The 229,968-nt window shown below is 45.3% G+C and carries 238 protein-coding genes, 1 tRNA gene, 2 pseudogenes and 1 riboswitch (2 of these 242 running past the window's edge); of the genes and pseudogenes, 164 read left to right on the forward strand and 77 right to left on the reverse strand.

Annotated elements, in window-relative coordinates:
* From G7092_RS01715 to G7092_RS01755, 9 genes are all read right to left on the reverse strand, one after another.
* Positions 1-64, reverse strand: partial view of a type II secretion system F family protein gene (locus G7092_RS01715; RefSeq protein WP_166085578.1) — the 5' portion only. Its footprint begins 1,091 nt before the window's first position; only the first 64 of its 1,155 coding nucleotides appear in the window; the start codon lies at positions 62-64; its stop codon lies beyond the left edge, outside the window.
* Positions 51-557 (reverse strand): hypothetical protein, encoded by a 507-nt coding sequence (locus G7092_RS01720; protein WP_166085580.1) that lies wholly within the window; start codon positions 555-557, stop codon positions 51-53. The genes G7092_RS01715 and G7092_RS01720 overlap by 14 nt, the downstream gene beginning before the upstream one ends.
* Complete coding sequence (locus tag G7092_RS01725) at positions 544-918, reverse strand: hypothetical protein (protein ID WP_166085582.1); 375 nt, start codon at positions 916-918, stop codon at positions 544-546. The genes G7092_RS01720 and G7092_RS01725 overlap by 14 nt, the downstream gene beginning before the upstream one ends.
* Positions 900-2,168, reverse strand: coding sequence for a hypothetical protein (locus G7092_RS01730; RefSeq protein WP_166085584.1), 1,269 nt, complete (start codon positions 2,166-2,168; stop codon positions 900-902). The genes G7092_RS01725 and G7092_RS01730 overlap by 19 nt, the downstream gene beginning before the upstream one ends.
* A 14-nt stretch (positions 2,169-2,182) precedes the next feature.
* Complete coding sequence (locus G7092_RS01735; RefSeq protein WP_166085586.1) at positions 2,183-2,782, reverse strand: toxin-antitoxin system YwqK family antitoxin; 600 nt, start codon at positions 2,780-2,782, stop codon at positions 2,183-2,185.
* Positions 2,783-2,786: 4 nt separating this feature from the next.
* Entirely contained in the window at positions 2,787-3,275 is a 489-nt protein-coding gene (locus G7092_RS01740) for a hypothetical protein (protein WP_166085588.1), read from the reverse strand.
* A 1-nt stretch (position 3,276) separates the two neighbouring features.
* Positions 3,277-4,236, reverse strand: coding sequence for a fibronectin type III domain-containing protein (locus G7092_RS01745; protein WP_166085590.1), 960 nt, complete (start codon positions 4,234-4,236; stop codon positions 3,277-3,279).
* Between the two features lie 548 nt (positions 4,237-4,784).
* Entirely contained in the window at positions 4,785-5,939 is a 1,155-nt protein-coding gene (locus G7092_RS01750; protein WP_166085592.1) for an RteC domain-containing protein, read from the reverse strand.
* 1,016 nt (positions 5,940-6,955) lie between these two features.
* Entirely contained in the window at positions 6,956-7,291 is a 336-nt protein-coding gene (locus tag G7092_RS01755) for a hypothetical protein (protein WP_166085594.1), read from the reverse strand.
* Between the two features lie 452 nt (positions 7,292-7,743).
* Between G7092_RS01755 and G7092_RS01760 the strand changes: the two genes are divergently transcribed.
* The 7 genes from G7092_RS01760 to G7092_RS01790 all read left to right on the forward strand — a co-directional run bounded on the left by G7092_RS01760 (position 7,744) and on the right by G7092_RS01790 (position 18,302).
* Positions 7,744-8,391, forward strand: a complete 648-nt coding sequence (locus tag G7092_RS01760; RefSeq protein ID WP_166085596.1) for an RNA polymerase sigma factor — start codon at positions 7,744-7,746, stop codon at positions 8,389-8,391.
* Positions 8,378-8,935, forward strand: coding sequence for a hypothetical protein (locus G7092_RS01765; RefSeq protein ID WP_166085598.1), 558 nt, complete (start codon positions 8,378-8,380; stop codon positions 8,933-8,935). Before G7092_RS01760 ends, G7092_RS01765 begins: the two co-directional genes overlap by 14 nt.
* Positions 8,936-9,080: 145 nt before the next feature.
* The gene (locus G7092_RS01770; protein WP_166085600.1) at positions 9,081-10,430 is read left to right on the forward strand and encodes a hypothetical protein; all 1,350 of its coding nucleotides are present in this window, start codon (positions 9,081-9,083) and stop codon (positions 10,428-10,430) included.
* Between the two features lie 150 nt (positions 10,431-10,580).
* The gene (locus G7092_RS01775; protein WP_166085602.1) at positions 10,581-11,636 is read left to right on the forward strand and encodes a FecR family protein; all 1,056 of its coding nucleotides are present in this window, start codon (positions 10,581-10,583) and stop codon (positions 11,634-11,636) included.
* A gap of 314 nt (positions 11,637-11,950) precedes the next feature.
* The gene (locus tag G7092_RS01780; RefSeq protein ID WP_166085604.1) at positions 11,951-15,352 is read left to right on the forward strand and encodes a SusC/RagA family TonB-linked outer membrane protein; all 3,402 of its coding nucleotides are present in this window, start codon (positions 11,951-11,953) and stop codon (positions 15,350-15,352) included.
* Positions 15,353-15,379: 27 nt separating this feature from the next.
* Complete coding sequence (locus G7092_RS01785) at positions 15,380-16,762, forward strand: RagB/SusD family nutrient uptake outer membrane protein (RefSeq protein ID WP_166085606.1); 1,383 nt, start codon at positions 15,380-15,382, stop codon at positions 16,760-16,762.
* A gap of 19 nt (positions 16,763-16,781) precedes the next feature.
* Positions 16,782-18,302, forward strand: a complete 1,521-nt coding sequence (locus G7092_RS01790; protein WP_166085608.1) for a TlpA family protein disulfide reductase — start codon at positions 16,782-16,784, stop codon at positions 18,300-18,302.
* 43 nt (positions 18,303-18,345) lie between these two features.
* Here G7092_RS01790 and G7092_RS01795 read toward each other — a convergent pair whose 3' ends face one another.
* The 4 genes from G7092_RS01795 to G7092_RS01810 all read right to left on the reverse strand — a co-directional run bounded on the left by G7092_RS01795 (position 18,346) and on the right by G7092_RS01810 (position 21,153).
* Positions 18,346-18,702, reverse strand: coding sequence for a hypothetical protein (locus tag G7092_RS01795; protein WP_166085610.1), 357 nt, complete (start codon positions 18,700-18,702; stop codon positions 18,346-18,348).
* Positions 18,699-19,175, reverse strand: a complete 477-nt coding sequence (locus G7092_RS01800) for a MauE/DoxX family redox-associated membrane protein (protein ID WP_166085612.1) — start codon at positions 19,173-19,175, stop codon at positions 18,699-18,701. The genes G7092_RS01795 and G7092_RS01800 overlap by 4 nt, the downstream gene beginning before the upstream one ends.
* 268 nt (positions 19,176-19,443) lie before the next feature.
* Complete coding sequence (locus G7092_RS01805) at positions 19,444-20,133, reverse strand: Crp/Fnr family transcriptional regulator (protein ID WP_166085614.1); 690 nt, start codon at positions 20,131-20,133, stop codon at positions 19,444-19,446.
* An 84-nt stretch (positions 20,134-20,217) separates the two neighbouring features.
* Positions 20,218-21,153 carry a response regulator transcription factor gene (locus G7092_RS01810; protein ID WP_166085616.1) on the reverse strand — a complete coding sequence of 312 codons (936 nt, stop codon included), beginning with the start codon at positions 21,151-21,153 and terminating at the stop codon, positions 20,218-20,220.
* Between the two features lie 593 nt (positions 21,154-21,746).
* Between G7092_RS01810 and G7092_RS01815 the strand changes: the two genes are divergently transcribed.
* Positions 21,747-24,581, forward strand: a complete 2,835-nt coding sequence (locus tag G7092_RS01815) for a lantibiotic dehydratase (RefSeq protein WP_166085618.1) — start codon at positions 21,747-21,749, stop codon at positions 24,579-24,581.
* Here the strand turns inward: G7092_RS01815 and G7092_RS01820 are convergent.
* Entirely contained in the window at positions 24,541-25,497 is a 957-nt protein-coding gene (locus G7092_RS01820) for a sensor histidine kinase (RefSeq protein WP_166085620.1), read from the reverse strand. The genes G7092_RS01815 and G7092_RS01820 overlap by 41 nt on opposite strands.
* A 234-nt stretch (positions 25,498-25,731) precedes the next feature.
* Between G7092_RS01820 and G7092_RS01825 the strand changes: the two genes are divergently transcribed.
* Complete coding sequence (locus G7092_RS01825) at positions 25,732-25,893, forward strand: hypothetical protein (RefSeq protein WP_166085622.1); 162 nt, start codon at positions 25,732-25,734, stop codon at positions 25,891-25,893.
* Positions 25,894-25,919: 26 nt separating this feature from the next.
* Here G7092_RS01825 and G7092_RS01830 read toward each other — a convergent pair whose 3' ends face one another.
* On the reverse strand, positions 25,920-26,663 hold the full coding sequence (locus tag G7092_RS01830) for a LytR/AlgR family response regulator transcription factor (RefSeq protein WP_166085625.1): 744 nt from the start codon (positions 26,661-26,663) through the stop codon (positions 25,920-25,922).
* 484 nt (positions 26,664-27,147) lie between these two features.
* Here G7092_RS01830 and G7092_RS01835 point away from each other — a divergent pair, with 484 nt between their 5' ends.
* Entirely contained in the window at positions 27,148-27,897 is a 750-nt protein-coding gene (locus G7092_RS01835) for a LytR/AlgR family response regulator transcription factor (protein ID WP_166085628.1), read from the forward strand.
* A gap of 33 nt (positions 27,898-27,930) precedes the next feature.
* Here G7092_RS01835 and G7092_RS01840 read toward each other — a convergent pair whose 3' ends face one another.
* Together G7092_RS01840 and G7092_RS01845 are read right to left on the reverse strand one after the other, a co-directional pair.
* On the reverse strand, positions 27,931-28,938 hold the full coding sequence (locus tag G7092_RS01840; RefSeq protein WP_166085630.1) for an ATP-binding protein: 1,008 nt from the start codon (positions 28,936-28,938) through the stop codon (positions 27,931-27,933).
* A gap of 378 nt (positions 28,939-29,316) precedes the next feature.
* Entirely contained in the window at positions 29,317-29,568 is a 252-nt protein-coding gene (locus tag G7092_RS01845) for a helix-turn-helix domain-containing protein (RefSeq protein WP_166085632.1), read from the reverse strand.
* 108 nt (positions 29,569-29,676) lie between these two features.
* Here G7092_RS01845 and G7092_RS01850 point away from each other — a divergent pair, with 108 nt between their 5' ends.
* Positions 29,677-29,913 (forward strand): hypothetical protein, encoded by a 237-nt coding sequence (locus G7092_RS01850; protein ID WP_166085634.1) that lies wholly within the window; start codon positions 29,677-29,679, stop codon positions 29,911-29,913.
* A 342-nt stretch (positions 29,914-30,255) separates the two neighbouring features.
* On the opposite strand, the gene G7092_RS01855 is transcribed toward G7092_RS01850, so the two are convergent.
* A complete protein-coding gene (locus tag G7092_RS01855; protein ID WP_166085637.1) occupies positions 30,256-30,618 on the reverse strand; it encodes a LytR/AlgR family response regulator transcription factor in 363 nt (120 codons plus the stop codon).
* A 322-nt stretch (positions 30,619-30,940) separates the two neighbouring features.
* Positions 30,941-31,492: a hypothetical protein gene (locus tag G7092_RS01860; protein ID WP_166085639.1), complete on the reverse strand. Its 552-nt coding sequence runs from the start codon at positions 31,490-31,492 to the stop codon at positions 30,941-30,943.
* Between the two features lie 416 nt (positions 31,493-31,908).
* On the opposite strand from G7092_RS01860, the gene G7092_RS01865 reads away from it, so the two are divergent.
* The 26 genes from G7092_RS01865 to G7092_RS01990 all read left to right on the forward strand — a co-directional run bounded on the left by G7092_RS01865 (position 31,909) and on the right by G7092_RS01990 (position 56,715).
* Positions 31,909-32,166 carry a hypothetical protein gene (locus G7092_RS01865; protein WP_166085641.1) on the forward strand — a complete coding sequence of 86 codons (258 nt, stop codon included), beginning with the start codon at positions 31,909-31,911 and terminating at the stop codon, positions 32,164-32,166.
* Positions 32,167-32,361: 195 nt separating this feature from the next.
* A complete protein-coding gene (locus tag G7092_RS01870) occupies positions 32,362-32,637 on the forward strand; it encodes a hypothetical protein (RefSeq protein WP_166085643.1) in 276 nt (91 codons plus the stop codon).
* A gap of 10 nt (positions 32,638-32,647) precedes the next feature.
* Positions 32,648-33,604: a DUF8464 domain-containing protein gene (locus tag G7092_RS01875; RefSeq protein WP_166085645.1), complete on the forward strand. Its 957-nt coding sequence runs from the start codon at positions 32,648-32,650 to the stop codon at positions 33,602-33,604.
* A gap of 174 nt (positions 33,605-33,778) precedes the next feature.
* Positions 33,779-34,183 (forward strand): plasmid mobilization relaxosome protein MobC, encoded by a 405-nt coding sequence (gene mobC / locus G7092_RS01880; protein ID WP_166085647.1) that lies wholly within the window; start codon positions 33,779-33,781, stop codon positions 34,181-34,183.
* 329 nt (positions 34,184-34,512) lie between these two features.
* Positions 34,513-35,625: a relaxase/mobilization nuclease domain-containing protein gene (locus tag G7092_RS01885; protein WP_166085649.1), complete on the forward strand. Its 1,113-nt coding sequence runs from the start codon at positions 34,513-34,515 to the stop codon at positions 35,623-35,625.
* Positions 35,626-35,642: 17 nt separating this feature from the next.
* Positions 35,643-36,287: a ParA family protein gene (locus G7092_RS01890; RefSeq protein WP_166085651.1), complete on the forward strand. Its 645-nt coding sequence runs from the start codon at positions 35,643-35,645 to the stop codon at positions 36,285-36,287.
* A 4-nt stretch (positions 36,288-36,291) separates the two neighbouring features.
* Positions 36,292-36,627 carry a hypothetical protein gene (locus G7092_RS01895; protein WP_166085653.1) on the forward strand — a complete coding sequence of 112 codons (336 nt, stop codon included), beginning with the start codon at positions 36,292-36,294 and terminating at the stop codon, positions 36,625-36,627.
* On the forward strand, positions 36,624-36,932 hold the full coding sequence (locus G7092_RS01900; protein WP_166085655.1) for a hypothetical protein: 309 nt from the start codon (positions 36,624-36,626) through the stop codon (positions 36,930-36,932). Before G7092_RS01895 ends, G7092_RS01900 begins: the two co-directional genes overlap by 4 nt.
* Entirely contained in the window at positions 36,932-37,219 is a 288-nt protein-coding gene (locus tag G7092_RS01905; protein ID WP_166085656.1) for a DUF4134 domain-containing protein, read from the forward strand. Before G7092_RS01900 ends, G7092_RS01905 begins: the two co-directional genes overlap by 1 nt.
* 71 nt (positions 37,220-37,290) lie before the next feature.
* A complete protein-coding gene (locus G7092_RS01910; RefSeq protein WP_166085658.1) occupies positions 37,291-37,599 on the forward strand; it encodes a DUF4134 domain-containing protein in 309 nt (102 codons plus the stop codon).
* Positions 37,596-37,889, forward strand: a complete 294-nt coding sequence (locus tag G7092_RS01915; protein WP_166085660.1) for a plasmid transfer protein — start codon at positions 37,596-37,598, stop codon at positions 37,887-37,889. Before G7092_RS01910 ends, G7092_RS01915 begins: the two co-directional genes overlap by 4 nt.
* Positions 37,870-40,323 (forward strand): TraG family conjugative transposon ATPase, encoded by a 2,454-nt coding sequence (locus tag G7092_RS01920; protein WP_166085662.1) that lies wholly within the window; start codon positions 37,870-37,872, stop codon positions 40,321-40,323. The genes G7092_RS01915 and G7092_RS01920 overlap by 20 nt, the downstream gene beginning before the upstream one ends.
* On the forward strand, positions 40,320-40,985 hold the full coding sequence (locus G7092_RS01925; RefSeq protein ID WP_166085664.1) for a hypothetical protein: 666 nt from the start codon (positions 40,320-40,322) through the stop codon (positions 40,983-40,985). Before G7092_RS01920 ends, G7092_RS01925 begins: the two co-directional genes overlap by 4 nt.
* A gap of 109 nt (positions 40,986-41,094) precedes the next feature.
* Complete coding sequence (locus tag G7092_RS01930; protein ID WP_166085666.1) at positions 41,095-41,766, forward strand: hypothetical protein; 672 nt, start codon at positions 41,095-41,097, stop codon at positions 41,764-41,766.
* Positions 41,763-42,425: a hypothetical protein gene (locus tag G7092_RS01935; protein ID WP_166085668.1), complete on the forward strand. Its 663-nt coding sequence runs from the start codon at positions 41,763-41,765 to the stop codon at positions 42,423-42,425. The genes G7092_RS01930 and G7092_RS01935 overlap by 4 nt, the downstream gene beginning before the upstream one ends.
* Positions 42,422-43,201 carry a hypothetical protein gene (locus G7092_RS01940; RefSeq protein ID WP_166085670.1) on the forward strand — a complete coding sequence of 260 codons (780 nt, stop codon included), beginning with the start codon at positions 42,422-42,424 and terminating at the stop codon, positions 43,199-43,201. The genes G7092_RS01935 and G7092_RS01940 overlap by 4 nt, the downstream gene beginning before the upstream one ends.
* Positions 43,201-44,346, forward strand: a complete 1,146-nt coding sequence (locus G7092_RS01945; protein WP_166085672.1) for a TraJ family protein — start codon at positions 43,201-43,203, stop codon at positions 44,344-44,346. Before G7092_RS01940 ends, G7092_RS01945 begins: the two co-directional genes overlap by 1 nt.
* A 14-nt stretch (positions 44,347-44,360) precedes the next feature.
* On the forward strand, positions 44,361-44,975 hold the full coding sequence (traK, locus tag G7092_RS01950) for a conjugative transposon protein TraK (RefSeq protein WP_166085674.1): 615 nt from the start codon (positions 44,361-44,363) through the stop codon (positions 44,973-44,975).
* Complete coding sequence (locus G7092_RS01955) at positions 44,953-45,396, forward strand: hypothetical protein (RefSeq protein ID WP_166085676.1); 444 nt, start codon at positions 44,953-44,955, stop codon at positions 45,394-45,396. The genes traK and G7092_RS01955 overlap by 23 nt, the downstream gene beginning before the upstream one ends.
* 3 nt (positions 45,397-45,399) lie before the next feature.
* Positions 45,400-46,572 (forward strand): conjugative transposon protein TraM, encoded by a 1,173-nt coding sequence (gene traM / locus G7092_RS01960; RefSeq protein ID WP_166085678.1) that lies wholly within the window; start codon positions 45,400-45,402, stop codon positions 46,570-46,572.
* Between the two features lies 1 nt (position 46,573).
* Positions 46,574-47,395, forward strand: a complete 822-nt coding sequence (locus tag G7092_RS01965) for a DUF4138 domain-containing protein (protein ID WP_235953757.1) — start codon at positions 46,574-46,576, stop codon at positions 47,393-47,395.
* A 20-nt stretch (positions 47,396-47,415) separates the two neighbouring features.
* Positions 47,416-47,790: a hypothetical protein gene (locus tag G7092_RS01970; protein WP_166085682.1), complete on the forward strand. Its 375-nt coding sequence runs from the start codon at positions 47,416-47,418 to the stop codon at positions 47,788-47,790.
* A 43-nt stretch (positions 47,791-47,833) separates the two neighbouring features.
* Positions 47,834-53,305: a helicase-like domain-containing protein gene (locus G7092_RS01975; protein WP_317169998.1), complete on the forward strand. Its 5,472-nt coding sequence runs from the start codon at positions 47,834-47,836 to the stop codon at positions 53,303-53,305.
* A 128-nt stretch (positions 53,306-53,433) separates the two neighbouring features.
* Positions 53,434-54,162 carry a DUF4099 domain-containing protein gene (locus G7092_RS01980; protein WP_166085686.1) on the forward strand — a complete coding sequence of 243 codons (729 nt, stop codon included), beginning with the start codon at positions 53,434-53,436 and terminating at the stop codon, positions 54,160-54,162.
* A 94-nt stretch (positions 54,163-54,256) separates the two neighbouring features.
* Positions 54,257-56,275, forward strand: a complete 2,019-nt coding sequence (locus tag G7092_RS01985) for a type IV secretion system DNA-binding domain-containing protein (protein WP_166085688.1) — start codon at positions 54,257-54,259, stop codon at positions 56,273-56,275.
* Positions 56,272-56,715 carry a hypothetical protein gene (locus G7092_RS01990; RefSeq protein WP_166085690.1) on the forward strand — a complete coding sequence of 148 codons (444 nt, stop codon included), beginning with the start codon at positions 56,272-56,274 and terminating at the stop codon, positions 56,713-56,715. The genes G7092_RS01985 and G7092_RS01990 overlap by 4 nt, the downstream gene beginning before the upstream one ends.
* A 34-nt stretch (positions 56,716-56,749) precedes the next feature.
* Here the strand turns inward: G7092_RS01990 and G7092_RS30580 are convergent, their stop codons facing one another.
* Positions 56,750-56,962: a hypothetical protein gene (locus G7092_RS30580; protein WP_235953759.1), complete on the reverse strand. Its 213-nt coding sequence runs from the start codon at positions 56,960-56,962 to the stop codon at positions 56,750-56,752.
* Here G7092_RS30580 and G7092_RS30940 point away from each other — a divergent pair.
* The 10 genes from G7092_RS30940 (at position 56,867) to mgtA (ending at position 66,378) form a co-directional block, all read left to right on the forward strand.
* Positions 56,867-57,142 (forward strand): M23 family metallopeptidase, encoded by a 276-nt coding sequence (locus tag G7092_RS30940; protein WP_369074285.1) that lies wholly within the window; start codon positions 56,867-56,869, stop codon positions 57,140-57,142. The two genes, G7092_RS30580 and G7092_RS30940, sit on opposite strands and share 96 nt — an antisense overlap.
* Positions 57,139-57,966, forward strand: coding sequence for a DNA-methyltransferase (locus G7092_RS02000; RefSeq protein ID WP_202985196.1), 828 nt, complete (start codon positions 57,139-57,141; stop codon positions 57,964-57,966). The genes G7092_RS30940 and G7092_RS02000 overlap by 4 nt, the downstream gene beginning before the upstream one ends.
* Entirely contained in the window at positions 57,963-59,276 is a 1,314-nt protein-coding gene (locus G7092_RS02005; RefSeq protein WP_166085695.1) for an ArdC-like ssDNA-binding domain-containing protein, read from the forward strand. The genes G7092_RS02000 and G7092_RS02005 overlap by 4 nt, the downstream gene beginning before the upstream one ends.
* Positions 59,273-60,064 (forward strand): DUF4099 domain-containing protein, encoded by a 792-nt coding sequence (locus G7092_RS02010; RefSeq protein WP_166085697.1) that lies wholly within the window; start codon positions 59,273-59,275, stop codon positions 60,062-60,064. Before G7092_RS02005 ends, G7092_RS02010 begins: the two co-directional genes overlap by 4 nt.
* A complete protein-coding gene (locus tag G7092_RS02015; RefSeq protein WP_166085699.1) occupies positions 60,064-60,639 on the forward strand; it encodes a hypothetical protein in 576 nt (191 codons plus the stop codon). Before G7092_RS02010 ends, G7092_RS02015 begins: the two co-directional genes overlap by 1 nt.
* Positions 60,636-61,103 (forward strand): PH domain-containing protein, encoded by a 468-nt coding sequence (locus tag G7092_RS02020; protein ID WP_166085701.1) that lies wholly within the window; start codon positions 60,636-60,638, stop codon positions 61,101-61,103. Before G7092_RS02015 ends, G7092_RS02020 begins: the two co-directional genes overlap by 4 nt.
* Positions 61,100-61,549 (forward strand): PH domain-containing protein, encoded by a 450-nt coding sequence (locus tag G7092_RS02025; protein ID WP_166085703.1) that lies wholly within the window; start codon positions 61,100-61,102, stop codon positions 61,547-61,549. The genes G7092_RS02020 and G7092_RS02025 overlap by 4 nt, the downstream gene beginning before the upstream one ends.
* 1 nt (position 61,550) lies before the next feature.
* Entirely contained in the window at positions 61,551-62,267 is a 717-nt protein-coding gene (locus G7092_RS02030) for a hypothetical protein (protein ID WP_166085705.1), read from the forward strand.
* 10 nt (positions 62,268-62,277) lie between these two features.
* Entirely contained in the window at positions 62,278-63,144 is an 867-nt protein-coding gene (locus G7092_RS02035) for a hypothetical protein (RefSeq protein WP_166085707.1), read from the forward strand.
* Positions 63,145-63,828: 684 nt separating this feature from the next.
* Complete coding sequence (gene mgtA, locus G7092_RS02040; RefSeq protein ID WP_166085709.1) at positions 63,829-66,378, forward strand: magnesium-translocating P-type ATPase; 2,550 nt, start codon at positions 63,829-63,831, stop codon at positions 66,376-66,378.
* Positions 66,379-66,433: 55 nt separating this feature from the next.
* On the opposite strand, the gene G7092_RS02045 is transcribed toward mgtA, so the two are convergent.
* On the reverse strand, positions 66,434-66,985 hold the full coding sequence (locus G7092_RS02045; RefSeq protein WP_166085711.1) for a low affinity iron permease family protein: 552 nt from the start codon (positions 66,983-66,985) through the stop codon (positions 66,434-66,436).
* Between the two features lie 140 nt (positions 66,986-67,125).
* Here G7092_RS02045 and G7092_RS02050 point away from each other — a divergent pair, with 140 nt between their 5' ends.
* Positions 67,126-67,716, forward strand: coding sequence for a hypothetical protein (locus tag G7092_RS02050; RefSeq protein ID WP_166085713.1), 591 nt, complete (start codon positions 67,126-67,128; stop codon positions 67,714-67,716).
* A 285-nt stretch (positions 67,717-68,001) separates the two neighbouring features.
* On the opposite strand, the gene G7092_RS02055 is transcribed toward G7092_RS02050, so the two are convergent.
* The 8 genes from G7092_RS02055 to G7092_RS02090 form a co-directional block, all read right to left on the reverse strand.
* Positions 68,002-68,313: a hypothetical protein gene (locus G7092_RS02055; protein ID WP_166085715.1), complete on the reverse strand. Its 312-nt coding sequence runs from the start codon at positions 68,311-68,313 to the stop codon at positions 68,002-68,004.
* Positions 68,314-68,434: 121 nt separating this feature from the next.
* Positions 68,435-69,091, reverse strand: coding sequence for a DUF6790 family protein (locus G7092_RS02060; RefSeq protein WP_166085717.1), 657 nt, complete (start codon positions 69,089-69,091; stop codon positions 68,435-68,437).
* Between the two features lie 921 nt (positions 69,092-70,012).
* Complete coding sequence (locus G7092_RS02065; RefSeq protein ID WP_166085719.1) at positions 70,013-71,194, reverse strand: PepSY-associated TM helix domain-containing protein; 1,182 nt, start codon at positions 71,192-71,194, stop codon at positions 70,013-70,015.
* Positions 71,194-73,545 (reverse strand): TonB-dependent receptor, encoded by a 2,352-nt coding sequence (locus G7092_RS02070; RefSeq protein ID WP_166085721.1) that lies wholly within the window; start codon positions 73,543-73,545, stop codon positions 71,194-71,196. Before G7092_RS02070 ends, G7092_RS02065 begins: the two co-directional genes overlap by 1 nt.
* 265 nt (positions 73,546-73,810) lie before the next feature.
* The gene (locus tag G7092_RS02075; protein WP_235953760.1) at positions 73,811-74,452 is read right to left on the reverse strand and encodes a type 1 glutamine amidotransferase domain-containing protein; all 642 of its coding nucleotides are present in this window, start codon (positions 74,450-74,452) and stop codon (positions 73,811-73,813) included.
* A gap of 69 nt (positions 74,453-74,521) precedes the next feature.
* Positions 74,522-74,866 (reverse strand): helix-turn-helix domain-containing protein, encoded by a 345-nt coding sequence (locus G7092_RS02080; protein WP_166085725.1) that lies wholly within the window; start codon positions 74,864-74,866, stop codon positions 74,522-74,524.
* 90 nt (positions 74,867-74,956) lie between these two features.
* Positions 74,957-75,223: a hypothetical protein gene (locus tag G7092_RS02085; RefSeq protein ID WP_166085727.1), complete on the reverse strand. Its 267-nt coding sequence runs from the start codon at positions 75,221-75,223 to the stop codon at positions 74,957-74,959.
* Positions 75,224-75,801: 578 nt separating this feature from the next.
* Positions 75,802-78,174 carry a phosphoketolase family protein gene (locus G7092_RS02090; RefSeq protein ID WP_166085730.1) on the reverse strand — a complete coding sequence of 791 codons (2,373 nt, stop codon included), beginning with the start codon at positions 78,172-78,174 and terminating at the stop codon, positions 75,802-75,804.
* A 132-nt stretch (positions 78,175-78,306) separates the two neighbouring features.
* Between G7092_RS02090 and G7092_RS02095 the strand changes: the two genes are divergently transcribed.
* The 4 genes from G7092_RS02095 (at position 78,307) to G7092_RS02110 (ending at position 82,872) form a co-directional block, all read left to right on the forward strand.
* Positions 78,307-78,699 (forward strand): hypothetical protein, encoded by a 393-nt coding sequence (locus G7092_RS02095; RefSeq protein ID WP_166085732.1) that lies wholly within the window; start codon positions 78,307-78,309, stop codon positions 78,697-78,699.
* Between the two features lie 82 nt (positions 78,700-78,781).
* Positions 78,782-80,878, forward strand: coding sequence for a phosphate acetyltransferase (pta, locus tag G7092_RS02100; RefSeq protein WP_166085734.1), 2,097 nt, complete (start codon positions 78,782-78,784; stop codon positions 80,876-80,878).
* 12 nt (positions 80,879-80,890) lie between these two features.
* Positions 80,891-82,105, forward strand: coding sequence for an acetate/propionate family kinase (locus G7092_RS02105; protein ID WP_166085736.1), 1,215 nt, complete (start codon positions 80,891-80,893; stop codon positions 82,103-82,105).
* Between the two features lie 41 nt (positions 82,106-82,146).
* Complete coding sequence (locus G7092_RS02110; protein WP_202985197.1) at positions 82,147-82,872, forward strand: LOG family protein; 726 nt, start codon at positions 82,147-82,149, stop codon at positions 82,870-82,872.
* A 4-nt stretch (positions 82,873-82,876) separates the two neighbouring features.
* Here G7092_RS02110 and G7092_RS02115 read toward each other — a convergent pair whose 3' ends face one another.
* The gene (locus G7092_RS02115; protein ID WP_166085738.1) at positions 82,877-83,191 is read right to left on the reverse strand and encodes a hypothetical protein; all 315 of its coding nucleotides are present in this window, start codon (positions 83,189-83,191) and stop codon (positions 82,877-82,879) included.
* 137 nt (positions 83,192-83,328) lie between these two features.
* Here G7092_RS02115 and G7092_RS02120 point away from each other — a divergent pair, with 137 nt between their 5' ends.
* Positions 83,329-84,144 carry a universal stress protein gene (locus G7092_RS02120; RefSeq protein WP_166085741.1) on the forward strand — a complete coding sequence of 272 codons (816 nt, stop codon included), beginning with the start codon at positions 83,329-83,331 and terminating at the stop codon, positions 84,142-84,144.
* Between the two features lie 56 nt (positions 84,145-84,200).
* Here G7092_RS02120 and mgtE read toward each other — a convergent pair whose 3' ends face one another.
* Positions 84,201-85,589 carry a magnesium transporter gene (mgtE, locus tag G7092_RS02125; protein ID WP_166085742.1) on the reverse strand — a complete coding sequence of 463 codons (1,389 nt, stop codon included), beginning with the start codon at positions 85,587-85,589 and terminating at the stop codon, positions 84,201-84,203.
* A 418-nt stretch (positions 85,590-86,007) separates the two neighbouring features.
* A complete protein-coding gene (locus G7092_RS02130; protein ID WP_166085744.1) occupies positions 86,008-86,970 on the reverse strand; it encodes a helix-turn-helix transcriptional regulator in 963 nt (320 codons plus the stop codon).
* 69 nt (positions 86,971-87,039) lie between these two features.
* Between G7092_RS02130 and G7092_RS02135 the strand changes: the two genes are divergently transcribed.
* From G7092_RS02135 to G7092_RS02185, 11 genes are all read left to right on the forward strand, one after another.
* Positions 87,040-88,188: an FAD-dependent oxidoreductase gene (locus G7092_RS02135; RefSeq protein ID WP_166085746.1), complete on the forward strand. Its 1,149-nt coding sequence runs from the start codon at positions 87,040-87,042 to the stop codon at positions 88,186-88,188.
* Positions 88,189-88,542: 354 nt separating this feature from the next.
* Positions 88,543-89,166: a YceI family protein gene (locus G7092_RS02140; protein WP_166085748.1), complete on the forward strand. Its 624-nt coding sequence runs from the start codon at positions 88,543-88,545 to the stop codon at positions 89,164-89,166.
* An 11-nt stretch (positions 89,167-89,177) separates the two neighbouring features.
* Positions 89,178-90,557: a hypothetical protein gene (locus G7092_RS02145; RefSeq protein ID WP_166085750.1), complete on the forward strand. Its 1,380-nt coding sequence runs from the start codon at positions 89,178-89,180 to the stop codon at positions 90,555-90,557.
* Positions 90,558-90,621: 64 nt separating this feature from the next.
* Positions 90,622-91,029 (forward strand): hypothetical protein, encoded by a 408-nt coding sequence (locus G7092_RS02150; protein ID WP_166085753.1) that lies wholly within the window; start codon positions 90,622-90,624, stop codon positions 91,027-91,029.
* Positions 91,030-91,043: 14 nt separating this feature from the next.
* Complete coding sequence (locus G7092_RS02155; protein WP_166085755.1) at positions 91,044-91,670, forward strand: YceI family protein; 627 nt, start codon at positions 91,044-91,046, stop codon at positions 91,668-91,670.
* A gap of 112 nt (positions 91,671-91,782) precedes the next feature.
* The gene (locus G7092_RS02160) at positions 91,783-92,217 is read left to right on the forward strand and encodes an RrF2 family transcriptional regulator (RefSeq protein WP_166085757.1); all 435 of its coding nucleotides are present in this window, start codon (positions 91,783-91,785) and stop codon (positions 92,215-92,217) included.
* Between the two features lie 50 nt (positions 92,218-92,267).
* Entirely contained in the window at positions 92,268-93,533 is a 1,266-nt protein-coding gene (locus tag G7092_RS02165; RefSeq protein WP_166085759.1) for a hypothetical protein, read from the forward strand.
* A 12-nt stretch (positions 93,534-93,545) separates the two neighbouring features.
* The gene (gene ric / locus G7092_RS02170; RefSeq protein ID WP_166085761.1) at positions 93,546-94,505 is read left to right on the forward strand and encodes an iron-sulfur cluster repair di-iron protein; all 960 of its coding nucleotides are present in this window, start codon (positions 93,546-93,548) and stop codon (positions 94,503-94,505) included.
* A 47-nt stretch (positions 94,506-94,552) separates the two neighbouring features.
* Complete coding sequence (locus G7092_RS02175) at positions 94,553-95,344, forward strand: DUF2249 domain-containing protein (RefSeq protein WP_166085763.1); 792 nt, start codon at positions 94,553-94,555, stop codon at positions 95,342-95,344.
* Entirely contained in the window at positions 95,344-96,597 is a 1,254-nt protein-coding gene (locus tag G7092_RS02180) for a hypothetical protein (RefSeq protein ID WP_166085765.1), read from the forward strand. The genes G7092_RS02175 and G7092_RS02180 overlap by 1 nt, the downstream gene beginning before the upstream one ends.
* Positions 96,594-96,926 carry a metal-sulfur cluster assembly factor gene (locus tag G7092_RS02185; RefSeq protein WP_202985198.1) on the forward strand — a complete coding sequence of 111 codons (333 nt, stop codon included), beginning with the start codon at positions 96,594-96,596 and terminating at the stop codon, positions 96,924-96,926. The genes G7092_RS02180 and G7092_RS02185 overlap by 4 nt, the downstream gene beginning before the upstream one ends.
* Positions 96,927-96,983: 57 nt before the next feature.
* Here the strand turns inward: G7092_RS02185 and G7092_RS02190 are convergent, their stop codons facing one another.
* The 8 genes from G7092_RS02190 to G7092_RS02225 all read right to left on the reverse strand — a co-directional run bounded on the left by G7092_RS02190 (position 96,984) and on the right by G7092_RS02225 (position 105,923).
* A complete protein-coding gene (locus tag G7092_RS02190) occupies positions 96,984-99,524 on the reverse strand; it encodes an adenosylcobalamin-dependent ribonucleoside-diphosphate reductase (RefSeq protein WP_166085768.1) in 2,541 nt (846 codons plus the stop codon).
* A 108-nt stretch (positions 99,525-99,632) separates the two neighbouring features.
* Entirely contained in the window at positions 99,633-100,400 is a 768-nt protein-coding gene (locus G7092_RS02195; RefSeq protein ID WP_166085770.1) for an ABC transporter permease, read from the reverse strand.
* Positions 100,397-101,125, reverse strand: a complete 729-nt coding sequence (locus tag G7092_RS02200) for an ABC transporter ATP-binding protein (RefSeq protein ID WP_166085772.1) — start codon at positions 101,123-101,125, stop codon at positions 100,397-100,399. Before G7092_RS02200 ends, G7092_RS02195 begins: the two co-directional genes overlap by 4 nt.
* Positions 101,122-102,360, reverse strand: coding sequence for a nitrous oxide reductase family maturation protein NosD (gene nosD / locus G7092_RS02205; RefSeq protein WP_166085774.1), 1,239 nt, complete (start codon positions 102,358-102,360; stop codon positions 101,122-101,124). Before nosD ends, G7092_RS02200 begins: the two co-directional genes overlap by 4 nt.
* Positions 102,360-102,785, reverse strand: coding sequence for a nitrous oxide reductase accessory protein NosL (locus G7092_RS02210; protein ID WP_166085777.1), 426 nt, complete (start codon positions 102,783-102,785; stop codon positions 102,360-102,362). Before G7092_RS02210 ends, nosD begins: the two co-directional genes overlap by 1 nt.
* The gene (locus G7092_RS02215) at positions 102,782-103,360 is read right to left on the reverse strand and encodes a hypothetical protein (protein WP_166085779.1); all 579 of its coding nucleotides are present in this window, start codon (positions 103,358-103,360) and stop codon (positions 102,782-102,784) included. Before G7092_RS02215 ends, G7092_RS02210 begins: the two co-directional genes overlap by 4 nt.
* A 58-nt stretch (positions 103,361-103,418) precedes the next feature.
* A complete protein-coding gene (gene nosZ / locus G7092_RS02220; RefSeq protein ID WP_166085781.1) occupies positions 103,419-105,389 on the reverse strand; it encodes a Sec-dependent nitrous-oxide reductase in 1,971 nt (656 codons plus the stop codon).
* Between the two features lie 30 nt (positions 105,390-105,419).
* On the reverse strand, positions 105,420-105,923 hold the full coding sequence (locus G7092_RS02225) for a c-type cytochrome (RefSeq protein ID WP_235953761.1): 504 nt from the start codon (positions 105,921-105,923) through the stop codon (positions 105,420-105,422).
* Between the two features lie 262 nt (positions 105,924-106,185).
* Here G7092_RS02225 and G7092_RS02230 point away from each other — a divergent pair, with 262 nt between their 5' ends.
* The 4 genes from G7092_RS02230 (at position 106,186) to G7092_RS02245 (ending at position 110,387) form a co-directional block, all read left to right on the forward strand.
* Entirely contained in the window at positions 106,186-106,650 is a 465-nt protein-coding gene (locus G7092_RS02230) for a hypothetical protein (protein WP_166085783.1), read from the forward strand.
* A 935-nt stretch (positions 106,651-107,585) separates the two neighbouring features.
* The gene (locus G7092_RS02235) at positions 107,586-108,443 is read left to right on the forward strand and encodes an efflux RND transporter periplasmic adaptor subunit (protein WP_369074286.1); all 858 of its coding nucleotides are present in this window, start codon (positions 107,586-107,588) and stop codon (positions 108,441-108,443) included.
* Positions 108,440-109,699: an ABC transporter permease gene (locus tag G7092_RS02240; protein WP_166085787.1), complete on the forward strand. Its 1,260-nt coding sequence runs from the start codon at positions 108,440-108,442 to the stop codon at positions 109,697-109,699. Before G7092_RS02235 ends, G7092_RS02240 begins: the two co-directional genes overlap by 4 nt.
* 1 nt (position 109,700) lies before the next feature.
* Entirely contained in the window at positions 109,701-110,387 is a 687-nt protein-coding gene (locus G7092_RS02245) for an ABC transporter ATP-binding protein (RefSeq protein ID WP_166085789.1), read from the forward strand.
* On the opposite strand, the gene G7092_RS02250 is transcribed toward G7092_RS02245, so the two are convergent.
* Positions 110,379-111,248 (reverse strand): universal stress protein, encoded by an 870-nt coding sequence (locus tag G7092_RS02250; RefSeq protein WP_166085790.1) that lies wholly within the window; start codon positions 111,246-111,248, stop codon positions 110,379-110,381. The two genes, G7092_RS02245 and G7092_RS02250, sit on opposite strands and share 9 nt — an antisense overlap.
* 164 nt (positions 111,249-111,412) lie before the next feature.
* On the opposite strand from G7092_RS02250, the gene G7092_RS02255 reads away from it, so the two are divergent.
* Positions 111,413-112,285: a universal stress protein gene (locus G7092_RS02255; RefSeq protein WP_166085792.1), complete on the forward strand. Its 873-nt coding sequence runs from the start codon at positions 111,413-111,415 to the stop codon at positions 112,283-112,285.
* 58 nt (positions 112,286-112,343) lie between these two features.
* On the opposite strand, the gene G7092_RS02260 is transcribed toward G7092_RS02255, so the two are convergent.
* Entirely contained in the window at positions 112,344-113,228 is an 885-nt protein-coding gene (locus G7092_RS02260) for a universal stress protein (RefSeq protein ID WP_166085794.1), read from the reverse strand.
* A 163-nt stretch (positions 113,229-113,391) separates the two neighbouring features.
* Between G7092_RS02260 and G7092_RS02265 the strand changes: the two genes are divergently transcribed.
* Together G7092_RS02265 and G7092_RS02270 are read left to right on the forward strand one after the other, a co-directional pair.
* Positions 113,392-113,844, forward strand: coding sequence for a pyridoxamine 5'-phosphate oxidase family protein (locus G7092_RS02265; protein ID WP_166085796.1), 453 nt, complete (start codon positions 113,392-113,394; stop codon positions 113,842-113,844).
* A 27-nt stretch (positions 113,845-113,871) separates the two neighbouring features.
* A complete protein-coding gene (locus G7092_RS02270; protein ID WP_166085798.1) occupies positions 113,872-114,945 on the forward strand; it encodes a COX15/CtaA family protein in 1,074 nt (357 codons plus the stop codon).
* A 704-nt stretch (positions 114,946-115,649) separates the two neighbouring features.
* On the opposite strand, the gene queD is transcribed toward G7092_RS02270, so the two are convergent.
* Positions 115,650-116,096, reverse strand: a complete 447-nt coding sequence (queD, locus tag G7092_RS02275) for a 6-carboxytetrahydropterin synthase QueD (RefSeq protein WP_235953762.1) — start codon at positions 116,094-116,096, stop codon at positions 115,650-115,652.
* 146 nt (positions 116,097-116,242) lie between these two features.
* On the opposite strand from queD, the gene G7092_RS02280 reads away from it, so the two are divergent.
* Genes G7092_RS02280 through G7092_RS02290 form a run of 3 tightly spaced genes read left to right on the forward strand, consistent with a single transcriptional unit; the run spans position 116,243 to position 118,409 of the window.
* Positions 116,243-117,106 carry a universal stress protein gene (locus tag G7092_RS02280; protein ID WP_166085800.1) on the forward strand — a complete coding sequence of 288 codons (864 nt, stop codon included), beginning with the start codon at positions 116,243-116,245 and terminating at the stop codon, positions 117,104-117,106.
* 22 nt (positions 117,107-117,128) lie between these two features.
* Positions 117,129-117,554 (forward strand): hypothetical protein, encoded by a 426-nt coding sequence (locus G7092_RS02285; protein ID WP_166085802.1) that lies wholly within the window; start codon positions 117,129-117,131, stop codon positions 117,552-117,554.
* A 3-nt stretch (positions 117,555-117,557) separates the two neighbouring features.
* Entirely contained in the window at positions 117,558-118,409 is an 852-nt protein-coding gene (locus tag G7092_RS02290) for a universal stress protein (RefSeq protein ID WP_166085804.1), read from the forward strand.
* A gap of 61 nt (positions 118,410-118,470) precedes the next feature.
* Here G7092_RS02290 and G7092_RS02295 read toward each other — a convergent pair whose 3' ends face one another.
* Together G7092_RS02295 and G7092_RS02300 are read right to left on the reverse strand one after the other, a co-directional pair.
* Positions 118,471-120,252 (reverse strand): hypothetical protein, encoded by a 1,782-nt coding sequence (locus tag G7092_RS02295; protein ID WP_166085807.1) that lies wholly within the window; start codon positions 120,250-120,252, stop codon positions 118,471-118,473.
* Positions 120,253-120,269: 17 nt separating this feature from the next.
* Positions 120,270-121,256 carry a DUF542 domain-containing protein gene (locus tag G7092_RS02300; protein ID WP_166085809.1) on the reverse strand — a complete coding sequence of 329 codons (987 nt, stop codon included), beginning with the start codon at positions 121,254-121,256 and terminating at the stop codon, positions 120,270-120,272.
* Positions 121,257-121,607: 351 nt separating this feature from the next.
* Here G7092_RS02300 and G7092_RS02305 point away from each other — a divergent pair, with 351 nt between their 5' ends.
* The 12 genes from G7092_RS02305 (at position 121,608) to hemH (ending at position 133,251) form a co-directional block, all read left to right on the forward strand.
* Entirely contained in the window at positions 121,608-123,998 is a 2,391-nt protein-coding gene (locus tag G7092_RS02305) for a heavy metal translocating P-type ATPase (protein WP_235953763.1), read from the forward strand.
* Positions 123,995-124,156 (forward strand): cbb3-type cytochrome oxidase assembly protein CcoS, encoded by a 162-nt coding sequence (gene ccoS / locus G7092_RS02310; RefSeq protein WP_166085813.1) that lies wholly within the window; start codon positions 123,995-123,997, stop codon positions 124,154-124,156. Before G7092_RS02305 ends, ccoS begins: the two co-directional genes overlap by 4 nt.
* Before the next feature lie 85 nt (positions 124,157-124,241).
* On the forward strand, positions 124,242-126,371 hold the full coding sequence (gene ccoN / locus G7092_RS02315; RefSeq protein WP_166085815.1) for a cytochrome-c oxidase, cbb3-type subunit I: 2,130 nt from the start codon (positions 124,242-124,244) through the stop codon (positions 126,369-126,371).
* A 4-nt stretch (positions 126,372-126,375) separates the two neighbouring features.
* Positions 126,376-126,567 carry a hypothetical protein gene (locus G7092_RS02320; protein ID WP_166085817.1) on the forward strand — a complete coding sequence of 64 codons (192 nt, stop codon included), beginning with the start codon at positions 126,376-126,378 and terminating at the stop codon, positions 126,565-126,567.
* Positions 126,564-127,478: a cbb3-type cytochrome c oxidase N-terminal domain-containing protein gene (locus tag G7092_RS02325; protein WP_166085818.1), complete on the forward strand. Its 915-nt coding sequence runs from the start codon at positions 126,564-126,566 to the stop codon at positions 127,476-127,478. Before G7092_RS02320 ends, G7092_RS02325 begins: the two co-directional genes overlap by 4 nt.
* Positions 127,479-127,485: 7 nt before the next feature.
* On the forward strand, positions 127,486-128,856 hold the full coding sequence (gene ccoG / locus G7092_RS02330; protein ID WP_317169981.1) for a cytochrome c oxidase accessory protein CcoG: 1,371 nt from the start codon (positions 127,486-127,488) through the stop codon (positions 128,854-128,856).
* Positions 128,857-128,859: 3 nt separating this feature from the next.
* Positions 128,860-129,282, forward strand: coding sequence for a FixH family protein (locus G7092_RS02335; protein ID WP_166085820.1), 423 nt, complete (start codon positions 128,860-128,862; stop codon positions 129,280-129,282).
* Positions 129,279-129,968, forward strand: a complete 690-nt coding sequence (locus G7092_RS02340) for a sulfite exporter TauE/SafE family protein (protein WP_166085821.1) — start codon at positions 129,279-129,281, stop codon at positions 129,966-129,968. Before G7092_RS02335 ends, G7092_RS02340 begins: the two co-directional genes overlap by 4 nt.
* Positions 129,969-129,990: 22 nt before the next feature.
* A complete protein-coding gene (locus G7092_RS02345) occupies positions 129,991-130,731 on the forward strand; it encodes a YoaK family protein (RefSeq protein ID WP_166085822.1) in 741 nt (246 codons plus the stop codon).
* 82 nt (positions 130,732-130,813) lie between these two features.
* A complete protein-coding gene (locus G7092_RS02350) occupies positions 130,814-131,158 on the forward strand; it encodes a hypothetical protein (RefSeq protein WP_166085823.1) in 345 nt (114 codons plus the stop codon).
* 12 nt (positions 131,159-131,170) lie between these two features.
* Complete coding sequence (gene adhP, locus G7092_RS02355; protein ID WP_166085825.1) at positions 131,171-132,205, forward strand: alcohol dehydrogenase AdhP; 1,035 nt, start codon at positions 131,171-131,173, stop codon at positions 132,203-132,205.
* An 11-nt stretch (positions 132,206-132,216) separates the two neighbouring features.
* Positions 132,217-133,251, forward strand: coding sequence for a ferrochelatase (hemH, locus tag G7092_RS02360; RefSeq protein WP_202985199.1), 1,035 nt, complete (start codon positions 132,217-132,219; stop codon positions 133,249-133,251).
* 10 nt (positions 133,252-133,261) lie between these two features.
* On the opposite strand, the gene hemN is transcribed toward hemH, so the two are convergent.
* The 4 genes from hemN to G7092_RS02380 all read right to left on the reverse strand — a co-directional run bounded on the left by hemN (position 133,262) and on the right by G7092_RS02380 (position 137,989).
* A complete protein-coding gene (hemN, locus tag G7092_RS02365; RefSeq protein ID WP_166085826.1) occupies positions 133,262-134,629 on the reverse strand; it encodes an oxygen-independent coproporphyrinogen III oxidase in 1,368 nt (455 codons plus the stop codon).
* A gap of 2 nt (positions 134,630-134,631) precedes the next feature.
* Positions 134,632-135,672, reverse strand: a complete 1,041-nt coding sequence (locus tag G7092_RS02370) for a 2-hydroxyacid dehydrogenase (RefSeq protein ID WP_166085827.1) — start codon at positions 135,670-135,672, stop codon at positions 134,632-134,634.
* Positions 135,673-135,752: 80 nt separating this feature from the next.
* On the reverse strand, positions 135,753-136,805 hold the full coding sequence (locus G7092_RS02375) for a response regulator (protein WP_166085828.1): 1,053 nt from the start codon (positions 136,803-136,805) through the stop codon (positions 135,753-135,755).
* On the reverse strand, positions 136,802-137,989 hold the full coding sequence (locus tag G7092_RS02380; RefSeq protein WP_166085829.1) for a PAS domain-containing sensor histidine kinase: 1,188 nt from the start codon (positions 137,987-137,989) through the stop codon (positions 136,802-136,804). The genes G7092_RS02375 and G7092_RS02380 overlap by 4 nt, the downstream gene beginning before the upstream one ends.
* Before the next feature lie 226 nt (positions 137,990-138,215).
* Between G7092_RS02380 and G7092_RS02385 the strand changes: the two genes are divergently transcribed.
* The 5 genes from G7092_RS02385 to G7092_RS02405 all read left to right on the forward strand — a co-directional run bounded on the left by G7092_RS02385 (position 138,216) and on the right by G7092_RS02405 (position 144,287).
* Positions 138,216-139,043, forward strand: a complete 828-nt coding sequence (locus G7092_RS02385) for a hypothetical protein (RefSeq protein ID WP_166085830.1) — start codon at positions 138,216-138,218, stop codon at positions 139,041-139,043.
* A gap of 396 nt (positions 139,044-139,439) precedes the next feature.
* Positions 139,440-139,856 carry a hypothetical protein gene (locus G7092_RS02390; protein ID WP_166085831.1) on the forward strand — a complete coding sequence of 139 codons (417 nt, stop codon included), beginning with the start codon at positions 139,440-139,442 and terminating at the stop codon, positions 139,854-139,856.
* A gap of 163 nt (positions 139,857-140,019) precedes the next feature.
* Entirely contained in the window at positions 140,020-141,459 is a 1,440-nt protein-coding gene (locus G7092_RS02395) for a L,D-transpeptidase family protein (protein WP_166085832.1), read from the forward strand.
* Positions 141,460-141,475: 16 nt separating this feature from the next.
* On the forward strand, positions 141,476-141,865 hold the full coding sequence (locus G7092_RS02400; protein ID WP_235953764.1) for a hypothetical protein: 390 nt from the start codon (positions 141,476-141,478) through the stop codon (positions 141,863-141,865).
* A gap of 88 nt (positions 141,866-141,953) precedes the next feature.
* Positions 141,954-144,287: a TonB-dependent receptor gene (locus tag G7092_RS02405; RefSeq protein WP_166085833.1), complete on the forward strand. Its 2,334-nt coding sequence runs from the start codon at positions 141,954-141,956 to the stop codon at positions 144,285-144,287.
* Between the two features lie 376 nt (positions 144,288-144,663).
* Here G7092_RS02405 and G7092_RS02410 read toward each other — a convergent pair whose 3' ends face one another.
* Entirely contained in the window at positions 144,664-145,995 is a 1,332-nt protein-coding gene (locus G7092_RS02410; RefSeq protein ID WP_166085834.1) for a L,D-transpeptidase scaffold domain-containing protein, read from the reverse strand.
* A gap of 170 nt (positions 145,996-146,165) precedes the next feature.
* Between G7092_RS02410 and G7092_RS02415 the strand changes: the two genes are divergently transcribed.
* Positions 146,166-146,546 carry a hypothetical protein gene (locus tag G7092_RS02415; protein WP_166085835.1) on the forward strand — a complete coding sequence of 127 codons (381 nt, stop codon included), beginning with the start codon at positions 146,166-146,168 and terminating at the stop codon, positions 146,544-146,546.
* Entirely contained in the window at positions 146,537-147,976 is a 1,440-nt protein-coding gene (locus tag G7092_RS02420; protein ID WP_202985200.1) for an MBL fold metallo-hydrolase RNA specificity domain-containing protein, read from the forward strand. The genes G7092_RS02415 and G7092_RS02420 overlap by 10 nt, the downstream gene beginning before the upstream one ends.
* A gap of 274 nt (positions 147,977-148,250) precedes the next feature.
* Here the strand turns inward: G7092_RS02420 and G7092_RS02425 are convergent, their stop codons facing one another.
* On the reverse strand, positions 148,251-148,517 hold the full coding sequence (locus tag G7092_RS02425) for a hypothetical protein (protein ID WP_166085836.1): 267 nt from the start codon (positions 148,515-148,517) through the stop codon (positions 148,251-148,253).
* A gap of 532 nt (positions 148,518-149,049) precedes the next feature.
* Between G7092_RS02425 and G7092_RS02430 the strand changes: the two genes are divergently transcribed.
* The 4 genes from G7092_RS02430 to G7092_RS02445 all read left to right on the forward strand — a co-directional run bounded on the left by G7092_RS02430 (position 149,050) and on the right by G7092_RS02445 (position 151,988).
* Positions 149,050-149,430: a hypothetical protein gene (locus tag G7092_RS02430; protein ID WP_166085837.1), complete on the forward strand. Its 381-nt coding sequence runs from the start codon at positions 149,050-149,052 to the stop codon at positions 149,428-149,430.
* A gap of 24 nt (positions 149,431-149,454) precedes the next feature.
* Positions 149,455-150,369 (forward strand): AraC family transcriptional regulator, encoded by a 915-nt coding sequence (locus G7092_RS02435; RefSeq protein WP_166085838.1) that lies wholly within the window; start codon positions 149,455-149,457, stop codon positions 150,367-150,369.
* Positions 150,370-150,565: 196 nt separating this feature from the next.
* The gene (locus tag G7092_RS02440) at positions 150,566-151,411 is read left to right on the forward strand and encodes a universal stress protein (RefSeq protein WP_166085839.1); all 846 of its coding nucleotides are present in this window, start codon (positions 150,566-150,568) and stop codon (positions 151,409-151,411) included.
* A gap of 61 nt (positions 151,412-151,472) precedes the next feature.
* Positions 151,473-151,988, forward strand: coding sequence for a response regulator (locus tag G7092_RS02445; protein WP_166085840.1), 516 nt, complete (start codon positions 151,473-151,475; stop codon positions 151,986-151,988).
* Here the strand turns inward: G7092_RS02445 and G7092_RS02450 are convergent.
* The gene (locus G7092_RS02450) at positions 151,942-153,072 is read right to left on the reverse strand and encodes a sensor histidine kinase (RefSeq protein ID WP_166085841.1); all 1,131 of its coding nucleotides are present in this window, start codon (positions 153,070-153,072) and stop codon (positions 151,942-151,944) included. The genes G7092_RS02445 and G7092_RS02450 overlap by 47 nt on opposite strands.
* Before the next feature lie 207 nt (positions 153,073-153,279).
* On the opposite strand from G7092_RS02450, the gene G7092_RS02455 reads away from it, so the two are divergent.
* Positions 153,280-153,732, forward strand: coding sequence for a pyridoxamine 5'-phosphate oxidase family protein (locus G7092_RS02455; protein ID WP_166085842.1), 453 nt, complete (start codon positions 153,280-153,282; stop codon positions 153,730-153,732).
* 105 nt (positions 153,733-153,837) lie between these two features.
* On the opposite strand, the pseudogene G7092_RS02460 reads toward G7092_RS02455, so the two are convergent.
* The 3 genes and pseudogenes from G7092_RS02460 to G7092_RS02470 all read right to left on the reverse strand — a co-directional run.
* Positions 153,838-154,272: pseudogene (locus tag G7092_RS02460) on the reverse strand (YciE/YciF ferroxidase family protein); the annotation flags it as partial.
* A 208-nt stretch (positions 154,273-154,480) separates the two neighbouring features.
* The gene (locus tag G7092_RS02465; protein ID WP_166085843.1) at positions 154,481-155,230 is read right to left on the reverse strand and encodes a sensor histidine kinase; all 750 of its coding nucleotides are present in this window, start codon (positions 155,228-155,230) and stop codon (positions 154,481-154,483) included.
* Positions 155,227-157,119, reverse strand: coding sequence for a PAS domain-containing protein (locus G7092_RS02470; RefSeq protein WP_166085844.1), 1,893 nt, complete (start codon positions 157,117-157,119; stop codon positions 155,227-155,229). Before G7092_RS02470 ends, G7092_RS02465 begins: the two co-directional genes overlap by 4 nt.
* A gap of 164 nt (positions 157,120-157,283) precedes the next feature.
* Between G7092_RS02470 and G7092_RS02475 the strand changes: the two genes are divergently transcribed.
* The 15 genes from G7092_RS02475 to G7092_RS02545 all read left to right on the forward strand — a co-directional run bounded on the left by G7092_RS02475 (position 157,284) and on the right by G7092_RS02545 (position 166,603).
* Positions 157,284-157,661 (forward strand): response regulator, encoded by a 378-nt coding sequence (locus tag G7092_RS02475; RefSeq protein ID WP_166085845.1) that lies wholly within the window; start codon positions 157,284-157,286, stop codon positions 157,659-157,661.
* Positions 157,662-158,238: 577 nt separating this feature from the next.
* Positions 158,239-158,676 carry an RrF2 family transcriptional regulator gene (locus G7092_RS02480; RefSeq protein ID WP_202985201.1) on the forward strand — a complete coding sequence of 146 codons (438 nt, stop codon included), beginning with the start codon at positions 158,239-158,241 and terminating at the stop codon, positions 158,674-158,676.
* A 42-nt stretch (positions 158,677-158,718) separates the two neighbouring features.
* Positions 158,719-160,866, forward strand: coding sequence for a cbb3-type cytochrome c oxidase subunit I (locus G7092_RS02485; protein WP_166085847.1), 2,148 nt, complete (start codon positions 158,719-158,721; stop codon positions 160,864-160,866).
* 3 nt (positions 160,867-160,869) lie between these two features.
* Positions 160,870-161,892, forward strand: coding sequence for a cytochrome c (locus G7092_RS02490; protein ID WP_166085849.1), 1,023 nt, complete (start codon positions 160,870-160,872; stop codon positions 161,890-161,892).
* 4 nt (positions 161,893-161,896) lie between these two features.
* The gene (locus tag G7092_RS02495; protein ID WP_202985202.1) at positions 161,897-162,175 is read left to right on the forward strand and encodes a hypothetical protein; all 279 of its coding nucleotides are present in this window, start codon (positions 161,897-161,899) and stop codon (positions 162,173-162,175) included.
* 3 nt (positions 162,176-162,178) lie between these two features.
* The gene (locus G7092_RS02500; RefSeq protein WP_166085850.1) at positions 162,179-162,592 is read left to right on the forward strand and encodes a cytochrome C; all 414 of its coding nucleotides are present in this window, start codon (positions 162,179-162,181) and stop codon (positions 162,590-162,592) included.
* On the forward strand, positions 162,589-162,975 hold the full coding sequence (locus G7092_RS02505) for a group III truncated hemoglobin (RefSeq protein ID WP_166085852.1): 387 nt from the start codon (positions 162,589-162,591) through the stop codon (positions 162,973-162,975). The genes G7092_RS02500 and G7092_RS02505 overlap by 4 nt, the downstream gene beginning before the upstream one ends.
* A 2-nt stretch (positions 162,976-162,977) precedes the next feature.
* The gene (locus G7092_RS02510) at positions 162,978-163,349 is read left to right on the forward strand and encodes a group III truncated hemoglobin (RefSeq protein ID WP_166085854.1); all 372 of its coding nucleotides are present in this window, start codon (positions 162,978-162,980) and stop codon (positions 163,347-163,349) included.
* A 2-nt stretch (positions 163,350-163,351) separates the two neighbouring features.
* Positions 163,352-163,834 (forward strand): hypothetical protein, encoded by a 483-nt coding sequence (locus G7092_RS02515; RefSeq protein WP_166085856.1) that lies wholly within the window; start codon positions 163,352-163,354, stop codon positions 163,832-163,834.
* Positions 163,821-164,096, forward strand: a complete 276-nt coding sequence (locus tag G7092_RS02520; RefSeq protein ID WP_166085858.1) for a cupin domain-containing protein — start codon at positions 163,821-163,823, stop codon at positions 164,094-164,096. Before G7092_RS02515 ends, G7092_RS02520 begins: the two co-directional genes overlap by 14 nt.
* A gap of 11 nt (positions 164,097-164,107) precedes the next feature.
* The gene (locus G7092_RS02525; RefSeq protein WP_166085861.1) at positions 164,108-164,602 is read left to right on the forward strand and encodes a hemerythrin domain-containing protein; all 495 of its coding nucleotides are present in this window, start codon (positions 164,108-164,110) and stop codon (positions 164,600-164,602) included.
* A complete protein-coding gene (locus tag G7092_RS02530; RefSeq protein ID WP_166085863.1) occupies positions 164,599-164,937 on the forward strand; it encodes a 2Fe-2S iron-sulfur cluster-binding family protein in 339 nt (112 codons plus the stop codon). The genes G7092_RS02525 and G7092_RS02530 overlap by 4 nt, the downstream gene beginning before the upstream one ends.
* 10 nt (positions 164,938-164,947) lie before the next feature.
* Entirely contained in the window at positions 164,948-165,244 is a 297-nt protein-coding gene (locus G7092_RS02535) for a cupin domain-containing protein (RefSeq protein WP_166085865.1), read from the forward strand.
* Between the two features lie 17 nt (positions 165,245-165,261).
* Entirely contained in the window at positions 165,262-166,284 is a 1,023-nt protein-coding gene (locus G7092_RS02540; RefSeq protein ID WP_166085867.1) for an NAD(P)/FAD-dependent oxidoreductase, read from the forward strand.
* Positions 166,265-166,603 (forward strand): 2Fe-2S iron-sulfur cluster-binding protein, encoded by a 339-nt coding sequence (locus tag G7092_RS02545; protein ID WP_166085869.1) that lies wholly within the window; start codon positions 166,265-166,267, stop codon positions 166,601-166,603. The genes G7092_RS02540 and G7092_RS02545 overlap by 20 nt, the downstream gene beginning before the upstream one ends.
* A 56-nt stretch (positions 166,604-166,659) precedes the next feature.
* On the opposite strand, the gene G7092_RS02550 is transcribed toward G7092_RS02545, so the two are convergent.
* The 4 genes from G7092_RS02550 to G7092_RS02565 form a co-directional block, all read right to left on the reverse strand.
* Positions 166,660-166,971 carry a phosphoribosylpyrophosphate synthetase gene (locus G7092_RS02550; protein WP_202985203.1) on the reverse strand — a complete coding sequence of 104 codons (312 nt, stop codon included), beginning with the start codon at positions 166,969-166,971 and terminating at the stop codon, positions 166,660-166,662.
* A gap of 227 nt (positions 166,972-167,198) precedes the next feature.
* Entirely contained in the window at positions 167,199-169,481 is a 2,283-nt protein-coding gene (locus tag G7092_RS02555; RefSeq protein WP_166085871.1) for a nitric-oxide reductase large subunit, read from the reverse strand.
* A gap of 707 nt (positions 169,482-170,188) precedes the next feature.
* On the reverse strand, positions 170,189-170,407 hold the full coding sequence (locus G7092_RS02560; RefSeq protein ID WP_166085873.1) for a hypothetical protein: 219 nt from the start codon (positions 170,405-170,407) through the stop codon (positions 170,189-170,191).
* A 28-nt stretch (positions 170,408-170,435) separates the two neighbouring features.
* The gene (locus G7092_RS02565; protein WP_166085875.1) at positions 170,436-171,728 is read right to left on the reverse strand and encodes an NRAMP family divalent metal transporter; all 1,293 of its coding nucleotides are present in this window, start codon (positions 171,726-171,728) and stop codon (positions 170,436-170,438) included.
* A gap of 933 nt (positions 171,729-172,661) precedes the next feature.
* Here G7092_RS02565 and G7092_RS02570 point away from each other — a divergent pair.
* The 16 genes from G7092_RS02570 to G7092_RS02645 all read left to right on the forward strand — a co-directional run bounded on the left by G7092_RS02570 (position 172,662) and on the right by G7092_RS02645 (position 185,593).
* Positions 172,662-173,096, forward strand: coding sequence for a hypothetical protein (locus G7092_RS02570; protein ID WP_166085877.1), 435 nt, complete (start codon positions 172,662-172,664; stop codon positions 173,094-173,096).
* A gap of 15 nt (positions 173,097-173,111) precedes the next feature.
* On the forward strand, positions 173,112-173,486 hold the full coding sequence (locus G7092_RS02575) for a penicillin-binding protein (protein ID WP_166085879.1): 375 nt from the start codon (positions 173,112-173,114) through the stop codon (positions 173,484-173,486).
* Positions 173,461-174,045 (forward strand): hypothetical protein, encoded by a 585-nt coding sequence (locus tag G7092_RS02580; RefSeq protein ID WP_166085881.1) that lies wholly within the window; start codon positions 173,461-173,463, stop codon positions 174,043-174,045. The genes G7092_RS02575 and G7092_RS02580 overlap by 26 nt, the downstream gene beginning before the upstream one ends.
* A gap of 11 nt (positions 174,046-174,056) precedes the next feature.
* Positions 174,057-174,638 carry a PRTRC system protein E gene (locus G7092_RS02585; RefSeq protein ID WP_166085883.1) on the forward strand — a complete coding sequence of 194 codons (582 nt, stop codon included), beginning with the start codon at positions 174,057-174,059 and terminating at the stop codon, positions 174,636-174,638.
* 11 nt (positions 174,639-174,649) lie between these two features.
* Complete coding sequence (locus G7092_RS02590; protein ID WP_112653863.1) at positions 174,650-174,868, forward strand: PRTRC system protein C; 219 nt, start codon at positions 174,650-174,652, stop codon at positions 174,866-174,868.
* Positions 174,869-174,932: 64 nt separating this feature from the next.
* Positions 174,933-176,039 (forward strand): hypothetical protein, encoded by a 1,107-nt coding sequence (locus tag G7092_RS02595; RefSeq protein WP_166085885.1) that lies wholly within the window; start codon positions 174,933-174,935, stop codon positions 176,037-176,039.
* Positions 176,020-176,748 carry a PRTRC system protein B gene (locus G7092_RS02600; RefSeq protein ID WP_166085887.1) on the forward strand — a complete coding sequence of 243 codons (729 nt, stop codon included), beginning with the start codon at positions 176,020-176,022 and terminating at the stop codon, positions 176,746-176,748. Before G7092_RS02595 ends, G7092_RS02600 begins: the two co-directional genes overlap by 20 nt.
* The gene (locus tag G7092_RS02605; protein ID WP_166085890.1) at positions 176,745-177,638 is read left to right on the forward strand and encodes a PRTRC system ThiF family protein; all 894 of its coding nucleotides are present in this window, start codon (positions 176,745-176,747) and stop codon (positions 177,636-177,638) included. The genes G7092_RS02600 and G7092_RS02605 overlap by 4 nt, the downstream gene beginning before the upstream one ends.
* A 1-nt stretch (position 177,639) precedes the next feature.
* Positions 177,640-177,828: a hypothetical protein gene (locus tag G7092_RS02610; protein WP_166085892.1), complete on the forward strand. Its 189-nt coding sequence runs from the start codon at positions 177,640-177,642 to the stop codon at positions 177,826-177,828.
* Positions 177,825-178,010 carry a hypothetical protein gene (locus G7092_RS02615; protein ID WP_166085895.1) on the forward strand — a complete coding sequence of 62 codons (186 nt, stop codon included), beginning with the start codon at positions 177,825-177,827 and terminating at the stop codon, positions 178,008-178,010. Before G7092_RS02610 ends, G7092_RS02615 begins: the two co-directional genes overlap by 4 nt.
* A 37-nt stretch (positions 178,011-178,047) precedes the next feature.
* The gene (locus tag G7092_RS02620) at positions 178,048-179,184 is read left to right on the forward strand and encodes a hypothetical protein (protein ID WP_166085897.1); all 1,137 of its coding nucleotides are present in this window, start codon (positions 178,048-178,050) and stop codon (positions 179,182-179,184) included.
* Between the two features lie 217 nt (positions 179,185-179,401).
* Positions 179,402-180,742, forward strand: a complete 1,341-nt coding sequence (locus tag G7092_RS02625; RefSeq protein ID WP_166085899.1) for a TolC family protein — start codon at positions 179,402-179,404, stop codon at positions 180,740-180,742.
* Positions 180,743-180,753: 11 nt separating this feature from the next.
* On the forward strand, positions 180,754-181,851 hold the full coding sequence (locus G7092_RS02630) for an efflux RND transporter periplasmic adaptor subunit (RefSeq protein ID WP_166085901.1): 1,098 nt from the start codon (positions 180,754-180,756) through the stop codon (positions 181,849-181,851).
* A 23-nt stretch (positions 181,852-181,874) separates the two neighbouring features.
* Positions 181,875-185,081 (forward strand): efflux RND transporter permease subunit, encoded by a 3,207-nt coding sequence (locus G7092_RS02635; RefSeq protein WP_166085903.1) that lies wholly within the window; start codon positions 181,875-181,877, stop codon positions 185,079-185,081.
* A gap of 4 nt (positions 185,082-185,085) precedes the next feature.
* Positions 185,086-185,391: a hypothetical protein gene (locus G7092_RS02640; RefSeq protein ID WP_166085905.1), complete on the forward strand. Its 306-nt coding sequence runs from the start codon at positions 185,086-185,088 to the stop codon at positions 185,389-185,391.
* Positions 185,392-185,407: 16 nt separating this feature from the next.
* Positions 185,408-185,593, forward strand: a complete 186-nt coding sequence (locus G7092_RS02645) for a YgaP family membrane protein (protein WP_166085907.1) — start codon at positions 185,408-185,410, stop codon at positions 185,591-185,593.
* A gap of 11 nt (positions 185,594-185,604) precedes the next feature.
* Here G7092_RS02645 and G7092_RS02650 read toward each other — a convergent pair whose 3' ends face one another.
* Together G7092_RS02650 and G7092_RS02655 are read right to left on the reverse strand one after the other, a co-directional pair.
* Positions 185,605-186,240 (reverse strand): Crp/Fnr family transcriptional regulator, encoded by a 636-nt coding sequence (locus tag G7092_RS02650; protein ID WP_166085909.1) that lies wholly within the window; start codon positions 186,238-186,240, stop codon positions 185,605-185,607.
* A gap of 59 nt (positions 186,241-186,299) precedes the next feature.
* Positions 186,300-186,491: a hypothetical protein gene (locus G7092_RS02655; protein WP_166085912.1), complete on the reverse strand. Its 192-nt coding sequence runs from the start codon at positions 186,489-186,491 to the stop codon at positions 186,300-186,302.
* 229 nt (positions 186,492-186,720) lie between these two features.
* Between G7092_RS02655 and G7092_RS02660 the strand changes: the two genes are divergently transcribed.
* The 10 genes from G7092_RS02660 to G7092_RS02705 all read left to right on the forward strand — a co-directional run bounded on the left by G7092_RS02660 (position 186,721) and on the right by G7092_RS02705 (position 193,701).
* Positions 186,721-187,179 carry a hypothetical protein gene (locus G7092_RS02660; RefSeq protein WP_166085914.1) on the forward strand — a complete coding sequence of 153 codons (459 nt, stop codon included), beginning with the start codon at positions 186,721-186,723 and terminating at the stop codon, positions 187,177-187,179.
* 69 nt (positions 187,180-187,248) lie between these two features.
* Positions 187,249-187,314: riboswitch (Fluoride riboswitch) on the forward strand.
* Between the two features lie 41 nt (positions 187,315-187,355).
* Complete coding sequence (locus tag G7092_RS30870; protein ID WP_166085916.1) at positions 187,356-188,096, forward strand: phosphatase PAP2 family protein; 741 nt, start codon at positions 187,356-187,358, stop codon at positions 188,094-188,096.
* Entirely contained in the window at positions 188,093-188,833 is a 741-nt protein-coding gene (locus G7092_RS02670; RefSeq protein WP_166085917.1) for a metallophosphoesterase family protein, read from the forward strand. The genes G7092_RS30870 and G7092_RS02670 overlap by 4 nt, the downstream gene beginning before the upstream one ends.
* Before the next feature lie 3 nt (positions 188,834-188,836).
* Positions 188,837-189,262 carry a hypothetical protein gene (locus G7092_RS02675; RefSeq protein ID WP_166085919.1) on the forward strand — a complete coding sequence of 142 codons (426 nt, stop codon included), beginning with the start codon at positions 188,837-188,839 and terminating at the stop codon, positions 189,260-189,262.
* Between the two features lie 3 nt (positions 189,263-189,265).
* Positions 189,266-190,543 carry a phosphopyruvate hydratase gene (gene eno, locus G7092_RS02680; protein ID WP_166085921.1) on the forward strand — a complete coding sequence of 426 codons (1,278 nt, stop codon included), beginning with the start codon at positions 189,266-189,268 and terminating at the stop codon, positions 190,541-190,543.
* On the forward strand, positions 190,540-191,100 hold the full coding sequence (locus G7092_RS02685) for an inorganic diphosphatase (protein WP_166085923.1): 561 nt from the start codon (positions 190,540-190,542) through the stop codon (positions 191,098-191,100). The genes eno and G7092_RS02685 overlap by 4 nt, the downstream gene beginning before the upstream one ends.
* The gene (locus tag G7092_RS02690; protein WP_166085925.1) at positions 191,097-192,512 is read left to right on the forward strand and encodes a voltage-gated chloride channel family protein; all 1,416 of its coding nucleotides are present in this window, start codon (positions 191,097-191,099) and stop codon (positions 192,510-192,512) included. The genes G7092_RS02685 and G7092_RS02690 overlap by 4 nt, the downstream gene beginning before the upstream one ends.
* Positions 192,505-192,876, forward strand: coding sequence for a DUF190 domain-containing protein (locus G7092_RS02695; RefSeq protein ID WP_166085927.1), 372 nt, complete (start codon positions 192,505-192,507; stop codon positions 192,874-192,876). The genes G7092_RS02690 and G7092_RS02695 overlap by 8 nt, the downstream gene beginning before the upstream one ends.
* Positions 192,877-192,878: 2 nt before the next feature.
* Positions 192,879-193,253 carry a fluoride efflux transporter CrcB gene (gene crcB / locus G7092_RS02700; RefSeq protein WP_166085929.1) on the forward strand — a complete coding sequence of 125 codons (375 nt, stop codon included), beginning with the start codon at positions 192,879-192,881 and terminating at the stop codon, positions 193,251-193,253.
* 10 nt (positions 193,254-193,263) lie between these two features.
* Positions 193,264-193,701 carry a universal stress protein gene (locus tag G7092_RS02705; protein ID WP_166085931.1) on the forward strand — a complete coding sequence of 146 codons (438 nt, stop codon included), beginning with the start codon at positions 193,264-193,266 and terminating at the stop codon, positions 193,699-193,701.
* 199 nt (positions 193,702-193,900) lie between these two features.
* Here G7092_RS02705 and G7092_RS02710 read toward each other — a convergent pair whose 3' ends face one another.
* Complete coding sequence (locus G7092_RS02710) at positions 193,901-194,467, reverse strand: RNA polymerase sigma factor (RefSeq protein ID WP_235953765.1); 567 nt, start codon at positions 194,465-194,467, stop codon at positions 193,901-193,903.
* Positions 194,468-194,643: 176 nt separating this feature from the next.
* Here G7092_RS02710 and G7092_RS02715 point away from each other — a divergent pair, with 176 nt between their 5' ends.
* Complete coding sequence (locus tag G7092_RS02715; RefSeq protein ID WP_166085933.1) at positions 194,644-194,928, forward strand: hypothetical protein; 285 nt, start codon at positions 194,644-194,646, stop codon at positions 194,926-194,928.
* Between the two features lie 92 nt (positions 194,929-195,020).
* Here the strand turns inward: G7092_RS02715 and G7092_RS02720 are convergent, their stop codons facing one another.
* The 5 genes from G7092_RS02720 to G7092_RS30500 form a co-directional block, all read right to left on the reverse strand.
* On the reverse strand, positions 195,021-195,827 hold the full coding sequence (locus tag G7092_RS02720; protein WP_166085935.1) for a hypothetical protein: 807 nt from the start codon (positions 195,825-195,827) through the stop codon (positions 195,021-195,023).
* 40 nt (positions 195,828-195,867) lie between these two features.
* On the reverse strand, positions 195,868-196,068 hold the full coding sequence (locus G7092_RS02725; protein ID WP_166085937.1) for a hypothetical protein: 201 nt from the start codon (positions 196,066-196,068) through the stop codon (positions 195,868-195,870).
* A 128-nt stretch (positions 196,069-196,196) separates the two neighbouring features.
* Complete coding sequence (locus tag G7092_RS02730) at positions 196,197-196,547, reverse strand: helix-turn-helix domain-containing protein (RefSeq protein WP_166085939.1); 351 nt, start codon at positions 196,545-196,547, stop codon at positions 196,197-196,199.
* Positions 196,548-196,647: 100 nt separating this feature from the next.
* Positions 196,648-196,839 carry a hypothetical protein gene (locus G7092_RS30495; RefSeq protein ID WP_202985204.1) on the reverse strand — a complete coding sequence of 64 codons (192 nt, stop codon included), beginning with the start codon at positions 196,837-196,839 and terminating at the stop codon, positions 196,648-196,650.
* Between the two features lie 42 nt (positions 196,840-196,881).
* Positions 196,882-197,049 carry a virulence RhuM family protein gene (locus G7092_RS30500; protein ID WP_202985205.1) on the reverse strand — a complete coding sequence of 56 codons (168 nt, stop codon included), beginning with the start codon at positions 197,047-197,049 and terminating at the stop codon, positions 196,882-196,884.
* A gap of 656 nt (positions 197,050-197,705) precedes the next feature.
* On the opposite strand from G7092_RS30500, the gene G7092_RS02740 reads away from it, so the two are divergent.
* Genes G7092_RS02740 through G7092_RS02750 form a run of 3 tightly spaced genes read left to right on the forward strand, consistent with a single transcriptional unit; the run spans position 197,706 to position 200,020 of the window.
* Complete coding sequence (locus tag G7092_RS02740) at positions 197,706-198,317, forward strand: hypothetical protein (RefSeq protein WP_166085941.1); 612 nt, start codon at positions 197,706-197,708, stop codon at positions 198,315-198,317.
* Between the two features lie 18 nt (positions 198,318-198,335).
* Positions 198,336-199,532 (forward strand): DUF2252 domain-containing protein, encoded by a 1,197-nt coding sequence (locus G7092_RS02745; protein WP_166085943.1) that lies wholly within the window; start codon positions 198,336-198,338, stop codon positions 199,530-199,532.
* 2 nt (positions 199,533-199,534) lie between these two features.
* Positions 199,535-200,020 carry a DUF421 domain-containing protein gene (locus G7092_RS02750; RefSeq protein ID WP_166085945.1) on the forward strand — a complete coding sequence of 162 codons (486 nt, stop codon included), beginning with the start codon at positions 199,535-199,537 and terminating at the stop codon, positions 200,018-200,020.
* Between the two features lie 70 nt (positions 200,021-200,090).
* Here the strand turns inward: G7092_RS02750 and G7092_RS02755 are convergent.
* From G7092_RS02755 to G7092_RS02775, 5 genes and pseudogenes are all read right to left on the reverse strand, one after another.
* A pseudogene (locus tag G7092_RS02755) lies at positions 200,091-200,969 on the reverse strand (glycoside hydrolase family 130 protein).
* 235 nt (positions 200,970-201,204) lie between these two features.
* Entirely contained in the window at positions 201,205-201,741 is a 537-nt protein-coding gene (locus G7092_RS02760; protein WP_166085948.1) for a YciE/YciF ferroxidase family protein, read from the reverse strand.
* A 38-nt stretch (positions 201,742-201,779) separates the two neighbouring features.
* Positions 201,780-202,655 (reverse strand): SDR family oxidoreductase, encoded by an 876-nt coding sequence (locus tag G7092_RS02765; RefSeq protein WP_166085950.1) that lies wholly within the window; start codon positions 202,653-202,655, stop codon positions 201,780-201,782.
* A gap of 2 nt (positions 202,656-202,657) precedes the next feature.
* Positions 202,658-202,837 (reverse strand): DUF6496 domain-containing protein, encoded by a 180-nt coding sequence (locus G7092_RS02770; protein ID WP_166085952.1) that lies wholly within the window; start codon positions 202,835-202,837, stop codon positions 202,658-202,660.
* A 20-nt stretch (positions 202,838-202,857) separates the two neighbouring features.
* Complete coding sequence (locus G7092_RS02775) at positions 202,858-203,703, reverse strand: SDR family oxidoreductase (protein WP_166085954.1); 846 nt, start codon at positions 203,701-203,703, stop codon at positions 202,858-202,860.
* Positions 203,704-203,842: 139 nt separating this feature from the next.
* On the opposite strand from G7092_RS02775, the gene G7092_RS02780 reads away from it, so the two are divergent.
* Positions 203,843-204,505, forward strand: coding sequence for a flavodoxin family protein (locus G7092_RS02780; RefSeq protein WP_166085956.1), 663 nt, complete (start codon positions 203,843-203,845; stop codon positions 204,503-204,505).
* Here the strand turns inward: G7092_RS02780 and G7092_RS02785 are convergent.
* Positions 204,502-204,882 carry a TraR/DksA family transcriptional regulator gene (locus G7092_RS02785; RefSeq protein WP_166085958.1) on the reverse strand — a complete coding sequence of 127 codons (381 nt, stop codon included), beginning with the start codon at positions 204,880-204,882 and terminating at the stop codon, positions 204,502-204,504. The genes G7092_RS02780 and G7092_RS02785 overlap by 4 nt on opposite strands.
* An 88-nt stretch (positions 204,883-204,970) precedes the next feature.
* Between G7092_RS02785 and G7092_RS02790 the strand changes: the two genes are divergently transcribed.
* From G7092_RS02790 to G7092_RS02825, 8 genes are all read left to right on the forward strand, one after another.
* Positions 204,971-205,507 carry a pyridoxamine 5'-phosphate oxidase family protein gene (locus G7092_RS02790; RefSeq protein ID WP_166085960.1) on the forward strand — a complete coding sequence of 179 codons (537 nt, stop codon included), beginning with the start codon at positions 204,971-204,973 and terminating at the stop codon, positions 205,505-205,507.
* Positions 205,504-207,174 carry an FAD/NAD(P)-binding protein gene (locus tag G7092_RS02795; RefSeq protein ID WP_166085962.1) on the forward strand — a complete coding sequence of 557 codons (1,671 nt, stop codon included), beginning with the start codon at positions 205,504-205,506 and terminating at the stop codon, positions 207,172-207,174. Before G7092_RS02790 ends, G7092_RS02795 begins: the two co-directional genes overlap by 4 nt.
* 22 nt (positions 207,175-207,196) lie before the next feature.
* Positions 207,197-207,652 carry a ferritin-like domain-containing protein gene (locus G7092_RS02800; RefSeq protein ID WP_166085964.1) on the forward strand — a complete coding sequence of 152 codons (456 nt, stop codon included), beginning with the start codon at positions 207,197-207,199 and terminating at the stop codon, positions 207,650-207,652.
* A gap of 59 nt (positions 207,653-207,711) precedes the next feature.
* Positions 207,712-208,293: a DUF1543 domain-containing protein gene (locus tag G7092_RS02805; RefSeq protein WP_166085967.1), complete on the forward strand. Its 582-nt coding sequence runs from the start codon at positions 207,712-207,714 to the stop codon at positions 208,291-208,293.
* 25 nt (positions 208,294-208,318) lie between these two features.
* Positions 208,319-208,513 (forward strand): DUF2188 domain-containing protein, encoded by a 195-nt coding sequence (locus G7092_RS02810; protein ID WP_166085969.1) that lies wholly within the window; start codon positions 208,319-208,321, stop codon positions 208,511-208,513.
* Positions 208,510-209,253 carry a DUF72 domain-containing protein gene (locus G7092_RS02815; RefSeq protein WP_166085971.1) on the forward strand — a complete coding sequence of 248 codons (744 nt, stop codon included), beginning with the start codon at positions 208,510-208,512 and terminating at the stop codon, positions 209,251-209,253. The genes G7092_RS02810 and G7092_RS02815 overlap by 4 nt, the downstream gene beginning before the upstream one ends.
* 49 nt (positions 209,254-209,302) lie before the next feature.
* Positions 209,303-209,494 carry a hypothetical protein gene (locus tag G7092_RS02820; RefSeq protein ID WP_166085973.1) on the forward strand — a complete coding sequence of 64 codons (192 nt, stop codon included), beginning with the start codon at positions 209,303-209,305 and terminating at the stop codon, positions 209,492-209,494.
* A gap of 190 nt (positions 209,495-209,684) precedes the next feature.
* On the forward strand, positions 209,685-209,858 hold the full coding sequence (locus tag G7092_RS02825) for a BF3379 family histone-like protein (protein WP_166085975.1): 174 nt from the start codon (positions 209,685-209,687) through the stop codon (positions 209,856-209,858).
* Positions 209,859-210,247: 389 nt separating this feature from the next.
* Here the strand turns inward: G7092_RS02825 and G7092_RS02830 are convergent, their stop codons facing one another.
* From G7092_RS02830 to G7092_RS02840, 3 genes are all read right to left on the reverse strand, one after another.
* Positions 210,248-210,691 (reverse strand): DUF6934 family protein, encoded by a 444-nt coding sequence (locus G7092_RS02830; protein WP_166085977.1) that lies wholly within the window; start codon positions 210,689-210,691, stop codon positions 210,248-210,250.
* Positions 210,692-210,821: 130 nt separating this feature from the next.
* Positions 210,822-212,165, reverse strand: coding sequence for a site-specific integrase (locus G7092_RS02835; protein WP_166085980.1), 1,344 nt, complete (start codon positions 212,163-212,165; stop codon positions 210,822-210,824).
* Positions 212,166-212,361: 196 nt separating this feature from the next.
* Positions 212,362-212,435: transfer RNA gene (locus G7092_RS02840), tRNA-Ile, on the reverse strand.
* Positions 212,436-212,681: 246 nt separating this feature from the next.
* On the opposite strand from G7092_RS02840, the gene G7092_RS02845 reads away from it, so the two are divergent.
* Positions 212,682-213,311, forward strand: coding sequence for an HAD family hydrolase (locus tag G7092_RS02845; protein ID WP_166085982.1), 630 nt, complete (start codon positions 212,682-212,684; stop codon positions 213,309-213,311).
* Between the two features lie 29 nt (positions 213,312-213,340).
* On the opposite strand, the gene G7092_RS02850 is transcribed toward G7092_RS02845, so the two are convergent.
* A complete protein-coding gene (locus G7092_RS02850; protein WP_166085984.1) occupies positions 213,341-214,216 on the reverse strand; it encodes a nucleoside phosphorylase in 876 nt (291 codons plus the stop codon).
* Positions 214,217-214,455: 239 nt separating this feature from the next.
* Between G7092_RS02850 and G7092_RS02855 the strand changes: the two genes are divergently transcribed.
* The 11 genes from G7092_RS02855 to G7092_RS02905 form a co-directional block, all read left to right on the forward strand.
* Positions 214,456-215,547, forward strand: a complete 1,092-nt coding sequence (locus G7092_RS02855; protein ID WP_166085986.1) for a phosphatidylinositol-specific phospholipase C1-like protein — start codon at positions 214,456-214,458, stop codon at positions 215,545-215,547.
* 119 nt (positions 215,548-215,666) lie between these two features.
* A complete protein-coding gene (locus G7092_RS02860) occupies positions 215,667-216,278 on the forward strand; it encodes a GDSL-type esterase/lipase family protein (RefSeq protein WP_166085988.1) in 612 nt (203 codons plus the stop codon).
* A gap of 32 nt (positions 216,279-216,310) precedes the next feature.
* Positions 216,311-217,039: an esterase family protein gene (locus tag G7092_RS02865; RefSeq protein WP_166085990.1), complete on the forward strand. Its 729-nt coding sequence runs from the start codon at positions 216,311-216,313 to the stop codon at positions 217,037-217,039.
* Between the two features lie 178 nt (positions 217,040-217,217).
* On the forward strand, positions 217,218-217,757 hold the full coding sequence (locus tag G7092_RS02870) for an RNA polymerase sigma-70 factor (RefSeq protein ID WP_166085992.1): 540 nt from the start codon (positions 217,218-217,220) through the stop codon (positions 217,755-217,757).
* Positions 217,758-217,877: 120 nt separating this feature from the next.
* Positions 217,878-218,939 carry a FecR family protein gene (locus tag G7092_RS02875; RefSeq protein ID WP_166085994.1) on the forward strand — a complete coding sequence of 354 codons (1,062 nt, stop codon included), beginning with the start codon at positions 217,878-217,880 and terminating at the stop codon, positions 218,937-218,939.
* A gap of 185 nt (positions 218,940-219,124) precedes the next feature.
* Positions 219,125-222,493 carry a TonB-dependent receptor gene (locus tag G7092_RS02880; RefSeq protein WP_166085997.1) on the forward strand — a complete coding sequence of 1,123 codons (3,369 nt, stop codon included), beginning with the start codon at positions 219,125-219,127 and terminating at the stop codon, positions 222,491-222,493.
* 4 nt (positions 222,494-222,497) lie between these two features.
* The gene (locus tag G7092_RS02885) at positions 222,498-223,973 is read left to right on the forward strand and encodes a RagB/SusD family nutrient uptake outer membrane protein (protein ID WP_166085999.1); all 1,476 of its coding nucleotides are present in this window, start codon (positions 222,498-222,500) and stop codon (positions 223,971-223,973) included.
* Positions 223,974-224,109: 136 nt separating this feature from the next.
* Positions 224,110-226,314 carry an alpha-N-acetylglucosaminidase gene (locus G7092_RS02890; protein WP_166086000.1) on the forward strand — a complete coding sequence of 735 codons (2,205 nt, stop codon included), beginning with the start codon at positions 224,110-224,112 and terminating at the stop codon, positions 226,312-226,314.
* Positions 226,314-227,957 carry a beta-galactosidase gene (locus G7092_RS02895; RefSeq protein ID WP_166086002.1) on the forward strand — a complete coding sequence of 548 codons (1,644 nt, stop codon included), beginning with the start codon at positions 226,314-226,316 and terminating at the stop codon, positions 227,955-227,957. Before G7092_RS02890 ends, G7092_RS02895 begins: the two co-directional genes overlap by 1 nt.
* Positions 227,958-228,039: 82 nt before the next feature.
* The gene (locus tag G7092_RS02900) at positions 228,040-229,263 is read left to right on the forward strand and encodes a hypothetical protein (protein WP_166086004.1); all 1,224 of its coding nucleotides are present in this window, start codon (positions 228,040-228,042) and stop codon (positions 229,261-229,263) included.
* Positions 229,264-229,275: 12 nt separating this feature from the next.
* On the forward strand, positions 229,276-229,968 hold the 5' portion of the coding sequence (locus G7092_RS02905) for an acyltransferase family protein (protein WP_166086007.1). Its footprint extends 435 nt past the window's final position; only the first 693 of its 1,128 coding nucleotides appear in the window; the start codon lies at positions 229,276-229,278; its stop codon lies beyond the right edge, outside the window.

The raw sequence follows: 229,968 nt of genomic DNA on the forward strand, positions 1-229,968 counted from the left end.
TCTTTTGGGGAGTGGGTGGTGTTGCTTTCTTCTTTTCGTACCGGCTAAGGTCAATTGTTGGCATCGATATTTTCTTGAAAAAGATTCACTGAACTGTATTGTTTGTGGTAATGATACGGAATTTTTTCGTTTTGTAAGATGATCTTCCATTCCATGTCATCCAACAGGTTTGGCTTATCTGTTGTGGAGAGGTCATTCAATGGTTGACTCTCAAAAGTCGTATTCATGGTTTCCGTTTGTATTTTAAAGGTATCGATGATGCCTTGTGTTCTCGTCACCAGATCGGGTCCGAATTCATAGATAATATCAGCGCTGTCTGTTTTAAACAGGATTCTTTGTTTATCTCTCAAAATAGCTGATGCTTTATAAAAATCTTTTTTTAAAAGCTTATCTAACTGGACAATCGTGGATATATCCTTGTTTTTATTGGTAAAACCGATATAGGATTTGCTGATAATAGTATAAGCTGTGTATGTTATACTAATTACAATGGCTGCCAACAGCATAGTAATGGTAATTTCCATAATCGTGAATGCTTTAAGTTTAGTTTGAGACATGATCCTTAACGATTATTTGTTGTACTTGTGCCACTTGTTCCTGGTTATCATCAAAAATTGTTAGTGTTAGTTCGGTAAGTTTAGGTTCATTTTCAACTGGTTTAAGTTGTTGTTCAATGCGAAATCCATCGACCTGACTTGATCCGCTTTTATCCTCGTTGATTGAGGTGCCCTGCAATAAGACTTCCTGTAATATAGCCTGTGCCCGTAGTTTTTTGACAGAAAGGGAGAGTTTGGTTACGTTAGTAAAGATCATCATGGCAGTGCCAAATACCAGGATAATAATAACCATGGAAACCACTACCTCCAGGATCGTTGAAGCTGTAAGCTTGCCGTGTATTTTTATTTTACCTCTAGCCATTGCAATATTTTTTTCTGTTGACCAGAGACTGGCGTAAGGTCGCTTGTTAAATAATATCGCGAAAGCGCAGCCGAGTTAATGGTGATATTAATAAGATAATTTTCGTAGGTCGTAATTTCACTTTTATAAAGGAAACGGGAGGTCATGACATTTCCCGCTATGCTGGTACCGGCTTTTAGGGATAGTGTACCCTGTGCATAAATTTGTCCGGCAACAATTGTGTTTTTACCCAGAATAATGTCTGGAGGTAAAGTGTTTTTTGCTTTTTCATAAGTAAAAATAACACCCGTGAACTGCGTGTTTTCACCTAAGCTGATTTTTTCCGGGAAACCAACAATGGCTGTTGTATCGCGTAAAATACCTAAACAAGAAGGGTAAGTGAACTTACAATTACGTTCAACACCGATAGAATCTTTGGCATAAAACTGCCCATTCCCATGAAACCCTTCTTTAACAACAATAGCTCTGGCAAATATGATTACATGATGTAAGTGAGCGCTGCTATCAATGGTAAGCGTTGTATCGGAATTTATGACTATGTTCCCGGTCAAATTGATGTTTTGCAAAGAGGTTACCTGTTTTCCTAAACTAATGATCGTAGAGGATTGTCGAAACGAGCGGTCAATAGATTGTTTCTTTAACAGCATATTGTTATGTACCGGCAACGGCTTGCCAAACCGTCGGAGAGTCTGTAATCGTGTAGAGACAAGTGGTGGAAGTTTTTTTTCGCTGTTATGTTGCTTGCCCTTGACTAATTCTTTATCACCTGTGTATGACTGATTATCTACATAGGCAGTTTTAATACCAGCCTTTGGAATATACACATCACCGCTTATAGCAGTTTTTCCACTAAGGGAAAGGGGACGGTCCTCATCGATCAGGTAGAGCGCTGCCCACTTACTGGAGTCGATGGCGTTGGCTATACTGAAAACTTTATAGATGGTGTCATTTTGAGCAAAGGCTTTCACAACACCAATGTCAAATATACCCCATGCTGATCTTTGGAGGGAAACGGAATCTGAATTTTCTTCTGCGAAAAGGCTAATATGGCGTTCTATCCGGTAGGAACTGTCGGTACTGGTCAATAATATATTGATACCGGAGTTTATGTTGTTTTGCAAACGGTCCGATCTGAACTTGGCCTGGTAGGAAGACTGATAAAAATAAGCAGCGGCAATCAATGCAGAACATAAAACGCCGATTACAAGGGCAATTATAATTACAATATATAATGCAGAGGCTTTAAGCATAAATATACCGGAGATCAGGAAGCAGGTTTTGCCTGTGAAGGTGTCTTCTTTTTGAAAATATTGATCCGCTTGAGGAAAGTACCTGATTTTGGAGGTATTATTTTGCCTTTTTTATAGCGAATGGTTTTGGCAGAGTCCGTTCCTGCGTTGAACGAAATAGGGCCATCTAACTGGTTGTGAATATATCTGCCAGATTGAATGACTTTGCCATTTGCATTATAAATATTAAACGGCCCCGACCAGCTACCATTTTCCCAGGTAAATAACCGAATCAGTTTACCGGCTTTATCCCAGTCTTTCCATACCCCGTTTTTTAAACCCTTTTCAAAGGTACCTTGTGTTTTCAGGTTTTTATTGATATAATATTCTTCATAGCTACCGTTTAAAAGCTGGCCGCTGAAACCTCCCTGCAGCAGATGAATACTGCCAGTCCCATACCAGTAATAGGTCAGTTCAGGATTAACATTGGGCATCGATGTCACAGGTAAAATCTCGGCCCGTATCATTTTGTCAGTATCATTGAGTCTGATCTGATGAATACCATAATCCGGCATTTTTTGAGCTAATAAGATACCTGGGCTACAGATCAGTAATAAAGTAAATAACTGTTTCATAAAGTTATCGGTTTGGCTTTATAAATTTGGTTTGACCATGATAGCTGATTTTGATCGAATCGCGCAGGTTTTTAAGTAGTTTTAACTGTTCGGTACTTTCACCCTCGGTCATCATCACTTCTTTTCCGTTGATATGTATAATAGCTATTAGTTTTTTTGAACCTGGATTCTGGATATACCCCATGTAGTTGATCGCAGTCCAATTTATTCCAGGTGTAATGGCAACTGGTATACTTCGCGGAACATTTTTTTTTGTACTGACCATTGTTGTGTCTTTGATTGGAACTATGCCAAAAGGATCACGATAATTAGATTGCAAATGGCTGGTATCTTTTGGTATAGCATAGTCATCATAAGGTTCTTTAATCTTCGTTACTGAGGTAGTTAAAGGTTCAGGACTATCCCCAACGGCTACAAAAATACGATAAATGACCATCCCCCAAACAATCAATACCAGCAAACCTAATAAGTAGATGAATTTTTTGTTTTTCATTTTACTGCAAAACAAAACTCCTTAAATCACTGGACTGGCCCTCGTTGCCTGCCGCATTGATCGCGCTCACTTTCCAAAAGATGCGTTCACCTGAGCTGCCCGCATTAAAACTAAAGCTGGTTGTATTTACTATTACTGGAAAGGTATTGTTATAAGGTGTATTGGAATCACTCTTGTAAACGCTTAGCTTATATTTAACCGCGGAAGTGACAGTATTCCAGGTTAAACTAACCGGTTGGCTTATTGTTGCATTGTTTTGAGGCTGATTTAGCGTAACCACAGCCGGACGCGTATTATCATAAGTGATTAGGTAAATGGTTGACCATTTAGATTGTTCTGTATCGTTTTCTGCACGTACCCGCCACTGATAAACCTGATTCTTGGGAAAAGTGAACGCGAATTGTTGTCCTGGTATTATCTGATCTTTGACCACGGTACTTTCATTCGCGAAATTATTAGAGTCTATCTGGATGTGATATTTAGTAGCGTTATACAAAGAACCCCACTTGAACGTAACAGCGGCCTGGTTGGTTAGAGTATTGTTAGCCGGAGCGGACAGCATGATTGTTTGACCTGTTAAGGAAGACGCTAATACAGTGAAGTCTAAAGGTGCAGAATAATTTGTTTGTGAACTTCCGTTCTCAGCTCTTACACGCCATTCATAGTTTCCGGGATTCATAGTCAGTGAAAACTTGGTACCTTTAACAAGAGTATCGATGACTAGGCCTCCGATGGAATCGAATGTCGGAGTAACTACTTGTAGGTGGTATGATAAAGCATCTTCCACCTCATTCCACCAAAAGTTGATGGTATAGCTAGTACTTTGATATTGATTGGCAGGCGCGTTTAGTTGAACCTGTCTTTTGTTGATGGATGGTTCAATAAATTCCTTACAGGAGGAAAGTAGGTTGATCGCGAATACGGTGATCAGTAAAGGAAAAAATAAGGATTTAAGTTTCATCTGCGCTCTTAGTACATTAGCCTTTAAAATTATATATTATAAACTGAATTTGGGTATTGTTTTTGCAATTATCAATGGGCGATCAGACGGGGAGTTATTACATGGAAAGTTTATGCAAGGTTATTTGCTCGCAATAGCTCTATTCTTGTATGGATCCTTGTAAAGGCATTATCGGCCTTAATTATTAGCTTTTTTCTTTAAACCGGTATTATTAATGTATTGATAAACAAAGATGATTGTAAAAAAAGAACCCTCTAAATCAGTGATTTAAAGGGTTCTGTTATAGAAAAATTCTACTTTGTGCGCCCACCTGGGCTCGAACCAGGGACCAAAAGATTATGAGTCTTCTACTAATCAATTTTAAGCAACTGGTAATCAGCTGCTTTGCAGCGATCTTTTTTGTACTAACAATTATTTATCAATTATTTACAAGAAAAGTCGCAAGCCACAATTTATAAGAACGAATAACGGTGATTTTTATAATTGAAGCTTATTCAAATATAAGCAGTACTACTGGATAACTAAAATGAAAAATCTAAATATTAAACTCAAGTGGGTGAATAGGCATCCCCTTCTTCCACGTAATTTAAAAATTCTTCAACGAGGGTATCCAAGAACTTTGATGGCCGCGTTGACTTTCGCATTTTGATTTCTGCAAATCGATGCGAATAACGGGATAAGCTTATACCGAACGTATCTTCAAACCAATTTGCCAATTCGCTGATCATTACTTTACTGCCTCTGGTACGCATATAAACATAAAGTGCATAAGCCAGTTCAACTAGGTCCGATTTGTCGCCTGGCCATTTGGTTTTTAGTTTTTTACCAGGTTTTTGTAATGGAGGATTCGTTTCACCCGCTAATTCTTTTAAGTAGTTTAATCGTTTTCCGCGACGTTGCAACCATTTCAGTTCTGACTTTAAATAATTTTTTAATTGCGTCGCTAACGCAGAATTGTCCAGACACAAACCACAACTATCCCGTAATCCGAGATTTTCAATATGACGCTGCCTTTCCATTAGATATAATTCATTATTAGCTAAATCTGTTAAGCTATTGCCAATAGGCTTGCTGTAATAGCTTATTAAGTATTCTGAAAAACCGGGGTGATTAAAATTAACGGAGATGAGATAGTCAATTAATGGTTGTTCCGTGGGCAACTGTTTGTATTTTTTAAGCCAGAGGACCAAGTCTGAAAGCAATTCCTCGGCGTTATTCGAAAAAATACCTTTTTGGTTAGTGTCTTTGATCGCATCAATAATCACTGTAGATATACTTGGTGGTACGGCCAAATTATGGAAGATTTCCTTGATTTGTTTTTGCAAACCTGCTATATTAATTTTGATCAACATTCGCTTATAATTACTTGGGTAGCAGCCATAAGCAAGTAAGCGTTCCAGGCGATCCAGTAACAAATGCAGCTCAACTCTTCGATGTCTCCTATACTGCTCATAAATACGATTACTGAGCCCGCTAAATGCTTTTAAGATAGATGCTTGTTCATTTTCAGAAATCAGAAGGTGAATTTCAATTTGGCTTAGCAATTTATCCCAAGAATTTAACATAGTTACTGGAATGGTACCTCCGACCAATGATGATATTATTTCCCATTGTGTAAATAACTGTTTTATCAAATTAATCATAAGTAAAAGTTGTTTGTTAAAAATCAGCTTCTGAAGAGCGGTCAATAGCTTTTCGCCCATGTTTAAGAAGTGCAAAACTAAAAGTCGATATATGATTGATATATAATCAAATCAGGTATTCTTGATCATTAAATTGTGTGAAATTCCATGACAGAAAGTTCATAATCTACCAAATCAGTCTGCTTTTAATGTTAAGAGTCTAAATTTGCCATATCATACTGCGCTGAAGCTCGGCTAGCATTCTAAGGCTTACCGTATTATGGGGCTTTACAAACTATATACCTTGTCAAAGAAAAATCAACAAATTTTACTTTGAAGCAATCCATTGCCGAAATGGTGATTAATATTCAAGTCCGCGATTTTCTTCGTAGAGGATTTACTGCTGATAATATGATAAGACCGCAAAGGCAAGAATGAGGGTTTGATGAGGTAGAAATATCTGCATATTCGTGCTGAAAAAAGCAGATACCAGAAGCTAAAGTATTTGTAGAAAACTATCTTATATTATAAATGAAATTTAAAAAGAAAGAGTGTAATAGTCCGATATTGTAAATAATTTGAATTAAGTCGTATAAAGGAAGAATATTACTGAAAAGATAATAGTCTTAAAGGATGATTGCTTTATAAATCTCACACCGACCGCAGACGCTATATTAAATCAGCAGCTATTTGAAAGATTTGCGATGTTACTTTTTAAAAGTCAAAAATTATGAAAGTAAGTTTTACGGAACAGTAGTATCGTAACTATTAGGTAAGTTGATTCACTTAATATTCTCAATTTGATGATCGGTTAGCCACTTAAGAAAAGCTTCTTTGTCTTTGGGGGAAAAATGGATAATAGTTTTATCCTTTAAAAGGATTGTAATGACCGTAGAAGATGGTATATATTTGCTCAATAAAGTAATATCGTAATCAAAATCGGGAAAGGTCTGAGATAAAGGCATGAGCAAATAAAAACGTAAATATATTTCATCTTGAAATATTTACGTTGTTCATTTTGTTCAGTAAATTTAAAGGGTTAGCAAAAAAATAATTGAACATTAAATAAGGTGGTAAAAATTGAGCGAAAAAATTCTTTAGGTTTTTTTGCTATAATATTTAATTCTATTCTTATTAACCCTCTCCAATTCCGTACGCATTAACTGTTTCTTTATAACCTTCATTATATAACTTTCATCAACATCCAGTACAATTGAAATCCTGATAATTTCAGAAGGAGTAAATTTTTCAGGATGAAATAATTTCGAACCATACCGACCTTGATTGATTCCAGTTAATGCCGCTATTTTTGTTGAACTTAATTTTTCCAAATCACTCATTTTTTCAATTTTTCCGTTCTCAAAAGCAGCCTTTATTAACGCTAAATCTTTATCTTTTTGTTGTGCTTTAAACTTAGCATTATCTTCTTCCATAGTATTAAAGACCAATTTCGGAAGAATTAATATTTAGGTCTTTTTTTAATTACATATATGTAATTAAAAAATTACTCATGTGTAAATTATTTTTATTAGATTTACCTTTACATAACATATAATTAGAAAAGGTAAATGATTTAAATATTTTTGCAGCACCATATTAGACGGAATTAAGGTGCTCACCAAGAGCCTCGCAACCACACGAACGTAGGAAATTCAACGGAAGCATAGAGGACAAGTGAGCGCCTGGTAATACACCTGTAATTTATTACAGGCTACCAGGCCTACTTGCGATTTAGCTTCCCAGTATTGCCTTCGGGCAATAGAGACAGGTGCTTTCGAGCGCTTCGCCTCACCGATCCTACGCGGTCTGTCGTGTGTTAATCAATAGTAGCCTGGCCCCTTTTGGGGGTTAGTTGCATTGTCGAGGTTATTCAATCCCTACGACAATGAGTAATGATTATCACAAATCAAGTAATGAAGTAAACTTATCTTTCCTACTTCATCAGCTCCAACAGGGCAGCGAACTTGCTTTTTCTAAAATTTACGACCATTTCAGTAAACCGCTATACCGCAACATTTTATTCTTAGTTAAAGACGAAGAAATTGCTCAAGAACTTTTACAAGAGCTTTTCTTAACAATATGGATAAAACGCGAACAAATTGATCCTGACAAGAAAATTTCAGCTTTTTTATATAAGACAGCAAACTGGTTAGTATTAAAACACTTTAGAAAGATTGCCCAGGATAAACGCCTAATCAATCATTTGATAATTACTACTGTAGACCATGTAACCCCTACAGAAGATATTATAATTGACAAGGAAATTCATGACCTGTTAGCTCGTGCGATTGAAAACCTGCCCCCACAACGAAAAAAGGTTTTTAAGCTCTGTAAATTTGAAGGCAAAAGTTATCAGGAAGCCGGCGAACTCTTAGGCATCTCAACAGAAACAATCCGAAATCAAATTGTAGCCGCTAATAAGTCTGTAAAAGAATTTTTTCTCTTACACAATGATGTAGCCATACTGTTTATTACCTGCTCCATATCCTTAATACATATTCAAAATTACTTTTTCAATTATGGTAACTGCTGAACAAAGGCTAAGTTTTATTGACGAAGATTTGCAAATTGCGTTAATCTTTCTCAATGATTTTTTTTCAGCGGGCATACCGAAAGAGCATCGGAAGGATTTAAAAATATGGCGCCATTTCGTTATTAACGAAAAGCAATATACAGGCCGGCATGGGGCCGCCCATGTCCTTGCCGTTTATGAGGAGACTTTGCAGTTAGTAGAAGCCGCTGATCATTTACTGAAATATCGTGAACTTTTATCATTATACGTTTTAAGCGATAAAAATCGGATCGAGCAGGAAAAAATTGATTTGGAATATTTCCCAAGAGATCTTCCAAGCAAACAACTTTTAAACCCTTTAAAGACAATAAAAAAGTTTTTTAAGGAACTAACATTAGAGCAATATAAAGATATACTTCATGAATGGCTGCATGTTGCATTGTCTAATAAAGCCGCAACTGAAACCCTTACTGCCAAAGACGTTATTGATGTTTATGAAAATCTGCAAAAGTTGTATTCCGCTACTTGGCTTATCAATCGGAGAGTTTTGTCAATAAAATTTTAAAAGACCCTAATTTTAGTATCCAAAGAAATTTCCAGATGTCTCCGCCACTAAATCGGGGAAATGGCGGCTATGGTACAAATAGTAAACTCAATACGGTTTTACCTTAACAGATTGGCAGCAGGAAAGAAATCGCTAAATTCACGGCATGAGCAAAAAAATCCTTATCTTATTATTTTTCCTGGTTTCTCAGTTGGTATATGCGCAGCAAAAAACCATCGACAGCCTCACCCGTATTTATCGCTCTGCCACGGCAGACACACTTAAAATACAGTATGCTTATCGCGTGGCAGCCGTGGTTAAAGATCTTAGTGTTGCCTCGCGTTTTATCGAGGAGGGGCTGAGACTGGCACAACAAATCCATAACCCCTACTATATCAGCTATGGTCAGCTTTATAGGAGTGTGATTTATCAGAGTCAAGGGAACTACCCGCTGGCAATCAAAAATGCTTTTTTCTGCTTAAAAAATGCACAGGAGACCGGTAATCCATACCTGATCCTGACAGCATATGACAACATCGGTGGTATTTATGATGACCAGAAAGATCAGCAAAAAGCTATTTATTATACGCAACAATCTATTAACTGGATCAGGAAGATAAACAATAAACATAAGCTGGCGAGTGCTTATTACTATATGTCCTATTATTATGATAAGTTGGGCCAACCCCGGCAGGCGTTGGTTTACGACCAACGCGCCAACGAACTGGCTGGACAGTTAAATGATGAAACCTTAAAAGGACAGGTTTATGTGGGCATGGGACATACTTACCTGTTGCTGAAACAACCCGAGATAGGTTTGCCATTTATTTATAAGGCTTTGGCGCTACTCAAAATGCGCAATCTCGCCGTTGTTACGGATGCATATACTTTCCTGTCTGATTATTATATAGCTGCTGGCCCGCGAGATTCGGCGATCAGGTATTCCGAAAAACAATTGGAGATTTGCAAAAGCATTCCTTATGAGAACGGTGTGATGGAGGCAGCTAACAAGCTGGCTAAACAATATGACGGCTATGATCAGAAAAAAGCGACTTATTATTATAGGACGGCGCTGGAACTTAACCAAAAACTCTTCGATTCTGAAAAGACCCGTGCTTTTGAGAACCTGGTTGCAGCTGACGAGCAGGAGCGCCGGGAGCAGGCCGAAAAACAACGCGAAGCGGAACAGGAGCGGAAAGAAGATCTACAGCTGATCGCTATTGCGATATTCATTCCAATATTCATTCTTTTGATCTTCCGTTTACGCCGCACGAGGCTTCACCGCCGGGTTATTGATTTCCTGGGCGTTCTTTCTCTATTATTAGTGTTTGAGTTTATTACCCTGCTCATTCATCCCTTCATAGAACGTCTGACGGGTCACAGGCCTGTATTTGAGCTGCTGATTTTAGTTGGCCTGGCGAGTGTATTGGTGCCCGCACATCATGAATTGACCCACCGGCTGAAGGCGCGGCTGGCTGTGCCTCCTATTCCCAAATTAAAGGAACAGAAGGGCTAAACCAACAGCGTTGCATATTAGAAAAATGACAACTTATCAAAAGTCTAAAACATTCTCATAAAAAAGAAAATTAACAGATTTTACAAGAAAAATAAAATTCGAATAGCCCCTTTTGGGCACTAACGGTTATTGTTGGGAAATTACCCAACAGTGAAAGATCGGACTTATATTGAAACCCTTTTCCGCAAACACCTCGATTTTCAGTGTACATCTGCTGAAATCAAAGAACTTTTTAAGTTAATCAGTAAGCAAGAGAACGAAGAACTTTTCAATGATTTAATTGCTGATGAACTGACAAAAGATATGCCTGAACCGATGTTGCCGAAATCGGAGGATAGAGCAATCGACAAGGTAAAATCAGTTTTATTAAGTGAAATTCGGGCACAAATCCCTGATACTAAACCGGTAAAATCCCCCTATAAAATTCCTAATACCTGGCTGAAGATCGCCGCCGTATGGTTGTTCATTGGTTCAGCAACCATATTTATGTTATTCAGGCATTTCACTAACAGAAATGAAAATCAAATTATCCCACAAATCCAACAGTTAGCAACTCAAAAAGGTCAACGAAAATTAATCCAATTATTCGATGGCACCAAGATATGGCTTAGTCCGTCCGGCAGTTTAAGATATGCAGATCAGTTAATAAATAATTATCGAGAAGTTTGGCTGGACGGCGAAGCCTTTTTTGAAGTTGCTAAAGACAAAACCCATCCATTTATCATCCACAGTGGACGGATGCAGACACAAGTTGTCGGTACTTCTTTTAATATCAAATCTTTTAGCAAGCAGAATATTTATAATGTTACCGTAGTCACTGGCATTGTCAAGGTTTCCATGTTGTCGCCGCAAAAGGAAAAGCTGTCAGAGGTTATCTTAAAGCCGAAACAACAGGCCATCTACAATAACACGCAAGGAACATTAACCGATAAAACAGTAGCAACGATTGAGCCTGTAATAAAAAAAAGGAATGGCATCCTAAGTTATGACGGCACGCCAGTGCCGGATGTCATTGCGGACTTTGAGCATTATTATAATCAGTCCATAGAATTAGAAAACAAGTCAGCAACCTGTCTTTGCTATGGCGAATTTGACACAACGAAGCCGATAGAGATTGTATTACGCCAACTGGCCGAAGCTATAGGCGCTACTATTAAACAAACAGATAAAGGATATTTTATAAAGGGGGGATGTAGTGACAGATAGCATAAGAATAAGATAATTAAGGAATGCTGTTTCAGGTAGTCAATTAATCAAATTTTAACGAACACACTTAACTGCAAAAAAATGAAAAATTGCTTTACGGGGATGGTATTGCCCTTTTTGTGGCTTATTCGACAGTCACCACCGCTAATCGGCCTATCAGGATTACGTATCATATTCTCACTTAACCCAATTATTTAAACATTATGCTCCGATATTTACGCTCCAGATTAAGATACAAGTCATTTGTATTAACCCTTGCCACAACGTGCTTTTTAAACTGCGCGCTGGCAACCGAAACAGCGCGGTCACAAGACTTGAATAAGCGCATTACCATTGACATTGAAAAGAAAACATTAAAAGAGACGCTCGACCAAATTTCTAAACAAGCGCACATAGGAATAATATATAGTAATGCCAAAGGCATTCTAAAAAATCCTGTAACTATTCATGCAAAAGATCAGCCAGTCAGTAAAGTGCTGACTGATCTGTTAGCGCCACTCACACTGACTTACGAAATTATAGGCGACCAAATCGTTGTAAAATTCGATAATACAAACTCCAGGCAGCCCACGCAAGAGCAAGGTCAAAAACAGGGATTTCCAATAAAGGGCAAAGTTACCGATGGTAATGGATCACCCTTGCCTGGGGCCACGATAAAAATTAAAGATGGGCCAGCTTTGGCAACAACGGATAGTAAAGGCGAATTTGAAATTAATAACGTTGCTGACAGTACAATTTTACAAGTTTCATTTGTCGGGTATTTGACCAAAGAAATTACAGTAACAAATTCAAACTATTTAATAATTGCGCTTGATAGTGGCAGCAATCAGCTTAATGAAGTATCGATAGTATCAACCGGCTATCAGACTATTCCTAAAGAAAGGGCGACTGGTAGTTTTGTTCAAATTGACAACAGTCTTATAAATCGTTCAGTTTCTACTAATATTTTAGACCGACTAAATGGTGTTACAAGTGGATTAACGTTTAATAACAACAATGCACATCAGTTTCAGCAAGCTACCATTGAAATACGCGGGCGAGCAACTTTATTTTCCAATCCCAACCCATTGGTAATAATAGATAATTTCCCCTACGATGGTGATTTAAATAACATCAACCCAAATGACATCGAAAATATTACCATTTTAAAAGATGCGGCGGCAGCATCCGCATGGGGCTCTCGAAGTGGTAACGGTGTAATAGTAATAACTACAAAAAAAGGACGGTTAAATTTAGCTCCGACCGTTAGTGTTACAGCAAATACTACCATTGGCGCAAAACCTAATCTTTACTATAGACCCCAACTAAGTTCAGCTGAATATATCGGGGTCGAGCAATTTCTTTTTAATAAAGGTGCCTATAATAATACAATCAATAATGGTTACGGCGCGCTGTCTCCCGCCGTAGAAATTTTCGTTGCAAGGCGAAACGGAACTATTTCGATTGCAGACTCGCTCTCTCAAATAAATACTCTAAAAAGCTACGATGTAAGACAGCAATTACTTAAATATTTCTACAGGCCGAGTGTAAATCAGCAATATCAAGCAAGTATCAGTGGCGGTAGCGCTTCGCAGAAGTATTTTGTATCAGCGGGGTATGATAATGACCTTAGCAATTCGGTTGGAAGTGCTTATGATAGAGTAACATTAAACGCCAGTAATACCTACTATTTTTTAAAAAACAAGCTTGAACTATTTTCCAATTTAATTTACACGGGAAGTAAAACCAAATCCGGTACTACTTTTCAACCATCCTATCCTTACACCCAAATAGCTGATGCTAATGGCAATCCTCTGCCCGTGGCAAACACGCTCCGGCTTTCTTATGCATCTACCGCAGGTAACGGCCAGCTTCTTAACTGGTTGTATCGGCCTCTTGATGAATTAAATAACGGTTACAGCACGGGCATTACTAACCAAACAGATTATCGAATAAATGTTTCGTTAACTTACAAGATACTAAAAGGCTTAAAGGCTTCCGCACTATATAGTTATGAAAAAGGAATTACTGAGAATAACACTGTAAATGAACTACAATCTTATTACACCCGGAACCTGATAAATACCTTTACACAAATTGATCCCGTTACTGGCACTGTAACTTATCCAATACCATTAGGGGGAATCTTAAATAATAGCCAAACAGATATCAGTTCGAATGACGGTCGTTTTCAGTTAAACTATGAAAATGTTTGGGGTAAACACGCTTTAAATGTTGTTGCTGGTACTGAGATTGATAATTATAACTCCATCAATAATACTTACGCCTTCTATGGATACAATCCCGAAACTGGGACAAATCTTAATTCTGCAATAAATTTTACGGGAATTTATAATAATTTCTATAATAGAACAACTGTACAAATAAATCCTAACACTTCTCAATTAGGTGCTGTTAACAGGTTCTTTTCTGAATATTTTAACGGCTCTTATATTTATGATGATAGGTATATAGTTTCATTAAGCGCACGGCGCGATGAGTCGAATCTCTTTGGGGTTTCGGAAAATCAAAAAGGTGTGCCATTATGGAGTGCTGGAATAGCTTGGGTTGCCAACAAGGAAAGTTTTTATAAAATTGACTGGCTGCCTCAATTAAAAATTCGAGCTACCTATGGATATACCGGCAACGTAAATACCAGTGTATCTGCTTATTTAACGGCTATGAGTGGTACTCAAACGCTGCCTTATAATCAAACCTATAACTTGATCGTCAATCCTCCAAATCCATCCTTACGCTGGGAAAAGGATCAAAACTTTAATATCGGGGTAGATTTTGGCATTAAGGATGACAGGCTTAATGGCAGTATAGATGTTTGGCGGAAGAATGGCATGGACCTGATTGGAAATAGTCCAATAGCGCCGCAAACCGGCATTACTCTTTATACTGGAAATTCAGCCAATACAGTAACGAAGGGAATAGATGTGCAATTAAATAGCATTAACCTTAATGGCGCATTTAAATGGTTTACAACCCTGTTATATAATCAGGTTCAAAACCGCGTGACAAATTATAAGGTAAGCAACGGTAGTAATCTAAATGTTGTTTCATCAAATTACAATAACCCGCTTCAAGGTTATCCATACTATTCCATTTTTAGCTTTAAATATGCCGGACTGAATGCATTAGGCAATCCACAAGGCTATTTAAATGGTCAGATCAGTACGAGTTACTCTGGAATTATGAATTCCACAAATCGTAATGAACTTGTCTATAACGGCCCAGCGACACCAACTTCATTCGGGAGCCTGCTTAACACCTTTAAGTATAATGGGTTTGACCTATCATTTAATATCATGTATAAGTTGGGCTACTATTTTAGGAGAAATTCTTTAAATAATAGTTCGCTTTATAATGCAGCCGGAGGCGTGAGCAGTTACCAGCAATCTGATTACGAAAACCGATGGCAAAAACCAGGGGACGAATTAACCACAAATGTCCCGGCTTTGATTTATCCTGCAAATACTTCCCGAACAAATTTATATACCTATTCCAATGTGTTGGTAGAAAAGGGAGATAACATTCGTTTACAGGACATTCGATTAGGTTATACGGTAAAAAGTAATCCTCGCCTGCCTTTCAAAAATCTGAATTTTTTTGTCTATATGAACAATATAGGTATTCTTTGGAGGGCAAATAAATACCATATCGACCCGGATTATCCTACCGGCTTTCCAATTCCCCGGACTATCGCTTTTGGTGTAAAGGCGGATCTATAATTAAGTGCTTACCATAACAAAACGGAAATGAAAAATTTAAAACAATGCATATACATCATAGGGTTATTCGCTCTTTGTTCTTGTAATAAAACTGAGTTCCTGGATAAAAAACCGGCTTCAAATATTCTAACCCCTACTTCCCTAACCGATTTTCAAGGACTCCTCGATAATACCACCGTCTTTAACTTGACAGGAGGGCTTGATCAACTTTCATCTGACGATATTAGCGTTTCAGACAATGACTGGCCAAATGGCATACCTACAGAAAGAAATGCATATATATGGGCAAAGGACATTTATGGAGGTGATGTTAATATTTCAGATTGGAACACATTATACCAGCAAGTTTTCTATGCCAATAATGTATTAGATGGACTCTCTAAATCAGACAGCTTAGCAACCTCACAAGCACAATATATAAAGGGGCAGGCTTTATTTGACCGGGCATTTGCCTTTTATGACCTCACCCGTACTTTTTGTAAGGCTTATGATGCGTCAAGCGCAAGCACTGATTTAGGTATTCCGCTAAAACTTAAATCGGGGATTGACAATATCCAACAAAGGTCAACCCTTCAGCAAAGCTTTGACCAGATTTTTAGTGACTTAACCATAGCAACCAGTTTATTGCCCGCAATACGCCCATCCACAAATTTAAACCGTCCTTCAAAAATTGCAGCCTATGCTCTTTTAGCACGCATCTATCTTGACATGCGGAACTATCAGCAAGCTGAGGCAAACGCAGATCAGGCATTGAATTTATATAGCACACTCATTGATTATAATACAGTAGATACTACAACCGATAATCCGTTTACCCCAACGAACAATAATGAACTAATTTACAGTACCGCTCAGGTCAACAGATACGGCGATTTCCCAACGACTGCTAACTTTTCGTTAGGAAGAATACCTTCTACTTACATTAATTTATATAAATCGGATGATCTGCGACTTTCTATTTATTTCGGAAAGTTTTCTGATGGCACCTATTATAGAAAGGTTGGCTATTATGGGTTGGGATATTATCCATTTACTGGTTTTGCAACGGATGAATTATATCTAATAAAAGCAGAGTGCCTGGCAAGAGATGGACAAACGAGTGCTGCAATGGATAAGCTAAATCAATTGTTGGTTAAACGGCATAATAAAGCAACGCCTTTTATACCCTTAAGGGCGTCTTCAGCAGCTGACGCTTTATCTACAATATTGACTGAACGTAGTAAAGAATTGATTTGGCGTGGAGTGCGATGGTATGACTTAAAACGATTTAATAAAGAAGGAGCAAATATTACTTTAACCCGTGTTCTTAACGGCACAACCTATAGTTTACCACCTAATGATAATCGTTGGGTAATGCCTATTCCGAGCGATGAGATCGCTTTGAGCGGTATCCAACAAAATCCAAGATAATTCAAATTTAAATAATCCAATGAAAATACTTTATAGATACTTTCTAATAATTGGGATAATTATTAGCTATATAACTTTTACCGTTAATAGTGCGCTTGCACGAAAAAAAAATCATAATTTATTCACTGTTGTAGATGTTATTGTTGAAGCTCCCATCATGATTAACAATGATTCACTTGAATTTAACATGAGTATAAATGATATTAATACTGCTTCTAAAATAGAGACAGACTATTATACATTTAAGATAACGGGCCACAAGACCAGGCTTATTATCCCATTGTCAACTTTTTTAAATTATGGAAGGATTTCCTTAATGGACAATAGATTAGAGGCATTGCGGGATATTAACCACGCCAATAATTTATTTATTTTTCAATCGGGAGATACCGTCGAATTACACTTAACAAACAAAAAAAATCAGGCCTATTTCTTAGGAAAAGACGCTGACAAGTATAATTGCATGTATCGTATCGGCAATAATAATCATCCTAATAACATCAAAAAATTTAATCTGTTCCTAAAAGATAAAAATTACGAAAGCGCATACAATTACTGTAAATATCAAAGAGACTCCTTATATAATGTGCAATTAAATATTTTAGATAATTATAAAACAAAACTAAGCACTAAAGTATTTCAGTTGATCAAAATTGATTGTTGGAGTCAGAATAATCAACGTGTTATTGATCAATGCTCTGTACCTTTTATGATTGAAGGCCAAGCTGATTTTCGTGATGCCGCAAAGAAAATATTTTTTAAATATTATTCAAGCTATAATACTTCTCCATCTGATAATGACTCTTTATTGCTAAAATCTTATAACTATTGCGATTTTTTAATTGCCAAAGAAGTAGCATTTGCTCGGCTTTCTAAGACAGAAAACCCCAAAAACGATGATGTTAATTTTAAAAAGATTAATGACGAAATAAACTCACATTATAGAGTAGGGATAATTAAAGATAAAATTAAGCTTTTAGCCTTTTTAAATATTGACAGATCCAAACAGGGTGACTTTATTAACTGTATCGACGAAGCAATAGATGAGGCAAAAGTTGGACGCATCCAATTTGCCCTATCGCAAATTAAGAATGCTAACGAATTAGGGGCAAATGCATATCCCTTCAAATTTCCTGATAAAGATGGTAAGGAAATTTCATTAAATAATTTCAAGGGTAAATTAATTATAATCGATTTTTGGTTCACTGGTTGTCATGGATGTCTCGGTATGGCAGAAGCTTTGAAACCCATTATAGAATCTTACAAATCCAATCCTCATATAGCATTTGTATCAATAAGTATTGACAGAGACAAAAATTTATGGATAAAAAGTTTAAAAGAAGAAATGTACAGTAGTAAATATGAAATAAATTTATTAGAAGGGATGAATGGTCACTCTTCTTTTGTTAAAAATTATAACATAGACTCATATCCAACATTGCTAATAATTTCAAAACAAGGAAAAATAATTACTACCAGTCCTCCAGATCCACGGACTGATAAAACTTCTTTCATCGATTTTTTAACCCAACACTTGTAAAAAAAGCTTAGGTTATAAATTTATAACCTAAGCTTTTTTATATTTAATATAAGGCTGCGCTTGATCCTGATGCCGGACTTAACCAACCATTTGAAACATAATCGTCAATATCGTCGGCCGAATAGGAGGATTGATCCGGTATATTAGCCTTGCCGGTTGTTGTTACAGAATAAGCGCACTGCCTGGTTGCGGTGCTGTGACACATCCCTGTATTTACAGCGCTCTGTTCGGTAAAATTATCTAAGGTCGGTTGAACAATAAAATTGTCAACTATCAATCCGGCCTTTAAAGCCTTTGATACTCTAACGTAATTATTACTTTTTGCGCTTGTGAATGCGCTAAAACCGATTGCCATTGCACCTACCAATAGGCCAAAGGCGATTTTTTTAAAATTTTTCATTTCCTTTTAATTTTTGAAGTTTTATATAAATGCATTAGCCAGAGAGCAAATATTGCTAATCCTATGAATGCAAGATTGAACCATATATGCTGGCCCCAGCTTAATTTTTCGATGGCACCCCCACAGTGACATGGTAAGTCTTTCTCCCAAGTCATCGCGCTGATGATATAGATCGTAAACGACGACATCGCTGCAATAAAGCCATAAAGTCCGGCTTTGGCAGTTCGCGGGATTAATAACAACAAAGCGACTAAAATCTCAACAACCGGAACGGCAAAAGAAATGAATACAGCGAAACCACTGATGAGGTGTACTCTTGTCAGGCCCGCGAGGAAACGGGCATGATCGACTATTTTGGCGTAAGCGGTATAAAGGAATAACGCCATGCATAACCAGCAAATGGCAGTTATTATTTTTTCCTTCGTCGATGTCGGAACCTGAAATTTTGTATCGTTTGTAATGATGCTTTCCATAACTGTAAATATTGGGCCATCTGTCTAATTCGTAACTTTAGTTACAGGCGGGTACATAACCTGCCGATGATTTGAAAACTCTTTGTCACTAAATGATCCTTTCTTTTTTGTATTACCGTTTTCAGGTAAGCGGTTAAGTATTTAATTCAGGGTTATCGGGGTTTGTAACTAAGAGTTAAAGTTACACGCACCTGTTGTGAATACCACTACACCTATGTGGCGAAATGATTTAACATAGGTTATTCAGAAAGTTAACACAGGTTAAGCCCTAAACGGAGAACCCGTTTTTTGGATAGCCTTTTGCCTTGATCAGACGGCTGAGCGACTGCGGAGCGATGTCGATATAAGAGGCAATAATTCTTTTGGTGATCTTTAATTCTATTTTCGGATAATGTTTCAAAACCTGTTGGTACCGTTCCCATGCGGATAAACTAACCAGGTCGTGGCTTCTTTTGGCAAAATGAGCACTGTAGTAAGAAGTCATACGGAAGGTGAATGCCTCCGCATAGGGAAATGATTGATAGAGGTCGTCCAACTGTTGACGGGAGATAAAAAGCAGGCTGCTTCCCGCCATTACTTCTATATTAATGCCGGATGGCATTTTCTCAAAAAAACCGGATGGATCGGTAACGATGGAAAGCTCATCCCAAAGGATTACCGTACGCTCCTGACCCGTCTCCCTATCATAATAGTAACCTCTCGCAAAACCCTTCTCTAAAAAATAAATATACAGAGCCTCTTGTCCCTCGCTAAGTAAAAGTTGATTGCGCTGATGATAACTATGTCCGATAACACTATCCAGATATGCCATTAATCTCTGACGTTCATCCTGGTCTGATAATGCCGCCGGCAGATTTTTTACATTAAATAAATGTTTATATAATTCCTCTGCTGCCATGGTCCTGATCTTAAATCCAATACTTACTACCGCTATCGCGATGGCTAAATTTGTGGTCAAAATTAGTTTGGATATTGAATGCTGTAAATGCTCAGATCGGGTATTTATTCTTATTAAATAGTATTAGTTTTCATGACAAACCGTTTAAGTTACCGAACTGTGGTGACTCTGCAATTTGTAAATCAATGCTGCTCGATTTTTTACAGCTGCTTTGCGATAGGCATTTTGAATATGCTTTTTAACCGTGTTTTCTGAAATAGACATCAGATCAGCGATCTCTTTATTACTCCGCCCCTTGTATAAATGTTGAATGATCAGGATCTCCATTTTGGTAAGATCAAAATGTAAGCAGTTAGCCTGAAATAGATATGGATTTGTTTCTCCAATTGTGATCGCGTTTTCCTCCAGATATTCCAACATAGCACGCTTTGCAGATTGATAAAAGAATATAATCGTAATAACAAAGAAACCCAAATTGGCGCATAAGCTTTGTACAACCTGCCCAACTTCCAGCCAGGCAAATACGGTCATAGGTACCCAAGGCAAGATGGCGCAGTAGACACTTATCTCTTCTAAATAAAAATGATCATTTCTATTCTGCCGATACCGGATCCTGATTGCACGGAAAATGACCCAAAGTAATACGAGGGAATAAGCGAAAGGCAAAATAACACCGTAACTGACGTCTTTTTTAAGTTCGCCGTTGATAGTGTACATAATAACAAAGAATAGCATATAAGGTAATATCAAAAACAGCGGCACTCCATAAAGAACATGCTTCCGCAAGACTGTAAGATCAAATTCCTTGTAAAAATAAAACGGGAAATAGGATATAATGATAAACGTGGTACCATAAGCGATCATATTCTGGGTTTTAACCGGTAAAGCGATATTGGGATCAGGAAAAAGTCCGTTGGTTACATTATACAGTAACAGTAAAAGCAACAACATAATATACCATCCCCTGTGCCTGTCGCGTAAACGGTAAAAATATCTCGCCATCTGCCAGATAAACATGCAAAACTCCAGTAAGATGAAGCTGAAAGTCACAATATGTATTTGTGTTCCTCGGATAAGCATAGGCCTATATAATTAAACTGGTTCAAGTTATTAGGAACAAAATATTCCCGAAATTTCACTGCGCTTCCGCCACTCAATTTCCCCACTAACAGAATTAACATGCTGATCCGTCTAAACTTTTAACGTTTATTCCTGATCAGCCGACCAGCTTTAATTATTTGAGTAGATGTAAAAAATATCCGCGGCAGCCTGCTGCTCATCGTATCATAACACAATAGCTCACCTTATTTGGTGCGTGTTAATCTGCAATTTCACATAGGTTAATCAAGCCGCTCTAAATTAATCATAGTTTAAGCCAACTTTCTTTACTCCGGATGGGAATATCGCCCGAATTTCCCCCTTTCCGTACCGAAAAAAAAGGGCTGTGACATGCTTCTGACAAATTCTTATTTGAGCGCCGACAATTTTTTTGAAAAATCAGTCAATAATTTTAATCAATAGATAAATTATTCCCATGACTAAATGAAATCAATTTAATCCTGTAAACCTTCTTTTCTATCCTGAAAATTAACCGATCTATAAAATTTCGAAAGTAGAAAAACAAATGCATCATTTCTTTGAGCCTGATAAATTAAGAATTAAGCAGTTAGCTAATGAAAAATCCGATTAAATTAAGTTTGCTAAGCTATGCACTCTGCAGGAGCCCGGCATTTAGCTCCCAGGATGAATTAGGGGAAAAATGGAATGAGTTGAAAAAAATGATCAGGCTTACTTCACCTTCGTTTTACAAATTGATAAAAGATTACGACAAGAACGATCTTAAGGCTCTAAGCAGCAAGATGGGTTTTACGGTTTGGAAGTATTTTAATCGCACGAAATTCAGACCTACGCCATTTGGGAAATTTGCAGCCATTTCTCTGGTCCCAGTCTCTGCATCACCAGGACTGCCAATTGTGTTAGCAAAGAACTTGTCTGTACATCATTTCATTGACTGGCAGGCAATTACTGAACTTACGATTGATCGTACAACACAGGCCGTTAATGCCCAATGGTTCATTTCCAATTCAACCGTTTATACGGTTGCCCAAAGCATTCGGTACATCCGCGTTAAGGATGGTTTTTTCGAGTTAGCATCGGTTTCGCATTTTGATGAATTAGTAGTGTTACTGGATACTTGCCGGACAAAAACATCACGCATGATCATTTATGAGAAAATGGCCATTGCCTTTAATATGTCAGCGCACCAGGTTACCTCGCTGCTTGCGCAAATGCTCTCGCTTCAACTTTTATTTACAGAAGATACGGTTAATATTACAGGACAAGACTATTTTCAAAGAACAGGTATTCGTGGTAAAAGCGGGTTTTGCTCGTACATGATAACCGAAAGAAAGTGGTTGTCAGGAGCATTAGACGCTCAGGCTATGCGCGAACTACCCCAGGCTCTAAACTTTCTGTCTAAATATTTGCCAGATATCGAAAACAAAGACTTAACTAATTTTCGCATAGCCTTCTTAAAAAAATTTGAAAATACAGTAGTGCCTTTAATGACCGCGTTAGATTCAGAGATTGGCATTGGATATGCAAGCCTCGGTGAGCAACAAGCGGATTTTCAAATAAAGGAAATCTTAAAGGATCTAAGGGGCGATGACAAAGATGAACAACATATTTTGTATTCCGGATTAAACCGCTTTCTGATAGCCCAATTGATGAAAGGCGGCACGATTAGACTGGATGAGTATAAAAATGAAGCCGAATTATCCGCATTGCCTTTGCCTAACACGTTGAGTATTTTATTACGTTTTTGGAAAAACCAGCCTATTATTGAAAACGCGGGCGGTTGCACTGCGAACGCTTTGTTGGGCAGGTTTACGATAGCCAATGAAAAACTTGAACATTTCGGCAGAGAGATAGCAGAAATCGAAATAAATGCAAACCCCGAAATCCTGTTTTTTGATGTGGCGTATCAACTCGAAAAGAAGGTTGACAACGTAAACCGACGAAAACAGTTATATGCATATGAATTGCCGTTAATGAGTTGGTCATGCAGCGAAGAGCCATTGTCTGTAGACGACATCTACGTTACGGTCCGCGGTTCCGAGATTATTCTCTGGTCGAAAAAATACCATAAGAGAATGATGCCACGAGTGCCTTCAGCCTATAACTACACACGTTCCGATCTTTCCATATTCAGGTTTCTTTGTGACCTGCAACATCATCAAATCAAGTCAGATCTGAATATGAAATTGTCATATATTTTTCCAGGTCTTAATCACTATCCCCGCGTTTGCTATAAAAATATAATCATTGCGCCCGCAAGTTGGAAACTTCCGGCTGAACTTTTGCATTCCATGGATTCAGAAACCGAGGTGACACGTCGGGTGAAATTAATAGAGTGGTTGCAAGGGTTGGCAATAAACTTTCCTTTTACATCTGGTAATCATGACCAGATTCTCACTTTCGATCCCGCTGATTCTACTGATATGGATGCATTCGTATCTTATTGCCTTCAATCTAAGGATCAGTCTATTTATATTTCTGAGGCATTAATTTCGGACTATGATTTACAAATAGCTGATGAACACAAAAAGCATATCGCGCAATTTATTGTCAGCTATAAACATGACCACCCTATATATAATCCCTTTAAAGTAAATATTCCAGAAAACAGGTCAGACGCGGCTCAATTCTTTTCTCCGGGCGGGAAATGGTTATATTTTGAAATATACTGTCATCCGGCTCGGTCGAATGAAATACTGATCAGCAGGCTGAACTTATTATTGGCTGAAATTAAACAACAGCTTTGCAAATGGTTCTTTGTCAGATATGATGAGCCGAAGCCTCACTTGCGAGTGAGACTGCAGTTGAAAGATATTTCAGAAGGTTATGACATTATGGGTAAACTACGGCTTTTGCTCGAACCTTATCTTATAAGTGGTTTGGTTTCTGATATCCAGGTTAAGACATATTTTCAGGAAACTTTACGGTATGGTCGTGAGCGGATCAGTGTTGTGGAAAATCTGTTTTTTAAGGATAGCAAATATGTACTTAGGCTATTGGCAAAAAACAAAAGCACAGATGAGCTTTATCTATTAACACTGGTATTGATGAATAATGTCATTAAAGCAACTTTTGAAGACTTTACCGAACAGCTCAAATTTGTTAAAACAATGGCCGATAGTTACGGGACCGAGCTGAAACTGTGTGCGGCGAATTTTAAGTTGCTAAATCAGCGGTTTGAGGCACTTAAGCGCATGTTACATACGGCCGATATACAAGTGCCCAGTGAAATTTATCGCGCATATCACAAATTGTTAGGCAAAACAAGCGGCATTACGGACAAGCAAAATTTATTGGCAGACATATTTCATATGCATGTTAATCGCCTCTTTATATCGAATCAACGCACGCATGAAGGTTTTTTATACCAATTTTTAGGTAAACTACTGGTTAGCCAACACTCGCAACCAGCTTCGGTAGCGGAATGTTAAGCTGTAAATAGAAGTGATTGGTCGAGTCCACGCGGTAGTCAAAGACGAGATCTGCACCGTAGGAAAACCTTAATCTCTGTTCGATATTTTTCAGCCCTGTATGTGAACCTGTTTCTGCTGAATTTGTGGAAACCAGGTTGTAAGTATTGATATAAAAAAAATCTTCGTCCAGATAGATATTGATAACAGCCTCATCGGCGGAGACATTGAGGTTGCCGTGCTTAAATATATTTTCAACTAACGTTAATAAAACTAAAGGGATCAACCGGATCTTTTTGATCTTTTCGTCATAATTTAATCTGAAACAAAGGTTATGGTTTCTTCTCATTTGGTTTAAATAGATTAAATTTTCAGCTTGTTCTATTTCGTCACCCAGATAAATATAGTCCCCCATTTTATCTGAGTCAACCGCATACCTCATCATCTCTGTTAACACGATCACCGCGTCGGCCGCAATCGGTGACGAATCATCAATGCTGTGATAAATAAAATCAAGCGTGTTAAAAAGAAAATGTGGATTAATCTGCGCTTTCAAAAATGCGTTTTGCGCTTTAGTCAGCTCCTGTTCCGCTTTCTGACTATTTATGATATCATTTAAATGTTGTTTTTCCAGTTCATTTGTCTTTATTTTTTCCTTCGAATAAGTGATCAGGTAATAATAACCAGTAGAAAAGCCCAGAAAATAACCACCTCGGTACAGCATACTAAATACATAGACCCAGGAAAGGTGAAAACTTGTTTCAGAATGCACCACACCATTGAGGATTAATAATTTGTCTATGCAGAAAGATATTACAACGAAGCCGGCAATTTCAAGAATGACAAGAGGAATGCGCCAAACTATATATTTTTTTAAACGTAAAGCCCAGGGAAAAAAAAGTTCAGCGTGGATATAAAATAAAATGATAGCGGCCAAATAATGTAATAAATAACTTAGCGGATGACCAAAAACTCCGGATATATAGCCTATCAAGACAGATTCATAAAAAATGAATATCGTCCATACGAGCAGATGTACCCTATATTGTTTAAACCATTTTTGAAAATTCTTATTCATGTAAACTCTTTTTTTTAAATAGAAATCTTACCGTTCTATATAATATCATTTGTTACGGATCATTTTCGTCCTAAGTTTCCCGAAAAAAAAATCATGAAACACAAAAATTTCAAAATCAAAGACAGTACGCTTTTTGTGTACAGAGGCAATGCCGGTTCAAAACCTACAGGGGGAACTGACGTGCCGACCGATCCCACAACAACAATGATCACCATAACCAAAACGGGGATGCTTCATGGTGGACGTTCGAATTAAAAGGGGTTGAATAAAGGCGGGCGAAACTAAGTCTTTCGCCCTGCCTTTATCAATCTTTCAGTCAAAAATGCTGAAAAATCTTTACGATAATACTCTCCAACCGTTATTTGTAGCCCCGTAACCATTTTAATCGTATTGCCATCTATGGATTCGATGTGTCTTTTCCCGATAATGAAGCTCCGCTGGAACTGTACGAAAAACTGCAAATGCCTCAGCGTTTTTGAGATTTCAGATAAAGACATGTAAGTAAGTATCTTCTTGCTTAAAGTATGTATCTGCACATAATTTAACTTGCTCTCAACGGCTACGACATCCGAGTAATTGATCTTGACTATTTTTAAATGCTCATCTTTATTTTTCACGAAAAAGAAATCGTCAGGAGATATTGACAAGTCTTTGGGACTCTCATTCGCTGGAAATATCCTGGCAAGTGTGCCGACAAATTTTGATATGGTATAAGGCTTCAACAAATAAGCATCGGCTTCAACTTCAAAGGCTTCATATCCGTACTGCTTATAAGCCGTAGAAAAAATTAATTTTCTCGTTTTTTTTCTGATCTCCCTCGATAAATCTATGCCGGTGATACTAGGCATGTTAATGTCTAACAATATCAAATCGACCATATCTCCATTGATGATTTCTTTCAATGCCTCTAACGGGTCCGTATAAGATTTTATAAGATAAAGATTAGGCATAGAATTAATATAATTGGTCAGCCAATTAATCGCAAAGGGTTCGTCGTCTACAACGATACAAGCATGTTTTTTCATGGTAAATAAATTATTTATTTTGATAGATAATGGTGAAGAACAGCAATCGAATCGGGCTCGATATTGTAATATGAAATTCAATAGTTTTTGACTCTTAAAAAGGGCTCGAAAAATGAGCTAGCGTCAAATTTGCTTAATAAAAGAAAATCCACCTGTTTATGGAGAAAAATAACCTCTTCAGCTAAGAAATAGGGATCTAAACTTTTTTACGATTAATTTTAAAGATTGGGTAATTTTAAGGGTAATATAAAAGTCAATTACTTTTGTATGCTTTGCTGTGGCGTATTCGATGTAGATCACAACTTGATGATTAGTTCGTAAAGGTTCAGGATTGGTGAATTGATAGAAAACAATACATTCATTCATTGGAAACTTATTGTAACTATGTGGAGATATGATCAGTTAATCATAATAATTACTTCTTAGTCAGCTAGACCTAATTAGAAAACCAACTCTTCATTTCACTAATTGTAAAACGAGACGTATGTTAAACTGTGTGATAATTGACGACGAGCAATTTTCAATAGATGCGATTAAAAAATATATAGATTTGATCCCACGTTTATATGTAGTGGCGATATATACTGATCCAGGAACGGCATTAGAACAGATAAGTGCTGAAAACAATATCCATATGCTGTTTATGGATATTAATATGCCTAATATATCGGGACTGGAATTAGCACATGCATTAAGATCAAAAACTCAAAAATTAGTTTTTACCACTGCTCATTCAAAATATGCATTTGAAGCATTCGAGACCGATGCAGATGCTTATTTGTTAAAACCTTTCACCTTTGCGAAATTTTCGACGATGGTGAATCGGTTGTTTCCCGCAGATACAAAAGTTACCGACTATTATCGCGAACAAAAGATAGAGGATAATTACTTCTTAGTGAAAAACAAAGAAGAAGATCTCCGCATCGTGAAAGTTTTATACAAAGATGTAATCGCTTTTGAAAGTGCGCACAACTATATCAGGATCCATCTGGCGGATAACAAAATATTGACGGCCTATCTTACAATCAAAGACATTCTGCAACTACTCGATTCTCGTGAAGGATTCAAGCAGTTTCACCGCGCTTTTATTATTTCTACAAATTGCATTAATTATATAGAAGGCAATACGATCAAAATGACCAATAACCTAACGTTTACAGTTGGCGAGAGTTATAGGGATAATTTCATTACGTATTTGTCCAGTAAGTTATTTAAAACTTCACGGAAAAAATAATTAACCTTTCTCTGGAATTTTTCCAAACCGTCATTAGAGGCTGATATAAAATTTTGTGCCTTTGTTTTCTGTCGATTTAAAACAGATATGGCCTCCATGTTGCTCAATACATTGTTTGCAGAAGCACAGGCCGAGGCCAATCGACGGTTCTCCGTTTGTCCCCGGCCGACCAGCAGTCGTGAATCTTTTAAAAATTTCTGGCTGATATTTATTGGGGATACCAATTCCCGCATCGGCAATCTTTAAAATGATTTGGTTACCTTCTACTTTAGTACTAACCTTAATAGTAGATGATGGATAAGAAAACTTAATTGCATTACTAATTACGTTTTGCACTGCTCTTTTAACCTGAATGCGGTCAATGTCTTTTGTTACATGTTCTTTGCAAAAATCGGTCTTGATAACGATGTTCTTTAAGAGGCTTAAGCCTTTTTGCTCCGAAACGCAGCGCCCGTAAAACGCGTTCATTTCAGTTGGCTCTTTTACTAACGGCCGATTATTATCAATTTCCATATATAATAGGTCGTCTAGAATATCCATTGCATGTTTACAGGAAGAACCACATAATTCAATCAATTCGAGGTTATCATTGTCAGTAACGGAAGCATTGAGCAATTGAATCAGATTGGTCAAGTTGCTGATCGGATTTCTAAGATCATGGATTACCTTTTGGTAATCTTGCTCGCTTTCTGTTAATGCCTGGGCAAAACGGCCAGTAATGGTCATAAGGGAAATCACACCGATAAATTTTTGATCATCATAGACGGGCAAGAAGTCGTAACCTTTATCCTGCATAATCTTAAACACCTCGAAAATGGTTTGCTCAGGAGATAACCGTGGTTTATTGATGTCGCAATCGATCAGGTTTCTGCTTTCTGGATGGGAATACAAGTCTTTAAGAGTCACGATCCCGGTGGTATGCAGTTCTTCATCTATTACGGCAATGTAGTTCACATTATTAAGGTATTTCAATACATCACGGGTATCGTCTAAAACAGAAGTAGCGGAAACGTTTCGGTCTATTAATGTGTTTATCTTCATGGGATAAGGTTGAGCTATCGGCCGGAGAGTAATTTTAAATGGAGCACAGCATATATATTATCATAATAGTCAAGGCTTCCTAATTTACAAAAGATGGCGTAGAACTTACCCATCCATTTAGAGGTACTGGTATACCCGCGCACGAAACAAGCAAGCCTACGCCAAAGCATAGGCGTTATTGCTTTGTTCCTCGTGCGCAAAAATTACCAGTTTTCTAAACGAGTTGAGCTAAACGCTATATCTTTAATAAATATTTTATACAGATACCATCCCTTGGATCGTATCATATACAAACAAAAGTAAAAATTTAGTTGATATTATTTGGCGGAGCCAACAGTAATAGCAATATCTGTCGGTAGATTCGTACTCTTTTACAGTTTAATGATTATCAGTCAATTCGAAGCCTGGAAAATCTATCAAATCTTTCGGAGCGAGTTGAAGTGCTTTGGCAAGTTCCCTGAGCGTCAGGATGGTAATATTGATCTTTCCGCTTTCGATTTTTTGAATATCACTGTAGTCAATATTGCAAAGAAGAGCCATCTTTCGATAAGTAAGTTTTTTAGCGAGCCTTAACGTTTTAAGATGTTTTCCAAATACAATGAGTGTTTCTTTATCGAAATCTTTGATCATTACGGGACAGCAAATGAACAGGGAAGATGTAATAATAATCAGGCAATGATGTTGGTGAATAACCCAACAACCTGTAGATTTGGTGATAGCAAGCCTTTAGTTAAAGACATGGAAAGATTTGAATCAAAATTAGAGCGGACGATAAACGAAATATTTGGTGAGGAACCATTTAATGCTGTTGACGAGCAGTTGTTTAAATGGCTGATGTTTTCCATGATTGGAAACGGCCGGCATATTCGCAACCTTGACAGTTTGAACTACACTTTATTCAAAGAAAAATTGAATATTTTGCTCGATGCAGTATATGAATGGCAGGTTGATGAGTTACAACGCATCGATCGCTAGACTTAAACGTCAATGGCGTCAACGTGATCAGTTAAATATTAAATTGAAAACCTGGCATGTTAGTAAGAGTTGAAATTCCTTTTGCAATGACCTCGTAACTTACCGAGTGCTTCACGCATTGTTTGGAATTCATGATTATTTCAATCCAGGAATCATACCATAATAAGGATCATAGGGCCCAGCAACTAAATGTTGGGATATTCACCAACTTTTTTAAGTAAACATTGGGATATTTAATATTAAAAAGTAGATTTGCTCATTCTTAGCGGATACCCTATCCGCTAATTGTGATAAGGTTTAGGTAAAAGCTTCCCGCAGCAAGTGTTGGGGGGCTTTTTTTTTCTATACTTTCGACTTGACAGCGGCTTTACATGCCTGTAAAAGCCTTTCACATGGATATGGTTTTGGAAGTATTGCAGTAAGTTTCATTCCAAAAGCCTTGATTTTGGATTCAAACTCAGCAGAAATTATGATGACTTGGACATTTCCCGGTATCTCCTTTATAAACTCCGGAGCGTTTATTTGTCCCATATGGAAATCAAGAAATATCAAATCTATTTTACCGGACTGTAGTAAGGCCCGCGCATCGAAGGGGTTAGTAAATGTTCCTAGAAGTTTTACAGACGGAATATTTCGGCAACATTCTTTCAAAAATTTATTACAGTGTTCCTCATCATCTATGCCTATGCAATTTAATACCGTCATTACAATAACTCCTTTATCAAATTTAGCATTCCTTTTATTAAAGCGCAACACGGTAAAGACAGCCACTAATCCATGCTGACCATTTCTTAACTGGCTTTCTGAAACAGGTACTTTCAGTAAAGCGACAAAACGGATGATTTAAATTATGAGCTGACATCTAGAGCTATAAACCTAAAACAGGGGAAATTAAAATTTATTGAACGATAGAGACGAATCAGTTATCATATGATGTTCAAGCTATAGCTGACTTATAATATATTATTACCGGAACGTCGATCGAGCTAAATTTCGAAATAAATAGCAGACATAATGCTCATGACCGCTATTTCACTTTCATTCGCGAATAGTCGTAGGCATTTCTTTTATCTAAACGGGCCAGTTCATCGTAATAGTTGTTGGCCAGCATTTTATAATAATCGTATCGTTTTTTCCGATCGGCCATTTGTTGTGCATTGAAACGCCATGTTTCGATTGGCGCATACCTGTTCGTTAATTCTTTGCATATCTGAGCCCTTAGTACCTTCAGTCCGAAATTTTGCATTTTTAAACTGTCTGCCTTGTCGGCCATTTTTTTTGCTTGCAGTAACTTATTGGTCGCATTACTATTCGTAGACAGGTCTGGATTAAAAACGAATGTATTAAACTGTACATATAACAAGGCCCGGTAAAATAAACTGGTCGTATCGTTTGGATGCTGCACCAAGTTTCTATCGAGGCTATCAGTAACACCTTGAAAGTCCTTTTCTTTAGGCCGGTGCATCGGGTCATTGACAAAGATCTGCCCGTTTGTAACTTTTACTACTATCTGGCCCCAAACGGAACCTACTGTTGTCAGCAACAAAATTAATAAGGGATAAAATACAGTCTTATTCATCTTGAATAAATTTTATTAATGAATTTATTATTAGTTGGCACTCTGCTTTAAAGCGCTAACATTTCAAACTTCATCTATACTTCTTTAACAAAAGCAATCTCCTTCATTTAAATCTATTAAACGATAAAATTGCAAAAATGATTGTGAGTAATTTCAATTTATTGGTCGCCATAGTCATTTTCATTAAAAACTTATTTCTCAACTTATTATTGCTCACTGTAATTGGTTCAAGTAATCTACTTAATCCATTCGTGCCCCCCCGGGTTGATTTGGTTTTCCATAAACACTGCACTGTCTTACCTCGTTAGTTATCAACCCTTAACTCGAACCTTAAAAAAAATCGTTAGTGCCCCCTGTAGTGCCTCTTGAAAGAAAAATTCGACGTCCGGCAACCTTTGTCTTGTCATCCTCAGGCTATGAAACCAAACGAACTGATCGGATTATTTACAGCGGCTGCGGTCGCCGGTGCCAGTGAAGTACTGGCGACGGAACGCCTCCTACCTGAAACGATCAGCAAGTCGGAAGCCTACCGGCGCTATGGCCGCACTTGTGTGGACCGTTGGATTGCCGAAGGCCTCATCATCCCTGACGGAAAGACGCTTAGCCGCGCTGCCTTGGAAGCTGTAAGTGCTTCCAGCAACCGGCTGACCTATCTGCCTGTGGCAGAAAGGTAACGGACGTTATTTGACATGTGGGGACGAAACATTATCCGCCGGAAAAGCGGAAATCGGGCGAAGGTGAGCGTAAAGCCGCAATATGCTGAAAGCGCCCGGGCAGGCTGAGAGGCCCGTATTGTAGAATATGACGTGAGTATGTCCCGAATTGTCTTGAAGGGGGCCCAAGTGGCCCCCTTTTTTATTGCATCAAATATGGAAAATCTATTGAGCGCCCAGCAACTTCGAACCATTGTCCGGGAAGCCGCGGAGCTTGGGGCCATCATCGCACTCGTCAGAACCGGTAAAATACCACCTTACCTGAAAAAACGTGAAGCGTACCGCCGCTTTGGAAAATGTTATATCGAGCGGTTGCTGGCAAAAGGCGAGCTAACAATCCGGAGCGACGGTAATCATTCAGCCGCCTGGCGAATTGACCGCATAGAGATAGAGGCCATTGCCAGAGGCCTGGAAATCTGGCGCCAACTATAATTTAAATTTTATGGAAATGACAATGAACCCTGCGGTCATTCGGGAACAGGTATCTATTACCGGCCTGCTGGCGCGACTTGGATACCAGCCCGCGCATAACTCCGGGCGAGAGATCTTGTACAGCAACGTGCTACATCATGACGGCAAAAAGCCGTCACTCTGCGTAAACGATAGCCTTGGCGTCTGGTATGACCACGGCACCGGGAAAGGCGGTAATGTGATCGATTTCGGTTTAGCCTTCTGGCCGGAGCTCGAGATCAGGGATGTTTGCGGGAAACTTCACGAAATTATGGAGCAGGCTCTACCTGCCGTTTCCCTATTAAAGCCATCCCGGCGTAAACGGCATAAAACATTGATCCAACCCTATTACCGCGTAGATAAGGTTTGTGAGCTTGGCAGAACCCCATCAATCCGTCTGTTTCTGGAAAAACGCGGGATATGGGAAGCAGCACAGGGTATTTTAAAGGAGATACATTATCATAGTGTGCATGCTAAACTACAGCCCAGGCAGTTTTCCGCCGCCGGACATCGCAATGAAGCCGGGAGCTGGCAGGTTCGCAATAAATATTTTAAAGGTTGCCTGGGCAATAAAGGGCTTACTTTTTTTCCGGGAGATAGCCGAAGGTTATGTGTATTCAAAGATATTTTCGATTATCTAAGCTGGAAACATGATCACCCTGAAGCGCCGGATAGTATTTTAATGATCAACAGTTACAGTTTGCTGCCTGCTGCGATCAAAATGGCGATGCGGTATCCAAACCTGAATGTTTATTTTGATCATACACCGGATGGACACGAATCTTTACGCCGCTTTATTACCGAGTTGCCGTATGCCACCGACGGGACACCTGCTTTTCACGGGCACCATGATTACAGCGAAAAACGCCGTACCGAGGCACGAACAGCATTCGAAGCAAAAAAAGCCAACAACCTGTTTAAAAAAATTCAGGTTCCTTTTGAGCGCTAAGCGCCTGAAAACTCCAAAAAGTTCCGTTTTACTAAGGCAGGGGCCTTCTTGTTTTTTACCCTGCAAGATGTCTTTTTGTCCGACGGAAACCCCTTCGGGTTTTCCAGTCTACCAAAAAGAATCTTGCCCGGCTGATGCCGGGGGAAGAAATTTCGCAACTCAATTTCTTTGTTTATGACCAGGAACAAAGGCGGCAGGCCGCCGTCGGGCAAGGACAAGCGATCCTTTAAGATCGATGTCCGGTTTACGGAAGCGGAATACCGCCAGGTAGAGCAATTAGAAAAAGAACTGGGCCTAAAAAAGACCGATGTCGTCAGGCGGAAGCTATTAAATGAAGGGAAGGGCCTTACAGTAAACACCGCTGAATTAATGAAACGGCTGGATGCTATCAGCCTGGAATTATCAAGGAGTGGGAACAATATCAATCAGTTGGCACGGTACGCAAATCGCCTGCAAAAACGCAGCCTTTTATCACCTCCGGTCATTGATGAATATCTGCGGCTACTCCGGCACCATGACAATAAACAAATGGAACTTGCCCTGCTTTTCCGAAAACTCATCAGGGCGTTGATCCCATGATCGGCTGTAATATCGTTCTGCTGTTCCAGAGCTATGTGGCAATACTGCAATAGCGATATATTGATCTGTTGTACTTCGTTACTTTGCTCTATTGTTTCATAATTAGTATGTTATTCCGATACCCAATTATATGGCTATTTGGTTCTTTTGTTAGCAAGTTAGCCTGTTATATCGTTTTAATGATATGAAGCTACTTTGATCAGTTATTACAATGCTCTTTGTTCTCTTGCTTCTTCGTTACATCGTTACTCAATTAGGATGTTACAACGATATCCGGTTATTCAAATCTATAGAGATTCAATTCTGCTGTTATATGGTTGCGTTATGCTATGATCGTTAAAATCTTTCGGGCCGGTGCCACCTTTAAGGCGATAACCTATAATTTCGATAAAATTGCCAAAGGCCAGGCGACTTTAATGAAGGTTTCAGGATTCGGAGCTTTACGGCATTTGCATGAAGTACGGCCTGAAGATTACCGCAATTACCTCGAAGTCCTGTCGGGGCTCAACCGCAATGTACGGCTGCCTCAATTTCATGCCATGATCTCAGCGCCTGACCATGCCATTGATAACGATAAGCTGGCAAAACTTGCCGGACAATGGTTGGACCGGATGGGCTATAAAGATCAGCCTTATATTTTAGTTCATCACCGGGATACGGATCAATCCCATGTGCACATGGTCAGTACACGCGTTGACCGCGCCGGAAAGAAGATAGACAGTGCATTTGAATACCGCAGGGCCGTCAACCAACTAAACCATTTGCTGCAAAAAGACGAAGCACACCAGGCACAGTTGGATGCAGGAAAGGCCTTGCAATACCAGTGTTCCACAAAAGCACAAGTGCTGCTTTTAATGGAAGGCATGGGTTATCAGGTCCGCGAGAAAGATGGTGAATTGCTGGTCTATAAATTCGGACGGCAGCTTTTTGCGATAAATGAAAAACGCGTAGATGAATGCCTTGCGGCATTCGTCCCTGATAAATCACAGGCCATTCGCTGGAAAGCGATATTTGATAAGTACCGGGCTTTCTACAATGCCGTTCCGGAACGATCAATTGTCAGCCTTTCAGGCGGAAGAACTTCTCCGACCGGCCCGTTCCGATCCGACCTTTCTGATTTCCTGAGAAAGGAATTCGGTATCGAGTTGGTCTTTCACGCGTCGGGCAATAAACCTCCTTACGGTTATACCGTCATTGATCACCTGCAGCAGCGGGTGTTTAAAGGCAGTGAGATCATGAAGCTGGCGGTATTGGTCGGACCAGATTCCGCAGTTTTAAAACATGGCATACCTGAGAGTCAGACAGTGGAAACAGCAGGCCATAGCGCAAAAAACACCCAACTCACTTATTTCCGTCCGTATCTGGCTAACGACATTGATGATCAGCAGATACACGGGCCGCGCAGGCGCAGGCAGAAAAAAGCGCGTACTAACACCCGTTAACATTTAATCTTAATTTCATGAACATTCTAATCGGCAACCAGAAAGGCGGGTGCGGAAAGAGCACGATCGCACTTTTGCTTGCGAACTTCTTGACATTGGTCAAACACCAGAAGGTCACTCTTATCGACATGGATTATCAACAATCCATTGCTCAAAAGTTTGAAAAAGCGAAAGTGCTGGAAAATAAACCGCCATACGATGTCGTGGCAGCTCAACTGGCCCATTATCCTGTATTGCAAAGCGCCATCATGCAAACTCCAAATGAAGCGGTCATCATCGACCTTCCGGGTAAACTGGATGATGACGGACTATTGCCGGTTTTCGGATCGGCGGATCTGTTGATCTGTCCGTTCTCCTATGATGAATTTAGCTTCGATTCCACGGTTTTATTTGCTATCGTGCTGCGCAAGCTCAATCCTGAGATCCCGATCATTTTCATACCCAACAGAGTAAAAGCTAATGTCCGCTATGAGACAATGCAGGAGGTGAACAAACAGCTATCTAAATTGGGTGATCTGGCGCCATTGATCCCGGACAGAATAGACTTTCAGCGCGTCACCACCTTCATGACGCCGCTGCCTGTTCTTCCGGTCATTATCCCGGTCTTTGACCAGATCTATCACACAATAGAGCAAAAACTGTCTGTAAACGGCAATGGCTAATGCGATGACAAAGATCACCACACTGGCTGATGAGATACGCAACCGTATCGCGCAGCCGCAAGCCGAAAAGGCAGAACAGGCCAAGGCAGCAAAAGCAATGAAAACCCATGCGGAAGAAGCTCAAATTCTACAGCTGATCAGGGCCTATGATAACTCAAACCACAAGAGCCTCGTCCATGTACGGTTTGATGAAAAAACTGCGAGAACCCTGAATCATTTTAAAATGGCAACCGGGATCGATGTCACCCGCCTGGTGGCCTTCGCCGTTAAACAGCTATTCGAGGGAAACCCCGAACTCAAAGCGATCATAAAACAATTTATTCAAAACATGACCTTATGACCTGGATCAAATTTATCTCCTGGTTAGCCGCGCTGTATGCATTCTATTACTTATTGAACATTGCATGGGACCTCATGCGCAGAAAACAAACGGGTTTAAAAGAACCTGCTCCCGAACTGCACTTTGAAGAAACCATAGCGCCATTGCAGGTAGCTTCTGAAGCGCAAGAAGAAAAAAAAACAGTGCCTTCTTCAAAAGATAAAGGCGATGTTGCGACCTCCGCTCTTGGCGGGGTCAGGGTAAAAGACCTGTTTCAGCTTGCCAAGTTAGAGCTGATCGCCTACAACCAGTCGGTGACCTTCTAATGAAGAAGCTGCTGATCTTGTTCCTGTTGATGCCTTCCGCTGCCATTTGCCAGCCGGGTATTAACGAAATGCAGGAAGCCCGTTCAGACCTTACGCAGTCTTTTTTTTCGGCCCGTGATCTGTCACTTGTGTTAGCCGCTATTCTTGGCATCATTGGTGCCGTGCGCATTTATCACAACTTACAAATGGGCCGCGAACGCTTCACGGCTGAAGTGGCTGCCTGGTTCTTTTCCGCCTTGTTTATGGTTTTACTCGGCGCATTCTGTCAGGCCGTTTTCGGCATCTAAAACCAGCCATTTCCAAGTTAGCCGCATGAAATCATTAAGTCGGCTTCAAAAAATTCTTTTATGCTTTTTTCATGCTTAAAAACATCCGGCGCAAGCTGGCTTGGGTACTGGCGTTTATCGTCAGCCCAATTTTCGTATTTGCCCAAAGCGGCGTCAATGGCCTTAATGCCGCAACCTCCAACCTGAAAACCTACGTGGACCCGGTTACTGACATCACCTTGGTGATCGGCGGTATCGTCGGCATTGTCGGCGGTATCCGCGTGTACTCGAAGTGGAATTCGGGCGACCAGGACATTAACAAGGAGTTAATGGGATGGGGAGGTTCGTGTCTCTTTTTAGTGCTTTCCTCACTGATCATCAAAGCCTTTTTCGGTTTATGACAGCACGGAAATTTACAGTTTATAAGGGGCTCTCGCGGCCCCTTATTTACAAGGGTTTCCGGGGTAAATTTATTTACTGGGGTATCGGAGCAGTGCTTTCGGGTCTTGTTCTGGGCTCCGTCACGATGGCGGTCATCAATATGTGGCTTGGAACGGTCGTATTGATCGGCTGTATCGTAGGCGGCCTCGTCTACATCGCCTCGCGCCAGAAAAAGGGCTTGTACAATAAGACCCGGCAAAAAGGCATCTTCATCGTTACCCCCTCAATTTATGAACGCCCGGAAGTTTGAAACGCCGTACATCGGTGTGGATGCCGGTGACGACTTCGATATCCTGTATGGCGCAAGCGGCGAATTTTCGGTGGTCATTGCCATGAAAAACCCCGTTATTCAGCATTCGGCAGCAGCAGGAGATTACGACGAGTTTCATAACCTGCTGACCGGTATTATCAAAATTCTCGGCGACGGCTATTTGCTGCAAAAGCAGGATATTTTACACAAAGATCCGTTCAACCCGCCGCCTGCGGCAGAATACCTGCAACAAAAGTTTAATGCACATTTTGCAGGACGGGCAGCATTACGGATCGACACCTACCTGACCATCACCAGGCTGGTTAAAAAAGGGCGTTTTTATGTATACGACCCCAAACAGATAAGGGATTTCCGCACAGTTGTTCACAAGGTTTGCGATGTACTGAAAGCCGCCAAATGTGATCCGGTACTATTAGAGGAAGCGGCGATCAGCAATCTCGTTCGCCGCGTGCTGGCCATGCGATTTGGCAGTGCGCCATTTTCCCTTAACAATTTTAAGCCTACGGATACCGAAATATTAATGGGTGACCGGTCGATACGTTGCATTTCCCTGGTAAACAGCGAAAACGTGGATATGCCTTCGGAGATCGGAACGTTTACCGAACTTAACGAAAATGAGGCCGTACGCGGCTTTCCGGTTGATTTACTTTCGTTCCTGCATAAGGTTCCGGCATTTGAAGCGATCCTCTATAACCAGGTAATCGAAATTCCTGCACAGCAGGCATTACTTACCAAATTGGAAGTTAAGCGCAAGCGTCATTCCGGTATTCCTGACCCCGCGAACCTGCTTTGCGTAGAGGATATCGATCAATTGCTCAAAGACGTTGCACGGAATGGACAGTTGCTTGTCAATGTGCATTACAGCATCATCCTGACTGCATCCGCAACAGATATACAGCGATCAGTGAATTTCATTGAAAGCGCCTTGTTTCAGCTGGCCATCATCCCCAACCAGAACGCCTATAACCAATTAGAGTTATTCCGGGCCGCGATGCCAGGAAATGGTGTCGAACTGCGTAATTACGATTGGTTCCTGACGACAAGCGACGCCGCGCTTTGCCTTTTTTTCAAGGAGCGGCCGATGGAAGACGAACCCTCATCCTTCCGCATCAGGCTAACCGACCGCAAAGGCATCCCGGTGGCTATCGACCCTGCCGACCTTCCCATGCGCACGGGACGCATTAATAACAGGAATAAGTTCGTATTAGGGCCCAGCGGTTCAGGTAAGTCTTTTTTTATGAATTCGTTAGTAGAGCAATATCTGCTGTTTAACGTCGATGTGGTGATCGTTGATGTAGGCCATTCCTACTCAGGGCTATGCGCTTATTACGGTGGTAAATATATTACCTGGTCAGATGAGCGCCCAATAACGATGAATCCTTTCCTGATCACCGAAGATGAGTACAGCCTGGAAAAAAAGGATAACCTGGTTACCCTGATCGCGCTGCTCTGGAAAGGCGCCGGCGGATCGGTATCAACGATCGAACGAGACGTGTTGACGGCTACAGTAAGCGGATATTACGCGATCGCATTTAGCGAAGCATCAGCGATCGATCTTTCCTTCAATAGCTTTTATGAGTTCGCTCTTAATAAGATACCCGAGATCAAAAGCGAGGAACGTATTCCCTTCGACCTTGATGAGTTTCGTTATGTGCTCAAAAAGTTTTACCATGGCGGAGAATATGAAAGCATCCTGAACGAAGCCGGTGATCAATCCCTGCTTAACGAGCCGTTCATCGTATATGAAATTGACGCTTTACAGGATAATGCCGTATTACTACCCATAGTTACGCTCATCATTATGGATGTCTTTATCCAAAAGATGCGTAACCGTAAAAATCAGCGGAAAGTACTGATTCTCGAAGAAGCCTGGCGAGCCCTGATGTCGCCGATCATGAGTTCTTTTTTATTGTACCTGAACAAAACCGTCCGCAAATTCTGGGGAGAGGTAATTGAAGTGACACAGGAGCTTTCAGATATTATCAGCAACCCGGTTGTTAAAGACAGTATCATAAACAACTCCGACACGGTAATCCTGCTTGACCAACGTAAATTCAGGGATAATTATGGCGAGATCGGGAAAGTGCTTTCTATTTCCCCGACCGAACAACGGAAGATTTTCACCATCAACCAACTGGATAACCGGGATAACCGTGCGCGGTTTAACGAGGTTTACATCCGCCGGGGTTCAGTCGGCGAGGTTTACGGCGTTGAAGTGAGCCGGCATCAATATTATGTATATACAACGGAAAAACCTGAAAAGAATGCGGTTCAGATTTACTTTCACCATTACGGCTCCTATCCGGCCGCACTGGACGCTTTCCTTTCAGACCTGGATAACTCCGGCATATCTCCTGGTGACTTTATTCAAAAGATCAATCTTTACAATAAACCATTAACGCTTATAACATGAAAACATTAGTGCTCTTCATATCCGGCCTTTTACTTTCTGCGGCATCTTATGCGCAGGAACTGGTCGTTGACCCTGTGACATCCGGCGCCATGCTGGCAAACAGCGCTATCATTAACAGTCAGTTGAACAATACCAATAATAAATTAACGGCGATACAGACCGCACAGCTTGCCGTCAGCGGGCAATTGGTTATTGTCAATAACTTGCAGAACAAGATCTATAAAGGCTTGTCTGAAGTAGCATCCGTGATCAATAACCTGTATTCCATTAAAGATATCGCTGAAACCGGCTCCGATATTGTCAGCGACGTTGAAAAGGCAATACAGACCGCACGCAGCAACCCCGTCCTGCTCTTGTTTGCCCAGCAGGGGGCGCAGGATTTTGAAAAACGTGCCGTAGGCCTTGCAACCGATGTGTCTGCCTATGTATTGCGTGGCGGCAGCGATAATCTCATGGACAGCTCCGAACGCGGAAAACTGCTTAACCACATTGTTACCGAAATGCACGCGCTACGCGGCCTCGCCTACGGGATGCAGCGCGCCATGTACTGGGCCCAGATGCGCGGCATTTGGGCATCAATCAATCCATGGTCAACGTGGCAGAGTGAAGATGTGCGTATTGCCAACTCCGTGATCAGTGAAGCGAAATACTTGCATCGCTGAACAATACCGGGTATTACCCGAAGGCCTATGTATAAGTGTCTTGAGCAGGCAGGCCCGGCAAGGCTGGGACCAATATGGCGACCAGCCCACATTCTCTAACCCTTAATTCATGACCATCAAATATTTGCTGTTAACAGCTTTTTGCCTTTCGACATCGGTGCTATCTTACGGCCAGGGAAAGGTACTCGACATCCCGGAACTTTTACAACTGGTTTCCTATTCCAAATCGGAACATACGCTCCAAACCAACGCTCGGGATAAACAGACAACGGTCACCTCGACAGAAACGGCCAATAAAACTATGCTCGGTAAGATCAAGGATATGTACCGGACGCTGCAAACCCGGTACTCTACCCTTGGTACGGCGATCAGCGCCGCTAACGTCGGCATAGAGGCTGAACCGATGGTCAATAGTATCATCAGTTCGCAATCGCAACTTTATCAGCTGGCTCAAAAAAATCCCGCGATCATCGCTTTGGCCTACCAGACCGAAATCGATTTTGCCGAACAATCTCAGATGCTCATCCGCTACCTGGCAGGTCTGATCATTTCAATCGGGGACGTCAATCAAATGAAATCGTCCGACCGCAAGCTGCTTTTTGATTATGTGATCAGCGAACTTAGCAAGATACAAGACATGAGCAACCGCCTGGTGCGTAATGTACAGTTTGGCACGCTGGCTTCGCTTTTGCATCACCTGAATCCTTTTGACGATTTTGTCTATGAAGATCAGCACATGATCAGCAACATTCTGACCAATGCCAAATATTTAAAGCGATGAAAGCTTTTCTGCTATTGGCTTTCGGCTTTTTATACTCGGTCGCGATGGCGCAGGAAATGGTTATTGACCCGCAGCACTTGTTGGTTGTCCAGGAAAATCAAGCCGTCCGGATGGCCGCCGAAGGCACTCATCAGGATTATCTTAAAAAGATAAACGACAACGTAAATACCATTAACGCCAACGAATCGTCGGTGGTTGCAGCACAAACCCTTATTTACAATGCCCTGGCGAACGTAAACTCCGTCTTAAAGGATGGCCTCATGGCCAAACAAATTGCCCGTACAACTACAGACATCATCTATTACCTAAACGAAAGCATGATGCTGGCTAAAGATGATCCCCTGCTTTTATTGGTAACCGTAAAAATTCAGAACGAGTTCGGGCCGAAAGCTACCGCCATGGTGAGCGATATATCCGGTTTTATCCTCAAATCAGATGGAAATGTCCTTGCCGATTATAACGGCCGCGACCAGTTGCTGCGCAGGGTCGTCCAGCAGTTGCAGATACTGGATGGCATGGCTTATGGTACCTGGAAAGCGATGTATTGGGCCAAAGAGCGCGGGGTATTGAAAACCTTGAACCCCTTCGCCAGCTATATTAACAAAGATCGCGCTTTTGCCGCGCAGATCATTCAAAACGCAAAATTTTTAAACAAATGAAATTTATCCTATTAATGATCCTTACCCCGCTGTTCGCCCTGCGCGCCTGCGCGCAAAGGGTGGTCAGTGATGAAAGTGTTCGCTACCAGGAGGAACGCATGGTGTACCTGCAATGGGACCAGAATAAGTTCACCCCAAAAGCGGGCTTCCTCAGCCTGAACCCTTATTACTGGCTGACCTGGGGGCTGTTTGAGCCGAACTACCATAAGACCGACCTGCGACCTTTATCAGCTACAGGGCCACAAACGCAACGTCTGGCACTCGTCGGCACGATGAATTCGGTAGACAACAGCTATAAATTAAATTCTGATACCATCAGGAATACCGCCTTAACTTCCATTACGGAACAATCCGGGCTGTTATCCGATGCCGACCCCCTTTGGCTGTTGTACTACCGCCAGGAACTGGCGCCCGTTCTCAATTATTCCGATGAAACGATACTGGCGCCATTACCCTCACAGGTCAGGACAGCGGTCATTTCAGAAGGGTTGCTCCCATGGTACGAGAATGAACTGGCCATGTTGAAAGAGCGCATTAACGCAGCCCGAACAACGGATATGGATCGGGGATCGCGCATTATGGCCTATTACCGCTACCTGAAAGAGTACCGGACACTGGCAGCAACATGGGCAACACGCGTTGCAACTGCGCAGAAAAATATCCGCATGGTTAGCCAGCAGGCTAAAGTCAAGAGCATGCCCGTAATTACAACGGACTGGACGCCGGACACCGATGTGCAACTGGCCAAAAAAGTATTGGCAGAAAGACAGTACTGATGAAAAAGAAATTATTATTAATGATTATCCTATGCGTAATTAGCGTTAGCTGCTTCGCGCAGGATACCACTTATGGAAAGTCCCTGGAATTTCTCCAGGGGGACGGCGTTTATGAGTCGGGAATGATGACATTCCTGACCGGCCTGAAAGATTCGATATGGGCGAACTTTGACTTGTTCATTACCGATGCCAAAGCGCTGGCCGCCATTTTTATGATTATATTTTTTGCGGTTAAAAGTTACGAAATGATGGCCGGAGATAAGAAATTAGAGGTAATGCCCCTTTTAAGGCCCTTTGGCCTGGCTATGGTCATTCTCTGGTGGGGCGGGTTTGCCAGAATGGTCGCCTTTCCTACCGACTTAGTGGCCAATGAAACTCAGCAGATGTTCGCTTCGGAACAGGATAATGTCAACCAGCTCCGGTTTCAACGCGCAGATTTGATGAAGCAGGTAGCAGATTCGCTGTATACCTTCCAGGCCCAAACTGAAGTGGCAGCTAAAGAGTCGGATACATGGTATGGTAAAGCCTGGGATGCAGTCACATCGACCGTTAAGGAAGGTATTTCAACCGTTGTCGCCCCATTGATGGAACTCAAAGCCCGTCTTCAGATAAGCATTCAATTATTAATGACGCAGATTTTAGAACTGGCGGGTATCTGGATATTGAGAATCGCCACGTACATCATATTCATGATCCAGATTATCTATTCGAGCGTCCTGATCATTCTCGGGCCATTTGCGGTCGCGGTCAGTATTCTGCCCGCATTCCGGGATAGCTTTTCAACCTGGGTGGCCAGGTTCGTTTCCGTGAACCTCTATACCGGAATTGCCTACCTGATCATGTATCTCTGCGCTTTGATGCAGAAATATGCGCTGTCTTCAGAGATCAGCAAGTACCAGGAGCTGCTTCGTCCGGGAGCAAGCGGCCTGATGTCTAAATTCGCGGTATTCGCAGGAAACGGCGTGCTTTCTTTCGGCGAAGTTATCGTAGTCTTTTTTATCGGTGCCGTTTGTATGTTCACGGTGCCATCGATCTCAACCTGGATCATTTCCACGTCAGGGATCAGCTCAGCTTCTTCAGCATTTGGCCGCAACGCCTCGATGGTGGTGATGGCCGCCCGGAAGGCCGGCGGCGCCATGCTGTAAAATCAAAACTTTTCATGCTTATTAAAAATATCGAAGCCAAGATACGGCTTGCGACTGTCGTTGCTTTGGGCAGCCTCATCTGCTCCGTGGTCATCAGCGGCATCGTATCCATTTTCGCATTCAAGCAGGTAGCCAATGCACGTCAAAGTGTGTACATACTGGACAATAATGTGCCCATATTAGCGAAGCAGACGGATATGCAGGTGAACAGGCCTGCGGAATACAGGGCGCACGTTGACCTTTTCCATTCCCTGTTTTTTTCACTGACGCCCGATGACAAGTACATCGAATACCAGCTAAAAAAGGCGATGTACCTGATCGACGAATCCGGCGCCCGCGAGTATGACGACCTGAAGGAAAAAGGGTTTTTTACCTCTATACTGTCCTCCAGTTCGGTATTGACGCTGCAAACCGACTCTATCGTACTGGATATGCCAAGGCACTATTTCCGGTATTATGGTAAACTGAAGATCGACCGGCGCAGCTCCACGCTGACCCGCTCCCTGGTCACCGAAGGCTACCTGAAGGATATTCCGCGTAGCGACAATAACCCGCACGGTGTGCTGATCACCGGCTGGAAAACCCTTGAAAATAAAGACCTTTCCGATGTTCAAAAGAATTCATTCTAACAGAGATCCCGGTGAAACATTATGGAAATCGCTGCGCCAGGAATTCGGCAGCTATTTTGAACAGGCAGGAACAAGCTTCGGCCACTTCTGCGCGAACCATCCGAAGACCATTTTTGGCAGTATGGTTGCATTGCTGATACTTTCGGTAGCCTTGTCTTTCACGGTATTTCACCATCCCGCCCAGGGGCCGCGTTCAGGTTCGGCTGCACCTCACCACAACGCGAACCCGGTTAAAAGCCCGCATCCGCTGGATGACGGCTTTTCCCGGATACTGGAAACAGGTTCCGCTTTAAAACAGACCCTTGGGCTGAAACAGGAAGTAGAAGCCATCCTTGCCAAAGGCAAAATATCACCTGCGGACAGTCTGCGGCTTGAACGGGATTTGGATTCCCTGGCCGCTATTCAACATCAAATTCATTAATTTATGCAAATCAATTTTAAACAGCCGCGCTACATCGTGCCGTTGATATTGCTACCCTTTTTATGCCTGTTCTTTTATGTATTTCATGGAAAGGCGAAAGAAAAAGGGTCGGTAAACCAGCCGGCAGCTATTCAAGGCAATGTGGGCGACGTTTCGGCACACGTTAAAAAAAGTGCCCTCTCCGATAAGCTGGACGCTTTCCGGAACACCTATAAGGAAAGCGACGGCCTGACGGCAGTGTCGCCGGTCACCAATGACGAAACCGCCGGAACCAAGTTGTCAGCGGGTTATTCCGATAAACAGCGCATGCAACTGGATTCCATTGACCGCGCTATGAAAGCCCGTTTCAGTTCCGGCATGACTGCGCCTCCCGCCAAACAGGGAGCCTCCGTTCAAGACAGGCAGGTAACCGCTGCCTTAAATGCGCTGGCTGCACAACGAAAAGCAAAAACAGCTCCTGCAAGTTATGCTGGCAGCAACGCTGCCGAACGGGAAAAAGACCCTATGGCGGTCTTTAAGCAGCAGATGGCCTATGTGGACAGCATGCAAAAAGCAAATGACCCTGCGCTCAGATCGGAACGGGAAAAACAACAGGCCAAAGTTAAAGCACTTGCCGGACAGCCCGTGGCCCTGGAAGTACGCAAAGCGCCTGAAGGCAGCGGTGATTTCAATACCATCAAGCCGGATGAACACAGTGAGCTGATCTCCGCTATCATCGATGAGGATGTAACCGCTTATGCCGGATCGCGTATCCGGTTGCGCTTAATGGAAGATATCTGGGCAGGGAAAAACCTGATCCCTAAAGGAAGTATGCTTTATGGTCTTGTCAACGGGTTTACCCAGCAAAGGGTAACCTTTGTGATCAATTCCGTGCTGTCAGCCGGTCAGATACTGCCGGTAAAACTCTCTGTGTATGACCAGGATGGGATTTTAGGGCTGTACGTTCCTGCATCTGCATTCCGTGACTTCACAAAAGACCTGAGTGGTAATACCATGCAGGGCGTAAGTATAGAATCCGGCAGCGCCGGAAACCAACTGCTTATGAGTTCTATGGATAAGATATTTCAATCCACTTCTTCAGCCATTGCGGGCGCTATCCGCAAGAACAAGGCGAAGATCAAATACGGTACTTATGTGTACCTGGTCGATCCGCAAACCATTCAAAATAACCGTTAACATGAAAAAATATTTGTTATTGCTTGCCGTCATTATCACGGCAGCAGGGCAAGGCTTTGCCCAGCTCAAAAAACGCGACCTGCCGGTCGTTTATCTGCCCGGAAACGTATCTGTCCACTTTGTTTCACCCGAGCCGATCCGCTTTGTGGATATTTCCGTAAAGGCTATTTCCGGTGACCTTCCGGTGCCGAACATCCTGCGCATACATACGCACGATTCTATCACGCGCTTTAACGACGCCGTTGTTACGATCACCGGTGAAAAGTTTATTGCACAGTATCGCATCGTTCCCTGCCAGGACGATCATGATGGGACGGTACAGACTGAAATAGCCGTTGAGCCGTCAGATTGCCGGCCTTTGGATAATCCCGATATAGGCCTTTCACAACCCGAACTGAAAGCCAACGCCCTGCGCTTATTGTCGATGAGGCCGGACGATCCCGCCGAAAAGGTAAAAGCATTTGATCTTCTGGGTTTTCTTTATCATATCTATACGCTTGACGATTATATTTTCCTGGACATCGGATTTCGAAACAAAACACGGTTGCCCTATACGATCGACCAGTTACACTTTAGTATCGAGGATAAAAAAGTAACAAAGGCCAGCACCGTACAATCGGTCGAGGTCAAACCCTTTTTTGTGCTACAGGATATTCCTGCGTTCAATAAATACTACCGTAACATTTTTGTATTCAAAAAACTGACATTTCCGGGGAACAAGGTTTTTTGTATCGGCCTCAGTGAAAAACAGTTGTCAGGACGTACCCTGACCCTGAAAGCTGATTATAAGGACCTGCTTCACGCCGACGTCTTTCCAAGATAGGCGGGCCTAATCCTAAAATTATGGCAGAACCTACATTTCGCCTGGCAGCCGCGCTGGCGCGGCTTGACCCTGCCTTTTATATCCGTCTGCAGGAAGAAAATGCTGTTGCAGCATATTTGGCGGATTTTGACAGCATAGACAGCCTTGCTGAAACCTTGCCCTTATCTCCGTTCGATTTTCTCGAAGATGTTTTGGAAGCGGATTTTCATGGACACTGGCTCCGCTTTCATGAAGCCGGAACTATCCGCTATGAATTGCTCAATATCTGCGCGGCCTGTGAAATTACCCTAAAGGAATTCGGCTGGCATGAGGCAGACGACAGCCGTTTATTGCGCTACGCGGTGATCACCGCCATAGACGATTATTTACAGGAAGGAGGCGGCGATGGCTTATAATGCACGTGAGAAACTGGCCGCCAATATTGCCGCATTGCGCATCGTGTTAGATTGGGATGGTAAACGAAGCCTGAGCAATGCCGAAATTGATTCATTAAAAGCGTATTCCGGCTTCGGCGGGCTGAAAGCCGTGCTCTACCCGGCCGGTGAACGCGGCGAGTGGGTAAAAATGAACGCTTCTGAAGCCGACCTGCGGCTTTACCCACAGGTAATGGAACTGCATACCTTACTGAAAGATAAGTTAAGCAGCTACGGTTATAAGCGGGCACTTGATGACTTGCAGGATAGCTCTTTGACCGCTTACTATACGCCGGACCTTGTACCGAGGGCGATCTATACCGCCCTCGGTGACCGGGGCCTGTTACCCAAACGCCTTTATGAGCCAAGCGCCGGAGCGGGAATATTCGTTACCGAAGCGGCACGCCTGTTACCCGAACTACAAAATATCGCGGCGGTTGAAAAGGACTCCCTCACCGGAAAAGTGCTTTCGGCCATCTGTTCATCGCTTGCCGTACCGATTGACGTTCAGGTAAAGGGATTAGAAGAAACGCCTGCCGATGAAAAAGGCCGTTTCGACCTGATCGCTTCCAATATCCCGTTCGGCAATATATCTGTTTTCGATCCGGCATTTCGTAACGACAGCATCAGTGACCGTATCCATAACTATTTTTTTGCCAAGGGATTAGACAAGATCGGGCACGGCGGACTGCTGGCCTATCTGACTACGGATGCTTTTCTGAATACGCCGGGTAATGCCATGGCACGCAAATACCTGTTTACGCAGGCAGACTTTGTCAGCCTGCTGATCCTACCGGACAACCTGATGAAAGATCATGCGAACGTGGAAGCGCCAACGCACCTGTTACTGGTGCAAAAGAATGACCACAAGGACAGCTTTTCCGAAGCAGAGGAATTGTTATTATCCACCGTTGAGCAGAGTAGTGAAAATGGCATTTACCCTTTAAACGCCTATGTTCATCGTCACCAGGAGCTGATCATGGCCGACGAAATTGCTGAGGGCACCAATCAATATGGCAAGCCTGCGCGGGTCATCTGGCATAACGGGGATATGGAAGCGCTGTTTCCCGCTATGGTCGAACAACTGGCCAACGATATAGACGCCCGTTTTGATAAGGTACGGTTTGAAACGTTGCAACAGCAATTTGGCTTTGAAAAAGGTGAGCTGAAACAGCGCAATGAAGCGGTAAAAACAGAAACCAAAAAATTCACGTTCCTGGATGTCCCGGTACCTAAAGAAACCAATGTTGTCGCCCAGCTTGGCCTTTTTGATACCGCACCGCAGCCGGCAGGGAAAGCCCAGGCGTATTTATCGGACACCGACGAGGCGACAGTAGTTCCTTCCTCTGCGCGTATCATCAGCACGATCCGAACTACCGACCGGCCGGAACATGATACAGTGGTCTTATTGACGGCCCGTGCAAGATCAACCGGCCGTTATCTCTACAAGCAGTATTCCAATGCGGCAGAGGTAAAAGTGTCTGCCAAATGGCTGACCGGAACGGTCCTGCCGGATGAACTTAAAATACTGTCCGCGAAACTAAAGGGTTTTGGCTACGATTACCTTTATGAAGGCGACCGCAGCCTGGAACCTGCCTTTGGCCTCGTGCCTGAAAAGCCAAAAGGGTTTCGCAACCTCAAACCTTTTTATGTTAAGGATACGCTTGTTGTACATGGCGACAAGGCCGGCCTGATCGGTGCACCGGGAGAAACGGAAGCTGAATTTTTTCCCTTCGAGGAACAGGATCAGCGTGCATTTTATAAAGCCTATATCCTTGTACGCGATGCTTACATCGAACTGTTTAATACCGAATCACAAACGCTTACGGAACAGCCACGGCTGCGCGCAGCACTGACTGAGCATTACCAGGCTTTTACCGAAACCTACGGGGACCTGAACCGGACGTTTAACCGGTCAAGGATATTGAATGACCCGGCGTTCGGCTTCAGCACACTTTATTCACTGGAAAAACGCGAGGCCGACCGTTTTGTAAAAGCGGATATCCTGAATGGGCCCGTCTTTCCGCGACAGGAAGCCTTAAAAACAGACGACCCCGCTGAAGCGCTGGCCCGCTGCCTGAATGACAAAGGCTTCGTTGACCTCGGTTATATCTCCGGCGTAACGGGTCTTACCGAACAGGAAGTGATATCGGGACTTGAAAAACAGATCTTGTATAATCCTGCTGTTCAGGCATGGGAAACCACTGACCGTTACTTATCCGGCAACGTGGTTCAAAAACTGGCCGAAGCGGAAACTGCGCTGAAGGAAAATTCCGACCATTTGCAGATCGCGCGCAGCCTTGCAGCCATACAGCGGGCGCAGCCCGAAGCCATTCCCTTTGAATTATTGGAACTGGACTTCAACCTGGGTGAGCGGTGGATACCGGTAGATTATTACCAGCGTTTTGCAACCAAACTGTTTGGATTGAAAACCGAGGTCGAGTATTTCCCTTCGCTCGATACCTTCAAAGTCGGATATTCAGGAGGTAACGCCATCACTGACGGCGAGTTTTCAATCATGCCGAGGTCCGGGCAGAAAATGAAAGGGCATACCCTTTTGGAACATGCCCTTGAAAATACGAACCCTACGTTTAGCTATAAGGTAACGCGCGATGGCGAAGAGGTCAGGTTACCCGACAATGAAGCTATCCAGGCTGCGCATGAAAAGATAGAGATCATACGCGAGCGTTTTGTTGACTGGCTGAAGGAGCTGCCGGCCGAGGAAAAGCTCTTTTTGGAGAAGCAGTATAATAACATATTTAACTGCTATGCACTACGGGAATATGACGGCAGCCACCTCAATTTTCCTGGCCTTGACCTGAAAGCGGTCGGCGTACCGGCCTTATACGATTCCCAGCGTAACGCGGCCTGGCGCATTATCCAGAACAGGGGCGCCCTTATCGATCATGAAGTGGGCCTGGGAAAGACGCTCACCATGATCGTTGCCGCTATCGAGATGAAGCGTTTGGGCATTGTTTCCAAGCCGTCCATCCTGGCGCTGAAAGCCAATGTGATCCAGATCGCAGATACGTTCCGACGCGCGTACCCGAACGCAAAGATACTGGCGCCGAACGAGGATGATTTTTCGCCGGGCAAAAGACAACGGCTTTTTCTTCAGATCAAGAACAATAATTGGGACTGTGTGATCATGACGCATGAACAATTTGGGAAGATCCCGCAGGACCCTGAGATCCAGCGTGAGATATTACAGGATGAACTGGATAATGTGGCACGCGACCTGGCGACCCTGGAATTATTGGGCGCCGAGATCACCCGTAAGATGTTGAAAGGGTTACGGGTAAGACAGGCGAACCTACAGGCTGCGCTTGCGCAGTCGGTATTCGAAATTGAAAACAGGCAGGACGCCGGTATCTGTTTTCAGGACATGGGCATAGACCACTTATTTGTGGATGAAAGCCATAAATTCAAGAACCTCACCTTTACCACCCGGCATAACCGCGTAGCGGGGTTGGGCAATCCGCAAGGTAGCCAGCGGGCGCTCAACATGCTTTTTGCTGTCCGCTCACTGCAAAAGAAGTTCGATGCCGACCTCTGCGTCACGTTCTTATCCGGCACACCGATCTCTAACAGCTTAACGGAGATGTACCTCATCTTTAAGTACCTGCGGCCAAAGGAACTGGAGCGCCAGCGTATCGAGAACTTTGATGGCTGGGCGGCGGTCTACGCCCGTAAAACGGTAGACTTTGAATTTTCCGTCACCAACGAGATCATTCAAAAGGAAAGGTTCCGTCACTTTGTTAAAGTTCCTGAACTGGCGCTTTTTTATAATGAGATCACCGACTATAAAACCGCCGACCAGATCAACCTGGACAGGCCGGAGCTCGATGAGCAGTTGGTAAACATCAAACCTACGCCGGAACAGGAAGATTTCATTCAGCGACTGATGGAATTTGCCGAAACCGGCGATGCCTCGCTGATCGGCCGTGAACCGCTTAGCGACGATGAAGACAAGGCACGGATGCTGATCGCGACGAATTACGCCAAAAAAATGGCGACCGATATGCGCCTGATCGATGCGGAATCCTATAGCGACCATCCCGATAATAAGGTCAACACCTGTGCGCGCAAGGTGGATGAGTTCTATCGCCTGAGCAATGAATACAGGGGTACCCAACTGGTTTTCTGTGATATTGGTACGCCAAAAAGTGATGAATTTGATATTTATAATGCACTGAAGGAAAAGCTGGTACGGGATTTTAACATCCCGCCGAACCAGATCTCCTTTATTCATGACTGGCCGGAAAAGAAACGCCCGGAGATGTTTCGTATGATGAATAGCGGTTACATCCGGGTGATGATCGGCAGCACGGAAAAATTGGGAACCGGCACCAATATCCAGGAACGGGGCGTAGCTATGCACGACCTGGATATACCATGGCGGCCATCCGATCTCGACCAGCGCGGCGGACGTTTCAGCCGGAAAGGTAACTGGCTGGCAAAAGAACACTTTGATAACAAGGTCCCCCGCTTTATTTATGCGACCGAGAAATCACTGGATAACTACAAGTTCAACCTGCTTCAAAACAAACAGCGCTTTATCAGCCAGATCAAGAACAGCCAGTTAAGCGTACGTTCAATTGACGAAGGCGCTATGGATGAGCAGAGTGGTATGAGTTTTCCGGAATATATAGCCATCCTTTCCGGTGACACCTCGTTGCTTGATAAAACCCGCATCGACAAGAAGGTCGCTGTACTGGAAGGTTCGCGGTCAGCGCACTATAAAGAAGTGTCAAGGGCACGTATCCGCCTGGAAAATGTGGAGGTTGAGCGCGCCAAAATTGCCGTTACCTTAGATAAGCTGGCGCTCGATGAAGCTGATTATAAAGCCCTGCTTACCTATGACGATGAAGGTACCAAACGCAATCCTATCCAGATCACCGGTTTGGCTTCGGCAGACGCCGACGAGATCGGTAAGTATATTATTGATCAGTACCGGAACTGGAAACCGGGAAAAGGCGAATCCGAAGATAAGCAGATCGGTACTTTATACGGTTTTGACCTGTATATCCGCCAGCAGCGGGAAGGCATTGAAACCAATGGATTAATGGAATATAAATATTCCAACTCCCTGTATGCGGAGGGTCCAAAATCCGGCATCAAATACCTTTACAATGGGGGCTTGCCAAACGTGGACAATGCCAAACTTGCGGCACGGTATTTTATCAGCGCCATTGATCGTGTAGTAGCGTTGAAAGAAAAATATGAGAAAGAGGTTGCAGTACTGGATAAAGAAGTACCTGTTTTAAAAGGCATTATGGAGCGAGTGTTTGATAAGGAGCAGGAACTGGCAGACCTGAAAGCTGAAGCTGCCAGGCTACAGGAAAAAATCGCGGGGACTCTTCGCGACAGCCAGATGAAAATAGTAGAACATGATCAGGAAGAGGTTGAGGATATTGATGAAGACAATGTGTTGTCCTTAAACAGTGAAGAGGACACAGCGGAAAAACCAGACTTCCGAAAAGCTGTAGGCAGGTAGAGCTGTTGAATTATTCACATTCAATATCACCCAGGCATGTTTTTAAACCGCATACAAGCGGTTCTCTTACCAAAAATTCCATTCTTATGCGTAATTCTTTTGCGCTCTATGAATTAAGCGGCTCCGAAATGAGATCCCTTGGATTGTATGATCAATACGGCGATCTAACGATCGAACCGGAGGACCTGGAAGTATTGCTTTCCGGCCGCCGAACCTCCCTGATGCGTTTGCACGATCTCACATCCCATGGCATGAATATCGCACAAATGGACGCTAAATTATCATTGCACCGGGATGGAGACGGCCAGGCATTGATTCGTGTTCATCCCGTTTATCACAAACCGAAGCTGCCATTTGCAGGAGAAGATGATAGCATACAGGCCCTCTTGGATGGCAAACAATTGCATGTCCGTTACATGATGGCAACTGCTGTAGCGCCACCCGATGTGTCTAAGCAATTCGAGTATATCCTTGAATATGATGCCGAAACCCGTGAATTTATTTCTTATGCACCCGAAGATGTAGCAATCCCGGACCGTATCAACGGATTTGAACTAAGTTCCGCACAAAGGGCAGATTTCAGCCGGGCGATACCCCTAACTTTACCGGACGGAACCAGCCTGGTTTATAAAGCCACGGATAGCAACGGGTTATCGGCAAACCGGTCGTCTATTATTCTCTTTAAAGATACGGACGATGGTAAGCGTTATGAGTTGCTTGATGGCGTCAGGCCCATGCAAACTGCGCAAATCGCTGAGGAAAGCCAGGCTTTTCAGAAGGAATTTGACGCCATGAATGCAGAGATCCAACCCTCATTTGGTGAAACAGTAAAGATTTCAGGAAGAAAAGGGCGCTAAATCATTTCGGCATTCCTAAGCCGTCTTACCTGCCATTAAATCAATAATGCAGAAGAACGGCTGCCCTCATTTACAGCCGGTAAACCAAGTACTTATGGAAGAAACACGCGAACAGCAGAAGCTTCACGGCTTCCTGCAATGTCTGATCTATGTGATGGTCGCTCTTGAAGCGGCCATTTTCATTTATATCCGGGCGCCGATATGGGGAATTTTTCACCACGCGCTGTACCGGATCAGCCTGCTGCCTTTTTATCAAAACCTTGTTTTCAGCAAACTGGCCACTTTAGCCCTGATCTGCCTGGTCAGCATCGGTACTGTTGCCAAAAAAGAAGTCGATCTCGAACCCAAAAAACATATCGTTTACCCGCTCGTATTAGGGCTGCTGTTATTTTTCGGCAGCCTTTTTTGTTACGGGCGGGACGGTCCTTTGGCATTTGCTTACACCCGCTGGTGGGATCTGATCTATATGATCCTGTCGGCCGGCGGCGCTTTACTGACGAGTATCGCCATGGACAATATTTCCAAGCTGATACGCTCCGGTTTAGGTAAAGATGTCTGGAATGTAGAAGGCGAAAGTTTCCAGCAACCGGAAAAGCTGGAAGCAACGGATTATTCGGTGAACATCCCGATGCTGTTCTATTACAAGCGTAAAGTGCGCAGCGGCTGGATAAACCTGACCAACCCGTTCAGGGCAACGCTTTTGATCGGTACCCCAGGTTCGGGAAAGAGCTTCTCGATCGTGAATCCATTTATCCGGCAACTGACTGCCAAGGGGTTTTGCCTGGCGTTATACGATTTCAAGTTTCCCGACCTCGGTCAGATCGCCTATTATCACTACCTGCTTGCCAGGCAGCAAGGCAAACTGAAAGACTATGACTTCCATGTGGTAAACCTCAACGAGGTAGAAAAAAGCCGGCGCATTAATCCCTGGAAAAAAGAGTATATCCGTACACTGGCTGATGCCGGTGAAACTGCCGAAGCATTGGTAGAAGCCATGAAAAAAGGCGACAAATCGGGCGGTTCAGACCAGTTCTTTACCCAGTCCGCCATTAACTTTCTTTCTGCCTGTATCTATTTTATGAGCCGCTATGAGGAGGGTAAATATTCATCCTTCCCGCATGTCCTTGCCCTGCTAAACCGCAGCTATGAGGAAATATTTCAAACCTTGTTCAAGCAGGCAGAACTGGCCTCGCTGCTATCGCCTTTCGTTTCGGCATTTAAGAACAAGGCATTTGATCAGTTAGAGGGCCAGGTCGGCACATTGAAGATCTTTTTATCGCGGCTGGCCACGAAAGAGACGTATTGGGTTTTTTCCGGGGATGACTTCGACCTGAAGATATCGGATAAGGCGCATCCGGCTATGCTGGTTCTGGCCAACGACCCGGCGACGCAAAATATTAATTCCGCCTGTTATTCGGTCATTATCAACCGGCTGACCAAACTGATCAACAGCAAAGGGAACAAACCCTCGGCGCTGATTATCGACGAGTTGCCGACACTTTTCGTGCATAAGATTGAAAACCTGATTGCCACAGCCCGTTCCAATAAGGTTGCTGTACTGATGGGTTTACAGGAATTGCCGCAGTTTCAGCAGCAATATGGGAAGGAAACCGCTGCGACCATTACCTCGGTAACAGGTAATGTATTATCAGGCGCGGTTCGGAGCAAGGATACACTCGACTGGCTGGAAAAACTATTAGGACGTAATAAGCAAATCAGCGAAGGACTTTCCATCGACCGGAACAAAACTTCGACTTCCCTAAACGAAAAACTGGAAACACTTGTACCGGCGGGAAAGATTGCTACGCTGAATGCCGGCGAACTCGTCGGGGTGATCGCCGCTGATGTCAAAGAAAAATACACCGGCGATTATGAAACCTCATCGATCAATTGCCGGGTAAACCTCGACCTCGATGAACTTAAAAAAGAAGAAGCAGGCTACAGGCCGCTCCCCGTTTATTATGATTTTGGTGATCACAAAGAAGCAGTATTGACCGACAATTTCAAAAGGATCAACCGTGAGATCGCCCATATCATCCAAAAACACCAGCCGCCAAAAGTGAATACGCCAAAGGCTACGATGAAAGAGCAATTAAAAAATAACAGAAAATGAATCAAACAGATGACCTGACCGGTACCCTTGTACTGGTCCATCCTGAACTAACCGAAGACCCGGTTAACAAACAGGGCCAAATGGGCATGATCATGTTTGCGGAAACCGAAAAGGATGATATCTATGTCACCTTTGGCAAGAATGAGCGTGCTCTTTATAGCAGCGATGCCCTGCTTGTTTTCAAAAATCCAAATGCTATCTATAAGGAGGTCATGGCCAACACCAAAGAGATAGCAATTCCCGATCTGAAGGCTATGTACCGGATCGGAATGCTCCTTGAAAACGGAACCAGCAAAGGCGCTAAGGAAGCTATGCAGCTTGCCGTTGATAACCCCGGCATTCTGAACAAGGCGATGGAAACCTTGCAAAGTAAACTTAGCCTGGATATCGGAAATTCCGCTGAGCAGGAACAAACGAATGCACACAGTTATGGCCGTTAGACTCTGGGGGATTTTGCTGATGTGCAGCCTCCCTTTACGGCAAATTCGACTGACTTCCGGCTTCGGTTATCGGCTGCATCCCATTTATCACCGGATAAAATTGCACGCAGGGATCGACCTTGCAGCCCACCGAGATACCGTTTTTTCCGTATTGGATGGCGTCGTGCAAAGCTGCCGCTATAACCCTACGCTGGGCCTGTTTATAACCATAGATCACGGCAGCAGTCTGAACAGTATCTATGGCCATTTATCGCAATGGCTAGTCACCCCCGGCGATTCGGTGAACGCGGGCGAAGCGATAGGCATTACCGGTTCGACTGGTGTCGTAACAGGCGAGCATTTACACTTCGCCGTTAATTATGGAAGCCGCTGGCTTAATCCGCTGAAGTTTCTTTACTACACTATTTATCGGAATCCCGGACCGTGAAAAAGCTAAGCGAATTTTTAGGAAAAGTTACCGAAGGAGAATGCCTGGAAGTTATGGCGCAAATGCCGGATGCCTGTGTCGACATGGTATTGAGCGACCTGCCTTACGGAACTACACAAAATCCCTGGGATACGCCGATCAATATGCAGCAGCTATGGCTGCAATACCGTCGGTTATTAAAACCAAACGGGATAGTCGTTTTAACGGCACACGGCAGGTTTACCGGGGAATTGATCACGAGTAATCCCGACTGGTACCGTTATAAACTGGTTTGGATCAAATCCAAGGCACCAAATTTTCTGCAGGCGAACCGGCAGCCATTAAAAAAGCATGAAGATATCCTGCTATTCTATACCGGCAGACCTGTGTATCAACCGCAGATGACGCCAGGCAAGCCTTACAAAGCGCGAAGCCGTTTAACGAACAAAGGCGGTTGTTACGGTCCTTACAATGGGAAGATCAATCCTAACGCCGGCTGGCGTTATCCTACCGATGTTCTTTTCTATGAGCCGGAAGAAGATTGGATCTATTTCAAGACTGCGGAAAGCGAGGGTAAAGCCGTACATCCTTCGCAAAAACCCGTTGCACTTGGCCAATACCTGGTTCGAACTTTTTCACTGCCCGGCGCTGTCATCCTGGACAACGCCTGCGGCAGCGGCACCTTTCCGGTGGCTGCTATCCGTGAAGGGCGGCGGTTTATTGCCATAGAACAAAACCAGCATACCTATTACCTGAAAGATCAGCCTCTGGACCTGATCAAATATTGTCGCGCGAGGTTTGCGCAGGAACAATCTATTTACAAACAATCAAAACAAAAATTATGAGTGAACAATCAAATCAACAGACAGCGGCACGCCTGATCGAAAAAATGAACGACAGGCAAAGCCCTTTTGACCTTCCAGGCTTTGCAATGCCGGTGAATCCAACAACAGGAAAAGCCTACCGCGGCATGAATGCCCTTTGGCTGGCAATGCAGGGACCGAGAGATCCACGCTGGATGACCCTCAAACAGGCATCGAACAAGAACGGCTGGAAAGTACAGACAGGTTCTAAAGGAACGCTGATCAGCTTTGTGAAAACAACTGATCGTGTACAACTTTTGGATGATCAGGGCAGAACGCAACTAAATAGCCGCCGAAATCCTAAAACGGAACTGATCAAACTTGCAAACCCTGTAGAGACAGATGCATATGTATTTAATGCCTCCCAAATTGAGGGTATCCCTTCATTAAAGGAATATGAAGAACGTAGGGAGGCATCAAGACCTGATCCATTGGAACAACTGAGCAAACTGGTCGAACTGACTAATGCCAAAGTGGAAGTCACTACCGGGGAGCCGGGTTATGACGCGGGCGACCGTATCATTTACATGCCGGAACCTGACAGCTTTGGAACGCCACGTGAATATCAGGCAGCTTTGTTATACGAAGTGGTAAAATTTGCAGGCCAGGATAAGGAACTTTTTGATCCATTGGATATCTCTGCTGCAGAGCAGGCCAAACCTGCGCTGGCAGCCCTCTTTATCGGTAACGATATTGGTGTATACTCCCAACTGGCACCACAGATTAACCTGGAGGACGTTTATCAAACGGCATTGAATATGCCGGGTGAACTCGAAAAGGCGGCCAATAATGCCCAGTATATTACCGATTATTTGCATGGCCTGATCAATTCGCCTGAGCAGCGCCAGGCTGCGAGGCAGGACCGCATACTCATTGTAGGTGACGTGATCGACTATAACGAAAAACAATATGAGGTGATGGGCAAACTGCGCGGCAAAGACTTGCAAGTGATGGATAAGTCTACCGGTAACCGTTTTAAGGCAAGTCCCGGAGACGGCATCTACGCCTCACTTTTGAGCGCAAAAATTGAAGGCTTGAAAACCCAGCGTGATCAAACGAAAGAGCAGGGAGCATCTGAAAACATCGATCAGGAGCACGACAACAGCATGCAATATGAGCATGAGAACGAGTTGGAAAATGAGGCCGACAACGTAGTTAGCTTCAGACAGCATGACGAAACCGGATTAGACGAAGACAACGTTTTGGATTTTAGCGAGGAGTACGAAGAAACCCCTGAACTGAACCTTAACGAGGACGCCGGTGAAAAACAAAAAAGCGGGAGGAAACGGTGAATAACGAAGTCTTCAATGAGGTTGATCTGCCATTGGAAGATCTGTCGGCGATTGGCCTCATAGCTGAAGGGCGGATTAAATTGGAAGAAGCCGACCGTAAAGCCCTCCTGTCCGGACGCCGCACCCAAATGCTTAAGTTGGAAAACCTCGAATATGCCGATATAAAGATCGCTTCACTGAATGCGAAAATTTCATTGGTGCCAGGGGTTGACGGTAAACCGGAATTGATGATTCATCCTACTTACCTGCGCAGCACGGCACCCGAATACCTGTCTGAAAAAGAAGCCTGGGCACTGGAAACCGGCGACCAGTTAACCCTCGAAAAGGAAATCGTCGACGGCAACGGCAAGAAAAAACGTGTGCTCATAGAGTTCGACCCGGAAACAAATCAATTTCTGGAAACCGACGAAGAAAAGGTTCAGGCACCGGATGAGATCAATGGTCACCCGCTGACACCGGAGCAGAAAGCCAAATTTAGCCGCGGTAAAGAAGTCGAGGTACCTGATGGTACCAAAGTTCAGTACACAGCCACCAACCGCAACGGCATACGTTCAAACCGCCTCATGCTGATTGCGTCCATTGTTTTCGACGGCGGCATATCCTACCTGTTATTCCATGGCATTAAGGCGCTCGTGGGACAGAAACATGATGCTGCTTCTTCAGAATTAAGCGAGGGCTATAAGGAAACTGTTCAGAAAATGCAGGAACAGCAGGGAAAGGAACCTGCGCCGGTGCTTGACCTGAGCGGTGACACGAAAATGCGGACCTTTAACCGCCGGTCACGTTAATGGCTTTCCTATTAAATAAGCTGGGCGTTCCACGGAACGTCCGGCTTTTTTTTGAGCCCTTTTATCAGGTTCTTACAGATGGCAGTATTTTGTTTGCCTTTGGGGACGACTTCGAGCATGTGGGCATAAATTATCACCGGGTTCCGATAGCAGTAAATCCCTGGATCGCAGGCAGCGGCCCGCTGGTTTTTATCAGTTTTTCAGCCATCGAAGCCATTTCATTTCTAAGTTGTCATGCCCATTCCTTTCCTGATCTGACGCTGTTACAATTTATTGCTGTTGGCTGTCACTGGAATAATTTTTCTCATAGTCAGGGAAAGATCACCTTACTATTTGGTCAGGATATTCTCGGCCGGCTGTCAGATATTAAAGTATCGACGGCACTCCGGAACAAGCAAGCAGCAATCAGGTATCGCGACGACGGCAGATTTGTGATAGAAGGACACACTTTTTCAGAAGAACAACTGACCTTAAATGCATTTGAAAAAACAAAGGGCATCCGCTCCGGAATCCGGACACAAAAGCCCCGGCACTTCAACACTTTTTTTGAACAATTAAAACAGCAAAACTTATGACACTGATCTCTTTTCAACATTCGATCAAATACATATACCTGCAATTAACACCCTATACGATACTCACCATTGCGTCGGGGTATATGGCTTATAGTATAAATCTACTATGGTTAATGGTCTATTTAATCCTTTCCGGCCTATTGATATGGCGGCTTATTGCCCTGACCTCTGTTCAGTATTTTTTCACCCATGATATGCTGGTGATCAGCAAGGGCGTAATTTTTAAAACAGCAGAATGCCGCGCACTTTGGCAGCTTAAAGGTATTGAAGTAAGGAATAACCGTTTGCTGGGTTCCTTAGGTATTTCGCATATCAATTGCGGACAGGAAGGCCCACCGGCAGATCGCATCAGGATCATTGGTGTAGATAACGCTACCATGACCAAGGTATTTGACCAACTGAATGAAGCCATTGACATTCATCTGGAAATATGGCGCAAGCATTTTCAAACTGCAAAAGCATGAATACGATCACCATCCGCCCATCAGCGATTTACGCCTTATTAATGGTCTTTCCTATTAACCTGCTTGCACTGTTTTTTTTGGGCCTTGCTTACCGCCTTTTGCCCGCATCTATTTTGATTAGCGTGTTTTGCAGTACAATAGCGTTTTACCGTTACTGGAAAATCCGTAAGATAGTTTATACGGTCGATGCAGAAGTGCTGCACATCGCCACGGGAATCTTTTTGCGGCGTACGGACAGCCTCGAATTATACCGTGTGAAGGACTATATTATTACCCGCAATCTGCTCTTACAACTGTTAGGACTGATGAATCTAACCTTATTAACCACCGATTTAACGAACCCGGTAACTATTTTAAAGGGTATTCCAAAATCCGATCTTCCGGATATCATTCGTGAACGCGTTCAGCGTGCCCGCCAAAACAGTAAGATCGTAGAACTCAACTGATATGCATATTTTAGTCATGGACAACCGTCCCTTTATCATCGATACTGATAAACAGGAACTCAGACAGTATAACCGTCCGGATAATACTATTGCCATGGATGCCTTGGGCTATTCTTTAACTAAGAACTTTTTTAGGGCTGAAATCAACGGCAGTGACTTTAAAATTCCGGTGAAACTCTTACTTAACCCTGGCGGGATCTCCGCGATTTTGCGCACCAGTATCAACCTGCGCAGTCATGATGAAAAATGGGGCATCTATTTCGGTGATGAAGCAACCGCCCGCAGGCTCTCGGGGGAATTGCCGCATATCGATATCGCCGGAACTGACTTTACCGTTGACTGGCGGCTGCGCGAAATGCGCGAAACAGCCGAACCCTGGAAACATATCAGCTTTAAAGATCTCGATATGTCGGAAGATGGTTTAAATTATGTATTCTTTTATGATACCGGGGAACATAACGTCTTTGATTTTAATGAAACGGTAACCGAAATGCCTGATAATGTCATTATTGCCGAGATCCCTAATGAATACGGCCTTGACCCGGTAGCACTGGCCCGCGAATGCGGGTTGGGTGAAGCAGGATTGCTTGCACATAGCCCCGTGACGCTTAAGCATTCAGCCAATCTTAAACCCATAACGGGTATTGGTCTCGAAGAATTTATTGAAGAAAATAAAGCGCGCTTACGTCAGGATTCAGGACGTAGGCGCGGACGTTAAATCAATTTTCATGGCAAATCTTTGCTGCAACTCCGTAACCTTTCGTGGTCCGGAAAATAGCTTAAAACGGATGCGCAGCTGTTTTTCCGAACTGGCATCGCAAGGCTTTGGCCTGCCTTCCTTCGTCGGGAAAGAATGTGGTGTTTTCTTTGATCTGAGCCAAAAAGATAATATCATCAACTATCGCAGCCGTTATGATCCGAACTTAAACGCCGTTGCTCAAACCGCCGAATATTTCGGCCTGGACTATACGCACAATTTTCATGAAATCAATATGGGTATCATGGGTGAAGCGACCCGCATAAAGGGAGAATATGGTATTACCCGCCTGATAGAGCAGGATATAAGCCTTGGCCTATTTGATGCTGCCTGCGATCATTTTGCTTATAACGGTCAATTTTATGATACGATCTATGATCTGATGCCGGTACTTCTGGATGAAAAAAAAGTCAAGGCCAGCAGCAAGGCGGTAAAGGAACGGATCGGCGGCAAATTACCGCACATTGATATTGCTGGAAATGACTTCACCATAGATTGGGAGGCCAGAAAACTCATTGAAACAAATGTTCCAGATAATTATCTGGAAATTAACCGTGCAGTATCAGATAAAAACGGAGCGGAACCGTTTTATTTATTTGACCGCCATACCCATAAATTTGTAAATGTTTCTTACGATGCCGCGAAATTAACACCGCAAATTTGCATAATTGATCTTCCCGATATGACGCAACTTGATCCGGTAGGCCTCGCCCGGCAATCAGGCTTTTACGATACCGATTTTTTGTTAGTTTATCCTTACCTGGAGTATCAGATCGCACCTGTACTGGAAATTTCAGAAATATTAAACTACAAGAATACGAGGCAACGCGACAGCTAACTATTTAGCTAGGTCCGGATTGGCAGTTGATTTCGGCGGAACTTAACCGCTTTTATACTTACTCTGGGACACTGTATGGCCTGTTGCGAACAACGGGCCATATGTCCAAATCCTGCCTCCTAAAAACCACTGCCTGCTCTATGCCGGCGCTATATATTTCCCACCTTCGTCAAACTACGGCTTGTCTTATTTCCCAAGCATGCTATCTCTTCCCACATCTGTTAAATTCACCTGTAATCACAAAATATCCAAAGATTTATTCATATACGCTAACATCCAAGCCAATAATTAATTTGGCTGTCATTGTCAAATTTCATTAATTACGTCAGGAGCATTGTGCATATTTTTTAATAATCGATTTGTTTTCAAATTTGTCCAAGGTTAATTTCAGCATAACCAAATGAACATAACTATCGCACTTTTCCACCAACCGAGGATCAAATTATCTACTTTTTAATACCAAATGACCTTCATCATTTGTTAGCAATTCAACGAAGGGTAAATTTGCTATAGGACAATGGGCGATCTTATTGATCAGATATAAATTGAACCATAATAAAAGAATATTATGGTTATAATGAAATGCTCATGGTCAAAATAAAGCCTGTATAATGATTGCAGGACAAATGATGTGAATGAAAATACATTCATACCATTCAAAAAGCCCGAAAAAACGAAATGCAAATGGAAAAAATATTGGAGCCCTCCCTTAATTTCTGGAGCATGACCAAAGAACAGGCCATTGCGCAGTTGGCGACTGATGGCAATGGTCTTAATGACGATGACGCTGTCGCCAGGCTGGCACAGTACGGACTGAACAGCATTATTGTAGGTCCAAGCTCGTCACTGTTCCTGCTATTTCTGTCACAGTTCAAAAGTCCGATTACGATCATGTTAATCATTGCGGCTTTGCTATCCGCAGTTTTAGGCGATGTGCCCGATACGATTATCATCCTGGTTATTATTCTGATCAGCAGTTTTTTGGGTTTCTGGCAGGAAAAAGGCGCAGCCAATGCTGTAGCAGCCTTGTTGAAAATGGTGCAGCTGCATTGCGATGCTTTGAGGAATGGCCAGAAAAAAAGTATACCGGTAGAGCAGGCAGTTCCCGGCGATGTCATTATCTTATCCGCAGGTGACATTATACCAGGTGACGGCCTTATTCTTAATTCCCAAGAGCTATTTGTGGACGAGGCCGCATTTACCGGCGAAACTTATCCGGTGGAAAAAAAACCGGGTATTGTCGCCACGGAAACACCGCTGGCAAGAAGAACCAATGCTGTCTTCATGGGCAGTCACGTGATCAGTGGTAAAGCAAATGTACTGGTTGTTAAGACCGGTAAGGATACAGAGTTTGGCAAAATATCGGCCGGACTACAGGCGAAGGCCCCTGAAACGGATTTTGAAAAAGGTATACGCAAATTCGGTTATATGCTGATGGAGATCACATTGATACTGGTGATCTTAATTTTTGGCATCAATGTATTTCTTCATAAACCGGTACTCGACTCATTTTTGTTTTCGCTTGCCTTGGCCGTAGGCTTGACACCGCAATTGCTACCTGCCATTATCAGCGTTAACCTATCCTCGGGTGCACGGCGGATGGCCGATCAGAAGGTTATCGTTAAACGACTTTCATCTATAGAGAATTTCGGTAGTATGGATATCCTGTGTTCCGATAAAACCGGCACCATCACCGAGGGTAAAGTAACCGTGAAGGACACCTTAGACAGCAGCGGCAGGCACAGCAGCAAAGTATTTGAATATGCCTGGCTCAACGCCTCGCTGCAGCAAGGCTTCCGTAATCCTATTGATGAAGCGATATGCAGCTCCTATGACGGTAATTCAACTGCATACGTGGTGCAGACAGAAATACCTTACGATTTCATTCGCAAACGACTGACCGTACAGGTAAAACGTGAAAAAGAAAGCCTGGCCATCACCAAAGGCGCGCTTGAAATAATTTTATCTATTTGTAATCAGGTAGAAGGAACAGACGGAAAGATGCTGGATCTGGCGGGGGCTAAAACAGCGGTGTTGCAGCAATACCGGCAATTAAGCGAGGCTGGTTTCAGGACCTTAGGGGTAGCTTATAAGCATACCGATCTCTCAACGAATTTCACCAAAGAGGATGAGCAGGGAATGACTTTTCTGGGTTTTATTACCTTTTTCGATCCGCCAAAAGCCAACGTAGCCGCCATCCTGAACCGCATGACAGAATTGGGCGTACAACTGAAGATCATTACCGGCGACAATGCACTAGTGGCTAAAAGCCTTGCGTCGCAGATCGGCGTGGAACAACCGCGGATATTAACAGGGGCTGCAATGCGAAAGATGAGCAACGCTGCACTCCTGCACCAAGCACCCTTAACAGACGTTTTCGCCGAAGTTGAGCCTAATCAAAAAGAACAGATCATTACGCTACTTAAAAAGGCGGGGAATGTAGTCGGATTTATGGGTGACGGGATAAACGATGCACCGGCCCTGCATATGGCGGATGTAGGCATATCAGTTAATACAGCAGTAGACGTAGCTAAAGAAGCCGCTGATATCGTTTTATTGAGCCAGGACCTCGGCGTTTTAACCGGGGGTATTGTTGAAGGCCGTAAAACGTTTACTAACACAATGAAATATATATTTATGGCAACTAGCGCCAATTTTGGCAATATGTTCAGCATGGCCGGAGCATCTTTGTTTTTGAGGTTTCTGCCGCTATTGCCAAAACAAATTCTACTCACCAATCTGCTAACCGATTTTCCGGAAATGGCTATAGCTACGGACCGTGTAGATGAGAGCAATATTCAGTCACCTCAGCGCTGGGATTTGAAGTTCATCAAGCGCTTTATGGTCACTTTTGGCTTGCTTAGCTCGGTCTTTGACTACCTCACATTCGGAGTACTGCTTTATATTTTCCGCGCCAGTGAAATCACCTTTCAAACCGGTTGGTTTGTTGAATCCGTGGTATCCGCCACATTGATAGTGCTGGTCGTACGAACAAAGTTACCGTTTTTTAAAAGCCTGCCGGGCAAATATCTGACTATTGCTACGGTACTCATCCTGTTACTGGTCCTCACTTTACCATTAACGCCATTAGCAGTCTGGTTCGGTTTTACCCCTTTGCCAATTACATTTTATGGCTGGATACTGTTGATCATCATCCTATACCTGGGCACGGCAGAACTTACTAAACGATGGTTCTATCGCAAGATGACTTCGGCTGTTCATAATCATCATTAACCGTTAAGATTGTTCGAAGTTTAACAAAGACCTTTTACGATTGATAAATCATTTATCAATGTTTTTGAACACGCGACGAAGTATTTTTTTTGATTTTTGTCGTCGTCGGCACATCTTTTTCCGTCGGCTGTCCGGAACGGGCAGTTGCATAGCTCAAACGTTTCTGATAATGGCCTTGCTTGATCTGATGATTCTCCTCCGCAGCATCTATCGAATGGGTACAGGTAATATCGTCTTCCTTCACAGCCAAGCGGGAAAGTTCTGCATAGAATTTACGTAGTTGATCCAATTCACCTTCGCTCAGCTCCTCCAAACCAACCATCCGGTTGCTGCTGCCTTCGTGAGAGGCCAATAATTCGTTTAGTTTCAGGTGGATCGCTTTGGAGTCCTTGTTCTGCGACTTTTGAATCAGAAAGACCATGAGAAACGTAACGATAGTGGTACCGGTATTGATAACCAGCTGCCATGTTTCAGAATATTTGGCTACAGGGCCCATTGCTGCCCAGATGATAACTGTCAAGGCTGCGATAACAAAGGCCGCTGAGCTACCGGTGGCGTTGGTCGCCCAGTTGGCGAAACGCTCGAAAAGATTTTTCTTTTTGTTCATGATTCCATAATTTAACATAAAAGCGATCTAATCCTAAAATGTTTGAAACCACTGACCATTCAGACTGTTATCAGTGAAATTTCACTATGAACCGTTTGCAATACCCCTTGTTTCCCCCTTTCTTATTGATAATCCTTACTATGCTAACTGTTAATTCGGCTGCACAAAATATACCGGCCGCAGCTAAACCGCTGCTTGTCGGCCATGTGCAGCGCGATACAGTGACGGAAAAAGATACCACTAAAGAAAATCAGGAGCCGCAATACTTTTATCTATCTTTCAATGCGAATATCTTCGTAAATGCCAAGGGTGGTTTTGAACAGCGCTTTTCTCCTGCAATCGAGTTTGGCCGCACCTTTGGAATATTCGATATCGGCTTGGCAACCGGCCGTCTAAGCTCCATAGATCACGGGCCGGACACTTCCCGTTTTATCGAATTCCGTCCAACGATAAACGTTTTCTCAAAAGGCAGGTTTGCCGAAGCACTTTGCCTGGGCGGGGGATATGTTTTTAAGGCCAAACAAGGAATGATGACCGAAATCTGCAATAGCATTAACTTTAACGTTACTGAGGTAGTTGCTGTTGCGGTTCAACAGGGATATTTGTTCTTTGACGGCACGAACGACCACCGTAATGAACAGTATATGGGGTTTACCTTAACTTATAATTTCCTACGCAAACATAGTGTGAACATGCGCCGTAAGCGCAAAGCTATCGTTAACGACAACTGACATAGGTAATCCGGTTCAATTCCTTATAAGTTGCTGTAGTAAAAAGCGCAAACATCCCTGAAACAAAACTATCAATTTCCGGGACAGTGCGACCCCTTCTATCTGCTACTTTTCTTCGGCGCAATACAGGAATATCCGCGGTAGTCAATAAGGTAAAATTCACTTAACCTGCCAGCTTCACATACTGCCGGAAGTCGCTCTGACTTATAAGGCAATTAATCCTGATAACATCTGCATTGAACAATCATTTACAATAAATCTTAACGGTATGATTTCCGGGTTTTTCTATGCTGAATTACCTCGATCAGATTTGAACTCCGTTGAGATAGTGATGCCGTGCGCTGATATGAGTTCGAAGAGATCATGTTCAAAAAAATGTTCGTCCAGCAGATTTTGCTGTTCTTGGTCTTCCCCGACGAGTTCGCGCAGTTTGACGCGGGCCTGTTCCATCAGTTGAAAATGGTCCAGCAGTAAAATAAGCAGCAGTTCTTGTCTGCAGCATCCGTCCCGGACGATCTGTTGCAATTGAATAGTGATGTGACCAAGCTTGGCATTTAATTCCGCTAATTCTTCTTGTAAACGTTCAGTTTGACCCATATGCAAGTATACTAATTTTCAAGGGAAATGACAGGTTTGCTGGCCTTGCGTAAAGGCCTATACCGCTGCGCTACGAAGTTTGGTGTGACCGAGTTTTTAGAACATCAACCGGTCCGGTGGTTTATGTAAGCTGCACGAACTGAATTGCTAAAAGGGCAAAGACCAGCAGATCGGTATATAAAGCAAATTTCTCATTGACACTGGCGGGGGTTTTAACGAGATGCATTACGCCGGCAAGACCATAATAGAGGCCGCTGCTGAATGCGCTAACGATCCGCCAGGCGGGTATGAAGAAAGCGGCGATGGCTACAAGGCCGGTACAAATATTGGAGAAGCCAAGTTCGCGGATTACGGGATAACTTTCGGTACCTTTCATATGGAAAATTACTTTAGCGGTAAACGCCGGTTTGCTGACCTGCCGGATACCGGCCAGGAGAAGCCGGCAGCCAGAAGCGTAAAAAAGAAACCATTTTGCCCAGCCTGTGTAAGAAATCGGGGTGTGATGAAATGCCTGCTCCACACCATAAGAGAGAATGGGTAACACAAAAATCAGTAAAGATACGCTGATCACGTAAGTTTTATTGATAGGCTCGTTCGAAATAGTGGTCATGCGCGGAAGTTTATGACAAATATGAGCAAAAGCCAATAAATATTTATGTTCAATTATTCCTCCGCCGGAAAGCTCTCTTTTGGTCTTTAGTTGGAAAGTCAGCTTTTTCACCAATTCTCCTTCGCGCAGAACGATCAATAGCGGTGATAGCCTTTTGCGGATCTTCATAACTGTGACCGTCGACAAAAACGATATTAATGTAATAGGCTTGACGGAAATATGTGACGATCTTCCCAGCCTGTTCTGCATGTTTGAGTACCTGTAGGAGTTGTTTTGCCTGCATTACTTTGCCTTATTATTTCGCCGTCATCTATATACAGTCATTAGAATTTACCGCGATGTCTTTTATTTAACAACTATAGGTTGTATTTATTGTTCCATTAAAAAAACATCGTAAGATGTTATGAACAGTTCATGTATCGGTTATATGATTTTGGCAGTAAGGTGAAACAATACCTCTGTATAAAAGGATTCGTAAAGTATGCTGTTGGTACTGGAGACTTAGCCTGTGGTGATGCCGAGAATCTTAGCTGTGAAACGGAGACCATTTTACCAGATGCTTTCATATTCCATAGATTGCCAATTTTATTCCTGCGAAACAGCCGGCAGAGAACCAGTGGTTCAACATACCACGTCGGTGCCGTCGCAGTACGGTTGTTCTTAGAAATCATCACCTGCTCATATGAGTCCAGATAGCCCCCCGGCAAATACCTAATTAATTATATCCAAAACATTTCCATCATCCTCAAAAAATATATGTCCGGCACACAACGTTCGTTCAAATCCAATAATGGTAAATCATAAAGGAACGATGAGTTAAGTTACATTAAATCAAGTGTAATAGCTTTATAAGCAACTAGCAGACGGATAGCTTTAACGCTACCACAGAAAACAAAGATGACCTAAGAACGGCCCCATGGGGCAACGAATTACGCAACCTATTGACAACGTACACGATGGAGATCAATTTATTTCAGTCCAGCGTGAAGTGAAACGTGGCAAAAATGTGTTAAGTTAATATTTTAGAGCATGAAATTACTTAACCTCATGCTCTAAAGTTTTAGCTATATTTTTCCGAAAGAAAAAGATTTATCGGACAGGTCCCGCAGGCCGAACAAGGCGACCAGGCCTTATGGACTTCTTCCGCCGTCCCCACCAGATCAAAAAACCAGAAACAGGCATTAAAGCCCAAAAAAGCGCGATAATCGTAGCCAGGACCTTAGTAGGGACGCCGTAAATGCTGCCGGTATGCATCGCATAATTACTGGTTCTCCACTTTTCGCCCAACTGCTTTTGGCTTTGGGTAAGTGTATAATACAATCGTCCGTTGCGTGAATTATAAAGATATTCATCCCATTCATCCCAGCCGGAGCCGGTATTGTATCTGACGACGCAAAAAAGTGATTGCGCACTGTCGGTCTTCATATCCGGTAGGGTGATCGCAATATTTTCCCAATGCGGGACACGTCGGGCCGCCTGCCGCAGCAACAACTCATAACTTAAAGGCGTCTTCTCCGGCTCCTGTGGGACTTTGGGTTCCGCGAACATCTTCTTCGGCTCCGCACCTAACAAACGGTAGATACCGCTTTCCCACCATCCAAACGTCCAGGCAAGACCGGTAGCAGCAAAGAATAAGATAAAAAGCCAGGTGTAAATTCCGCCGATATTGTGCAAGTCATAGTTCTTTCGCCGCCAGCGTGTAGTGTTTTTCCAGCGGAACCATAGCCTTTGCTTAAATGCTGCCTTATGCTTAGGCCACCACAACACCATGCCCGTGAACGCCAAGACGAAGATGATCAGTGTAGCGCCACCTACAATATAATGCCCGAACTCATATTTTAGCTGTAAAGATGTGTGCAACGCATACATCACCCAGATAAATTCTGTTTTGTTATTAACGATACCCAGCACTTTACCGGTATAACGATCGACATACACCTGCTCATTGTAGAGGTAGGTGGATTGATAATACCAGGAAGGATGCGGATTTTCTTTAACCACATCAAAAACAACGGCTTTGCGCGGGTCCCGGTCACGCGACGCAAACGTAATTTGACGGCCGGGTTCTGCGCCTTTGGCGCTGGCGAGCAAACTGTCCATAGACAGTTCATGCTGGCCTACTATCGGTACATACACGAGGTCGCTATGTTGCCAGTTAGTTAGTTCCACCTGCCAGACGAACACCGCAGCCGCAGACAGGCTGACGAACACAACCAGCCCGGATAACAGCCCAAGCCAGAGATGGATCTTACCGGATATTTTCCTGATCATCAATGGAATTTATAGCTCAGGTTCAATGAAAAAGAGCGTGTTGGCTGGGGTTGCAAAAACGGTCCCCAGTAGTGGGTATTCGTCAGGTTGTCCACTTTAAAACCTATACGATAATCTCCTCGGTCATAAAAAACGGTGGAACTCAGCAGTACGTAGGCCGGCACGGTCACCAGATCTGTGTCGTCCCCATAGGCGCTGCTGGAGTAGTTGCCACCAAAGCCCAAACCTACGCCTTTTAACGAACCTCTCCTGACTGAATAGCTCGCCCAGCCATTGAACAGATGTTTAGGCGTGCCATAGGGGCGCTTGCCTTCGATATCAGCCTCTGCCTTTGTATATTTACTGATATTATAGCCATAGCCCAGCAGGATATTTAACCCGCTGAACGGGTTGGCAATCAACTCTGCCTCCAATCCTTTACTTAGCTGGGTAGCGTCCTGCAGGTAAAAATTGGTGTTCTCGGGATTTGTGCGGAGCTTATCTTTAACCAGGATGTCATAATAACTCAGGGTAGCTGACCATTTATTACTGGTACTTTCCATTTTCAACCCTCCCTCGTACTGAAAAGCTTGTTCGGGTTTGAACAACTTACCATTCTCATCCTTGGCACCAGTATAACTGAACCCATTCTGGTAATTGGCAAAAGCAGATAACTGGCCTTTTACCAGCTGATACACCGCACCAATCTTCGGCGAAGCCTTGGTTTGGCTGAAAGCACCACTATAAGTATCGCTATTGATATCATGTGAACCATGATCGCTGTAGTAATCGACGCGTATCGAGGCTAATATATTTAAACGATCAGTCAGGCTGATTACATCGGCGAAGTAGGCAGCTGTGTTATAAACGTTCTCATCGGAAGGCGATTTTGCTAAGGTATCGATAGCCTTGTCAAAGGCCGCACGGCTTACAAAATAGTTTCCTGGTTTCGTGTAGTTGATGACGTCTAAGTCGGTAGATATATAATAATATGGATCCTGACGGTAAGCGGTATAATCAAAGCCAGCAAGAAGGCGGTGACGTATTCCCGCAATCTGTATGTCTCCGTTAAAGTTCTGCTGAATCTCGAACTGGTGGTATTTATCCGACAGCAAACCAACCTGCCTGTCCAACTGGTGATCATCTATAATATACTTGTCCAAGAACATCTGATGAGGGGCATAAACGCCGTTTAGGGTAAATAGTGTCTGCGACTTCCATTGTTTGCTGAACTGGTAACTAGCCTGCAAGAAAATATTATAATTGGTGAGTTTCGTATCAATGTCGTTGCCCTGATAACTGCGGTTATAATCCAGTGGGATGTCTTTAAAGCTTTTGCCTGCCCAGTAGGTATTATCCACGATATTAAAGCCGTTGATCGAGCCGGTATGGCGTTGATACAACTCTGCATTGATATTAAAGCTCAGCTGGTCATTGGCTTTGTAGGTCAAGCTGGGCGCGATAAAATAATTGTGCTCAAAGCCAGCGTCCTGAAAATTGCCGTTATGATCATACGCTGCATTCAAACGAAAAAGAACGTGCTTGTCGCTATTCAGCGGGGTATTGACATCGGCGGTCACCCGGTTAAGTCCAAAGCTGCCTCCAGTGTACGACAGTTCGGTGAATGCGCTGTCGGCGGGCCGCTTCGTCACCCTGTTGATCAGGCCGCCATAGGAGATCACCGAAGAACTAAAGAGCGTCCCGGAAGGTCCCTTGATCACTTCAATACGTTCGATATTCGCTGGGTCTATTGCAGAAAATTGGTAGGCGGCCAAGCCGTCACGCATCCAGTTACCAGTGATAAAGCCGCGCATAAATGTGTACGAGCGTCCGTTACCAGCCTGAGCGATGGTCGATGTGCCCGGCGCGTTACGCATGGCAGTCTTATAATCTCCAATGTTCTGTTCGCGGAGCAGTTCGCTGGTGATTACTGAGTACACCTGCGGATTCTCTAAATTTGCCAGTGGCATCCGTGCCACGGTTTCCGAGTGTTTGTCGCCGTATATAAGTTTGCGATTAGCACTGACTACCACATCCGCAAGTTGACGTGCGTCCTGGCTCAGGACAAAATCGATAGTGAGTGTCTGTCCTGCTGCCACCTCAACCTTGCGTTCCTGGGATGCCAGCCCGATCGCACTGATTTTCAGTGTGTAGTTGCCGGCTTTAATCCTGCTGAGCTGATAATATCCATGTTCATTAGTAGTAGTACCTTTGGCTGTGCCGAATAGGCCAATGGTGATGGCGACGGCCGGCTGCCCGTCAGCGGTTTTGACGGTACCTTTGATCAGTCCTGTTTGACCAAAGGCAACCACAGTAACTAAAAAGAAAAGAAATGTTAAGTAAAAGTGCTTAGCGCATAGAAAAGGGTTCATGGTTTGTGTTGAATGAGTTAAAGGATTTGTTAAACTGCCGGTTCGACGTTTGGCGACGGACCACCGGCATCATTGAATTTATTGCATAAGGTGTCATTCGATTATAGCGCAAAATAAATATTTATTTAGACTAAATCCAAATAAAATAAGCAATGGTCGTCTCTTTTATTATCGCACGAATATCAGCCCATCTTGTGCGCCGTTGTCTTATGCCGGAAGGCTAAATGAGGTTAAATGTAATAAATATCGCCGTTTTCGATGGATACTACCTTTGACGACGACTCAGAAGAACGAGCAATTTCGAAGCGATCGCTTTGGAGCTGAATGGATTTTGCCCGGTGATCAGGTTGCCGTCCTCACATACGTTTTTGGTCATCGGTATTAACGCTTTCTTGTAGTTAGCACCGCGTCTTTTTAATTCTTTTTCGAGGTTAAAGGGTACCTGTTTTCGCCGGCGGGCCAGCAATTCCTCAAACCAGTCATAGACAGTGATCTGCTTTCCCCTGATCAGATGTTCGCCATCGCTCAGCAAGACGTTAAGTAAACCCGAAACCCCGTGACAAATAGCAGCAATATAATTACCGCGCTCGTAGTGGATTTTGATGATATGTTGTAAAATACGATCGTTCGGAAAGTCATACATAGTTCCGTGCCCGCCGGTCAGCAATATGCAATCAAATACCCGGTTAGACACCTCCTGCAAAGTATGGGTCTGTTGAAGTACCGCCTTGAAGCCGTCAATGCTTAGGGATGCTTTAGATAGACGGTCGAGATGTAAGGGCCTTAAGCTGACGGGATCAATTGGTGTAGCCCCGCCCTTTGGACTAGCCACTGTAATATCGTAACCTGCTGATTGGGCTTTTTGGTAAAAATGGGTGAGTTCACTTAGCCACAGACCCGTACGCAAGCAGCCTTTGTGATAGCTCCCAATATTAGTAACGACGATCAATACTTCCATGCAAAGATAGAACAGGAATCAGGCGGGCACCTGACGCTCTTTTTTTAAAGCTTCAAACAGTTGAATCACTTTCCTTTGCAAGTTCATTACCTCGTTTTCACGCTCGCGTAACTTCTCCAGAAGTCCGGCAAGTTCCGCTTGACGAGCAGGTGTGTCCATAATTTCGTCATAGGCGAGCAGTTTCACGATGGAGATATCAAATAAACTGGCAATTTGTTCCATCCTGGAGAGACTGACATCCGTGACACCTGTTTCGATCTTTGAAAAAGCCGGGATCGAAATATCCAGCTGTCTTGCCATCTGCTCCTGGCTCCAACTGTGCTGATGACGCAGCATCCTGATCTTATGGCCAAAACTTTTCATATCTTAAACTATATCACGTAAAAATAAATTTCTCTTCCAATTTAAGAACCATCCTTTAATTTCAAAAACTAACTTTGCCGGTATAACGTGTCATGAGATTTTCAAATGCTCCTTGATATGGTCCAGGCCGATCGCCGTTAAGGCCAGCATGCCATCTTCGTTCCAGCGAAAAAGACCATCTTCTTCCAATTGATCTCCGATCTCGTTGAACCCTTCCGTACTGAGTTCATAGTTATATTTTTTGTAAAGGTCTTTAATCACAATGGCGGGTAATACGACATCATCTACAGCTATCCCACGCCCGCTCTTGGCTAATGTGATGAAAAATTCTTTCCTGATCTGTTCTATCGTTGCCATGGTATTGTTTGATTACAGTTACGGCTTCTTTGAGGGTCAAAGTTAGGCATTAAAGAGGTGATCAGCCCGGTCTTTAATTATCATCAATTCAAGTTTTTTCCATAGCGTAAATTCATCTATTCTGCAACCTAAGACCCTGTGCTAAAATGAAAAGTCGCTCGACATCAATAGTGCCTTTTACTTATTGCACACCGGATTAACGGTAATCCGTTCAAACAGCTGCTTTTTGTGATCAACTTTCCGATGTGATAGTCCAGTTCAATATTGATGACGCTTTGGAATGTACTGCAGCAGCAGCTGATTTCGATCTTATTCCTTCCTGCATTTACCGATGGTTGCATACTGTGTTTAGCGCATACCAGTTTTTTAATATCCTGACCTATTTGTGAGAAAATTACCATATTCATTGGAGTGGGGTTCGGCTAAAAAAAATAATCGGACAAGCTTTTAATTGTATAAAGGTTAATTCCGGAGTTTTATTAAGAAGGTTCAGAACGGATTCTCGGTTAACGCGTAATATATTTAATACTAATGCAAACAGGAACTGATGCCAGTTCCATTGCGGGCATTCATCCTTTTCAATGTAACGCAGCCCATTTCCACTCACGGATCTCCGGCATATCGATACCATGCTCACGGATATACTGCCCGTGTTCGATCAGCTTATCCTTCATTTGCTGTTTCAGGTACGCTGTGCGGTCCTCTAACTGCGGCAACCGGTCAATGACATCCTGCACGAGGTTAAAGCGGTCCATTTCATTTAGCACAGTCATATCAAAAGGCGTAGTGATCGTACCTTCCTCTTTGTACCCGCGTACGTGAATTTGGTGGTGGTTGGTTCGCTTATAAGTCAGGCGGTGGATCAACCAGGGATAGGCATGGAAAGCAAAGATCACCGGCTTATCTTTGGTGAACAGTGCATCGAAATCGATATCACTCAAACCGTGGGGATGTTCATGTGCCGGTTGTAGTTTCATGAGATCAACTACGTTCACTACCCGGATCTTCAACTCAGGCAATGCCAGCCGTAGGATCGATACCGCCGCCAGTGTTTCCAGCGTCGGGACGTCACCAGCGCAGGCCATAACGACATCAGGCTCCACGCCCTCATCATTGCTTGCCCATTCCCAGATGCCGATCCCCTTCGCACAATGCAGTGTCGCTTCGCTGACGGAAAGCCATTGCGGGGACGGATGTTTTCCTGCAACCATCACGTTTACATAATGCCGGCTGCGCAGGCAATGATCCATGACCGACAAAAGGCAATTAGCATCGGGCGGAAGATAGACGCGTACAACACCGGCCTTTTTGTTGACCACGTGATCGATAAAGCCGGGGTCCTGGTGGGTAAAACCATTATGGTCCTGACGCCATACGTGCGAGGCCAGCAGGATATTCAACGAGGCCAGGGGACGCCGCCATGGTAGTTCTGCCGTTACTTTCAGCCATTTGGCGTGTTGATTGAACATCGAATCGATGATGTGGATAAAGGCTTCGTAACAATTGAACAACCCGTGTCGCCCGGTCAGCAAATACCCTTCCAGCCAACCTTCACATTGGTGTTCGCTCAGCATCTCCAACACACGGCCGTCTTTCGCGAGAAGTACGTCCGTTTCTACAGTTTCAGCTTCCCATTGACGGGAACTAACCTCAAAAACCGCATCCAGTTTATTGGAGAGCGTCTCGTCTGGCCCAAAAACCCGGAAATTGCGGCTTTGCAGGTTCAGCCGGATCACGTCACGCACAAACTGGCCGACAACCAATGTATCGCCGGGCCCGCTGCCCCCTCGTTCATCGATCGCCAGGCCATATTCACGGAAATCCGGCAGACGTAAGTTTTTTAATAACAAGCCGCCATTGGTATGTGGATTGGCTCCCATACGGCGTTCTCCTGCAGGCGCCAGAGCGAGTAAATCGGGCACCAATCGCCCATTAACGTCAAACAACTCTTCCGGCCGGTACTGTCTCAGCCAAGCTTCCAGTTGCTGCAGGTGTTCCGGGTGGGCCGCGGGATCGGACAAAGGAACCTGATGTGCACGGAAAGTACCTTCTACCGGCATGCCGTCCACCATCTTCGGCCCCGTCCAGCCTTTTGGTGTGCGCAAAATGATCATGGGCCAGCAGGGCCTTGTGACATCCTGGCCGGTAGCCGCATTTTCTTTGATCGCTTTAATTTCCTCAACAACCTTATCCAGCAACGCGGCCATCTCCTGGTGCATCGTTAATGGATCTTCTCCTGAGATCAAGTAAGGCTTCCAGCCATAGCCTTCAAAAAGAGAAAGTAACTCTTTTTCGGGGATGCGGGCCAGTACCGTCGGATTTGCGATCTTATAACCATTCAAATGAAGAATGGGTAAAACAACGCCATCTGTCTCCGGGTTCAGAAATTTATTCGAATGCCAGGCCGTCGCCAGCGGTCCGGTCTCGGCCTCGCCGTCGCCGACAACACATGCGGCGATCAGGTCAGGATTGTCAAAGACGGCACCAAAGGCATGGCTCAGCGAATAGCCGAGTTCGCCGCCCTCGTGCAGAGAGCCGGGACATTCGGGCGATACGTGACTTGGAATCCCGCCTGGAAAAGAGAATTGCCTGAACAATTTTTTCATCCCTGCCGTGTCCTGGCTGATATCTGGGTACACCTCACTGTAAGTGCCTTCCAGGTAGGTCTGGCTGACCATCGCCGGTCCACCATGGCCAGGTCCCGAAATGTAAAACATATTCAGATCATACTTTTTGATCACCCGGTTAAGATGCACATAGACAAAATTCTGTCCCGGCGTAGTACCCCAATGACCCAGTAACATGCGCTTGATATGGTCTATTTTTAAAGGTTCGCGCAACAATGGGTTATCGCGCAGGTAGATCTGGCCGACCGATAAATAATTCGATGCACGCCAGTAAGCGTCCAACAGGCGTAGTTCTTTTTGTTGTATAGGATCTTGCGTTTGCATAAGTTTTCTGATAAGACAAAAATGGTATAAACAGCGAAGTTAATTAGTGATGAGTGTCATTTTTTCAGATGACGCTAAACCTTAATTTATTAAGTGTCGCGAAGGATATTTGTTTCATTAAAAAAACAGGACATGAAAACGATCAATGAAGACCACGAACTGGAATTTGAGCTACAGGAAGTTTACCTGACAAGTAAGCAATGGTTGAGCGACCTTGCTTTTCTCGATGAAGAGACCCATTTTCTCGAAGAACAGCTGACCGCGACAGGTGATCACCTGATTCCCGCTAACAGTCAGCGCAACCTCGCCGTGCGGCTACAGAACGCTAAACAGATACATAGCAACATCCGCACGACCCTCGATAATTTTGTAAAACGGCTTGAGCCGCTGTTGCTGGAGTCCGCTCCGGTCCCTGACCTTAAACTACTGGAGGATTTTATTGCGTTGCAAACGGCGATCCAGGACGCATTGGCCATACTAAAAGGATTTAAATATGCCTTGGTCGAGGCCCGTAGAGCAGCCTGATCATCGTAAGTGACCGCAAGTTTTTCGGAACAATCCGCTCCGCTAAACGTTAAACATTTATTCATCAACCCTATCAGTAACATTGACAAAAAGTATATTTATTGCTTCCGCCGAACCCTATAGCGGCAAATCCATCGTGGCCCTTGGACTGGTGAACATGCTGCTGGCCCGGGCGCAACATATCCGTTATTTTAAGCCGGTGATTACTTCAGCAGAAGCGCCGGCAGATAGCCACATTCAAGCGGTACTATCGCATTTTCAGCTACCCCAGGATTATCAAGATGCCTGGGCCTTTACAAGGCAGGAAGCGATGCACTATATCAAGGAGCACAGGCAGGGCGAACTCCTGGATCAGCTGATCAGCCGTTTCAAGGCGCTGGAAGCGACTTCCGATTTTACTATCGTAGAAGGCTGTGATTTTACCGGCAGCGGCACTGCTGTAGAATTCGAATTGAACCGTCTCATAGCCCGGAACCTCAACGCACCTGTAGTATTGCTTGTGTCAGGGAACAACAAAACAGCGATGGAAACCGTTCAGGACGCGCTTAATTTTTGGCAGGCTTACCAGGAACAGGACATCCCGGTACTTGCAGTCGTTGTCAACCGGCTGGCGCCGCCACACGCGGATGAGGTAAGAGAACAGCTCGCCGCACAGATACCTGCAGACGTCCTGACCGCTGTAATACCATCGGACAAATTGCTCGAAAATCCCAGCGTGGGGGAAATCTTCAGCCGCCTGCGTGGCCGGTTATTATTTGGCGAGACACTGCTAGAAAACCCGGTGGATAACTTTGTTACCGGCGCAATGCAGGTGCCCAATTTCCTGAACTACCTGAAAGAAAACGTGCTGATCGTCACACCGGGTGACCGCGGTGATATTATTATCAGTTCGCTGCAGGCTAATATGTCGTCCAGTTATCCAAGAGTTGCCGGTATCGTATTGACAGCAGGCAGCGTACCGGAAGAACCAGTGATGCGACTGATAGAGGGACTGCAGGTTACCGTGCCTATAATGGCCGTCACTACCGGCACTTTTGAGACCACCAACTTGGTCGCAGGAGTACATTCGAGAATCCGCCCTGACGATACCAAAAAAATCAGATTGGCGATCGAGACGTTCGGGCGTTTTGTGGACCAGGACGCTTTGAACGAAAAGATCGTGCTGCATCATTCAGCGGCGATAACGCCCCACATGTTCCAGTACCAACTAACGCAATGGGCGCGACGCCAAAAGAAAACGATCGTGCTGCCCGAAGGCAACGACGACCGAATCCTGCAGGCGGCGGCCCGGCTACTCACTCAGGATCTCGTCGGACTGATCTTACTGGGCGACCCTGCGGAGATCGCCGCCTCGGTAAAGCGACTGGGCCTGAATCTTGATCTGCAAAAGGTCAGTGTGATCGATCCTGCTCAGGCGCCGCAGTTCGAGGATTATGTACTGACCCTGTATGAATTACGGAAAAACAAGAATGTTACATTGGAAATGGCCCGCGACCTGATGACCGATGTCTCTTATTTCGGTACGATGATGGTCTACAAAGGCGAAGCCGACGGTATGGTCTCCGGCGCAGTACATACGACCCAGCATACGATACGTCCGGCCCTACAGTTTATCAAGACCAAACCAGGTATCTCCACCGTATCTTCCATTTTCTTTATGTGCCTCGCCGACCGGGTTTCAGTGTTCGGCGATTGCGCTGTGAACCCGGACCCTACTTCAGAAGAATTAGCAGAGATCGCTATTTCTTCCGCAGACAACAGTAAACGTTTCGGCATTGAACCACGCGTGGCCATGTTGTCTTATTCATCCGGCACTTCCGGTGCCGGCGAGGATGTGGATAAGGTGCGGCGCGCCACGGAACAGGTGAGGATAAGGCGGCCAGACATTAAGGTCGAAGGTCCGATCCAGTACGACGCCGCGGTTGACCCGGTAGTCGGCCGACAGAAGATCCCCGGCTCGGAAGTCGCCGGTCAGGCCAGCGTCCTGATCTTTCCGGATCTTAACACCGGCAATAACACCTATAAAGCTGTCCAGCGCGAAACCGGAGCATTGGCCATCGGCCCAATGCTGCAGGGCTTGAATAAACCGGTAAACGACCTCAGCCGGGGTTGCACCGTCGATGATATTTTTAATACCGTCATTATTACTGCGATCCAAAGCCAGGACGAGCCCACCTAATTTTTATTTGCTATGTATATATTGGTTATCAACTCGGGCAGTAGCTCTATCAAATACCAGCTTTTTCCAAAGCACAGCGATCAGCCGGTCTGCAATGGCCTCATCGAGCGTATCGGCCAGACTGGAGGCCGGATCACACACGAGATCTTTAAAACGGGTGCAGCCCAGACCATTAAACTGGAACAAAGCGTCAAAGATCACGAAGCAGGGATGCAGGCCCTGGCCGGTTTACTTACCCGTGAGGATATCGCCGTGATCGCCGATCCGGCACAGATCGGAACAGTAGGTCACCGTGTCGTACACGGCGGCGAAACGCTAACCAAACCTACCATTATCACTGCGGAGGTCAAAGAAAAGATCAGGGCACTTTATCCTTTAGCCCCATTGCACAATCCAGGACATATCAAGGGCATTGAAGTTGCTGAAAAGTTATTTCCATCAGCTACCCAGATCGCCGTTTTCGACACCGCCTTTCACCAGACTTTACCGGATAAGGCCTACCGTTACGCCATCCCTGAAAGATTTTATAAAGAGGACGGTATTCGGGTGTATGGTTTTCACGGGATCAGTCATCAATATGTAGCGGGGGAAGCTATGGACTGGCTGAAAAATCAACAAGCTAAGCTCATCACCATTCATCTAGGAAACGGTTGCAGCATGGCTGCTGTAAGTGCCGGGAATTGTATTGATACAAGCATGGGCCTCACCCCGTTAGATGGGCTGGTCATGGGTACCCGAAGCGGCGCGATCGACCCATCTGTGCTGCTGTACCTGCAGCAACAAAAAGGATTTACGGCTGAACAGCTGAATGAACTGCTGAATAAACAAAGCGGCATGCTGGCCTTAGCGGGTTATAACGATATGAGGGACATAAGCCGGCTTTATCAGGAAGGCGCCCCAGCTGCTAAATTGGCTTATGAGTTGTATACCTATCGGATCAAAAAATTCATCGGCGCCTATGCCGTTGCTCTGAACGGTCTGGATGCCATTGTGTTCACCGCCGGAGTTGGCGAAAACGATGCATTAACACGAGAATTAGTTTGTCGAGACATGGAGGTATTAGATGTCCGCATCGACATTGCTAAAAATCAGTTAAGAGAAAAGGGATTACGCGATCTCTCTCTGGAAGACGCCCGCACCCGCATCTTAGTGATCCCCACTAATGAAGAGCTGGCCATCGCACGGGAATGCCGGACGCTAAAGGACAACACTCACACTGGAGCGTGACCACCGTCACTAAATCTGTTCGCAGCGTATCTTAGGTTTGCATGATGGGAAATACATCCGAGATCAAGTTCCTGGACGGCCCGCAGTCGCGCTGGCAGGAACTGAAATTTACTTTCGAAACTATGACGGAACTGATCCGCGGTTTCCGCGCCTTGCATTTCATCGGGCCTTGCATCACCATATTCGGTTCGGCGCGATTTAAAGAAGACCATCCTTTTTACGTGCAGACAAGGAATGCGGCCGGCGCATTTGCCCGCCTGGGCTTTACGATCCTGACCGGCGGCGGGCCAGGCCTTATGGAAGCGGCTAATCGCGGTGCTAAAGATGTCGGCGGCCGATCTGTAGGCTGTAATATACGACTGCCGGTCGAACAGCAGCCAAACCCTTACCTCGACAAGTGGGTATACATGAAGCAGTTCTTCCTCCGGAAGGTACTGCTCGTGAAATACAGTTTTGCCTTTGTCGTCATGCCCGGAGGGTTCGGTACGATGGATGAGTATTTCGAAGCACTGACCCTGATTCAGACACATAAGATCAAAAACTTTCCGGTCATTATTTTCGGAAAGGAATATCACCAGGACCTGATCCGGTATATTGAGAACATGAAAGCCTGTACGACGATCGCTGAAGAAGATATGTCACTATTCCTGGTCACTGATGATCTCGAAGAAGCCGTAGAATTGATCAGAGAAAAAAGCATCAAGGAATTCGGGCTGAAACCGGTCGCCAAACATAAACCCTTCCGGTGGTTATTTGAGAAATGGTAGCGATTTAATGGTTCATGCAATGCAAGGGATGCCGGCTATGATAAAGACAGGCATCGGCATATAGAGAAGTTTGGAACAAACCCGTTTCTCCTTCGACCTCGAAAACCTGCGTATGCTGAAAGTTACGGTCTTCATGTTCCCATTCTAAAATCAGTTCCCAGCGGCCGTTTTCCAGTTCATCCGTTTCTATCTTCAGCAGATGTCCCTGACCCGTATCAAATGGCCGTAGAGTAAGCAGCCGATCGGTTTGACCGGATAAAGCACGGAACCGAAGGTTGCCCTTAACGGGATGTTCGAAAGTTAATTGAAGTGTTTTCATAAGAAACAGATAACATTAGCAAAACTAAGGCATTATCCGGCTCAAAAAATGATCTCAGTCATGAATTCAATTGATGCTGATCCTGTGCCGCCGGCCGATGATTACGGTTATTTGTGTATCACTAGATCAATTCGTCCATGAAAAAGATTGCCGTACTAACCGACTTCTCCGAGCGCGCTTACCACGCCGCAAAGTATGCCCTGTCACTGGCTGCCAAACTGCATGCCAATATAGTACTCTATCATTCTTTCCGGGTGCCGTCAGCACAACCGCTTGCGAGCCAGATCGCCTGGCCGTTGGAAGACTATTCTGAGATCAAAAAAGACTGTCAGTCCGCACTGGAAAAACTAAAAACGCAGCTTGAAGAAACGCAGGCAGGCCTGGCCCGGGGCTTTAGGCCACAGATCGAATGCCGGGCCGAAGAGGAACAGTTCGATCTTATCGCTGAGGGGGCGTTATGGGATCGGGACATCGTACTGGTAGTGATTGGCAATCACCACCAGGGCTTTTCGAGCCTGATGCTCGGGAATCATAGTCGTGAAGTGCTAAACCATTCGGTGATGCCAGTTCTGGTAGTGCCGGAAAATGCAAGTTTTGAACCGTTTCTTAGAATAGCATTCGCAACAGATCTGGGTCGCGGCGATCTGGATATTGTTCAATCCTTATCCGGACTGGCAGGCCACTTCAATGCCGAACTACTACTAACGCACCTTTGCGAAAGCACACCGAAAAACAATCTGGAGGTACAGGATTTCTTGCAAGAGGTGACCAACAAGATCAGTTATCCTCATATATATTACCGTCAGCTGGAGGAAAAACACATACGGCGGGGCTTGCATCACATGGCGGAGACCGTCAAGGCAAACCTTATCGTGATGGTTCACCGACAAAAGGACTTTGTGGAAGGCCTTTGCCTTTACCATATCAAACTTGACTACCGCGTCGCCCATTGAAATATATTGGTTTTTGAGATGAATAAGGTTGCATACTTGACGGATGTCTGTCGCACTTAGGCGATAAATCGCTCAAGCAGCGTTGCCAGCCAAAGGAAAACTGCAAAGCCAACCACATCCTGAAAAGCTGTTTCAAAAGGGCCGGCTGTTGTGGCAGGGTCAAAGCCGAGGCGTTTGGAAAGGACAGGAATCAGCGTACCCATCATTCCAGCTGTCAGCATAGAGCAGATCAATGCCCCTCCAATGACAATTCCGAACGGCAGGTGTTTTGACCATATTGCTCCGATCACTCCCAGGACAAAGCCGCAAACCGCTGCCATTAAAATGGCTGTTGCCGCTTCTTTTCTAATAGACGGCCATAAGTCTTTGCGTTCGGCAGAGCCGGAGTCAACATCCCGCACGGTAATCGCTGCCGCCTGTAAGCCGACATTCCCCGAAATAGCCGAAATAACGGGCATAAAAGATGCTAAAAGGATTACCTTCTTCAATACACCGTCAAAGTGGGAGATGACCGTTCCTGCCATCAATTCTATAAACATCGTACCAAGCAGCCAGGGAACCCGTTTCTTGGCTGCTTGAAATGGTGTTAGTTGCTCCATTGCCTCGGCATCAGTGCCTACGGCTTTGGCATAACGGCTGCGCATGCGATCGATCGTAAGCTGCATCATGTCGTCGGCAGGAATGACACCGACCAGGTAACCATCTTTATCGGTAACGGGCAATGTCATAAATTTATGCTTGGCCATCAATGCCGCAGCATCTGCCTCTTTAGCGATCGCCGAGATGGAGACGACTTCTTTAGCCATTAACGCTTCCACTTTTTGTCTGGGATCAGCCATTAGTAAACCGCGGATGGAGATTACGCCCTTTAACCTGTCATTCTTCTTATGTTCTTTCTTTACAATGTAAATATCTTCCGGCAGATCTATGTCTGGGTCCGTCTTTCTTATTTCTTCAATAGCTTCACCAACGGTCGAACCTACGTGCAACTTTACAAAATGGGTAGTCATCAAACGTCCGGCGCTGCCATTAGCGTATATTAATCTGGCATCCACTTCCTGCAGCACCTCACGATTTGCATCCTTATTTTCGACATAACTGTCTGCTTGTTTTTGTGGCGCTTCGGTGATAAGGATAGCGGCCTCCCGGGGTGGTAGTATGTTGATTATATTCGCCATTTGCTTTTCCGGTAGTTTGCCAAGAATATTTTTGGAAAGCTTTGGCTCTAATTTTGCCAATACCTCCGCAGCCAAAGGGTCACCAAATGTGGTGAAGATTCGGCCCGCCTCCTCTGGTGGTAATTGCTCCAATGCCAAAGCGATATCCGCGGGCGTTTCATTAGACAAAGCCTGACAAACAGGATCATCTGCAAGATCGACGTCCTTATCGCTCGCCAGCACCTTTAATTTTTTTACAAGTTCCTTATAATTTAATTCTACCGCCATATTGCATAAAACTCCTCCAGGTTGTAAGCGCTTATAGCATAACATATATACTTGCGCAAGGTTTTTTACAAGATGTATCGGTTATAAGGATAAAGAAGGTTATCAACCACAACTGCTTGATTTGAATATTTAATTTAGGAAGGCTAATGAGTTTTGTTATCAGCGATGCTGATCAACGTTATTTGTAATTGCCCTTAGGGATATTTAAATAATAAACTTTTAAGGAGAACTTATTGGATAAGTAAAAATACTTAAGGGAAAAGATGAGATGATTAAAGTAAAATTTGTAGCTATTTGATTTTTCTTAACGAGGAATTGTCTATGATATTAAATATAAAATCATCCAACAGATTTCTAAAAATTAAGAAAATGTATTCAGACAAGCGACCTTGTTGCCGCAATAATGACAGGCCTCCATTCAGCTTGCGGAAAACTTCTTAGGTGTCAAACCATAATACATTTGAAAAACCCGCGCAAAATGGCTCAAATTGCTAAATCCCAATTGATAACCTACTTCCTTTACAGAAAGATGTTTTTCCTTTAGCAACCGGGCAGATTCCTGCATTCGCAGAAACTGGTAATAGTCAAACACCGTTCTACCAAAAGCTTGTCTAAACATTTTGCGAAGCTTTGGCTGGCTCATGTGGGCATTCCTGGCCAACGCCGCAATATCCGGTGCCTGAGCTAAGTTTGACTGTAATTGTAACTTAATGCTGTAAATTGCCTTTACGTCCTGTATGTGCATAAGGCTTGGCGCCAAGGCTTCACGCTGCATCAACAAGCCGATAGCATAGCACAATATTTCTTTGCATTTTAACTTATAAAACTGATTTTCCAGGCTTTCAGGAACTACCTGACGCAGAAAACAGCCTGCAGTGTCGATTATAGCTGCAGATACCGCTGATTCATAAATAAAATCGTCATCACCTTTCAAAATACTTGTCACAATAGGATGTTTAAGGCCATCAAAAAGCGCGTTCAGATAAGACCTGGAAACTGCAATGGTTATACTTGCAAAATTGGTATCGCTCGGCATGGACATCACAGATGACACTGTATGTTTGCAAATCACCATATTAGCCCGCTCTGCTGTTCGGTCGCCATCGGCATAGGGATCGATTGATGGGAAAATTCCGGAGAGTTGAAATATAATATCTGTCTGGCCTTTAGCTAATATGTTTGTACGTTCAATATGAAGGGCCTCTTTCAGGTAATAATTCCGGATCATCATTCGCAGCTCATCTCCCCAGGAAAAGCCGGTGATATAGCCGCCACCTTTATTTGGGGGAATGTAAATAAATCGTCCATTTACCGTAGCTCCTAAAACTTCTGCCAGTTTATTTGCTATGCCGGAACCCGTATCAGTAATAGATATATTCATTTACGGCTATTTTTATATCAAATATGGCTATTCTATTCGTATTTGTTGAATTATTTTTGCAGAAAAAAAATGATAATAGAAAACAAACAAGTAGCTATTATAGGCGGCGGCCCTGGCGGACTTACGCTGGCCAGGATGTTACAACTTAAAGGTGTTGGAGTAAAAGTGTATGAAAGAGACTTCGACGAAACTGCGCGGGTGCAAGGTGCAACGTTAGACCTACATTATGAATCGGGCTTGAAAGCGATCAAAGCTGCGGGCTTAACCGAAGCTTTTAAAGCAGCCTATAGGCCGGGCGCAGATAAAGGGCGCGTAGTTGATCAGCAAGGAGAAATCTTATATGATGAAGCGGGAACCGAAGGAAATGACGATATGGACAGTATCTATGCGAGACCGGAAATAGATCGCGGACCATTGCGGGATATCTTATTGGCCTCACTGGAGCCTGATACGATCGTTTGGGACGCCCAATTTTCTAATATGGCGCAAAAGGGCGAAGGATGGGAGCTTACGTTTAAAAATGGTACGAAAGCTTACGCCGATTTGGTTATTGGTGCCGACGGCTCCAACTCGCGAATTCGCCCCTTTGTTACCGATCTGAAAAATTCCTATGCAGGTACTGTTATTATTCAGGGAAACGTTCGGCATTACCCGGAAATCGAAGAGATGCTGAATGGCGGTAAGATCTACATATTTGCAGACGAAAAATATTTCCATATTTCTGCCAAAGGAGATGGCTCTATTGATTTTTACATCAGTTTAAAAAAAGAAGAAAACTGGGTACAGCATATTGATATTGATTTTACAGATCTACAGCAAGTAGTTTCCTGGGCTGAGCAAGAATTTAGAGGATGGAGCCATCTTTTTATTGGCCTTATAGCGCATACCAGTTCCCCGCTATTATTACGCCCGCAATATTGCATGCCATTTGACCAAAGCTGGCACGCTCATCCTAATGTGACCTTACTGGGTGACGCGGCTCATCTTATGCCTCCGTCTGGCGAGGGAGTGAACCTGGCCATGCTTGATGCGCTGGAGTTAAGTGAATGTCTTACTGCTGATATTCTGGTAAATCTGGAATCCTCCATTTCCTTATATGAAAATAAAATGCAATCTAGAGCCATCGCAGAGGCGGAAATTTCCTTGGACATGGTGCGCTGGATGCATGATACAAACGCTTCCCAAACAATGATTAAGTTGCTAAATCACGGGCAGTAGAAAGTTATTTTGAAAAACATGCAAGCATTGGCGGCGAATCCACTATCTCACCGATCCCTGAGCGTTCGATATCAACGTGATCATTGGTAATGTTTCGATGTTTAAAATATAACCAATGCTGGCTTTCCGGCTAATTTAAAGGCAAAATGTCGATGTCGCTTAAGGCGGTTTTGATTCGTATTAAAAAAATGCCTGAGGCTATATGTCTCAGGCATTTTTTATTTGACGACGGTCACAAATAAAGATAAATATATTCATTTTATCGTGATCCCTATCACACCTTGGGGCTCCTGCAGGTCATTCTTCACCCGTCCCGGGCAAGCTACTTTTGAGCATTAATTAAAACAATGCGTTATGAATCATTTCACAAAAAAAATAGTGTCCGCCATGATGCTCGCAGCCATCATGATTGGCGTATCAGCCCGGAACCTGAACGCCCAAACCTTCAAATTAATACCTGATAAAGATGTCTCGATCAAGGTGCTCGGTTCATCGAATGTTCACGACTGGACGTTGACTTCTACGGTCATGGAAAGCCAGGGTGATTTCAAGATCGAAGAGAACCAGCTTCGCAGTATTACGGCCTTCACCTTTTCGGTAAATGCGAAAAGCCTCAAAAGCGAACATGAATCGATGGACGGCAGAACTTACAAAACGATGAAAGCCGACCAATATCCAAAGGTTACTTATAAGTTAACAACTGCCCTGATAACGGCAGCCGCAAAGAATAAGTACCAGGTGAAGGCGACAGGTGACCTGACTATCGCAGGCGTTACCCAAAGCATTGTAATGTATATCACAGCTGGGGTTAATCCCGATAATACAATCACCATTACAGGTTCTGAGAACCTGAAGCTGACCGACTATAAGATCGAGCCACCAAGCTTTATGCTGGGTGCCATGAAGGTTAAAAACGATCTGACGATACAATTCAATCTTACCTATAAAAATAATCAGCTATTAACTAAATCCCTATAAAAATCATTGTTATGAAAATTAAATATCTAACCATAGTAGCTGCTATAACCCTATCAGGGATTAGCTTCACACCCCTCATAACCCATGCACAGGACGCACAAATGCAGTTTTATCGTCCTAACGATAAAAGCGGTATCAACGTGTTTGAAACCAGTAAAAAAGATACCGTAAAATTCACAGGCCTTAAAGTAAAGATCGGTGGAGGTTTTACCCTGGCGTATCAGACCCTGAAAGCTTCCAATACGGCCACCCCGGTCATCAAAACGGTAGGCACCTCAACCGGCGACGTGAACAGTATTACACCTTTGTATAATGGCTTTAACCTCCCTATGGCCAATCTGATCTTTGACGTCCAGTTAGCAGATGGTATCCGCTTAAATCTGACCTCTTACCTTTCTACCAGGCACCATGAGGATACCTGGGTAAAAGGCGGCTATTTACAGATTGATAAAATGCCTTTCCTGCACAGCCCGTTGGTGGATGATATCATGAAGAATGTAACCTTCGTGGTAGGACAGTCTGATGTGGACTACGGTGATCAGCATTTCCGCAGATCGGATGGAGGAAACACGATTTACAATCCTTTCATAGAGAATTATGTAATGGATGAATTCGCTACCGAGATCGGGATGCATGTGTATTATAAATGCCAGAAAACAGGTCTATTCGCGATGGGCGGTATTACCGATGGCGAACTCAATGCGGTGACCATCGCACCAACTAAGATTGACGCGGCAACAGGTCAGGTAAATAAATTCCCACCGGCATTTTTGGGTAAATTGGGATACGACAAACAATTAAACCCCGATTTCAGGTTAAGGGTGTCAGGATCGTTTTATACAGTAAACAGCGCGAACAGCAACACCCTTTTTGGCGGCGACCGCTCTGGATCGAATTACTTCAACGTGATGTCAAACCCGACTACCGCAGCCGGCACCAGCCTGACACAGGCTGTGGACTACAATGCATTCTCCGGCAGGTTCAATCCTGGTTTTAGCGAGGAGAATCATAGCTTCATGGGCAATCTGTTCCTTAAATATAAAGGGCTTGAATTTTTCGGAACCATCGAAAATGCCAGGGGGCGTGCGATCACGGAAACCAGCAACCGTAGCGCCAAACAATACGCGGGCGATCTGGTCTACCGGTTCCCGGCTGAAACAGAGAATTTCTGGATCGGCTACCGCTATGACACCGTGAACGCTACCATTACCGGCAATAGCAGCAATGTAACGGTCAACCGCTCTGCGGCCTCTGCCGGCTGGTTTCTGACCAAAAACATCATGATGAAGGGTGAATATGTGAGCCAGCAGTATAAGGGCTATGATGCGACGAACCTGTTTAACGGCGGCAAATTCAGCGGTCTTGTCATTCAGGCGGCGATCTCGTTTTAACCAACCCAACCATTAACCAACCTCCTTGACATTTTTAATGAGGTTTGGTTCATACCTCATTAATATGAAAAGGATTCTGTTTGCCGGATTGATCGCCGGCTGCATATTGTTTGTCTTAAGCTACGGCAGTCTTTACCTGGCCGTCAAATACTTTCCATCGCTTTTTACCGAATACTTTAATCCGCTGTTTAATTCCGACGGCAGCAGGGACGTACTCTTTTACCTCCATGCCTTTGTATTCAGTTTTTCGCTTTCGTGGTTTTGGGACCGGTTCAAAGGAATGTTCAAAGGTTACTTCATTTTAAGAGGAATAGAATTCGGGCTTGTCTATGCCTTCATTGCCCTGCTGCCGGTCATGTGGATTTCTTTTAGTGCGCTTGATATCACCATTGCCATGGTGAGCAGCTGGTTTATTTACGGTTTGGTACAGGCAACCCTGGCAGGAATGGTGTTCGCTAAAATTAACCCCTGATCAAAATTAACGTTATGCGTTTTATAAATTTAGGGTGGATGATCGTTCTGTTATTGCTGACCGGATTTACCGGAAACCGTTCAACGTTTGACCCTGGGGATGCCGAAAAATGGCTGATCAATAAAAACAGCAGCCTAATGATCAACGGGAGCACCAATATCAATAAATTTACTTGTGATATTCCCAGTTACGGGCGGACGGATACCCTCATACTGACCAAAGGGCAGGTTGGCGTTGCGCTCTCGGGTACGGTTATTTTGAAGATCCGGAGCTTTGACTGTCATAACGCGATCATGACCAACGACCTGCGCAAAACCCTGAAAGAACCCGTGGTACCTGCCCTGAAGATCAGTTTTCTTTCCCTCAGCAAAATGCCCGCACTTTCCGCGCAGCCCGAAATGATCACCGGCCTCGTCGATATTGAACTGGCCGGGGTGAAAAAACGCTTTGAGGTTAGGTATCAGGTATCCACTGATTCGCAGCGGGAAATCCACTTGTTGGGCACACGCGATGTTACCTTTACCGAATTCAACCTCATCCCCCCGCGTAAACTGGGCGGTATGATCAGAACCAATGATAAGCTCAACGTTGTTTTTTATCTGGCCATCAGCCCCCTTCATAATAGCCAGGCAGTCAACTGACCAATATCATATTTTGGCGTGACGCCGGTCATGGCCCATGAACTAAAAAGCATGAACCTTTGCAGGAACGTTTTCCAGAACCCTGACGAGATGTTGATTAACTCCGATCATTATGTTTTCTAAATCCAGTGAATATGCCATCCGTGCAGCGATCTATATCGCAGCTGAGGGTACACGGGATAAAATGGTCGGGATCGGTGAGATATGCGACCATATCGTTGCTCCAAAGCACTTTACGGCCAAGATCCTGCAGGTGCTGACGAAAACCCGCATCATTAGTTCGAAAGCCGGGGTGAACGGCGGATTTTATCTGGACAACACGCAGCCGGCGATCTCCCTGATCGAGATCGTTAAAGCGGTAGACGGAGATGGCCTGTTCAGAGGCTGCGGCCTTGGTTTGAAGGAGTGTTCAGAAAAGGAACCCTGCCCGATCCATCACCAGTTCAAGCCCATCCGCAACGCCATAATCAAAATGATGGAGAAGGCGACGATCGCGGAGATGGCTACTGAACTGAAAAAGGGCGGTGGTTTTTTAAGAAAGAATTAATCAGGTCGTTGACCGATGAAAGACAAAAAGGTCTTTATATACCTCAAATAATGATAAAAAGAAAACATAACTGGATTACCCTATGCCTGTTCAATCTCGCGGTGGTTGCATTGCTGGGCGCAGTCTTACGCAGTAAGATCCTGTTTTCAATTCCATGGCTGGATTTTAAATATATACTGAATGCACATTCGCACTTTGCCTTTGGTGGCTGGATCACCCTGTGTCTGCTAACCTTGTTTACTTTCGAGTTGTTACCCGCAAAATTTAGCGGACAGCGGAAGTACAATTACCTGCTGGGCGGTATATTCCTGACGGCGGCAGGCATGCTGCTGAGCTTTCCCTTCCAGGGCTACGGCTTTTGGTCGATCTCCTTTTCCACCCTTTTTATTTTCGCCACCTATGCATTTTCCTGGTGCTTTATCAGGGACCTGCGTAAGTCAGCGGTTTCCCCGTTTATTTTTCAACTGGCAGTCGTCTCACTTGCGTCCCTTTGCATTTCTTCCGTAGGTCCGTTTACACTGGCTTATATGCTGGCCACTCATTCGGTTAATCTGCTTTTATATAAGGATTCCATTTATACTTACCTGCATCTGCAGTATAACGGCTTTTTTACCCTGGCTGTTTTTGCGGTATGGTTCGCCAAAATAAGTGATACCTGGTCTGGTAAAACCCGGCAACAGGCCGTTCGGTTTGCCGGGCTGTTATCGGCTGCTGTACTGCCCACCCTTTTTCTTTCCTACTTGTGGCATTATCCTAATATCCTGATCCGCAGTTTGGCTGCGATCGGATGCATCATGCTTCTAGTTTGTCTGCACTATTTTAGTTTTGTATTTAAAGCTGCGTGGACCAGCCTGAGATCGGGACCAAAACCTTTGCGGATATTGACTGCATTAGCTATGACCGCCTTCGTTTTGAAGACCCTGATGCAGGCTGGGATCGTTTTTCCGGAACTCGGCGCGCTAATATTTGATAACCGTCCGGTGATTATTGGTTACCTGCACCTGGTCATGTTGGGGTTTGTCACGACTTTTCTCCTGGCCCACTTTTTTCTTAATGGCTATTTAAATTTCCCGGGTAAAACAAGGTTATGGGGTATCGCCATTTTTACCACTGCGGTCATTGTCAATGAACTGCTACTAATGACCCAGGGACTCGCTGCCATGTGCTCCGCCAGTTGCCCGTCCTGCCCGATATGGCTCTGGGTGACCGCCCTCTTTCTGTTAGCCGGTGCGATGATGACGGCCATAGGTTGCGCCAGATGCCAGCGCTCAACAGGCAGACAAATTTCTACTGAAACAAGAAAATCTTTAACATAAAAAATTAATTATATGAACCAGACTGAAGAATTACAACCCGAAGTATTAGATGTGACCATCATCGAACCCCGCTTAAAACACCCAACGATATTTGCCCATTTTGACAAATTATTACCTGGCACAGCGATGATCATCCATAATGACCATGACCCCAAACCTCTTTATTATCAATTATTAGGTGAGCGTGGTAATTGTTTTACCTGGAATTACCTGTTGAACGGCCCCGCGATCTGGGAAGTGGAGATCCGCAGGAACGACGCGGAGGGGCAAGCGCAGACCATGGGTGAGATCGTGGCCAAAGACCTGCGCAAAGCCGAAGTACTTAAAAAATTCGGACTGGATTTTTGCTGCGGTGGTAAAAAAACCTTGGAGGCAGCCTGCCGGGAAAAAGGCCTCGATGTTTTAGCTGTCCGGGCGGAACTCGAAAAACCACAGACTGCGGCTGTCGCTGCGCAGCATGATTTCGGTTCCTGGAACCTGGCCTTCCTGGCCGATTATATCGTCAATGTTCACCATGGATATGTAAAGAACAACCTGCCCATATTGTTGGAGCTTGGCGGGAAGGTGGCCAAACGTCATGGGGACGTCCATCCTGAACTGATCAAGGTATATGATAAATTGAGCGCGATGGGCAATGAACTCATACTGCACATGAAGAAAGAAGAAACCATCCTGTTTCCTTACATCAAACAGGTGGAGGCCCGCGCGAACGGCCAGGACGCACCGCAAACCTTTACTTCGGTAAAAGAACCGGTTGCCGTGATGGAAAACGACCATGATATCGTTGGCCGTTTAGCTGAGGATATCAGGACTCTCACCAATAATTATACCTTGCCAGAAAATGCCTGCAACAGCTATGGCCTGCTATTCAAAAAGCTGGAAGATTTTGAAAACGATCTTCACCTGCATATCCACCTTGAAAACAACATCCTATTTCCGAAAGCGATCGACCTGGAACAGGCCGGTGGCTAAATAACCTGCCGGACCGGCTTTACTGGTCCGGCTTATCTATTCAAGTTATGACCATTAATAACAATTCCAAGATCAGCGAGATCATCAAAGCAGACAGCCGCGCTGTGGATGTCCTGGTGAAATTGAACCCGTTTTTTAAAAAGCTGAGAAACCCGGTACTGCGAAAAGTTCTCGCCGGGAGAGCGACCATTGCTGACGCCGCAAAGATCGGTAATTGCACCAGTGAGCTCATTTTGAATAGCCTTGGTGGCATCGGTTTCCAGGTGGACCTTACCGAAGATGTTGCCGGAATGAATCCCGAAAAGATCGGCGAACATGCCGCGCTCGTCTATGACCAGGTATTTGACGCCCGTCCTTTGTTAGCTTCAGGGAACGACCCTTTCCAGCAGATCATGACAGCGGTCAAAGGTATAGGCGCCGGGCAAACCCTGCTCCTGATCAATTCTTTTGAGCCTGCACCGCTGGTCAAGATATTGAAGTCCAGACATTTCCTGGTAACAGTGCTGCGGAAATCAGCAGACCTCGTAGAAACCTATATTACCGCGGACGATGAATCGGCTGTGCCAGCCGCATATCAACAGACCGGGCAGGAATTTGCGACCTTACTGGAAACTTTTGCCGGTAAGCTGGTGACCATTGACGTACGGGCGCTGGAAATGCCCCGCCCCATGATCACGATACTGGAGAAGCTGGAAGAATTACCCGGTGAAACGGCATTGTATGTTCACCACAAAAAGGTCCCGGTCTACTTGTTACCGGAGTTAACGGAACGTCATTTTAAATTTTCCTGGCAAGCTGCCGGTGAAGGTATTGATCTCATCATTTATCCAGGACAATAATGGAAATGCCAGCTCACCAGGTACCCCGCAAACGTGCGATCCTGCCTTATTATTTAGCGGCAGTAATTTCACTGCTTCTTATTTCGGCGCTGACATTGCTTTCGGTAGGCGATTTCCGTGGTCATTTTTTCCAGCCACATATATTGGCCATCACGCACCTGACGGTCTTTGGCTGGGCAACCATGGTGATCATGGGTGCAAGCAATCAGCTGATCCCGGTTATTGCGGATAAAAAACTGTATAGTGAAAACTTACCGTTGTTATCCTTCTTACTGATCACCTTGGGCACCTGCCTGCTGGTGCATGCCTTCTGGGTATTCGAATTGGGCGCGATGATCTTTACCGGCGCGGGGCTGATTCTTACTGCGCTGATCATTCATGTGGCCAATATCATTTTGACAACGCGAAAAGCGACACCAGCCATCGCCGTCGACTTCATGGTTACTGCACACCTATGGCTGATCGTTACGGCAAGTATCGGTCTGTTCCTCTTACTCAACTTCCGGTTTGGCTTGCTGCCGGAAAACCATCTGCATTACCTGCGCATACACGCTTCAATAGGAATGGCGGGCTGGTTCCTGCTGCTGGTAATAGGCGTAAGTTCCAGGCTGGTGCCCATGTTTTTATTAAGCCGAAAAGAAGTCAGAAAATACCTGACGGCCGCCTACTACCTGATCAATATCGGTTTAGTACTTCTTTTAGCGGAAGGCATGATCTTTCAAACTGCTAATGGACTGCTGATTGATGTCACGCTGGTGATAGGTGGCCTCGCTTTTTATCTGGTTTATCTGTATCATTGCTACCGGAGCGCCATCCGAAAAAAAATGGATGCCGGCATGAAAATGACGACCATTGCCATAGCGGCGATTGCGTTGCCATTTATGCTGCTAATGGCGGCATTGTTCTGGGTCAAGGAAACACCGGTCAACATTGTTTCGGCCTATGGTTATGCTTTTTTTGCAGGCTTTATCACGATCCTGATCATGGGGCAGACCTTTAAAACCCTTCCCTTTATCATTTGGACGCACCTGAATAAACCGGACAAGATCGCAGATCTGCAGCCCAGGGACCTGTATAGCGAAAAACTGGTAAAGATCCAGCTTTATCCGTACCTGACCGGCTTCCTGCTGTTCCTAACCGGTATACTTTTGAGGAGCCAGTGGCTGATGTATCCGGGCAGCGCATTAATGACGACTGCAGCGTTGCTGTATGCAGGTCATGTGTTTTACATCATTAATAAACTCAGAAAATGATCGAGATCGCGATAACTGACCCGCAATACCAGGAAAAGCTACTGCTTATGGAAATCTTATCCGTGGTCAAGGATCCTGAGCTCGATCTGAATGTTGTTGACCTCGGGCTGATCTATGGTTTTTCCTTTGATGTGAAAGAGAGAAAGATCAGCATTCTGATGACATTATCCACACCGGCATGCCCGGCGGGTGATTACATTCGTTCGGCAGTTGAAATGAGCGCAGCCAAAGCCTTTCCCGCTTTCACGATTGCTGTCGAGATCACTTTTAACCCAGCCTGGTCAGCGGATATGATCAGTGAAATGGGACGGCGGGAACTGGGTTGGTGAGGTGAATTGAAGCTTTTTATGAAGAGCCTGCCGGAAAATCCAGCAGGCTCTCTTTGCTTAGCCGCATTTCGAAGAGCCGCAATCCTTACAGGTAAGGCAGCCCTCCTGGTAATGGATATTGGTAGACTGACAGGTCGCGCATCGCTGTTTTCGCGCCTGGGTGCCATCAGGGATATATTTTTTTAGCGCCCGTGCCACACCGTTCTTCCAGGTATTGATGGCTTCATCCAACTGCAGGCTGCTGACCAGGTCAACGACCTTTTCAATGGGCATACCATGACGTAGGGTGCCGGAGATCAGTTTGGCATAATTCCAGTACTCCGGGTTAAACTTATAGGATAAACCTTCGATCGTAGTTTTATGGCCGTGGCGGTTTTTGTATTGAAAATCGTAACGCGATGTCCCTTCCGGATCCCTGCTTTTAAGAATCAGCCCTTCATTTACCCATTTCGGTATCAACAGGCCGTTTTCATCATCTGCAAGCCCGGTGAAGATCTCATAAGGTTTCCCTTCGATCAAGCCGATAAACGCTATCCATTTATCCTTGCTGTTCTGGAAGCGGACGATCTCGGCGTCCAGTATTGGCGGCCGGGTAGTCGTAAAGCTGATCATATCCGGATTTGTTTCAGTGGCGGTATTGGCTACCAGTACACCTGAACGGCAACCGTCACGGTAAACGGTCACACCTTTGCAACCAGCTTCCCAGGCGGCCATATATAACTGACTGACAAGATCTTCTGAAACATCAGCCGGCATATTTATGGTCACGCTGATCGAATGATCGACCCATTTTTGTATGGCCCCCTGCATTTCTACTTTTTTAAGATAATCAACGTCATTAGCAGTCGCTTTATAATAGGGCGAACGTGCTACCAGTTCCTCCAGTTCCTGCAGCGAATAATCCCTGTTCGTATCATAGCCGTTGACGGTCATCCATTGTCGGAACCTGTGATGAAAAACCACGTACTCTTCCCAGGAATCCCCGACCTGGTCTACAAAATCCACGCGGGCATTCTGGTCGCCCGGATTGACCTTCCGGCGTCGCTTGTAAACCGGCATGAACACCGGTTCGATACCCGAACTGGTCTGTGACATCAGGCTCGTCGTCCCGGTGGGCGCTATCGTTAGTAAGGCGATATTACGACGCCCGTATTCCTGCATCTCGTAAAACAACTCCGGATCCGCCTCTTTTAAGCGCAGGATAAATGGATTTTCCTTTTCCTTTCCGGCTTCGAAAATAGGGAATGCCCCCCGGGATTTAGCCATCGTTACGGAAGCCCGGTAGGCTTCCAGGGCCACGGTTTGATGTACCTTAACGGCGAACGCCGTTCCTTCCTCACTGCCATCGCGTAGTCCCAAAGCGGCAAGCATATCGCCTTCGGCAGTGATACCAATTCCTGTGCGACGGCCCTCCAAGGCTTTTTTCCTTATATTCAGCCATAGATGCTTTTCTATACGCTTCAGTTCGGCATCCTCCGGATCTTTATCGATCTTTTGCAAAATAACTTCTATCTTTTCCAGTTCAAGGTCGATAATATCATCCATCAGGCGCTGGGCAGCATGTATATGTTTCCGGAATAGTTCCCAGTCAAAACGGGCTTCGGCCGTAAATGGCTGATCTATATAACTGAATAAATTGATCGCCAGCAGGCGGCAGGAATCATAGGGGCACAAGGGAATTTCGCCGCATGGATTGGTCGATATCGTCGCAAAGCCCAGGTCCGCGTAGCAATCGGGCAGTGATTCGCGGATTATGGTATCCCAGAACAACACGCCGGGTTCGGCGGACTTCCAGGCATTGTGAATGATCTTGCTCCAAAGCTGCGCCGGGTCAATATCCTGTTCATAGAGCGGCTCATCACTGTTTACCGGGTACCGCTGTCGGTAGGGCAGCCCCGTTTTTACGGCCTGCATAAAATCATCGTCGAGACGGACCGAAATATTAGCCCCGGTAACCTTACCCTGATCCAGTTTCGCATCAATAAAGTCTCCTGCATCGGGGTGACGGATAGCAATGGATAACATCAGCGCACCACGTCTCCCATCCTGGGCCACCTCACGGGTAGAATTAGAGAAGCGTTCCATGAATGGGACAATGCCCGTGGAGGTCAGCGCAGAATTTTTTACGGGAGATCCCTTTGGCCGGATATAGGACAGGTCATGGCCCACACCGCCCCGTCTTTTCATCAATTGCACCTGTTCCTGGTCGGTTTTCATGATCCCGCCATAAGAGTCGGCATGCCCGTTCTGGCCGATCACAAAGCAATTGGAAAGGGAGGCGATCTGGTAAGGGTTACCGATACCGGTCATCGGACTTCCCTGGGGAATCAGATATCTGAAATCCCGGATCAACTCATATATTTCACCGGCATTCATCGGTGCGGCATAGCGCTGTTCGATCCGCGCGATCTCACCCGCGATCCGGCGGTGCATGTCGTCGGGAGAGCTTTCAAAAATATTGCCGAAAGAATCTTTCAGCGCATATTTGCTTACCCAGACCCTGGCCGCCAGATCATCCCCATCAAAATAGGCGAGCGACCTTTCGTAAGCCTCGTCAGCGGTATAGGTTTGCGTGGCAGGGGTTTGTACAGTTTCCATGGTGAGATCAATTAAGTTTATCGGTTTTGTTATGCCATGAGCAGAAAAAGCCACCCGGTGAGGCGTCCGTTTTCTGGTTTCAGCAGGGCCAATTCATGATTAGTATTTTTAAAGGTCTTTTCTGTCAAATTTTCGCATGGCATACCATAAAGGTAAAATCACCCACAGGCTCATGCACGCGACACTGTAAAGGCTGCCGAACACTGAACCCATAAACTCTTTAAACAAGGCGCCGGAATAACCCATCATAACTGCAACGTCCAGCTGTAGAAGCACCAGGATACGGCCCAGGTCGACCGGATTCAGGGAAACCATGCCCAATAGCGGTTTATCGATTGGATAATCACTGAAGGAGTAAATAAAGGACAAGAGTAAGCCATCAAACAACAGCGTAAAAAACAAAGCAGTGATGATAGCTGCACCAATGCCCTTGGTCTTATCTTTAAAGACCACGAAGATCGCCAGCGCAAGCCCAGTAAATATGAGGGTCAGGAACAAGCCGCTCAACAAGAGCGTGAGTGATGCCGGACTGTAATTTAAAAAGATCACCGGCAAGCCGACCCCCAAGAGGTATGCCATGGCTAATGCTAAGGCAACCCCTGTGAATTCCGCAATCAGCATAATCCGCCGCTTGATCGGATGCGCCAGCAGCAGTTCCGTAAATTCAACGGAATTGAAGAGGTAGATCGTTGCAAATAATATACTGATGATCGGAACGAACAGCAGGGTAATGTTGAGTAAGCTCAGCAGGCCTTTGGAAGAATTGCCGCTCATGCTCAGCACGCTCACTGCCAGAACAGCGAGGATCAGGGTATAAACCAGGATCGTTTTGTTCCGGAGCAGGTCCAGCAATACATATTTGATGATCGTTCTCATACGCTGAAATGTTGGTCGATAAAATCTTTTTGCATAATGGTAGCGATCACTTTGTTCAGTTTTTGTTCGCCGGTAGCCATTTTCAGTTCCTCCACATCCTTGTAAAAGACAAGTTTGCCGTCCTGCAGGTAAACGACATGGCTGGTGATCTCATCCAGGTCACTTAAAACGTGCGAGGTGATCAGGATCAGTTTGCCTTTATTTCTTTCCTTTACGATCTTGTCTTTAAGAAGTTCACTGGCCAGCGGGTCAAGACCTGCGGTCGGTTCATCCAGGATCAGTATATCGGGCTTAAACAGAAAGGCCAGACAGGCGCTGACCTTTTGCCGGGTGCCACCCGAAAGGCTGCGCATAGTTTTATGCTGTATAGTCCGCAGTTCAAAGCTTTCCATCAATTCCTCGTCATGATCGCGGTGGTCTTTGCGAATTTCTTTAAGCATATCGATCACCTGTTTGATCGTCATATTTTCAGGATACCTTCCGATCTGGGGCATATAACCAATACGGGAACGGTAAGCAAAATCCTGTTTTACCAGTGTACCGTTAATGGCGATCGACCCGCTTTCAGGTATCACCAGGCCCAGGATCGATTTAATGAGTGTCGTTTTACCGGAGCCGTTCGGGCCCAGGAGCGATACGGTGTTCCCTCGCTCCAGTTCCAGACTGAGGTCATCCAGCGCTTTGAAATTACCGAAGGATTTGCTGAGGTTATTGATTGAGATCATAATGTTATTTTTTTCATAAGCGGCTCATTGTCCCTTAATTTATCGGGAATAACGGTCGGCATGACTTTCTCCACCTGATCCATGATGTCACTTAACAGACTGTGGTAAAGGATCATAGTGACGGGGATCTTTTCGGTGATCACGGAGTACACACTGACCGGGTAGTAAGGCACGTCACCTACCTGGTTCCGGTTCAGATCATAGCCATCGTATTTATCCCAGTAATTCCTGTTAAACGTATTGAGCATCATCGTGCCATTGGTGGCCACATCAAAGGAGTTACCGATAAAATTATTGGCGGTAAAATCACTGCCACTACAGCTGGCCTGAACCCTTGCTGCCCAGCCATTTTCCTGAAAAAGATTGCGTTTAACTTCGACACGGGTCGTACTCTCCATGTGCAGGCCGATCGTGTTTTTGACGAACCGGTTATGTTCAATATAACTATCAGTTATCTCTTTCAACAGCAGGCCATACGACGAATCCCCCCAATTATGCAGAAAAAGATTGTCGCGCATGATTACACCCTTGGAGTACATGACCGCCACGCCCGCGCCATTATCCTGAAATACGTTTTGTGTGTAGGTATCGTGATGGGAGAACATGAAATGCAGCCCATAGCGTGCATTCCTAAAAGAACGGTTACCACGGATATAGGATTCAGTTACAAACTCGAAATAGATCCCGTCACGCTGTCCCGAAATGGTGTTTCGCTCAATGGTCAGGTGGTCGGACTTCCACGCGTGTATGCCGTTTCCGCCATTCACCTCGTCACTTATATCACAATGGATCAGATTTTTAACCACCCGACATTGGGATGCATTCTGGAGATAAACGCCAAAAGTGTTGTTAAAGAAATGGTTATTGGAAATAGTGACGTTTTTTGCGCCTATTACTTTGATACCCGCCATATCCGTCAGGCTGGCTTTGCCTACATGCTGGAGCTGCAGGCCCGAGATCGAAACGCCGTCGGCTGTTACCAGAAGCAACTGATACCTGTTCTCCCCGTCAATATGGGGATAACCAGCACCGATCAAGGTCAGTTTCTTATCAATAGTAAGGTCGTGCTCGCGATATAGCCCTGCCTGTATAAGCAAAGTATCTCCCGCCGTTGCCCGCCCAATAGCCATGCGAAGGCTGTTCACGCCCGGCCTGACGCGGATCTCTGTACAATTGCCTTCCACAGCGGAAAGCAGCAGTATCCATATCCAGCATATACCAAAAGTGTGTTTCATTATTCAAGGTCAGGCAGCGTAAGCAATTTTATTTCCGTTCCCGCATGGGTGGCAGCCGTTTTATCAGTGTAAGCGGCAAGATTGCCATTCATGGGGGAATGCAGGTTTTCATTCCGAATAAAAACCGCCCGGCGGGCATCTAAAAACGCCCCTCCGGGATGGTCAAAATCAGCCACATATATCTTCATGCCCGGATCATGGATATGTTCGTCCTTCAGATATTTTAACAGGCAGCCGAAATCATCAAACTTGTAAGCGCGCCCTTTACTGGTCAGCAGTTCAGCGCTAAAATGCATATCCACAATGGTCATACGGCAATGGGTGCAGCTGTCATGTCCGTAATTGACTGGCTCAAAACCAGGCTTGCAACCAGCAAGCAAGGCAAAGAACAGCGCGGTTTTGATAATGCTCAGTAGTTTTTTCATTTGGTTACGCTTTTTTTCCATTCGTAAATTACCGCCGACACGAGGATGACGCCAGCACAGATATAACACCAGCCCGCGACATCTGGCTGAGACAGCACTTCGAAATTCAGTAGTTTTTTGTAGCCGAACAATGGAGGCTGGTAAGACATGCCCGGAACCTTGATCGGTGCCGCCGGATCCAGATTGTGTCCATAATTATATTCCCACTTATAAAAGTCATAAAATGAAAAAATGGCGATGAATGTGAATACACCGGTCCATAGGTAATAACCAATTTTCCTGTTGAGGACCAGGACAACCAGGCCCAATATCATAAAGACCATCATGGTCGTTGGCAGGAAAACAAATTCTGGGAAGTCTTTTTTGTGAATCGTGCTCATACCGATATAATGGTTTAAGCCGTTGATAATATCGACATCGCCCTTTACATCATTGATCCATATCTTCATGGATAAACCGCCGGGGTATTGTGGTGCACGCAGGTCGATTCGCCACATGGGGAAAAACCACAACGACACTAATAACACAATTACGGCAATGATGCTTATTTTTCCGGGATTAGTTAACTTTTTCATTTTCTGGCCTATAAAAAAGGCAATGCCGCAATGCAGCATTGCCCTCGATCAGTGTTAATTATTTTGCGGCAGTTTCCGGTGCGGTAACGCCTGAACCGAATTTCAAGGGTACATTGGCGCCTTTAGCCGATACCCGGAGATAACCCGACATTTCCTGGTGCAAGGCAGAGCAGAAATCAGTACAATAGAAAGGATATATACCTTGTTTAACCGGAGTAAATTTGATGGTTTGGGTTTCTCCAGGCATGATCAGCAGGTCCACCGAAGAAGAATTCTTGACGGCAAAACCATGCGGGATATCCCAATCCTGTTCCAGGTTGGTCACATGGAAGTAAACGTCGTCACCCACAAACACACCTTCAATATTATCCGGGGTCAGGTGCGACCTGATGGCGGTCATGTAGACATCTACCCGGTTTCCGTTGCGAACCACTTTCGTATTTTTCTCACCCATCGATACGAATTCATTATGATTCTTATTGATGTCAAAGAATTTGACCTGTTTGTCTTTAATCATGCTTGCAGGAAGCCCCTGACCATAGTGCGGTTCGCCCGTAGTTGGAAAGTCCAGCAGCAGTTGCATCTTATCGCCAGTGATGTCATACAACTGGGCAGACTGGCATAATTCCGGCCCTGTCGGCAGATAGCGGTCCTTGGTAATCTTATTATAAGCCACCAGATATTTACCGTAAGGCTCACGGGTATCCCCGCCAGGGATCATGATGTGACCTACAGAATAATAGGTCGGTGCACGGTCCAGTACCTGCAGGTCGCTGATGCGCCATTTCACGACTTCTGATGAAAGGAACATCGACGTATAGGCATTGCCCTTACCATCGAATTCCGTGTGCAGCGGGCCTAAACCTGGTTTTTTTACTTCGCCATGTAAGGCTGCTTCATATTTGATGACGGGGATACCGTAGAAGTCCCCTTCAAAAGTTTTGTTTTTGATCGCAGCCTGGATTTTATCGAACGAGAACACCGGGATCAGCGCGGCCAGTTTACCGCTGCCAACAATATATTCACCGGTCGGGTCAACGTCCGCGCCGTGTGGAGATTTAGGACAAGGAATCATATAGACCATATCCGGACAATCCTTAGGATCTAAAACCAGCACATCTTTTTCCATTACAGTAGAAGCTTTCTGTGTGTTTTCATCAAAAGTATTATGGGCATAAGAAGCTGGCAAGGTATGGCCTTTGCCGCTTTTGGCATATTCTTCGGCTTTCTTCCAGTTCACCGCCACGATGAAGTCTTTATCCTTTTGAGAAGCATTGACTTCCAGCATGGTATAAGCCTGTTCGGTATTATAGCAGGAAAAGAAAAACCAATCATGTGAAGGTCCTTTGCCCGCGTGACTCAGGTCCAGGTTCATACCTGGAAGAACGATCTGAAAGGCGATCTTCATGCGCCCGGTGTTCTTATCCACACTGATAAATGAGGCTGTACTTTTAAAGTTCTTTTTAAAGGAACTGATCGGTACATCGGCATCACCCATCGGTACCGAAAAACGGGTACCTGCAACAATGTATTCTGTATTTTCCGTACAGAACGGCGAGGAGTGGTTACCCGCACTGTTCGGTATTTGGAGGATCTCCTGGGTACGGAAATTGGTCAGGTCGATCCTGGCAACCCTTGGTGTATTATTCGCATTAGCGAATAACCAGCGACCGTCATGTTTACCATTGGTCTGCGACAACTCCAGGTGGTGTTGGTCATCCCAATCTACTTTACCATTGGTGGTATTCAGCATGGCTTTTGTTTCCTCGCTGTAACCATATCCGTTTTCCGGAAACACCGAAAACACAGGAATGGTTTTCAGCAACCTGCCAGAAGGCAGTCCGTAAACGGTAACATTTCCGCTAAAACCGCCGGAAACGAAATTATAGAACTCGTCATATTTGCCGGGTGCCACATAGACTTTTGAGGCCGCATCGCCGGAAACGGCAGAGTCAGCGGTTTTCATTTTACAGCTATGTATGGTTGCCACAGCGGCAACTGTACATAGCGTTATCAAAGTTTTTTTCATGATATAAATTGTATCGTTAGGTGAAAGGGTTTATTTTTTTCCGTCGTTATTACGCATGAATTCCAGAATGTGACGGGCATCATCATCGCTCAAATGCTGATTCGGCATGCGTACCATACATTTTTCGAGCAGTGCTTGTGCATTCGGGTCTTTGTCGATCATTTCGTCTGTATTGGTTACGAAATTCATGATCCATTCCGGTTTGCGTCTGTCGGTCACCCCTTTCCAGCCCGGTCCAACCAATTTCTCATCGGTAAGTTTATGACAGCTGCTGCACTTTACATCAAAGATAGACTTGCCCTGGCTGACCATGTTCTGATCCAACGGCGAGGTTAGTTTTACATCTGTAAATTTCCCCAAGCCCTTTTCGCTGGAAGAAGAAGCTGCCGCAGGCTTGTCGGACGCCGGCGCCGTCGTGGCATTGCTGGCGGATTCATCAGCTGATGCCCCGTTGCCAGGTCCACAGCTAAACATGAATAGCGACGTGATCACCGCTATTACTACTGTTGTCAAAGTGAGCTTTCTGTTCATCATTTCGTTTTATGAATTGTTTGTGGTAAAGGCTTCAATTTTTAAGCGGTATCACGCAGCTCATTGTAAACTACGGCGCCTAGCGATCAAGACCCATTAATTATTTAAGACAAAAGTGTCCTTAATTGATCAGGGGAGACATGATGAAACTCAGTTTTAAACATGATCCTTGTCACTTTCCGCCTTTAACGTTTAACTAATTTTGTAACCATTGGAAAATTGTCCTAAATCACAGGTCACCGGTTTTCCGCCATAAAAATTGGATATGAAGCGATTGTTTATTGCATTAGTCTTAAGCAGCCTGCTGATGGGTTGTGAAGGTCATCGAAATACGGAAAAGAATATCATCGATAGCCCGGTTAGCGATATTGAAGAAAAAAAGGAGGAAAGTGTGCCCTTAGTGTTGAATAGCGGTCAAAAATGGAAAGTTGACCAGGCTACTCAAAATAATCTGATCAACCTCCGGAACACAGTCCGGGCATTTGATACTTCTGAAGCCAAAACCATAGAAGACTATCAGGAGGTTCGGCTCGACCTGGCTGATGGCATTACTAAAATGGTGACGGAATGCCACATGTCAGGTCCGGCCCATGAAGCGCTGCACCACTGGCTAAAGCCGCTTATCAATGACGTGGCGGCGCTAAAAAATGCAAAAACAATAACTGAGGCTGCAGATCGCTATAGAATCGTGAAGGATCAGCTGATACTGAATTCGACGTATTTTGAATAAACCCATGTTATACAAACCTGCCAATGACTGGAGGTGGCACCGCCGGATGTTCGCATCGGTCCCTTTTATTTCCTGCAACTCGTTTATTCCGATCACTACTGAAACAAGCCCCAAAAAGTCCCGATCATCTCAACGACATACATCGTCGGGTTTAACTGTCCGCAAAGTGCGTCACAAGTATCGTAAAACTTCCACGAAGAAAAGTTAAAGCTTTTCTCTGTTAAAATGTAGGCTGCTGTTCAAATTCTTTTCGCCGAGAGTTGCCGGCTCCGGCCACCTGCAGATAAGGTCGATCAGCGTGGTTTGCTCCTGTGGGAATTCTATATTTTGAATCCGGATTCGCGATGCTTACCGGGAATAGACCACCTGGACAGATTGCTTTGCTATACAGTCAGGCGCCCATTTCCATATCGGCAAAAAAGTTTTTGTTATTATTGACCTGAAAAGATGTTCCTGAGCGAGTCCATATGGCTCCGGTTACTGCAAAATAATGCCGCGGAAAGATCAGCCATATTTAAGGCGCAGGTATCCCGTGACGATTTCCGTTTGAAAAGTTTGAATCGGATAAAAGCCTGCCGCGGTGTAGGTTTTCACGCGCCTTTTACCTGCAAAAGTGATCAGCATCATTTTTTTTGCTGACCAGTATCGTTTCCCGGTATTGGCGCAAACAGGATCTTTGCTGTTAACAGGAAACCGTATTGGAAAAGTCAAACATGCGCAGTCAATTATCCCTCATACTCTGTCTATTTTTATTTGCCTGCAAGAATCATCAGGAAAAGATCCACCCATCGCTGTCTTCCATATCCGAGTCTGTCTATGCCTCCGGTAGTCTAAAAAGCGGGGATCAGTATCAGGCGTTTGCCTCGGTTAGCGGAGTCATCCAAAAACGGTTCGTAGAAGTCGGAGATCAGATATACAAAGGGTCGCCCATATTATTGATCAGCAGGGAAGCACAACAGTTAAATAAAGAAAATGCAGAATTGAGCGCTGTCTACACTGCTGCAGCGGCAAATCAGGGTAAATTGAAAGCTGCCCGTCAGGAGGTCGAAACGGCGCACGATAAAATGGTGAATGATTCCGTGCTTCTGGCACGTCAGCGCATCCTATGGCGGCAGGATATCGGCACCAAAGTGCAGCTGGAAGACCGGGAATTAGCGGCGAAACAAAGCCAGACCACCTGGTATACGGCCTGTGTGAACCTGAAAGACCTCCAGCGGCAGATCAATTTTAACGCCGCCCAAAGCAGAAATAATCTGCAGCTTAGCCGGCAACTGGAAAATGATTTTATCCTCCGTAGTAATCTGGATGGAAAGGTATATGCATTATATAAGGAAAACGGGGAGTCTGTAAACCCGCAAACACCGCTGGCCTTGCTGGGCCGCAATAACGGCTTCCTGCTGGAAATGCAGGTCGACGAATATGATATAGCCCGAATAGCTGCGGGACAACGAGTATTGGTCACCATGGATAGCTACAAAGGGCAGGTTTTTGAGGCAGTGGTCACCAAGCTCTACCCGGCAATGAACGACCACAGTAAGACTTTCTTAGTGGAGGCCGCCTTCACCAGACCGCCCGCCAAATTATTCCCCAATACCACGCTTGAAGCCAATATCATTATCCGCACTAAGAAGAACGCGCTGCTGATCCCTCGGTCTTGTCTCATGAACGACTCTACTGTTTTATTGTCCGGGGGAAAGTCCCGAACAATTAAAACGGGCCTGAGCGATTACAATTGGGTAGAAGTGTTAGCTGGTCTGAAACAGCAGGATGAAATCTTAAATCCCATGCCGTGAGCCTGAAACTGATCACAGAGATCGCCCGCTCCTTATTGCTGGCACGCTGGCGGCAGACCCTGGTCGCAGCCATCGGCGTGACCTTCAGTATCACTATGTTTATTGCCTTGCTCAGTTTTATGGGAGGCCTTAATAAATTACTTGATGGATTAGTGGTGAACCGTACCCCTCACATCCGGTTGTATAATGATGTGGAAGCGGCAAAGCATCAACCCATAGAATTATCGCCTCAGTTTTATGGTTACCATCATTTTATCAGTTCCGTCAGACCCGTTTCAAAACCCCTGGCAATTCATAATGCGTTACCTATTATGAAGGTACTGGAAATGAATCCGCAGGTAATGGGTGTTTCGCCCCGGGTGAGCACGCAGGTCTTTTATAACGTTGGCGCTACCCAATTAAACGGCCTTGTCAGCGGGATAGATGTCATCAGGGAGAACCGCTTATTCTCTTTCAGTGATTATGTAACTGAAGGCAGATTTATCGATCTGAAAAATACGTCCAACAGCATTTTACTGGGTAAAGGGGTCGCGATCAAAATGCTGGCCCATATCGGTGACGTTATTCATATTACCACGGTTACGGGTGAGCAGTTCCCGCTAAAGGTAGCCGGCATTTACCAGACAGGCCTTCAGCAGGTTGATGACGAACAAAGCTATGTCTCCGTGGCAACCGCCCAGAAGATCATGGGAGCATCCAATAACTACATAACCGACATTGAGGTTAAACTAAAAGATATTAGCCAGGCACCGGCATTAGCCAGGACCTACAGGCAGCGATTTGATGTGGATGCTATTGATATTCAGACTGCCAACTCCGAATTCGAAACCGGAAACTTTATCCGGACACTGATCTCCTATTCTGTCGGGGTCACCCTGCTGATTGTTGCCGGGTTTGGCATATATAATATCCTGAATATGATGATCTACGAAAAGCTTGATACGATCGCCATATTAAAGGCGGTCGGCTTCTCCGCTAAAGATGTGAACCGCATCTTTAACGTCATTGCTTTAAGTATCGGAGTGTTCGGCGGGATATTCGGGCTTCTACTGGGCTACGGCCTGTCCGCTATTGTCGCACATATTCCTTTCAATACCACCGCACTGCCGACGATCAAAACTTATCCGATCGACTTCAACCCTCGGTTTTACCTGACGGGGGGAGTCTTTTCGATAATTACCACGTACCTGGCCGGTTATTTTCCATCCCGTAAAGCAAGCAGGGTCGATCCGGTCGTTATCATCAGGGGGAAATAAAATGAACGATACACTTTTACAGGCCACAGCCATCTCTAAATATTTCCATGATCCGCAAACCATACAGATACTGAAGGAGGTCACCTTTTCCCTGGACCGTGGCGAGTTCGCTTCGATCATTGGCAAATCCGGATGCGGCAAATCTACGCTGCTTTATATTCTTTCTACCATGGATACGGATTACGAGGGAACGCTGCATATCGATGGCTGTGCAATGAAAGGACGCAGCGAACAGGAACTGGCGGTGGTACGCAATGAGAAGATCGGCTTCATATTCCAGTTCCATTATTTGTTGAACGAGTTTTCAGTGCTTCGGAATGTAATGCTCCCGGGTCTTAAACTTGGAAAAATCTCTCCGCAGGAAGTGGAATACCGCGCTATGGAAAAACTGAAAATATTGGATATCGCAGATGAAGCCCTCAAAAAGCCCAACCAGCTATCAGGTGGGCAAAAACAGAGAGTGGCAATCGCCCGGGCGCTCATTAACGACCCTGTAATCATCATGGGTGACGAGCCTACGGGAAACCTGGATAAAAAAAATACCGAGATAGTTTTTGATATCTTCAAGGAGCTGGCCGAAAGCTACCACCAAACGCTATTGGTCGTTACACATGATAACGCCTTTGCGGAACGTACGGAGCGCATTATCATGATGGAAGACGGCATGATCCTCCCGTCTTTACGCTAACTTGGCTGGAATGACCAGCAACGGTATACCACTATTCCCGGCAACTTTCTTGGTCATGCTCCCTTTGAACAACCGTTTAACCATGCCCAGGTTATGATGGACCATGGTCAGCAGGTCCGCGTTTTCTTCAGTACAAAACTTAAGTAGAACGTTGTCTACGTGATCCCCTTTGATCACCCTGCATTTCACTCCCATATTTCCTGCTACGTGACTAAGATCGGACAACATTTGTTGTTCTTCTTTTGCCCAGGCGCTGCCATGATCTACTTCATTGAGAACCGTAGTGACCAGTAGTTCGGCTTCCGTGTTTTCAGCAAGTTTTTTGATCACCTTTAAAGCGGCGATATCCTGCTCCGGAAATTCCATGTCCGTGGCAAAGACCAGCTTTTTTAATTGCGTTACAGGGCTTTCCAATGGCACCAGCAACAAAGGATGCCGGGTACTGTCGATCAAGGTGCGCATCTTATTACCGAAAAACAACTCCCCTGTACTACCTCCACAGTGTGTGCCTGCTACAACCAGGGAGACCGCGCCGGAATTTTCCAGGTCTGCTAAAACCGAGGCAACATCACCCACTGTGCTCACTGTACTGATCTGCAGCTGATGAGTTCCCGGCCGGGCACGCCATTCTTCTTCTAATTGTTGCTGTAATAAATGGAGCGTATCGTTGCTTTCCACCTCCAGCAGGTTAAATTCTTCCATTGGCCAACCTATCGAATACGCTCCGGGAAAAGACGCGGGTTCTAGATAAACATTGCACAATAGAAGGTTAGCTTCGATTTGTGCGGCGAGTGCTGCGGCGTAATGACAGGCGTGATTGCCGTGCGGAGAAAAATCGGTTAATGCGACGATCGTTTTCATATGACAAATTCATTTACAGGATAAAGGTTGCCAAATAAGCGGTGCCGGAGAATGACCATGATCATATATTTTTCTGATTGCACCCAATTCATCTTGTGACCGATATCATGTTTATAATTAACTATTTGCCTTTAATTTACTTACCGAAAATCAATTTTTAAACCATGAAAAAAATCCTTGTCTTAACCGATCTGGGCTCGACCGCAGCCCATGCTGCCTCAGCCGCCTTGCCGCTTTGCTGCGCACTTCACGCTAACCTGGTCCTTCTTCACACCTGGACACCACAGCCGGCACTGGAAGCATATCCCAATAACTCCTGGGGGATTGACAACCTCCTTTATGGTGAGCAATCCAAAGGGCAACTGGAAGCCTTAAAAGAAAATTTGCAGGAAGAACTGGTAGCTATGCCTGCAACGGAAAGATTGCCATCCATCGAATGGCGCCATGAGGATGGATCACTCACAGATTGTTTGCAACTTCACCTGCACCATAAAGACATTGAACTGATCGTAATGGGCAGTCGAAGAGGTGGAAGGCTGGACCATCTCTTCCTCGGCAGTGATACACGTGCGGTTATCGATCACAGCAACCGTCCCGTGTTGGTGTTCCCGGAAGATAAAAAGGCAGGTCCAATAAAAAAAGTCACTTTTGCCAGCGACCTGAATGAAGGCGACCTGCGGGCAGTACACTACCTCACCAGGATCGGGCGGCTGCTCGGCTTTGAACTCGAGATCATCCACGTTATGCTATATGGTTCGCAGGAAGACGACGCGGCGCTTCGCCAGGAAGAATTTAAAAAAATGATCGACAAATTCCGCTTTCCAAATATTAGTTATCACAATATTTATGGCCGGGATATCACCGGCCGGCTAAACCGGCATTGCCTGGAAAACAAGTCAGATCTTTTGGTGCTTTGTCATGACCAGCACAGTTTCTGGGGCCGGCTTTTCGGAAACAGCCAGAGTATTAAACTGCTGAAAAAGCAGGAATTACCCGTTCTGGTTATCCCGGCATACCTTGAAACAGGAGGACTCTAAAAAGGTATAAAAAAAGCCGCCGGTTGTTTTCAGGCGGCTTTTTTTATACCAGCTAAAGTTACAGGGCCGCGCCATAGCCGGGAGGGAAAACCAAAAGCGGCAGGTCGATATGTTTGGCCAACTGCTGGGTATGGCTGACGCCAAATAGGCGGCGAAAAAAGCCTTGGTGCCGGTGGACCATAACTACCAGATCGGTCTGGCTGTGTTCGTAGATCCAGTCAAGCCCATGATCCACATCCATACTTTTGATATGATGATAGTGAATATCAGCACAGTTTACCCGCTCGCAAAGCTCAGACATAAAGATATCCGCTTTAAATTTATCTTCCCCTTCCTCAAATTTTTCGTTAGAAACGTGGCATATGTTAATCTCAGCGCTGAAGATGTTTGCCAGGCCTGCCAAGGAATGAACAACGGCAATGTCACTTTTGTCCAGGCTGGTAGCGAATGCGATCCGCTTAATAGGACGGAAAGTAAAATCCCGTGGAATAAGCAAAACGGGATAAGTGGCTTGATTAACGACGTTTTTTGTTTGGCTGCCTATAAATAAGTGTTCCAGATTTCCGGCACCGGACAAACCCATAACAACCATGGTTACCGGCTGTTCCTCCGTAATTTTTGCTAATACGTTGGTCAACTCGCCGGCTGCAGCTAAATAGGCCAGCGGAGGGCTGAAATGATCCGGAAAAAGTTGCGCGATCTCATGTCGCTTTTCCGTCAATTTTTCAGCTTCGGCCTTAAGCTGGGTAGAAACTTCATCATTGATCGGTCTGTCATCGGCGAGGGGGCAAACCACTTGGGCACCTCCGGGTGTTTCTACGGGGCTTAACCAGGAGTGACACAGTAGAAGGCCATGTTTTAATTCCTGTGCCAAATGGAGCGCGTAGCGGCCTGCACTACGAGCGGCGGGGGAAAAATCAGTGGGTACCAGTAGCTTTTTCATCTGCTTTTGTGAGATTTGTTGCGCTTAAATTTCGGGAGCCTTCCGACCTTAGGCAATGATGACAATTAGCAAATAGAGATGATCAGACTCACATTTCATACCGCCTTAGATCATTTTTTAGGGGTTGACTGAAGCTTATGTTTGGTATTCAAAAATCAAACTAATGCTGGGAGAACTCGATCAGACAGAAATGGAAAAATTGCTCAGGGAGCAAGTGACCGGAAGAATTGCCTGCCATGCCAATGGCAAGACCTATATCGTACCGGTAAATTATGGTTTCGGCGGCTCTTACCTCTATGGCCAATCAGCCGAGGGGCAAAAGATCCGGATGATGCGCCTCAACCCGGCGGTCTGTTTCGAAGTAGATCAGATCCGTACGATCTTTAACTGGAAAAGTGTGATCATTCAGGGTCGCTTTGAAGAAGTAAGTGATGTTGCTGAAAGGGAACGGCTTCAGCAGGGGTTGATCCACCGTCTGATGCCCCTGTCCAGAAACCCTGGCGATCATCCGGCACACGGGATTACCGAAAAAGATAGCGATGCAGGCACAACAGTTCCGCTCATTATTTACAAGATTCACATTGAAGAGCTATCCGGCCGTTTTGAGCGGCCCTAACATCACCGGCATTTTCCCTGATATTGAATGAAGAAAAAAAGACCCGTTGATACTACGGAGGCTAACCGCCAGGTCAGCCGCTGGCTGGCTCTGGGCATCGTGATGGTCATTATCCAGATCCTGTTGGGAGGTATAACCCGTCTAACGGGTTCCGGGCTGTCCATTACCGAATGGCAGCCTTTTTTGGGCGCAATACCGCCGCTCAGTCAAGTCGAATGGGAAAAAAGTTTTGCTTTATACCGACAGATCGCGCAGTTTAAGAAACTGAACGGCGATCTGACGCTTACCGGCTATCAGCACCTGTATTTCTGGGAATGGCTTCACCGGGAATGGGCGCGCTTGCTGGGTATGGTTTTTATGCTGCCCTTCGCCAGGCTGCTTTACCGCAGAATGATAGGAAAGCTATTATTATGGCCACTGACAGGTATCTTCCTGATCGGGATTTTGCAAGGCATCGCTGGTTGGCTAATGGTCAAAAGCGGCTTAAATGACACCGACATCCGGGTAAACCACATCCGGCTGGCTATACATTTCCTGCTCGCGCTGACGTTACTGGCCGCCATGACCTGGTTGTATCTTCGGCTGAGGGTCAGGGGCGTCCAAACGCAAAGTTATCCTGGATTGCATGTCGTTACGGCCGTTTTGCTGCTACTGTTACTAATGCAACTAACCTATGGTGCTTTCATGGCGGGAACACATGCAGCGTTGTTCGCGCCAACATGGCCATCGATCAATGGATATTTTTTCCCAGCCGTTCAGCTCCAGCCTGGTCAGTTTCTCAGGCAATGCTGCAATGATCCCCTGCTGATCCAGTTCGTTCACCGGCTTTGCGCGTACCTGATCTTGTTCTGCATGATCATCTGGTATGTACTGGCTGGAAGGACCGGCAGGAACTATTTCCTAAATCGTTGGAGGAAATGGCCGCTGCTGCTTACTGTGCTCCAAATCATTTTGGGAATTACTTCCCTGCTATACAGCAGTTCGGCAAACCTGATCTGGTACGCATTGCTTCACCAGTTAAACGCGATCTTTTTATTTGTTACCCTGCTCATTGCCCTGTATTTTAGCAAGCAGCGTTCAGGGCTTTATGAACTGACTTAAAGTTATGGGATTTCAGGACGGTGATTATTCCCCCTGAAATAGGTACTCCTTTTCAGACATTTTTCGCAATGCCTGGAATAACGAAGAGATCCGGATACTACACGGACCTTATTTTTTTTCGCTGTGACCGCCCGGTGACAATGCGCATCGTGCCGTTGTAGCTATCATAAATGTCAAGGGTTTCAAATTGTTCTGCCAATCCGCTGATATTAAAAAAGGTTCCTTTTGCCCTTATACCCTGAATACTGATCGTGGCTTCCATTGCAGGCGGAATAATCTCCAACTAAATGCTATAAGCCAACTTATAGGCAGGAATAATCATCATTTAGCACGGTCATTATCTCTGAGTCCTCCATCCAACGCCCTCCCTTGGCTGTACACGGCTTGTCCATTCTGAAAATATACCGCGTCTCCATCAGCACAAGCCCGGCAGTAGAGGGTAAAAATTGAGCTGCTGACAGCTCATTGTCTTCCAAAGCCCTCCAAGATGCAGTCTCACTGCCGCCGCTTACTAAACCAGTTGACAGCAGAGCGACATTCCTTCCCGAATAGCCGCTGTCGGATAGCAAACCATGAAGAATAAGCGGAAGTTAAATGATCAGACCGACCGCAGCATAATTAATGCACAAGTTATAGTTTTCGGGTTCTGCGGCAAGTTGCTGTTCGTATTGCCGGATCAGCGAATTCAGACAGACCACATTTGATCATTCGTCTTCTCCTTCATAAATGACACCCGAAGTCGGTGTTTCCTTTAATTCGATCCGGCTCAATCCGGGTATTTTTGGTTGAATAGCCTGCCAGAACCAGCGGGCCACATTTTCTGCGGTCGGGTTCTGCAGTTCTTGTATTTCATTTAACATGGCATGATCCAGTTGATCCACCAGTGGTTTAACGACGGCTTTTAATTCTTTGAAATCAATTACCCAACCTTCTTCAGTGTTGAATGTTCCTGACACATAAATGGTCAAATGATAAGTATGGCCGTGCACTTGCCGGCAACGGTGTCCCACGGGAACATTGGGCAGAAAATGTGCGGCATCGAATGTAAATTGCTTATATATGGTCATAGATCGTTTTTGATAGCAAAGCATGGCGGCTACCTCAACCCAAAAGTGCAATGAATCCGCCATAGGAAAAATGCGCAGGATCATAAAATTCCCTGATGTCTGCACTTGGATTTTGCAGGAAAGCCCCGCTTTTCAACCCGGTAGAGGATCACAGGAATAGGTGACGTAAGTCACTTTTTCATCCGAGGCCATTCCCCAACTTTACATCAACAAACCAAGTGTATAAGAGCATGAAAACAATTGTGATCGCCACTGATTTTTCTGAAGGGTCTAAAGATGCGGCACGCTACGGTTATCACCTGGCACAGCAGGTGCGATCAAACGTCCTGCTATGCCACGCCATCATCATACCCGCAGAGATCCCACAGTCCGGCCTGATCTTATGGCAGGATGAAGAATATGAATTGTTACTGGATGACAGTGCAGCAGCGCTGCGTGATTTCAAGGAAGTTTTGGACAACTCCTTACCGGCAACGGGTTTTCACCCCGTGATCAGCTGCAGAAGCCAGCCTGGAATCATGGCCAACGTGGTAAAGGCTATGGCAGCAACCCCCGACAGTGAACTGGTAGTCAGCGGTACCCACCAAGGAGGTGTACTCAGTGACCTGCTTTTGGGAAACCATGCCTCCAACCTGATCGACAGTGCGGACAAGCCGGTGCTCCTGGTCGCTCCCGGCACCAAATTCCGCCCCGTAAAAAAGATCGCCTTTGCTACGGAATTCAACGATCCCGAAAACGATCTTAAACATATCTACCAGTTAGTTTACTGGGCGAGACAACTCAATGCTGAGGTACTCCTCGTGCATATTTGTAGTACCAAAAACGAAAGCCCGGTTTTGAAGGATAATATTGCTGACTACCTGGTGGACATATCTAATAATGCCGATTACCCGAATATTTTTTACCGCCTGATCCGAAACGACCGGGTCGACGAAGGTCTGGAATGGATCTGCGATCACGGTCAGGTCGATATGCTGGCAATGGTGCATCAGCCACGCAATCTTTTCGGCGAATTATTCGCCCACAGTCATACCAAACAAATGGCTGGTCATCTGCAGCTGCCGCTGTTGGTATTTCCAGGGACCAGATCATAAACATTATTAAAAAAATAGCAACATGAGTTACTTATCACCGGATACCGAATTGGAAACGGAACTGCAGGAATTATATATTCTGGCCCGCCACTGGCAGGACGACATCTCCTTTTTAGAAGATGAAGCCCGTTTCTTCCGAAATATTTTGATGAAATATGATGACATTGCGACAGAAAGTATAGGAACAGCGGCGGAATTCCGCCAAAAGATCGAAGGTCAGGAAAAACAGCTGGAGGCCCTCAGAAGCGCCGTCCCCGAATTTCTGTTATTCCTTGAACCTTATTTAGGCAATGATAAAAAAACTATGGACCTTACCTTTCTGGATCGTTATAATGAACTGCAAAATGGGCTGACCGCGTTATTCGCGGGTATCAAAAAGACCAAGAAAGAACTTTTCGCCTATGCCGAAGCGGTTATGGCGGGCAACGTGATCAGTTCACAATCCTAATACATGAAGACAATAGCCGTATTGACCGGACAAGACTCCGGCTCCCGTACAGCGGCGCGATACGCACTGCACCTGGCCAAAAAAATGAAGGCCAATGTCCTGTTATTTCATCTTGCGCCCGTAACAGCATCGATCCTGCAAATGCAGACTGCCGGAGAAGAACCGGAAATGAACGACGTTAAGAATAACGACCTGGGGGCATACGCCCTGCAACTGGAGCAGGAATTAGCAGCAAGCTCCTTTAGCGCGAGCAGGTTGCCGGAAATCAGTTTCGACGCCGCGCATACCGAACTGGTGGATATCATGACCGCCATAGATGCCCATACCGATATCGCCATGGTCGTAACCGGCGTCCCGGATCAGGAAGAACTGGCTGATTATGTTCTGGGCGATACTTGCAGCCGGATCATTGACTGGGCCAGGATACCGGTCATGGTCGTACCTCGCGGCACAAAGAGGATGAACCCGGAAAAGATCGCTTATGCCGCCACGCTCAAAGAAGAAGATATCCAGAGCATCGGAGAATTGGGCGAATTAATGGAGTCGTTCGCAGCAGAACTGATGGTCGCACATTTATGCTTAGTTCAGCCCGACAAGGAGGTAAAAAACAAGGAAAAGGAATTGCAATCAGCACTTCACCGCGACCTGAACTGCGGCGGCGTTTATTTCCGCAGTATCGATGATAGCCAGCCTGTCCGAGACTGGAAATGGCTGAAAGCGAACAAAACCACTGATATTATGGCGCTGATGCTCCGCCCAAAGGTTGAAATGAAAAGCTTTTTCAAGCGCGGCCAGAATTCCGAAGTAACCTATCACATCACCGTTCCGGTGATCGTTATGCCCAAACGCCCCTGAAAAATATTTATAAACAAAAGGCCGCCTCGTAATGAAAGCGGCCTTTTGTTGTTCGGAGTGTTTAGAATTCAATCCGGCTCAGTTCCAGTTCCGACACGGACAACTCGCTGATCCAGTCCTGGATCAATTGCGAGGTTTGGTCGGCTTGTTTGCTGAACAGGTCCCGGTAATAGCTAATCCCTTCCTCCAGTTGCGCCTTAAACCTGGCAAGTTGTTTTTGTTTTTTATCGGTTACACCCTTTAATTGCGCCTGAAGGTCGGTACGGAGGTAATCGATATACAAATTCAGCTCCTTAATGAACATATGCGGCCGTTTGATCTTGCCCAGCAAATCAAGCTCGCCATAAATATGACGAACCATTTCTTCCAGAGAATAGATTCGGGAAAAATAAGCCAGGTTCGGCCCCGGGCAGATAGCGACGGCCTTATTCTCCCGGGGTTTCAATAGATCATATTTCAAATAGGCGGAAGCGCAAAGACCCTCACATAAGCAGATCTTCTCCGTGATCGTCCGATATTGCTGTTCATATTCGGGATTACTGAGTTCCAGCGTATCCAGTTGTTGCAGTTTCAGATGCTGGTATTCCCGCGAAGCTGTACAAATGGGCTGCTCAGTAAACTCTGTATTGGTACATAAATATTTCTTAGTGCAGGGACTGCCCGGTCGGTTGTTTTCCAGACGCTTCAACCTTTGTGCCTCCGCCGTACTGCTTTTAAAATTATTGAACAGGATACCCAAAGGTGAGGCATTGCTCAGGTAAAATTCCTCTTCGCCGGCATGCTCCAGTTGATGCAAGGTAGCCTCATCCACATTGGTTACTTCAGGCACCAGCAGAAAGGGACTGCCCCAACCGGTCGCATCTACCTGGTAATGCTGGAGGAGGAAATGATTCTCATCCGCGGTGCCGATGCCGCCCTGAACACTTAAACGCTGCGCAGGTGCAGTCGCAATCGAGATCCCTTTTTCGAGCAAGGCTGACTGGTAGCCGGTAAACAACTCGGCTGCCATTTCCTGGCGCTTTTGCTTGAATTCCTCCAGGATGGGGCCCAATAAAAATCCTTCCGTTGCAAAAGCGTGACCGCCGCAATTCAAACCGGACTCAACACGAAATTCCGATACCCAAATCCCCTTTTTCGCCAGGAACCTGGCCTGAATAAAGGCCGAACGAAAGTCGCTTACCTTTAAAGTGATTTTTTTCTTGAGTTTCCCTTCCGCATCCGGCAGAAAACAATCAAAAGATTCCAGATAACTGTAAAGGCGCGGGTTCATCCCTGCCGAAAGAACAATGGAGGAAGTTAGCTGGCTTTTCGCAAAACCGCGAAGCGCCGACAGTGCGTCGGTGAAATGGTCTTCCAGGGCCTGCCCGTCGGCAGCATAATTCATTTTGTCCACTTTTGACATGATATTGACGTCTATCGCACCAGGGGTCATCTCACTTTTAAGCAGGTCAAGGAAATAGCGACGCTGTTCGCCATCCTTGAATTCCTGCATCAGCTCGTAACCCTGGCGTAATCGCGCACCTTCAGGCAGTAACTCAAAATAACGGCACAGGTCATTTCCTGGCTCAAAGGGCAATTCCAGCATCGCTGAGAACTGCCGGTCCACCTGCCGTGCCACCAGGTCAAGATAGGCGGTGATCCGTCTGGCCCTTGCATCGGGTTCCTTTTTGCCGATCGGATCAAAGCTTTCGCCGCATTCGGCGGCATGATAAATGCGCATTCTTTCGATCAACTCGTCATCGACGATCGACATGACCGACGATATGCCGTAACGGGCGACCTTTAACGGAGTATCTATAGAATAACCCAGCCCTAAGACCGGTATGTGAAATGTATGGCTCATAATCGATGAGATTTGTGTTAAGATTTAATAGTAGGCTCAACCTGCAGCTGCCGGAGCCGGAGTTCATTTTCATTCCGGAGCGCGGCCGGAAAAAGAATATTATTTTCCAAATGCAAATGCATCTGCAAATCGTCTTCGAATTCCTGTAGTATTTTATAGAGGATACGGAAGCCGTGCGTGACATAGTCTGGAGCGCAATAATGCCCTGTAAGCTGCCGTATCCGAAAAAAGGCGTTATAGATTCGCTCATGAGCAGCTTCCATCGCATAAACGACCGGATTTAGTGAACCCTGAGCGGGAGCTGACAGCCGCGTACCTGATTTCAGCGCATAAGCTAAATCGATCAGGTAAGGAAAAAGTAATTCTTCTTCCTTTTCCATGTTTTCGGCCAGTTCATCCGCCATTTGCCTGACCAGGGAATGTACTTCAAGGAGTTCAGTATATTTCGCTCCGTAAGACCGGGCTATTTTTTCACACATTTCCAACAGGAACGGCAGGTTGGCCCGGACATAACCGTGGTGCAGATTGATCAGGTATTTGCAGAAAAAGCCGGTGTCCCAATGCACGAAGTCCATAGTCTGAAGGCCTGTCTCCGGCAATTCACCATTTAACATGGTCAGAACCATCTTCGCATCCAGTTGCAGGTCCTCGCAAGCCTCGGTAAGGTTGCGGGCTCCGCCGCAGCAGAAATCTACTCCCAATTCTTTAAACACGGAGGCTTTACGGGGATCGTTTGTGACCATCGCGCCAATACTCTCCCTACGGTCAAAATCAGATCGTTTGCCAAGCTTGACTTGCCAGACCTCCGGCCCCGTTTCCAGCAGTTTCCAGCTGAAATTCCGGCCGGCACGTTCGAGCAACAGGAAATAAAGCGCTTTAGGGTCCCGGTCATAATTCAATATCAGATGTCCACCCAAAGGCAGGCTACCGAATTTTTCCAACAGCACTTCGCCCTTCAGACCATCTTCAACAGCGGTTATATCTAATATCTCTGGTATGTCCATTTACACGAGTTAGTCGGCAAATTTACCCCTAGCGGTACTCCCAGAAAATGATGACAGTCATTTTCCAATACGGTATACATCAAATAATGAAGATATTTTATTATCACTATTTAAGGCAGCCGTACTCATAATGCCCGGCGGGGCCTTGCCGGGCCATGGGATCACAGGCTACTCCTTCCCTTGAGTTCCGGATTTTCCCATTGACGTGATTGTTTTTTATGCAGTTGTTTTTGTTGCTTTCTGTTCTGTGGTCAAATCGTCGCAAAAAATGACACAGGTCATTTTTTAGGCCGACGGCCGTCATTCTCCCGGTTCGGGAGAACCTGCATTTTTGAACCAATAAATATGAAGATGACCGAAACCATACCAGCGGTAAAGACGAACTGCTATCACTGCGGTGACGAATGTGAAACCAACCTATACATCGCGGACGACAAACAGTTTTGCTGCCAGGGGTGTCAGAACGTTTATCAGATACTTTCCGGAAGCGGCCTGTGCAGTTACTACCAGTATAATGATCACCCGGGTGCCACGCGCGATAAGCTGGACAAGCGCTTTGAATATTTGGAAGAACCGTCTATCATCAATGAATTGCTGGACTTTCATGATGATCATCTATCGATCATTACCTTATATATTCCCCACATCCACTGTAGTTCCTGCCTCTGGCTGCTGGAACAGTTGAACCGCTTCAACCCGGGGATTCATTATGCCCGGATCGACTTTTTAAAAAAACAGCTGGTTGTAAGGTTCGATCACCAAAAGATCAGCCTGCGTGGCGTGGTTGAACTACTTTTCGACATCGGCTACGAACCGCTGATCAGCCTGCAGGATGTGATCAAAAAACAGCAAAAGACGACAAAGGGTAATTTGGTGCAACGGATCGCTGTCGCCGGCTTTTGTTTTGGAAATGTCATGCTGCTTAGCTTTCCTGAATACCTCGGCCTTTCCGCGTTTGAACAGACGTTCCGTCACTTCTTCGGCTATGTCAACCTGGCCTTTACGCTGCCTGTTGTATTTTTCAGCGGCCGTGAATATTTTACCTCTGCCTGGAACAACCTCAGGAAAAAGGTCCTTAATATCGATTTTCCGCTGGCCCTGGGGATCGCCGTCTTATTTATTAGGACAGCCGCCGAAGTGCTGACGCATAACGGAGCGGGGTTTGCGGATACACTCTGCGGCCTGGTCTTCTTCCTTTTGGTCGGCAAATTCGTACAGCATAAGACCTATCACCATATTTCCTTTGAAAGAGACTACCGTTCTTTTTTTCCGGTCGCGGTTCAAATTCTGGATAAAGGTATAGAAAAACCGTTATCGCTCTCGGAACTCCGCCCTGGCCACCGGATTTTGATCCGCCACAATGAGATCATACCGGCTGATGCCATATTGTTAAAAGGGCATGCCTTGATAGATTTTAGTTTTGTAACCGGTGAGTCGGTTCCCGTTGGTAAGACGCTGGGAGAAATCATTTATGCAGGTGGCCGCCAAACCAGTGAATCCATTGAATTGGAGGTCATCAAGCCGGTTTCCCAAAGTTATCTGACTCAACTCTGGAACAATGAAGCCTTTACCCGCAAGCAGGATAATCGGATGCGTACATTCAATGAGACCGTCAGCAAGTATTTTACGGTTATCCTGATCCTGATCGCCCTTTCTGCGCTGCTGGCCTGGGTGTTTGTAGACCCACGCCGCGGTATCGACGCTTTTACTGCGGTGCTCATCGTAGCCTGCCCCTGTGCACTGGCGCTAAGTACGCCATTTACTATGTCAGCAGCCCTCAGCATTTTCGACCGCAACCTTTTTTATCTGAAAAACACCGCAGTGGTTGAGCAGTTAGCAAAGATCGATACGATTGTACTGGATAAAACCGGCACGATCACTACGGGCAATGGGCGGAATGCTGAGCTGCAAAGCCAGCTCAGCGATGAACAGGTCAGGCTAATTTATAGCGCCTGCGCAAACTCTATGCACCCTTTATCCCGTATGATCTGCCGCTATTTCGGCGAACAGGAACGATTGCCGGTAAGCTATTATAGCGAAACACCCGGCCAGGGGATAACCGCCAGGATAAAAGGCAGCGAACTGCGGATCGGTAGCGGCAAGCTACTATTCGGAAATTATCATGAGTCTGCCGAAATGACCCGTGTACACCTGATGATAGATGGCCAGTACCTGGGGTACTTTGGATTTAAACATGAATACCGTCCTGGCATGGAACAGATCAGTGCGCTCGAACCAAATTACCAACTTTTCCTGCTTTCCGGCGACCAAGACCAGGAAAAACGAGAATTAATCAGGTACTTCGGGGATAGCGAGCGCATGCGTTTCGGACAATCGCCGCAGCAAAAACTCGATTTTATTGCGAACCTTCAGCAGCAAGGCAAAAAAGTAATGATGCTTGGTGACGGATTGAATGATTCCGGGGCACTACGCCAAAGCGATCTGGGCGTAGCCGTCACCGACAATGTCAATAACTTTTCCCCGGGGAGTGACGCGATCCTGGATGGCCGTTCCTTTGATAAACTGCCGGCTTTTTTGCGCTTCTCAAAAGATACCGTTGCCATCATCCATTTCTCTTTCTTGATCTCCCTGACTTACAATATCATCGGCCTGTCCTATGCGGTCACCGGGAAACTTTCACCGCTGATCGCGGCGGTACTGATGCCGCTAAGTACGGCGACCATCATTTCATTTACTACGCTTGCCACCCATTTTACCGCCAAAAGGAGGAAATTGTTATGAGCATCATTTACTTTTTAATCGGCTGCAGCGTGCTGCTCGCGCTGGTTTTCCTCGGCGCTTTTTTTTGGGCGCAAAGAACCGGCCAGAACGATGACCTCTATACGCCATCCATGCGGATATTACTGGAAGATGAACAACCGGAAGATAAAGAAAAGTGAGCGAAATCACATTTAAAAACAACTGTCATCATTCTGTCAATACAGACCCCTTAATAGTTTTACACCCATAAAAAGACAATACTTTATGCAGCCGGAAAAATTTTATTATGACAACAAGATCGTCCGAAATTTTGGTATCGCTACCGTAATTTGGGGCATTATCGGTATGACCGTAGGGCTGATCGCAGCCATACAGTTGTACCACCCCGCGGCCAACATGGGCAACCAGTATACGACCTTCGGTCGCATCAGGCCCCTGCACACCAACGCCGTAATTTTCGCCTTCGTCGGGAACGCCATATTTATGGGCGTATATTATTCGCTGCAGCGTTTGCTAAAGGCACGTATGTTTAGCGATTTGCTCAGCCAGATCCATTTCTGGGGCTGGCAGCTGATCATATTATCGGCAGTAATTACGCTTCCGTTAGGTTTAACGACCTCGCACGAATATGCGGAACTGGAATGGCCGATCGATATCGCCATCACCATTATATGGGTTGTGTTCGGCTGGAATATGTTCGGAACGATCTTTAAACGCCGCGAAAGGCACTTATATGTCGCCATCTGGTTCTATATTGCCACGTTCGTGACGATAGCGGTGTTGCACATTGTGAACTCATTCGAACTGCCGGTAAGCTGGTTTAAAAGCTATATGGTATTCGCCGGGGTACAGGACGCACTGGTGCAATGGTGGTACGGACACAATGCGGTCGCATTCTTCCTGACAACGCCTTACCTGGGTATGATGTATTATTTTCTGCCCAAAATGGCTAACCGCCCGATCTACTCTTACAAACTGAGTATCCTTCACTTTTGGGCACTGATATTCATTTATATCTGGGCGGGGCCTCACCACCTGCTCTACACTACCTTACCGGGCTGGGCACAGTCACTCGGTGTGGCTTTTTCCATCATGCTGATCGCCCCAAGCTGGGGTGGTATGATCAACGGACTGCTGACCCTGCGCGGCGCCTGGGATAAAGTTCGTGACGATGTCGTACTGAAATTCATGGTCGTAGGTTTGACCGCTTATGGCATGGCCACTTTTGAAGGGCCGATGCTTTCACTGAAACAAGTGAACGCCATTGGCCACTTTACGGATTGGATCATCGCCCACGTACACGTTGGGGCCTTGGGCTGGAACGGCTTCCTGACGTTCGCTATCCTGTACTGGCTGATCCCGCGTATTTATAAGACTGAACTTTTCTCGAAAAAACTGGCCGCTTTCCATTTTTGGATCGGCACGCTCGGTATCATTTTCTATGCCGTGCCAATGTACTGGGCCGGCTTTACACAGGGACTGATGCTCAAAGAATTCACCGCCGAAGGAATGCTGAAATATCCGAACTTTTTGGAGACAACCTTCCGTATCATCCCGATGCACATTATGCGCTCTATTGGGGGTACCTTATACCTTTCAGGAGTGATCGTCATGGCTTATAACCTGGTTCGTACCGCGCTGTCCGGCAAACTGGTAGCCAACGAAGCGGCTCAGGCCATGCCGCTGGAACCAATTCAAAAAGCCACAGCGAGCCAGGAAACCTGGCACCGCGTGCTGGAACGCCGCCCGATCCAGTTGATGATCGCTTCACTGCTGGTAATCCTAGTAGGCACTTTTGTCGAACTGATGCCAACATTGACCATATCAGCGAACATCCCAACCATAGCCAGCGTGAAACCTTACACGCCGCTGGAACTGGAGGGCCGTGACCTTTATATCCGTGAAGGCTGTTCCAACTGCCACTCGCAGACCGTCAGACCTTTCCGTTCAGAAACCGAACGCTACGGGGAATACAGCAAGGCCGGAGAGTTCGTTTATGATCACCCATTTTTGTGGGGTTCCAAACGTACCGGGCCGGACCTGGCGCGCATCGGCGGAAAATATGGCAATGCCTGGCATTATAACCACCTGATGGATCCGCGGCTGATGTCACCGGGCAGTATCATGCCGAACTATGACTGGCTGATCTCGCAGAACCTGGACACCAGCCTGACCGCAGCCAAGATCCGCGCCATGCAGAAACTGGGTGTTCCATATCCTGCAGGTTATGACAAGCAGGCTAACCGCGACCTGGACAAGCAGGCCAAAGAGATCGCCGACAACCTGTATGTGGATCATATTAAAGTAAAAAGTAATAAAGAGATCGTCGCCATTATTGCCTACCTGCAACGTTTGGGTACCGATATCAAAGCCAATAAAACCGCCAATAAATAAGACTATGTTTAAGCAATTCACCGAACACCTGTCAGGAAACCAGATCTATTTGCTGGCCTCTTTATGGATTTTCCTGGTATTCTTTATCGTCGTAGCCGTTCTCCTGGTCCGTATCAGGAAAACGCACGTCAACTATATGGGCGGCCTTCCGCTGGAAGACAACCTCATCAGCTCACCACAAAATAGTAAGCTATGAAAAAGATAAGCACCCTGATCTTAACCCTTTCAGCGCCGCTGTTAACCATTGCCGAACCTGCTAAAGAAAGCGGCGGCATGCTTTCCGGAGAAACCCAAAACCAGATCGGCTACTGGCTGATCGGCATCATGCTCTTCCTGTTTCTGATCGTCGTACTGGTACTGGTCCGTACGATTAAAGTGATGGCTCGCGTCATCTTTAAATACCAGGGCACCAGCGAAGAGGAGATCATCCGTGAAGAACAGGCGGCGAAAGCACCAAAAAAGGCAGCCAAACCCAAAAATGAGATACTGCTGAAACTAATGTCGCTGAAACCCATGTCTGAAGAAAAATCCCTTCTGATCGAGCATGATTATGACGGCATCCAGGAATTGAATAACCCGACCCCGGCTTGGTTTATGTGGCTCTTTTATGGTACGATTACTTTCGGCGTATGTTATATCCTCATCTACCATGTATTCAATCTGGCACCACTGCAATACCAGGAATACCGAAACGAGATGGCACAGGCCGATATCGCCAAGAAGGAATACTTAAGCAAAGCGGCCAACCGCGTCGATGAAAATACGGTTAAACTGGTAAATGACCCGGCCGTCATCGCTGCCGGCGGAGCTATTTTCAAAACCACCTGCGCCCCCTGTCATGGCGATCACGCGCAGGGTAACGTAGGTCCTAATCTGACCGACGACTACTGGCTGCATGGCGGCAAGATCAACGACATCTTCAAGACCATTAAATACGGCGTCGCCGCCAAGGGGATGCCGACCTGGGAAAAACAGTTGTCGCCGAAACAGATCTCCGACGTAGCCAACTTTATTAAATCCATTCACGGGACGAACCCGGCTAATCCCAAAGCGCCTCAGGGTGAGAAGGAAGCAGCGGACGAACCACAAAAAGTAGCTTCCAAATAACATGACTATGGACATATCAGCGGATATACAGGCGGGAAAGAGAAAGTGGATGTATCCGCTGATCCGCCAGGGGCGGTTCTATCGCTGGCGCAGTTACCTGAGCTATGTGTACCTGATCTTCTTTTTTGCCGGGCCATTTATCAGGATCGGAGGACAGCCACTGCTGCTGCTCAACTTTATGGACCGCCAGTTCGTGATCCTGGGGCAGGCCTTCTGGCCGCAGGATATTTTCCTGTTCGTGCTGGCCTCGCTCATTTTTCTGGTGTGCATAGTGTTATTCACCATAGCCTTTGGCCGCATCTTTTGCGGCTGGATCTGCCCCCAAACCATTTTTATGGAAATGGTGTTCCGGCGGATCGAGGTCTGGATCGAGGGGGAGCCGGCAGCCCGGAAAAAACTCGATGCCGGTCCCTGGACCAAACAGAAGATATGGAAGAAATCCCTGAAGCACGCCATTTTCGTATTCATTTCTTTTCTGATCGCTAATACCTTCCTGGCTTACCTCATCGGCAGTCCGGCCTTGCTGCGGATCATGACTGAACCCGTAGCGCAGCACCTGACCGGATTTATCAGCATCTGGGTATTTACAGCCGTATTTTACCTGGTATACAGCCAGATACGCGAGATCGTGTGTACGATGATCTGTCCTTATGGCCGGTTGCAAACCGTTTTGATCGATCAGCATACGCTGGTGGTTGCCTACGACGAGGTGCGTGGTGAACCACGCGGAAAGCTGCAAAAAAATGCTGACCTGCTCAACCTTCACGGTGATTGCGTAGACTGCGGACTTTGCGTCTCGGTTTGTCCTACAGGCATAGATATCCGGAAAGGAACCCAGCTGGAATGTATCAACTGCACGGCTTGTATCGATGCCTGCGACCAGGTGATGGATAAGATCCACAAACCACGGAATCTCATCGGCTATTTTTCGGAGAACATGATCCATGCTAAGGAAAAGCCTTCCTTTACAATCCGTATGAAAGCTTATGCGGCCGTGATCACTATACTGTTCTGTGTGTTGGGTTATTTCGTTTTTAGCCGTAGTGATATGGATATGACCGTGATGCGCGGGGCCGGCATGCTCTACCAGGAACAGCCGGGTGGCATGATCAGCAATATTTATAACGCGGAGATCATCAATAAGACCAATCACGACCGGACGATCCGTATCGCAGCGGACAATCCTGACATTCTCATTAAATACATCCAGGCACCCGGGATCGTTTCCAGGGGAGGGATGGTGAAAGCCATGTTCTTCGTGATGATCCCGGCGAAAGATATTCACACGGCCAAGACCGATATTCAACTAAAACTGATTTTTAACAACCAGGTCATTCAAACGGTGAAGACCGCCTTTGTAGGGCCTCCAAACGATTAAACTATGAATTGGGGAAAAGGACTGATCACCGGGATGATCCTATTTATGCTGTTTATCTCTGCTATGGGTGTTCGCATGTTCATGGTGCCGGGTGACGACTATGATCATCAATATTATGAAAAAGGCCTTACTTTCAACCGGGATTATGATCGGGAAAAGCAGGTGACGACCGACCACGCCACGCCCGTTATTGAACAGGTTGGCCAAACGCTGGTTCTGAGGTTTAAAACGCCATTGAGCGGTTCGATACGTTTTGAACGGCCCTCTGATCAGCTTCAGGACCGCTCATTCCCCTTACGGCCGGATGAAAGTAACAAGGTCGTTTTGCCTGTAAGCAACCTGGCCGCCGGAAAATGGCAGCTGACCCTGAACTGGCAGAACCAGGGGAAAGCTTATTTATATCACCAGGAGATCACGATCCGATGAGCACCATGGAGATCGCCTTTTTTATAGGGCTGTTCGGCAGCGTTCACTGCATCGGCATGTGCGGGCCACTGGCTTTTTCCATTCCGGCCTTTCATCATCAATGGTGGCGCGTAATACTGGATAAACTCATCTATAACGTGGGACGCCTGATTTCATATATGCTGCTGGGCCTTTTGATCGGCCTGCTGGGGCGGCAGCTATGGCTGCTGGGCTTGCAGCAGGGTGTCAGCATCCTTAGCGGATTACTGATCATAGGCGCAGGACTTTCCCGTATGCTGAAGTTCCGCTTTGCCCAAAGCCGTAGCTTAGCATCCATGCTTCAGCCACTGAATAACTTGATCGCCTATGCACTGCAACACCGGGCAGGGCATTTTATCGTAGGTATCCTCAATGGGTTCCTTCCCTGCGGCTTCGTCTATATTGCGCTTGTTGGCGCGGTCAACACAGGTACCACTTCCGGTTCTGCCGCCTATATGTTCTGGTTTGGCGTGGGAACCTTCCCACTAATGCTGGTCGCTACGATCAGTTCCGGATTTATCGGTCCTGTTCTGCGACGCCGTATCAACAGGGGCATTCCTTACCTGATGGTTTGCCTGGGTATCTGGTTCACACTACGCGGACTTGCGTTAGACATCCCTTACCTCAGTCCCGCAAAACAGGCAGGCGGCGTGGCCGTCTGTCATTAAACCGATCATTCATTTAATTAAAATGTTAAGGCATTTAGGCAAAAAACGGACCTTCCGCCACAATGTCAAACTGGCTATACTACTCAGCCTGACCGCGGGATTTATTAATGCCGCCGGGTTTATTGCGTTTGGTATATTAACAACGAATGTAACCGGTCATGCAGCGCTTTTTGCCGGGAAGGTCGCTGCTCTGCAGTGGGCAAGCGCACAAATTATAGCGCTTTGGATGCTGCTCTTTTTGTTAGGCGCTTTTTGCTCCTCGCTGATCATCTCCGCTATTGGCCGTGATCGCCGTTTTGCGTATGTCGTACCCGTCATGCTGGAGATCGTAGTATTGTCTACCATCGGTACTTTATCCAATGAAAATGCTTCCGGAGTAATGGTGCGCGATACCTGTGCAGGCAGCCTTTTATTTATCATGGGCATGCAGAATGCCATGGTATCTCTGGCATCCGGTGCAGTGGTCAGGACCACGCACCTGACCGGAACTTTTACCGATCTGGGTATCGAACTTGCGGACTGGTGCAAAGGAGGCGAACTTCGAAAAGCTGCAATTCCGGGTATCAAACTCCGGTTGAGTATCATTTTATGCTTTTTAACCGGTGCCCTGGGTGGCGCGATGTTTTTCAGGCAAATCCATTTCCCGGCATTTTACATCCCGGTATTGCTGCTGGCGGGGATGCTCGCCTATGATATTTTAAGTATCCCGGTCCGAAGGAAACTATACCGCCTCAACGAACGGTTGCCGGATGACAGAAAGTGACGTCAATCATTTTTCACAGGGGTTTTGATCATGGTTCGGACGGCATCTTACCGTGATATTTGTTTCATTAAATTATCAGATCATGGAACAAACGATAAGCGCCAGCCGCTGGACGACCCAAAGCGGACAAAAGATTAACCTGCATAACCTGCACCAAAAATTCAATATTTTCTGCGACAGCCAGGCCGGTAACCGTACCGCATGGTTTCTTTTCGCACTAGTCTTCCAGGGCGTATTTTTTCTACCGTTGCCGGCCGTACTGATCTATTATTATGGGGCGCCCGTCGCCGTACTCGCCTTGACTCTCGGGCTGTTTTTTGCCAATATCATTGCCGGAATGGGCGGCGCCGGTATACGCACCCTGCTGGGATTTTTTGCCGCCAGCTTGGTGGCTAACTTGCTCATGTTCGTTTTATTTCTGCTATAAAAAAATACAGGTATGATGCCCAAAACCATGAAAGCTGCGGTGATCCGGGAATTCGGACAGCCGCTTCACATTGAAGAAGTACCCGTTAAGTTGCCCGCAGATGACCAGATACTGGTTCGCGTGGTGGCTTGCGGCGTATGTCATACCGACCTGCACGCCTGCAATGGTGACTGGCCGGTAAAACCTAATCTACCGCTGATCCCTGGCCATGAGGCCATCGGCTATGTGGCAGCTACTGGTGCTCGTGTTACGGGCGTGAATGAAGGCGATATTGTCGGTGTTCCCTGGCTGCACAGTGCCTGCGGCTGTTGCGAATTTTGTATCACCGGATGGGAAACCCTTTGCAGTAATCAGCAAAACGGCGGCTATAGCGTAGACGGCGGTTTTGCTGAATATGTACTGGCGGATCCGCGTTATGTGGCCCATTTTCCGGCGGGCATTAATTTCGCTGAAATGGCACCGATCATTTGTGCCGGCGTAACCGTTTATAAAGGATTGAAAGAAACAGAAGTGAAACCCGGTGAATGGGTCGGTATTTCTGGTATAGGCGGTCTGGGCCATCTGGCTGTACAATATGCTAAAGCGATGGGCATGCATGTGGCGGCGATCGATATATCCGAGGAAAAGCTGGCGTTGGCCCGGAAACTGGGCGCCGACCTGGTTGTTAACGCGCTAAATGAAGACCCGGGTGCCTATCTTCAGAAACAGGCCGGTGGTATGCATGGCGTACTGGTGACTGCCGTGTCGCCGATCGCTTTTGAACAAGGTATTTCCGCCCTGCGCCGCAAAGGCACGATAGCCTTGAACGGGCTGCCCAAAGGCAGTTTCGACCTTTCCATATTTGAAACCGTACTGAATCGTTACACGGTGAGGGGCTCGATCGTAGGTACCCGTAAGGATATGCAGGAAGCGGTGGCATTTGCCGTAGAAGGCAAGGTTAAAGCAACCATACATAAAGCGAAGTTGGAAGATATAAATGATGTTTTTGATCAGATGAAAGCAGGGAAGATCGACGGTCGTATCGTACTGGAGATCGGGCAGCCCTGAATTTTATAATCATGACAAAAGGTATTTTATTGGTCAACCTGGGGACACCAGATAGTCCTTCGGTTGGAGATGTCAGGAAATACCTGGCTCAGTTTTTAATGGATCCCCGTGTGATCGACATGGCGCCAATCGCGCGCCTGTTGCTCGTACGGGGCATCATTGTGCCCTTTCGCGCTCCGCGCTCCGCCAAGCTTTATCAGCATGTCTGGGACCCGGAACGTGGCTCGCCCTTGCTCTACTGGAGCCGGTTGCAGCAAAAGCAATTGTCGGAAGACCTGGGCCCCGGCTACGTAGTCGAACTGGCCATGCGCTACCAGAACCCTTCGCTGGAAAATGCACTGCAGAGCCTGCGCCAAAAAGGTGTGGATTCCATTCGGGTCATCCCTATGTTCCCGCAATATGCCTCGGCTACGAGCGGTTCTGTTATCGCGCGGGTAATGGAGATCATAAGCCGCTGGCCGGTAATAATCCCTGTCTCCTTTGCAGGGGCTTTTTACGATCATCCGTTGCTCGCGCGGGCATTTGCTGCAAAAGCTGCACATATAAATCATGCGGATCATGATCATGTACTCTTTAGTTTTCATGGACTGCCGCTCCGCCAGTTACAGCGGACAGAAGCCGGCGGACACTACTGCGGCAAAGCCCCGGGATGCTGCCAAACTATCGATTACCGGAACAAACACTGCTATGCTGCCCAGTGCCACCGTACGGCGGCGCTTATCGCTGCCGAATTAGCCATCCCCGAATCAAAATACACGGTTTGTTTTCAGTCCCGGCTGGGTAAAGCTGAATGGCTGCGGCCTTATGCAACGGCCGTTATCAGGGATCTGGCAGCAGCCGGCACCAAACGCCTGTTGGTGTTCAGCCCGTCATTTGTTACGGATTGCCTGGAAACTACGGTAGAGATCGGTAAGGAATACCAGGAGCTTTTCCGCAGGGAAGGTGGCGAAGAACTGCAACTGGTTGAAGGTCTGAATGGTAGCCCGCAATTGGCTGAACTGTTAACAGCTCTGGCGTTGGAACAGCCGGAGTACAGTATGGCCTGAGCTTTTCAGCTCAGATCGCCATGCTGAATAATTGAGTGGACGGCTTATCGGCCCAAAGTCGGGCATCAAAGCATAAACAAATATTTCTTAAAAAACGTTTGCCGGTATCGGTAACCTGCAGCCCGTGGTCTGACAAATTGATTAATCCATCCGCTTCCAGCGCCTCCAGCCGTTTCCATGCTTCGGACAATCCGCCGGCAATTCGTGCTGTGCGCCAACTCGTGTGCTGCTTGCACATAATGTCGAGTATGTGACGACGGATCTGCAGGTCTTCATCGCTCAGTCCATGTCCCTTAAAAACAGGAAATTCCCCCTTTTTGACGATCGACAAGTATTCTTCCAGGGTTTTGACGTTCTGGGCAAAGGCATACCAGCTATCACTGATCGAAGAAACGCCTAATCCCACCAAGAGTTGGGTATGCTGCTCGGTATAACCCATAAAATTGCGGTGCAGCCTGCCATCTTTTTCTGCGATGAAAAGTTCGTCAGCAGGCAGGGCAAAGTGGTCCATGCCGATCTCCCGGTAGCCATAATTCAGTAACAAGGTTCGACCTAGCTCCTGCAGTTTGCTCTTTTGTTCCGGGTCGGGAAGGTCTGCTTCTGTAAAACGTCGCTGACCCGGTTTAATCCAGGGCACATGGGCATAACTATAGAAGGCTATCCGGTCCGGTTCCAACCCAGCCACAATATTAATGGTATTGACCAGCCCTTCCATGTTCTGAAGCGGTAAGCCATAGATCAGGTCATAATTAATGGAAGTATAGCCAATACTGCGTGCCTGGCTGGTCACTGTACGGACCTGATCCACGCTTTGGTGACGATTGATAATGAACTGTACACGTGGGTCGAAGTCCTGTATCCCGAGGCTCAGCCTGCGGAATCCCAGGTCGAAAAGTACCTGTAAGTGCTCCTCTGTCGTATTCGCCGGATGTGCCTCAAAGCTGAATTCAGCCTCGGGATGGACATCGGCATCCTTCAGGATGCTACTGATCAGCAGCCGCAGGTTTTCCGGACTGAAGAAAGTTGGCGTACCACCTCCCAGGTGCAGCTCCCGGATAATTGGTGTGCTGTCAAAAATTTCAAGATACAGCGCCCATTCTTTCACCACTGCAGCGATGTAAGGTTCTTCAACACTGTGATTTTTAGTGATACGGGTATTACAGCCGCAATAAGTACAAAGACTCTCGCAGAAAGGCAGGTGAATATATAAACTGATGCCAGATGCTACATTGCTTTCCAAAAAGGAAAAACGTACGGAATCTTCCCAGCGCCGTCTGTCAAAAGTCCGCGGATCCCAATAAGGCATTGTCGGATAACTGGTATAGCGGGGCACCGGTACATTGTATTTGTCGACCAGTGCTTTATGTTTTTGTTCCATGATCAATTCTTTAGTTCGGCTTCGTTATCCTTTACAACAGCAGTGGTTTTGCAGGCCTGGCCGCATGCGCAGGCTTTGCCCACGCATTTATTTTGCTGCCATAGATCCAGGCTGCGGATTGTCTGGTCGGCGATTTGCTGAAGCGCTTCTTTGGTTAGGTAGGCTTGATGCGGTGTGACCAGCACATTGGGATGGCTTAGCAACTGCAATAATAAAGGGTCCTTGGAGGTGTCGTTACTGTGATTCTCAAAGAACAGCCCTTTTTCGAATTCGTAAACATCCATACCAAGGTAGCCGACTTTTCTTTCTTCGAGCGCGGCCAGAACATCTCCCGTTTGCAGCAGTTGCCCGCGGGAGGTATTGATCAGCATCACCCCTGGTTTCATCTGCTGGAGCGATTTATGATTGATCATATACCGGGTTTCTTCTGTTAAAGGAACATGGATCGTGATGATATCAGACTGGCGGTAAAGTTGTTCCAACGAAACCGGCTTGACATAACGGTAATTACGCGGGAACTTTTCGTCATAAGCGACGAGCTGACAGCCTAAACCATGATAAATAGACGCAGCGGCCTGCCCGGTGTTGCCCATGCCAATGATACCTACCGTCTTGCCGGCAAAATTGAACCCGACAAGGTCGTCATTGCGAAAATCGAAAGCATGCGCGTGATGGTCGGCTTTAACGACCTGGCGGTTCAGTGCAAAAGCAAGTGCCACCGAATGTTCTGCGATCGCCTGTGGCGAGTAAGACGGCACACTGGCCAGCTTGATGCCGTAGATCGCCGCAGCCGATTTGTCAATATGATCAGTGCCGGCGGATCTGGTAACGATATAGCGTACCCCCAGCCCGGCAAGCTTTTCAACAACCGGCGCGGAAACATCATCATTAGTAAAGACGATCACCGCGTCCTTTCCACTGGCATACAACGCGGTATCGATGGAAAGCGGGTTTGAAATCAGCGTAATATCGTGCTTCTTCTGGTTAGCCTTAGCCAGGTATTCTTTTTCAAAAGGCTTAATACTGAATGCGACTGCTTTCATTGATTTGTTTATTTCAAACAAAGCTAACGGAAAGCAGTACAGCCGGGAATGAGCGGAGTCAGCTCAAAATATGATGTGTATCAGTTTTTCATTTTAGCCAGTTTCTCCGGTTCCAGGATCGTAATAAGACTGCCTTTTTTCTCTATCAGGCCCTCGTCCTTAAAATCGGATAGCGTCCGGCTCACGGTTTCGGTCGCCATACCCGCCATGGCTGCAAGGTCTTCCCGCGTGATCTTGAAGCCATCTTTTTCTCCCGAAGGCTGACGGTACAGCCGCAGCATGGCCTCCGCCATCCGCTTGCGCACAGAATGGTAAGCCAGCTGCATCAGCTGTTCTTCTTTTTCACGGATATTATCAGCCAGCAGCTTAATGAACTCTCTGCCAACTTCCGGTGAGGCATGCAGCAACTGCTCCAGCTGGTCCCGTGGGATCATGCAAAGCGCGCAATCTTCAAGAGCGGTAGCGGTATCCGTATAAGGTTCGTTCGTAAGCATGGCGTGGATACCCAAATATTCGTCATTGCTGTAAATTCCCGTCATCAATTCGCGCCCATCTTCGGCCATGCGGATCGTTTTTACCTTACCACTCAGCACGAGATATAGCCCCGCCCCCTTATCGCCATCATAATAAATGACCTGGTTCTTTTTAAAGAACCGGCTTTTGCGCTCCTGGATGATCTTTTTCAGTTCCGCCAGTCCGTCATTCCTGGAGATCAGGTTGCCCAGGGAGTCCAAAGAACGACTGTAAAAATGCTGATGCACTTCCTTTTTCTTCAAACGGCTTTCAATGGCATTGAGCAGGTCAAGGTCATCAAAAGGTTTGGTCAGGTAATCGTCCGCGCCCATTTCCATACCCTTGCGCAGATCTACGCGTTCAGCTTTAGCTGTCAGGAAAATAAAAGGGATCGCCGCAGTTTCCGGGTTCTTATGCAGGATGTGCAGCACACCATAACCGTCCAGTTCGGGCATCATAATGTCACACAAAATGATATCAGGCAAATTGGTGTTCGCCAGATCTACACCTGCTTTACCATTTGCGGCCTCGTAAACTTCATAGCCGGCCAGGCCAAGGATCTCCACGACATTTTCGCGGATATCATTATTATCTTCAATGATCAGTACTTTCTTTTTCATATCAATGGAATGGTGATCTTAAATAAGGTGCCCTGATTGACGTCGCTTTTAAAAGCTATCTCGCCATTCATCAGGCCGGTATAACGGGAAACAATATTCAGGCCGAGTCCTGTTCCGGGGATATTGCCGGTATTATGAGCCCGGAAAAATGCTTCGAACAGATGTTTCTGGTCGGCTTCAGGAATACCAATACCATTATCCCGGATCGTGATGATACAGTTCTTATCGTTAATTTCAGTATTAAATTCAATAAAAGTATTTTCTCCCGAATACTTGATGGCATTTCCGATCAGATTGATAACGCAGTTTTTGATCAGGTTCGGGTCAAGGTTCACCATGCTGAGCGTACCGGTATGCTGGTAAATAATATTCTGGTTTTGCTTGGCGACCAACTGTAGCTCTTCGGTTATTTCTTCGGACATTTTGACCAGGTCAAAATACTGGTAGGTGGCTTCCACTTTCCCAGCTTCCAATTTTTCGAGCGATAGAAAGTCGTTAAGGATATTAGTCAGGTTGCCCACCGAATTCTTGATCTTAGCGACATGCTTGCTGATATTGGCGTTGTCAAAAGGCTGGGCATATTTCTCGATCAGCGACGAAGAAAGCTGGATGGCGCTGAGCGGCGTCCGGAATTCATGCGAGGCCATCGATACAAACCGGCTTTTCAATTGGCCCAGTTCCTTTTCTTTCTCCAGAGAGGTACTTACTTCTTCCTTGGCCAGCTGCAATTCCTGGATGGCGCTTTTCAGATTTTGTGTTCGGTTCTCCACCAACTCTTCCAGGTGCACGGCATATTCTTTTAATTGTTCTTCAGCTTCCTTCTCCCGGGATAAGTCATGAATAAACCCCGTAAAGATCTTCCGTCCGGAAAAGGGTACTTCGCTGACCCCTAAACGGAAAGGAAATACGGTGCCGTCCTTACGCAGGCCTTTTACCTCCCGCCCAATACCGATGATATGTGGCTCACGTGTGCGCTGGTAGCGGGCGATATATTCGTCATGCTGGTCCCGGTCAGGCGGCGGCATCAATATGGATACATTTTTACCGATGACCTCCTCCGGGCTGTACTGGAATAATTTACAGGCGGCCGGGTTAATTGTTTCAATATGCCCGCGCCCGTCGATGGTGATAATTCCATCGATCGCATTTTCTATAATCGCTTTTAAGAGTGCGGCGCTTTCCATGTCGTGATCTGGTCTTGATAATGATATTTGATACAAATATTGGGAATATGGATCACAAAAAATATAATATGATTCAGATAAAAAAGTGACCGGTGTCATTTTTTTATCTGAATTTGACTTCTTCATTGAAAAAAGCTGACTAACAGCAGCTTCATTACTGACCGTCATCATGTTAGATCGTTGTTAAAGGTTGCACCTTTGTCTTATCATTCCCAGACCAGCAATTATGAAATCGATCCTCCTTATAGCAGACCATGTGGCAGCGACAGAAAACGCGGCGAGACAGGCGCTGAATATTGCCCGGCACCTGCATTTAAATATTATTGTCGGGCAAACTCTGCCGGCCAGGAAAACATCCCGGCAGCTTGCTGTTATAAGTGGCGGTAGAGACGAGATCCCGGGACCTGTTAACGCGTTAAGTGAAGTGCTTTCTTTATTGCAAGAGGAAATAGAAAATAGCGATGTTGATATAGAAGTGATAAATATTGCCGATTATGATGAGCGCGAGCTAACGGAGTTGATCAACAAGAGAGATATCTGGCTTATCGTCAAAGGGATGGCGGATACCGTAAGATCCGGCTCACCAGAGGGGAAATTCCCGGTGGAACATATCCTTAACCGTACCCGCGTGCCGATGATGCTCATCCCCGCGCACGCCATGATCCGTGATTTTAAGCGGCTGGTCTATATGGCTGACCTGCGTTACTGCCGCTATCATATTCTCCGCTTCCTCGCCGAACTGGCGGACCCTTACCAGGCGGGTGTTTCCGTGGCACACATTTCGGCAAAGGGTTTAACGAACATGACGGACGAATATGCCGAAAAGGTATTTAGTGAGGAAATATGCCGCCAGGTACATTATGATAAATTATATTTGAACAATATACATGAGAAGGACCTGACCAGAGCACTCGATGTACTGATCAACGGAATGCACAATGATCTGCTTGCACTAATCAATCATAGATTTCATTTTGAAGAAATCATGGGTCGGCATATCGGTGAGATACTACCGGTAGCGGTTACCATACCAATTATCATATTTCCGTACTAATTGAAAGACCTCTATCAACGTCAAGACCAAATTCCCGGTCGGTCAGGTTCCGCCTGACTGTTTTACGGTTATTTCGCCGGCGATGTCGAGGAAATTCCGGTAGCCAGACATGGACTTAGCATGCCGAAATATTGCGAATTATTGAAAAGGCACATAAACGATAAGAACAAGCCTCGCAAAGACTGCTGTTTATCATAAGCAACCGGTCCGGACCCAAGTGTCGCAACCGAAAAATTATGGTATAAATAAATTGTTAACAGGTTCGGAAAAATAAAATTAAGCTGCTAGCCCAACCAGAAAAGCCTAAGTGATAAGCGTCATGTATTTTAATGATCACCGTCATTCGGTCCCAGTTTTCGGAATACGAACTTTAAGGCAATTAACTACGCATATATTATGGAACAAACCATCACCATGTCTGCAAGGTCCCTGCAATATTTCGTGATCGCCAAACGCTGGCGTGCCGACCTTGACTTTTTTAAGATTGAAACCGGCTTCCTGCGCCAACTTCTGGATCGCTATATCAGCTACTTGCAGGACAGCGAACATATCGGCCAGTTGATCGCCTGCGGCAGATTGTTAGACAAGCTGGAAGCAATGGAAGTGGATGATCTCTTGGCCGGGCAGTTGAACCAGTTGGAACTGATGGCGGAAGATATTATTCCCGAAGATTCAGAATCACTTGCGGCAACGCAGGTCGAACTTGAATATTTTATAAGCAATCTGGTCAAAGAGTTCCGGGTATGCAAGGAACAGGTCTACCGGCTGTTGCTATCGGTTAATCTATCCGCTACCCAGGAAACTACCGCTTAATAATAACGTTTTATCCCCTGATTAACACCATAAAGACGCCGGCACGCCCGGCGTTTTTAGTTGCCTTATGTTTCAATTCTGTGCCCACCATCAGCTTAATTCCTGCGCATTATCATTTTTTTGATCCGGCATTCCCCTGAATTTTACAGAAAATTAAAAGGTCATGAAAAATGCGATGCGAACCTCCTTATTGCTCCTTGTCTGCCTGTTGCTTCTTGGATCGTTGGGCACAAAAGCCAAAGGTTTGGCTGGCGACAGCAGCCTGACCATGGAAATCAAGCACCAATTGCAAACGGGTACGGTTATGCAAAAATTATATTTTCCAAAGTCAGTGGTGCGGCTGTATGCTGACAATAATTTCCGAGCCGCCTGGATAAAACCCCAAAACGGATCAGGAGCCGCCTGGCAGGCCATGCTGATGATCGACTGTGTGCTTCAGTTTGGTCTGTCACACGCCGATTATCACCCGGATGAGCTGACTTATACCCAAATGCATGATATATTGGATACGCCCGGTAAAGTAAGCATTCCTTTACAGGCACGTTTCGACATACTGCTCACCGACGCGATCCTTAATCTGATGAATAACCTCCATTACGGTAAGCTCAACCCGGAATTTCCGGCCAGCCGCATAGACTCCTTAAAAGATATGAACTTTCAGGCCGGCGCAGCATTGTCTGCAGGGCTGAAACAAAAGGACCTGCTCTCAGTGATCGCCGCTGCTCAGCCAACCGATAAGTTATACCAAGCAATGCAATGGCGCATGCACATGCTGGAAGGCCAGTTGCAGGGCGATTGTTACGAGATACCGGAAGCCGAGGTGCGTAAGCTAGCCATCAATATGGAACGTCTTCGCTGGGCCAATACAGGCGATAGCGTTTATATTCAGATCAATATCCCTTCTTTTACCCTGATTTACCGCACGCCTGATTCCATTTACCGCTTTAAGGTGGTTGTGGGTAAGCCCCAAACGCCAACTCCTACATTGGTCAGCGCGATAACATATATGACCACCGCACCGGAGTGGAAGGTACCGGCGAAGATCTTTTTCAATGAACTGTTGCCTAAAGCCAGAAAAGATACGGCCTACCTGGAGAATAATCATTTTGCCATTTATGATCGCAGCGGGAATTTTATACGATCAACACCAGAAAATCTTGCCCTTATCAGCAGAACCCCCGCGAATTATTTCGCGCGTCAGTCCGCTGGCTGTGATAATGCCCTGGGATTGCTGGTGTTTCGCTTTGCCAACCCTTACGCTATTTATTTGCACGACACACCGGAAAAAGAATTGTTTAACCGCAAAGACCGCGCTTACAGTCATGGCTGCATCCGGGTAGAACAGGCAGAAAGATTGGGGAGCCTGCTCCTCAGGAATGATGGCGCTGGTGCACGAATAGATTTACTTCATCAGGATATGAGTACCTATATCCGGAAGGATTTCGTGCTGAAAAAACCGGTGACCTTGAAGATCACCTACCTCACCTGCATGATGATAAACGGCGAACTACAGGATTTTGGTGACCCGTATCAATTAGACCATAGCCTGGAAATGGCGATGTATGGCATAGACCAACCGCTCACTACCAGCCTAAAAAAATAATTGTTTTGAATCCCAAATGATGTTACGCCGACTGACCGCCATATTACTACTTCTTGCACTGATCAACTGTAGTTGTTCACGTTTCGCAGTATGTGCCGGTTTTGGCTTAAACCGGGCTTATATCACACGGGAGCTTTGCATCAATAAAACCCGACCCTGGCTGCATTGTAACGGCAAATGCTACCTGATGAAAAAGATAAAGCAGGCCGAAGAAAACGAAAAGAAACAATCTGAAAGGGATAATCTGAACCGCCTGGAGATCAGTTTATTCCAGGAAATAGTAGTACTTACTTTCCAGCAACCGGAGTCTGAACGGTTGAATCAAACCAGTTTTCCGGGTTATAGCTACTTATATAGCAGCCGCTATATAGATACCCTATTCCGTCCGCCGAAAATGCTGGCTTAAGCTGCCTATTCCCCGCAGCCAATCATCTGTTAACATTATTTATTCATTGCAGCCGGCAGGTTCCCTGCGGCGGCGTACCCTAATTTTTATGAAAAAGCTATTCTTCATAGTTAACATCCTTATTATGTTTTCCGACCAGATAATGGCCGCCAAAACCTTGACCATCCGTGGTAAAATATATGACGCTGTTACGCGGGAACCTATACCTGCAGCTACGCTTTCTGACAGCCTGGGCCACGCGGTGGCATCGTTGCCGGACGGCAGCTTTAGCATCCTGACCGCCGCACGGCGGTTGAAAGTTACTTCTATCGGCTACCAGACCCGCTGGGTGGAGACCAGCAGCGAATTACTCGCAATTGCGATGCAACCGGCCACAAGTCAGCTGGCCCAGGTGGTCGTCAGCGCCAACCGGACCGCAGAAAAACGCAGCGAAGCACCCATTGCTATTGCCAGCATATCCAAGCAGACTATTGAAGATATCAAGGCTCAGCGCATGGACATGCTGCTTAATAAGGTCAGCGGCGTCAATATGGTCAATCTTGGTAATGAACAGCATGAAATGAGTATTCGACAGCCGATGAATACCAATAACCTCTTCCTTTATCTGGAAGATGGCATACCTATCCGGACATCAGCGGTGTTCAACCACAATGCATTGTTAGAAATGAATATGGCAGCAGCTAAAAAGATAGAGATCATTAAAGGGCCTTCATCAGCCTTATATGGTGCGGAAGCAATCGGCGGCGTCGTTAATCTGATCACGCAGGCACCACCTGCGATGAACTCCGGCTTGATCAGCGTACAGCTGAATAACCAGGGCTACGAGCGGACGGACGCCCAGTTCGGTACTACAACCGGCAAGATCGGTTATGTCATTAGCGGCTACTACGCTCGCCAGTCTAACGGCCCTATAGAATACAGTGACTTCCATAAGACCGCCGTGACCGGCCGGATGGATTATAAGATCGATGTAAATACGCTGTGGACCAATAGCGTTTCCTATATCAATTACTTCAGCGATATGTATGGCAGCCTGGACAGCGCCCATTTTGCCCGCAAGAATTATGCAGCACAGGCCTTTTTTACTTATCGTAAAGTGACCGCCCTGCGGGCACGTTCCACAATCAGCCATAACTGGAGTGAGAACGGCAGCACCAACGCCACCTTCATGTACCGAGATAACTCGGTCATTCAGAACCCGTCGTATTCCATTGCCACTTACCGCACGGCAGGAAAGGCGATCAATCCGGTATCTGCAGACACCGCGACCGGAAATATCAACAACAATTCTTTCCGATCTTACGGGCTTTACCTGCAGCATGTCCAGAAATTCAAATGGCTGGAAAGTAAACTCATCATCGGAACCAGTGCTGAACTTGACCCGCAATCCTTTTACCAGCAATTTATCTGGGTGAGCAAAAAGAGCCAGAACGGAGTGGTCAATTATCCCGGCTATAGCACCCCCAGCCCGGACTCTGTTATGGCCAATTACCGCACGGTGATCAGCAATTTCGGTTCCTATGCGGATTATGATTTTACGGTGGCACAAGGCCTGCGCATTTCGATGGCTCTTCGCTATGATGCCTTTCAATATGCCTTCGTCAATGCCTTACCCGGCTCAAAAGTGACCGGCGGACCGTCAACCATTACCAATTACGGTAAACTGGCACCAAAGATCGGTTTCACTTATAACGACCATGGTACCGGATTTTACGGTACTTACAGCGAAGGCTATGTCCCGCCACAGATCACTCAAGTGTTTGGAAAAACAACCAATAATGCTTATCTACTGCCACAGAACTTTAAAAACTACGAAGTTGGCGGTTGGGTATCCCTGCTTGAAAATAAACTCTACCTGGATTACAGTGCATATCTGATGAACGGAAGTAACGAGATCATCAATGTTCGCCTACCGGATAATACCTCCCAGCCGATGAATGCCGGCGCGACCCAACATAAGGGGATCGAATATGGTATCAATTATCGCCCCACCGTGGAGTGGTTCCTTCGGTTAAGTGCCAGCAACGCGCTGCATACCTTCGTCAACTATGTAGCTTCAGGCATTAATTATAACGGCATGGAGATGGCCGGCGCACCGCACTTTACCGGCAATGCCGAGGTGCAGTATAAACCAGGATTCGTCAAAGGGTTTCGTATGGGCCTGGAAGAACAACTCGTCGGCCGTTATTATATGGATAACCTTCAGCAGTTGCCTTATGACGGTTTCAAGGTTACGAACCTCCGGTTAGGCTATGAATGGGGAAATGCAGAGATCTGGATCAATGCATTGAACATATTCAACGCCTATTATGCGACGCTGGCTTCGGCGACCGTCACCAATAAGGTGGCTTCTTATAGTTATAACCCGGGCGACCCACGGGCGTTCACCCTTGGGCTGGCCTGGCATTTCGGCAAAAAATAAGCTATAAATATGCGCCGTAAAATCGTTAACGACAGGTGACACTTGTAGCCGCCTATGAACATCCCCGGGGCATTGCGCCGGGCTTTCAGCAGTTTTCCGCATCGATGATATCAGGTGTTCGAAGGTCCGTCGACCTTTTCATAAACACGACGATAAATCATTATGAGCCGCCAATTTTCAGTCTTGCTGTTGTCCCGATTAATATAATAAATCATCAAGACCATCCTCTGAAAAATCTGGTTAAACCGAAATGCTACACGGGCTTTTGTTGGCAGGAGCGCGCTCCTGCCGGCGGCCTGACCTATATTGTGCCGGTCAATAGCGCTATTACCCTGAGGTCACGCAGCAGCCTTTATTTCCGAATCCCCGAGGTAATTCATTTGTTAGTCATTATGTCCGGCAGGTCATGGTAAAGTGCCTGTTCCAGTTGTCCATCAAGTTGATAGATATCATCGAATGTGTTGAGTTGCCCATCTTTGATCAAACAGGTGAGGTAAGTAACTTTGAACGGAATGCTTCTTTTGAGCGGAATATTTATTTCCTGACCGGCACGAACGCCGCGCCGAAGTGCCGGCAGTTGATTGGCGCCAGGTTGTAATTTTAGTATTTCACTGGCCAGGTCTGCACCGTTCGCAATACCAATGTTTCCTTTGGTCACGGCACGCAGTGCTTTATTGTACCATTCCGGAGCATTAAATTCGGCCATACTCACCGGATATTTACTCACAAAAACAAATTCCAGTTGGGAACGTAGATTAGGTTTCAAATTCAGCTGTACCAGTGGCAGTTCCTCGGAAATACGCAACGAACGGGTAAGAGTTGCTGCCGGGTGCGCATGTATTCCAGTTAAGGTTCCGGCCAGCAGTGGCGTTGGATGTGCCTTGTTTCCTACAATGACCGGATACCGGTACGTGGTATCCTTTAAAAAAATGCTCAAGGTGAACGTCGGGATATTTACCTGGATATAGGGGCCATCGGAAATGTTAGCCCAGCGGAGGCGTTCCATGTTGATCGCCACTTTGCGCACTTGTTCCTCAGGAACTTCGTAACAATCCCCGGTATAGAGACCTTTCCATTTGTACATCCAGTATTGCAAACTCTGATACGCTTTGGATTTGGGTTGTACTGCCTCCACGGCCTGCACCAGATCTGCTTGTTTAATGATTGTGCTTAACACCGTATCCAGACGCAGGTCGCCCTGACCCGCATCTACCGCACGCGTGGTCAGTTCAGGGTTTAGTTTCCCATAATGCAAGTGATCCAGCAACGTGAGCATGGCGTCCGTCAGCAGGATGTCAAACTCAGCCTTTTTTTCCGCACTTACTGTACCTCGCTTTTCAACTATAGCCCGCAATTCGTCATAAGTTAGTGCTGCAGGATGATAATCTTTGTGCGAAAGCCCATATTGAAGCACACAATCCAGCAACATCATCGCTTGCCAGGCCTGCCCGGTTTCACCGCGCTCCGGTGTCAGCCAAACCTGCCGGTAATCCCGATTGCTGTAAAAGCGTTTTACGGTCAGTGGGAAATAGAGCGATCTGGTTCCGCTGGGATAACGGAGCTGTTTGCTGATCGTTCCTGTCAATTCATCCTTGGAAGTCTGCGCCATTGCACCTTGGCAGGCGAAACAAAATAGGGAGGCGAATGTCAGGGCATACCCGATGCTGGTCAATGCACCGGCGAGACAGTTATTGCTAGATTTTTTCATCGTTTTATTTTTTAATAAAAATGATCAAAAGCAACATTTTGTAGAATGATAACGGTCAGGCCGGAATATGACCTTACGGCAGCTTTTGGAATGTCGGGAAATGCCGGGCGTCACATTCTCCAGGGGCAGCCGTCATTTTCTACGATGCCGGAACTGCTTAAACTTGTCTTATGAAAAAAGTTAGTATTAAGCACATCAACTTTGCGCATCAATCCATTTTTCGCGGGCTTGAATTTTATGAGCTGGAATTGCGTTTCCTAACGGAACGCCTCGAAGAGATAGCCTTGGATAATACAGGCCGGGAAGCAGCCGAAAAGGTGGAAACCTTTCAGAACCAGTTTATCATTCATAAAGACCACATCGGATTGCTGAAACACCGGCTCAATGAAAATTTTGTTCGACTGCAGCATAGCCTCGATCCTTCGGGAAATTATGTAGATGAAAACGTAGTAGCAGACGGTGAAAAAATCTCCGAAGACTACGCCACTGAAGAACGTTTATTCAAAGACATGCACCAGCAATTCAACCGCTTTGCGTCAGTTTGGTTATAAATTATCATAATTATATAGACATGATAGAACAACAGCTATATCAACCGTCAGAAAGCGTTTTTCTGCAATCACTCGGCGCAGCAGGAACTGTAACAGGCTCTAAACATTTGCTGACCACGCCTCATATGACCCTGATGATCGACTGTGGACTGTTTCAGGGAATCAAAGAATTAAGAGAAAAGAATTGGGAGCCCTTACCTGTTGACGCCAGTTCAATAGGTTGCCTGATCCTTACCCATGCACATTTGGATCATTGCGGCTATATACCTTTACTGGTTAGGCATGGCTTCCGTCAGGCGATATATATGACCGGGCCAACACGCGACTTGGCGGAGATCATTCTGCGCGACTGCGCCAAACTGCAGGAAGAGGACGCCGAGAGAGCCAACCGGCACGGTTATTCTAAACATAAACCGGCGGAGCCACTTTACAATACCGCAGATGTAGAAGCCGCACTTCCTTTGTTCAAAGTCTGCGAATCCGGCAAAGAGATCCGGATACAATCGCAGATCAGCTTTGAATTTTATCCGTCTGCGCATATTCCGGGCGCCTGTTCGGCGGTCATCCGCTGTTATGGCCGATCCATCGTTTTTTCCGGGGATATTGGGCGTTTAAGTTCAGAATTATTGCCGCCGCCTGCTGCATTGCCCAAAGCGGACTTCATCATCATGGAATCCACTTACGGAGACAGGTTGCATGAGGGTGGTGATACCGCCGCCGAATTGGCCATGGTCATCAATAATACGCTGTTTAATAAAGGGAATGTATTGATTCCATGCTTTGCAGTCGGACGGGCGCAAGAGGTTATGCATATCATCTACCGGCTAAAACAAAACAATCAAATACCTTCACAGGTTCCGGTTTATCTGGATAGCCCTATGGCGGCTTCTGCCGGAAAGGTGTTATTGCATTTCCCCGAATGGTTCACCATCGGTGAAAAAGAAATTGCCCGTATGTTCAGCGGCGTGACCATTAATGAGGATTACAAGACAACCGAAAAGATCATCGAACGTCATGGCAGCAAGATCATTCTGGCCGCCAGTGGCATGCTTACGGGAGGGCGTGTATTGTCTTACTTGAAAAATTTCCTTCCTGAGAAAAGGAACACGATCCTGTTGATAGGCTTCCAGGCGGAAGGTACCCGGGGACGCGCGTTATTGAATCATGCGCATGAACTAAAGATTCACGGCAATTATTATCCGGTTATTGCCGGTGTGCGCGAGATAGAAGGCTTATCGGCACATGCCGACCAATACGAACTACTTCATTGGCTTGATCAATTTAAGACAACTAAACCGCTGGTATTTCTAGTACATGGCGAACCCTGCGCCCAGCAAACGCTGCGGGTAAAAATAAACGACGAACTGGATCTGAAGGCGCATATTATGAAACCTTATGAACGTGTCTGGCTGTACAATACAAAGGCTTAATGCAATTATCATTTTTGATGGCGGTCCGGCCGTTAAAAAGCAGGATAACCGTTCAAAATCCCTTTAGCAATCATTATCGACCGCACCGCAGCAGTAGGTTCTGTTTCATTTGATAAATGACAGAGACCCCAACTACCGCGTCTCCGCATTATAAATTATGCCTTAATGGAGCGCTCCCATTTGAGTTGCTATTCGGCTTGCCTTTGCCATTGCATAAGACATCGATCAGGCAGGGTTTTATCGCGATAAAGAACTCCATACTGATAGCGGAGGATTATGGCTTCCAAATCTTAAAAACATTTTCATATCGGCCACCGGTATCTCTGATGAGTACGGAAATATCATTGTCACGATCTGGAAAACTTTTGTCGATGGTTTGCTGGATCGTTTGGAGTAACGTATCTATCCTTCTATCTAACTGATCGCTGGGAATTTTGATCTTGATCATACCGTCCTGTAACAGGATCTCAATGGTACCGGTAAGTGTTTTCTTTAATACTTCCGTCACCTGCGATTGAATTTTTTTACTTAGCATGGCCATACGAAGTTGTTTTAAAGGCAAATTTAAAATAAACTGATTTATATTCTGTCAACAGAACTATCAAATTATCATTCCTTCCCCATCAAATTACCGGATCAGAACTGAGGTATATATCTGCTGTTACGAATTAGTGATCGAAAGATTTGTTATAAATCATTTGACGCTCCTTCGTGTACTTATGTTGTTATAAAGCGAAGGATAAAACACGACTATGAATATTGTGGAGCATTATGCCGTGGCCAAAACTACTTCTGAATAAACCCCGAATTACAGGAGTGTACTTCTATCTGATCATTATCTTAGCAATTAATCAGCAGTTGTAAGAGATCCCCTGCATCTCCCTCAAGCCGATGCAAAACTTTTGATGGTTCGTAAGCCAGGAATCTAAATGCTGCGGATTTACTTTTTTCGATGCCAATTTTATTTTTGCTTCAACTACCAGGTTCTTACAAAATTTAACATGTGACCTCTGTCATTAATGGAACGGACCATGGTCATATGACAGGACAAACATACTGCTTAATCTTGCAGTATGAAACAAAGTAACATCAGAACGATCGGCCCACTGCACCATGAATGGCTGCGCGGACTGGAATTCTATAATATCGAACTAAATATTTTGCAGGAACGACTGGAAGAGATTGCCGCAGGCAATACCAGCCGCGAAGCGGCAGAAGGCATCGAGCATTTCCAAAACCAGTTATTGATACACCATAATCACATCGCTTCAATAAAACAAAAAGTTGAAGCCAATATAGAGCAGATGGCAAAATCGTCCCTACTAACAGGCGGTTACCTGGAATCGGTCGTGCTGAATGACTTCGAACAACTGGAGGATCAATACTACACCGAAGAGAACCTGGTCAGCGAACTGCGAAAAGAATTCAACCGCTTTGCCGCGAAGTGGTTATAATGTCCATTTGCTAAATTGATATCGATGAGTCCTTCCGCTACGCTGCCACCTTTAGAATCCATCCCTGAGACACTTGCCAGAGGCACGGGAAACTGGCATGCTGCCGGTTATTTTATTGCCGCTGACACGCCGTTACATGTGCTGACAAGCGCACTGCGGCCGGATTATTACTGCCTGTTCCTTTGTGTCGAGGGTAGGCTGACAGCTACCGTGAATGATCGGAAGATCGAACTGCAGCCCTATTGTCTTGCTGCCATATCACCCGGTTCGGTAATCAGCGTGACTGCGGTCAGCCCGGATTGCAAAGGGCGCTACGTTTTTTTTACACGCGATTTTTTATTACGCAGAAATATCAACGCTGTTCTCCTGGAAGCGTTACACTATCTGGGCGCGCAGACGGGTTATTGCGTCCATCTGAGCAAAAGGAAGGCCGGGCTGCTATTGCAACTCTACGCGCTACTTCTGAAAAAAAGAAACGTATTGGAAAATGGCTTAGAGGATGAGATTGTGCGTACGCTGTTCTATACATATATTTATGAGGTGACGCTTGTATTCAGATCAAATGGCGGTCAGCAGGCACCAATACCGGAACGCCATGAGGATCTGTTGAAAAAGTTCAGTGCCTTACTGGCCAAACATGACCGGAAGGAACATTATCTGAAGTTCTATGCCGATGCGCTTTTTATCACGCCACAGTATTTGATCCACGCGATTAAAAAAGCCTGCGGTCAGACACCGGGCGCACTGATTGACGAAGCCATCATTGCCGAAGCTAAACTGCTGCTCATCGAAACCAATCTTAGCCTCGGCCAAATCGCTGCGGAGCTTCGTTTCGGTGAACTCGCTGCCTTTAGCAAGTTCTTTAAAAAACATAACGGATTGTCACCATCCGCCTTCCGCAGGCAGTTAAAGCGGGAAGCGACGGTGATGTCCACGTAACGTGAGCAGGTCGAAGATGATGATGAACGCCGCTTGTTGAACGAAACAACGGATCAGCTAATGCGGAATCTGATGATGATCCGGATCCAGGTTTCAATCGTTAATAATAAAGCTGGATCTTCTAAAGAGATGACGCCTGAAATATGACAACTGTGTTTATTGCCTAATTGAGCCTGTTCATTTTTTGCTCCATCTGATGAAAAAAATACTTGTCCTGACCGATTTTTCTGAGGCAGCGCGCGCTGCCGCGTCCTTCAGTGTGCTGTTAGCCGGAAGGTGCGGCGCACGCCTCGTGCTGATCAATGCCTGGTTGCCGCACCTTCAGATCGAAGTACGCGATATCGCGGCTTATCCGCTGGAAGCCGAATGGCAGGCGCGACACGATCCGCACGGACAGTTACATGCGGAAGCACTGCGCCTTGAACAATTGCAAGAAAAAATACAGCCGGCGCGGCCGGCGGTGATCGAAACGCTAAGCTTTCGAGGTAGCCTCCCCCGCGCACTCGAAGCGAACCTGGCAACGATCGGCCCTGATCTTATTGTTGCCGGTCTCGATACGGCAACGTCCGCACATATCATACGGAATAAAATTACGCCCCTTAATTATCCCTTACTGCTTGTACCTTCCCGGACACCTTCTAACGATTTCGTCAAAACCATTGCTTTCGCCACCGACCTCCAGGCCGGCGACAGGCAGGTTTTATTGCAACTAAAGCGAATCTCGGCAGCATTCCAGATGGGGCTTACGATTTGCCACGTCTCGGAACCGGCTTTTAACATGGCCGCAGCAGAAGAACTGAAGATCGCCGGTTTTATGCAAGCTATGGCTTTGGCTGGAATTCCCTGGTCGGCCTATGAGCAGTGCTACGGAGTTTCGGTGCCCCAAAGAGTAGCTTTGTTTGCGAAAAACAAGCATGCCGGGCTTCTGGCTTTGGTACACCATGGGCATGGCTGGCTACCTTCGGTTTGGTCCGATGACAATGAGGCAGCGATCCTGGCGATTAACACCATACCCGTACTGCTCATGCCAGCGACCGGTTGATGTATCTAACAATGCACGTCATCTCACTAAACCCTTACCGGTAATTATCGGGCCGGGATTAATGAATTACAGACAAGTATTTGTGCATTTCGGACAAATGATCTTGCCGGGAAATTCCGAACTTCACAAGCATAACTTTTTTCCGGTTCCTTTTTTTCCGGTTCCGATCATTTTATTTGTGTTTATGACACCGAAGACCATTCTCCTGATCGAAGATAACGCGGATATCCGCGAGAACACCGTCGAGCTGTTAGAACTTGAAGGCTACCAGGTTCTGCAAGCGGATAACGGTATCGACGGCATTTCACTGGCGCAAGTCAGGTTGCCGGACGTGGTCATATGCGATATCCTGATGCGGGAGACGGACGGATATACTGTTTTCCGTTCCTTGCTGGACCACAAAGACACCTGCCATATCCCGTTCATATTTATGACAGCAAAGTCCGAGACTGCCGATCGCAAAAAAGCTTATGATATCGGCCGCTGTAGTTATCTTGTCAAGCCCTTCGATGAAAAAGAATTATTTTCCGCTATCCGGGAACTGCTGGAAAACTCCTGGAAGGAAACCAAAGAGTAAAGACGGTTCCCCGGTGTTCACGGCTATCGAAACTTACATTACCGTTCATGAGTGCGCAATAACGCCTTACGAGACTTAGTCCTAATCCCGTGCCCTGCCTGCCGATCACGTTGCCCGCCCGGAAAAAAGGCTCGAAAATGTGTTGTTGATCTTCGGCCGGTATACCCAAGCCGTCATCCGCCAGTATGATCTTACAGCCATTTTCGTTGATCTCGGCGGAAAGTCTGATAGACCCGTTCTCCCCGGAATACTTGATCGCATTGGATAACAGGTTCTTGAGACATTCCCGGAGAATATTGCCGTCTATATGGAACCGCCTGAAGCTGCCCTGTTGGCTAAATACCAATCGCTGCCCCGGAATCGCTTGTAGTCGCATTTCGCGCAACACTTCATGACAGAGGTCCGGCACATCGATCTCCTCCGGATGAACCGCTATCGTACCTGCATCGACACGCTCCTGGCTTAAAAATTCTTCAAGGATATCAGTCATTTCTGCGATAGCCGCCCTGATTTTGCCAAGATGAGAAAATAATTTATCTCGTTCTAACCGGTCATAATAACGCTCGATCAGGGCCACTGACAGTTGAATACTGCTTAATGGTGATCGGAACTCATGTGATGCAAGCGCAATAAAACGGTTCTTCAACCGGGTAAACTCTTGTTCGGGAGTGTGGACTTCTGCTTTACCTTGTTCCGGCGTAGCGTATTTCTGCGCCAGCATATCAGCGCTTCTCGTGCCGGTCATTGGGAGGGTTGCGGCGGGGCTTTCCACCGTAAACAGGATAACCGCGAAAAGAACTTCCCGGTGGAGTGTGATTTCAGTGACCGATAAGATATAGTTCGCCAACTCGCCGGAAAGCAATAGCGTGCCGGGCACGTGTGCCACATCCAGGTTGTGCAGCATGTCCCCTGGAGCTATCGCATTCAGTATGGTGCCGATGGCTTTTCCTGATAATTCTTTTTCGGTCGTCGCGAACAGTACGCTGGCAGGCGCATTAGCGGAAATAATTGCCCCACTCTGGTCTGTGATCAGCAGGGCCGGGCCATCGCCTTCTCTGATTGAGCTATCGGTCAAAGTCATCATTAATAAAAATGTTTATAAAGCGAAAGAGCAATGAGTGCTCCATCGACGATTGTTGCGCAGGCTTGTTGTCCTGTATTACCATGTCTTTTCGTTCGTGCTAATTTAATTTTACAGCAACAGGGGGCCCATGATGCTGCTCACATTCTTTTGAGTCATTGGTCATTTATTCGCCGGATGTTTGTATTTTTATTTGCTAAAAACAGAACTATGCTGGGAGAACTTACGGATCAACAGATGGACGAACTGCTAAAAAAGCAGGTAACCGGGCGCCTTGGCTGTCATGCAGATGGACTTACTTACGTGGTGCCGGTAAATTATACTTACGACGGCAAACACATTTATGCGCATTCAGCCGAGGGTATGAAGGTGAACCTTATGCGTAAGAACCCCGAGGTCTGCTTTGAGGTCGATAACATTGAGAATATTTTTAAATGGGAAAGCGTGATCCTTTGGGGGCGTTTTGAAGAGATCGAAGGGGTGGACGAACAGCAAAGGGTCATGCAAGGTATCATTCATCGGCTAATGCCGCTCGCCGAAAAACCAGATAGTCATCCTTCGCATGGCATAACGGCCAACGACAGTGATATCGGGACCCGTATCGATCTGGTCATATACCGCATCGTGATCACCAAAAGAACAGGCCGTTTCGAAAGGGATTAAAAAACGTATTTGAGGGCAAGGCATTATAGCCCGGTCTGTTACAGGTCGGCCATGATAACCACAAAAAAGACCGACGAGTGACCGGTCTCTTTTTGAGCGAAAAGCTTATGCTGTTTCTTGGGCTGCCGCCTCATTTACGTAATTTTCAGCTACCCCGGTTAGCTTGCTGTCCGCTGCCTTTTCTTCATCCAGCGTCTGCCCGAATAAGTTTTGCGCTTCCCTGAAGCCCGGCGTCCCGGCTAAAGTTCTCAGGGTACCTTATGAAGCGATCTCATCATGCTCTACTTTCTGCGCGGCAAAGATGATCGCCACATCACGAACTTCTGTGCCTTTATCAGTCTCCGAGCGTAATTCATCTGCTTCCTTCAGTAAGCCTTCCATCACCAGGAATTTCACGGACTTTACTCTTTCACCGATCGATTCGAAGGCCTGTTCCAAACGGCTGATATGCCCTTTCATTGCTTCGGGATGATTGTCTATCGCCGTTTTCAGGTCGGGCGAGGTTGCGCCTGTACTTATCTTGGCTATGGCTTTAGCTAAATGTTGTTCGGCCTAATAGATGTCTTTGCTCTTATCGAGAAAAAGTTCTTTCAAAGCGCTTTCCTGTTCCTGGGTCCGGCTGACCTTTGCAGTTGGCTTGTTGTTTTGTTTCGCAGGCATGATCTGATGTTTTTTAAGATAAAAAATGTTTCAAGAATGATCGCGATCATCATGCCGTTACCAGTCGTAATTCACGCAGCTGAGTATTCTAGTTTCTTTCGGCTACTCCCTCGCCGGGAGGATGCAATGGCAAGGTAAAAGTAAAGGTCGAACCTTTTCCGGGTTCACTAGCCGCACGGATCAGTCCGCCATGCCGCCTGATGATCTCCGCTGAAATAAACAACCCGAGCCCAAGGCCCTGGAAACGATCGACCGCAGCGCCAGCGCGATAGAATCGTTCAAAAAGGTGCGCAAGGTCTTCCGCTGATATGCCGATTCCATAGTCCTGCACCGAAATCTCAACCTGGCCGCCCAGGTCACTGCAGAATAGCCTGACTTCAGGGCCATCCGGCGCATACTTGACAGCATTGCCCAGCAAATTCATCAGCAATTGTTCAATACGGTGACGATCTGCGCAAACTTGCGGCAATATACAGCCTTCCATCAGGAACAAAACGCGCGGGTGACTTTCCCGCATATTATCCAGGCATTCCTCCACCAGTTCCGCCAGATCGAATTCTTCGAAGTTATAGGTCATCTTACCGGCATTCAACCTGGATACATCCAGCAGTTCGTTTACCAGCCGGTCAAGCCGGTCCAACTGGTTCCCGGCCTTGACCGACAGCGCCGCCAGACGGTTGGCGGGATCCATTTCTCTCCTGACCAACTGAAAGAAAGCTTTTACCGTGGTCAGCGGCGTTTTCAATTCATGGCTTGCAATACTGATGAACTCGTCTTTCTGTTCCATCAGCCGCTGCATCGACAACCTGGCCTGTTCCTGTTCATGGATATCGGTCATCGTGCTGATAAAACCATAAAAACGGGGATTAAATACGGGCTGGGCATTATCAAGCACCCAACGGTACTGTCCGCTCGGCGAATGAAAAAACGGTACTTCAGATGGATGGCTGTGCGCTGCGCAAAACAATGATTAAAGTCGTAGACCGCCTGCCGCCTGTCATCCGGGTGTATATGTTTTGCCCAATCGCTATCGGACGGCTGCGCAAAGGCGGCACCGGTGTAGCTGCGCCAGGCCTGGTTGACGAAGACACATTCTCCATCCGCATTGAGTTGCCAGATGGGTAGTGAATTAAGCTCTGCCAGCGCCTTGAATTGTGCTTCGTTGCTTTCGAGCGCTTGCTGGATCAACTTTAGTTCATGAATATCCGTTGAGGTACCGATCCATAAGCCGATTCTGCCCTTGCGGTCCCGCTGCGGTAAAAAACGCGACAAATGCCACCTGTATTTTCCATCTTTATTCCGTAACCTGCTTTCGATCGTCGTTTCTTCGCCGCTGCTGATAGCCGCAGGCCAGGCCACCTCCGCCTCCGGACGATCTTCCGGGTGGATGGCATCCCAGGCCAGTACGCGAAGTTCTTCTATACTTTCGGCTCCCAAATAATCATACCAGCCCTGGTTGTAATAATTGGCGTTTCCTAAAGGGTCAGCGGTCCATAGTTTATGCGGGATCGCATCGGACAGGAAACGAAAAAGTTCCTCACTTTCACGGACCTGTTCCTCGGCAAGCTTCCGTTCGGTGATATCTACTACTACCCCGGTAAAACGGACGGGATGGCCTTGGTCGTCTTTCTGGGTTCGCCCCCGGGCGAAACACCAGCGGATCTGTCCTCCGACAACGATGCGGTACTCAGTTTCGTATTGTTCTGCCTGCCCGATCGAATCCGCACGTTGGCTATCGATCAGTTCACGATCTTCAGGATGCAGCCGCGCACGGAAATGTTCCTGCGGGCAGCCTTCCGGCGTGTAAGGGATGTCGAACAAACGCGACAGGTTCTCATCTGCATAAAGCCACCGACGTTTTACATCCAGTATCCAAGTGCCTACCAAGCCCGAGGATAAGGCGGTGCTTAGTCGTTCACTGGTTCTTTGCAGGCCTTCGTTAAGACGGGCGTTCTCCAGCGCCAGACCTATATGTGAAGCCAGGCTTTGTGCAAACTGGAGATCGGCCTGATCATAATCCCTATCTTTAGATATGAAGGTAATTACGCCGGAGATATGCTCACGGCCGAACAAAGGTGCCGTAATGACAGAACGCAGCCCGATCTCATCAATTGCCCGGCGTTGCCGCGGGTCAGTGATGGCCGCGTCCAGCATATCCCGCGTAACATGGGGGACGAACAATGGCTCGCCCGTGTTTAGCACACGAGCGGTACCCCGGTCGCTTGAAAGGTCCGTGGGGTAAGCTGCGCGGTAACTCTCGGCCCAGCGGACTTTTTCAGGGTCTTCATGGGCGAGTACTAACTGATCGAGCCTCCCGTCACGCAGGATATCGACTGCGAACCAGGCGGCAAAGCGTGGCACGATAAGGCGGGAAAGCTGCTTCAGCGCTTCGGCTGTCACTCTTGCCTTTGCCAGTTCACCCGCCGCTTCATTTAAAAATGTGAGTAGGTCTTCTCTTTTTTGGTTGCCCGAATTTTGGTGAGGGGCATAGTACCAGCAACGTTCACCTTTGACATCCGTATGCGCTTCAGCATCGCTGAGCGAGAATGCCGGTAACCATTGGGTGAGCGGTGCTCCCAGCCAATCACCAGGCAGGCGCAATGCTGTGATCGCACTTGGATTAGCATATACAAGCACGCCTTTCCCATCCAGGCCCAGCATAGGTACTGAAAAAGTGTCGTAGACCAGGCGGACGACGGCATGAGAAAGTTGGTCACTGTTTTCCATTGGTAGGGTTAAAGTTAAAAAATATCTTTTTTATGTCAAATCAGCCAGGTTTCACGAGTGGTCTATTGGGATGACGTTGTAACGATCAATAGGTCACTTTTGGAGAGTTTTTATTTATAACTTATTTTTTTAATTGCAAGGTAATAGCCGTACCTTCATGCGATTTGAAAAACAACGGCCCTAAAAGTATTTTACTAGTCGAGGATGACCAGGATATACTGGATATCTTATACTACATTTTTAGCGATGAGGGTTACCGCGTTGAACGCTCCCTGGGCGACCACGTCATCAATGAGGTCGGCGTCTTTCAACCCGACCTGATTTTACTGGACCACCGTTTACAGGTGGCCTGGGGTGCTGATATCTGCCGGGAGCTTAAGGCTTCTCCGCATACCCGTCATATTCCCGTGATCATGATGTCGGCGGTGCGGGAACTGGAAGCCATTGCGCAGGAAGCCGGCGCGGACGGTCACCTGCCCAAGCCTTTTGATATGGAGCAACTGCTGGGCGTTGTACGTTGGTGGTTGCAAGCAACTCATTAGGTACAAAGGTTACTTCGTAGTGCTTTATCGAGTTAGCATTTCAAAAAATCAGGAAATACCCTGACATCGGCTCCATTTATGAGCCGGATGTTTTATCATTGTTACCCACATCGCTTTGTTAACTGCTATCCGTCTAAAATGATAGCTAGGCGTAACCTGGGAATCGGGTTTGACGAGTTATTCCATTAACCGCTTTCAATTTTATAATAAAGAGATATAGGTACGGCATCGGTCAGCACCATGCCAATATTGAGGCCGTGAACCAATTAGGAATTAATTTGCATTAAATTACCCAATTCTGCTAAGTGTTTTTAGTATATCGGAAATCAGGGGCTTCTCACCGATAGCGTATGGGAAAAATATCATCCTAATAACATTCAAGCCATCGCTGGTCGGTCTCACGCTAAAAAAGACAGGTATTCCGGCATTAGCACCCCATGGGACGAATTCCACCTTGCAGACCCAAGGCCCCGCGAAAAACTAAATAATATTTATCCGATATAACAGCAGAGACCTGTTTTAAATAAAAGATAAAAAAGTCTTTTAATTTTAAAAATATATTTACTTTTGTTGAACAATGAGCATTTTTTCAAAAACATGCGAGTACGCTATACGTGCGGTATTTTTTATTGCGCACAGAACAGCCGAGGGCAGCCGCGTCGGTATCAAAGAAATTGCTAACGGTATTGATTCGCCAGAGCATTTCCTGGCGAAGATACTACAGGATCTGAGCCGACGCGGAATCGTACAATCTGTAAAGGGACCAAACGGCGGATTCTATCTGGATGCGGTTTCTCTAAAGCGGCCTTTAGCAAGTATCGTAGAAGCCGTGGATGGGAATGGCATATTTATCGGTTGCGGTTTGGGATTAAAGCAATGCTCAGAAATAAAACCCTGTCCGCTTCATCATGAATTCAAGGCGATACGAAACCAGATCCACCAATTACTTGTTAACACCAGTATCGGTGAATTTAATGAAGATCTGAATTTAGGTATTACGGCGCTAAAGAAATAAATTTTGTCAGTATAAAGATATAAAGGTATTAATATATTATAAATGAAAAGATCGCTGTTTTTTTTAACGAATTTATTGGTGATGCCGGCCTTGCTGATGGCGCAGGACAAGCTACGAACTGATGCTTCTGATGGTACGTCTGCCGGCTACATCATTTTATTCTCACTGTTCCTGTTGGGACTGCTCGCCCTGGCCTTGTGGCTTTTTAAGAATACTAACCAGTTGAAAGAGCTGGAGGAAAGACCGGAGGAGAGCGGCCGGTCATGGTTGCAAAAAAGCTTGCCCGATCTCGACCAGCATCAATTAGATACGCTCATCAAAAGAAAAGCCGGACAGGAAGGGGCCGCAAACCATAAAACAACTGCAAGAAATTTGAAAAAGCCGATCTTGCTATTGCTGCTCCTTTTTTCAGGTGCCAGCGCCTTTGCCCAAACGGAAGAAACATCCGGTTCGGTCTGGACCAATCCCGGTGTACTGATCACGGTTACGCTGATCCTCATTCCGTTATTGATCGCCGTATATATCGTAGCGGTGAAAGTGAACCATATTGTCAAAAAGGTCCGCGGTTCGCAGATCAGGAAAGATGCACAGAAACTTGCCAGGTCGATCAATGAGCTCAGCACCGATGAACTAAGCGAAGAACTGCTCAAACGCAAAGCTGCGCTCGAATTTAGCTTGACGAATACGGAACTCGCCGGTGAGGAAGTCCCTGAAGATAAAAAGGGGCTGCTGCACCACATCGCGGAAGTGGATTCCCCCCGCTTCATCGCGCCGAAAAAGAAAGCCGTTAAACGTCCCGATATTGACCCTGCGCTCTCCAAACTGATCTTATGGTATTTGGGGACAGCGGCTTTCTGGCTGGTATTGGGCACCTCGGTCGGTGAATACCTTGGTATTAAATTCGTAGCCCCGGATGCCGATCATGTCAGCTGGCTTAGTTTTGGGCGGCTAAGGCCGGTGCATACCAATATGGTATTTTGGGGCTGGTCCTCACTGGCTATGATCGGGTTGGGGTACTATGTCGTATCGACCGTTAGTAACACCGTAGTGGCCAGCCTGAAACGCGGCTGGTACGGCCTGGTGCTAATCAATGCCTCCGTAATTGCCGGCACCATATCCCTGATGGCGGGTATTAATAACGGCGGCGGCGAATACCGCGAATACATCTGGCCCATCATGCTGCTGTTTGCCATCGGTTTGGTCATTACGTTGATCAATTACTTACAGACCATCGCGCGGCGCAAGACCAAAGAAATTTATATCTCTAACTGGTATATCGTTTCAGCAGTAATGTTCACCATTGTTATCGCGCTGGTGGGTTACTTGCCGTTCTGGCAAAATGGACTGGGCGAAAGTATCGCGCAGGGCTATTACATGCACCAGGGCGTCGGCATGTGGTTCATGCTGTTTAACCTGGGGCTGATCTACTATTTTTTACCCCAGCAGTTAAATACCCCGATATACTCTTACAGCCTCGGCATCCTGGCGTTCTGGACGCAGATCCTGTTCTATACGCTGATCGGAACGCACCACTTTATTTTCAGCGCGATACCCTGGTGGCTGCAAACCGTAGCGATCATTGGCAGTATGGGCATGCTGATCCCGGTATTCGCGGGCACGACGAACTTCCTGATGACCTTTCGCGGCAATTTCAATAAGATCGGTTCCAGCTATACGCTGCCCTTCTACCTGGTAGGCGTCATCTTTTATTTTACCGGTTCGTTTCAGGGTACAGCGGAAGCCTTCCGCTCCGCTAATCTCTACTGGCATTTTACCGATTTTACGGTCGCCCATTCGCACCTGACCATGTACGGGATCATTGCCTTTATGCTTTGGGCGGCCATTTACACCCTGGTTCCCCGCCTGACAGGCAAAGAACCCCGGCAAGCCTGGGTCGGCGCGCATTTCTGGATGGCTTTGATCGGCTTAATGTTTTATACCATCCCGTTAATGATCGGCGGGACGCTGAAAGGCATGGCCTGGCTGGAAGGCAAGCCTTTTATAGATTCGGTAGTACTGATGGCGCCCTATTGGTTGTGGCGAGCCATTGGCGGTTCCCTGATGTGGGCCTCGCATTTAATATTTGCCTACAATCTTTATTATATGATCGCCGGAAGAACTGAGCCTGATCTGCAAAAAACGGTTTTTGAAGAATTAGAAAAATTACCTGTCCCACCTGTTAAGAAATAAGCAATGGATATCTATAACAATCATAAAAGACTATTTGGTGCCGCTATCATTTTATTTCTGGGGCTGACAATGTTCGCCGCTGTATTTCCTGCGCTAAATTCCCAAAATAATAATGCGCCGCTGCCTGAAAGTAAACCATTGACCAGCGAGGAAATAGCCGGTAAGGGCATATTTATCCGTGAAGGCTGTATCGCCTGTCATACGCAGCAGGTACGCAATGTCGATATGGATAAGATGTGGGGCATTCGCCCAAGCATCGCAGCCGATTACGCACGCAATATCCGGACAGATGTATGGCGGAATACGGCGAACCTGATGGGCTCAGAACGTACCGGTCCCGACCTGATGAATATCGGGAACCGCCAGCCGAGCGAGGACTGGCACCTGCTGCATTTATATAACCCCAGATCCGTAGTTTCCCAATCGATCATGCCGGCCTATTCTTGGCTGTTCGAGGTTAAAGATTATGCCTTCCCGGGTGATGTCGTGGTCAATGTACCGGATGAATTTCGCAAAGGGGTTACCGGCAAGATCGTTGCCACTAAAGAGGCATTAGAACTGGTCGCTTACCTTAAATCCTTTAAACAACTGAAACTGCCTGACGGCAAACCGACACCGCTTTTCTTATACGGCAAGGAGACCGCCCCGGTGTTGCCTGGCACGACCAGTAAACTGAATACCGAATTAGACGGCGCCGCCCTTTACGCCTCCAATTGCCAGAGCTGCCACCAGGAAAACGGCGAGGGTCTGAAGGGCGCCTTTCCGCCGCTGAAGGGCAGCCCCGTTGTTTTGGATAAAGACCCCAAGGTACAACTCACCATTATCATGAAAGGTTATAACGGCCGGGCGAGCGAAGGTTATGGCATAATGCCGCCTATTGGCACGAATAATAACCTGAAGCCCGAAGAAATTGTCGCTATCATGAACCATGAACGGACCAGTTGGGGGAATAATGGCCGAAAGGTCACTTTAACCGAGATCAAAGAACTGTTTAACCAGGTCAAATCAGGCCCTATAGCCAAGTAAGCATATGAAAAAGAACAGATTTTATAGGAAAGCATTATTAGCCGTTACCGGCATTTTAGGAACTTCTGCCACTGCGTTGGCCTGCGACGCCTGCAAGGCGCAGCAGCCCAAATTCCTGCAAGGCGTTACACATGGCGCAGTCCCGACCAGTAATTGGGATTATGTCGTGGTAAGTGTGATGGTCATTATTACCCTCTATTCCTTGTATGCCCTGGTGAGATGCCTGGCAAAACCCGCCGATAAAGCGCATGAACCTATCAAGAACATGATCCTAAATTCTTAAGCCATGGAAAATAAAAGCTTTGTAACCCTGTTCATCGACGATGACCCGCAACCGATCGGCACGTTTCCGGCCCCGGTTTCTTTTGAGCTGGATACCAAGAAGCTCACCGATGGCAAACACACGCTGAAAGTGGTCAGCAAAGATCATAAGGGAAAGGAAGGGATCAAAATCATTCCCTTTATTGTTCGGAATGGCCCGGCGATCGCCGTCGAAGGTATCCGGAAAGATGAGGTGGTTGACGGCGTACTGCCGCTGATGATCAATGCCTATGGCAAAGGCGATCAAAAGACCTTTATGTTGCAGGGCAGCGAAACGCCGCAAAGCATTCCTTTTTGGATCATTATCCTCTTAATTGCTTTTACCGCCTGGGCGGTGTATTACCATATTACGTCCGGCCAGATCCCATTGTTCAAATGAAAAAACAAATTGACGATATTGAAGACATCAAGATTTTTGTCGATGAGTTTTATGCGAAGGTCAGAACTGACCAATTGATCGGTCCCATCTTTATGGAAAAGATCAGTGACTGGCGCCCCCATCTGGACAAGATGTATACGTTCTGGAATGCCGCGCTGTTTGGTGTACCAGGTTTTCGCGGTAATCCTTTTGCTAAGCATGCCCCTTTGAAGATCGCGCGTCCGCATTTTGAGCGATGGCTGGAATTATTCTATGCGACCATCGATGAGTATTTCGAGGGCGCTATCGCCGATGATGCCAAAAAGCGCGCAGCATTGATGGCCGATATGTTCTTATCACGGTTGCAGCAGCTCAACGGAAACAGTGACCACGTAATTTTTTGATCATGGAAACACAACTTCACGATATCATGGATGAAGCAGATGTCCGGCAACTGGTGAACAGCTTTTATGGCAAAGTACGTCAGGATGAATTGCTGGCGCCCATATTTGAGCCGGTGATCGGTAACAACTGGGACCAACACCTCGGACGAATGACTGATTTCTGGTCTACCTTGCTTTTATACACCCGGAAATATAACGATGATCCGTTAACAAAACACTTGCCCCTGTCTTTGACCAAAGAGCATTTTGACCGCTGGTTATTACTGTTTCACGGAACGCTGGATGAACTTTTCCAGGGGCAGATCGCGGAGAACGCCAAAAAGCGGGCCTACAGCATTGCCCGGATCATGAAAGCGGTAAAGCAAATTGAGTAGTAATGAAAAAAGAAGTTGTGTTAGCGGTCAGAACCATAACGGCCATCTTTTGGCTGGGATTTTTTATGGCCATCAGTTTCCTGGAAACTCCGCTAAAATTTACCGCTCCGGGGATCAGTATGGCTCAGGGGCTGCAGATCGGACGTATCGTTTTTAGGGCGCTTAATCGCTGTGAATGGGGATTCCTAATTATTATTTTGCTGACGTATTTCCCGAAAAGAAGCAGCCGCTATGGTTTTTACCTGCTGCTGGCGATCAGTATCATTCTTATACTGGAGACCGCCTGGTTATTACCTGTACTGGATGCTCATGCGGCACGGGTGATCAAAGGTCTGCAGCCGCCCGGTCATTTGGAACACTGGGTTTATATTATTCTGGAAGTGATCAAAATACCGGTCTTGTTATTGATCGGCCTGGAAAGTGGAAGAACGCTTTATGATCCTGCTTCCGTTCATTTTAATCCGCAAGATCATGAAAGAACTTGAAAGAAACGACCATTATCAGGTCCTCGAAGTAGAATTGCCGGCCGGTACCAATATGCCCCGGCACTTCGCGACATCCGATGCATTTGTCATTGTAGAATCGGGCAATGCCCTGCTGATCTGCAAAGGCGAAACGAGTGAGTTGGTGAAGGGATCGACGCTATCGATCCCTTCTTATGAACCGCATATTCTCAAGGTCATACAAGACTTTAAGGCAATGATCGTCATGGCAGGCGATGCGGTGATCGAATACCCGGCTTCATAACCTTCAGCGCGATGGAAAACAAACCGATCAAACGCAGCGAATACATTATCGCACTTTCCAGGGACCACCATGCAGGATTGCTGTTTGGTTGGAAGGTCAAGGAAGGTATAAGAAAAAACATCCCTTTGCCCCAAATATTGAAATATATCAATTTCTTCTGGGAGCAACATTTGAAAGGCCATTTCAGGGAGGAGGAAGCCTTACTGTTCGACCGGCTGGATGATAACCTGTCCCGTCAGGGAAAAGCGGAACACCTGATGCTTGAACAGCGGATCCGGCAGCTAAACGATGATGGTCACGAGGCCGCCGCGGACTATTCCTCGTTTGCAGAACTGCTGATCAAGCATATCCGTTTTGAAGAGCGTACGTTATTTCCTCATTTAGAGGTTTCGTTACCTGAATCTGTTCTGAAGCAGGTCGGCGAGTTCCTGAATGGCCAGCATAGCGTACCATTCGTCGATAACTATCCGGATGAATTCTGGACCAAAAACTATCCGCTGAAATGAATTCCGGGAATTTATCAAAAAGTTCTATCGTTATTCATGTAGAGTATAGCGGAGAGCTATATGAACTGCGCACCTATAACAATGAATACCGCAGCCTGATGATGCTCATCTATGACCGCATTTTCACTGACGGTTTCGGGGAATGCCTGGGGATGGGAAAGTGCGGCACCTGCCTGATAGAGATCACAAATAAGCTACAGGAGCCTGCCGCTTATGAGCGCAATGGTGATGCCAACCTGCAGAGAGCCGGCCAAACCGGCGAAAATATTCGTTTGTCCTGCCAGCTCCTGATCGATGAAAAGATAGACGGCCTGGCTGTAAAGGTATTAACATAAAGTCAGAGATATGATCATACAAGATGTAGTAAAGGCATTAGAAAATTCGGCGGCTCCGGTAGTAAAAGTATTAACGAAAGGCGCAGCCGGAAAGGTGCTTGTCCTGGGTTTTAAAAAAGGAATGGTATTGAAAGAGCATCAAACCGGTGTCAACACCCGGTTGGTCGTTATTGACGGGAAGATCAATTACTTCAGCACCAAAGGAACATTAACCATGAACAAGTTCGATGAGCTCGATATCCCGGTCAACGAACCGCACTCCGTAGAGGCGCTGGAAGACAGTATTTGTTTTTTAATACAAGTATGATCTTAATGAAAAAGTAAATGGAAGAGCGTAATGAAAATATAGCAACTGATATTTGCATCGTTGGTGCCGGGCCGGTAGGCTTGTTCGCGGTGTTTGAGGCAGGGCTCTTAAAGATGCGCTGTCATGTGATCGATGCCTTGCCGCAGGTTGGCGGGCAGTTATCGGAGATCTATCCGCACAAACCGATCTACGATATACCGGGTTATCCGCAGATCCTTGGACAGGAACTGGTGGACAGGCTTATGGAACAGGTTGATCCTTTCCGGCCGGGCTTTACTCTCGGTGAACGCGTGGAAACGATTAACAGGAACGATGACGATTCGTTAACCGTCATAACCAGTGAGCACACCACGGTCAAATGTAAAGTGCTGGTGATCGCAGGTGGCCTGGGCTGTTTTGAACCGCGTAAACCGGCAATTGATGGACTGAGTGAATTTGAAGGAAAAGGCGTAGCGTACATGGTTAGAAACCCCGAAAGCTTACGTGGCCGGAACGTGGTGTTGGCAGGTGGCGGTGATTCTGCGCTCGACTGGGCAATATTTCTGGCTGACATCGCAGCAAAGGTAACCCTGGTACACCGCGGCGATACTTTTCGCGGGTCTCCCGATTCCGCCGGTAAAGTTTTTGAACTGGCAAAAGCTGGCAGGATCGACCTGCGGCTGCATGCCAATGTAACGGCTTTGCATGGTGACGGACATCTTCAGGAACTTAGTATCCACACGCATCAATTACCATTAATCAGGATCGCTGCCGATCATTTTATACCGCTGTTCGGATTAACCCCCAAACTTGGACCGATAGCGGATTGGGGGCTGAATATTTCGCAATCGGCAATATCGGTAAACGTTGCAGACTACTCTACGAACGCTGACCGGATTTACGCTATCGGGGATATCAACACTTATCCAGGCAAATTGAAACTGATCCTTTGCGGCTTTCATGAAGCCGCACTGGCCATGCAAAGCGCTTTTAAACATGTCTATCCGGATGAGAAGCTGAGTTTTAAATACACTACAGTTTATGGCATCAACGCATTCTGATCTGATAACCATCTATATCATAAAATCCGATGGCAGCCAGGCGCCCTTGGACGTACCGGTTAATATGAACCTGAGTCTGATGGAAGTCCTGCGGTCTGACGGTTACCCGATTCCCGGTACCTGCGGCGGCATCGCTCTTTGCGCTACCTGTGCAGTAGACATCTTATCGGGGAACGAAAAATTGTCACCCGCCGGGGATCAGGAACTGGATATGCTGGATCTTTTACCGCAAAGCACGGAAGCGACCCGCCTGGGCTGCCAGATAAAGCTGCGGCCGGAAATGGACGGCATGGTCATCCGTATCGATAGCGAAAGCTGATCGTTAAACCGCTTTTATCATGGCGCGTGGAAATAGTCTATCATTTAGAAATTGAATTAGTGATCTCCTTTTTCCTTTAATGCATCGACCAGTTCTTCGGCGAGTGGTTCGCTGGACATCCCATAACCATTTACCAGTATTCCTTTAATATTATGCACAGTTGAAGAGATCGCATAGACTATAGCTTCATCTGCCGGGTCAGACATGCCTTCAAACCGGTAGTGTTTGTCTACCACAAATTCGTTAGGATGAACCTGCAAAGCGTTCTGATGACATTCCAGGCAATTCTCTTTGAGATTAAAATCTACGATATAGCCTTCCGACTGGAGTTTTTGGATAACTTCAGATAGGGTTGTCATGGTGTTCATATGTTTTTTATTTTAATGTAAAGTGTGTTCTCGAACTTCGAAACGTTGATTAAAAACGGCAACAAAGAGCTGCTACAGACTTAAACTTAGGCTAATCACCAATTATAAGTAACGGGAGTTAGTAAAATCATCCGCCATTTTTCGCAGCCGATCCCGTTTAAAAATAAAAACAATACATAAATAAATTCTCCGGATTTCTCCGGAGAATTTATACCTAAAAAGGGGATCTACTTGTTTTGTTCTACTTTTTTGAGATCATATTCATCTTTTTTGTAGCTCCAGCCGGTTGCCAAGCCAATTACGAAAATAGCAAGTGCCACTGTTCCGAGTGCAAAAATGGTATCACCGAACAATCGCATCCAGCGTAAGGTATTCATTAAGGGCTGCTGCATAAACTCGGCAGATCTTGCATACCACATTCCGTGATTAACGCTTGCTATGGTTTGCAATAATCCAATGGGCAACAGGCTCAATAAAAGCATCAGCATTAAGCCGATATTTATGCTCCAAAAGGCGAACCTGATCCAGGTGTCTTTCCACACATTTTGGCGGTACAACCCTTTTAAAACAAATAGCATCAAGCCGATCCCTAAAACGCCATATACGCCGAATAATGCCGCATGACCGTGTAAGGGAGTCGTATTTAAACCTTGCATATAATATAAAGCAATTGGCGGATTAATTAAAAATCCGAATATACCTGCGCCTAAAAAGTTCCAGAACGCAACCGCAATAAAACAGTAGATGGGCCATTTATAAGCTTGTATCCATGGTTTAAGTTTACTGATCTTGTAATTGTGAAAAGCTTCAATACCAATAAAGACCAAAGGTACTACCTCTAAAGCGCTGAAGGAAGAACCTACCGCTAAAATCGCGGTCGGCGTACCGGAAAAATACAAGTGATGGAAAGTTCCTAAAATACCTCCTGACAGAAAAATTATGGTAGAGAAGAGTACATTTAGGGTTGCAAATTTCTCGTTCAACAATTTCATCCGGGTAAAAATAAACGCCATTACTACGGTAGCAAAAACTTCGAAGAAGCCTTCGACCCAAAGATGTACTACCCACCAGCGCCAGTATTCTGCAACTGCCAGGTTACTTCTGCGCCCCCACATTAAGCCTGCAGCATAAAACAAGGTGATAGCTATAGAAGATACAATAAACATAATTAGTAGATGCCGGCTGTTATTCTTGCTTCTTAAGGCAGGCATGATCGCCCTGGTCATCAAGATTAACCATAATATCAAACCAATAAACAGGAATATCTGCCAAAAGCGCCCTAAATCAACGTATTCGTAGCCTTGATGGCCGAACCAGAAGTTTTGTAGATAGCCTAATTTTTGCATGATAGCGTACCATTGACCAACCATAGAACCACCTACAATGATCAACAAGCAGATAAATAAAAAGTTGACGCCCAGTTTCTGGAATTTAGGCTCATAACCGGTCACTGCTGGCGCAATGTATAGGCCGGTGGCCAGCCAGGAAGTCGCGATCCAAAAAATCGCGATCTGGACATGCCACGTTCTGCTTAAAGAATACGGCATATAATCGGCTAAGGGGAACCCGTAAAACGCAGTTCCTTCAACCCCGTAATGTGCGGTGACCACTCCCAGAACAACCTGTAGCACGATCAGAACGGTAACGATCCAGAAATATTTGATCGTAGCCCGCATAGAGGGCGTAGGCTTAATAGAAAGTAAGGGATCCTCTACAGGCACTTCGTCAGAAGCCTGATCTTCTTCACTGTGTTGCGCATTATAAAATGCTAAGATCCCGATCCCAAGAAGTAAAATAATGATACTGAAACCTGTCCATAACATGAGGTCTCCGGTAGCAATATTGCCCACCAAATTATCATTCGGCCAATTGTGTGTATAGGAAACCGTTTCGCCCGGTCTGTCCGTAACACAGGCCCAGCTCGCCCAAAAGAAAAACATACCCATTAACCGGGCTTTAGCGGGATCTTTTATCGCATTCTTAGAAATAGCATATTCATTTCTTAGCTTATCATCATTACTGTTGTTCCCAAAAATACCTGCGTAATAATTGTTCAGGTATTCAAACGCCTGAACTCTTACCGCTGATAGCTGCAGTGTTTTGGTGCCAGGGTCATAGGTATTTTTACGGATTTCCTTTTTTAGCCGCGTTTGCAAGACCATCTGTTGTTCATCGGTGATCTTATCATAAGGTGAACCATAATCCGCTTTTGCCCAAGCATCCAGAATAAACAGCGACTCCCTATGCAGGTAATCGGCGGTCCAGTCAGGAGCGACATAAGCACCATGGCCCCATATCGAGCCAACTTCCTGTCCTCCGATACTTTGCCAAACATTTTGCCCATTACTGATATCATCGGCAGTAAATAAAACCTCACCGTTCGCTGAAACTACTTTTTCAGGAATGGGAGGCGCATTTTGATAAATTTTTACGCCAAAGTAAAGCAATACCATAAAAGATAAACCTATGACAATGGCAAAGGTCATCCATAGTTTTTTGGGATTTTTCATGAAAATTGATTTTTAGGTAATTGATGATAGATTTTTAACATGGTTATGGATCTTAGATTAGAAATCATAGGGACATTATTGAATAGCGCTCTTTGTTTAACAATAAAGGTGCTTGCTGCCCTGTTTTCCGCCAAAATAGTCATCATTCTAATAGATAATTATGAGAAAACCTACCTAAAATTATGACATAAATCATATTTTTCCATGATTAGTTTTGATATTTTTATCCGTTTACCGCAAAGCAGGTCGTCTGCGTTTAATAAGATGATTAAACACTGCTATAAAATTTCCTTCTCGTGTTTTCCTGGAGTCACGATAATTGCTGCCGCCGTGTTGCTTGATATATCGATCCTAAAACACGGTCCTGTAGATAGCTCACTATTCAAATAGGGCTTGCCAGCCGAAGTAAAAACAATTAAAACTTACGAGTAATATTTTCCCGTATGCACATTCATGCATTGAATGTTTTGAATAAAAACCAGCGTATCAGCTTTGGGCATAAGCTGACATTATACCGTTGACATTGATTTTGGAATTTTTTAAGAAAATTTGATCGAATTACTGATCGAGCGGATGTCTGGCAGGCAGACTTATGTCTGTTTAAACGGGGGTAATTAGGCGAGAGCGAAAGCAATCCGTTCTGATTGCTTCAACTATTGAAACAAAGAAATGAATTAAGGGTAAAAAACGATGGTGACCAGGCTATTTCAATTCCGGCTGAAAAAGCGGTCAATGAAATCCTGCTGAAGTTTTTTCAGTTTCTTCTTACGTACCATTATCAGCAGCATCACGGCCAGTAAGGAAGAACCCGTCACTATATTGCACCAGAAAACGTAGGCGCCGGAATTTTTGCTAAAAAGCGCATACAGATTTACGCCGACGGTTATAGCTAAAAAACAGATAATAATTATTGAAATTGCTTTCATTCTCTTTGCTGATCGATGCTAAAAAGGTTTATAACGTAAACAATAGGGAAACAGCAGCGGCGCCCATTACTGCAAAAGTAGCCCAAAGAAACGACTTTGATAGCCAGCCGCTCTTAAATTCGCCCATGATAGTTTCATCTGATGCGATCCTGGCCACCAGAAAAAGCAATGGTACGGCAGCAATACCGTTCAGTACCGCAGTGTATACCAGGGCTTTCACCGGGTCTATACCAATAAAGTTGATGATCAGGCCGATCAGTGTCGAAATGGTGATAACTCCGTAAAAGCCGTGGGCACTCCTTAATTTCAGATTCAGGCTTGCATTCCAGTCCAAAGCCTCGGAAACTGCGTAAGCTGCGGAGCCTGACAAAACCGGCACGGCAAGTAAACCAAGCCCGATAATGCCGATCGAAAAGATCAGTTTAGCCAGGAACCCGGCATTTGGAAAGGAATGCACCAGCGGTTCCAGGGCCTTCGCGGCATCCGAGGCGTTCTTCAGGTCTCTTATACCGCTGTTATGCAAGACCGAAGCACCTACAAGGAGAATACACCAGGTCGTTATTTCTGAAATGATCATGCCCGCTGTATTGTCTTGGCGCATCGTGCTTATATGCTTCCAGCTAATCCTCGGCTTCCCATTTTTTTGCAGCAATCCCTTGTCTTTCTCTTCCTCTACCTCCTGGGAAGCCTCCCAAAAAAACATGTATGGGGTAATAGTCGTGCCGAAAACGCCGGTAATGATAAAAAGGAATGCAAAACTAAATTCCACATGAGGGATGACTGAGGCTTTGGCCACGGTTAACCAATCCTGATGAACGATGAACACCGTCACGGGGTAAGACAACAGCGCCAGTGCCAGCCACTTTAAAATTTTGGAGTAGACCTTATAATTCGTAAAGATTTCCAGTATAAGGATACCTGCGGTAAACAATAGTGTCAGAACAACAAAAGGAACTGGAATAAGTAGTTGCGCCGCTGCCGCCATGGCACCGATATCTGCTCCAATGTTGATCGTGTTGGCTATAACGACGAGGCCTACTACGCTGTACAACACCGGCTTGCTGTAATGCTGCCGGACAACAGCGGCAATTCCCTTGCCGGTAACCAATCCGATCCGCGCACAGGCCTCCTGAACGGCGATCATGAAAGGCAGCATATACAATGCCGTCCATAGCTGGCCAAAACCGAACTGCGCACCGGTTTGCGAGTACGTGGCGATACCTGAAGGATCGTCATCCGCTGCCCCGGTCGTCAGCCCCGGGCCAAGGACGGTTAAGAATTTCAGAAACTTATTTTTTTTCGCGGATCGTTTATCTGCCATGAGTCCAGGTTTATTTACGAGTCATAAAGATAGTTATCTCTGTTAGTCCCTGCTCTTTTATTTTCAAAGCGGGTTAAAATGTCTGCCGGGAAGTAAAATTACTCAAAGATACCTTAGATACGGTAAAACGGCTGGATACGCTCGATGATATGCGGCCATGACCTATCGCTATTCAAATATGATGAACGAATCAATGATACAAAAAAAACGCTGGTGAATAATATGGAGGCAACTGATCAGGGAAGATCAAACATCTGATTATAAAGTCGTAATACATTTCTTATAAGTCAGGACTATCCACATATTTCTTTCACTAAATCAAAAGACCTTCCCGGAATGCAGGTGCCGCATCCGTTTGGATAAATTTCCGTACTGAACAAAACTTCTCGTGCTTGTTTATGCGACCGCTCCCCGCGTTCGCAATTCTGTCAATTTTCCATCATCTCATCTTAACATAAACAGGCCGTTCCGCTGAAATACGGCCGCGCTCTCCGCTCTATCTGCCGGGGACAGGCAGGATAATGCGTCCGATCGCTAACGGACTACTTCGCTGAAACTTTGCTTAGGCAGGCGTCGGCGGGGCAGCCTTCGGCCGGAGCAACCACCGGCAGGGCATGCCCCGCCGACGCTTCCTGCCCAGGTTCCTTTCTTTTTCCTGCCAGCGGTACCACTGAGGTTTAGGGACCTCCGGGGGTGTTCCGCTTTTGACCTCTGCTTGAGGCAAATTTACCCCTCTTCAGCGCGCAAGGCCAAGTGAATGCCGTCAAAATTTTTTGCGCTGATACCACAAAAATTTTTGTGTGGCGGCAGCCTTGACGCGCTCTCCCCACGCGCAAGTGATTTGCCTCTATCAGAGGCCAAAAGCTAAGGACTGCCAAAGACGCCTTTGAAAAAAAATTAAAGGAAAAAAAGCAAAACACAAAACGCAAGAAAATGGAAAAGCAACAATTCACGTACAGCATTCAATCACTCTTAGAGCAAAAAGACGGCAACGTTACAGGGCCAATGTCGCCAATGGAGTTTGCCAAAGAAATCGCCTTACAGGTTGGTTTCAAGTTTAACCGCCTCGCAAGGCTATGGTTTGCGGATGAACGCATCAACCAGCGCCATGAGGATGGCGGACTGACAGGACACGACACCCTGCTTATTGGCTCCGTGTACACCAATGACATTTGGCTGAGCCTGTGGGCAGACACGGGCGTTGGCGGTGTACCTATCGCTATGGCTTACCGCTCGGACGGCAGCATTGACTTTACAGACGTGTACCGTCAGCAGCACTTTGTATGCATGCTGAACCAACAGCAGGTAAAGGACATCTTCCAGTCCGTATTTGACGACCCCACCCAAATCAATATCAAAAACGCTTAACCTAAACTCAAAGCTATGACACGTTCAAATATGCACATCAAATTAACGAACGGCAATATTATTCAATGCGTTGCCGACAGCAGTAGCGCACCCGAACAGGGATGGGTAGTGGAAACACTCATTATCCCACTGCTTGCCCTTAACGATGCTGAAAAGGAACTTGCCCTCATCACCGAGTGGTGTACCATGAATGAACAGCGGGTAAATGCGGTTTACCGCTACATTATCAGCCTGCCAAGCAAGACCGTCCACTTTTTCGAGGAAAATTACAGCTACAGCGAGGATAAGTTCTATTTAGGCGATAACATCACCCATCGCTATGACGCGTACATCGCAAGCCATAACGCATTAGGTGAGTTGCTCAATGACATCAACGAAAATCCACTTTAAACCCTGCGCCATGAAAACGATACAGCTAAGACTATACCAATTCGGGGAATTGCCCGAAGCAGCAAAAGAAAAGGCGATAGCGGATAATGCGGATTTTAATGTCAGCTACAACTGGTGGGCCATGGTGTACGAAGATGCCCGTAACATCGGGCTGAAAATTACAGGCTTCGACCTTGACCGCGCCAATTACTGTAATGCGGAGTATATCCACGATGCGATATACACCGCAAGACAGATAACCATCGACCACGGGGAACAAACAGACACCTACCGCATCGCTATTGAATTTCAGGAGAGCCGTGATTTGATTGTCACCACATGGTCGAAAGATGAGATAGGCGAATTTGAGCAGGTAGATGAAATGGACGAAGCCCTCGACAATTGCGAGAACAGGTTTCTCAAATCCCTTGCCCATGCCTACCTCCGCATATTGGACAATGAACATGACCATCTGACGAGCGACGAAGCCATCGCCGATGCACTGATAGCCAATGACTATTGGTTTACCGCAGACGGAAAAATGGCGACCCATTTAGAAAAATTAGCATTAACCGCATAAAACCCAATAACATGAAAACGAACTTTTTTGAAAATATAGCCAACCTGAACGCCCCCGGCATTTGGACGATTGGCATCCAAAACGACGAGAACGGCAATTTTACCGTATCTGCACTATACGCCCCTTTCAAATCTAACGAACCTGCCACAAAGATGATAACACCCCTTATCCACAGGGGGACGGCATCCGACATGGACGAGGGATTTTTTGAAGCCACTGTAACGCAGGTGGATAGCCTAAAAGGTCTGTACAGCAACATCAAAGCGGTAACCGCAAGTGTAGATGCTGCCAAGAAAAAATTAGGACAGGGCAGTAAACCGCAACCTGCCAAACCTAAAGCCGAGGGCGGTACAGACGAGATTGAAGTAGGTGAGCCGAAAGCATCCGCAGAGGAAAAGCGCAAGGCTTATACGGATACCCTACGCAAAGTAGTGGAATTGAACGACCTGTGCAAATACGAGGATGCATTGGCCATCCTGCCATCGGTAGAGGATTATCCCGATAAAAAGGACGAACTCGAAAAAAGGCGTGCTGATTTGGAGCGTAAAAAAACACAGTACGCACAAGCCCTCCAATTATTTAATCAGGATTAAACCATCGTACCATGTTACAGACGACACAATTAGAAAGGATTTTTATCCATAAGGAAAACGGGCAGGAAGTCCGTTTGACCGACCCTAACGAAGCTATGAACCCCGATACGGTGCTGAACTTTTACACCGCTACTTATCCCATCCTGACCAACGCCCGTATTGTCGGGCCAGAGATAAAGGACGATATGATACAGTACCGCTTTGAAAGTACGATGGGCACCAAAGGCTAAACCGCAACAGCATGGAAACCAAGAAAATCAACAGGAAAGTAACCGTCATAGAAGATAGCACACAATGGAAACTACATCAATTATTCGGGGAGTTCGTAGGGAAGTTAGACCGCTTACCCGATGCAAGAGAAGTTCAGCAAAACCCGCTAAGAAGCGCACCAAAGGAACGCACCGTAATGGTTTTCTGACCCATTCCTTTCAGCCTTTCGTGAGCCTGCCGTTTCATGGCTACGGTCAGGGTGAAAAGGAGTTTTTCCAGTCATTGAAAAACTTCTGCCAGTTGTACAACTGGCAAGCCCCTGACGTTTCAGGCTTAACCTTTCCGCAGAACATATCGGCGGTACTGGAAAAGCTATCGGCACAGCGTTTTGACGGTGCATCGGCAATGCTGATACAGGATAAGGGTTGCCCTGCGAGACTGGCAACCGTTAAAACCTTTGATACCAATTTTTGCCTGTATTACGTACCTGTCCGCCCGTTGTGGCAGATGAAGAATGACAAGGCGAAACAGCCCTGCTATGAACTGACCCGAACGCTGTTTGCCTACCTGTATCAAATCATTGGCATTCCCTTTTTCCGTGAGCCGGGCTACTTGGATAATTCCTATGACAGTTTGGAGAACTGGATAAGGGAAATTGAAGACGAGGACGACGATGAAGAGAACGATTATCGTAAACGCCAGTTCGCTGAATTTAACCTGATGAAGTCAGCAGGTGATACACTGTTACCCGACATCAAAGCACCTTTTGATTTGGAAACATGGCAGGCGCAATTACAGCAAATACCTGTAACCGATAAGCAAGGCAGGGATTTGAGAGAAGTGGCTAACGAACTGCTTAAACTGGCAAAAGACTATCCCGAACGAGCCATCAAAGATACCATGCACTATGAATTGCATGAGGCAAGCGAAGACGACTACAGCATCTATTGGGAAAACTATATCTCCTTTTACTGGAGCGGTAACGACACCTTACAGCACATGCTGTTCGAGATGGTCAACAATGAGTTTCAGGAAATGGGTTATCAGGAAGAACCCGTAGCTATCCAATGGTTTGACACGCCACAGGAAAAGGCACACCATGATTTTGATTTTGAAACAAGACTATTTTTCCTGTTGGATGAACTGACAGGTGTATTAAACGACTTTGACCATGAAGAACCTAACGCATAATTTCAGCAACCTGTATCAGCCCGTAAAATCCCTGCTGATCTACACCAAACAGACCGAGGAAGATAAGGACACCACCAGTGTTTACGTAGAGAGCTACGACATTGGCAGGTTGGGCAACCCGATAAACGCCCACCCATTAACTGTTAAGGAAATGCTTGCCCTGAGCGGTATATTCCAGTCGGCACAGGAATTTAAAACAGGTTTTCTGCGCTGTAAAGGCGTGATGCCCAACAAAGTGCTATATGTGAATGCAGAACAGGAAGGCTATGCCATTTGGTACACACCGCCACAGGAAGTACCTCTGTACTTTTCCAATGCTTTAGGCATAAAGTCAGGCAGGGGAAAAGTACCTGCAATGGTATGGAAAGCGGGCAGGGACAGTTTAGCTGTTTATGCGCTGAAAGGGCATCGCAAGCCTGTAGGCAACACCGCCCTTTTTCATGCCCCATTCTTTAATGTCGGAACTGACGGAAAGGTGTGCATGGGTAATGTGCGCATCAATATTGGCAAGGCCATTCGTTTGGAAGATTTCATGGAGCAATGGGAAAGCTACTTTTGGAACAGCTACTTCAGCCACCTCATGGGCGAGTTTAACCCTGTCACCGAAAACATTGTCCAGTTGTGGCAGAAACAGGTCGCTACCAACCGTGTATTTCCCTGCGAAAGCCTGAAACCTAATCAGCATACCCTTAAAACCCTCTTTGTATGAAAACCCCGAAACTGAAGGCGGTAAAGACTGCCGTACATATCGTAGAAAAATCTTTGATTAACCCTTACAATCCCATTGTGGTCAACCTGATTGGCGCAGGGGGGACAGGCAGCCAGTTTTTAACGGCACTGGCGAGGATAAATCATTCGCTCATTGCCCTGAACCATCCCGGACTTGCGGTGCGGGTATTCGATGATGATAAGGTCGAAGAAGCCAATTTGGGCAGACAGCTATTTTCAACCGCAGAACTCGGCTTGCACAAAGCCGTTGCACTGGTTAACCGCATCAACCTCTTTTTCGGCACCAACTGGAAAGCCGTACCTGAAAAGTACGACCTGAAAACGTTGCAGGATGAACCTGAACTGGCGATGGCAGAAATTACCATATCCTGCGTGGATACCGTAAAGGCGAGGTTTGAAATTGCCGATATGCTCACCAAAATCTATACAAGCCGTAGGCACAGCTACCACCATCCCTTATACTGGATGGACTTTGGAAACAGTAAGGACATAGGACAATGTATCCTATCCACCATTGCCGAAATAACGCAACCCGCCTCCCGAAAATTCGAGGTGGTCAGCCGTTTGCCCTTAGTGACCGAAGAATTTAAGGAACTGTTAAAGCAGTCTGAAAAGGGCGACCATACGCCAAGCTGTTCCTTAGCCGAAGCCCTGACCCAACAGGATTTATTCATCAACTCCGCACTGGCAAACTTAGGCGCATCCCTTTTATGGCAAATGTTCCGTGAGGGCATGCTCACGAACAGAGGATTTTTTCTGAACCTCAAAGACTTCAGGACGCAGCCCATCAAGGTAACGCCAATCGAGGATAAAAAGGTCAAAGTGCTGAAGCCAAAACGCCTGAAAACCGAAACCCCTAAAGCAGCCTGATATGAAGATAGTGGATTTAAACGGCAAGGTGATCGAGGTGGAAAACCTCGACCTTGCCTTTCAGCAAGCGGACGCCTACCGCCATTACAGGCATACCGACAGCGCATTTGCCCGATTGGATGAAGAACTGCAAACCTATTGGGAAGATGTCTACCAAAAGCTATTAACACTCAAAACCGAACAGCCATGAGAACATTCATTTATTTCATCGCCACCTGTTTTATCTCCACAGGTATCTATTTCGCCTCTTTAAACAGCAGTCATTTAGCAATAGGCATCGCAGCAGCCATAGCCCTGTGGGCATGGTTCCTATGGGGCTATGACAGCCGTATGCGAAAAGCCGAGGAAAGGCGCAACAGAAACCGCAGGTAAACACCGTACCGATTGTGAAACATTAACCGCTACTGTTATGGTAAAAATTAAAGAGGGCTATGTCATGTCCCAGCGTGAACGCGAGGAATTTGAACGGCAGGACGCCCTGCCCCGCAAAACTTCGGGATTGGTGGCTTATTACTTCAAATCGCAAACCAAGTACCCGCCACGCATCTATGCGTTTATACACGCCGAAACATGGTGCGACCGCAACCGCAGGCCGATGGGATTGCATACGGCGTTCCCTTTCCTGACACGCCCGATGAGTACCGCCGAAATAGAGTATCATCATTTTGACTGGCGGTTGTGCTACCACCAATATGAGGATTGGGACAAACTCTTGCGTGCTGCTGAACAGGAAGCCGAAGAACTGGATACGGATAAGGAAGGTACAGGAACGGACTTCTTAAATCAGTTGAAAGCCTTTCGTTCAAAATTTCCGCTGAATGCGAACACGGGCGGACTCCCGCCCGACCCGCCCGAATTACCAGCGGACGAGGAAACCGTGTATTTACGGGAACTGATCGCGACCGGGGATGCGCTGAACTCCGCTGAGGTTTACAAAATGCTGACCGATGAACTGCAAGCGCAAAAACGGCCTGCGGTGCTGATTGCCCTGCGACAGCTTCTCCAAAACTTTGAAAAGCCTGAAGCAAAAAGAAATGCGATTACTGAAGAAAGGATAAAACGCAAGGTAGTATTACAGCAGCAGCGCACGCGCCGCAACTTCGCGCGGCGGGTCTATCAAAAAAACAAGCTGTTTGCCTTGCAGGAGATCAGGACGAAATACCCTGATTATTCCGAGGAATCGCTAATGGCAGACCTGCACGTTGCCCGAAAAAAGGAGAAGCGATCCAAGCATAAACCCGTAACTGACCTGCGGGGTTGCCAGTTGCAGAAACTGGCGCACAGGCTGAAATATGTGCCACTGGAAGAAAAGGATTACAACGATACGTGTAACCGCATTGCCATATTGCAACAGGCCCACAACCTGCGACTGCCTGTACCGCTCATGGTCAACCTGCAAAAGGAAAAGCTGGTGTATAGCTTCCCGTGGAAGATACGCGAAGGCGTTGTAAAGGATTTCGTCGCCTTAGCCAATAAACCAGGCATGACCCATCAGGCATTACGGGAGCGCCATAAAGAAATGGTCAGCTCCAGTTATAGTTATTAACCCTAAGATCAGATGCGAAAAGGTGAGTTTGGCATTAATACTTGTAAAAAGAAACTAATAGCATAACAACATGCTACTGTCATATGCTAAGGCCGGTTTGAATAAAGACCGGCTTTTTTAGTGACACAGAGTTGATAAACACATATGACTTGAGTGATTAAAGTCACCGAAAGCGCGGCAGGTGTCGACCTATTTTTGCTTCAGATCAAAAAACACGATGACCAAAAAATATTTTGTTTACTTTTTTTCACTGGGATTGACATATGCGATCGGCTGTGTCCTGCCGGTTAAAGCTCAGGACAAGACCGAACGAATCACTATTGATAGTGCAGTGCTTTACGCTCTTGCACATAACCGACAGGCGGCAATAGCTAAACTGGATGAGAAGATCGCGACCGCTAACTATCGCCAGACCGATGCCGTTTTTTTACCCGAGGTATCCGTAAGTTATTCAGCTTTTACAACCAATGATCCCTTATCTTCTTTCGGATTTAAGCTGGAGCAACAGGTTATCACAGCAAATGATTTTAACCCGGCCCTGCTGAATCATCCTGACCGAACCAGTAATTACAACGCCAGTTTGACTGTAAAGCAACCTCTTATTAACCCTGATATGTGGTATGCGCGAAAGGGGGCAAAACTACAGGCCGACAGGTATGGCTATACGGCACAGCGCACCCGCCAGTATTTGGTATTCCAGGTGCAGCAAGCCTGCATGCAATTGCAATTGGCGTATGATGTAACTAAAGTGCTGGAACAGGGCCGCCATACGGCTTTGGATGCATACCGCTTCGCCAATGATCGCTATCAACAAGGTTTGTTGCAAAAATCGGATGTTTTAAATGCCCGGGTACAGGTAAACAATATGGAAAGCGACCTGGCGAAAGCAAAAAGCGGAATATCCAACGCATCCGATAACCTGGCCATACTACTGGGTCGGCCATCCGGCGTGGTTTATCAAATAACCGATAGCCTCATTATTAGCCTACCTGATAGTGCAAATTCGCTTGTGCCGCAGCAGCGCGCCGACCTGGCAGCGATGCAGAAAGCAATAGACGCCTCGGGTATGATGATCAGATCCGGCAAAATGGGCTACCTGCCTAAATTGAACGCCTTCGGAAACTACCAGTATAATGATAGCCGCATCGCTGGTTTCGGCGCTAACAGCTACTTTGCTGGCATCCAGCTTTCATGGGATATTTTTAATGGGAACCGGACACATCGGCAAATAGAGGCACAAACGCTGGAAAAAGATAAGCTGATCGCGCAATTTGCCCAACAAAAAGAACAGGCCCAACTCGAATTAAATAAAGCTTTGCGCGATCTGTCAGATGCAAATATTGCCCTGATACTACAGCGTTCCGCAGTAGACCAATCCGCCGATGCGCTGCGTATTATGCAAAACAGGTATAGCCAGGGGCTGGTCAATACGACCGACGTGCTTGCTGCCCAAACGCAATTGGCTCAACGCGGGCTGGCTCTGGCACAGGCGAAGTTCAGTGCCCAAATCGCTGTAGCCTATATCAATTTACTTACTACAACTGCTAACCCACAATAATTCACCTGACCATGAAGAATTCCTATCAATATATTTTCCGCACAGGCACGGCTGCGCTGCTCATTTCAGCCATGAGTGCCTGCTCCTCTCACCAGCCGCCACAAACCGCAGGTACCGACAGCACCATCACAGTTACTGTGGCTAAAGTAAGTGCATCAACCAGCGACCAGATCAGCTTGAGCGGGCAGCTAACATCAACCCAAACGGCAGCGATCAGCACCCGTATCATGGGCTACATTACGGCCATACATGTTAAAATTGGCGACAAAGTAGCTAAAGGCCAGTTGCTGGTGAGCATTGCAAGCCAGGATATAGCTGCTAAGCAGGCCCAGGCCGATGCCGGCGTAATGCAGGCGCAAGCCGCGCTCGAAAATGCGAAGAAGGATTATGAACGCTATAAGGCACTGTTTAGTCAGCAAAGCGCCACGCAAAAAGAGCTGGACAATATGACCTTACTATATCACTCGGCGCAAGGTCAACTAACAGTCGCCAAAGAAATGCGCAAAGAAGCCGATGCCAATATGGCTTATGCCAACCTCACTGCCCCATTTTCGGGTATCATCACACAAAAAATGGCGGACGCGGGCAGCATTGCGAATCCCGGAATCCCCTTGCTGATGCTTGAACAGGCTGGGAGTTACCAGGTAAGCGCCTATGCGACGGAAAGCCAGATCGCCCTGTTGCAAACCGGAATGTCTTTGACTGTAAATATCGGTTCATCAAATAAAATACGGAATGCCACGATAACCGAAATCAGCCGTTCGGCAGAAAATACAGGCGGCCAGTATCTCCTAAAAGCCAATATTCCGGGCAATGAAAGCAGCGACCTCTATTCGGGCATGTATGTCAACGTCATTATACCCGTTAAATCAATATCCGGCATGGACGACAATCAGGTGTGGGTGCCGGCTTCGGCTATTGTACACCAGGACGAATTGGACGGCATTTATACCGTAAGCCATGACAACCGGGCTATGCTCCGATGGCTGCGCCTCGGTAAAACACAGGGTGAGCGGGTTGAAGTATTGTCGGGATTGTCCCCGGATGATGCTTTTATTTCAGGCGCTGAGGGGCGATTGTTTAACGGTGTCCCTGTAAAAATTAAATAAAGGTTGTACGCAAAAATATGATCATGGAAAAGGGATTTGCAGGCAACATTGCCAAAGCATTTATTACGTCGAAACTTACCATACTGCTGATGATCGCCTTCCTGATGATAGGCGCTTACAGCACGTTCCTGATGCCTCGTGAAGAAGAACCGCAGATAGAAGTGCCTATGGCCGACATCATGATCGGGTATCCTGGCGCTCAACCAAAAGAAGTAGAGGCCCGTGTAACGGCTCCTCTTGAAAAAATTGTGGCCAATGTAAAAGGGGTTGAATATGTGTATTCAACCACTATGCAGGGACAGTCGATGCTCATTGTGCAGTTCTATGTAGGCGAAGATGTTGAACGCTCATTGGTGAAGTTATACTCGGAGCTGATGAAGAATATGGACAAGCTGCCGCAGGGGGTAACGCTTCCGCTGATAAAAACAAGGGCAATAGATGACGTCCCCATGCTGGGCTTAACCCTGTGGAGTAAGAAATATGATGATTATCGGCTGAAACAAGTGGCTGAAGTATTGACGAGTGAGATCAAGCAGCTGCCGGATGTTGCAGCAGTAAATATTATCGGCGGGCGTAGCCGGCAGGTGAAAGTGATTTTGGATAAGGACAAGATGGCCGGCTACCATGTCGATTTTCTAACGATAGCCAGGCAATTGCAGGCCAGTAATGTGCAATTGCCAGCCGGAACCTTGTTGCAGCGTGACAGCGCTATTGCCATACAAACCGGCAGTTTCCTGCATTCAGCAGAGGAAGTCGGCAATTTGATCATCAGTTCAAACGGGCAGCAGCCCGTCTACCTGAAACAGGTTGCGAAGGTGATCGACGGCCCGGAAACACCCGATCAATATGTTTATTACGGCCGCGGAGCTGCGGATACGTCCAGAATAGCCGCTGCCGGTACAGACTATCCGGCGGTAACTATATCCATTGCTAAAAAGAAGGGCGCCGATGCCATGAAGCTTGCTGAAAGTATTCTGAGTAAAACGGAACACCTGAAACAAACACTCATTACCAATGACGTAAATGTAACCACAACCCGTAACTATGGCGAAACAGCTTCAGCAAAAGTGAGCGAATTGCTTTTTCACCTTTTTATAGCCATCGTTGTTGTTACCCTGTTCGTCATGCTGGCCATGGGCTGGCGGGGCGGGTTAGTCGTCTTCCTTTCCGTGCCGGTAACTTTTGCGCTTACTTTATTTGCTTATTATTTTCTGCATTACACGTTAAACCGCATCACGCTATTCGCCCTGGTATTTATTACGGGTATAGTGGTAGATGATTCGATCATCATTGCCGAAAATATGCACCGGCATTTTAAGATGAAGAAGCTGCCCTTCCTGCAGGCCGCGTTGTATGCCATTAACGAAGTTGGTAATCCTACCATCCTTGCCACCTTTACGGTTATCGCAGCAGTGCTGCCAATGGCATTTGTTTCGGGTTTAATGGGTCCTTACATGAGCCCGATGCCTATAGGCGCGTCTATCGCCATGATGCTTTCGCTTATTGTTGCACTAACGCTCACCCCTTACCTGGGTTATATCTTTCTTCGCGAGAAAGACAAACCCGGTAAAGAAAAGCCCGCAATAGAGCTGGAAAATACGGGAATCTATAAGATCTATTACAGGTTCATCAATCCCATGCTGGAAGTGCGCTGGAAACGCTGGACCTTCATCATGGGCACCGTTGTCATTCTTTTTGGATCGATGGCGATGTTTTACACCAAAGCTGTGGCAGTTAAAATGTTGCCGTTTGATAATAAGAATGAGTTTCAGATCGTGATCGATATGCCCGAGGGTACCCCGCTGGAACAAACGGCCGTCCTAACGCGGGAGATCGGTTCTTACGTTTCGCATCAGCCGCTGGTAAAAAACTACCAGGAATATATCGGCACAGCAGCGCCTATCAGTTTTAACGGTCTGGTACGGCATTACGACATGCGCCGGGGCGACAACGTCGCCGATGTGCAGGTCAACCTGGTCGATAAAGATCAGCGCAGCGAACAAAGCCACGCCATCGTAAAACAGATGCGGGCGGCGGTACAGGCTATCGGCAGAAAATTTAATGCCAACGTGAAGATGGTAGAGGTGCCGCCGGGGCCGCCGGTATTATCGACAATGGTAGCCGAAATTTATGGACCTGATTATGACCAGCAGATCGCCGTAGCTAACCAAGTCAAAGACTTAATGCAGAAAACACCGGATGTCGTAGATATAGACTGGCGGGTAGAGCACGACCAGCCGGAGTATCGCTTTGAAGTTGATAAAGACAAAGCCATGCGCTTAGGCGTTGCACCCGCACAGGTAGCCATGACAATGAACGTCGCTTTGAGCGGGCAAAATGCCGGAACGCTACATGCCGACCATTCATTCGATCCCATTAGTATTTCACTACAGTTGGCGGATAAAAGCAAAACCGATATCAACGATCTGAAAGGCCTGAAAGTGATCAGCCAGCAGGGATTACCCGTACCAATCGGGAGTATGGTCAATGTGGTTAAGGGTATAAAAGAAAAGAGCATTTACCGCAAAAATCAGCGCCGCGTGGTGTATGTGACTGCGGATATGGCTGGCAAACTGGAAAGCCCTTCTTATGCGATGAGCAAGATATCAGACCAGTTAAAATCGATCAAATTGCCTAAAGGATATACGCTTACTGAAAACTATACCAAACAGCCAGACCTGGAAGATAATTTTACGTTGAAATGGGATGGGGAATGGCAGATCACTTTTGAGGTGTTCCGCGACCTGGGTATCGCTTTCCTCGTGGTGATCATTATCATTTACATGCTCATCGTAGGCTGGTTCCAGAATTTTATCGTGCCCCTGATCATGCTGGCAGCCATACCGCTTTCGCTGATCGGCATTATTGTGGGTCACTGGCTGATGGGGGCATTTTTCACGGCAACATCGATGATCGGGTTTATTGCCCTGGCAGGTGTGATGGTGCGAAACTCGGTGCTGCTTATCGATTTTATTAATATCCGTCTTAAAGAAGGCATTCCCTTAAAACAGGCGATCATCGAGGCTGGCGCAGTTCGTACAACGCCGATTTTGCTTACAGCAGGAGCCGTGGCCCTGGGCGCGGTTATCATCTTGTTTGACCCTATTTTCCAGGGCCTGGCGATATCGCTCATGGGCGGAACCATTACCTCCACGTTCTTAACGCTTTTGGTAGTGCCATTGCTTTATTTTAAAATGATGAGAAAAAAAGATATAAAAGCAAATAATTAAAAATATGAAAATGCTGATCGTATTGGGTATGCGTGAAGACGAAGCCCGCATTATGGAGATATTTAAGGAGGCTGGTGTTATGATGTACAGCAGGTTTGATACAACCGGATCGGTAAGCAATGACCACGTTGCACTATCAGATGAATGGTTTTCAGCAACCGCAGGGCAAGCCAACTCAGTTGCTTATTTCAGCTTTGCGGATGATCAAAAAGCGTCAAAAGCGCTTGCTCTGGTTAAGGAAGCTAATGATAATAGTGTAACAGGGAGCCCAATCCACGGATTTATCGTGCCGGTGGAAGCGCAGTTTTAATAAAAGTCATAGTCAAATGAGAGAAAGAATTGTAAGGGCCGTTGCAGGAAGTATGGTACTGCTTAGTTTAACGCTCGGTTGGTTTGTCAGCCCGTATTGGCTGCTGCTAACGGCATTTGTGGGACTGAACCTGCTGCAATCATCTTTTACCCGTTTTTGCCCGCTGGAAAAGATATTAGATGCGGCAGGCGTAAAACGCTGAATCAGTATCGGTCAGGCAATTTGTTCAATGTGTGATCGGTGTATTTTTATCGAGCCGTTCTGCTCCAGCTTTTTGAGCAGGCGTGTTATCACCTCGCGAGAAGTATTCAAATCGTCGGCGATTTGCTGATGGGTTAGCTTCAACTCGCGCGTATTCAGTTCGCTAAACTGACGATTCAAGTAGTTTTGCAGACGTTGATCCATATTTTTGAAGGCCACATCATCCAGCACCGAAAGTAATTCTTCAAACCGGTAGCGGTATGTTTCAACGACGAAACGGTACCAGCTTTTGTAATTTTTCATCATATCCTCCATGTATTGGATCGGGATCATGATGATTGTCGAATCTTCAACGGCTTTTGCCAATATCTCACTTTCCTTCGCAGTGGCAGCGCAGATCATAGAAACTGCACAGGCATTGCCGGGTTCGAGGTGATACATAAAAAATTCGCCGCCGTCTTCGCCTTCGCGATAAATTTTAATACGCCCTTCTGCAATAAGCATGGTATTTTTTAAGAATTGCCCACTGCGCACCAGCGCGGTTCCGGCAGATATATGTTTGATCACCGATACCGAAGCGATGAATTGTTTTAGTGATTGATCGAGTTCAGGAAAATGCCGGTCTAGAAAAAAAGATATGTTATCCATTATTAATTTTAAAGAAGCTAATTTAAGGAATAAGTGATAAAGGTCAGCAACCACGGCGGCTACCGCAGTACCTTTGCATATTCAATCAAATTGAATGGAAAAGCCTGAGCAATATAAAAGTTGGGCCTGACACCAGCGCTGATCGCCTTCAGGTGCCCCGCTTTGATATTTCCTGACGCCTGGTCTGAGGTATCCTCCGGAGATGAGTTAAACATTACACCGAAATCACGTTCCTGTTGATAAGTAACCACTTGTTGGTAAAGCTGTAATTAATAAGTAAATAACTAATTAACAGTGTGAGCTTAACAAGCTCCGGTGCAACCTTCTGCCATTTTAAAGTCCGGTACTAATCGCATTCATAGCCAACGGCGAAGACACCACTATTGCACTAACGATCAATTTTAAAGACATTTTGCATAACCTTACGTCTGCCGATATTGCTAATACCTTATAAAACCCTTAATATTGCTCAATACGACTATGGAAAAACTCTTTGCCGCAAAAGGGATCAAATATTTATCCTATTTAAATACACAAGGCTCAAAACTTGGATATGCTTTTACCCCGCAAATGCTGGAAGAAAAAATATTCCTTGAACTGGCAATTCATGAATACAGTACGGGGGAAAATGCCAAGTACGAAACTGTTATTTCCGTTTTCACAATCAGGGATGGATGTTCATTTGAATACACCATTTGCCATGACGACCGCGCGGTTATCCCGGTAATGTACCTGTATAGATTGATCTTAGATACCATCGATTTCATTGATAACTGTGATCGAAAAACACTTCCCGATGACTTGAAACAGGCGGCAACCGGTTTGACTGCATCAAAAGGTATCCAGGATAAAGAATTAAAAGAAAGAGTGTACGATTTGATAGAGGAAAAGATAGCAACCGTCTTTAAATTAATAAACGTTAATCAGATAAATAGCTAACGTAACCCCTATAGTGCCCTTCTTCTAATAAAATATTTTTATTCATCATAAAAAATCATAGTTTTGTTTAAACAGAACGGAAATGGTGTCTTCCGTTTAAAATAACCGCCTCGTGCTGATGACGCCTACAAAATGGATTGCGCAAGCTTAACGGCTTGCCATTAAATTTTTTGTAGGTGAAATTAAAACAAACTTCCACTTTCAGGTCGCTATTTAGCCAGGGTTCAGGACTTTTCCTGTTACTCATCTTTATTATCTGGCTGCAATTAACCATAGCATGCTTACATTATGGAAAGCAGGAAAGTCTGTTGCTAATCAATGGCTTTCATATCAAGCTGCTTGACCATCTCTTATTTTGGCTAAGTCAGATCAGCGGCGGCTATATCATTACTTCCATAGTAGTGATGATTTTGGCAAGATCATACCCGGTGCAAGCATTGACGGCTATGATGACATCTTTTGTGGCCTGGTACGTTTGTATCACTATCCAGTACAATCACTTTCCCGATTGGAAAAGCCCTTCAGCCTTGCTTGGGCCCAAACTGCATCTTCTGTCAAACCCTAACGCTCAACCTGAACTTAATTTTCCGTCCGCGCAAGCCGCTATCGTTACCGGTTTGGGAGTTTATTTATCTTGGCTTTTCAGCGACAAGTTTAAATATGCGCTATTGTTATTTGTTGTCACACTGATACTGCTCTATTCGCGAATTTATGTGGGCTGGTCATTTCCCAATGATGTTTTATTGGGAAGCGTATTAGGTACGATAAGCGGAATATTCTGCATTGTCTGGCTACCCGGGCGGCTGTCCAGTTGGTATGATAGGCGTACTTTATGGTGGCAGGATATGATCATCGCTATCCTGCGGGCTGCCGCCATCTGTACCATTTTTGTAAACATCAAAAATTTCATGTTATGAAATTAGCCATCATCAGCGATATACACGGCAACCTGCCGGCATTGGAAGCAGTTCTGGCTGCTATCGAACAGGATGGCATAGATCAGACGTATTGTCTCGGTGACCTGGTGAACTTCGCGCCCTGGACAAATGAGGTGATCGAAATGATCAGGGCGCATAATATTCCAACCGTTTGCGGTAACCATGATTGGGGTATTGGACTTGGACAGCAGAATTTTGCTTTTTCTTATCACACCGCTGAAGAAAAAGAAGCAGGTTTAAAGGCAATTGCTTTTACCAATCAAAATATCACTGAAGCCAACCGGAATTATTTGAGATCGTTGCCTAAAATTCTCCGACTGGATTATGAGCTATCATCTGGCATGACAGATATATTACTCACGCACGGCAGTCCCCGAAGCATCGGTGAATACCTTTTTGAAGATTTTGAAACGGCAATCCTGATGAAGATCATGGACGAATACAGCGCCGATGTGCTGGTCACCGGGCATACCCATCGGTCTTACATACGCAAGCTGGAGAAGGCCGGTGGTAAATGGCGATATGCCTTGAACGCGGGTTCCGTAGGTAAACCGAAAGACGGCGATCCCAGGGCTTCTTACCTGCTGTTAAGTATGGAACATGGACAGTTGACTGCCGAAGTGAAAAGAGTAAGCTATAACATCGTTAAAGCACAACAAGCTATCCGGCTGAGCGGTATACCGGATATTTATGCCGAACTATTAATCAAAGCCTGACCAATGAAAAACTTATCAGAAACGCAATTAAGATCTATTCAATCCATCGTGCATGTAGTCGAAGAAAAGCTGCGCGATATGGAAGCGCTCGTCTACTTTACTTTGGAGCATCCGGAAAAAGGTATACAGGTTACTTTAGAACATGACCTTACCGCCGAGGAACTGATGCAATTCCAGCATAAAGCGATTGAGATCAAACAAACCCTGCAAAAAATAAAAGACACTTACGGCTTTAACAGCGAAAAGGCCAGTTTGAAACGCCTGATCAGCACCAAAGCGGCCTTTATGTGGGAGGATATAACAGGTTCAAGTTTCGATAGCTTGAAGGGACACGGTGCAGTAGATGAAAGATTGCGAGGTGAATATGAAAGCCTTTTTGACCGTCTGACAAAACTAAGTGACGAATTTATTAGCAAACAAAAATCATAACCTATGGAAATTAAAACATTAAAAGCAAGGGAAGTACTCGACTCCCGCGGTAACCCGACGGTCGAAGTCGAAATTGAATTAACGGATGGTGCAAAAGCCAGGGGCATTTCACCATCTGGCGCCAGCACCGGCGAAAAGGAAGCCGTTGAACTCCGTGATAACGATACTAAACGCTACAACGGCAAAGGGGTTGAGACAGCGGTAAATCAACTTAATCAGGAGGTAGCCCTCGAAGCAACTGCTGTACGTTTGGAAAGCCAGCAGGATTTTGATCATTTTCTCATCGAACTTGACGGCACGGAAAATAAATCCCGCCTGGGCGCCAACGCAATACTTGCCGCTTCCATCGCCTATGCCCGCGCATCCGCTCATTCAAAGGGCATACCGCTTTACAGGCAGTTGATCGATCGGGAAGGTTATATCATGCCGGTCCCCTGTATGAATGTCATCAATGGCGGTAGGCATGCGGATAATAACCTCGACTTCCAGGAGTTCATGATCGCACCGCATAATGCGCCTTCATTTAAGGAAAGCATCCGCATGGGCGAAGAAGTATTTCACGCGCTGCGCACCTTGTTGAAAAGCAAAGGCTATTACACGGGTGTGGGTGACGAGGGCGGTTTTGCACCAAACTTGAAATCGAATGACGAAGCGATGGACGTTATTCTGGAAGCCATCCATAAGGCCGGTTACCAGCCCGGTAATGACATTTCTGTTTGCATCGACCCGGCCACCAGTGAAATGTGGCGGAACGGGCGCTATGTATTTTATAAGAGCGATCAGCGAAGCGTAAGCAGCGAAGAACTGATCGCACTTTGGGATAAATGGATCAAACAATATCCTATCGTGCTGATCGAAGACGGTTTGGGAGAAAATGACTGGCAGGGCTGGAAAAAAATGACCGCTGCATTGGGCAGCAAGATCGAATTGGTAGGCGATGATATATTCTGCACCAACCCAGCCATTATTGCGGAAGGAATCAAGGAAGGGATTGGGAACAGCGTACTGATCAAACTTAACCAGATCGGTACCATTACGGAGACATTGGAAGCGGTCAGGTTAGCCCAGGAACATAACTACAATTGCTTCATCTCACACCGGAGCGGTGAAACCGAAGACACCACGATCGCCGACCTGGTGGTGGCCACTAACGCCGGACACATCAAGACAGGTAGCGGCTGCCGTTCGGAAAGGATAGCCAAATTCAATCAGCTTTTACGCATCGAAGAAGAATTGGGGAACAATACAAGCTTTGCTGGTCTAAAAACTTTTAAAGTATGAAAACAGTACACCCGTGGCATGATATAGAACCGGGTCCGCAAGCTCCGGAAATTGTCAAAGCGGTCATCGAGATCGCCAAAGGCAGTAAGTTAAAATATGAACTGGACAAACCGACCGGGTTGCTGACGCTTGACCGGGTACTATTTTCTGCCGTACATTACCCGGCAAATTACGGACTGATACCGCAAACCTATTATTTGGACCATGATCCGCTGGATATCATCGTGATATGCTCGGAAGCGCTCGAACCGCTTTCCCTGATTAATGTCCGCGTTATCGGGGTGATGCACATGGAAGACACCGGTGATCCGGATGACAAGATCATTGGCGTGGCAGCGAACGATGTTTCGCTGGATTATATCCATGACATTGCCGAATTGCCGCCGCACACCGTACATGAGTTGCAGAACTTCTTTGAGGACTACAAAAAGCTGGAAAACAAGAGAGTTGATGTGTTAGGCTTTAAAGGAAAAGAGACGGCATTTACCATTATTAGTGAAAGTATACAACGATACAACGAAGAAATTAAACCCACCTTACCAACCGATAAACTATGAATGAAAACCCTGTAAATAACGAGTCGATCAGCTTAAAAGAACATTATGCGATCTTAAAGCATCTGTTTAAATGGGCAGCGCTGGTAATTCCCATTGCCTTAGTGATCGGCAGCATCATCGCATTTTTTTTGTGGCTGTTAGGCGCAGCTATCCATTTCAGATTCGCGCATTTCTGGCTATTGTTTTTGTTGCCGCTGGCGGGTGTCCTTATCCATTTTATTTACCAGTCAATCGGCAAGTCATCCGAAAAAGGCAATAACCTGATCATGGAGCAGATACACGAAGCAGGCGGCGGTGTCCCCAAACGCATGGCGCCGATCATCCTTATTACTACTGTGATCACGCATTTATTCGGTGGTTCTGCCGGACGTGAAGGTACAGCGGTACAGATCGGCGGCAGCATCGCCTCCATGTTTGGCGGCTGGTTTAAGTTAAAAGGATTGAATATGCGGATGGTGTTAACCGCCGGGGTAGCGGCGGGGTTTGGCGCTGTATTCGGCACACCACTCACCGGAGCTATCTTTGCAATGGAAGTATTGACTATCGGTAAAATACAATATGATGCCTTGTTACCCGCGCTGATCGCGGCTATCATAGGTGATATGACGGTTGCTGCATGGCATGTTTCGCATGTGCATTACCATATCGAAGCATTGCCAGCTTATCAGCCGCTCATGGTGTCTGATCTTTTTCATTTCGATCTGCTGTTATTGCTCAAAGTGATCGTAGCCTCTGCTGCATTCGGTCTCGCAAGTTACCTGTTCGCGGGTATGGTACATGAGATCAAAACCGTCTGCGGGAAAATATTTAAGCATAAGTGGATGATACCTGTGTTTGGCGGACTGCTGATCATCGGCCTTTATTTCCTGAACGGGAAACCGGATTATCTGAGCCTCGGGGTTGATGCGGAACATCCCGGTGCAGTTACCATACCATCGGCCTTTCAAGTTGGCGGTGCAGATACCTGGAGTTGGTTATGGAAAACCATTTACACCACTGTAACATTGGGAACGGGTTTTAAAGGCGGTGAAGTGACACCACTGTTTTATATCGGTGCCACTTTAGGTAATACGCTATCCGGACTTTTAAATGCACCGGTAAGCTTATTTGCAGCATTGGGATTTATTGCCGTTTTTGCAGGTGCCACCAATACGCCGCTAGCGTGCACGTTCATGGGCATTGAGTTATTCGGCGGTGAACATGCTTTGCTTTTTGCGGTGGCTTGTTTTACGGCTTATTTTTTTAGCGGGCATTCCGGTATTTATAGCGCCCAGCGAATAGCTGTGCCAAAAATATTTGATGACGAATATGCGGACGAAGCAACTTTGTCGGAATCCATGAAACGGCGGGGCTATTTTCACCAGAAATTAAACAAATACAGCCCACGGATAAAACGGAAAAATCATGAATAAGATTTTTGAGATCAATGAACGATCTTTAGGAAAACTACAGATCTATGTCAGGCCACAGGAGAAAATCGAAGCCCGGAACCTGCTGCACAGCTTACGTTCCCGGCAGTTGTACCGGGAATTGGTGAAGTATGCCAAGCATGATCATCTGATGAACGCATCCGTATTTCAAACGCATCATGGTTATTCCATGCACGGTAAGATCAGTTCCACTCATGTGGAACTGCCTGATCAGACCCTTTACCTTTGCATTGAACTGATCGACGAAAAGCAAAAGCTGGAGGACTATTGCCGAAAGCACGGCGAATTATTAAAAGGAAAAATGATCGTTTACCGCCCGGTAGAATTTTGGGAAATAAAAAGTTAGCCATGAAAGCAGTATGGATTATCTTCTTAGGCGGCGGCCTTGGCAGCGTGTGCAGGTACTTGGTTAACCGATGGGTAACCGGGATAGTGACTTCGGCCTTTCCTTACGGGACATTCCTGGTGAACATAACGGGTTGTTTTTTGATCGGCTTTCTGGTTTTTTATTCGGCAAAATTCGGCACGTATTCGCTTAACTGGCGGCTGTTCCTGGTCACCGGGATTTGCGGTGGTTACACCACCTTCTCTTCGTTCTCATTTGAAAATGTGCAACTGATCAGCGATCATCAATTATTTACGGCAATTCTTTATGCCTTTGGCAGTATCGTACTGGGTTTTTTGGCAACATATATGGGCATTTTGACAGCCAGAAGTTTTTAAACAATGAATTATGAAAAAGGACAGGATCTTAATTGTGGGTGACGACAGCCCGTCATCTCTTAAAGCCATCAGGTATGGTTATGAATTGGCTGCAAAACTGAATGCTAAGGTTGCCTTGGCCGGTGTGGTAGATGAGGCTTTAGCTGAAGGTAATGTGGACGCTGGTGTCTTTCCAGATCAGGCAGCTCATGATCTTAAGAAAAGTACTAAAGACTTTTTGTCGCACATGAAAGAAGACTATGGAAAAGATATCGACACGGAGTTTTTTACGCCTGAAGGCGAAGTCAAAGAAACCATACTGAATTTAGCCAAAGAATGGGAAGCAACGCTTATCGTGGCCGGAACGCATGGCCGGAAAGGATTGAACCGCTTACTGATGGGCAGCGTTGCAGAAGGAATTTTGAGAGATAGTAATATTCCTGTTATGGTTGTTCCAATGAAAATTTAAACAGATTACATAAAAAGCAGTCAAAATTTAATTTTATACTGAAAGAAAAAAGTCTGGAAGTAAATAGTCGAAGTATACTTTTAAAAATAATGTCAACAAACATTCAAACAAAACGTCGAATTAATAGGATCGATAAATTTAATCTAAGGCGAAAAATTAAATATCAGTCATAATTTTTAACATTTGAACAATCCGGGAATTAAGAAGCGAGAAGTATATCTGCATGGTAAAACCCCCGGAGTCGCCTTACGGCTCTGCAAAGAACGGTTTTTACAGAGCCTAATGGTATTTGTAACGTATCGGCCGTTTCCACATGAGTATATCCCTGGAAATATATGAGGTCTATGACTTTTTGTTCTTTTAAAGATAGTTGAACGCTGACATTCTTTATCGTGAAATAATCTACCTTACGATCCAAGTCGATAATGTAACCTATATCTTCGCATGCCTCTAACTCGCTGGTCTTAGCATCATTGCGATAAGATTTCGATCTGAGCCGATCAATAGCCAAATTTCGGGCAATGTTAACCATCCAGGTAAATAACCTGCCCTTTTCTGTATCATATTGATCAATGGCTTGCCATATACGTATGAAAGTTTCCTGTAAGATATCTTCGCTCAGGTGAGTATCGGAAATAATGCGAGAAATTACACCAAATAAGGCAGCACTATACATATCATAGAGGGCAGATATTCCACGATGGTTTCTTTTCTTTAAGTCTTGAATCAGCACATTCTCGGGTAGTCGGATTTTTTTGGATTTCATCAGGTGACTTTTTGCCAACTACGTAAAACGTCCCGCTATGGATTTGAAAATATAGATTTATTCCGATTATCATTACCCATACTTAATTAACTTATCTCTGAAATCATTTCAAATCGAAATTGAATAAGTCAAAGTGTTTTGTAAATTCACCTTAAATATTACTATTTCAAATAGTTATGACGGAAAATAAAAATCTGGCTGAAAAAATTAGCGAAATTCGAAATGTGATACAGATCATACAAAAGTTAATTGAAATCTGTAAAAAAAATAACGATGACTCAAATTCTGATCTTCGCAAACTTTACGAATTGCAGCAAGAATATTATGGCGAATTGAGAGTTCTTTTTGTGGCAGCTGTGGGGGATAAAAATCGCTTGATGGAACGCTTTGATGAGAGTTTATTTAGATATGAATTAACCTGGAATCTACATCTCAATACAATATTGCCAACTTCAACTTAATTGATTAGCTCCTGAATTTCTAGACGCAAGCATTTATGGATTACCAACCGTCATTTTAACAAAATTGGAGATGGTAAAGTAAGGGGAAATTATCAAAATACAGTTTTGATAATTTTCTCCGTGCCGTCAATCAGATCACAGGCTTCTTGGGTGTTAGGCATTTCCTTTTTATTCTTACAGGCCAGCATCCACAAATCATTCAGATGCTGAATATACCTCCAGGTTTCGAATGAGTATACTTCGTGCGTTTTTAAAAGATCATTGTAATCCTTAATAAACATACTTTTTTTAGGCGCTTTGATCAGGTGTTTGTTGCAAATCTGCTCAAGATGCTTTTCCAATATAATTCCGCATATCGCTCCTGAAGATCGTAGAAACTGTGATTTGGCCAGTTGGCGCGCGGTTTGAAGTTCCTGGTCCAAAAGCGTCGCCTGAATAACTTGTTGTATTTGGTAAAGAATATTATCCTGTCGCTCTAATACGCTGTTCAGAATGTTGACCTGTTGCTGAAATACAGGAATTGCATCAGGAGGACTGGCAACGACCTTTTTATCAAAACCGGCTGTAATAACAATGTTTTTCAGGTAATCCTCAATTACATAATTATCCGTTCTGATTTCTTTTCTACCCTTGGGTTGTTCATAGAGTGCTATAAAATCGTTGAGGCGGCCAGGAAGAAATTGCCTGATTACAGCTTGGGACGCAGAATACCAGGATTGATAGACCTGTATGAAGTTAGGTAAAGTCTTTACGAACGCCTGGTAATCCTTCTTTAGCACATGGGTAAAATGGTGTTCCATGCTTTCCGGAAATTGAGCCACCTGCATGGCATTAAAAAGATTGACACCCTGGTTTGATAGTTTTTTAAGTTCTGTTTTAATTTGATCGGTAGCTGTCATGATAGGCTTCAAAAATAAATGCTTTGCTACCCGTTGTCAATTAAATATTACAGAAATTATCAAACTCAGCCGGTTTTGATGTGACATCGTCGGCTATTCCGTCAAAAAGCCCCGCCACACCCTTTAAATGGTATCCGATAGTTTGCGCCACAGGTCCTGCCAGTAATTTATCAGCGCGTTTCCATTGCTTAAACATTCGAACAGCCCGAGCACCTACAGTCGATGCTTTGGCGAATTTCAATATACTGTCTGTTTCGCCGCTCCAATATAATTGATGTTATAGCCTGATTTTAGTAGTGTAAAGCTTGTGCAGTTCCTGACAGTTCTAAAGCGATTTGGCCGTTGGCCCCAGGTACGGTTTGCATAATTTTAGGCTGAAGAAGATACTTGCTTTTGTTTGAGCTCTTCGAAAAGTTCGATGACTTTTCTCTGCAAATTAATTATCTCATCTTCCCGACACCGAAGGGTGTCGTTCAACTGGTTCAATTCGTCATTATAGGCGGAAATGCCTAATGATTCATCGTAGGTTATTAATTGAATGATTGACAGGTCAAATATATTGGCAATCTGTTCTAACCGGGAAAGATTTAAATCCGTAATACCCGTTTCTATTTTTGATAAGGCGGGAATTGAAATCTCCAGTTTTTCTGCTACATACTGTTGGCTCCAATGTTGCGCTTGGCGCAAAAGCCGTATTTTTTTACCAATAATCGTATTCATAGTTTCAGCATTTACAATCCGAAAATAAACATTCTGGCGATGTTTATTTAACTTTCGCTACAAAGTCAACCTGAGCAATTAAAATTTTTATGCATTTTAATTATGAGGGTTGATAAGGTTTACCACTATTTTTTACCATCATGTCCTTTTCTTCTGGTCTACTTTCAGCAATCATTAAGGTAAGAGCGACTATTGCATTGTCTGCAATACGGTTTGAACCGTCCTCCCGGTACAGGATGCCATTTTTTTGAGAAACCATATAAACGGATATGCTGCTATCCGTTTTTTCCATCTGAAAATGAAGGTTTTTTTACAATAAAGCCCACTGATATGATTACGTCCAGACTGTATTTACGTAACGTCTTTTTACGTTTCTTCTGGCTTCCAGTTTAACTACCGAGGAATCCTCGGCAGTTGCTTCAGCACCTAGCTCACCTTCTTTATAGATGTTCCTGATATGTAAACCAATAGTATCAACATGTTTACCGAACAGCTCTGACATCTGGCGCTGTGTTAGCCAAACTGTATCTTCTGTTACTTGTAAATCTATAGTGTATTACTTTCTGTTATTTGGTATATTATGATTTGGTCATTTCCATATAATAAAATTAGTTGTTTTACATGATTTTAATAAATAAGTCAGCATAGCAACAATGAGTCATCATACCGCCTCTGCAAGCCCTGTAAAATCACGAGGTTGTAGTGGAATTCAATTCCGTCATCTATTTGGTCCGTCTGTTTTGTGAGCTCATATTCATTAAGCAGTTCAATTACCTTAGCTTGCACCTCATCAATAATATCCCAGTTTTTGAGACATAAATATCAGTAACCCTGTTTGACTGATCTTTATAGTTCATGGCAAGGCCAACATCATACATACTGAAGCGACAGCGATACGGACCCTGAATTATTTTTCGAACCCGCGCGTTTGGCCAGTTCCGGAAATACCACATGTTCTTCAAGGGTGATCGTCTTCATGCCAGCAAATTCGCCAAGACCGTGCCAAAGCCATTCTGAAGTTTTGAGATTTTATTTGAGAACAAAAACACCGCGGCTGAATCGCTCCATAATCAGTTCATTCCAAACAGGAGTGGATTTTTGCTGTTGTTGAATAGCGGGGGAATTCAAACCCGCCTACATTGATTTATTGCATTGGCCATGAACGACGAAAAAAACCTGATCCCTCCGCAGCAAACAGGCCGGGCTACTGATTTCAGTGAAGAAAAAAAATACCCGTCAAAAGCCGAAGCGCATGCGGGCTTTAAAAAAACGGCGGATAAATTCCTGAATATTAACCAGTGGCACGAATACTCCGGTGCGGGCTCCGCTATATTTACCCTCTGCAACAACCAGGGCGAACCAGCCAGCGGTTACGCCGCTAAAGGCGCATTGATGAGCATTGAATTGCCGGTGCCCGGTTCGGATGCCGGTAAAGGACTGGAGTGGGTAATGATCGAGGATATGGATGCCCATAGCGATGCCCGCGCACCAGAAGAATTTATTGCAATGATCGTCAGGCCTTGCCCGGAGCCGCATGAAACCCGCACCGAAATCGCCCATTTCTATCAGGATATATCCACCAGCACCTTTATTGTGAAACGTTCCGGTAAAGTGGTCAGCGCTGCCGTCCATGGCCGTAATGAAACGCCCAATAACGCAAACGTCGACCTGCATGATAAAGTTCGCAATACGCTGGTTGCTCTCAGCGCGCGGGTCGGTTTGGCCGGTCCCCAATGGAAAAAACTGGTCAAAGGATTACTAGCCCACTGATTTTTAATCTAAAACTAAATGAATCTGGAACAAAGACTTAAAAATTTTAATGAAACTTTATTAGCGGAAAAAGTACAGCTTAAATACGAAGCGATGGCGGAGAACGCTTTCCGATTTTTCCGGGGCACTTGTCATCTATTTTACGAAGATCTCGCGGCGGCCGAGCCGCTGCCTTTGTCGCCGCTGGCCTGGATCTGCGGCGACCTGCATATCGAGAACTTTGGCAGTTATAAAGGCGATAACAAGCTGGTTTATTTTGATCTCAACGACTTCGACGAAGCCTTACTGGCACCCGCCAGTTACGAAACCGTCCGGATGGTGACCAGCATTTTTATTGCTTTCGACACGCTGAATATCGAACCCGAAAAAGCGTTGAAGATGGCACATTTGTATATGAAGACCTACTCGGCCACCTTAGCCAAAGGCAAAGCCATCAGTATCGAACCCCGTATAGCTAAAGGCATCGTCTGCGATTTTCTGAAATCTGCCGAACAATCCACCTATAAAGAACTGCTCAAAAAACGCACCGTCAGCAAGAAGAAAAGTATCATGCTTTCCCTGGAAGACGAGCGCCACTTCAAACTTGATAAAGATCTGAAACACGAACTCAAAGCACATATCAACGAATGGGTTAAAACCAGCAGTGACGGCCCATATAATTATGAAGTGGTCAGCGCTGTCTTTCGCCTCGCCGGCACCGGCAGCGTGGGGGTTAAACGCTATCTCTTTCTACTCAAAAGCACCAACACAAAAAATCATTACCTCTTACTGGATATGAAGGAAGCGCGGCCATCTTCCCTGCAGCCATATGTACCTACCCAGCAATTACATTGGGACAACGAAGCTGCCCGCGTCATCGGTATCCAGCAACGCTTGCAAAGCACACCCACCGCTTTGCTGAGCACCACCGTTTTTCGCGGCGATGCTTTTATCATCCAGGAACTGCAACCCGTGAAGGATACCATTAAATTCAAACTCTTAAAAGACTACCGGGATATGTACCAGGTGATCGACGACATGGCCGCGCTCACCGCTTCCGCGCAGCTGCGCAGCGGCGGTATGCAGGGTTCCGGTACGATTGATGATCTGATGTCCTTCGGCCTGGATACCAACTGGCAGGATGCCGTGATCGCTTACGCACAGCGCTATGCGGCCACTACCAAAACCTGTTACAAAACTTTCAAAAGGGATTTTAAAGCAGGTAAATATCAGTAACCATGGAAACACTCCTCACTATCTTCGGCGAAGGCAAAGATCTCAGCATACTACAAATGTGCAGCCGTGGTATCATCGTTTTCTTCCTAGCCTTTTTGCTCATCCGCTTATCCGGCCGGAGAAGCTTTGGCATCCATACCGCGCTGGATAATATCATAGTGATTTTATTAGGCGCAACGCTCAGCCGCGGTATCGTCGGTGCTTCGCCCTTTGTGGCAACACTGGTGACCTGTACAGTTATCACCGCGTTACATCGCCTGTTTGGCTGGCTGATCGTCCGATATCATAAAGTAGGATTGTTTATCGAAGGGGATAAACTGCCTTTATATGAACACGGCAAATTCAATAAAAAGAACATGGACAGAGCATTAGTTTCAGAGGCGGAAGTAATGCAAGGTATCAGGCGAACCGCCATTACAGACGACCTGGATCAGATCAAGGTAGCTTATCTGGAGCGTAGCGGAGAGATCAGCGCGGTTAGAAAGTAAGCTCAATTTTGGCATTGCCGGGAACGATCAGTTCTGCATGACCACCTGTTTGGTGATGATCTCACCGTTCTTATCCAGTTGGTTCCAGGTGCGACAGGATTTCTTTGATAGAAAAATGAGCGCCACAAACAAATTCATCCGCTGCTCCATAATAAATCGTTAGCTGATCACTATTGATGATATGCCTGTTAGTAAAAACAACGTAACCGAAAAAGCCGCTCAACTCGTAAGCTTCGGTCGGTATCATAATGGCCTCCCGGGTCCGGGAAATTACTTTCCCTGGTTCCTGCAGATCCATCAAAAAAGCATCTAAACGATACTGATGTTCGGCATTCGCCCCGTGGTAGATCTCCAGCCAACCCTATTCGGTTTTGATCGGTGCTGCCCCTGCGCCAACCCGTGCGTTGCCCCATAGTCCCGGCCGGCTTTTGATCAGGCATTGGTGATTGCCCCATTGCCGTCCGTCGCTGCTTTCGGCCATCCATATATAATTGCCGCCGATCTCCTTACTGCTGGGGCGGTGCAGGTAGCAGAATTTGTTGTTGATCTTTTCCACGAAAATGGCGCAGTCCTTATTCGGCGGCGGAAGAATCATTCCCCCGGATTCAAAATCCCGCCAGTCTTTGGTAGTTCTTAAGCCAATGCCTACGCCGCTGTCGGATACCGCGGTATAGGTCAAATAATAGGTATCTTCGAAATGCGTTACCCGGCAATCTTCAATGCCAAAGCGCTCCAGCTTACCCTGGCCGAAAAGGGATGCCGATGATGCTGCTTCCTGAAAATGGATGCCGTCTTCGTTGTACAGGATTCGCAGGTGAGAGACCGTAGTGAGGTAATCAAGGCCCTTGTAGTTCAGTACGCGGGCATCGGTATAGATCAAATCAGGGTCGTTGAGCTGCACTTCGATGATCTCGCTTTCTCCCTTGGAGTTCAATGCCGGAAACAACATCGCGCCTTCTTTTTGCGCGGTTCCCTCTGCCACTCTGACGACGAGACCGATCTTTCCTTCAAAAGTAAAAACCCGGGATTGAGCAGACTGATGATCTGCAGACCCTCCTGGCTCGGCCGGAAATCCTTCGGTAACAGTAAGGGATTTTCGGGGAAACGACACGCAATATCGGCCATAGTGATAAAAAAACAGGAAAGGTCCCTGCCGGTTTGAAGCAGGGACTTTTTAAATGAAATTATTCAGCCACGGCCTGATCATTCACCAGGCTTTCCGCGCAAGTAGTCAGCGCTTCATCAGTCGCTTTTTCATTATCCAGCGTTTGCTGTAAAAGCTTGGCGACATCTTCGTGACCCATGGTAGACGCCAGCGTACGCAAACCGCCATAAGTCGCGATCTCGTAGTGCTCCACTTTTTGCGCGGCCAGGATCAGGCCCGCATCGCGGATCATCGTACCTTTTTCGGTGTCTTCGATAATGCCGTCCGCTTCTTCCAGCAGTCCTGCCATGGCATCACATTTTTTTGCGGCGGCTTTTTCGCCTAACAACTCAAACGCTTTTTCCAGGGTAGCAATATGCGTCTCAGTTTCCGCGGTATGCTTTTCAAAAGCATCTGCAAGTTCCGGGCTGGTGGCCGCCTTTTTCATTTTCGGTAAGGCTTTCACCAAGTGTTTTTCTGCCCAGTAGATGTCCTTCAACTCGTCCACAAAGAATTCATGAAATTCTGAGTTTTCCATTTTGCCGGTTCTTGCCGGTCTTTTTGTTGCTGTTGCCATAGTAGTAGATGTAATTGTTATTTGTTAAAAAAATAGATTTAAGGTTGTCCCGCACCGCCTGATGCACCATAGACTGCGCCGGTAGTAAAGCTGGCATTACTGTCTGCCAACTGCACATAGATCGACGCCAGTTCTGCCGGTTGTCCCGGCCGACCAAATACGGTTTGTGAACCAAACTTTTTCAACTTTTCCATACTTGCCCCGCCGCTCACCTGCAAAGGCGTCCAGATAGGTCCCGGTGCCACACCGTTTACCCGGATACCTTTCGGCCCGAGTTGTTTCGCCAGCGATTTGATATAGTTCATCGTTGCTGCTTTGGTCTGTGCATAGTCGTACAGATCGGGTGTTGGGTCATAAGCCTGCTCAGAAGTGGTACCGATAATGACCGATCCCGGCTGCAAATGTGGTAAGGCCGCTTTGATGATCCAAAAAGGCGCGTAGATATTGGTCTTCATCGTGGCGTCAAAATCCGCCGTGCTGATATCCATAATGGATTCGTGGGCCTGCTGCCGGCCAGCATTATTCACGATGATGTCCAGGCCGCCTAACTTTTCAATGGCCTCATTCACCAACCGCACACAAAATGCTTCTTCGCGCAGATCACCCGGTATCGCTTCCGCATGGACACCTTCAGCTTTGATAAGTTCGATCACCTCCCGCGCATCTGGTTCTTCGCTGGGGTAGTAGTTGATCGCTACGTCCGCGCCTTCGCGAGCATAGGCTATCGCCGCTGCCCGGCCCATCCCCGAATCACCACCGGTAATTAAGGCCCTCCGGCCTTTCAGCCTGCCCGAACCTTTATAGCTGGTTTCCCCGTGGTCAGGTTTCGGTTCCATCTTACCCGCCAGTCCCGGCCAGGTCTGCGATTGTTCCTGAAACGGCGGTTTCGGATATTTTTCTTTCGGGTTCTCCATATTTAATCTTTCTTTTTGGGCACTTTAGCACCCGCTTCCCGCGCTTCCGATAAACCGATCGCGATCGCTTGCTTACGGCTGGTTACTTTTTTACCGCTGCGGCCGCTTTTAAGCGTGCCTTCTTTTTCCTCGTGTAAAGCCTTATGGACCTTGTCCTGTGCTTTTTCTGAATATTTAGCCATGATATGTTGTATAAAAATATTTATCCGTTAACTACTTCACCACCGTTTATATGGATGACCTGACCGGTGATAAAGGAGGCGTCGTCCGAAGCCAGGAATACATATGCCGGACCGAGTTCCGAAGGTTGTCCCGCCCGCTTCATCGCTGTTTCATTGCCGAAGTCTTTGATCTTTTTTTCGTCGAAACTCGATACGATCAGTGGCGTCCAGACCGGCCCCGGTGCTACCGCGTTTACCCGGATCTGTTTTTCGACCAGATTGGTGGCCAGCGAACGCGTAAATGTCGTTATAGCACCCTTGGTTGATGAATAATCGATCAGGGATGGCGACGAACGATAAGCCGTCACCGAACTGGTATTAATGATACAGTCACCCGCCTTCATGTAATCCATCGCTGCTTCCGCAAAATAGAAGTAAGCAAAAATATTGGTGCGGAAAGTCGTGTCCAGTTGCTCCGGGTCGATAGCCTTGACGTTTTTTTGCGGAAACTGCATACCTGCATTGTTGACCAGCACATTCAATTTCCCGTATTCACCAACCACCTTTTTAACCGCCTTTTTACAGAAGTCCGCTTTTTTGACGTCTCCTTTGATCAACAAACATTTGCGGCCAAAAGCTTCCACTAAACTTTGTGTTTCCTTAGCGTCCACATCCTCATCTAGATAAACGATCGCCAAATCAGCGCCTTCGCGCGCGAAATGAACGCTGACGGCCCGTCCGATGCCGCTATCGCCACCGGTGATCAGCGCAATTTTACCACTCAGCTTGCCGGAAGCCCGATAACTGTCTTTGATATATTCCGGGGCGGGCTGCATTTTCGCCTCAATGCCAGGTTGCTTGTTTTGTTTCGCGGGAGTTTTTGCCATCGTGTAAAAATTTTTAAGAATTAAATGGATTGGGAAAAGTACGGTCTTAAATAAAGTCAGCGTATTCGTAATTGTTTTAAAAAATAACTAATAATTAAAAAGCAAAACTTTCACCGAAAATTCAGGTTGAACAGAAACTATGAAAGCACTATTTGTCAATTGTACGCTGAAACGCAGTCCGGACTTCAGCAATACCGGGGCTATGGCTGAAAAAGCCGCGCTGCAACTCCGTGAAGAAGGATTTGAAACGGAGATCATCCGGCTGAACGATTATCAGGTACTGACCGGCAATAGTTCCGATGAGGGCGATGGGGATGAATGGCCGCAGATTTTGGAAAAGATCAAAGCCTGCCAAATCTTTGTGATCGCTACACCCATCTGGATGGGACATCTGGCCTCAACTTCGCAAAAGGTCATTGAACGGCTGGATGCCATTTTCCGCGACGAAGATTTGATGGATAAGGAAACCGGTCAATTTATGCCTTACAATAAAGTTGCGGGGTGTTTAGTGACGGGCAATGAGGATGGCGCGCACAGTTGCGCCGCGCAGGTACTCTGGTCACTGCAGGAAGTGGGTTTCACCATCCCACCCAATGTCAATGCTTACTGGGTCGGTTTAGCCGGTGGCGAAAAAGACTATGTGGAAGCGGGCGGCGAGCGCTACCTGTACACCAATAAAAGCTTGCGTTACATGACCGGTAATCTGGCATTTTTTGCCAAACTATTGGCCAGCAACCCCATTACCACCGACCTGAACCAAGCCAATGAAAAAGCAAAAGCAGAAAGCGATCCGGAAGATTAATTTTGCCTCAGTTTCGCTTCCATACTCATCGTTGTATGGGGCACTGCCATTAACCTTTCCTTTTGGATCAGTTTACCGGTGGCGCGGCAAACGCCATAGGTCTTATTCGCGATACGCACCAGCGCCGCTTCCAATTGCTCGATAAACTTTTTCTGACGGCCCGCCATCTGGTGGATCGTTTCTTTTTCCAGCGTCGCTGCGCCATCCTCCAGCGTGTGGTAAGCGCCGCCCGTGTCATCCGTGCCATTAGAATTGGCATGACTTAGCGAAGCCGTCAGCGCGTTCAATTCTTCTTTAGCGATATTGATCTTCGACAAGATCAGCGTCTTGAAATCATTCAGTTCAGTATCTGAGTAACGTATAATCGTTGTTTCCATGCCCCCAACAACATCAGGGCCAACTAAAAGTTTGGACAAACAAAATCGCCCTGAATTTTCTTTCTAAGAAAATAAAATTCCATCACCTATGAACAGCATCGACCAACAACAACCAGAAGAGAACCGCGCGCCACTCTCCGGCGCCGAAGCCGTTGAAAAGATCAAAGAACTGGCCGGCAAGACTCATACCTGCTTTTTCTCCACCGACCTGAAAGGCGGCAATGCCGCAGCTACCCGGCCCATGTCCGTGCAGCAGATCGACGACCAGGGAAACCTCTGGTTCCTCAGCGCCAACGATAGCCTCAAAAATGGAGAGATCCAAAAAGACCCACAGGTGCAGCTGCTCTTCCAGGGTTCCGCGCATTCCGACTTTATGACCCTGGCGGGCAAGGCAACAATAAGCCGCGACAAAGAAAAGATCAAAGAACTTTGGGAACCTATTGTCAAAACCTGGTTCACCGAAGGCGTGGACGACCCGAGAATCACCGTTATTCAGGTAAGCCCTGTCGAAGGTTATTACTGGGACACCAAACACGGTAAAATGGTTGCCCTGCTTAAAATGATCGCCGGCGCAATTACCGGCAAAACATTGGATGATTCGATACAAGGCGACCTGAAGCCATGACGATAGCCTTGATCGGGGGCGGCCCCAGTGCATTATTTGGTTATAAAAGGCTGATAGATAGCGGCCAGTTTTTCGAGGTTGCCATTTATGAAAAGACCGGTAGCCTCGGCTGTGGCATGCCTTATAGTCGAAGCGGCTCTGCCGACGAGCATATCACCAATGTCTCCGGCAACGAGATACCGGCGCTCAGCAGCGATGTCGCCGACTGGATCAAGACCGTGCCGAAGGACACGCTGGATAAATACCATATCGACTCGGACAAATTCAACGATTACAAGGTATTGCCACGCCTGCTCTTTGGCCAATACCTTTGCGACCAGTTCAAGATCCTGCTGAAAAAGGCCAAGGAAAATGGCGTGGAGACCAACATCTATTACAACACCACGGTAACAGATATACAGGACCAGCAAAACAAGGTCGCGATCATCACTGAAACGGGTGAAAATACCTACGACCGGGTCATCGTCTGCACCGGTCACCTCTGGCTGAAAAATCACGAAGGAGAAATACCCGGCTGGTTCGATTCGCCTTACCCGCCGGAAAAGATCGCCCGACAGGTTAATTTTCCTGTAGCCATCCGCGGCGCTTCGTTGACCGCCATCGACGCTGTGCGTACGCTTGGCCGGCACAATGGCAGCTTTGAAAAAGATGAAAAGGGCAAACTCTCCTTCAAAGCTAACACGGACAGCCCGGACTTCAAGATCGTCATGCACTCCCGCAACGGGCTGTTGCCTGCCGTGCGCTTTCACCTGGAAGATACTCATCTGGGCAAGGATACGGTACTCTCCCAGGAAAAGATCAGGCAGATCCGTAAAGCCAATGATGGCTTTTTATCACTGGATTACGTTTTTGAGGAAAACTTTAAGAAAGGGATCAAGGAACATGATCCGGCCTGTTATGCTGAGATCAAAGACCTGAGCATGGAGGCTTTCGTCGACCACATGATGGCTAAACGGGAATCGCAAGACCCTTTTGATCTCCTTAAGGCCGAATATGCCGAAGCCGACCGCTCTATTAAAAGACATCGCTCGGTCTATTGGAAAGAATCGCTGGCCATCCTTAGCTTCGCTATGAACTATCCGGCTAAATATTTTTCGGCGGAAGATATGCTCCGCTTGCAAAAAACGCTCATGCCACTGATTTCCGTGGTCATCGCCTTTGTACCGCAAAGCTCAGCAGAAACCCTGATGGCACTGCATGATGCCGGCCGCCTGGAATTGGTGGCCGTCAAAGATACCGAAGAACCTGAACCCAACGAAAAAGGCGGTGCAGTCTATGCCGGACAACACTATCAATTTTTCGTCGATTGCATCGGCCAGCCGCATATCCCTTTTGAAGATATCCCTTTCGAAGGACTTAAAAAAGCAGGTACACCAGCAAGGTTAAAGTTCCGTGACTCAAAAGCCGGACAAGCGTTACTTAACCAGGACAATAAAAACATAACCCAGGACAATAATGGTGACTGCTATTTAAAAGTTCCTGGACTGGCCATCAATGACCGCTTCCAGTTGCTCGACGGTTTCAATGCCCTGAACGAGAGGGTCTACGTCATGGCCGTACCTTTTATCGCCGGCTTCAACCCGGATTACTCCGGTCTCGATTTTGGTGAGGCTGCTTCCAAACCGGTGCTCGACGGCCTGCTTGGCACAGCAATTGAAACTGACTAATTACATCTAAATAACAGAAGAAATGGAAATCACTGCAAAATCAACAGAGGTATTAAACGACCTCATCGAGATCAACAATGACCGCGTAGCCGGATTTGAAAAAGCTATAGCGGATATCAAGGACGAAAATATCGACCTAAAAGAACTGTTCCAGGAATACAGCGCGCAAAGCCGCCGCTTTAGCCAGGAACTAACACAGGTCGTAGCCAATGAAGGCGGCGAAGCTGAGACCGGCACCAGCGCAAGCGGCAGCCTGCACCGTGCTTGGATCGATGTAAAGTCGATCTTCGGTGCCAGTGACCGCGCTGGGATTTTGAACGAGGCCGAACGCGGCGAAGACGCCATCAAAAAAGCCTATCAACAGGCTTTAAGCGAAAGCGGATTAAGTCCGGAAGCTCAAAGTAAAGTAAGCGAACAGGCTGGCGATATCAATGCCGCCCACGACCGTATCAAAGCACTTCGCGACGCTGCGAAGTAATACCATACAGACTATACAATCAGAAAGCCGCTCCTGGGTGGCTTTCCTTTTTTTCAGCCATGGAACCCAAACTATTTATGGTATTGCTCGGCTCCAAAGCGACAGGCCGCAATGTCGAACAGCACGATTTCTTTTTCGGCATCGGGCATACGCTCCACGAGCTCGTTCCACAAATGAAAGCATTTTGGCCCGAAGCCGCGGACAGTCTGCACATTGATGGATGGCGCGAGGTAACCAGTGTAGAAGGCTATCAGGTCAGTGTCTTGCCGAAAGAAAACCAACTTCATGATAACCGGCATCTGTTCTTTATCAATCTCGGCGGCTATCAAAGCGGAAAACTCGAAGAAACGCATTACACACTCCTCACCGTCCAGTCTGACCGCAAAAGTGCGATCAAGACTTCGACCCAGACCGAGTTTTTTAAAACGAACGCCATCGAAAAAATCAAATCCGCCAGCGCTCATATCGATGAGAAATACGGCATAGATGTAGATGATATTTACCGGATCGAAGAATTACTTTCAGAAACAGACAAGCAACATTATCATATTCACCTCAGTCCGGGACCTTACGCCGTGTCCGATGAAATCCATCTTGGTTACTTTAAAATTCCGGCAGGCGAAAACAGCCCGGACCGCTAACTGTTTATCACTAAAAGGAGGAACTATGCCCTGGTATCACGGCGATTACCCGCCATCTTATAAAAACCAGCCCAAATACCTGCGCGATAAAGCGACTGAGATCGCCAATGAGGTTTTAAAAACCACGCATAATGAAGGCGAAGCCATCGCGACCGGCCTGAAGCAGGCGCGTATCCATTTTGAACATCACCCGGAAGAAATCCCGGCAAATGAAAAATGAAAACAAGCGCGCGGCAAATTTTTATCGGCACCAGTAATCTAGTGCTGCCGGTCGCCAATAAAGCAGCCTACCCAACCGAATTTCAGGATCAGCACCGGCTGGTTTATTACGGTCACTTGTTCAACAGCCTCGAAATTAACGGTTCTTTTTACAAAATTCCCCAGGCCAATACGCTTGCCAAATGGGCTAGCCTCGTTCCTGACGGTTTTCGTTTTACGTTCAAACTCTGGAAAGGTATCACCCACGAAAAGGACCTGGCCTACGAACCGTCTATTCTACAGCACTTCGTGACCGTTATTAATGCGGTCAGTGATCGGCGCGGTGCTTTACTCGTGCAGTTCCCGCCGAGCATCCGCAGTCCGCAGCAGTTGCAACTACAGCGCCTGCTACAAGACATTCACAAAGCCGCAAGTGGCTGGGATGTAGCTGTTGAATTCCGCCATGCTTCGCTTTACAATAGCGCCATGGATCAATTACTGACAGATCTCAACATGGCCATGGTGATCCATGACCTGCCCGCCTCCGCATCACCGCAGGAAGCTTTGCCTGTACCGTCCGTATATGTGCGTTTCCACGGACCTGAAAGCGGATACCGCGGGAGCTATGATGACAACTATTTGCAAGATTATGCTGAACGAATGAAAGAATGGACTTGTCAAGGTCAACGGGTTTATGCTTATTTTAATAACACCATGGGCGCTGCCGTCCAAAATCTGCGAACCCTAAACGGCTTGTTGTGAACATGTCGCCGGCTGAATGGTTTATAAAGTCATTCAGTTTTGACCATTCATGAAGTTAACGGACGACGAGTATTTAAACGCCATCATCGAAAATGTCCCGCTGGAAATCGCCATTATCGATGCCGTCACCTTTAAAATCGAAGTTTCCAACGACAATTTCCCTGAAAATGAGCATGAACGGTGTTTGTCCGATACCGCGCGATTAAGCCACGTTGCGCAAACCGGCGAAGCTTGGCAATGACGATGTTCTAAAAAGCGCCTCCAGTGGCGCAGTATATGCCCGTGAGATTGTTAAAGATCTTTTACGTCATGTCGATTCTCGGATGAGGAACAGCGTAAGATCGACGAATTCTAAGGCAATGCTGAGCCAGTTAGCTTAAATAGCTATCTTTGTTTCTTTTTATTTTTTTAATCATTTTAAATTTATTCCAATGGAACAGATCACCAAATTGAAAGAGCTTATCGCCTCGGCTGAGGCGGATGCAGAAAAGTTTAATAATGGCAATAATGCGGCCGGAACAAGGTTGCGGAATGCTATGCAGCAAATAAAGGTAACCGCACAAGAAGTGCGAACAGCCGTAACCGAGAAAAAGAACGCAAAATAATTAGAAAAAAGCTGTTTTGGGGAGTCCTGTTATGAACCGACAGGACTTTATTGTTTGTGGCTATTGATCATTGTTGCAGCTTCCTTAAAGGCAAAGGGCAAATACTTATTAAGGCGTGTTTTAAAAGAGCTAAATGGCAAACGCATTTTATGCCAACCCATTTTTAAATAAAAAAGCCGGTTAACCGGCTTTTTTATTTAAAAATGGGTACTATTTCGCGTACTTCTCAGGTACCGGGAATTTTTGCAATGTCTCCTTTGCTTCCTGAGTTTTTTTTGCCACGAAAGATGAATCCCTATAGTGCTTTACCTGGGAAGTTTCATTAGTGCCATTATTGTTGGCGGCTGAATATTTTGTATTTCTTGCCATAACTATACAAAGATAAATGATTATTTTCTGTTTGTCAAAAACGCCTTATAATTTACATTCCTAGTAAAAGGCTCCCAGCCATTTTCGGTTAGCCCCTTGATATCAAAATCTTGGATAACCTCATCTAAATTGCGTGCGATACTCATTTGGTAAAGTCGGGTGCGAGCAGCATTACTGCCTTGAGCAAAAATCAGGTGATTCCCGTGCTTATTGCAAAAATCATGAATGGAATGTGCTACAGTTGCCAGAACCTTATCCCTGTCTTCGTTATTACTGGTTACTACATCATCGATATCGCCATTTTCAGTGACATCACCAAAAGCCAAGTTATAAATCAAGAAAGGCCGGTCCTGAACAACGGTAAAGGTGATCATTTTTTTGATTTGTCCGTTGGGACCCTCGCTATAAAACTCATAATAGGTAAAATCTTCACTTGGAGTATATTCGTATTGTGGGAGGTTCATAAAATATCTAAAAGTTCAAAAATATAGAATTGCTTTCAGTTCGCGTTTTAAAGAGGGATAAGATTAACATAAATGCGCCCACCGAAATGAACGCATTATGCTTGACTAAATAAGATTTCATATCCTCATTTTATGACGCTATTGCCAATTCATTTGATTCAGCGTTTACTTCTAATGGCAATTCAATGCCGTCACCGGTCTGTTCAAGTGCAGCCCGGTCGTAATCAGCAAGAAGTGCAATTACTTTGGCCTGAACCTCGTCAATAATATCCCAATTTTTGGCGACATAAATATCGGTCACACGGTTTGACTGATCCTTGTGGTTCATGGCAAGGCCCACGTCATCCATACTGAAACGGCACCGGTTCCTTGCAAAATCGCCAAAGGCATGACGCGCATCGTAAAACTCTGCGTCTTTGTGGCCAAGTTCAGCGCCGATTTTTTTCATGCCACAAGACAGCGCATAATCCAGACTGTTATGGTCAACATAACGCGACTGCAAAGTTCCCGCATATTTCATATAAAGGGGGCGGGCTTCTTCAGGTATAAAAATGCTGATGAATGCCTGGTCACGCCTGCGGCTGACTGTTTTAGAACGGTTATAATCAATTCGCTTATCGGACGCTTTTGCAGGCTGCAACTTATACATATCTACTGCATTCATACCGCACATATAGAAGCTCAGCATAAAAAGGTCGCGGGCGAGTTCTATACGTGAGCCCGGTTTAGCTTTAAAGTCCCTGATCGCAATAACCTGTTTAATAGATAATTTTGGTTTGTCGGTCGGCAACGTCTGGGGAAGTTTATATTTCTTGAAGGGATAATGTTTCACAATGATCACTTCCTCATCTTCATCATTGTAAAAATTCTTGATCGTATTGAACAGCACCCGCAGATCGCGCATGTGATTATGCAAGCCGTTTACCGTCATGCCTTTTACTTTCCGGATACGAGGTCGCTGAAACTGATCCGGGCGGATCTGTACTCGTGGTTTGCACAGGAACTCTTCATACTTTTGAAGCATGTTGGCCCGGATATCTGTTATACGAATGTCTTCAGTTCCAAAAAAGTCGATGAGGCCATTAATGACAACTTTCATATTCTTGGCACTTCCTTCGCGGTGAAGTTTTTTCAGCTCCTCCATGCGTTTACGACCGAACTCAACAACATTGATATCTTCGGCCTTAATCTCATCTTTTCCGGTAAGTTCATCAGCCAGTTTAGATACCGAAAACGCGCTCAGCTTGATACCGAGTTCACCGACCTTTTTTCTGTATTCGGTTAATACTGGCTGAAGCATCGCCAGCAATCCTGTGTCTTTGATCTGGTTCTTTTTCCAGATTTGTTTAGCATTAACGAAATGGGGAGTTTCGATGTAGGTTGAACGACCATCTTTGTTCACCCTGATTTTTACATTCCATGTGCCATCCTTTTTTTTCTGACTGGGAATGATAACGGCATTTACTGTAGCCATGATCTTTGACTTTAAAGGCCCTCAAAACTGATAAATTCCGTTATCAATTATTTATCAATTTTTTTGAACCGAATTCGACAAATTTTATTGCTGAATTGCAAAGACACCCGACCGGGTTACCTAAAAAAGAATTAGCACAAATATAGGCTTTTTTTAAAAAGCAGGTCATTTTCTTTCAAAAATAACCTGCTCTAAGTGCGCCCACCTGGGCTCGAACCAGGGACCAAGAGATTATGAGTCTCCTACTCTAACCGACTGAGCTATAGGCGCTTACGGTTTTTTTGACGACCAAAAATCGTCATTTTTTTGGTTGATTTTTCACTTTTTTCAAAAAATTGACAATTTTTAAATTATCAATTTTCTTAAGGTCAAAATCGCCCTTTTTTACTACCTGCACCTAATAGAGCAGAGGATTATGAGTCTTCTACTCTAACCGACTGAGCTATAGGCGCGGTTATTTGTTTTTGTTTGCGGGTGCAATTTTACATATTTGCTGTCAAATTACAAAACTCTTTTATGGAAAACATTAAAAATATCATCTTCGATTACGGTAACGTTATATTCAGTCTTGACTTTTTACGGGGGCAGGCAGCTTGGAAAGAGTTGGGTATCAATAATGCCGCGGATTTTTTTGGACATAAACAACAGGATGAAATTTTTGATAAATTTGATAGGGGAGAAGTTACTGCCGATCAATTTAGAGCCTATATCAGGCAAAAAACAGGTAACCCAGAACTCACCGATGATCAAATTAATGCAGCCTGGAACAGTATGTTACTTGGAATTGAACCAGGTAATCATGAACTACTGTTGAGTTTAAAGGGTAAGTACCGTACATTTTTGTTAAGTAATATCAACGAGATCCATTACGGATATATCATGAACTATCTGAAAACTGACTTCGGATTTGATAGTAATGATCATATTTTCGAAAAAACATACTATTCTCATTTAATAGGTAAACGTAAACCCGAACCAGCAATTTTTGAGATGGTATTAAACGAAAATAATCTTAATCCTTCCGAAACATTATTTATTGATGATAGTCCTCAGCACTTAGCGACTGCACAAAAACTGGGTATACAAACTTTCTTAATGACTGCTCCGGATACTTTACAACAATTTTTTAAAAGGGAAAAACTATAATCTGCCAACTTTTAATAAATAATCGGGAACTAAGTTTTGACGATAGCTTTTAGTATTAACTCTATAAAGTGATCCATTACATTAAGGGGATCATTACTGAACTGGTTTGTTGAACGGTTAGCAAGAATAACATTAAATGAAAGTGCTTGATGCCCCAGGCAAGCGGCAAGGCCATATATTCCGGCGGTTTCCATTTCCAGGTTAGTAATTGAAGAACCGCTTGAGCTTTTAAAGGACGAAAGCATGGGCAGAAGATTTGGCGTTGATGATTTTGCCCGTACCTGCCTGCCCTGAGGTGAATAAAAACCCGGAGCAGTGAATGTTATACCGTGTGAAGCTATATGTTCGAATTGTTTGAGTAATTTTTTCCCTGCGGATGCATAGTAGGATTTAAGATCAAAGCGTGAAATAAGGGTTTCTTGGAATTCTTTTAAAAGTTTCTCGTCGCTATCACTTAACTCATGTTCGTAAAAATGCATAAGCGCGTCTAAACCAAAAGCACCGGATGATATCAGCAAACTATCAATAGGAATGTTAGGTTGCAATGCACCCGAAGTACCAATACGGATAATATTAAGACTACGAAGTTGGGGATGGATAGTGCGCGTATTAAGATCAATATTTACAAGGGCATCTAGTTCATTTAAAACAATATCTATATTATCAGTGCCTATGCCCGTTGAAATAACCGAGAGTCGTTTGCTACCTATACTACCGGTATGGGTAATAAATTCACGTTTACCTTTTTTTAATTCTATTTGATCAAAAAAGCGACTAACCCTGGGTACTCTATCTTGGTCGCCAACTAAAATAATGGTATCGCTTATATCTTCCGGGAGCAGGTTTAAATGATATATGCTACCATCATTATTTAAAATAAGATCGGTTTCTGAAATTCTTTCCACTTGGTTTGTTATTGGTTGATTAAAATTAATCAAATAAAATCAATAGAAGTTTCTGCGGCATTAACGTGAATCTATATTAGTTGATTAGATAATTCTTAGTTATTATTATTGTTAATGAACAGTTAATCTAAATGAAATATCATTGGAGCAATTTTGGAATAATTTTTAACTCGAGTTATACTATCTTAATAAAGTATATCATCGTAAATTGCTGAACGAATAACAACTCCATAATAAATATGAAAACCCTTTTAAGTGTACTTTTGATGCTGATTTTGCCTCTGCACCAGTGGAGTGATGGTGATGACAATGTGCCTATGAATAAAATACAGGTAATAGGATCTCATAATAGCTATAAGGAGGCTATTTATCCAACCTTATTTAAAGCTTTTCAAAAACAAAATCCTGAAGCCGCAGAAAAGATCGATTATGAGCATATTGGTTTATCAGATCAGTTGGACATGGGGCTTCTAAATTTAGAAATTGATGTTTATGCCGATTCAAAAGGGGGAAAGTATGCGCACCCGAAGGGTTTGGATTGGGTGAAAGATCAACCTCCATTTGATCCTGAAGGTGAAATGAAACAACCCGGTTTTAAAGTATTTCATATTATTGATCTCGATTTTCGCAGTCATTGTTTAACTTTTAAAGATGGTTTAAAACAGTTAAAAACATGGTCGGATGCGCATCCAGACCATAACCCCATTTTTATTACCCTGGAGCCTAAGGATGAAACTCCCAAAGATCCGAACCGGACTGCTCCGGAAAAGCTCACTGAACAAACTCTTGACGAATTAGACAACAATATCAGGGAAGGCTTAGGCAATAGCCTGATAACTCCTGACATGATCAGAGGTAAATATGCCACATTAGAAAGTGCCGTATTGCATGGTAACTGGCCAAAATTAAAAGCAGCGCGTGGGAAATTTGTATTCATAATGGATAACACCAAGGAAGATAGGGATTTGTACATCAAAGGCCATCCATCCTTGAAAGGCAGGGTTTTGTTTACCAATACTGATCCTGGCAATCCTGAGGCTGCCATGATGATCAGGAATAATCCAAAGGACCCTGCAATAAAAGAATTGGTTAAAAAAGGTTATATTATCCGTACCCGTGCCGATTCAGACACCGAGCAGGCCCGTGCAAATGATAAAAGTGATTTTATTGCAGCCTGCAATTCCGGGGCTCAGATTATAACTACTGATTATTATTTAAAGAGCACTCATTTTAAATCTGATTACGTAGTGAATTTTGAAGAAGGAAATAAATATTTTCGATTAAACCCCGCATTCAATAATACCATACAGAACAGTGGCACAGGAAAGTAAAGCAGAATTACAATAACCACTTTATTCTGGATCAAATAATAAATGAGGTGCAATATTTCGGCATATCTTGGCATTTAGCTGTAATTTTATACTTTTATCCCTATATTATAGCTAAGTGTATGTATTGGTACGAAGAAGAGGTTAAAGGACTTGAGAAAGAAAGGTTGAAATTGATATATGAACCCTCAACGTTGTTTTATGGAAGTTCATCGATAAGGTTATGGGATACATTATTTGATGATTTTAAACCATTTAAGCCAGCCAATTTAGGTTTTGGAGGTTCAACGCTTGCTGCCTGCTCCTGGTTTTTTGACCGCATTGTTGCCCCTTATGATGCTAAATCTATTGTTGTATATGCAGGTGACAATGATTTAGGTGATGGAAGACACCCCGAAGAAATATTTATTTTTTTTGAACAACTCGCTAATCAAATAGCACAAAGATTTGATGCTATCCCTTGTTATTATGTATCCATTAAACCCAGTATAGCACGCTGGGATCTCATTAATTCGCTTAGGTATACCAATAATATTATCGAGAATGAGATTATCAAACGGGATGACAACTGGAAATTTATCAACATTTATAACAAAATGCTGAATAAGGATGGATATCCTGACAAAGAATATTTTCAGACAGATGGCCTGCATTTAAGCAAAAAGGGATATGCGCTTTGGAAACAAGCTATCTACGCGCGGCTTTCGGAGAATTTTCACGCAGAATTAATATAAATATCACAACATAGAGGCATCTTGCATATAGTATGAACAGAGAATACACGCGATGGTATAGCCCGGTTCTTCAGAAAAATATGGAGATGCTGATATTTGGCTATAGCGGCGCCTCTGTTCTGTTTTTTCCTGCAAGAATGGGGCGGTTTTATGATTACGAAAACTGGCGTGTAATCGAATCACTACGTCATAAAATCGAAAATGGCTATATTCAGGTTTACTGCGTTGATAGTTGCGATACTGAAAGTTTTTATAGCTCAGGGTTTCATCCCTCGGTAAAAATATTAAGGCATATACAATATGAGCAGTACATCCTCGAAGAAGTTGTACCGTATATAGATGTTAAAAACCCCAATTCATTTAAAATTGTGGCGGGTTGTAGTTTGGGAGCTTATCATGCGGTAAATATATCATTAAGACATCCGGGTATATTTAATAAAGTAGTAGCCATGAGTGGCAGGTATGATCTTGCAACCAAAATTGGGCATTATGAAGATTTGTTAGAAGGCTATTGGGATGAGAATGTTTATTTTAATATGCCATTGCAGTATATTCCCAATTTAACAGATGAAAGTGAGCTGAAAATGCTAAGGCAACTGTGCATAGTTTTAGCAGTAGGGAAGGAGGATGTTTTGTTGGATAACAATTACACATTAAGTAATTTATTAACAGAGAAAGGTATTAATAATTCCTTATATCTCTGGGATAACGAAGCCCATCAAGCTCGTGCATGGCGCCAAATGGTAATTAATTACTTATAAGGAGGGCAAAACTCAATCAAACAACTTTACCCTAAGCCATCGTAGCCTAAATAAAGTGCGTATTGCATTAATGTATAAATATGCCAATATAATACCCTATTATGTTGTAATAAATTTACACTTTTGCCTATCAAGGTATTTCTTAATTAATTTAGGCTGTTAGTAAACGTCGTCCGTTGTGAGTACACAGGAACATATTCGTCGTATTCAGGTTAATGGAGATGAGGGAGCATTTAGTGAGCTTTATGCACTGCATGAACCCAGGCTCAATAAATTTGCCTATTCTTTCTTAGGCGATAGAGAAGTGGCGCAGGAGATTGTAAATGATGCCTTTTTGAAGATATGGACTGGTCGAGGAAACTTAGATAGGATAAAGAATTTACAGGTTTATTTATATGTATTGATAAAAAATGCCTGCCTGAACCATTTACGAAACACATCTACCCAGAAAATCAAGGAGCTGCAGCTTACTGAAACCTATTATTTCCGGCTATCTGTTGATCCTTCTCACTTACTCATTAGCAAAGAATTGGAGGCAAGAGTTTTGAATGCGGTTAACCAATTGCCACCTCGTTGCAAATTAATATTCAAAATGGTTAAAGAAGATGATCTCTCTTGTAATGAAGTAGCAACTATTCTCGGTCTCTCTAATAAAACCGTTTTTGCTCAGTTGGCTATTGCCCTTAAAAAACTAGATGACACGCTTGCCGGAAAATAAAATGTCGCCATCTGATAAATCTATTTTAATTTTTTTTAATTTCTTTTAGGAAAAAGTAGTAGTTGTGTGTCCTTAGGGAGTATACAATTATTTATGGGCAAATCCAGGTTTATAGAGTTAATGGCTAAAAGTATGGGCAAAACTGCCACTGCCGAAGAATTAGCCGAACTTAATACATTTCTTGAGCAGTTTCCGGAATCAAAAAAAATGTACCAGGTTACTATGGCATTAAAAGGCAATGAAAAGCAACCTGATGCAATAAAACAAAAAGATATCAGTACAAAGCTTGAGGAGCTTTGGTATAAGATAAAAAGCGCTGACGAAAATTCAGATACTTTTAATGGCACTAACAAAGTAAAGTCTTTATTTAAGTGGCAATGGGCTGCTGCTATTTTGGTATTAGGTATAGCAGGTGGCTTATTGTATACATGGAAACTTCGACAAGCAGATCAAGCTGCTAAGCTGGTTATGCACGAAGTTAGGGTTCCTTATGGAACAACCAGAAAGTTGATCATGCCCGATGGAACCAAGATTATACTGAATGCCGGAAGTATACTTACCTATCCTGAAACATTTGCAAAAAACACAAGAGATGTTAATCTTACCGGCGAAGGTTTTTTTGAAGTAACGCACAATGCCAAAAGGCCTTTCCTGGTGCATACCCATAAATTGACCGTAAAAGTACTCGGAACGGTATTTAATGTTAAAGCTTATAATAACGACAGAAATATCGAAACTACTTTACTCAAAGGTAAAGTACAGGTTGAATTGGAAAATAATCCGGAGAAAGATATAGTCCTGTTGCCTAACGAAAAGCTATTAGTGGCTAACAGCCAACTTCAAACCCATGCACAGGCTGTCGGTATTAAAGAAGCAAAAATAGAATACCAGGTCATTACCCTTCCACCTGTTAAAGCCGATGAGATTAAAGAAACTGCCTGGCTTGACAATCGGATATTGTTCACCAATGAGCTTTTTGAAGATGTTGCTAAACAAATAGAACGAAAGTATAACGTGCAGATTGTGTTTGAAAACCAGGCTCTTGAAGCCGAGCAAATAAGTGGTTTGCTGGATAAAGAGTCATTACAGGATGCTCTTCGGATCATAGAAGTAACAACCCCGTTCAACTACCGCATGGACGGAAATACAGTCTATCTGTCGAAAAAAGAGAAACAAAATTAATTTAACTAACCCCTAAAACTAACGCGTATGACATTGAAACATTACTTATCAGATTCCTGACATCCAAAATAAACAAGGGAAGAGCTGGCACTCCTCCCTGTAAAAACAAATCGGATTTTTATTAACAAGAGTAAGATGTTGTAACACAGGACTTACTCTATCCATTAATTTTCAAAACAAATGTAATGAAAAAAACAAGAAGGGTATTTCCGCTTCAGGGTGCCCCCGTATGTCTAAAAGTTATTTTGCTGATGAAAGCAGTTTTCCTTCTTATGCTGGTTACATGTATGCAAGTTTCGGCCACAGTGTATTCTCAACAAAAATTTACACTAAGCATTAAGCAAACCGAAGTAAGCAGCATATTAACCAAAATTCAAAAACAAAGTGATTATCGATTCTTTTACAACTACACCTCCATCAAAAAACTGGGTAAGGTTGATCTCGATGTAAAGGATGCTACTATCGATCAGATATTAAGCAGTCTTATTGATAATAAACTTTCCTACAAAATGGCCGATGATCATGTTGTGATCATATCCAACCAGCAAGATGCCAGCCGTCAGGCTATCATTAAAGGTAAGGTGATTGATAAAACAGGTGAGCCTTTGATAGGTGTAAGCGTTAAATTACAAGGCACCAATGTAGGTATCACAACGGATGTTAATGGTACTTTCAGTATCAATGCTCCGGACGACGGTACTTTGGAATTAACCTATATAGGTTATGCCAAAAAAATTGTACCTATAGCAGGTAATCACAATTTAACTATTACGATGGATGCATTACCGTCAGCTTTGAATGAGGTTGTAGTGGTGGGTTATGGTACCAGTAAAAAAATTGATATTACCGGCTCTGTAGCCAGTGTTAAAGGTGCCGATCTTCAAAATTTACCAGTAAGCAGTGCCGCTCAGGCGTTGGATGGCAGGGCCAGTGGTGTAAGTATTGTGCGTAATGATGGTTCGCCGGGTGCTGCCCCAAGTATCCGTATCCGTGGTACAGGAACTCTTAACAATGCCGATCCATTAATTGTAATTGACGGTGTAGCAACTAGCGATCCCAATGCATTGAGCGATCTTAATCCTAATGATATTGCTTCGATGGACATTTTAAAAGATGCTTCATCAAGCGCTATTTATGGTACCCGGGCTGCTAATGGTGTTGTTTTAATCACTACTAAAAAGGGATCATACAGTCAAAAACTGTCAACCTCTTTTAACTTTTACAGCGGTTTTTCTAATTCAACCAAATACATTGATCTGTTAACTGCTCCGCAATTGTATCAACTAAAAAGGGAACGTTATACCAACGATGGCGTAGCAATTGACACTCCATGGAATAACCCGTATTATTCTACCCAGCGAACAGATTGGCAGCGGGCCATTATGAAAACCGGCCATGTAACCAATGGGGATATCAATATACAGGGTGGAAATGAGCAGTCGAACTATTACTTTTCCACCTCCCTTTATAACGAAGATGGTATTATAGACAAAACCAACTTTAAGCGTTTTAGTACCCGTATCAATTCGGAGCATAAAATAAAGCCATGGCTTAAATTGGGCGAAAATATCCAGTTAACATATGCCAATAATAATGGGTTCGATAATAACAACTCGCAAACCGGCTTGATTTTTTCGGCTCTGCGTTTTAACCCAGCTATACCTTTGGTTAATCCCGATGGTACTTACGGCACGTCAAAAGCATTTGCAAACCAATTAGGTGATGTGAATAGTCCATATGCCACCATTCAGGAGGCAGATCGTTTTAACAAGAAATACAGAGCATTGGCTAATGCTTTTGCAGAGGTTTCATTCACTAAGGACTTGAAATTACGTGTTAATTATGCTTTTGATGGTACTATAACCCGTGGCTACAATTTCAACATAGCCGATGTTAACCAGGCCAGGCAAAATATCACATCACAATTAACGGAAACCGAAGGGGAATTATCATCTCAGTTGCTGGAGTCTTTTCTTACATACGATAAAGTATTCGGTAAAAGCCATGTTACATTTACCGGCGGCTATTCTTATCAAAACTTTAAAAACTATGGCTTTACGGCCTATAGATTAGGTTATGATGATACATCACCCGATCAAAGGGTACTAAATCAAGGAAATAGCCAATTCAATTCAAACGTGTTGGCAGCTCCATCGTCGTTGCAATCAGGTTTTGCAAGATTATTTTATGATTATGATGGCCGTTTCCTGGCTACAGTAACTTTTCGTGCGGATGGATCTTCAAAGTTTGCACCAGGTAAACAATGGGGGTATTTTCCCGCATTTTCATTGGGTTGGAGATTATCAAACGAAGAGTTTATTAAAAATATCAGCTGGATAAGCAATTTAAAATTAACTGGTGGTTATGGCGAATTGGGTAATCAAAATGTTAATCCTTTTCAGTATTTAGCTTTAATAAAAGTTGGTAGTACTTATGAAAATGGAGGCTATGCTTTTGGGGGCACTGGTGTAAGTGGTTCCGCCGTTACCAATCTGGCTAATCCGGATATTACCTGGGAGCGGGCAGCGATGACCAACATTAGTTTAGAAGCTGGATTTTTAAATAATAAGTTAAATACTACGGTAACATATTTCAATAAAAATACCAAGGATATGTTAGTTCCGTCCTCTGAAGTATCCACTGTTGGAAGTGTAACTATTCCCGATAAAAATATTGCTACTATGAACAATCATGGTATTGAGGTAGATGTTAACTATCAGGGCGGTAATAAGGTAAAATACTCCATCGGTGCCAATGCTTCCTTCATTAAAAATAAAGTTACCAAGCTTTACGGAGCAGGAGCATTTATTGGTTCGGTTGTTTATGGACGCTCAAGTCAGGAAATTTCCAGAACTTATGAAGGGCAGCCTATAGCTTCTTTTTATGGTTGGAAAACTAATGGGTTATACCAAACACAGGCGCAGATTGACAATGATCCTTATCTGAAAAACGACCCGCGCAAGAGCAGTATTAAGCCAGGTGATGTAAGGTTTGTAGATATAAACGGAGATGGTGTAATTGATGGAAACGACCGAACTTATCTGGGTAATCCCAATCCTAATGTGACCGCCGGTTTGCAGGGAAGCATATCTTATAAGGGATTTGATCTGTCTGCAAATTTTACTGGAGTATTTGGTGTGAGTTTATATAATGCCGATAGGATGCAAGGAATCGATCCAACTTATCCGTTTAACCTTTATGCGGAGGATATGGGCAGATCGACAGGACCTGGAACCAGTAATACTATCCCAAGGATGACATTAGACCGTAGCAATGATAACTATCGTACATCTGACCTGTTTGTAGAAAGCGGGAATTACTTCAGTCTTAAAAATGTAACATTAGGATACACTTTACCCGCAGTATGGGCTAAAAAAGCAGCATTAAGTAGCCTTAGGATCTATGCGTCGGGCCAAAATGTATTCATCATCACTAAATACAAAGGTTATACACCAGAGTTGGGTTATACAGATGGTAATGTGCAAAGAGGGGTAGATGTGGCTCAATACCCGTCACTCAGAACTATCACATTTGGTTTAACGGCTAAATTATAACATCATGAAATCGAAAATAACAATATATATACTTCTTGCCTTGGTACTATGTAACAGTGCTTGCAAAAAGGCGCTTGATTTAAAACAGCAGGGTGTTTATACCTCGGATAATTATTTCAGAAATGAGGTTGATGCCGTTAACGCTGTATCTGGGATTTACAGCTTACTGGAAGAAGAAGACTACACAGGTCATGCAGAAACTACCTTTGATGTTCCGTCTGACGATTACTGGCGTTCGGGTGACCATGGTGAAGATGAAGCGATAGAAAATTTAACTTACGATGCATCAAACGCAGCTATAAGATATCCTTATAAATGGAGGTACGAAGAGATAAACCGTTCTACCAACTGTATTATCAATATACCTAAGATCACCGCTATCTCAGCTGACGTTAAATCACGTAGTATGGGCGAAGCCTATTTTCTAAGAGCTTTCGGTTATTGGCGTTTGATGGTAATTCATGGTGATGTGCCTATCATTACCGAAGATGATTATACTAAGCAACTGTTTAATGTTCCTAAATCACCTATAGAGGACGTACGCAAGCAAATCGAATCCGACTTAAAACAAGCTGTTTCTTTGCTTCCTGAAAGCTATGGCCCTGCAGATCGTGGCCGTGTGAGTAAAGGAACCGCCCTTGGATTATTAACTAAACTATACATGTACTGGGAAAAATTTCCTGAAGCTATAGCAACGGGGCAGCAGGTGATTGCAAATAGCCATTATGCACTGGCTGCTAATTATCAGGATAATTTTACCCGGGCGAATGAAACTAGTACGGAGTTGCTTTTCTCTATCCAGGCAGTACAAAACGTAGTGCAGAATGATTTTACGGTGTATTATATTCCTCGTCCATGGGGAGGCTACGGCTTTAGTCAGCCATTGCAAGGACTTGCCAATGAGTTTGAGGCGAATGACTCGCGCAAGCAGGCAACATTATTAGGTGTTGGTGATCAGATTGATATTGGTGATGGTAAGGGACTTACTACCTTTACATCAGATTTATCTGCAACCGGTTATGTTTTCCGTAAATACGCGGTATTTAACAGCGCGGCAGCCGGCGGCGGTGTTGATCATTCTTTCGCAGTACCTTTAATGCGCTCTGCCGATATCTATTTGTTGGTTGCGGAGGCTTTGATCCGTACACAAGGAGCCGGGGCTGGTGACGCATTGATTAATCAGATCAGACATAGGGCTTCTCCTTTATTAAAACCGGTTTCTGGCGCAGGTATGAAAGAATTAATTCACGAGCGCCGTGTCGAGTTGGCTGGTGAGGGCGAACGTCATCAGGATCTGATGCGTTGGGACAAAGACAAGATCGTAGATATTGCTGCCATATACAATCTTCCGATCTCAAAAGCGCCGATAGATCAATCTAAAAATGTCATATTTGTTCGACCTAAAAATTATTATTTCCCGCTTCCGCAGGTTGAAATTGATAAGAGTAAGGGAGTTCTGGTACAAAATCCTAACTTTTAAAGGATGATAAAATAAATTGCCGGTAATCGGGGTAATAAATTCTCTTGCAGAATAATTTGTTCTGATTACCGGTGTTTTATAATGAAGTGGTTACACTTACTTTAATATCTTCATAACTATTCCATAAAACTATTAAATGAGAAAGTATTTACTTGTACTTGTTGTTATGGCATTTGGCTTAAAAGTTAATGCCCAGGTTGATCCCCAAACTTTATATGCCTTTATTGAACGGGTTATCCCCGGTAAAAGCAGTTCGTTTGCTATAGAAGCTATTCCACAGCAAAATGGTAAAGATGTTTTTGAACTTAGCAGCAAGAACGGTAAAATAATATTGAGAGGCAATAATGGCCTGTCCGTAGCCTCTGCTTTAAATTACTACCTTAAAAATTATTGTTTTTGCGATATCAGCTGGAACGGCAGTAATCTTAATCTTCCTGCAACTCTGCCTATGGTAAAAGGCTTAGTACACAAAAATACACCATATCAGTATCGCTATTATTTAAATTATTGTACCTACAATTATTCCATGGCCTGGTGGAACTGGGCCCGCTGGCAAAAAGAAATTGATTGGATGGCCCTAAATGGCATCAATCTGCCATTGGCCATTACCGGCGAAGAAGCCGTTTGGCAAAACGTTTACAAAAGCATGGGCTTTACCGATAAACAACTCGATGAGTTTTTTAGTGGTCCGGCTTACTTTGCCTGGTTTTGGATGGGTAACATTGATGCCTGGGGTGGTCCACTGCCGCAGCATTGGATGGATTCCCATAAAGAACTGCAGAAGAAAATATTGGAGCGTGAGCGTTCCTTTGGTATGAAACCTGTATTGTCTTCATTTACAGGTCACGTACCACCTTCATTTAAAGATAAATTCCCCAGTGCAAAAGTTAAAAAGACCAACTGGGATGCCGGTTTTCCCGATGTATATATCCTTGACCCAGACGATCCGATGTTTGAGACCATCGGTAAAAAATATATAGAGGCACAAACCAAAGAGTTTGGCACAGATCACCTGTACTCAGCCGACACTTTTAACGAAAACGTACCGCCAACCAACGATTCTACTTATCTGGATGGCATGAGTAAAAAGGTTTTTAATTCCATGGCGGCAGCTGATCCCAAAGCAATTTGGGTGATGCAAGGCTGGATGTTCCATTACAATAACAAATTCTGGCAACCACAGCAGATCAAGGCGCTGCTAAACGCAGTACCTAACGAACAAATGATCGTTTTGGATCTGTACAGCGATGCGCACCCGGTTTGGAACCGTACTGAGGCCTACTACGGCAAACCCTGGGTCTGGAGCATGCTGCAAAATTTTGGAGGCAACATCAGTTTGTTTGGTCGCATGCGCCATGTAGCGGCTGATCCGGCTATAGCATTACATGATCCCGAATCAAGAAATATGCGGGGGATAGGCATTACCCCCGAAGGTATTGAGCAAAACCCGGCATTGTTTGCTCTCATGTTGGAAAATGTATGGAACGATACTCCAATTGATGCGGATAAATGGTTGATTAATTACGCGCAAAGACGTTATGGGCAAAGTAACGTTCAGATAAACGAAGCTTGGCATATTTTATTGAACACAGTATATTCCGGTGGTTTAACGGAAGGTGGTCCCGAATCTATTATTGTTGCCCGTCCAACTTTTAAAAAGACTATTGACCGGGTATTAACCAAACTGGATTATGATCCCGCAGAGCTGGTTAAAGCCTGGGGCCTGTTTATAAATGCTGCTGACAGCTTGAAAGAAAGTGATGGCTTTCAATACGATTTGGTTGATATTACCAGGCAAGTGCTGGCCAACTATGCAAGTCCGCTACAGCAACAAATGGTTACTGCCTATCAAAGCAAGGATAAAGCGAGCTTTAAATTATACAGCACTCAGTTTTTGCAGCTTATGGATGATATGGATGCGCTGTTAAGCACCCGTAAAGATTTCCTGTTGGGTAAATGGATCATCGAAGCGAGGGCTAATGGTGTCACCGAAAAAGAAAAGAACCTGTATGAGTTTAACGCCCGCGATCTGGTTACCCTTTGGGGGGATAAGGAGAGTGGCTTACGTGAGTATTCCAACCGTCAATGGGCTGGTTTGATCAAAGGATATTATAAACCGCGCTGGGAGCTGTTTTTTGATCAGTTAAATAAATCACTGGCCTCCGGTGTTCCTTTTGATGAACATGCTTTTGATAAACAAGTAAAGGATTGGGAATGGCAATGGGTAAATAAACACGATAACGCTTATCCCAATACCATCAGCGGAAACACTGTTGAAAAAGCCAAACAGTTATTTGAAAAATATAATCCCATCATTCAGCAAGCCTATCAAGCTAAATAATGAACAAACGTATTTATACTTCCCTACTATTTGTTCTGATGCTGGCCGGAAGTAGGCTAGCTTACAGCCAGGCCATAAATGATCATATATTTCCAGCTCATGAAACAGCTAAACCATTCATTAATTTTGATAGCAAAGGCTTTTTAATAAATGGCAAGCGTACTTTTCTGACATCAGCCGGATTGGAATATGCACGGATACCAAGGCAACTATGGTATGATAGGTTATTACGGTTAAAACGGGCAGGCTTCAATTGCGTAGAAGTATACACCATCTGGAACTTTCATGAACCGCTGGAAGGTAAATTCAATTTCAATGGCGACCATGATCTGAACGCGTTTTTAACTATGGTTAAAAAACTGGGTATGTATGCCATCGTTAGGGTAGGACCATATTATTGTGCAGAATGGGATTTGGGCGGCTACCCACTATGGTTAAAATTTAAACCAGGCTTACGTGTACGGGAGGATAACGAAGGGTTTGAAAAATACGTCGACCGTTTTTTCGATCATCTTTTACCAATTGTATTTAACCAGCAAATTAACAAGGGTGGACCTGTAATACTGGTGCAACTGGAGAATGAGCATAATAATGGCTGGGGAACGATAGTGCCCGATAACTATTTTAAGCATTTGCAAAGTAAAGCTCTGAGTTTGGGTTTACAGGTTCCGTACTTTTTTAGTGGTCTGCATCACGCCAGTGATCCTGCAGGCGACGGTACATTAGATGACCGCAAACGACCCAATCCCTGGTTTTCTACCGAGTTTTGGAGTGTATGGTACTCTCAGTATGGAGCAAAGCCAACAGATTCTGCGGTGTATGCCCGGCGTACATGGAAAATAATAGCGCATGGCGGCGGCGGGTATAACTACTATATGGCCCACGGCGGATCTAATTTTGGGTATACCAATAATGATGAGGACGCTGCATCGTATGATTATGGTTCGGCCGTTGGGCAGGCAGGTGATCTGCGGCCTATCTATTATGGTTTTAAACGCGCTGCCCTGTTTGCCCGTAGTTTCCAGGATGTATTGGAGAATTGTACCGATGCAACCGCCGCTTATAAAGATATTGCAGTAGATAGCAGCTTAAAGATAACTGCGAGGTCGGCTGATATTGGTGATCTGATTTTCTTGGATAACCCTACAAAGAAAACACTCAAAGCCAGGGTTAAGGCCGATAATGATATACCGGTAGCTGATATATCCATTGCTCCAGACGAGATTTATCCGCTGGTACACAATTATACTATCAACAATGTAATAACGCTTAATTGGGCGCTTACACGTGTTTACGGAATGGTTAAACAAGGCAATACCACAACCATTTTTGTCGAAGCCAGTAAAGGAAACGCTGCATTACTTTATTTTAAGGTGAATGGTAAACCAACTGCTACACAAGGGGCCAAGGCATTTAAAATAGCCGATGGTAGTATTAGTCTTGCCGGAACTTTACAAGCCGGAGGTTTGACTGAATATACATTCGAAGTGTCGGGCCAGCGCGTCCGCATTTTAGTTGGTGATGCATTGATCATGGATAAAACCTGGGTAACTGAAGTTGAAGGATCACCAGTTATAATAAATGGTCCAGCATATCTTGCAGACCTTAACCTGAAAAAAAAATCAGCTGTCGGCAAATGCTGAATATCCGTTAATAGGTAGAAAAGATGGGCCTGTACATTTATATCTGGAAAATAGATCAATCGCATTAACTTCTGTTTATCAATTGAATAAGTCATTTGTTTCAATCGTAACTTTAGCACCATGGCAAACCAAAAATGCTTCTGTTTATGCCGCACCCACTTATGATGATAGCAACTGGTTTAGTTCTTCCGATCCGCAACAGATGGGGGCCGACAATAACCTGACGGCTGATGCATGGTATCGTGCCTCACTGGATATCCCAACGTCAGGAAAGTATACCATGCAGGTTGATGGAGGCGACCGGGCTACTGCATTTATTGATGGTAAGAAAGCAACTCAATGGAAAGTGAAGGATGGTGAGGTGACGTTCGATATTGAAAAGGGTAAGCATACAATGGCGGTATTTACCGCTCATGACGGTCGCGATAAATTGGCAGCGTATATTGGATCGATTACCGATGTAGATAAAAAAGGCTTATCGGGCCAGGTTCGGATCAAGCAAGGTGGTCCATTTATTTCTACCACCACTAACTGGTATTTTATCAAAGCCGAAAAAGCTGCTGATGTGAAAAACAATATTCCCGCATTTGACACTATCCGTTGGAAAAAATATAAAATTGGCGATGATGTATTTAATAAACAGGAGGGCTTTGGCTGGTTTCAAACCATTATCCCGGTTCAGGAAGGTAATCCATCAAAATTAATGATCAATTTCAGGAGTGTGGATGAAGATGCTACTGTGTTTATCAATGGTAAACAAGTAGCTCAGCATAAAGGTTGGAATTCACCTTTTACTGTGGAAGTTAATGACGCAGTCACGCTTCAAAAACCAATCGTACTTACCTTGTTCATCGAAAACTATTCTAACGAAGGCGGAATAGATCAACCTGTAAAAATAAACAGCATTGGAGATGGTCTCATCTTAAACAATTGGAAAATGTTTGGAGGCCCGGGGAATCCTGATGCTGTTGACGGCTGGAATAAATTAGCATTTAAAATCCCATTTGAAGGTCCGCAGTTTTTCCGGTCGCAATTTACCGTACCACAATCACCGGGTAAGCATTTGATATGGAGGGTTCATACAGATGGCTTAAGCTATGGTTCGGTTTGGGTAAATGGTCATAACCTGGGGCGTTATCCCGAAAAAGTTGGTAATATCGGTATGTATATACCGGAGTGTTGGTTAAAAGCAGGCATCAATCAGGTAGTAATTTATGATGAAAACGGTAACCGGCCAGATAAAGTAAGCATCAGATCAGAAAAAGAAGCTGGCAGAGTAACTTATACGCTTCAGGGAAAATTGTAAAATTTAAGAAATATGGCTTTAGCAAAGGACAGATTTATAACACTTGATATTTTCAGGGGCATGACGATATGTTTCATGATCATTGTAAATGCTCCCGGTTCAGGCGCAGTACAATGGGCACCATTGGATCATGCCGCCTGGTTTGGCTTTACGCCAACCGACCTTGTTTTTCCCTCTTTTCTCTTCGCAGTAGGGAATGCGTTAAGCTTTTCTAAAAACAAATTTGAAAGTAATGGCGCTTTCCTGCGTAAAATTGGGAAACGGACGCTGATTATATTTTTACTGGGCTACCTGATGTACTGGTTCCCGTTTTTTCACCGTGAAGCAGGGGGCTGGGCATTTAATCCGCTGGGCAATACCCGTATCATGGGTGTATTACAGCGTATAGCGCTTTGTTACTTTTTTGGTTCGCTGATTGTACATTATTGCTCAAAACGAGCAGCCATCATTATCTCCATTTTTCTTTTGCTGGGATATTGGGTGTTTTTGCTATTACTTGGCGAACCAGGGAAAGAATTAACTATGCTAGGTAATGCCGGTACCCGTTTAGACATCTTGATCATGGGTAATGCACATTTATACCACGATAAAGGTGGCCCGATAGCTTTTGATCCCGAAGGTTTGCTGAGTACTTTGCCCGCCATTGTGAATGTAATAGCTGGTTATCTGGCAGGAGCATATATACAACGTAAGGGACGTAATTAT

It is taken from the genome of Mucilaginibacter inviolabilis (assembly GCF_011089895.1).
Lineage (GTDB): Bacteria > Bacteroidota > Bacteroidia > Sphingobacteriales > Sphingobacteriaceae > Mucilaginibacter > Mucilaginibacter inviolabilis.

Excerpts from the sequence above, each read along its gene's own strand:
- G7092_RS01720 (WP_166085580.1), bottom strand. The coding sequence starts at position 557 with ATGTCTCAAACTAAACTTAAAGCATTCACGATTATGGAAATTACCATT.
- G7092_RS01725 (WP_166085582.1), bottom strand. The coding sequence starts at position 918 with ATGGCTAGAGGTAAAATAAAAATACACGGCAAGCTTACAGCTTCAACG.
- G7092_RS01730 (WP_166085584.1), bottom strand. The coding sequence starts at position 2,168 with ATGCTTAAAGCCTCTGCATTATATATTGTAATTATAATTGCCCTTGTA.
- G7092_RS01735 (WP_166085586.1), bottom strand. The coding sequence starts at position 2,782 with ATGAAACAGTTATTTACTTTATTACTGATCTGTAGCCCAGGTATCTTA.
- G7092_RS01740 (WP_166085588.1), bottom strand. The coding sequence starts at position 3,275 with ATGAAAAACAAAAAATTCATCTACTTATTAGGTTTGCTGGTATTGATT.
- G7092_RS01745 (WP_166085590.1), bottom strand. The coding sequence starts at position 4,236 with ATGAAACTTAAATCCTTATTTTTTCCTTTACTGATCACCGTATTCGCG.
- G7092_RS01750 (WP_166085592.1), bottom strand. The coding sequence starts at position 5,939 with ATGGGCGAAAAGCTATTGACCGCTCTTCAGAAGCTGATTTTTAACAAA.
- G7092_RS01755 (WP_166085594.1), bottom strand. The coding sequence starts at position 7,291 with ATGGAAGAAGATAATGCTAAGTTTAAAGCACAACAAAAAGATAAAGAT.
- G7092_RS01760 (WP_166085596.1), top strand. The coding sequence starts at position 7,744 with ATGAGTAATGATTATCACAAATCAAGTAATGAAGTAAACTTATCTTTC.
- G7092_RS01765 (WP_166085598.1), top strand. The coding sequence starts at position 8,378 with ATGGTAACTGCTGAACAAAGGCTAAGTTTTATTGACGAAGATTTGCAA.
- G7092_RS01770 (WP_166085600.1), top strand. The coding sequence starts at position 9,081 with ATGAGCAAAAAAATCCTTATCTTATTATTTTTCCTGGTTTCTCAGTTG.
- G7092_RS01785 (WP_166085606.1), top strand. The coding sequence starts at position 15,380 with ATGAAAAATTTAAAACAATGCATATACATCATAGGGTTATTCGCTCTT.
- G7092_RS01790 (WP_166085608.1), top strand. The coding sequence starts at position 16,782 with ATGAAAATACTTTATAGATACTTTCTAATAATTGGGATAATTATTAGC.
- G7092_RS01795 (WP_166085610.1), bottom strand. The coding sequence starts at position 18,702 with ATGAAAAATTTTAAAAAAATCGCCTTTGGCCTATTGGTAGGTGCAATG.
- G7092_RS01800 (WP_166085612.1), bottom strand. The coding sequence starts at position 19,175 with ATGGAAAGCATCATTACAAACGATACAAAATTTCAGGTTCCGACATCG.
- G7092_RS01810 (WP_166085616.1), bottom strand. The coding sequence starts at position 21,153 with ATGCTTATCCGAGGAACACAAATACATATTGTGACTTTCAGCTTCATC.
- G7092_RS01815 (WP_166085618.1), top strand. The coding sequence starts at position 21,747 with ATGAAAAATCCGATTAAATTAAGTTTGCTAAGCTATGCACTCTGCAGG.
- G7092_RS01825 (WP_166085622.1), top strand. The coding sequence starts at position 25,732 with ATGAAACACAAAAATTTCAAAATCAAAGACAGTACGCTTTTTGTGTAC.
- G7092_RS01830 (WP_166085625.1), bottom strand. The coding sequence starts at position 26,663 with ATGAAAAAACATGCTTGTATCGTTGTAGACGACGAACCCTTTGCGATT.
- G7092_RS01835 (WP_166085628.1), top strand. The coding sequence starts at position 27,148 with ATGTTAAACTGTGTGATAATTGACGACGAGCAATTTTCAATAGATGCG.
- G7092_RS01840 (WP_166085630.1), bottom strand. The coding sequence starts at position 28,938 with ATGAAGATAAACACATTAATAGACCGAAACGTTTCCGCTACTTCTGTT.
- G7092_RS01845 (WP_166085632.1), bottom strand. The coding sequence starts at position 29,568 with ATGATCAAAGATTTCGATAAAGAAACACTCATTGTATTTGGAAAACAT.
- G7092_RS01850 (WP_166085634.1), top strand. The coding sequence starts at position 29,677 with ATGGAAAGATTTGAATCAAAATTAGAGCGGACGATAAACGAAATATTT.
- G7092_RS01855 (WP_166085637.1), bottom strand. The coding sequence starts at position 30,618 with ATGACGGTATTAAATTGCATAGGCATAGATGATGAGGAACACTGTAAT.
- G7092_RS01860 (WP_166085639.1), bottom strand. The coding sequence starts at position 31,492 with ATGAATAAGACTGTATTTTATCCCTTATTAATTTTGTTGCTGACAACA.
- G7092_RS01865 (WP_166085641.1), top strand. The coding sequence starts at position 31,909 with ATGAAACCAAACGAACTGATCGGATTATTTACAGCGGCTGCGGTCGCC.
- G7092_RS01870 (WP_166085643.1), top strand. The coding sequence starts at position 32,362 with ATGGAAAATCTATTGAGCGCCCAGCAACTTCGAACCATTGTCCGGGAA.
- G7092_RS01875 (WP_166085645.1), top strand. The coding sequence starts at position 32,648 with ATGGAAATGACAATGAACCCTGCGGTCATTCGGGAACAGGTATCTATT.
- mobC (WP_166085647.1), top strand. The coding sequence starts at position 33,779 with ATGACCAGGAACAAAGGCGGCAGGCCGCCGTCGGGCAAGGACAAGCGA.
- G7092_RS01885 (WP_166085649.1), top strand. The coding sequence starts at position 34,513 with ATGATCGTTAAAATCTTTCGGGCCGGTGCCACCTTTAAGGCGATAACC.
- G7092_RS01890 (WP_166085651.1), top strand. The coding sequence starts at position 35,643 with ATGAACATTCTAATCGGCAACCAGAAAGGCGGGTGCGGAAAGAGCACG.
- G7092_RS01895 (WP_166085653.1), top strand. The coding sequence starts at position 36,292 with ATGACAAAGATCACCACACTGGCTGATGAGATACGCAACCGTATCGCG.
- G7092_RS01900 (WP_166085655.1), top strand. The coding sequence starts at position 36,624 with ATGACCTGGATCAAATTTATCTCCTGGTTAGCCGCGCTGTATGCATTC.
- G7092_RS01905 (WP_166085656.1), top strand. The coding sequence starts at position 36,932 with ATGAAGAAGCTGCTGATCTTGTTCCTGTTGATGCCTTCCGCTGCCATT.
- G7092_RS01910 (WP_166085658.1), top strand. The coding sequence starts at position 37,291 with ATGCTTAAAAACATCCGGCGCAAGCTGGCTTGGGTACTGGCGTTTATC.
- G7092_RS01915 (WP_166085660.1), top strand. The coding sequence starts at position 37,596 with ATGACAGCACGGAAATTTACAGTTTATAAGGGGCTCTCGCGGCCCCTT.
- G7092_RS01920 (WP_166085662.1), top strand. The coding sequence starts at position 37,870 with ATGAACGCCCGGAAGTTTGAAACGCCGTACATCGGTGTGGATGCCGGT.
- G7092_RS01925 (WP_166085664.1), top strand. The coding sequence starts at position 40,320 with ATGAAAACATTAGTGCTCTTCATATCCGGCCTTTTACTTTCTGCGGCA.
- G7092_RS01930 (WP_166085666.1), top strand. The coding sequence starts at position 41,095 with ATGACCATCAAATATTTGCTGTTAACAGCTTTTTGCCTTTCGACATCG.
- G7092_RS01935 (WP_166085668.1), top strand. The coding sequence starts at position 41,763 with ATGAAAGCTTTTCTGCTATTGGCTTTCGGCTTTTTATACTCGGTCGCG.
- G7092_RS01940 (WP_166085670.1), top strand. The coding sequence starts at position 42,422 with ATGAAATTTATCCTATTAATGATCCTTACCCCGCTGTTCGCCCTGCGC.
- G7092_RS01945 (WP_166085672.1), top strand. The coding sequence starts at position 43,201 with ATGAAAAAGAAATTATTATTAATGATTATCCTATGCGTAATTAGCGTT.
- traK (WP_166085674.1), top strand. The coding sequence starts at position 44,361 with ATGCTTATTAAAAATATCGAAGCCAAGATACGGCTTGCGACTGTCGTT.
- G7092_RS01955 (WP_166085676.1), top strand. The coding sequence starts at position 44,953 with ATGTTCAAAAGAATTCATTCTAACAGAGATCCCGGTGAAACATTATGG.
- traM (WP_166085678.1), top strand. The coding sequence starts at position 45,400 with ATGCAAATCAATTTTAAACAGCCGCGCTACATCGTGCCGTTGATATTG.
- G7092_RS01965 (WP_235953757.1), top strand. The coding sequence starts at position 46,574 with ATGAAAAAATATTTGTTATTGCTTGCCGTCATTATCACGGCAGCAGGG.
- G7092_RS01970 (WP_166085682.1), top strand. The coding sequence starts at position 47,416 with ATGGCAGAACCTACATTTCGCCTGGCAGCCGCGCTGGCGCGGCTTGAC.
- G7092_RS01980 (WP_166085686.1), top strand. The coding sequence starts at position 53,434 with ATGAGATCCCTTGGATTGTATGATCAATACGGCGATCTAACGATCGAA.
- G7092_RS01985 (WP_166085688.1), top strand. The coding sequence starts at position 54,257 with ATGGAAGAAACACGCGAACAGCAGAAGCTTCACGGCTTCCTGCAATGT.
- G7092_RS01990 (WP_166085690.1), top strand. The coding sequence starts at position 56,272 with ATGAATCAAACAGATGACCTGACCGGTACCCTTGTACTGGTCCATCCT.
- G7092_RS30580 (WP_235953759.1), bottom strand. The coding sequence starts at position 56,962 with ATGGCCATAGATACTGTTCAGACTGCTGCCGTGATCTATGGTTATAAA.
- G7092_RS02005 (WP_166085695.1), top strand. The coding sequence starts at position 57,963 with ATGAGTGAACAATCAAATCAACAGACAGCGGCACGCCTGATCGAAAAA.
- G7092_RS02015 (WP_166085699.1), top strand. The coding sequence starts at position 60,064 with ATGGCTTTCCTATTAAATAAGCTGGGCGTTCCACGGAACGTCCGGCTT.
- G7092_RS02020 (WP_166085701.1), top strand. The coding sequence starts at position 60,636 with ATGACACTGATCTCTTTTCAACATTCGATCAAATACATATACCTGCAA.
- G7092_RS02025 (WP_166085703.1), top strand. The coding sequence starts at position 61,100 with ATGAATACGATCACCATCCGCCCATCAGCGATTTACGCCTTATTAATG.
- G7092_RS02030 (WP_166085705.1), top strand. The coding sequence starts at position 61,551 with ATGCATATTTTAGTCATGGACAACCGTCCCTTTATCATCGATACTGAT.
- G7092_RS02035 (WP_166085707.1), top strand. The coding sequence starts at position 62,278 with ATGGCAAATCTTTGCTGCAACTCCGTAACCTTTCGTGGTCCGGAAAAT.
- mgtA (WP_166085709.1), top strand. The coding sequence starts at position 63,829 with ATGGAAAAAATATTGGAGCCCTCCCTTAATTTCTGGAGCATGACCAAA.
- G7092_RS02045 (WP_166085711.1), bottom strand. The coding sequence starts at position 66,985 with ATGAACAAAAAGAAAAATCTTTTCGAGCGTTTCGCCAACTGGGCGACC.
- G7092_RS02050 (WP_166085713.1), top strand. The coding sequence starts at position 67,126 with ATGCTAACTGTTAATTCGGCTGCACAAAATATACCGGCCGCAGCTAAA.
- G7092_RS02055 (WP_166085715.1), bottom strand. The coding sequence starts at position 68,313 with ATGGGTCAAACTGAACGTTTACAAGAAGAATTAGCGGAATTAAATGCC.
- G7092_RS02060 (WP_166085717.1), bottom strand. The coding sequence starts at position 69,091 with ATGAAGATCCGCAAAAGGCTATCACCGCTATTGATCGTTCTGCGCGAA.
- G7092_RS02065 (WP_166085719.1), bottom strand. The coding sequence starts at position 71,194 with ATGATCAGGAAAATATCCGGTAAGATCCATCTCTGGCTTGGGCTGTTA.
- G7092_RS02070 (WP_166085721.1), bottom strand. The coding sequence starts at position 73,545 with ATGAACCCTTTTCTATGCGCTAAGCACTTTTACTTAACATTTCTTTTC.
- G7092_RS02080 (WP_166085725.1), bottom strand. The coding sequence starts at position 74,866 with ATGAAAAGTTTTGGCCATAAGATCAGGATGCTGCGTCATCAGCACAGT.
- G7092_RS02085 (WP_166085727.1), bottom strand. The coding sequence starts at position 75,223 with ATGGCAACGATAGAACAGATCAGGAAAGAATTTTTCATCACATTAGCC.
- G7092_RS02090 (WP_166085730.1), bottom strand. The coding sequence starts at position 78,174 with ATGCAAACGCAAGATCCTATACAACAAAAAGAACTACGCCTGTTGGAC.
- G7092_RS02095 (WP_166085732.1), top strand. The coding sequence starts at position 78,307 with ATGAAAACGATCAATGAAGACCACGAACTGGAATTTGAGCTACAGGAA.
- G7092_RS02105 (WP_166085736.1), top strand. The coding sequence starts at position 80,891 with ATGTATATATTGGTTATCAACTCGGGCAGTAGCTCTATCAAATACCAG.
- G7092_RS02110 (WP_202985197.1), top strand. The coding sequence starts at position 82,147 with ATGATGGGAAATACATCCGAGATCAAGTTCCTGGACGGCCCGCAGTCG.
- G7092_RS02115 (WP_166085738.1), bottom strand. The coding sequence starts at position 83,191 with ATGAAAACACTTCAATTAACTTTCGAACATCCCGTTAAGGGCAACCTT.
- G7092_RS02120 (WP_166085741.1), top strand. The coding sequence starts at position 83,329 with ATGAAAAAGATTGCCGTACTAACCGACTTCTCCGAGCGCGCTTACCAC.
- mgtE (WP_166085742.1), bottom strand. The coding sequence starts at position 85,589 with ATGGCGGTAGAATTAAATTATAAGGAACTTGTAAAAAAATTAAAGGTG.
- G7092_RS02130 (WP_166085744.1), bottom strand. The coding sequence starts at position 86,970 with ATGAATATATCTATTACTGATACGGGTTCCGGCATAGCAAATAAACTG.
- G7092_RS02135 (WP_166085746.1), top strand. The coding sequence starts at position 87,040 with ATGATAATAGAAAACAAACAAGTAGCTATTATAGGCGGCGGCCCTGGC.
- G7092_RS02140 (WP_166085748.1), top strand. The coding sequence starts at position 88,543 with ATGAATCATTTCACAAAAAAAATAGTGTCCGCCATGATGCTCGCAGCC.
- G7092_RS02145 (WP_166085750.1), top strand. The coding sequence starts at position 89,178 with ATGAAAATTAAATATCTAACCATAGTAGCTGCTATAACCCTATCAGGG.
- G7092_RS02150 (WP_166085753.1), top strand. The coding sequence starts at position 90,622 with ATGAAAAGGATTCTGTTTGCCGGATTGATCGCCGGCTGCATATTGTTT.
- G7092_RS02155 (WP_166085755.1), top strand. The coding sequence starts at position 91,044 with ATGCGTTTTATAAATTTAGGGTGGATGATCGTTCTGTTATTGCTGACC.
- G7092_RS02160 (WP_166085757.1), top strand. The coding sequence starts at position 91,783 with ATGTTTTCTAAATCCAGTGAATATGCCATCCGTGCAGCGATCTATATC.
- G7092_RS02165 (WP_166085759.1), top strand. The coding sequence starts at position 92,268 with ATGATAAAAAGAAAACATAACTGGATTACCCTATGCCTGTTCAATCTC.
- ric (WP_166085761.1), top strand. The coding sequence starts at position 93,546 with ATGAACCAGACTGAAGAATTACAACCCGAAGTATTAGATGTGACCATC.
- G7092_RS02175 (WP_166085763.1), top strand. The coding sequence starts at position 94,553 with ATGACCATTAATAACAATTCCAAGATCAGCGAGATCATCAAAGCAGAC.
- G7092_RS02180 (WP_166085765.1), top strand. The coding sequence starts at position 95,344 with ATGGAAATGCCAGCTCACCAGGTACCCCGCAAACGTGCGATCCTGCCT.
- G7092_RS02185 (WP_202985198.1), top strand. The coding sequence starts at position 96,594 with ATGATCGAGATCGCGATAACTGACCCGCAATACCAGGAAAAGCTACTG.
- G7092_RS02190 (WP_166085768.1), bottom strand. The coding sequence starts at position 99,524 with ATGGAAACTGTACAAACCCCTGCCACGCAAACCTATACCGCTGACGAG.
- G7092_RS02195 (WP_166085770.1), bottom strand. The coding sequence starts at position 100,400 with ATGAGAACGATCATCAAATATGTATTGCTGGACCTGCTCCGGAACAAA.
- G7092_RS02200 (WP_166085772.1), bottom strand. The coding sequence starts at position 101,125 with ATGATCTCAATCAATAACCTCAGCAAATCCTTCGGTAATTTCAAAGCG.
- nosD (WP_166085774.1), bottom strand. The coding sequence starts at position 102,360 with ATGAAACACACTTTTGGTATATGCTGGATATGGATACTGCTGCTTTCC.
- G7092_RS02210 (WP_166085777.1), bottom strand. The coding sequence starts at position 102,785 with ATGAAAAAACTACTGAGCATTATCAAAACCGCGCTGTTCTTTGCCTTG.
- G7092_RS02215 (WP_166085779.1), bottom strand. The coding sequence starts at position 103,360 with ATGAAAAAGTTAACTAATCCCGGAAAAATAAGCATCATTGCCGTAATT.
- nosZ (WP_166085781.1), bottom strand. The coding sequence starts at position 105,389 with ATGAAAAAAACTTTGATAACGCTATGTACAGTTGCCGCTGTGGCAACC.
- G7092_RS02225 (WP_235953761.1), bottom strand. The coding sequence starts at position 105,923 with ATGATGAACAGAAAGCTCACTTTGACAACAGTAGTAATAGCGGTGATC.
- G7092_RS02230 (WP_166085783.1), top strand. The coding sequence starts at position 106,186 with ATGAAGCGATTGTTTATTGCATTAGTCTTAAGCAGCCTGCTGATGGGT.
- G7092_RS02245 (WP_166085789.1), top strand. The coding sequence starts at position 109,701 with ATGAACGATACACTTTTACAGGCCACAGCCATCTCTAAATATTTCCAT.
- G7092_RS02250 (WP_166085790.1), bottom strand. The coding sequence starts at position 111,248 with ATGAAAACGATCGTCGCATTAACCGATTTTTCTCCGCACGGCAATCAC.
- G7092_RS02255 (WP_166085792.1), top strand. The coding sequence starts at position 111,413 with ATGAAAAAAATCCTTGTCTTAACCGATCTGGGCTCGACCGCAGCCCAT.
- G7092_RS02260 (WP_166085794.1), bottom strand. The coding sequence starts at position 113,228 with ATGAAAAAGCTACTGGTACCCACTGATTTTTCCCCCGCCGCTCGTAGT.
- G7092_RS02265 (WP_166085796.1), top strand. The coding sequence starts at position 113,392 with ATGCTGGGAGAACTCGATCAGACAGAAATGGAAAAATTGCTCAGGGAG.
- G7092_RS02270 (WP_166085798.1), top strand. The coding sequence starts at position 113,872 with ATGAAGAAAAAAAGACCCGTTGATACTACGGAGGCTAACCGCCAGGTC.
- queD (WP_235953762.1), bottom strand. The coding sequence starts at position 116,096 with ATGATCCTGCGCATTTTTCCTATGGCGGATTCATTGCACTTTTGGGTT.
- G7092_RS02280 (WP_166085800.1), top strand. The coding sequence starts at position 116,243 with ATGAAAACAATTGTGATCGCCACTGATTTTTCTGAAGGGTCTAAAGAT.
- G7092_RS02285 (WP_166085802.1), top strand. The coding sequence starts at position 117,129 with ATGAGTTACTTATCACCGGATACCGAATTGGAAACGGAACTGCAGGAA.
- G7092_RS02290 (WP_166085804.1), top strand. The coding sequence starts at position 117,558 with ATGAAGACAATAGCCGTATTGACCGGACAAGACTCCGGCTCCCGTACA.
- G7092_RS02295 (WP_166085807.1), bottom strand. The coding sequence starts at position 120,252 with ATGAGCCATACATTTCACATACCGGTCTTAGGGCTGGGTTATTCTATA.
- G7092_RS02300 (WP_166085809.1), bottom strand. The coding sequence starts at position 121,256 with ATGGACATACCAGAGATATTAGATATAACCGCTGTTGAAGATGGTCTG.
- G7092_RS02305 (WP_235953763.1), top strand. The coding sequence starts at position 121,608 with ATGACCGAAACCATACCAGCGGTAAAGACGAACTGCTATCACTGCGGT.
- ccoS (WP_166085813.1), top strand. The coding sequence starts at position 123,995 with ATGAGCATCATTTACTTTTTAATCGGCTGCAGCGTGCTGCTCGCGCTG.
- ccoN (WP_166085815.1), top strand. The coding sequence starts at position 124,242 with ATGCAGCCGGAAAAATTTTATTATGACAACAAGATCGTCCGAAATTTT.
- G7092_RS02320 (WP_166085817.1), top strand. The coding sequence starts at position 126,376 with ATGTTTAAGCAATTCACCGAACACCTGTCAGGAAACCAGATCTATTTG.
- G7092_RS02325 (WP_166085818.1), top strand. The coding sequence starts at position 126,564 with ATGAAAAAGATAAGCACCCTGATCTTAACCCTTTCAGCGCCGCTGTTA.
- ccoG (WP_317169981.1), top strand. The coding sequence starts at position 127,486 with ATGGACATATCAGCGGATATACAGGCGGGAAAGAGAAAGTGGATGTAT.
- G7092_RS02335 (WP_166085820.1), top strand. The coding sequence starts at position 128,860 with ATGAATTGGGGAAAAGGACTGATCACCGGGATGATCCTATTTATGCTG.
- G7092_RS02340 (WP_166085821.1), top strand. The coding sequence starts at position 129,279 with ATGAGCACCATGGAGATCGCCTTTTTTATAGGGCTGTTCGGCAGCGTT.
- G7092_RS02345 (WP_166085822.1), top strand. The coding sequence starts at position 129,991 with ATGTTAAGGCATTTAGGCAAAAAACGGACCTTCCGCCACAATGTCAAA.
- G7092_RS02350 (WP_166085823.1), top strand. The coding sequence starts at position 130,814 with ATGGAACAAACGATAAGCGCCAGCCGCTGGACGACCCAAAGCGGACAA.
- adhP (WP_166085825.1), top strand. The coding sequence starts at position 131,171 with ATGATGCCCAAAACCATGAAAGCTGCGGTGATCCGGGAATTCGGACAG.
- hemH (WP_202985199.1), top strand. The coding sequence starts at position 132,217 with ATGACAAAAGGTATTTTATTGGTCAACCTGGGGACACCAGATAGTCCT.
- hemN (WP_166085826.1), bottom strand. The coding sequence starts at position 134,629 with ATGGAACAAAAACATAAAGCACTGGTCGACAAATACAATGTACCGGTG.
- G7092_RS02370 (WP_166085827.1), bottom strand. The coding sequence starts at position 135,672 with ATGAAAGCAGTCGCATTCAGTATTAAGCCTTTTGAAAAAGAATACCTG.
- G7092_RS02375 (WP_166085828.1), bottom strand. The coding sequence starts at position 136,805 with ATGAAAAAGAAAGTACTGATCATTGAAGATAATAATGATATCCGCGAA.
- G7092_RS02380 (WP_166085829.1), bottom strand. The coding sequence starts at position 137,989 with ATGGAAAGCGCCGCACTCTTAAAAGCGATTATAGAAAATGCGATCGAT.
- G7092_RS02385 (WP_166085830.1), top strand. The coding sequence starts at position 138,216 with ATGAAATCGATCCTCCTTATAGCAGACCATGTGGCAGCGACAGAAAAC.
- G7092_RS02390 (WP_166085831.1), top strand. The coding sequence starts at position 139,440 with ATGGAACAAACCATCACCATGTCTGCAAGGTCCCTGCAATATTTCGTG.
- G7092_RS02395 (WP_166085832.1), top strand. The coding sequence starts at position 140,020 with ATGAAAAATGCGATGCGAACCTCCTTATTGCTCCTTGTCTGCCTGTTG.
- G7092_RS02400 (WP_235953764.1), top strand. The coding sequence starts at position 141,476 with ATGATGTTACGCCGACTGACCGCCATATTACTACTTCTTGCACTGATC.
- G7092_RS02405 (WP_166085833.1), top strand. The coding sequence starts at position 141,954 with ATGAAAAAGCTATTCTTCATAGTTAACATCCTTATTATGTTTTCCGAC.
- G7092_RS02410 (WP_166085834.1), bottom strand. The coding sequence starts at position 145,995 with ATGAAAAAATCTAGCAATAACTGTCTCGCCGGTGCATTGACCAGCATC.
- G7092_RS02415 (WP_166085835.1), top strand. The coding sequence starts at position 146,166 with ATGAAAAAAGTTAGTATTAAGCACATCAACTTTGCGCATCAATCCATT.
- G7092_RS02425 (WP_166085836.1), bottom strand. The coding sequence starts at position 148,517 with ATGGCCATGCTAAGTAAAAAAATTCAATCGCAGGTGACGGAAGTATTA.
- G7092_RS02430 (WP_166085837.1), top strand. The coding sequence starts at position 149,050 with ATGAAACAAAGTAACATCAGAACGATCGGCCCACTGCACCATGAATGG.
- G7092_RS02435 (WP_166085838.1), top strand. The coding sequence starts at position 149,455 with ATGAGTCCTTCCGCTACGCTGCCACCTTTAGAATCCATCCCTGAGACA.
- G7092_RS02440 (WP_166085839.1), top strand. The coding sequence starts at position 150,566 with ATGAAAAAAATACTTGTCCTGACCGATTTTTCTGAGGCAGCGCGCGCT.
- G7092_RS02445 (WP_166085840.1), top strand. The coding sequence starts at position 151,473 with ATGAATTACAGACAAGTATTTGTGCATTTCGGACAAATGATCTTGCCG.
- G7092_RS02450 (WP_166085841.1), bottom strand. The coding sequence starts at position 153,072 with ATGATGACTTTGACCGATAGCTCAATCAGAGAAGGCGATGGCCCGGCC.
- G7092_RS02455 (WP_166085842.1), top strand. The coding sequence starts at position 153,280 with ATGCTGGGAGAACTTACGGATCAACAGATGGACGAACTGCTAAAAAAG.
- G7092_RS02465 (WP_166085843.1), bottom strand. The coding sequence starts at position 155,230 with ATGACCGATATCCATGAACAGGAACAGGCCAGGTTGTCGATGCAGCGG.
- G7092_RS02470 (WP_166085844.1), bottom strand. The coding sequence starts at position 157,119 with ATGGAAAACAGTGACCAACTTTCTCATGCCGTCGTCCGCCTGGTCTAC.
- G7092_RS02480 (WP_202985201.1), top strand. The coding sequence starts at position 158,239 with ATGAGCATTTTTTCAAAAACATGCGAGTACGCTATACGTGCGGTATTT.
- G7092_RS02485 (WP_166085847.1), top strand. The coding sequence starts at position 158,719 with ATGAAAAGATCGCTGTTTTTTTTAACGAATTTATTGGTGATGCCGGCC.
- G7092_RS02490 (WP_166085849.1), top strand. The coding sequence starts at position 160,870 with ATGGATATCTATAACAATCATAAAAGACTATTTGGTGCCGCTATCATT.
- G7092_RS02495 (WP_202985202.1), top strand. The coding sequence starts at position 161,897 with ATGAAAAAGAACAGATTTTATAGGAAAGCATTATTAGCCGTTACCGGC.
- G7092_RS02500 (WP_166085850.1), top strand. The coding sequence starts at position 162,179 with ATGGAAAATAAAAGCTTTGTAACCCTGTTCATCGACGATGACCCGCAA.
- G7092_RS02505 (WP_166085852.1), top strand. The coding sequence starts at position 162,589 with ATGAAAAAACAAATTGACGATATTGAAGACATCAAGATTTTTGTCGAT.
- G7092_RS02510 (WP_166085854.1), top strand. The coding sequence starts at position 162,978 with ATGGAAACACAACTTCACGATATCATGGATGAAGCAGATGTCCGGCAA.
- G7092_RS02515 (WP_166085856.1), top strand. The coding sequence starts at position 163,352 with ATGAAAAAAGAAGTTGTGTTAGCGGTCAGAACCATAACGGCCATCTTT.
- G7092_RS02520 (WP_166085858.1), top strand. The coding sequence starts at position 163,821 with ATGAAAGAACTTGAAAGAAACGACCATTATCAGGTCCTCGAAGTAGAA.
- G7092_RS02525 (WP_166085861.1), top strand. The coding sequence starts at position 164,108 with ATGGAAAACAAACCGATCAAACGCAGCGAATACATTATCGCACTTTCC.
- G7092_RS02530 (WP_166085863.1), top strand. The coding sequence starts at position 164,599 with ATGAATTCCGGGAATTTATCAAAAAGTTCTATCGTTATTCATGTAGAG.
- G7092_RS02535 (WP_166085865.1), top strand. The coding sequence starts at position 164,948 with ATGATCATACAAGATGTAGTAAAGGCATTAGAAAATTCGGCGGCTCCG.
- G7092_RS02540 (WP_166085867.1), top strand. The coding sequence starts at position 165,262 with ATGGAAGAGCGTAATGAAAATATAGCAACTGATATTTGCATCGTTGGT.
- G7092_RS02545 (WP_166085869.1), top strand. The coding sequence starts at position 166,265 with ATGGCATCAACGCATTCTGATCTGATAACCATCTATATCATAAAATCC.
- G7092_RS02550 (WP_202985203.1), bottom strand. The coding sequence starts at position 166,971 with ATGAACACCATGACAACCCTATCTGAAGTTATCCAAAAACTCCAGTCG.
- G7092_RS02555 (WP_166085871.1), bottom strand. The coding sequence starts at position 169,481 with ATGAAAAATCCCAAAAAACTATGGATGACCTTTGCCATTGTCATAGGT.
- G7092_RS02560 (WP_166085873.1), bottom strand. The coding sequence starts at position 170,407 with ATGAAAGCAATTTCAATAATTATTATCTGTTTTTTAGCTATAACCGTC.
- G7092_RS02565 (WP_166085875.1), bottom strand. The coding sequence starts at position 171,728 with ATGGCAGATAAACGATCCGCGAAAAAAAATAAGTTTCTGAAATTCTTA.
- G7092_RS02570 (WP_166085877.1), top strand. The coding sequence starts at position 172,662 with ATGGAAAAGCAACAATTCACGTACAGCATTCAATCACTCTTAGAGCAA.
- G7092_RS02575 (WP_166085879.1), top strand. The coding sequence starts at position 173,112 with ATGACACGTTCAAATATGCACATCAAATTAACGAACGGCAATATTATT.
- G7092_RS02580 (WP_166085881.1), top strand. The coding sequence starts at position 173,461 with ATGACATCAACGAAAATCCACTTTAAACCCTGCGCCATGAAAACGATA.
- G7092_RS02585 (WP_166085883.1), top strand. The coding sequence starts at position 174,057 with ATGAAAACGAACTTTTTTGAAAATATAGCCAACCTGAACGCCCCCGGC.
- G7092_RS02590 (WP_112653863.1), top strand. The coding sequence starts at position 174,650 with ATGTTACAGACGACACAATTAGAAAGGATTTTTATCCATAAGGAAAAC.
- G7092_RS02595 (WP_166085885.1), top strand. The coding sequence starts at position 174,933 with ATGGAAACTACATCAATTATTCGGGGAGTTCGTAGGGAAGTTAGACCG.
- G7092_RS02600 (WP_166085887.1), top strand. The coding sequence starts at position 176,020 with ATGAAGAACCTAACGCATAATTTCAGCAACCTGTATCAGCCCGTAAAA.
- G7092_RS02605 (WP_166085890.1), top strand. The coding sequence starts at position 176,745 with ATGAAAACCCCGAAACTGAAGGCGGTAAAGACTGCCGTACATATCGTA.
- G7092_RS02610 (WP_166085892.1), top strand. The coding sequence starts at position 177,640 with ATGAAGATAGTGGATTTAAACGGCAAGGTGATCGAGGTGGAAAACCTC.
- G7092_RS02615 (WP_166085895.1), top strand. The coding sequence starts at position 177,825 with ATGAGAACATTCATTTATTTCATCGCCACCTGTTTTATCTCCACAGGT.
- G7092_RS02620 (WP_166085897.1), top strand. The coding sequence starts at position 178,048 with ATGGTAAAAATTAAAGAGGGCTATGTCATGTCCCAGCGTGAACGCGAG.
- G7092_RS02625 (WP_166085899.1), top strand. The coding sequence starts at position 179,402 with ATGACCAAAAAATATTTTGTTTACTTTTTTTCACTGGGATTGACATAT.
- G7092_RS02630 (WP_166085901.1), top strand. The coding sequence starts at position 180,754 with ATGAAGAATTCCTATCAATATATTTTCCGCACAGGCACGGCTGCGCTG.
- G7092_RS02635 (WP_166085903.1), top strand. The coding sequence starts at position 181,875 with ATGGAAAAGGGATTTGCAGGCAACATTGCCAAAGCATTTATTACGTCG.
- G7092_RS02640 (WP_166085905.1), top strand. The coding sequence starts at position 185,086 with ATGAAAATGCTGATCGTATTGGGTATGCGTGAAGACGAAGCCCGCATT.
- G7092_RS02645 (WP_166085907.1), top strand. The coding sequence starts at position 185,408 with ATGAGAGAAAGAATTGTAAGGGCCGTTGCAGGAAGTATGGTACTGCTT.
- G7092_RS02650 (WP_166085909.1), bottom strand. The coding sequence starts at position 186,240 with ATGGATAACATATCTTTTTTTCTAGACCGGCATTTTCCTGAACTCGAT.
- G7092_RS02660 (WP_166085914.1), top strand. The coding sequence starts at position 186,721 with ATGGAAAAACTCTTTGCCGCAAAAGGGATCAAATATTTATCCTATTTA.
- G7092_RS02670 (WP_166085917.1), top strand. The coding sequence starts at position 188,093 with ATGAAATTAGCCATCATCAGCGATATACACGGCAACCTGCCGGCATTG.
- G7092_RS02675 (WP_166085919.1), top strand. The coding sequence starts at position 188,837 with ATGAAAAACTTATCAGAAACGCAATTAAGATCTATTCAATCCATCGTG.
- eno (WP_166085921.1), top strand. The coding sequence starts at position 189,266 with ATGGAAATTAAAACATTAAAAGCAAGGGAAGTACTCGACTCCCGCGGT.
- G7092_RS02685 (WP_166085923.1), top strand. The coding sequence starts at position 190,540 with ATGAAAACAGTACACCCGTGGCATGATATAGAACCGGGTCCGCAAGCT.
- G7092_RS02690 (WP_166085925.1), top strand. The coding sequence starts at position 191,097 with ATGAATGAAAACCCTGTAAATAACGAGTCGATCAGCTTAAAAGAACAT.
- G7092_RS02695 (WP_166085927.1), top strand. The coding sequence starts at position 192,505 with ATGAATAAGATTTTTGAGATCAATGAACGATCTTTAGGAAAACTACAG.
- crcB (WP_166085929.1), top strand. The coding sequence starts at position 192,879 with ATGAAAGCAGTATGGATTATCTTCTTAGGCGGCGGCCTTGGCAGCGTG.
- G7092_RS02705 (WP_166085931.1), top strand. The coding sequence starts at position 193,264 with ATGAAAAAGGACAGGATCTTAATTGTGGGTGACGACAGCCCGTCATCT.
- G7092_RS02710 (WP_235953765.1), bottom strand. The coding sequence starts at position 194,467 with ATGAAATCCAAAAAAATCCGACTACCCGAGAATGTGCTGATTCAAGAC.
- G7092_RS02715 (WP_166085933.1), top strand. The coding sequence starts at position 194,644 with ATGACGGAAAATAAAAATCTGGCTGAAAAAATTAGCGAAATTCGAAAT.
- G7092_RS02720 (WP_166085935.1), bottom strand. The coding sequence starts at position 195,827 with ATGACAGCTACCGATCAAATTAAAACAGAACTTAAAAAACTATCAAAC.
- G7092_RS02730 (WP_166085939.1), bottom strand. The coding sequence starts at position 196,547 with ATGAATACGATTATTGGTAAAAAAATACGGCTTTTGCGCCAAGCGCAA.
- G7092_RS30495 (WP_202985204.1), bottom strand. The coding sequence starts at position 196,839 with ATGGAAAAAACGGATAGCAGCATATCCGTTTATATGGTTTCTCAAAAA.
- G7092_RS30500 (WP_202985205.1), bottom strand. The coding sequence starts at position 197,049 with ATGTCAGAGCTGTTCGGTAAACATGTTGATACTATTGGTTTACATATC.
- G7092_RS02740 (WP_166085941.1), top strand. The coding sequence starts at position 197,706 with ATGAACGACGAAAAAAACCTGATCCCTCCGCAGCAAACAGGCCGGGCT.
- G7092_RS02745 (WP_166085943.1), top strand. The coding sequence starts at position 198,336 with ATGAATCTGGAACAAAGACTTAAAAATTTTAATGAAACTTTATTAGCG.
- G7092_RS02750 (WP_166085945.1), top strand. The coding sequence starts at position 199,535 with ATGGAAACACTCCTCACTATCTTCGGCGAAGGCAAAGATCTCAGCATA.
- G7092_RS02760 (WP_166085948.1), bottom strand. The coding sequence starts at position 201,741 with ATGGCAACAGCAACAAAAAGACCGGCAAGAACCGGCAAAATGGAAAAC.
- G7092_RS02765 (WP_166085950.1), bottom strand. The coding sequence starts at position 202,655 with ATGGAGAACCCGAAAGAAAAATATCCGAAACCGCCGTTTCAGGAACAA.
- G7092_RS02770 (WP_166085952.1), bottom strand. The coding sequence starts at position 202,837 with ATGGCTAAATATTCAGAAAAAGCACAGGACAAGGTCCATAAGGCTTTA.
- G7092_RS02775 (WP_166085954.1), bottom strand. The coding sequence starts at position 203,703 with ATGGCAAAAACTCCCGCGAAACAAAACAAGCAACCTGGCATTGAGGCG.
- G7092_RS02780 (WP_166085956.1), top strand. The coding sequence starts at position 203,843 with ATGAAAGCACTATTTGTCAATTGTACGCTGAAACGCAGTCCGGACTTC.
- G7092_RS02785 (WP_166085958.1), bottom strand. The coding sequence starts at position 204,882 with ATGGAAACAACGATTATACGTTACTCAGATACTGAACTGAATGATTTC.
- G7092_RS02790 (WP_166085960.1), top strand. The coding sequence starts at position 204,971 with ATGAACAGCATCGACCAACAACAACCAGAAGAGAACCGCGCGCCACTC.
- G7092_RS02795 (WP_166085962.1), top strand. The coding sequence starts at position 205,504 with ATGACGATAGCCTTGATCGGGGGCGGCCCCAGTGCATTATTTGGTTAT.
- G7092_RS02800 (WP_166085964.1), top strand. The coding sequence starts at position 207,197 with ATGGAAATCACTGCAAAATCAACAGAGGTATTAAACGACCTCATCGAG.
- G7092_RS02805 (WP_166085967.1), top strand. The coding sequence starts at position 207,712 with ATGGAACCCAAACTATTTATGGTATTGCTCGGCTCCAAAGCGACAGGC.
- G7092_RS02810 (WP_166085969.1), top strand. The coding sequence starts at position 208,319 with ATGCCCTGGTATCACGGCGATTACCCGCCATCTTATAAAAACCAGCCC.
- G7092_RS02815 (WP_166085971.1), top strand. The coding sequence starts at position 208,510 with ATGAAAACAAGCGCGCGGCAAATTTTTATCGGCACCAGTAATCTAGTG.
- G7092_RS02820 (WP_166085973.1), top strand. The coding sequence starts at position 209,303 with ATGAAGTTAACGGACGACGAGTATTTAAACGCCATCATCGAAAATGTC.
- G7092_RS02825 (WP_166085975.1), top strand. The coding sequence starts at position 209,685 with ATGGAACAGATCACCAAATTGAAAGAGCTTATCGCCTCGGCTGAGGCG.
- G7092_RS02830 (WP_166085977.1), bottom strand. The coding sequence starts at position 210,691 with ATGAACCTCCCACAATACGAATATACTCCAAGTGAAGATTTTACCTAT.
- G7092_RS02835 (WP_166085980.1), bottom strand. The coding sequence starts at position 212,165 with ATGGCTACAGTAAATGCCGTTATCATTCCCAGTCAGAAAAAAAAGGAT.
- G7092_RS02845 (WP_166085982.1), top strand. The coding sequence starts at position 212,682 with ATGGAAAACATTAAAAATATCATCTTCGATTACGGTAACGTTATATTC.
- G7092_RS02855 (WP_166085986.1), top strand. The coding sequence starts at position 214,456 with ATGAAAACCCTTTTAAGTGTACTTTTGATGCTGATTTTGCCTCTGCAC.
- G7092_RS02860 (WP_166085988.1), top strand. The coding sequence starts at position 215,667 with ATGTATTGGTACGAAGAAGAGGTTAAAGGACTTGAGAAAGAAAGGTTG.
- G7092_RS02865 (WP_166085990.1), top strand. The coding sequence starts at position 216,311 with ATGAACAGAGAATACACGCGATGGTATAGCCCGGTTCTTCAGAAAAAT.
- G7092_RS02875 (WP_166085994.1), top strand. The coding sequence starts at position 217,878 with ATGGCTAAAAGTATGGGCAAAACTGCCACTGCCGAAGAATTAGCCGAA.
- G7092_RS02880 (WP_166085997.1), top strand. The coding sequence starts at position 219,125 with ATGAAAAAAACAAGAAGGGTATTTCCGCTTCAGGGTGCCCCCGTATGT.
- G7092_RS02885 (WP_166085999.1), top strand. The coding sequence starts at position 222,498 with ATGAAATCGAAAATAACAATATATATACTTCTTGCCTTGGTACTATGT.
- G7092_RS02890 (WP_166086000.1), top strand. The coding sequence starts at position 224,110 with ATGAGAAAGTATTTACTTGTACTTGTTGTTATGGCATTTGGCTTAAAA.
- G7092_RS02895 (WP_166086002.1), top strand. The coding sequence starts at position 226,314 with ATGAACAAACGTATTTATACTTCCCTACTATTTGTTCTGATGCTGGCC.